This window comes from Algoriphagus zhangzhouensis (assembly GCF_900148515.1).
Taxonomy (GTDB): Bacteria; Bacteroidota; Bacteroidia; order Cytophagales; family Cyclobacteriaceae; genus Algoriphagus; species Algoriphagus zhangzhouensis.
Window position 1 is genome coordinate 406,100 of record NZ_FRXN01000003.1, and the last position, 230,686, is coordinate 636,785.

At 40.2% G+C, this 230,686-nt stretch carries 189 protein-coding genes and 2 tRNA genes (2 of these 191 cut by a window edge); 115 read left to right on the top strand and 76 right to left on the bottom strand.

The window, feature by feature from the left end; translation table 11 throughout:
- Together BUF13_RS12125 and BUF13_RS12130 are read left to right on the top strand one after the other, a co-directional pair.
- Positions 1-324: the end of a VIT1/CCC1 transporter family protein gene (locus tag BUF13_RS12125; RefSeq protein ID WP_073572065.1), read on the top strand. The gene continues 408 nt to the left of window position 1, outside the view; only the last 324 of its 732 coding nucleotides appear in the window; its start codon lies beyond the left edge, outside the window; the stop codon is at positions 322-324.
- Between the two features lie 4 nt (positions 325-328).
- The gene (locus tag BUF13_RS12130; RefSeq protein ID WP_073572458.1) at positions 329-817 is read left to right on the top strand and encodes a GyrI-like domain-containing protein; all 489 of its coding nucleotides are present in this window, start codon (positions 329-331) and stop codon (positions 815-817) included.
- A 49-nt stretch (positions 818-866) separates the two neighbouring features.
- Here BUF13_RS12130 and BUF13_RS12135 read toward each other — a convergent pair whose 3' ends face one another.
- The 3 genes from BUF13_RS12135 to BUF13_RS12145 form a co-directional block, all read right to left on the bottom strand.
- Positions 867-1,619, bottom strand: a complete 753-nt coding sequence (locus tag BUF13_RS12135) for an SDR family NAD(P)-dependent oxidoreductase (RefSeq protein ID WP_073572066.1) — start codon at positions 1,617-1,619, stop codon at positions 867-869.
- A 204-nt stretch (positions 1,620-1,823) separates the two neighbouring features.
- Positions 1,824-4,298: a S9 family peptidase gene (locus tag BUF13_RS12140; protein ID WP_073572067.1), complete on the bottom strand. Its 2,475-nt coding sequence runs from the start codon at positions 4,296-4,298 to the stop codon at positions 1,824-1,826.
- A 106-nt stretch (positions 4,299-4,404) separates the two neighbouring features.
- Positions 4,405-5,364 (bottom strand): glycosyltransferase family 2 protein, encoded by a 960-nt coding sequence (locus tag BUF13_RS12145; protein WP_073572068.1) that lies wholly within the window; start codon positions 5,362-5,364, stop codon positions 4,405-4,407.
- A 256-nt stretch (positions 5,365-5,620) separates the two neighbouring features.
- Here BUF13_RS12145 and BUF13_RS12150 point away from each other — a divergent pair, with 256 nt between their 5' ends.
- Entirely contained in the window at positions 5,621-6,499 is an 879-nt protein-coding gene (locus tag BUF13_RS12150) for a UDP-2,3-diacylglucosamine diphosphatase (protein ID WP_073572069.1), read from the top strand.
- Positions 6,496-7,611 (top strand): glycosyltransferase family protein, encoded by a 1,116-nt coding sequence (locus BUF13_RS12155; RefSeq protein ID WP_073572070.1) that lies wholly within the window; start codon positions 6,496-6,498, stop codon positions 7,609-7,611. The genes BUF13_RS12150 and BUF13_RS12155 overlap by 4 nt, the downstream gene beginning before the upstream one ends.
- A 3-nt stretch (positions 7,612-7,614) precedes the next feature.
- On the opposite strand, the gene BUF13_RS12160 is transcribed toward BUF13_RS12155, so the two are convergent.
- Both BUF13_RS12160 and BUF13_RS12165 read right to left on the bottom strand, forming a co-directional pair.
- Entirely contained in the window at positions 7,615-9,387 is a 1,773-nt protein-coding gene (locus BUF13_RS12160) for a M56 family metallopeptidase (RefSeq protein ID WP_073572071.1), read from the bottom strand.
- A complete protein-coding gene (locus tag BUF13_RS12165) occupies positions 9,387-9,755 on the bottom strand; it encodes a BlaI/MecI/CopY family transcriptional regulator (protein ID WP_073572072.1) in 369 nt (122 codons plus the stop codon). The genes BUF13_RS12160 and BUF13_RS12165 overlap by 1 nt, the downstream gene beginning before the upstream one ends.
- Before the next feature lie 327 nt (positions 9,756-10,082).
- Here BUF13_RS12165 and BUF13_RS12170 point away from each other — a divergent pair, with 327 nt between their 5' ends.
- Together BUF13_RS12170 and BUF13_RS12175 are read left to right on the top strand one after the other, a co-directional pair.
- On the top strand, positions 10,083-12,758 hold the full coding sequence (locus tag BUF13_RS12170; protein ID WP_073572073.1) for an MGH1-like glycoside hydrolase domain-containing protein: 2,676 nt from the start codon (positions 10,083-10,085) through the stop codon (positions 12,756-12,758).
- Entirely contained in the window at positions 12,727-13,335 is a 609-nt protein-coding gene (locus tag BUF13_RS12175) for a ribonuclease HII (protein ID WP_073572074.1), read from the top strand. The genes BUF13_RS12170 and BUF13_RS12175 overlap by 32 nt, the downstream gene beginning before the upstream one ends.
- 58 nt (positions 13,336-13,393) lie before the next feature.
- Here the strand turns inward: BUF13_RS12175 and BUF13_RS12180 are convergent, their stop codons facing one another.
- From BUF13_RS12180 to tsaD, 5 genes are all read right to left on the bottom strand, one after another.
- Positions 13,394-13,768, bottom strand: a complete 375-nt coding sequence (locus tag BUF13_RS12180; protein WP_134204450.1) for a hypothetical protein — start codon at positions 13,766-13,768, stop codon at positions 13,394-13,396.
- A gap of 102 nt (positions 13,769-13,870) precedes the next feature.
- Positions 13,871-14,380 (bottom strand): HNH endonuclease, encoded by a 510-nt coding sequence (locus BUF13_RS12185; protein ID WP_073572076.1) that lies wholly within the window; start codon positions 14,378-14,380, stop codon positions 13,871-13,873.
- Complete coding sequence (locus tag BUF13_RS12190) at positions 14,373-15,179, bottom strand: NlpC/P60 family protein (protein WP_073572077.1); 807 nt, start codon at positions 15,177-15,179, stop codon at positions 14,373-14,375. The genes BUF13_RS12185 and BUF13_RS12190 overlap by 8 nt, the downstream gene beginning before the upstream one ends.
- Positions 15,142-15,612 (bottom strand): SsrA-binding protein, encoded by a 471-nt coding sequence (gene smpB / locus BUF13_RS12195; protein WP_073572078.1) that lies wholly within the window; start codon positions 15,610-15,612, stop codon positions 15,142-15,144. The genes BUF13_RS12190 and smpB overlap by 38 nt, the downstream gene beginning before the upstream one ends.
- A 2-nt stretch (positions 15,613-15,614) precedes the next feature.
- Positions 15,615-16,628 (bottom strand): tRNA (adenosine(37)-N6)-threonylcarbamoyltransferase complex transferase subunit TsaD, encoded by a 1,014-nt coding sequence (gene tsaD, locus BUF13_RS12200; RefSeq protein ID WP_073572079.1) that lies wholly within the window; start codon positions 16,626-16,628, stop codon positions 15,615-15,617.
- A gap of 77 nt (positions 16,629-16,705) precedes the next feature.
- Here tsaD and BUF13_RS12205 point away from each other — a divergent pair, with 77 nt between their 5' ends.
- From BUF13_RS12205 to BUF13_RS12220, 4 genes are read left to right on the top strand one after another with little or no spacing between them, the layout of a single operon-like run.
- Positions 16,706-21,241 (top strand): translocation/assembly module TamB domain-containing protein, encoded by a 4,536-nt coding sequence (locus tag BUF13_RS12205; RefSeq protein WP_134204452.1) that lies wholly within the window; start codon positions 16,706-16,708, stop codon positions 21,239-21,241.
- Between the two features lie 41 nt (positions 21,242-21,282).
- Positions 21,283-22,578 carry a cryptochrome/photolyase family protein gene (locus BUF13_RS12210; RefSeq protein ID WP_073572081.1) on the top strand — a complete coding sequence of 432 codons (1,296 nt, stop codon included), beginning with the start codon at positions 21,283-21,285 and terminating at the stop codon, positions 22,576-22,578.
- Positions 22,578-23,528, top strand: coding sequence for a Smr/MutS family protein (locus BUF13_RS12215; protein ID WP_073572082.1), 951 nt, complete (start codon positions 22,578-22,580; stop codon positions 23,526-23,528). The genes BUF13_RS12210 and BUF13_RS12215 overlap by 1 nt, the downstream gene beginning before the upstream one ends.
- Before the next feature lie 2 nt (positions 23,529-23,530).
- Positions 23,531-24,364, top strand: coding sequence for a hypothetical protein (locus BUF13_RS12220; protein ID WP_073572083.1), 834 nt, complete (start codon positions 23,531-23,533; stop codon positions 24,362-24,364).
- Here BUF13_RS12220 and BUF13_RS12225 read toward each other — a convergent pair whose 3' ends face one another.
- On the bottom strand, positions 24,365-25,522 hold the full coding sequence (locus tag BUF13_RS12225) for a cystathionine gamma-synthase (RefSeq protein ID WP_262710378.1): 1,158 nt from the start codon (positions 25,520-25,522) through the stop codon (positions 24,365-24,367). It abuts the gene before it with no gap.
- 88 nt (positions 25,523-25,610) lie between these two features.
- On the opposite strand from BUF13_RS12225, the gene BUF13_RS12230 reads away from it, so the two are divergent.
- Positions 25,611-26,312 carry a TVP38/TMEM64 family protein gene (locus BUF13_RS12230; protein WP_073572085.1) on the top strand — a complete coding sequence of 234 codons (702 nt, stop codon included), beginning with the start codon at positions 25,611-25,613 and terminating at the stop codon, positions 26,310-26,312.
- Between the two features lie 13 nt (positions 26,313-26,325).
- Here BUF13_RS12230 and porU2 read toward each other — a convergent pair whose 3' ends face one another.
- Together porU2 and BUF13_RS12240 are read right to left on the bottom strand one after the other, a co-directional pair.
- Positions 26,326-31,338: a putative type IX secretion system sortase PorU2 gene (gene porU2 / locus BUF13_RS12235; RefSeq protein ID WP_073572086.1), complete on the bottom strand. Its 5,013-nt coding sequence runs from the start codon at positions 31,336-31,338 to the stop codon at positions 26,326-26,328.
- Positions 31,335-32,441, bottom strand: coding sequence for a putative type IX sorting system protein PorV2 (locus BUF13_RS12240; RefSeq protein WP_073572459.1), 1,107 nt, complete (start codon positions 32,439-32,441; stop codon positions 31,335-31,337). Before BUF13_RS12240 ends, porU2 begins: the two co-directional genes overlap by 4 nt.
- A gap of 369 nt (positions 32,442-32,810) precedes the next feature.
- Here BUF13_RS12240 and BUF13_RS12245 point away from each other — a divergent pair, with 369 nt between their 5' ends.
- From BUF13_RS12245 to BUF13_RS12285, 9 genes are all read left to right on the top strand, one after another.
- Positions 32,811-33,140, top strand: a complete 330-nt coding sequence (locus tag BUF13_RS12245) for a PadR family transcriptional regulator (protein WP_073572087.1) — start codon at positions 32,811-32,813, stop codon at positions 33,138-33,140.
- 57 nt (positions 33,141-33,197) lie between these two features.
- Complete coding sequence (locus tag BUF13_RS12250; RefSeq protein WP_073572088.1) at positions 33,198-35,162, top strand: PspC domain-containing protein; 1,965 nt, start codon at positions 33,198-33,200, stop codon at positions 35,160-35,162.
- A 62-nt stretch (positions 35,163-35,224) separates the two neighbouring features.
- Positions 35,225-36,625: an MBL fold metallo-hydrolase RNA specificity domain-containing protein gene (locus tag BUF13_RS12255; protein ID WP_073572089.1), complete on the top strand. Its 1,401-nt coding sequence runs from the start codon at positions 35,225-35,227 to the stop codon at positions 36,623-36,625.
- 14 nt (positions 36,626-36,639) lie between these two features.
- Positions 36,640-37,107, top strand: coding sequence for a hypothetical protein (locus BUF13_RS12260; protein ID WP_073572090.1), 468 nt, complete (start codon positions 36,640-36,642; stop codon positions 37,105-37,107).
- A gap of 127 nt (positions 37,108-37,234) precedes the next feature.
- A complete protein-coding gene (locus BUF13_RS12265) occupies positions 37,235-37,804 on the top strand; it encodes an RNA polymerase sigma factor (protein ID WP_073572091.1) in 570 nt (189 codons plus the stop codon).
- Entirely contained in the window at positions 37,797-38,585 is a 789-nt protein-coding gene (locus tag BUF13_RS12270; protein WP_073572092.1) for a hypothetical protein, read from the top strand. The genes BUF13_RS12265 and BUF13_RS12270 overlap by 8 nt, the downstream gene beginning before the upstream one ends.
- 36 nt (positions 38,586-38,621) lie before the next feature.
- Positions 38,622-39,662, top strand: a complete 1,041-nt coding sequence (locus tag BUF13_RS12275; RefSeq protein ID WP_073572093.1) for an outer membrane beta-barrel protein — start codon at positions 38,622-38,624, stop codon at positions 39,660-39,662.
- A 51-nt stretch (positions 39,663-39,713) separates the two neighbouring features.
- On the top strand, positions 39,714-40,535 hold the full coding sequence (locus tag BUF13_RS12280; protein WP_073572094.1) for an outer membrane beta-barrel protein: 822 nt from the start codon (positions 39,714-39,716) through the stop codon (positions 40,533-40,535).
- A gap of 10 nt (positions 40,536-40,545) precedes the next feature.
- A complete protein-coding gene (locus tag BUF13_RS12285; RefSeq protein WP_073572095.1) occupies positions 40,546-41,475 on the top strand; it encodes a DUF4097 family beta strand repeat-containing protein in 930 nt (309 codons plus the stop codon).
- Between the two features lie 63 nt (positions 41,476-41,538).
- Here BUF13_RS12285 and BUF13_RS12290 read toward each other — a convergent pair whose 3' ends face one another.
- Together BUF13_RS12290 and BUF13_RS12295 are read right to left on the bottom strand one after the other, a co-directional pair.
- A complete protein-coding gene (locus BUF13_RS12290; RefSeq protein ID WP_073572096.1) occupies positions 41,539-42,027 on the bottom strand; it encodes a hypothetical protein in 489 nt (162 codons plus the stop codon).
- Between the two features lie 12 nt (positions 42,028-42,039).
- The gene (locus BUF13_RS12295; RefSeq protein WP_073572097.1) at positions 42,040-43,146 is read right to left on the bottom strand and encodes a ferredoxin--NADP reductase; all 1,107 of its coding nucleotides are present in this window, start codon (positions 43,144-43,146) and stop codon (positions 42,040-42,042) included.
- 210 nt (positions 43,147-43,356) lie between these two features.
- On the opposite strand from BUF13_RS12295, the gene purB reads away from it, so the two are divergent.
- Together purB and BUF13_RS12305 are read left to right on the top strand one after the other, a co-directional pair.
- The gene (purB, locus tag BUF13_RS12300) at positions 43,357-44,700 is read left to right on the top strand and encodes an adenylosuccinate lyase (protein ID WP_073572098.1); all 1,344 of its coding nucleotides are present in this window, start codon (positions 43,357-43,359) and stop codon (positions 44,698-44,700) included.
- 88 nt (positions 44,701-44,788) lie between these two features.
- The gene (locus BUF13_RS12305) at positions 44,789-45,139 is read left to right on the top strand and encodes a DUF1801 domain-containing protein (RefSeq protein WP_073572099.1); all 351 of its coding nucleotides are present in this window, start codon (positions 44,789-44,791) and stop codon (positions 45,137-45,139) included.
- Here the strand turns inward: BUF13_RS12305 and ctlX are convergent.
- From ctlX to BUF13_RS12335, 5 genes are all read right to left on the bottom strand, one after another.
- Positions 45,104-46,075, bottom strand: coding sequence for a citrulline utilization hydrolase CtlX (ctlX, locus tag BUF13_RS12310; RefSeq protein ID WP_073572100.1), 972 nt, complete (start codon positions 46,073-46,075; stop codon positions 45,104-45,106). The genes BUF13_RS12305 and ctlX overlap by 36 nt on opposite strands.
- A gap of 3 nt (positions 46,076-46,078) precedes the next feature.
- Positions 46,079-46,954 (bottom strand): hypothetical protein, encoded by an 876-nt coding sequence (locus tag BUF13_RS12315; protein WP_134204456.1) that lies wholly within the window; start codon positions 46,952-46,954, stop codon positions 46,079-46,081.
- An 857-nt stretch (positions 46,955-47,811) separates the two neighbouring features.
- The gene (locus BUF13_RS12325; protein ID WP_073572103.1) at positions 47,812-50,094 is read right to left on the bottom strand and encodes a xanthine dehydrogenase family protein molybdopterin-binding subunit; all 2,283 of its coding nucleotides are present in this window, start codon (positions 50,092-50,094) and stop codon (positions 47,812-47,814) included.
- 24 nt (positions 50,095-50,118) lie between these two features.
- A complete protein-coding gene (locus tag BUF13_RS12330; protein ID WP_073572104.1) occupies positions 50,119-50,574 on the bottom strand; it encodes a (2Fe-2S)-binding protein in 456 nt (151 codons plus the stop codon).
- A gap of 52 nt (positions 50,575-50,626) precedes the next feature.
- Entirely contained in the window at positions 50,627-51,916 is a 1,290-nt protein-coding gene (locus BUF13_RS12335) for a Gfo/Idh/MocA family protein (protein ID WP_073572105.1), read from the bottom strand.
- Positions 51,917-52,240: 324 nt separating this feature from the next.
- Between BUF13_RS12335 and BUF13_RS12340 the strand changes: the two genes are divergently transcribed.
- From BUF13_RS12340 to BUF13_RS12425, 18 genes are all read left to right on the top strand, one after another.
- Positions 52,241-52,314: transfer RNA gene (locus BUF13_RS12340), tRNA-Asn, on the top strand.
- 168 nt (positions 52,315-52,482) lie between these two features.
- Entirely contained in the window at positions 52,483-53,703 is a 1,221-nt protein-coding gene (locus tag BUF13_RS12345; protein WP_073572106.1) for a tyrosine-type recombinase/integrase, read from the top strand.
- A gap of 313 nt (positions 53,704-54,016) precedes the next feature.
- Complete coding sequence (locus BUF13_RS12350; RefSeq protein WP_073572107.1) at positions 54,017-54,625, top strand: uracil-DNA glycosylase family protein; 609 nt, start codon at positions 54,017-54,019, stop codon at positions 54,623-54,625.
- A 190-nt stretch (positions 54,626-54,815) separates the two neighbouring features.
- The gene (locus tag BUF13_RS12355; RefSeq protein WP_073572108.1) at positions 54,816-56,384 is read left to right on the top strand and encodes a type I restriction-modification system subunit M; all 1,569 of its coding nucleotides are present in this window, start codon (positions 54,816-54,818) and stop codon (positions 56,382-56,384) included.
- A 1-nt stretch (position 56,385) separates the two neighbouring features.
- Positions 56,386-57,597, top strand: coding sequence for a restriction endonuclease subunit S (locus BUF13_RS12360; protein ID WP_073572109.1), 1,212 nt, complete (start codon positions 56,386-56,388; stop codon positions 57,595-57,597).
- A 19-nt stretch (positions 57,598-57,616) separates the two neighbouring features.
- Positions 57,617-58,288 (top strand): DUF3800 domain-containing protein, encoded by a 672-nt coding sequence (locus BUF13_RS12365; RefSeq protein ID WP_073572110.1) that lies wholly within the window; start codon positions 57,617-57,619, stop codon positions 58,286-58,288.
- 2 nt (positions 58,289-58,290) lie between these two features.
- Positions 58,291-58,797 carry a hypothetical protein gene (locus tag BUF13_RS12370; RefSeq protein WP_073572111.1) on the top strand — a complete coding sequence of 169 codons (507 nt, stop codon included), beginning with the start codon at positions 58,291-58,293 and terminating at the stop codon, positions 58,795-58,797.
- Positions 58,798-58,952: 155 nt separating this feature from the next.
- Positions 58,953-60,737, top strand: a complete 1,785-nt coding sequence (locus BUF13_RS12375; protein ID WP_073572112.1) for a GmrSD restriction endonuclease domain-containing protein — start codon at positions 58,953-58,955, stop codon at positions 60,735-60,737.
- Between the two features lie 4 nt (positions 60,738-60,741).
- Positions 60,742-61,554: a hypothetical protein gene (locus BUF13_RS12380; RefSeq protein ID WP_073572113.1), complete on the top strand. Its 813-nt coding sequence runs from the start codon at positions 60,742-60,744 to the stop codon at positions 61,552-61,554.
- Positions 61,555-61,719: 165 nt separating this feature from the next.
- Positions 61,720-64,590 carry a type I restriction endonuclease subunit R gene (locus BUF13_RS12385; protein ID WP_073572114.1) on the top strand — a complete coding sequence of 957 codons (2,871 nt, stop codon included), beginning with the start codon at positions 61,720-61,722 and terminating at the stop codon, positions 64,588-64,590.
- A 215-nt stretch (positions 64,591-64,805) separates the two neighbouring features.
- Positions 64,806-66,827: a hypothetical protein gene (locus tag BUF13_RS12390; protein ID WP_073572115.1), complete on the top strand. Its 2,022-nt coding sequence runs from the start codon at positions 64,806-64,808 to the stop codon at positions 66,825-66,827.
- A gap of 278 nt (positions 66,828-67,105) precedes the next feature.
- On the top strand, positions 67,106-67,471 hold the full coding sequence (locus BUF13_RS12395; RefSeq protein WP_073572116.1) for a hypothetical protein: 366 nt from the start codon (positions 67,106-67,108) through the stop codon (positions 67,469-67,471).
- A gap of 304 nt (positions 67,472-67,775) precedes the next feature.
- Complete coding sequence (locus BUF13_RS20885) at positions 67,776-67,964, top strand: BRO family protein (protein WP_073572117.1); 189 nt, start codon at positions 67,776-67,778, stop codon at positions 67,962-67,964.
- A gap of 468 nt (positions 67,965-68,432) precedes the next feature.
- Positions 68,433-69,323 (top strand): AAA family ATPase, encoded by an 891-nt coding sequence (locus tag BUF13_RS12405; RefSeq protein ID WP_073572118.1) that lies wholly within the window; start codon positions 68,433-68,435, stop codon positions 69,321-69,323.
- Entirely contained in the window at positions 69,304-70,290 is a 987-nt protein-coding gene (locus BUF13_RS12410; protein ID WP_073572119.1) for a DUF3871 family protein, read from the top strand. The genes BUF13_RS12405 and BUF13_RS12410 overlap by 20 nt, the downstream gene beginning before the upstream one ends.
- A gap of 46 nt (positions 70,291-70,336) precedes the next feature.
- Positions 70,337-70,786 (top strand): JAB domain-containing protein, encoded by a 450-nt coding sequence (locus BUF13_RS12415; RefSeq protein WP_073572120.1) that lies wholly within the window; start codon positions 70,337-70,339, stop codon positions 70,784-70,786.
- Positions 70,787-70,904: 118 nt separating this feature from the next.
- A tRNA-Asn gene (locus tag BUF13_RS12420) sits at positions 70,905-70,967 on the top strand.
- A gap of 226 nt (positions 70,968-71,193) precedes the next feature.
- The gene (locus tag BUF13_RS12425; RefSeq protein ID WP_073572121.1) at positions 71,194-71,982 is read left to right on the top strand and encodes a M90 family metallopeptidase; all 789 of its coding nucleotides are present in this window, start codon (positions 71,194-71,196) and stop codon (positions 71,980-71,982) included.
- Positions 71,983-72,113: 131 nt separating this feature from the next.
- Here the strand turns inward: BUF13_RS12425 and BUF13_RS12430 are convergent, their stop codons facing one another.
- Entirely contained in the window at positions 72,114-73,298 is a 1,185-nt protein-coding gene (locus tag BUF13_RS12430) for a dicarboxylate/amino acid:cation symporter (protein ID WP_073572122.1), read from the bottom strand.
- Positions 73,299-73,478: 180 nt separating this feature from the next.
- Between BUF13_RS12430 and BUF13_RS12435 the strand changes: the two genes are divergently transcribed.
- A complete protein-coding gene (locus tag BUF13_RS12435; RefSeq protein ID WP_073572123.1) occupies positions 73,479-74,336 on the top strand; it encodes a sulfotransferase family protein in 858 nt (285 codons plus the stop codon).
- On the opposite strand, the gene BUF13_RS12440 is transcribed toward BUF13_RS12435, so the two are convergent.
- From BUF13_RS12440 to BUF13_RS12455, 4 genes are read right to left on the bottom strand one after another with little or no spacing between them, the layout of a single operon-like run.
- The gene (locus BUF13_RS12440) at positions 74,333-75,019 is read right to left on the bottom strand and encodes a methyltransferase domain-containing protein (protein ID WP_073572124.1); all 687 of its coding nucleotides are present in this window, start codon (positions 75,017-75,019) and stop codon (positions 74,333-74,335) included. The genes BUF13_RS12435 and BUF13_RS12440 overlap by 4 nt on opposite strands.
- A 1-nt stretch (position 75,020) precedes the next feature.
- Complete coding sequence (locus BUF13_RS12445) at positions 75,021-75,764, bottom strand: class I SAM-dependent methyltransferase (RefSeq protein WP_073572125.1); 744 nt, start codon at positions 75,762-75,764, stop codon at positions 75,021-75,023.
- Positions 75,730-76,668, bottom strand: a complete 939-nt coding sequence (locus tag BUF13_RS12450) for a glycosyltransferase family 2 protein (protein ID WP_073572126.1) — start codon at positions 76,666-76,668, stop codon at positions 75,730-75,732. The genes BUF13_RS12445 and BUF13_RS12450 overlap by 35 nt, the downstream gene beginning before the upstream one ends.
- The gene (locus BUF13_RS12455; RefSeq protein ID WP_073572127.1) at positions 76,665-77,507 is read right to left on the bottom strand and encodes an FkbM family methyltransferase; all 843 of its coding nucleotides are present in this window, start codon (positions 77,505-77,507) and stop codon (positions 76,665-76,667) included. The genes BUF13_RS12450 and BUF13_RS12455 overlap by 4 nt, the downstream gene beginning before the upstream one ends.
- Positions 77,508-77,958: 451 nt before the next feature.
- On the opposite strand from BUF13_RS12455, the gene BUF13_RS12460 reads away from it, so the two are divergent.
- Entirely contained in the window at positions 77,959-79,452 is a 1,494-nt protein-coding gene (locus BUF13_RS12460; protein WP_073572128.1) for a sulfatase, read from the top strand.
- A gap of 40 nt (positions 79,453-79,492) precedes the next feature.
- A complete protein-coding gene (locus BUF13_RS12465; RefSeq protein WP_073572129.1) occupies positions 79,493-80,344 on the top strand; it encodes an N-acetylmuramoyl-L-alanine amidase-like domain-containing protein in 852 nt (283 codons plus the stop codon).
- On the opposite strand, the gene BUF13_RS12470 is transcribed toward BUF13_RS12465, so the two are convergent.
- The 3 genes from BUF13_RS12470 to BUF13_RS12480 form a co-directional block, all read right to left on the bottom strand.
- A complete protein-coding gene (locus tag BUF13_RS12470; RefSeq protein WP_243839739.1) occupies positions 80,341-81,168 on the bottom strand; it encodes a cyclase family protein in 828 nt (275 codons plus the stop codon). The genes BUF13_RS12465 and BUF13_RS12470 overlap by 4 nt on opposite strands.
- Before the next feature lie 94 nt (positions 81,169-81,262).
- Positions 81,263-82,699 carry a sulfatase gene (locus tag BUF13_RS12475; RefSeq protein WP_073572130.1) on the bottom strand — a complete coding sequence of 479 codons (1,437 nt, stop codon included), beginning with the start codon at positions 82,697-82,699 and terminating at the stop codon, positions 81,263-81,265.
- Between the two features lie 214 nt (positions 82,700-82,913).
- Positions 82,914-84,308 carry an alpha-L-fucosidase gene (locus tag BUF13_RS12480; RefSeq protein WP_073572131.1) on the bottom strand — a complete coding sequence of 465 codons (1,395 nt, stop codon included), beginning with the start codon at positions 84,306-84,308 and terminating at the stop codon, positions 82,914-82,916.
- 207 nt (positions 84,309-84,515) lie between these two features.
- Here BUF13_RS12480 and BUF13_RS12485 point away from each other — a divergent pair, with 207 nt between their 5' ends.
- Positions 84,516-87,017: a phosphocholine-specific phospholipase C gene (locus tag BUF13_RS12485; protein WP_073572132.1), complete on the top strand. Its 2,502-nt coding sequence runs from the start codon at positions 84,516-84,518 to the stop codon at positions 87,015-87,017.
- A 177-nt stretch (positions 87,018-87,194) separates the two neighbouring features.
- On the opposite strand, the gene BUF13_RS12490 is transcribed toward BUF13_RS12485, so the two are convergent.
- From BUF13_RS12490 to BUF13_RS12500, 3 genes are all read right to left on the bottom strand, one after another.
- On the bottom strand, positions 87,195-88,835 hold the full coding sequence (locus BUF13_RS12490; RefSeq protein WP_073572133.1) for a M1 family metallopeptidase: 1,641 nt from the start codon (positions 88,833-88,835) through the stop codon (positions 87,195-87,197).
- Positions 88,836-88,884: 49 nt separating this feature from the next.
- Complete coding sequence (locus tag BUF13_RS12495) at positions 88,885-91,098, bottom strand: S9 family peptidase (protein ID WP_073572134.1); 2,214 nt, start codon at positions 91,096-91,098, stop codon at positions 88,885-88,887.
- Positions 91,099-91,582: 484 nt separating this feature from the next.
- The gene (locus tag BUF13_RS12500) at positions 91,583-92,077 is read right to left on the bottom strand and encodes a cupin domain-containing protein (RefSeq protein ID WP_073572135.1); all 495 of its coding nucleotides are present in this window, start codon (positions 92,075-92,077) and stop codon (positions 91,583-91,585) included.
- 182 nt (positions 92,078-92,259) lie between these two features.
- Here BUF13_RS12500 and BUF13_RS12505 point away from each other — a divergent pair, with 182 nt between their 5' ends.
- From BUF13_RS12505 to BUF13_RS12550, 10 genes are all read left to right on the top strand, one after another.
- Positions 92,260-93,570, top strand: a complete 1,311-nt coding sequence (locus BUF13_RS12505; RefSeq protein WP_073572461.1) for an aminotransferase class I/II-fold pyridoxal phosphate-dependent enzyme — start codon at positions 92,260-92,262, stop codon at positions 93,568-93,570.
- Positions 93,571-93,581: 11 nt separating this feature from the next.
- The gene (locus BUF13_RS12510; RefSeq protein WP_073572136.1) at positions 93,582-94,667 is read left to right on the top strand and encodes a serine hydrolase domain-containing protein; all 1,086 of its coding nucleotides are present in this window, start codon (positions 93,582-93,584) and stop codon (positions 94,665-94,667) included.
- A 238-nt stretch (positions 94,668-94,905) separates the two neighbouring features.
- Positions 94,906-95,097, top strand: a complete 192-nt coding sequence (locus BUF13_RS20755) for a hypothetical protein (RefSeq protein WP_073572137.1) — start codon at positions 94,906-94,908, stop codon at positions 95,095-95,097.
- A gap of 380 nt (positions 95,098-95,477) precedes the next feature.
- Positions 95,478-95,876 (top strand): hypothetical protein, encoded by a 399-nt coding sequence (locus BUF13_RS12520; protein WP_073572138.1) that lies wholly within the window; start codon positions 95,478-95,480, stop codon positions 95,874-95,876.
- Between the two features lie 150 nt (positions 95,877-96,026).
- Positions 96,027-96,782: a DUF6090 family protein gene (locus tag BUF13_RS12525; RefSeq protein WP_073572139.1), complete on the top strand. Its 756-nt coding sequence runs from the start codon at positions 96,027-96,029 to the stop codon at positions 96,780-96,782.
- A 388-nt stretch (positions 96,783-97,170) separates the two neighbouring features.
- The gene (locus tag BUF13_RS12530) at positions 97,171-97,764 is read left to right on the top strand and encodes a hypothetical protein (protein WP_134204458.1); all 594 of its coding nucleotides are present in this window, start codon (positions 97,171-97,173) and stop codon (positions 97,762-97,764) included.
- A 21-nt stretch (positions 97,765-97,785) separates the two neighbouring features.
- Complete coding sequence (locus BUF13_RS12535; protein WP_073572141.1) at positions 97,786-98,376, top strand: SUKH-4 family immunity protein; 591 nt, start codon at positions 97,786-97,788, stop codon at positions 98,374-98,376.
- Positions 98,377-98,456: 80 nt separating this feature from the next.
- Positions 98,457-98,597 (top strand): hypothetical protein, encoded by a 141-nt coding sequence (locus tag BUF13_RS20645; RefSeq protein ID WP_166669831.1) that lies wholly within the window; start codon positions 98,457-98,459, stop codon positions 98,595-98,597.
- A 479-nt stretch (positions 98,598-99,076) separates the two neighbouring features.
- Positions 99,077-99,766, top strand: coding sequence for a lysoplasmalogenase (locus tag BUF13_RS12545; protein WP_073572143.1), 690 nt, complete (start codon positions 99,077-99,079; stop codon positions 99,764-99,766).
- A gap of 752 nt (positions 99,767-100,518) precedes the next feature.
- Positions 100,519-103,527: a PVC-type heme-binding CxxCH protein gene (locus BUF13_RS12550; RefSeq protein ID WP_073572144.1), complete on the top strand. Its 3,009-nt coding sequence runs from the start codon at positions 100,519-100,521 to the stop codon at positions 103,525-103,527.
- 149 nt (positions 103,528-103,676) lie between these two features.
- Here BUF13_RS12550 and BUF13_RS12555 read toward each other — a convergent pair whose 3' ends face one another.
- Together BUF13_RS12555 and BUF13_RS12560 are read right to left on the bottom strand one after the other, a co-directional pair.
- Positions 103,677-105,374 carry a sulfatase family protein gene (locus BUF13_RS12555; protein ID WP_073572462.1) on the bottom strand — a complete coding sequence of 566 codons (1,698 nt, stop codon included), beginning with the start codon at positions 105,372-105,374 and terminating at the stop codon, positions 103,677-103,679.
- Positions 105,375-105,399: 25 nt separating this feature from the next.
- A complete protein-coding gene (locus tag BUF13_RS12560) occupies positions 105,400-107,094 on the bottom strand; it encodes a sulfatase family protein (RefSeq protein WP_073572145.1) in 1,695 nt (564 codons plus the stop codon).
- Positions 107,095-107,300: 206 nt separating this feature from the next.
- On the opposite strand from BUF13_RS12560, the gene BUF13_RS12565 reads away from it, so the two are divergent.
- The 13 genes from BUF13_RS12565 to BUF13_RS12625 all read left to right on the top strand — a co-directional run bounded on the left by BUF13_RS12565 (position 107,301) and on the right by BUF13_RS12625 (position 125,247).
- Positions 107,301-108,737, top strand: coding sequence for a sulfatase (locus BUF13_RS12565; protein ID WP_073572146.1), 1,437 nt, complete (start codon positions 107,301-107,303; stop codon positions 108,735-108,737).
- 28 nt (positions 108,738-108,765) lie between these two features.
- Complete coding sequence (locus tag BUF13_RS12570) at positions 108,766-109,974, top strand: glycoside hydrolase family protein (protein ID WP_073572463.1); 1,209 nt, start codon at positions 108,766-108,768, stop codon at positions 109,972-109,974.
- Positions 109,975-110,141: 167 nt separating this feature from the next.
- Positions 110,142-110,789, top strand: coding sequence for a TetR/AcrR family transcriptional regulator (locus BUF13_RS12575; protein ID WP_073572147.1), 648 nt, complete (start codon positions 110,142-110,144; stop codon positions 110,787-110,789).
- Between the two features lie 111 nt (positions 110,790-110,900).
- On the top strand, positions 110,901-113,531 hold the full coding sequence (locus tag BUF13_RS12580; RefSeq protein WP_083586446.1) for a glycoside hydrolase family 95 protein: 2,631 nt from the start codon (positions 110,901-110,903) through the stop codon (positions 113,529-113,531).
- A 415-nt stretch (positions 113,532-113,946) separates the two neighbouring features.
- Entirely contained in the window at positions 113,947-114,600 is a 654-nt protein-coding gene (locus tag BUF13_RS12585) for a TetR/AcrR family transcriptional regulator (protein WP_073572148.1), read from the top strand.
- A gap of 18 nt (positions 114,601-114,618) precedes the next feature.
- Positions 114,619-116,082 carry a sulfatase family protein gene (locus BUF13_RS12590; RefSeq protein WP_073572149.1) on the top strand — a complete coding sequence of 488 codons (1,464 nt, stop codon included), beginning with the start codon at positions 114,619-114,621 and terminating at the stop codon, positions 116,080-116,082.
- Between the two features lie 75 nt (positions 116,083-116,157).
- Positions 116,158-117,318, top strand: a complete 1,161-nt coding sequence (locus tag BUF13_RS12595) for a sialidase family protein (protein ID WP_073572150.1) — start codon at positions 116,158-116,160, stop codon at positions 117,316-117,318.
- Positions 117,319-117,526: 208 nt separating this feature from the next.
- A complete protein-coding gene (locus tag BUF13_RS12600) occupies positions 117,527-118,963 on the top strand; it encodes a PhoPQ-activated pathogenicity-related family protein (protein ID WP_073572151.1) in 1,437 nt (478 codons plus the stop codon).
- Between the two features lie 7 nt (positions 118,964-118,970).
- Complete coding sequence (locus tag BUF13_RS12605) at positions 118,971-120,161, top strand: dienelactone hydrolase family protein (RefSeq protein ID WP_073572465.1); 1,191 nt, start codon at positions 118,971-118,973, stop codon at positions 120,159-120,161.
- A 142-nt stretch (positions 120,162-120,303) separates the two neighbouring features.
- Positions 120,304-121,260, top strand: a complete 957-nt coding sequence (locus tag BUF13_RS12610) for a sialidase family protein (protein ID WP_243839740.1) — start codon at positions 120,304-120,306, stop codon at positions 121,258-121,260.
- 5 nt (positions 121,261-121,265) lie between these two features.
- Complete coding sequence (locus tag BUF13_RS12615; RefSeq protein ID WP_073572153.1) at positions 121,266-122,198, top strand: dihydrodipicolinate synthase family protein; 933 nt, start codon at positions 121,266-121,268, stop codon at positions 122,196-122,198.
- The gene (locus BUF13_RS12620) at positions 122,195-123,676 is read left to right on the top strand and encodes a sodium:solute symporter family protein (protein WP_243839741.1); all 1,482 of its coding nucleotides are present in this window, start codon (positions 122,195-122,197) and stop codon (positions 123,674-123,676) included. Before BUF13_RS12615 ends, BUF13_RS12620 begins: the two co-directional genes overlap by 4 nt.
- Before the next feature lie 104 nt (positions 123,677-123,780).
- Positions 123,781-125,247, top strand: a complete 1,467-nt coding sequence (locus tag BUF13_RS12625; RefSeq protein WP_073572154.1) for a Gfo/Idh/MocA family protein — start codon at positions 123,781-123,783, stop codon at positions 125,245-125,247.
- 69 nt (positions 125,248-125,316) lie between these two features.
- Here the strand turns inward: BUF13_RS12625 and eutB are convergent, their stop codons facing one another.
- Positions 125,317-127,641, bottom strand: coding sequence for an ethanolamine ammonia-lyase subunit EutB (eutB, locus tag BUF13_RS12630; protein WP_083586447.1), 2,325 nt, complete (start codon positions 127,639-127,641; stop codon positions 125,317-125,319).
- A 277-nt stretch (positions 127,642-127,918) separates the two neighbouring features.
- Here eutB and BUF13_RS12635 point away from each other — a divergent pair, with 277 nt between their 5' ends.
- The 6 genes from BUF13_RS12635 to BUF13_RS12660 all read left to right on the top strand — a co-directional run bounded on the left by BUF13_RS12635 (position 127,919) and on the right by BUF13_RS12660 (position 137,847).
- Positions 127,919-128,413: a heme-binding domain-containing protein gene (locus tag BUF13_RS12635; protein WP_073572155.1), complete on the top strand. Its 495-nt coding sequence runs from the start codon at positions 127,919-127,921 to the stop codon at positions 128,411-128,413.
- A 55-nt stretch (positions 128,414-128,468) separates the two neighbouring features.
- Positions 128,469-129,470, top strand: coding sequence for a Gfo/Idh/MocA family protein (locus tag BUF13_RS12640; protein ID WP_073572156.1), 1,002 nt, complete (start codon positions 128,469-128,471; stop codon positions 129,468-129,470).
- A gap of 365 nt (positions 129,471-129,835) precedes the next feature.
- Complete coding sequence (locus BUF13_RS12645; protein ID WP_073572157.1) at positions 129,836-131,317, top strand: DUF6600 domain-containing protein; 1,482 nt, start codon at positions 129,836-129,838, stop codon at positions 131,315-131,317.
- 105 nt (positions 131,318-131,422) lie between these two features.
- A complete protein-coding gene (locus BUF13_RS12650; RefSeq protein ID WP_073572158.1) occupies positions 131,423-134,560 on the top strand; it encodes a VPS10 domain-containing protein in 3,138 nt (1,045 codons plus the stop codon).
- Between the two features lie 166 nt (positions 134,561-134,726).
- Entirely contained in the window at positions 134,727-136,256 is a 1,530-nt protein-coding gene (locus BUF13_RS12655) for a SulP family inorganic anion transporter (RefSeq protein ID WP_073572159.1), read from the top strand.
- A gap of 187 nt (positions 136,257-136,443) precedes the next feature.
- Positions 136,444-137,847 carry an MFS transporter gene (locus BUF13_RS12660; RefSeq protein WP_073572160.1) on the top strand — a complete coding sequence of 468 codons (1,404 nt, stop codon included), beginning with the start codon at positions 136,444-136,446 and terminating at the stop codon, positions 137,845-137,847.
- Here the strand turns inward: BUF13_RS12660 and BUF13_RS12665 are convergent.
- A complete protein-coding gene (locus tag BUF13_RS12665) occupies positions 137,844-138,527 on the bottom strand; it encodes a dioxygenase family protein (protein ID WP_073572468.1) in 684 nt (227 codons plus the stop codon). The genes BUF13_RS12660 and BUF13_RS12665 overlap by 4 nt on opposite strands.
- Positions 138,528-138,675: 148 nt before the next feature.
- Between BUF13_RS12665 and BUF13_RS12670 the strand changes: the two genes are divergently transcribed.
- Positions 138,676-140,448, top strand: a complete 1,773-nt coding sequence (locus BUF13_RS12670) for a glycoside hydrolase family 9 protein (RefSeq protein WP_073572161.1) — start codon at positions 138,676-138,678, stop codon at positions 140,446-140,448.
- Positions 140,449-140,452: 4 nt separating this feature from the next.
- Positions 140,453-141,112 (top strand): HAD family hydrolase, encoded by a 660-nt coding sequence (locus BUF13_RS12675; protein WP_073572162.1) that lies wholly within the window; start codon positions 140,453-140,455, stop codon positions 141,110-141,112.
- Positions 141,113-141,115: 3 nt separating this feature from the next.
- Here BUF13_RS12675 and BUF13_RS12680 read toward each other — a convergent pair whose 3' ends face one another.
- The 13 genes from BUF13_RS12680 to BUF13_RS12740 all read right to left on the bottom strand — a co-directional run bounded on the left by BUF13_RS12680 (position 141,116) and on the right by BUF13_RS12740 (position 159,408).
- Positions 141,116-142,360, bottom strand: a complete 1,245-nt coding sequence (locus BUF13_RS12680; protein WP_073572163.1) for a serine hydrolase domain-containing protein — start codon at positions 142,358-142,360, stop codon at positions 141,116-141,118.
- A gap of 60 nt (positions 142,361-142,420) precedes the next feature.
- Positions 142,421-143,539 (bottom strand): lipid-A-disaccharide synthase, encoded by a 1,119-nt coding sequence (lpxB, locus tag BUF13_RS12685; RefSeq protein WP_073572469.1) that lies wholly within the window; start codon positions 143,537-143,539, stop codon positions 142,421-142,423.
- A 23-nt stretch (positions 143,540-143,562) separates the two neighbouring features.
- A complete protein-coding gene (locus tag BUF13_RS12690) occupies positions 143,563-143,934 on the bottom strand; it encodes a GxxExxY protein (RefSeq protein WP_073572164.1) in 372 nt (123 codons plus the stop codon).
- A 67-nt stretch (positions 143,935-144,001) separates the two neighbouring features.
- Positions 144,002-144,421: a 6-pyruvoyl trahydropterin synthase family protein gene (locus tag BUF13_RS12695; RefSeq protein WP_073572165.1), complete on the bottom strand. Its 420-nt coding sequence runs from the start codon at positions 144,419-144,421 to the stop codon at positions 144,002-144,004.
- A gap of 127 nt (positions 144,422-144,548) precedes the next feature.
- A complete protein-coding gene (locus tag BUF13_RS12700; protein ID WP_073572166.1) occupies positions 144,549-145,247 on the bottom strand; it encodes a hypothetical protein in 699 nt (232 codons plus the stop codon).
- Complete coding sequence (locus BUF13_RS12705) at positions 145,244-148,678, bottom strand: S8 family serine peptidase (protein ID WP_073572167.1); 3,435 nt, start codon at positions 148,676-148,678, stop codon at positions 145,244-145,246. Before BUF13_RS12705 ends, BUF13_RS12700 begins: the two co-directional genes overlap by 4 nt.
- Before the next feature lie 176 nt (positions 148,679-148,854).
- Positions 148,855-149,691, bottom strand: coding sequence for a hypothetical protein (locus BUF13_RS12710; RefSeq protein ID WP_134204460.1), 837 nt, complete (start codon positions 149,689-149,691; stop codon positions 148,855-148,857).
- Between the two features lie 14 nt (positions 149,692-149,705).
- Positions 149,706-151,142, bottom strand: a complete 1,437-nt coding sequence (locus tag BUF13_RS12715; protein WP_073572169.1) for a RagB/SusD family nutrient uptake outer membrane protein — start codon at positions 151,140-151,142, stop codon at positions 149,706-149,708.
- An 11-nt stretch (positions 151,143-151,153) separates the two neighbouring features.
- Positions 151,154-154,126 (bottom strand): SusC/RagA family TonB-linked outer membrane protein, encoded by a 2,973-nt coding sequence (locus tag BUF13_RS12720; RefSeq protein ID WP_073572170.1) that lies wholly within the window; start codon positions 154,124-154,126, stop codon positions 151,154-151,156.
- A 483-nt stretch (positions 154,127-154,609) separates the two neighbouring features.
- Positions 154,610-156,532, bottom strand: coding sequence for an OmpA family protein (locus BUF13_RS12725; RefSeq protein WP_073572171.1), 1,923 nt, complete (start codon positions 156,530-156,532; stop codon positions 154,610-154,612).
- Positions 156,533-156,536: 4 nt separating this feature from the next.
- A complete protein-coding gene (locus BUF13_RS12730) occupies positions 156,537-157,163 on the bottom strand; it encodes a 7-carboxy-7-deazaguanine synthase QueE (RefSeq protein WP_073572172.1) in 627 nt (208 codons plus the stop codon).
- Between the two features lie 112 nt (positions 157,164-157,275).
- The gene (locus BUF13_RS12735; RefSeq protein ID WP_073572173.1) at positions 157,276-157,731 is read right to left on the bottom strand and encodes a GNAT family N-acetyltransferase; all 456 of its coding nucleotides are present in this window, start codon (positions 157,729-157,731) and stop codon (positions 157,276-157,278) included.
- Positions 157,732-157,818: 87 nt separating this feature from the next.
- Positions 157,819-159,408 carry an amidohydrolase gene (locus BUF13_RS12740; RefSeq protein WP_073572174.1) on the bottom strand — a complete coding sequence of 530 codons (1,590 nt, stop codon included), beginning with the start codon at positions 159,406-159,408 and terminating at the stop codon, positions 157,819-157,821.
- Between the two features lie 171 nt (positions 159,409-159,579).
- On the opposite strand from BUF13_RS12740, the gene leuS reads away from it, so the two are divergent.
- The 11 genes from leuS (at position 159,580) to BUF13_RS12795 (ending at position 170,704) form a co-directional block, all read left to right on the top strand.
- On the top strand, positions 159,580-162,354 hold the full coding sequence (gene leuS, locus BUF13_RS12745) for a leucine--tRNA ligase (RefSeq protein ID WP_073572175.1): 2,775 nt from the start codon (positions 159,580-159,582) through the stop codon (positions 162,352-162,354).
- Positions 162,355-162,403: 49 nt separating this feature from the next.
- Positions 162,404-163,453 carry a glycosyltransferase family 4 protein gene (locus BUF13_RS12750; RefSeq protein ID WP_073572176.1) on the top strand — a complete coding sequence of 350 codons (1,050 nt, stop codon included), beginning with the start codon at positions 162,404-162,406 and terminating at the stop codon, positions 163,451-163,453.
- A 1-nt stretch (position 163,454) separates the two neighbouring features.
- Complete coding sequence (locus BUF13_RS12755) at positions 163,455-164,294, top strand: FkbM family methyltransferase (protein ID WP_073572177.1); 840 nt, start codon at positions 163,455-163,457, stop codon at positions 164,292-164,294.
- A gap of 93 nt (positions 164,295-164,387) precedes the next feature.
- Positions 164,388-164,762, top strand: a complete 375-nt coding sequence (locus BUF13_RS12760) for a hypothetical protein (RefSeq protein ID WP_073572178.1) — start codon at positions 164,388-164,390, stop codon at positions 164,760-164,762.
- A 44-nt stretch (positions 164,763-164,806) separates the two neighbouring features.
- On the top strand, positions 164,807-165,925 hold the full coding sequence (locus BUF13_RS12765) for a cytochrome-c peroxidase (RefSeq protein WP_073572179.1): 1,119 nt from the start codon (positions 164,807-164,809) through the stop codon (positions 165,923-165,925).
- A gap of 10 nt (positions 165,926-165,935) precedes the next feature.
- Positions 165,936-166,658: an MbnP family protein gene (locus BUF13_RS12770; protein ID WP_073572470.1), complete on the top strand. Its 723-nt coding sequence runs from the start codon at positions 165,936-165,938 to the stop codon at positions 166,656-166,658.
- Positions 166,659-166,698: 40 nt separating this feature from the next.
- Positions 166,699-167,769 (top strand): cytochrome-c peroxidase, encoded by a 1,071-nt coding sequence (locus BUF13_RS12775; RefSeq protein WP_073572180.1) that lies wholly within the window; start codon positions 166,699-166,701, stop codon positions 167,767-167,769.
- Positions 167,766-168,803, top strand: a complete 1,038-nt coding sequence (locus tag BUF13_RS12780) for a transporter family protein (protein ID WP_073572181.1) — start codon at positions 167,766-167,768, stop codon at positions 168,801-168,803. The genes BUF13_RS12775 and BUF13_RS12780 overlap by 4 nt, the downstream gene beginning before the upstream one ends.
- 91 nt (positions 168,804-168,894) lie before the next feature.
- A complete protein-coding gene (locus BUF13_RS12785; protein WP_073572182.1) occupies positions 168,895-169,506 on the top strand; it encodes a DUF2202 domain-containing protein in 612 nt (203 codons plus the stop codon).
- 4 nt (positions 169,507-169,510) lie between these two features.
- Positions 169,511-169,972: a c-type cytochrome gene (locus BUF13_RS12790; RefSeq protein WP_073572183.1), complete on the top strand. Its 462-nt coding sequence runs from the start codon at positions 169,511-169,513 to the stop codon at positions 169,970-169,972.
- A gap of 84 nt (positions 169,973-170,056) precedes the next feature.
- Positions 170,057-170,704, top strand: coding sequence for a peroxiredoxin (locus tag BUF13_RS12795; RefSeq protein ID WP_073572184.1), 648 nt, complete (start codon positions 170,057-170,059; stop codon positions 170,702-170,704).
- Between the two features lie 405 nt (positions 170,705-171,109).
- Here the strand turns inward: BUF13_RS12795 and BUF13_RS12800 are convergent, their stop codons facing one another.
- Positions 171,110-172,039, bottom strand: a complete 930-nt coding sequence (locus BUF13_RS12800) for an AraC family transcriptional regulator (protein ID WP_073572185.1) — start codon at positions 172,037-172,039, stop codon at positions 171,110-171,112.
- A 177-nt stretch (positions 172,040-172,216) separates the two neighbouring features.
- On the opposite strand from BUF13_RS12800, the gene BUF13_RS12805 reads away from it, so the two are divergent.
- The 5 genes from BUF13_RS12805 (at position 172,217) to BUF13_RS12825 (ending at position 176,922) form a co-directional block, all read left to right on the top strand.
- Positions 172,217-173,743: an aldehyde dehydrogenase family protein gene (locus BUF13_RS12805; protein WP_073572186.1), complete on the top strand. Its 1,527-nt coding sequence runs from the start codon at positions 172,217-172,219 to the stop codon at positions 173,741-173,743.
- Positions 173,744-173,828: 85 nt separating this feature from the next.
- Positions 173,829-174,215, top strand: coding sequence for a DUF779 domain-containing protein (locus BUF13_RS12810; RefSeq protein ID WP_073572187.1), 387 nt, complete (start codon positions 173,829-173,831; stop codon positions 174,213-174,215).
- Between the two features lie 59 nt (positions 174,216-174,274).
- Positions 174,275-175,438 (top strand): dipeptidase, encoded by a 1,164-nt coding sequence (locus tag BUF13_RS12815; protein WP_073572188.1) that lies wholly within the window; start codon positions 174,275-174,277, stop codon positions 175,436-175,438.
- Complete coding sequence (locus BUF13_RS12820; protein ID WP_073572189.1) at positions 175,439-176,158, top strand: VIT1/CCC1 transporter family protein; 720 nt, start codon at positions 175,439-175,441, stop codon at positions 176,156-176,158.
- A 5-nt stretch (positions 176,159-176,163) separates the two neighbouring features.
- On the top strand, positions 176,164-176,922 hold the full coding sequence (locus BUF13_RS12825; RefSeq protein WP_073572190.1) for a DUF5995 family protein: 759 nt from the start codon (positions 176,164-176,166) through the stop codon (positions 176,920-176,922).
- Here BUF13_RS12825 and BUF13_RS12830 read toward each other — a convergent pair.
- The 3 genes from BUF13_RS12830 to BUF13_RS12840 form a co-directional block, all read right to left on the bottom strand.
- Complete coding sequence (locus BUF13_RS12830) at positions 176,919-177,344, bottom strand: type II toxin-antitoxin system VapC family toxin (RefSeq protein ID WP_073572191.1); 426 nt, start codon at positions 177,342-177,344, stop codon at positions 176,919-176,921. The genes BUF13_RS12825 and BUF13_RS12830 overlap by 4 nt on opposite strands.
- Positions 177,341-177,595, bottom strand: coding sequence for a DUF6364 family protein (locus tag BUF13_RS12835; protein WP_073572192.1), 255 nt, complete (start codon positions 177,593-177,595; stop codon positions 177,341-177,343). The genes BUF13_RS12830 and BUF13_RS12835 overlap by 4 nt, the downstream gene beginning before the upstream one ends.
- Before the next feature lie 71 nt (positions 177,596-177,666).
- Positions 177,667-178,788 (bottom strand): DUF4407 domain-containing protein, encoded by a 1,122-nt coding sequence (locus tag BUF13_RS12840; RefSeq protein WP_073572471.1) that lies wholly within the window; start codon positions 178,786-178,788, stop codon positions 177,667-177,669.
- 200 nt (positions 178,789-178,988) lie between these two features.
- On the opposite strand from BUF13_RS12840, the gene BUF13_RS12845 reads away from it, so the two are divergent.
- Entirely contained in the window at positions 178,989-179,696 is a 708-nt protein-coding gene (locus tag BUF13_RS12845) for a GDSL-type esterase/lipase family protein (RefSeq protein ID WP_134204462.1), read from the top strand.
- Here BUF13_RS12845 and BUF13_RS12850 read toward each other — a convergent pair.
- A complete protein-coding gene (locus tag BUF13_RS12850) occupies positions 179,693-180,289 on the bottom strand; it encodes an outer membrane beta-barrel protein (RefSeq protein ID WP_073572194.1) in 597 nt (198 codons plus the stop codon). The genes BUF13_RS12845 and BUF13_RS12850 overlap by 4 nt on opposite strands.
- 174 nt (positions 180,290-180,463) lie before the next feature.
- On the opposite strand from BUF13_RS12850, the gene msrA reads away from it, so the two are divergent.
- The 3 genes from msrA (at position 180,464) to BUF13_RS12865 (ending at position 182,605) form a co-directional block, all read left to right on the top strand.
- Positions 180,464-181,579, top strand: coding sequence for a peptide-methionine (S)-S-oxide reductase MsrA (gene msrA / locus BUF13_RS12855; RefSeq protein WP_243839742.1), 1,116 nt, complete (start codon positions 180,464-180,466; stop codon positions 181,577-181,579).
- Between the two features lie 143 nt (positions 181,580-181,722).
- On the top strand, positions 181,723-182,106 hold the full coding sequence (locus BUF13_RS12860) for a response regulator (RefSeq protein ID WP_073572196.1): 384 nt from the start codon (positions 181,723-181,725) through the stop codon (positions 182,104-182,106).
- Positions 182,107-182,197: 91 nt separating this feature from the next.
- Entirely contained in the window at positions 182,198-182,605 is a 408-nt protein-coding gene (locus BUF13_RS12865; protein WP_073572197.1) for a hypothetical protein, read from the top strand.
- Positions 182,606-182,610: 5 nt separating this feature from the next.
- Here the strand turns inward: BUF13_RS12865 and BUF13_RS12870 are convergent, their stop codons facing one another.
- Positions 182,611-183,036, bottom strand: coding sequence for a Dabb family protein (locus BUF13_RS12870; protein WP_073572472.1), 426 nt, complete (start codon positions 183,034-183,036; stop codon positions 182,611-182,613).
- Positions 183,037-183,170: 134 nt separating this feature from the next.
- Between BUF13_RS12870 and BUF13_RS12875 the strand changes: the two genes are divergently transcribed.
- Both BUF13_RS12875 and BUF13_RS12880 read left to right on the top strand, forming a co-directional pair.
- Positions 183,171-184,352 carry a hypothetical protein gene (locus tag BUF13_RS12875; protein ID WP_073572198.1) on the top strand — a complete coding sequence of 394 codons (1,182 nt, stop codon included), beginning with the start codon at positions 183,171-183,173 and terminating at the stop codon, positions 184,350-184,352.
- A gap of 4 nt (positions 184,353-184,356) precedes the next feature.
- Positions 184,357-185,346 (top strand): 2-hydroxyacid dehydrogenase, encoded by a 990-nt coding sequence (locus BUF13_RS12880; protein WP_073572199.1) that lies wholly within the window; start codon positions 184,357-184,359, stop codon positions 185,344-185,346.
- A 52-nt stretch (positions 185,347-185,398) separates the two neighbouring features.
- Here the strand turns inward: BUF13_RS12880 and BUF13_RS12885 are convergent, their stop codons facing one another.
- The 13 genes from BUF13_RS12885 to trxA all read right to left on the bottom strand — a co-directional run bounded on the left by BUF13_RS12885 (position 185,399) and on the right by trxA (position 197,587).
- On the bottom strand, positions 185,399-185,593 hold the full coding sequence (locus BUF13_RS12885; RefSeq protein ID WP_073572200.1) for a cold-shock protein: 195 nt from the start codon (positions 185,591-185,593) through the stop codon (positions 185,399-185,401).
- Between the two features lie 5 nt (positions 185,594-185,598).
- Positions 185,599-185,844: a cold-shock protein gene (locus BUF13_RS12890; protein WP_073572201.1), complete on the bottom strand. Its 246-nt coding sequence runs from the start codon at positions 185,842-185,844 to the stop codon at positions 185,599-185,601.
- Between the two features lie 8 nt (positions 185,845-185,852).
- Entirely contained in the window at positions 185,853-187,070 is a 1,218-nt protein-coding gene (locus BUF13_RS12895) for a DEAD/DEAH box helicase (protein WP_073572202.1), read from the bottom strand.
- Complete coding sequence (locus BUF13_RS12900) at positions 187,067-188,065, bottom strand: fatty acid desaturase family protein (RefSeq protein ID WP_073572203.1); 999 nt, start codon at positions 188,063-188,065, stop codon at positions 187,067-187,069. The genes BUF13_RS12895 and BUF13_RS12900 overlap by 4 nt, the downstream gene beginning before the upstream one ends.
- 423 nt (positions 188,066-188,488) lie before the next feature.
- A complete protein-coding gene (locus tag BUF13_RS12905) occupies positions 188,489-189,829 on the bottom strand; it encodes a hypothetical protein (RefSeq protein WP_073572204.1) in 1,341 nt (446 codons plus the stop codon).
- A 3-nt stretch (positions 189,830-189,832) separates the two neighbouring features.
- Positions 189,833-190,882, bottom strand: coding sequence for a c-type cytochrome (locus tag BUF13_RS12910; RefSeq protein ID WP_073572205.1), 1,050 nt, complete (start codon positions 190,880-190,882; stop codon positions 189,833-189,835).
- A 115-nt stretch (positions 190,883-190,997) separates the two neighbouring features.
- Entirely contained in the window at positions 190,998-191,726 is a 729-nt protein-coding gene (locus BUF13_RS12915) for an acyl-[acyl-carrier-protein] thioesterase (protein ID WP_073572206.1), read from the bottom strand.
- A complete protein-coding gene (locus BUF13_RS12920) occupies positions 191,723-192,880 on the bottom strand; it encodes an MFS transporter (protein WP_073572207.1) in 1,158 nt (385 codons plus the stop codon). Before BUF13_RS12920 ends, BUF13_RS12915 begins: the two co-directional genes overlap by 4 nt.
- A gap of 260 nt (positions 192,881-193,140) precedes the next feature.
- Positions 193,141-193,635 carry a DUF6691 family protein gene (locus tag BUF13_RS12925; protein ID WP_073572208.1) on the bottom strand — a complete coding sequence of 165 codons (495 nt, stop codon included), beginning with the start codon at positions 193,633-193,635 and terminating at the stop codon, positions 193,141-193,143.
- Between the two features lie 17 nt (positions 193,636-193,652).
- The gene (locus BUF13_RS12930) at positions 193,653-194,234 is read right to left on the bottom strand and encodes a YeeE/YedE family protein (RefSeq protein ID WP_073572209.1); all 582 of its coding nucleotides are present in this window, start codon (positions 194,232-194,234) and stop codon (positions 193,653-193,655) included.
- A 19-nt stretch (positions 194,235-194,253) separates the two neighbouring features.
- A complete protein-coding gene (locus BUF13_RS12935) occupies positions 194,254-195,657 on the bottom strand; it encodes a hypothetical protein (protein WP_073572210.1) in 1,404 nt (467 codons plus the stop codon).
- 98 nt (positions 195,658-195,755) lie between these two features.
- Positions 195,756-197,177 (bottom strand): MBL fold metallo-hydrolase, encoded by a 1,422-nt coding sequence (locus BUF13_RS12940; RefSeq protein ID WP_073572211.1) that lies wholly within the window; start codon positions 197,175-197,177, stop codon positions 195,756-195,758.
- 89 nt (positions 197,178-197,266) lie between these two features.
- Complete coding sequence (trxA, locus tag BUF13_RS12945; protein ID WP_073572212.1) at positions 197,267-197,587, bottom strand: thioredoxin; 321 nt, start codon at positions 197,585-197,587, stop codon at positions 197,267-197,269.
- Between the two features lie 161 nt (positions 197,588-197,748).
- Here trxA and BUF13_RS12950 point away from each other — a divergent pair, with 161 nt between their 5' ends.
- On the top strand, positions 197,749-200,736 hold the full coding sequence (locus BUF13_RS12950; RefSeq protein WP_073572213.1) for a glycosyltransferase family 117 protein: 2,988 nt from the start codon (positions 197,749-197,751) through the stop codon (positions 200,734-200,736).
- 63 nt (positions 200,737-200,799) lie between these two features.
- The gene (locus BUF13_RS12955) at positions 200,800-201,327 is read left to right on the top strand and encodes a DinB family protein (protein ID WP_073572214.1); all 528 of its coding nucleotides are present in this window, start codon (positions 200,800-200,802) and stop codon (positions 201,325-201,327) included.
- A gap of 1 nt (position 201,328) precedes the next feature.
- On the opposite strand, the gene BUF13_RS12960 is transcribed toward BUF13_RS12955, so the two are convergent.
- On the bottom strand, positions 201,329-202,105 hold the full coding sequence (locus BUF13_RS12960) for a class I SAM-dependent methyltransferase (protein WP_073572215.1): 777 nt from the start codon (positions 202,103-202,105) through the stop codon (positions 201,329-201,331).
- A 61-nt stretch (positions 202,106-202,166) separates the two neighbouring features.
- On the opposite strand from BUF13_RS12960, the gene BUF13_RS12965 reads away from it, so the two are divergent.
- On the top strand, positions 202,167-203,402 hold the full coding sequence (locus tag BUF13_RS12965; RefSeq protein WP_073572216.1) for a GWxTD domain-containing protein: 1,236 nt from the start codon (positions 202,167-202,169) through the stop codon (positions 203,400-203,402).
- On the top strand, positions 203,375-204,151 hold the full coding sequence (gene rlmB, locus BUF13_RS12970; protein ID WP_073572217.1) for a 23S rRNA (guanosine(2251)-2'-O)-methyltransferase RlmB: 777 nt from the start codon (positions 203,375-203,377) through the stop codon (positions 204,149-204,151). Before BUF13_RS12965 ends, rlmB begins: the two co-directional genes overlap by 28 nt.
- Positions 204,152-204,163: 12 nt before the next feature.
- Here the strand turns inward: rlmB and BUF13_RS12975 are convergent, their stop codons facing one another.
- Positions 204,164-205,237, bottom strand: a complete 1,074-nt coding sequence (locus tag BUF13_RS12975; protein WP_073572218.1) for a mannose-1-phosphate guanylyltransferase — start codon at positions 205,235-205,237, stop codon at positions 204,164-204,166.
- 7 nt (positions 205,238-205,244) lie between these two features.
- The gene (locus BUF13_RS12980; protein ID WP_073572219.1) at positions 205,245-206,213 is read right to left on the bottom strand and encodes a KpsF/GutQ family sugar-phosphate isomerase; all 969 of its coding nucleotides are present in this window, start codon (positions 206,211-206,213) and stop codon (positions 205,245-205,247) included.
- A 94-nt stretch (positions 206,214-206,307) separates the two neighbouring features.
- Between BUF13_RS12980 and recQ the strand changes: the two genes are divergently transcribed.
- The 4 genes from recQ (at position 206,308) to BUF13_RS13000 (ending at position 211,804) form a co-directional block, all read left to right on the top strand.
- Entirely contained in the window at positions 206,308-208,488 is a 2,181-nt protein-coding gene (recQ, locus tag BUF13_RS12985; RefSeq protein ID WP_073572220.1) for a DNA helicase RecQ, read from the top strand.
- A gap of 14 nt (positions 208,489-208,502) precedes the next feature.
- Positions 208,503-209,792 carry a phosphoribosylamine--glycine ligase gene (purD, locus tag BUF13_RS12990; protein WP_073572221.1) on the top strand — a complete coding sequence of 430 codons (1,290 nt, stop codon included), beginning with the start codon at positions 208,503-208,505 and terminating at the stop codon, positions 209,790-209,792.
- A 127-nt stretch (positions 209,793-209,919) separates the two neighbouring features.
- The gene (locus tag BUF13_RS12995) at positions 209,920-211,353 is read left to right on the top strand and encodes a PSP1 domain-containing protein (protein WP_073572222.1); all 1,434 of its coding nucleotides are present in this window, start codon (positions 209,920-209,922) and stop codon (positions 211,351-211,353) included.
- Entirely contained in the window at positions 211,346-211,804 is a 459-nt protein-coding gene (locus tag BUF13_RS13000; protein ID WP_073572223.1) for a gliding motility lipoprotein GldH, read from the top strand. Before BUF13_RS12995 ends, BUF13_RS13000 begins: the two co-directional genes overlap by 8 nt.
- Before the next feature lie 49 nt (positions 211,805-211,853).
- Here BUF13_RS13000 and pgi read toward each other — a convergent pair whose 3' ends face one another.
- Positions 211,854-213,497, bottom strand: a complete 1,644-nt coding sequence (gene pgi / locus BUF13_RS13005) for a glucose-6-phosphate isomerase (RefSeq protein WP_073572224.1) — start codon at positions 213,495-213,497, stop codon at positions 211,854-211,856.
- Between the two features lie 136 nt (positions 213,498-213,633).
- Entirely contained in the window at positions 213,634-216,408 is a 2,775-nt protein-coding gene (acnA, locus tag BUF13_RS13010; protein WP_073572225.1) for an aconitate hydratase AcnA, read from the bottom strand.
- Positions 216,409-216,558: 150 nt separating this feature from the next.
- Here acnA and BUF13_RS13015 point away from each other — a divergent pair, with 150 nt between their 5' ends.
- Positions 216,559-217,614 carry an endonuclease/exonuclease/phosphatase family protein gene (locus BUF13_RS13015; protein WP_073572226.1) on the top strand — a complete coding sequence of 352 codons (1,056 nt, stop codon included), beginning with the start codon at positions 216,559-216,561 and terminating at the stop codon, positions 217,612-217,614.
- Here the strand turns inward: BUF13_RS13015 and BUF13_RS13020 are convergent.
- The 3 genes from BUF13_RS13020 to BUF13_RS13030 are packed head-to-tail and all read right to left on the bottom strand — an operon-like array spanning position 217,611 to position 220,137.
- Positions 217,611-218,588 carry an MlaD family protein gene (locus tag BUF13_RS13020; RefSeq protein ID WP_073572227.1) on the bottom strand — a complete coding sequence of 326 codons (978 nt, stop codon included), beginning with the start codon at positions 218,586-218,588 and terminating at the stop codon, positions 217,611-217,613. The genes BUF13_RS13015 and BUF13_RS13020 overlap by 4 nt on opposite strands.
- A complete protein-coding gene (locus BUF13_RS13025) occupies positions 218,585-219,337 on the bottom strand; it encodes an ABC transporter ATP-binding protein (protein ID WP_073572228.1) in 753 nt (250 codons plus the stop codon). The genes BUF13_RS13020 and BUF13_RS13025 overlap by 4 nt, the downstream gene beginning before the upstream one ends.
- A 2-nt stretch (positions 219,338-219,339) precedes the next feature.
- Positions 219,340-220,137 (bottom strand): MlaE family ABC transporter permease, encoded by a 798-nt coding sequence (locus BUF13_RS13030; protein WP_073572229.1) that lies wholly within the window; start codon positions 220,135-220,137, stop codon positions 219,340-219,342.
- Between the two features lie 271 nt (positions 220,138-220,408).
- Here BUF13_RS13030 and BUF13_RS13035 point away from each other — a divergent pair, with 271 nt between their 5' ends.
- Complete coding sequence (locus BUF13_RS13035) at positions 220,409-221,449, top strand: hypothetical protein (protein ID WP_073572230.1); 1,041 nt, start codon at positions 220,409-220,411, stop codon at positions 221,447-221,449.
- Between the two features lie 2 nt (positions 221,450-221,451).
- Here BUF13_RS13035 and BUF13_RS13040 read toward each other — a convergent pair whose 3' ends face one another.
- The gene (locus BUF13_RS13040; RefSeq protein ID WP_073572231.1) at positions 221,452-221,817 is read right to left on the bottom strand and encodes a response regulator; all 366 of its coding nucleotides are present in this window, start codon (positions 221,815-221,817) and stop codon (positions 221,452-221,454) included.
- Between the two features lie 385 nt (positions 221,818-222,202).
- On the opposite strand from BUF13_RS13040, the gene BUF13_RS13045 reads away from it, so the two are divergent.
- The 8 genes from BUF13_RS13045 to BUF13_RS13080 form a co-directional block, all read left to right on the top strand.
- Positions 222,203-223,579 (top strand): TIGR00341 family protein, encoded by a 1,377-nt coding sequence (locus BUF13_RS13045; RefSeq protein WP_073572232.1) that lies wholly within the window; start codon positions 222,203-222,205, stop codon positions 223,577-223,579.
- A gap of 12 nt (positions 223,580-223,591) precedes the next feature.
- Positions 223,592-224,044, top strand: coding sequence for a YciI family protein (locus BUF13_RS13050; protein ID WP_073572233.1), 453 nt, complete (start codon positions 223,592-223,594; stop codon positions 224,042-224,044).
- A 30-nt stretch (positions 224,045-224,074) separates the two neighbouring features.
- Positions 224,075-224,764 (top strand): hypothetical protein, encoded by a 690-nt coding sequence (locus BUF13_RS13055; protein ID WP_073572234.1) that lies wholly within the window; start codon positions 224,075-224,077, stop codon positions 224,762-224,764.
- A gap of 246 nt (positions 224,765-225,010) precedes the next feature.
- Positions 225,011-226,816, top strand: a complete 1,806-nt coding sequence (gene typA, locus BUF13_RS13060; RefSeq protein WP_073572235.1) for a translational GTPase TypA — start codon at positions 225,011-225,013, stop codon at positions 226,814-226,816.
- Between the two features lie 155 nt (positions 226,817-226,971).
- A complete protein-coding gene (locus tag BUF13_RS13065; protein WP_073572236.1) occupies positions 226,972-227,364 on the top strand; it encodes a Dabb family protein in 393 nt (130 codons plus the stop codon).
- A 40-nt stretch (positions 227,365-227,404) separates the two neighbouring features.
- A complete protein-coding gene (locus BUF13_RS13070; RefSeq protein ID WP_073572237.1) occupies positions 227,405-228,730 on the top strand; it encodes a S41 family peptidase in 1,326 nt (441 codons plus the stop codon).
- A gap of 83 nt (positions 228,731-228,813) precedes the next feature.
- Positions 228,814-229,380 (top strand): phosphoribosylglycinamide formyltransferase, encoded by a 567-nt coding sequence (gene purN, locus BUF13_RS13075; protein WP_073572238.1) that lies wholly within the window; start codon positions 228,814-228,816, stop codon positions 229,378-229,380.
- 43 nt (positions 229,381-229,423) lie between these two features.
- Positions 229,424-230,686, top strand: partial view of a sulfatase family protein gene (locus BUF13_RS13080; RefSeq protein ID WP_073572239.1) — the 5' portion only. The gene runs 150 nt beyond the window's last position; the window shows 1,263 of its 1,413 coding nt (coding positions 1-1,263); its start codon is at positions 229,424-229,426; its stop codon lies off the right edge, out of view.

Below are 230,686 nucleotides of genomic sequence, written 5' to 3' on the forward strand. Positions count from 1 at the left end.
GATCTATTGGGCAGCCATGTTCGGGATGAATTAGGGATCAATGAAATCAGCCAAGCAAACCCAATTCAAGCAGCATTGGCTTCGGGTGCTTCTTTCACCTTAGGGGCCATACTCCCACTTCTAGTAACCTTGCTTGCCCCAGTTGAATCCATGGAATTTTCATTGTACGGATTTTCGATTGTATTTCTAGCACTAATGGGTGGACTTGCTGCCAAAACAGGCGGATCGCCCATTTTTAAAGCCATTATTCGGATCACAATCTGGGGCACTTTGGCCATGGGATTAACCGCCTTGGTAGGATCTCTATTTGGAGTAAATGTTTAAGAAAATGGATCAATTCCCAAATCTTACGCTTGTTCAGATTTCTGAAAAGCTTGTAATCGGAAAGAAGTCCGAAATCAGTTTGGCAAATTTTAATGTGGCTGAAATTTGGCAGAAATTTTCGCCAAAAATAAAAGAAATCCGAAACCGAGTTTCCCCGGATTTACTTTCAATCACCATCTACCAACCCGACCATTTTGAGAATTTTTCAGCAGAAAAGACTTTCGAAAAATGGGCAGGGGCAGAAGTCGATTCATTTGAAAACCTCCCTGAAGGACTGGATCAATTGATTATTCCTGCGGGGAAATATGCGGTATTTCATTACAAAGGATTACCGACTGACAACCGAATTTTTCAATTGATTTATTCTCAATGGCTGCCTACTTCTGAGTTTGAACTGGATCAAAGACCGCATTTTGAGGTTTTGGGAGAAAAGTATAAAAATGGAAGTCCTGATTCCGAAGAGGATATTTATATTCCAGTAAAAAGAAAATAAACAAAAAAGACCCAAGAGATTGGGTCTTTTTTGTTCCTATATGCTGAAATTAAACAGCGGTATACCCTCCATCAGCGATGAAATAAGATCCTGTTGTAAAGGATGACTTATCTGAGGCTAAGAAAACTACCAAATCTGCGATTTCTTCTGGAGTACCCAGACGATTCATGCTAGACTTACCGGCAATCATCTTTTTCATATCATCAGTTAAATTGTTGTCAAGAAGTGGAGTAGCAATGTATCCAGGTCCAACTGCATTACAACGAACACCTAGCTGACCATACTCGGCAGCAATATTTTTGGTTAACCCGACAACACCATGTTTGGATGCTGTATAGGCAGGACTCATAGGTGCGGCAACAGTTCCGTGTATGGAAGCGATATTGATGATACTTCCTCCTCCATTTTTCACCATTTGCTCCAACTGATAGCGACAAGCGTAGAAAACGCCATTTAGATTTAGTCCTATGACCTTATCCCAGGCATTCACATCATATTCTCCCGTCAAAGCTGCTGGACCTCCGATACCCGCATTGTTACATGCCACATCCAGTTTTCCATAAGCTTTTACAATTTCCTCAACGACCCTCTTGTTTTCTTCTGCGCTGGAAGAATCAGCTTTGATAAAAATAGCTTCTCCTCCATCTTTTTTAATGGAATCAACGACTGCTTGACCGTGGTCAGAATTAATATCAGATACTACAACTTTGGCTCCTTCTTTGGCATATGCTTTTGCAATAGCTTCTCCGATTCCTGAGCCTCCACCTGAAATATAGGCCACCTTATTTTCTAACAATAACATAGTTTTAATTGATTGGTTATTATGGTTAGAAAACATCCCGAGGCTCCTTTCGGTTCTCAAAAAGTCACTTTTAAACCCAAATAATCCATGACATTTCTCACCTTTTGAAAGAACGATTTTGGAGTAGCGTATAACAACAAGATCTCCAGTCAAATAGCACAAAAAAGCCCGATTCTTAATAAAATCGGGCTTTTGAAAATTCGTTTATTTAGTCAAGGGCTTGTCCCTCTGCATTTCTATCATATCAACTGGCGGAGGTGTATTGTCTCCCAAAAGATGCTGCACAAAATAGTCTCCCATTCTCCAAAAGAAATACTCTGTCATATTACCATAACCGTGTCTCTGTCCCGGTAGCATTACAAAATCAAATCTCTTTCCAGCTTTGATCAATGCCTCTGCCATACGAATGGTATTAGCTGGGTGAACATTATTATCAACACCACCCGTAGAAAGCATCAGTCTACCCTTCAAGTTTTTTGCTAGATCAGGGTTCTTTTCAATCTGATAAACAAAGGTTGTATCACCCTTTGGAGAAATTTGCTCTTTAACTCCATGATGCTTTTCAGACCACCATCTGTTGTAGATGTTGTTTTCATGATTACCTGCTGATGAAACAGCCACTTTGAACACATCTGGATAAACTAACATGGCTGCAGTGGACATAAATCCACCTCCTGAGTGACCATGGATTCCCACCTTGTTTCTATCGATGTAATCGTACTTATCAGCTAATTGCTCAATGGCAGCCTTTTTATCAGCCAAACCATAATCTCTCAAATCTCCATAGCCATAATTATGATACCACTTGGATCGAGCTGGATGACCTCCTCTATTTCCAAGAGTGATTACTACGAAGCCGAACTGAGCCAAACGGTCAGTTCTATCCAATCTGCTGCCAAAAGCCTTGTTCACAGCCTCGGTTTGTGGACCTGGATAGACATATTCAATGATTGGGTATTTTCTTGTAGAGTCAAAATCAAAAGGCTTATACATCACTCCATACAAGTCGGTAATTCCATCATCAGCTTTGAATTTGAATGGTTCTGGGAATTGATAACCTGCTGCAAAAAGCTGGCTCAAATCGGTGGTTTCCAAATCCATTACTTTGTTACCACTTCTGTCTTTCAAAACGGAAACTGGAGTGGTATTTACTCTTGAATAAGTATCCACGAAATAGCTTGCATTGTCATTGATGCTTATGTCGTGAGTAAAGTCCCCTGAATTCAACAGACTTACGGCTCCTCCATCCAAACTAACAGAATACAAGTGCTCGTAATAAGGATCTTCTCCTTTTTCTCTTCCATTTGCTACGAAATAGACTTTTCTATTTTTCTCATCAACTCTTGCGGTTCCGCTCACATGGTAAGGGCCTGAGGTCAATTGACGTTTCATCGATCCATCTTTTCCATAGAGGTAAAGATGTGCCCAACCATCTCTTTCTGACCACCAGATCATGTCATTTCCTACCAATTCCAATTTGTCAAAATCGATATAGGTATTGCTTCTTTCCTCGATCAGAACTTCCTTCTCATTCGTAGTTAGATTCCATCTTACCACATCCACTTTTTTCAAATCTCTGGATGTCAATGCGAAATAAAATTCATCCAAATCTCCCAACCAAGTCGCAGGTCTAAAGTCATCATCTCTTGTATTGGCAGCAGGTGTTATTGACCAAAGAGATATCGTCTGATCTTTGAAGGTTGAAACAGGAAGCTTGTTCAGTTCCATAGATTCGAATGAAAAATGAAGCAATTCTGATTGTGGCTGCTCTTTTTCCCCTGGCATGGCGTATTTGTAAGTCTCCAAAGTTGGTCTAGGATCCCTAGTATTGTGAATTACCCAAAGGTCCTTTACCTCTCTTGAATCAGATCTTGTCATGACAAACTGCTTGGAATCTGTACTCCAAAGAAGCCCTACTCTCTTTCTGTCATCCTTTTTCTTTTCTTCCTCGACATTATCATCTCCGCGGCCTCCCCAACCATATTCGTAATCCTTTTCCCCATCTGTTGTCAATTGATTTTCAACGATAGTAGAATCTTTTTCATCTTTGACAGCCTTCAAGAAGTTCTCTTTATCCATCCAATACAAATTGTAGTTTTTGCCATAAACTACCTTAGAGGAATCAGGTGAAATATTAGCCCAAGAAAGTCGCTTTGGGTCTTTTTCAGTTTCAACTTCAGTTAAAGTTTGGTTAGATATGGTATACAAAAATGTATGGGTCTTTTTCTCTAATGAATCCTTCGCATTTTTGTTTTTGGCCTTGATTTCATCCCAATCAGATTTCAGGACATCAGCTGTAGATTTCACTTTGAATCGGATCGTATTTTCATCATCCATCAGTTTCAAATCATCCAATTTCAAATGCTGACCATCATAAGGATCCTTAACAGCCTTGGTGATTTCAGCTGCAAGTTTATCTCTGTCAAAAAGCTCAGTTTTTGATTTTCTAACAGGGTCTACTACATACCAATTTTTGCCTTCACTTGTCTCATATTCATACCAAAACCGGTCTGATTTCTTCATCCAATGGGGATTTACGGAAGTAGAAAACACCATTTTCCTCATCTTTTCTGGAGAAAATCGTGCTGCCAATTCATAATTCCCCTTGTAAACAGGTTCCTGTGAAAAGGCAGAAAAAGCCAGAACAAAGAACCCGGAAAGGAGTAAAATTTTTCGCATAGTTATTTGAGTTGATATTCTAAGCGAAGCTAAAAAATGAGGCTTAATGACTCTTTACCGCTTGAATAAAAACACCAAACACGCTCAAACTAGGAGGAGAAGGGACTCAAATTCTCCAACTAGACTTTGTATAATCTGGAAATAATTTGGTCAATAGACCTCCGGCAAAATAAAATTGATAATAGACTAACATGATCCCTACCGTAAAAGGCAATTCAAATGTTTTCAGATCAACTCTTTTACCATTTTGGAAACTAGATTTGATAGCTTTTTTACTTCTAAAAAGGTAAATCTTAAAGAATCGTTTAAATGGGTTTTTATGAAAAAACTCTTTTTCAAACAGGCGACCATAATCATCCCTGCCTTCTGCCAAAGCCCTGGTAAAGAAATGAGAAGCGCCATTAGGACATGGATGAGATGCTGTTGCTCCACTATGCTTATAAAGCTTTATTCCTTTTGCTTTCATTCGCTCCCAGAGCAAAGTGTCTGCTCCTCTTGTAATTCCCTCATTCATCTCAGGGTAAGGATTTTCTAGCATCAATTGTCTATTTGCAATATAATTATTGGAAAAAATCAATCCTACTTCATCCAATTTGGAAGCAACTGGAGGGAGAGGAAAAAACCAAGATAAAGCAAAAGCTTTTCCAACTAAATCTGAATAATCTATATAAGAATAACCAGAAACTACTGAATCTGGATATTGATTATGAGTTTCTAGCATAATTTCTAACCAATCAGCCCCAGGTATAATATCACTATCTAGAAAGATTATCTTTTCACCTTTTGCCAGCTTTACACCTTGGTTCTTCAACTCAAAATAATGAGCATCTTCCACATCAATTACAGAATAAGGAATTGAAACTTTCAAATCATTTTCTGCAACAACTTCATCGATAAAATCCTCGATAAATTTTTTGCTCACTTGTTTTTCATTGTGAAGAATCAACATCTCAATCGTCTCAGACCTTTTGTTGGTTTGATTGAATATTTGAATCAGTAGTTCCTTTGTTCTTTGCAACTCTGCCAAAACAGCGTTTTCCCACTCTAAAACAATACTTATATCCATTTTTATTCGATTAAAAATTACATTAAACAGAACCTAAAAATATAATTCTTTAAGACGATTTCTAATATTTTTTCATAATTATAAGAAATTTAGTTCTCCATCTAACTAAATCAGTACCTGGGATATAGACATTTCACATCTACTTAACCTTTTCTTCATCTAAACCAAAGATTATTTTGAAATCATGACAATCACTTAACAAACTAAACATCATGGTTTTATATTGAGGGTATACCTTTCGATCAAAACCAACAGAGTGAAGACACATTTCAAAACTATCATCATCTCAGATGTCCACTTGGGCACAAAAGGTTCGAAAGCCAAAGAAATTGCCCGCTTCCTAAAACAATATCGATGTGAAAACCTCATTCTCAATGGGGACATCATCGACGGTTGGCAACTCAAAAAATCGGGTAGCTGGAAAAGAAAGCATACTCGCTTTTTCAATCGAATCATCAAAATGATAGAAAACCACAAAACAAACGTGGTCTATCTGAGAGGAAATCACGATGATTTTTTAGATCAAATTCTACCTCTTCAGATCGGGAATCTCTCGATCCAAACCGACATGATTTACGAAAGTCATGGCAAAAAATATTTCATTACTCATGGAGACGTGTTTGACAGCATCACTACAAATCTCAGGTGGATCGCTTATATCGGAGATGTGGGATATACTTTTCTACTTTGGCTAAATAGAGTAGTCAATCACTACAGAATCAAAAGAGGTCTTCCATATTTTTCACTCTCCCAATATATCAAAGGCAAGGTAAAATCAGCCGTTTCCTACATCGATCAGTATGAGGAAGAACTGGCAAAAATGGCTAAGGCAAAGGGATGTGACGGAATCATCTGTGGACATATACACAAGGCAGAAAATCGCTATATCGATGGAATCCATTATCTCAATTCAGGTGATTGGGTGGAGACCATGTCAGCCCTTGCAGAAGATGAAGACAGCAACTGGCAATTGATCTATTATAATGAAATAGACTTCAAAAGTTCTGCAAATCTGCACATTTCATCCTTTTTCGAAGGAGAGAACGAGAAAAATTCCGATATTATTCCGTTGAAACAGGTTTCTTTTGACCGGAACAATGACGATCAAATCGAACCACCAGCTTTTAGATCATGAAATTTTTATTTTTAGTTCAGGGGGAAGGAAGAGGGCACATGACCCAAGCTATTTCTTTTGCCAAGTTAGTCCGAACTCAAGGACACACTGTCTGTGGTGTTGTTCTGGGAAAAAGTAAGAGACGTGCCATCCCGGACTTTTTCAAAAGAGAAATCTCCGCTCCCATCCATTGGATTCCGAGTCCGAACTTTGTCTGTGACAAAAATGAAAAACGAATCAGTTTAAGCAAAACCATCTCCAAAAACCTGATTCAAACTCCCAAATACCTTCAAAGTCTTTGGCAAATCCACAAAATCGTACAAAACCACCAACCAGACATCATTGTCAATTTTTACGACCAATTAGGAGGACTTTACAATTTGATTTTTAGACCCAAAGCTGAATATTGGGTTATTGGACATCAATACTTGGTCAACCATTCTGAATTCATTTTCCCAGAAGGGAGATCCTTGGAAAAGTCTCTTTTTAAACTCAATACTCAAATCACTTCTCTTGGTGCAAAAACCCAATTGGCATTGTCATTTGAGAGATTAAACTCTGAAGGAAAAACCCAGATAGTTCCTCCGCTATTGAGACCTGAGATCAATTACCTCGAACCAACATCTGGAGATTTTTTACTGACCTACTTAGTCAATCCAGGCTACTCGGAAGATGTCATCAAGTATGCAAAACAAGTTCCAGATCAAAAAATAAAAGTTTATTGGGATAAAAAAGATGCCTCAGAAACTGTTCAGGCACTTCCCAATCTAACTTTTCATCAAGTCAATGATAAAAGTTTTCTGCAAGACATGGCAACTTGCAAGAGTCTAGTTTGTACGGCTGGATTTGAATCGGTGTGCGAGGCCATGTATTTGGGGAAACAAATTATGGTGGTCCCTGTGGAAGGCCAATACGAGCAAGCTTGCAATGCTTTGGAAATCCAACATAGAAAAATCGGGATCACATCCTCTTGCTTTGATTTTAGCCTTTTGGAAAATAAGCCACTGGAGCAAACAAAAACTCCCCAGGAATTTATTCAATGGCAAAATTCCTGGGGAGAAATACTTCAAAATCTATTATCCAAGGAGGAAGTTACTTGGGAAACCACCACTCCGGCATTGGAAATTGGCTAAGACTTAGCAGCCGTTTGCCGCTCTTTCCTCTGGAGTAAGCTCTGATGGAAGCTTAAACATCTCTACTCCATTTCTGGTGATTTTTACGTAAGGCTCAGCAGGTAAAGTAGGTTTAGTCACCTTACTTTTGGCCAAATAATCTAAGGACATATATGAATTCATCACCTGATCGTAAAGACTCTGAATCTGATCTTGATCAATTTCACTTTTGAAAATGAAATGCTGCTTTTCGTTCCTTTTCAATTCATAAGAATAGAACAATTCATTATATGCTTCTAATAAGGTTTCATCTGCCATTCCATCGTATGGAGGGGGAGGTGGAAGTGTTGCTTTCTCTTCAGCAGTCAAGTCACCTGGTTTCTTGAAATACACCTCTCCATCCTTTTCCAATCGAATAAATGGATCATATGGATGCTTGGGTCTTTGAGTCTTTCTCTGTAAATCCATTGGAAGTCTGAAGTACTTTCCTCCCAAATCCAAGAACTCATTTAAAATTTCTTTTTGTTCATCAGCAGATCTTTGGATATAGTGAACTCCAGTAGCTAATCTTTCTTTATAAACTTGAAGATCATTCAAATATTCAGTCAAATCATTAATTCGTTCATTCGATCTTGGCCAAATAGATGAATTACTTAAATATTTGATCTTTCTTACATCCAACTTCCTTAACTCAGTTTGAAAGTCAGCCAATTGACCCATCGGAACTCCCGGATCTACAGAAAGATTAACCAAAACGTGGTTATCAGAGTCTTTTAATAGGTCCTTTAAATCAGATATTGCATAAACTTTCCCCTCATACTTAATTCCACCACCTATGTTCAGATGAAAATCAAGCTCCTCTGAATTATTGATGGACTTTGACTCTGATCCTGAATCTTTCGCAACCTCAACGCTTTTCTTCTCACTAAATCCATAAATCACTAAAGCAATTACCGGTAAAAGCACCAGAAGCTTAATCACACGAATAGTGGATTTTGTCTGCTTTTTCATCATTTCGAGACGTTTTTTGGTTAAAGAAAAATTCAAATTACTAACAAGAGAATTGGAAGGGTTTCCAGCCATAAATTGAAGCAATTCTTGTTGATATTGATGGATCGGCCATTTTTTAAGAACTGACTGATCTGCTATAAATTCATGGTTTAGCTGGATGCTTTGCTTAGCCCAATACAAGCCTGGATGGAACCAAAACGGGATCATCAATAGCTCTATAAATAATATATCCCAGCTATGTTTCCCATTCACATGCGACAATTCATGCTCAAACACCGCATCAGAAATCTCCTCATTTTCAAACTCCTCTTTTGTAACAAAAATGTAATGAAAGAAAGTATATGGAATGACTTTCTGGGAAAGTAGAACCAAGGTTTGACCACGATAGGTCACCTTCAAATTCTTATTGACCTGATTATAGAGTACTCCAATATTTTTGACAAAACGGATTAAGAATACTATCGAAACCATGCCATAGACAATCCACAACAATATTTGCCATGGAAGCTCTGTTGGCAGCTCGGTAAGGACTAATTCCTGATTAGAGACATTTTCAAAAGTGGGGATTACATTTTCCCCAAAATTCAATGATTCCACAAAAACAGGAGCCTGTTTTTCTACAAAAACCACTTTTTCAATTGTGTTTAGCGGAATCAAAAAAGAGAAAATAATTGCCCCTAATAGGTAAAAGCGATTGAATTGGTAAAACACTTCCCGCTGAAGCAAAAGCCTATGAATGGCCAGAAAGACCATCAGACAAATCACGGATTTCAATAGATATTCCATCAGCTTTTTTGGACTAGTTTTTCTTCAATTAGAGACTTCAATTCTTCAAGTTCTTCTTTGGATAAGTCAGTTTTCTTCGTGAAAAAAGAAGCAAACTGACCTGGAGAATCATTGAAAAAGTTTTTGATCAAGCCATTGATATGTTTGGAGAAATAGTTTTCCTTACTGATCAATGGAAAATATTGTCTCATATTCCCAATCGTCTCATAAGAGACAAAATCTTTCTCCTGCATCCTTTTCAACAAAGTGGAAATTGTAGTGGCTGCAGGCTTTGGGTCTGGATACATCTCAAGTAGCTCTTTTTGAAATGCTTTTTTCAAAACCCAAAGGTGATTCATCAATTCTTCCTCAGTTTTAGACAGTTTCATAATTACAAATTACTTTCTACAAATGTAGAACACAAAATCAATTCTACAAGTGTAGAATGAAATTTTTAACATTTTTCAGAGAATTTGATTTTTGAGGAAAATTGGAATTCTATGCAACAAATCATGAATTCCTGCCTTATTAAACTACTTACTTCGTAGAATATGGACTTTTACAATCCATTTTTTCAAAAATCCATTATCTATTTGACCTAGTTCAAAAAATTGGTGAATTCGACCATATTCAGCGATTTACGAAAGAGAAGTCCTAATTTTGATCTTTAAGCAACGAAAACTTATATTTTCGAGACTGCTCAAATCAGAACCTACATGTTAGCTGAATATACACGATTACAAGAGGACCGCGATTTTACCAAACATTGGAAAAAATGGGGTCCTTATTTAACTGAAAGACAATGGGGCACCGTTAGAGAAGATTACAGCCCTGATGGTGCTGCTTGGGAAAATGTTACCCACGATGATGCCAGAAGCAAGGCCTACAGATGGGGTGAAGAAGGCATTGGAGGAATCTCAGACTACAAGCAAAAACTTTGTCTTGCTTGGGCTTTTTGGAACGGGAAGGACCCTTTTATCAAGGAAAGACTCTTTGGATTGACTGGAAATCAGGGAAATCATGGAGAAGATGTCAAAGAAATCTATTACTACCTAGACTCCACTCCCACTCATTCCTACATGAAGATGCTCTATAAGTATCCTCAGACAGAGTTTCCATATGGTGAATTAGTCAATGAAAATGGGAGAAGAAGTAAGACTGATCGAGAATACGAACTCATCGATACAGGGGTATTTGATGATGATCGCTACTTTGACATTTTCATAGAATATGCAAAGCATGATGCAGAGGATATTATTGCCAAAGTAACTATCCACAATAGAGGCCCTGAATCTGCTCCGCTATGGGTAATGCCGACTTTATGGTTTCGAAAAACCTGGTTTACCGGCCATGAACCCTTTCTTCCTAAGCTAAGCTTGGTTCGATCCAACCAAATCAAGGCCTTTAACCCTAAGTCAGGAAATTACTCCATCACCTTCGATGGGGCTCCAGACATTCGCTTTTGTGACAATGAAACCAATAGAGAACGCTTATACGGAATCCCGAACGAGAAGAAGTTCCTAAAGGATGGAATCAATGATTTCATCGTTAAAGGTGATGATTCCAAACTTAACCCAGCATTTACCGGCACCAAGGCTGCGGCTATTTATAAACTCGATATCAAAGCAGGTGAGAAAGCCGAAATAGTATTGAGGCTACAACATCAATTGGAGGATGAACCCCTTGAAATATGCAATCACTGCCTTCAACAAAGAAATAAGGAGGCTGATGAATTTTACAATCATCTTCAAGAAAGAGTAACAGACCCTGACTTAAAATCCATCCAACGTCAGGCCTATGCTGGAATGATGTGGTCTAAGCAATTTTATTACTACGATGTAGAAAGATGGCTTGAAGGAGACCCCGGACGATACAGTCCACCAAAAGAGCGAAAACAAGGAAGAAATCATGATTGGAGACATCTTCAGAATTATGACATCATTTCCATGCCGGACAAATGGGAATATCCCTGGTATGCTGCATGGGATTTGGCATTTCACTGTATTCCAATTTCAAGGGTTGATCCAGAATTTGCCAAAGACCAACTTCAGCTTCTCCTGAATGAATGGTACATGCATCCAAATGGACAAATTCCGGCTTATGAATGGAATTTTTCGGATGTCAACCCTCCTGTCCATGCTTATGCGGTTCAACGGGTTTATCAGATTGATAAAAAGGCAAATGGCGGAAAAGGAGACCAAGAATTCCTAGAAAGAGCCATGCATAAATTGATGTTGAACTTTACCTGGTGGGTCAATCAAAAGGACTCCGATGGCAAAAACATCTTTGAAGGCGGCTTCTTAGGACTAGATAATATCTCCTTGTTTGACCGAAGTCATGCTCAATATTACCAAGGGAAATTGGAGCAAGCTGATGCGACTTCTTGGATGGCGATGTTTTGCTTGAATATGCTTCGGATTTCATTGGATCTCTGCGAATTCAACAAAGTCTATCAATTCACCGCAACCAAATTCCTAGAGCACTTCCTGTATATAGCAGGAGCAATGAACAATATTTCCGCTGAGCAAATATCCCTTTGGGATGATGAGGACAACTTTTTCTATGATATTTTCCACGTCCCTGGAAAAGAACCAAAGAAAATGAAAGTTCGATCTATCGTAGGATTGATCCCTTTATTTGCAGTCGAACCTATTCGTGAGGAGCTTTTCGATCAGCTTCCAGAATTCAGAAAGCGACTGGATTTCTTCCTCAGGGAAAAGCCAAAACTAGCTGCTTTGGTTTCTAGCTGGATCCAACCGGGCTACGACAAAAGAAGGCTTTTTTCATTGCTTAGAGGGCACCGGATGAAGAAAGTTTTGCAAAAAATGCTAGACTCAGATGAGTTCTTAAGTGATTTCGGGATTAGATCTCTTTCCAAATTCCATGAAAGAAAGCCCTATACGATGAAAATCAATGGAGATACGTTCTCCATCAAATACACTCCGGGAGAATCCGATACCCGAATGTTTGGAGGTAACTCCAACTGGAGGGGCCCGATTTGGTTCCCAATCAATTACTTGATCATCGAGTCCTTGAAGAAGTTTGACTTCTACTACGGAGGAGATTTCAGCATCGAATACCCAACAGGTTCGGGCAATTATATGACCATGGATGTGATAGCCAAGGAACTTTCTTTACGCTGTATCAAGATTTTCATGCGTGATGAAAATGGGAATAGACCTTTCAATGGGACTCAGGAAAAATTCCAAACCGACCCGAATTTCAAGGATTACATTCTGTTTTATGAGTATTTCCAAGGTGATAACGGTGAAGGGCTAGGTGCCTCCCATCAGACTGGATGGACGGGATTGGTTGCCGAAATGATCCATAAATTCTACAAAGAGAAAAAACCACACACTTATGGTAACTCTACCACCCTATTTAGAAGCTAACCGACTAGAAGCCGGCTGTGATGAAGTAGGTCGCGGATGTCTTGCTGGGCCTGTTGTAGCAGCCGCGGTAATTTTACCTCAGGATTTTTCAAATCCATGGATCAATGACTCCAAAAAATTGCGAAAATCCCAACGCGAAGAATTAGTGGATGAAATCAAAAACTCAGCGATTGCTTGGGCTATTGCTGAGGCTACAGTTGAGGAAATTGATCAAATCAACATCCTCAACGCTTCCTTCTTGGCAATGAAAAGGGCAATTCAGCAATTGAAAGTTGAGCCCGAACATTTGCTGATTGATGGAAATAGATGGAAATCTGATCTCTCTTATCCATATACCTGCGTCATCAAAGGCGATGGAAAGTTTGCCAGCATTGCTTCTGCATCTATTCTCGCAAAAGTCCATCGAGATAATTTCATGGAAAGTCTGGCTTTGGAATTCCCTCATTATGGGTGGGAAACCAACGCGGGGTATCCGACGAAAATCCATAGAGCCGGAATTGAGAATTTTGGCAAAACAATCTGGCATCGGACCAGTTTTCAATTATTGCCAAAACAGATGATGCTAGACTTAAAATAAAAGCCAACTCTTTCAAGTTGGCTTTTTCACTCATTAGGGTGCTTGAGCTACAAAAATTCTATTCAATTATTTTTTCGAAAGTCAGTTTTCCTGATCCTGGGGAGTCACTGATTGGTTCCAAGACCAATTTAGAATCTGTCACTTCAACTATTTTCGCTTTTCTGATTTCTCCTCCACTATTGATAGTCAAGATGTTTTCTGGACTCAATTCCAGTTTTGCTTTCTTTTGAATCATTCGCTGATTTTGGAAATCTGTAAAAAGCAGAGAATCATTCTCTACGAATTTATAAATAGTATTTTCCAGTCTGTTTTTGATTTTAGCCTGCATATCTGCCAAAGCAGTGGGATTTGCACTTCTGAATTGGGGGGAATTTCTAATTCTATCAATCCCGTCAAAATGAACCAGTTGCCATTTTCCAAGAAGCTCTTGCATCTGAATGGGTGAACCCTGGAGGAAAAAAAACAAAATTAAAGCTGGAATATTAATCAAATTCATAACCGCTTACAGGCAATTATTTTGCCAGAAAAATCAAGCCTATTGCACCACCTTCACATTCAAAAATGGAATCCATTCTGAAGCTTGTCTTTCTGCATATAGGGATAAAAAGAAAGATAGTGAAGGCTTAAAAGGATGCATTTTTAAATGCATACCCGCCTGTTCTGGGGTTTTATCTCCCTTGCTGACATTACAGCGATTGCAAGCAGTCACCAAGTTTGTCCAAGATGTTTTCCCTCCTTTGGATCGGGGCATCACATGATCGATTGTGAGGTGTCTTTTGCTACCACAATACTGGCACTCTCCATTATCTCGCCTAAAAAGGTTTACACGATTCAATAAAACTCCACGATAAGGAATGTTTTTATATTCATTGAGACGAATTACCGCAGGATATGAAAAAGTCCGGCTAACGGTTCGGATTTCGAGTAGATCGTAGGTAGAAAGAATATTTGCTTTATCCAATAAAGTAAGAACAATAGCCTTCTGAGCCGATACCACTGCTACCGGAGAATGATCCAAGTTCAATACCAATACTCGTTTATCCATCTTTTTTGAAGACTGATCTCGCAGTAAAAACTACTTCCTCAGACTTTTGGTTTTTTAAATAGGTTTCCCATTCATTCAAATCAGATACTTTCATTTTATTATCCATCCAAAGCACTTCTTCCATCCCCAGGTAAATTCCGAAATGATCCTGATTAGAATATTGATGATGAAAAATAATCAAATCTCCCGGCTTGACATGATTTATGGGAATGATTCTTCCCGGTAAATACACTGAATTCCAAGTATATCCAGCAATTGAGTAAATCAAAGCAAATCCCAGCTGTTCATCAACTCCAAAAATACTCCTCCCTCCTGGCTGCCATGGCGCATTGATGTACTTTAAAGCAATATCTACTAATTGATCTCGGTCGGCTTTGATCGCATGGCTTCTCACTGATCCGGTAAAGCCAATATGGTCCTGCCAATTGAATAATTCCAAATCTGAAAAATGAAGTCTACTTCCCGGCAATAAATACACGTTTGTCCCCATATATTCTATTGCTGCTATGGGGCTGGTGACTATTTGATAGTCTTGATTGAGAAATTTCTGATAATCGAGACTATTGATCTCTTTGATGGATTTGGAAGAGATCCATCCTCCAATTCTTGAGTCCTCATTAAAAATTCGATACCAAGTTCGATCTTCGGTGACTGCCAAAACTTGATAACATTCTCCAAAAAGTAATTGAGTCACCAAAGCCGAGTCTACAGTTGGCTTTCTGTAGACTGGTAAAATCGTTTGTCGGCAAATGCCGAATGCATCATTTAAGGGCCATTCGTTGGAGTTCTCTTTTGGCATCTTTTTCCTTCAGGTCCTGTCTCTTATCATGGACTTTTTTTCCTCTACCCAAGGCGATTTCCATTTTGGCCATCCCTCGGTCATTGATAAATATACGAACCGGAATGATAGTTAGCCCCTTTTCTTGAGACTTAGTTTGCAGTTTCTCGAGTTCTTTTTTGCCCAAAAGCAATTTTCTATCTCTCACAGCATCATGATTATAGCTTGCAGCCATTGAATAGGGAGCAATATGCATTTGACGGACATAAAGCTCGCCGTCCAAGAAAACACAAAAGGATTCAGTCAGAGAAACTTTCCCCTCACGAATGGATTTGATTTCGGTACCTTTTAGGACCATTCCTGCCTTATAGGTATCTATAAACTCAAACTGAAAGCTTGCTTTCTTGTTTTTGATATTGATGATTTTATCAAACTTATTGACTTTAGTAGCCATACTTAAATCTTCATTTTTGCCAAAGGAGTAACATCCATCGATGCAAATTCTCCCTCTTGGTATTTGAAATGTGCAGCCATGGCGATCATCGCTGCATTATCCGTACAATATTCGAATTTTGGAATGTACAGGTTCCATCCTCTCTTTTTCGCTAGATCAGTTAAGGTATCGCGAAGCCCTGAATTAGCCGAAACCCCTCCTGCAATGGCTATTTCCTTAACTCCATACTGTTTCACTGCCAATTTCAATTTGATCAAAAGCATCTCAATCAAGCTATATTGGACAGAGGCACAAAGGTCAGCAATATTTTCTTCATTGAAATTAGGATTGCTTTGAAGCTGTTCCCGAAGAAAATATAAAACCGCTGTTTTTATTCCACTGAAAGAATAATCCAATTCAGGCATTCTTGTTATGGGAAACTGAAACGCCTTTGGATTCCCTTCTTTCGCATATTTATCAATTAAAGGCCCTCCTGGATAAGGCAAACCCAATAACTTGGCAGTTTTATCAAAGGCCTCCCCTACAGCATCGTCTCTAGTCTCGCCAATGACTTCCATTTCTAAAGGACTTTTCACCAAAACCAACTGCGTATGCCCTCCACTGACAGTCAAACAAATGAAAGGAAACTTAGGCTTTGGGTCTTCTATAAAATGAGCCAAAACGTGAGCCTGCATATGGTTCACCTCGATCAAAGGAATCTGAAGAGAATAGGCCAATGATTTGGCAAAACTCACTCCAACCAATAAGGCTCCCATCAAGCCGGGTCCTCGAGTAAAGGCAATTGCACTCAAATCTTCCTTATTCAAACCTGAGGTTGAAAGTGCCTCATAAACAACAGGGACAATATTTTCCTGATGTGCCCTTGATGCTAATTCGGGAACAACACCCCCATATTTTTCGTGGACTGATTGTGTGGCCACAATATTATTAAGTACTTTGCCATTTAAGATAATAGAGGCAGAGGTTTCGTCACACGAGGACTCAATTGCTAGTATAGAAATATCTTTAGTATCCATTGGAAAAGAACGCGAAAGTTACGGAATTTTTACACAAAGCCTTTCGAATACTCCTTTGGGTAATCTTTGGCTTACTTTTGAGCTTCTTAAGTATTGCATTGTTGCTTCAAATGGCGTCGGTTCAAAACTGGGCCATAGATAAAGTAACCAATTATCTCAATAAAGATTCCCAATTCACCACATCAATTGGACATATTGATCTCAATTGGTGGGACGCCCTTTCCCTCAGCAATTTAGAAATCAAAGATCATCATGACAGTACTATGATTGCTGCGCAAAAAGCAATGGTAGACTTTCAACTCGGTTCGTTGATTGGCTCGGGGACTCCCTCACTTGACAATGTAAGATTAGAAGAATCCAATGTTCAGCTAATTACTCATGAAGGTGATAGTACCATGAATATCAATTTGTGGGCGACTGAACTCTCAAAGTTATTTGGCTCTAGCGGAAGTTCAGGGAGTTCTTCCTTTGGAATCGGTCAAATCGAAATACGGAATTCCAAGTTTGCATTAGTGAATTACAATTCCGAACCGATCACTGATGGATTGGACTACAACCGCATGAGGTTTGTCAATTTAGCGGCAAGTGCATCAGATTTTTTAATCGAAGGAAGCGAGATTCAAATCAACATTGGACTATTATCTGGATTAGAATCAGGATCGGGTTTAAATATAAAGGAACTAAAAACAGATTTGACTTTTGCTCCTGAATTTTTGGAGTTTGATAAATTAAATCTGATCACCAACAAAAGTCATATCAAAGATTTCTTGAGATTTGAATATGCCAGTACCTCTTCATTCTCTGATTTTTTGACCAAAGTGGTCATCATAGCGAATATGGAAGAGACGATTTTAAGTTTGGATGATTTAAGATTTTTCGCCCCTACCCTTCCTAATATCAACGATGAAATCATCCTAACAGGAGCTGTAAAAGGTCCGGTTTCGGATTTGAGATCCGAGGAGTTTTTGTTAAGAATTGGCAAGAAAACTGAAATTTTTGGAGCATTCAGATTAGATGGACTTCCTGATATAGAAGACACCTACATCAATCTTTCTCTTCAAAACTCTACATTAAATGCCACAGATCTTGCTCCCTACTTATCAGACAATATTCAGGAAGAGATTTTAAAATTCGGCACTATTAGATTGAATGCCGATTTCGCTGGATACCTAAGCCGATTTGATACGAACGGACAATTCCAAACTAGCATTGGGGATATAGATGGTAGAGTGAATTTCGAACAGAAAAACGGTTCCAACAAGGTAGTTTCCAATGTAACCATCAAAGAATTGGACCTAGGTAAGATTACCAATTCACCAGATGTATTCCAAAAAGTCAGCTTGGAAGGAAATGTGAATCTGGAAGGAAAAAGTCGAGACGACATCTTGATCGGATTGGATGCAGTAATTTCCAAAATTGGAGTCAAAGGATACAATTATTCCAACATTCAAACAGATGCTAATTACGGATTGGATCTTTTTGAGGGACATTTAGCCATCAATGACCCAAACTTGAAACTGAATGGACGTGGAACGATCAATTTGAGAGATACCTCTGAGGCTATCAACATCAATGTTCAACTGGATACAGCTAATCTAACCACGCTTAACCTTTCCGAAAAAGCCACCTTCGTTTCCGGTGAACTTCAAATGGACACTAAAGGAATCAATGTAGATGACTTGACGGGGATCATGAGGGTCAAGGACTTGGCTATTGGGTACGATGGCAGATTTTTGGAAGTAGGTGATTTTTATTTCCAATCCCTTTTTGCCGGAGGAACACGCACGATGTCTCTCAATTCTGATTACTTGGTGGCAGGTGCTTCCGGTCATTTTGCCATTGAACAAATGATGAAAGACTTTCCTGTTCTCTACAATCAGTATTTGGCTATCCTTTTTAAGCAAGAACAACCAGTTGCAGACATTGAGGAATACTTCAATCAAGAATATAAAATCGACCTAAATATTCGACTTTTGGACATTAATCCAATTGTCCAGCTATTTCAACCGGATTATTACATTTCTAAAAACACCTTACTTGAAGGTGCCTTTTACCAAACGGCGGAAAACACAATTTTCAACTTTTTCACTTCTATTGATACCTTGCAATATCAATCCAATGTTGCAAGAGATGTTAATATAGATTTTAACACCTCCAAATTGATCAACAGTGAGGACATTTTGGCTTCTTTTTACATCTTTTCCAAAAACCAAAACCTAGGCACCTCCTTGGAATTTAGCAACTTTGGATTTGAAGCAATTTGGAATAATGACGCACTGAATCTTGACTTTGCCTTGGATCAGGATTCAACTCAAAGTAGTGCCCGAATTAAGGCTGAAGCTCGTTTTTCTCCTGACCAAACAGCACTTTCTTTCGAACCTTCCCAATTGATCGTGTTGGGTAATGAGTGGAAATTTGACCCCGAAAATGAAATTTTGTTACAATCTGAGGGGATTAGTTTCAATAATGTTGTCCTCCAGTCTAAAAAACAAGTCATCGATATTGAAGGGGTTTTAGGCAATGACGCAGAAGATCAGCTTTATGCCACGATCCTAAATGTCAACGCAAACATCTTAAACACCCTAACCCCTCAGGAGTATAATGGTAGGATCAATGGGCAATTAATTCTCTCGAATGCTGAAACCGGAAGTCGAAATATCCGATCTGAAATCAAAGTAGATTCCCTTCAAATCAATGAGATCCCTATCGGCAATCTTTTGGCAAATGCCCATTTGAATGACAGTACTCTTGTATTGAATTTAGAAAATGAATTGAATGGGAAGAAGACCATCAATCTGGGAGGAAACCTATTTTTAGCAGATCAAATATTTGATTTAAATGGAAACCTCAATAATGCCGAAATGGCCATTTTTGAGCCATTCCTTTCCAATTACATATCGAATTTGGGAGGAACCATCTCTGGAAAAATTCAACTAAAAGGTAATGCCAGTAACCCACAGCTGCTTGGCCAGGGAAATTTCAATCAAGGAAGACTACGAGTCAATTACTTAAACACTCCATACCAATTGGATGGTGGGTTTATTTTTGAACCAGGAGAAATTAGTTTCGACAGATTAGTAGCCAAAGATCTCAATGGGAACACCGCTAACCTTTCCGGAGGTCTCAAATATCAGGGCCTTGAAGACATTGTATTGGATATCAATGCTAAGCTGAACAATTTCCAAGTTCTAAACACCTCCAAAAGGGACAATGAAGTATTTTACGGCTTAGCATTCGTAACGGGGACAATTGATATTGTTGGTTCAACTTCAAATTTGGATATTAATGCAAGAGCTACAAGTGAAGCAAATACTCGCATTTACATTCCTTTGAGTAGCAACAATGATCAGGTCAGCGAGGAATACATCCATTTCATCAATATTCAGGATACGGTTCGGATTCAAGAGCTGGCTGATGAAGTCAACCGACTCAATATCGAAAATGTGAGAATGAATTTCGTTCTGGATTTGACCCCAGACGCCTATGCGGAAATCATTATTGACCCTCGAACTGATGAAAAAATCTCTGGTAGAGGACGAGGCGTTTTGACTCTGGGAATTGATACCCAAGGAAACTTCTCCCTCTCTGGATCCTATGAAATCACGCAGGCGACTTATGATTTCTCCCTATACAACGTTCTTAAGAAAGAGTTTCAGGTAGAACCCGGAGGTAGAATCACTTGGTATGGAGATCCCTATCAAGGGGTCATGAACCTGAAAGCAAAATATACCGAATCTGTTTCCGTATCTCCTTTGTTGGCTACAAGCACTACTCAAGATCAGCAAAGTAGCGTGGCAAACAGAAGGTATCCTGTGGATGTCATCATGAATTTGAATGGAGAATTACTTTCTCCAGATATTACTTTCGGATTCGATTTCTCTCAATTCCCGAATAACGGTGATATCCAAACTGCTATTTCTTCTTTCCAATCTCGAATAGCCAATGATGAACAGGAAATGAACAGACAGGTGTTCTCCGTCATCATGACCCGATCTCTTTCACCAGAAGGTCAATTTGCTGGAGTAAATACAATTTCCAGCAGTTTGGGTCAGTTGATATCATCTCAACTCAATTCATTTATTGGACAAATGGATAAGAACTTGGAAGTCAATGTGGATTTAGCATCCCTGGATCAAAACGCATTGGAAACATTCCAATTGAGTGTGGCTTATACATTCTTGGATGGAAGACTAAGGGTATCAAGAGACGGTGGATTTACTGACAATACCGGAAATGCGGATGCAGCTTCTATCATTGGAGATTGGCAAGCCGAATACCTTTTGACAGATGACGGAGTCTATAGAATCCGTATATTCAATCGCAACAATTTTAATACATTTACCTCGCTCTCACTTTCCAAAAATGTGGCGACTTACGGAGTTTCAGTTTCTCAAAACGTCTCCTTTAACTCCTTCTCTGAGCTTTTTGAAAAAATTACCAGAAAGAAACAAAAAGCAGATCCTTTGTACGAAGATTCAGACAATTATCTAAGATATAACCGGGACGGTAGCGAAAACTGGAAACCAATAAATCTAGACAAGATCGAAGAGAGATTGGATTCATTGAAACAAAACAAAGAGCAATTTTTGTATCTAAAAGAGGAAGAAGATTAAACAATTCATCCAGTTTTGAGCTTTTCTCTAAAAGCCTTTTTATGCAAAAAATTTCAATTTTCTGGTTTCGTAGGGATCTCAGATTAGAGGACAATACCGGATTATACTACGCTCTTCAACAAGAAGAAAATATCCTTCCAATTTTCATTTTTGACACGAACATCCTTGATAAATTATCCAATAGGAAGGATGCGAGAGTAGAGTTCATCCTAGATCAATTGAAAAGCCTGAGCAAAGAATTGGAAGAAAAAGGAAGTTCTTTACTCATCAAAATAGGTAAACCCATTGAGGTTTACGAGGAGCTTTTGGGGCAATATAAAATACAGTCTGTCTACACCAATCGCGATTATGAACCCTATGCCAAGGAAAGAGATCAGGCTGTTGAAAAGCTTTTAAAAGAAAAAGGAGCTGATTTTTACACATTCAAAGATCAGATGATTTTTGAACCGGGTGAAGTGTTAAATGGATCTGGAGAATTCTACAAAGTTTTCACCCCTTACAGTCGAGTTTGGAAGGAAAAATTCCAAAATCAGAAAATTGAACTTCTCTCCTATTTCCATTGGAAAAATCTATTTCAGACATCAACTTTTGAGGTACCCAGTCTCGATGATTTAGGATTTGAAAGTACAGAAATCAAAATCCCATCAAAATCTTGGGAGGAAGATCTGATTTCCAAATACAACCAAACCAGAGATTTTCCAGCTCAAAAAGGAACGAGTAGATTGGGGATCCATCTTCGATTTGGAACTATTTCCATCAAAAAATTGGCTTTGGAAACTGCACCCCTCAACGATACTTTCCTAAATGAATTGATCTGGAGAGAGTTCTACATGACTATTTTGGCTTTTTGTCCAGAAGTGGTAGACAAGGCGTTCAAGCCAGCATATGATAGAATCCCTTGGAGAAATAATGAGGAGGATTTTAAGGCTTGGTGTGAAGGAAAAACAGGATATCCTATCGTGGATGCGGGGATGAGAGAACTCAATGCAACTGGTTACATGCACAATCGAGTACGAATGATCGTCGCTTCTTTCTTAACCAAACACTTACTGATCGACTGGAGATGGGGAGAAACCTATTTTGCAGAAAAACTTTTGGATTTTGAACTTGCTTCCAATAATGGCGGTTGGCAATGGGCGGCTGGCACAGGAACAGATGCACAACCTTATTTCCGAGTTTTCAATCCCGAGTCTCAAACTGAGAAATTTGACAAAGAGTTGAAGTATATCAAGAAATGGGTGCCAGAATTAGGCACAAAAGATTACCCAAAACCCATCGTAGATCATAAATTTGCTAGGCAAAGAGCAATTGATACGTACAAACAAGCATTGGATTAATGAATATTGGTGATAAAGTCCGTCTCCTCCACGGTAAAGAAGAAGGAATCATCCGCAAAATTTCAAATAGCGGAAGAATTGAAGTTGAAATTGAGGACGGGTTTATTATCCCAGCCATGAAGTCCGAGGCAGTTGTGATTTCAGAAGCTGAAAAAGCGCACTTTGGAACTATCAGTGAAATCGAGGAAAAAACAGAAACGCCAGTTGCTATTTCTGCCCCCAAAGATCAGGGAATCTATTTGGCATTCGTGCCAATCAATGATCAAAATCTGAGTCTTTATATCATCAATGATAGCCGTCAGGAGTATTTAATTCATGGATCTGAAGTTTTTGGCCCAAATCAGAGAACGCTTTTGGCAGAAACTGTAAAACCAGGTATTGCTAAAAAATTTGATGATCGACTTCTAAAAGAAATGGATCAGTGGCCAAGCTTTCTTCTTCGTTTTTTCCCTGTTCAAAATCGATTGGAAAAAGCTATTCCTCCTTTTGAGCGCCAAATCAAAATAAAAGCAACTCAATTCTTCAAGCATTTGAGCAAAGCTCCATTTTTGAATAAGTCAGCTTATTTGTTCCATATGGAGAATTCTACTCAGGAATTGGACATTCGGGCATTGAATTCGGAATTAGAAAAACTTTCTCCTAAACCAGAGGACACTCCGGTCAAAAAACCGGCAAGAAGTATCGATTTGCATATCGAAGAATTGGTAGAAAATCATTCGAAAATGAGCAATTCTGAGAAATTGAGAATTCAGTTGGAGACTTTTGATAAAAAATTGGACCAAGCTATCCAATCTGGAATGGACGAAATCACCTTCATCCATGGACTAGGAAATGGAGTTCTGCGAAAAGAAATTCACAAGCGCTTGAGTCAAATCGGAAATATTAAGTACTTTCAGGATACGCAGAAAGACCAGTGGGGCTACGGGGCCACCTTGGTAAGAATCTCCTAATTATGCTTGTGAAAATTTCTCCGGTATTTCAGGTTTTCGAACAACAACACTCCGAGGCAAAGGACTTGTTTTTGGTGCTAGGTCGCCAGATCAAATCCAAAAAAGCGATCGAACTCTACCAAAAGCTGAATTTCCTTCAGGTCTATGGAGACTTGCTAGCAAAGGTTCATTTTGAAAAAGAAGGCCTCCAATTTGATTTGTTTTCACCATTTAAAAAACTGGAGAAAAACCTCAAAAAGATCAATCACCTCAAGATTGTAGAAAAAGGAGTCAAACTTAGAGAGACTAACAAAACGCTGACTTTCAATACCTACAGCGCTTATTTAGATAAACATAAAAAGGGGCTTTACAATGAAACCTTTGACATGGTCATTGGTAGTTCGCTAAAGCATTGGGATGAATTCCTTGCGAAATCCCAACATGCCAGCAAAGGAATCAAACCTCTGATGATCAATACCGCGATCAATCAATTGATTCAAGAGGAGCTGGAATTTTTCCAGTTGGAGAAAAGAAAAGGAATGGACAGCAAGGCATTCAAAGATCTTTTCGAAGGTCTGAGAAAAATCATCATGCTCGAAAACCTGTTGCTACACCTAGGCTTTAATTCGATCTTTATTGACCAAATTCATGCTGAAATGGAGTCATTGAAGGAGAACTTGAAAGTTTGGTATGCCAATCATCTAGAGCTACAGTCCCTTACTTATTTTCTAAGTGACAAAGAGCAAGTGGGCAAAAAATATCTGGAATGGGTAAAAGAACTCCATGAAGAAAAGAAAAGCCTGTCTTCCAAAGTTGAAAAACAGGCTCAAAAGTTATTTCAAAAGATTCTGACCTAATTAGATTTTTGAAAGGGCATTTGCCAAATCATTTTTGAGGTCTTCAGCATCTTCAATTCCAACGCTCAATCTGATCAAGGAATCAACCAAACCCACTTTTTCTCTTTCCTCTTTAGGAATACTTGCATGAGTCATGGTAGCCGGGTGTCCGCAAAGTGATTCAACCCCACCCAATGATTCTGCCAAGGCGAAAAGCTTAAAGCTTTCCATCACTTTTACCGCATCTTCCATTTTATTTCCTATCAAGGTAAATGAAATCATCCCTCCATAGTCACGCATTTGCCTTTTGGCAACTTCATGATTCGGATGGTCTTCAAATCCTGGCCAATACACATTGGCTACCTTTGGATGATTTTTCAAATAAGCTGCGATGGTCTTTCCATTCTGAGAATGCCTTTCCATTCTTAGGTGAAGAGTTTTGATTCCTCTTAAAACCAAGAAACAGTCCTGAGGTCCAGGAGTCGCACCACATGCATTTTGGATAAAAACCAACTGCTTTGCTAGCTCATCATCATTGACGATCAAAGCCCCCATTACCACATCAGAATGCCCTCCCAAATATTTGGTTACTGAATGCATCACCAAATCAGCTCCAAGATCCAACGGATTCTGTAGATAAGGGGAAGCAAAGGTATTATCAACTCCAAAAATCAAGTTATGCTTTTTAGAAACTGCGGAAATCGCCTTCAAATCCACAATATTTATCATCGGGTTTGTAGGAGTTTCTGCCCAGATCATCCTGGTATTTTCATTGATTTTTTCCTCCACCGACTTCGGATCAGCCATTGGAACAAAGTGGAATTTGATTCCATATTTCTCAAAGACTTTGGTAAAAAGTCTATACGTTCCACCATACAAATCATTTGTGCTGATGATTTCATCACCCGGATTGAATAATTTGATCACAGCGTCAATTGCTCCCAATCCCGAAGAAAAACAGATTCCATGTTTTCCATTTTCCAAAGCTGCTAAACTATTTTGGAGAGCAGTTCTGGTTGGATTATGAGTTCTAGAATATTCATAGCCCAAATGATCACCTGGTGACTTCTGCACATAGGTAGAAGTTTGGTAAATGGGCGTCATTATCGCTCCAGTTGATGGATCTGGTTCCACCCCTGCATGAATTGCTTTTGTACCGAATTTCATGGAATTAATAATTGATTTGGTCTTATGTGCAGAAGGAAGATCCTAGAAATGAAAACTTCCTTATACTTGCACCCCGGAACATTCCGACGAACAGCCAAATATGACAAAAAAGGGCAGCATTTTCAACTTCTTTCCTGAGTACCTTCATTTGCATCCAATAGCCTCCTTAAGTTGGTTATGGGTGGCTGTTGCCCCGGCAATCGGAAGTCTTTTGGCCTTGAAAAATTACGAACTACTTCTCCAAGTTCAGCCTCAAACCTTTATAGAACACTTACTATTTATTCTCGGTGCAGCACTTGTAATGGGGCTTGCTATTCTACCCACCACCTTCACAGCTTTACTATCAGGATTCGTCTTGGGCTGGATGGGATTATTTGACATCTTGGTGGCTTACACTCTGGCAAACGTGATAGGATATTCTCTGGGAAAAGCCACCAATGCAGATTTTCTTCAAATTTTGACTTTGAAATCACCAAGCCTGCAATCAGAAATTGATCAAAGAAAAGACAATTTGGGAAAGCTGATATTCTTTATTCGAATCAGTCCGATCATTCCCTTTGCCATCTCCAATTTCCTTTTTGCTTCTCTTCAAATCCCTTTGAAAAAAGTCTTGATATATGGAGTTCCCGGAATGCTTCCAAGAACTGTTTTAGCTTTTCTAGCGGGAATACTTGCGAATGATTTTTTGAATGCACGAGAAAACCTCAAGGACCCATTGCAAGTTGGATTTTTGATTTTCTTTTTGGTTTTGAGCGTTTGGGGGATCTGGTATAATTGGAAAAAGGCAGGCAAGGAAAAGTGAATATCACATTCTATTACCTCAACAAATACATTTTTCCGTAGCCTTTCTTAAAGCCTTTATCTCCGGCTGTTGGCCTATGTTCCATAAACTGCCCATTCTGCCTTACTAAAACTCGGTAGATGTAAACGCCATTTGCCAACTGGTCTCCAAATTCATCTTTCCCATCCCAAGCATATTCGGTGATGTTATTCCCGATTTTAACTGGCCCCAATTCATTTTGTAGGATTTCCCGAACCACCTTGCCTGTCACAGTCATGATTTGAATTTTGATCTCATCAGGAACGAAGGCTCCCGTCACGGTAAACACAAATCGAACACTTGTACTAAATGGGTTTGGATAGGGGTAGAAATTGGTGATTTGAGACTCATTGATCACTTCAAAAGTCACCTCATAAGGAGTTGGTGAGTCTTCATTTTGTACCCTCAAAGTATAAATACCATCTTCCAAAGGCCCTGGTTGGAAAGAAACTCTGAAATCTGATTCATCTGAAGCAGGAGTCCAATTCAATTTCGGATCAGAGAAATTCACTCGAGCAAATTCACAGCTTTCGCAGTTTTGTTTCAAGAACAATTCCAATCCCAAAGTATCTGTTTTATATCGGAGCGATTGGTCATTTTTCAGCAAGGCATTGATCAGGACATTTGGAGAAACAATATCTCCATCCATGATATACACTCCATCAAAATTCACATCCAGCAAAGCCTGGGAATCATCTCCCTGAACTACAAAATAAGACTCCAATTCCAATTGGTTATTTCGGAAAGTCTGCTCCATCTGAATTCTAGGATTTGCAAAAATCTCTATGGTATACTCCCCTATATTATCTAAAGAGTTGAAGACGATGGTGTCTTTCAAACTTTCACCACTTTTTAGAGCTGCAAACTTCTTGGTAAAGTTCTGCACTTGTTTACTTGAGACATTGGTAATCTTCCAATCCACTTGTATAGAATCCAAAAAGTCTATGGTAGAAATATTGACAAATTCATAAGCTAAACTTCCTTCTTCTCCTTCAATCAAAGAAACCTGCTCTTTCGAAGAGTTCAAAACCAAAGCACCCTCTGGCACGCCTGAATAATTCACCTGCCATCTTTCCAAATCCGCAGGGGCTGTAGAATTCTCGTCATTCATTGCATAGCGCAGTCGCAAATAAGGATAGGTAGCAGAACTGACAAATGACAGATCTATCTGCTCGGAGCTTTCATTTGCTAAAAGCACATCCTCCTGACCATTTTCTCGAACGCCAATGATATCGAAATAAGTATTTCCTGGCTCTACAATCCAAGGCTTGTCATTGACTGTTTGGAAGAATCTCTCCCAATTACTGGCGGGGCCGATTCGAGGTGTCAGGATCAGCCCATTGGTGATATATCCATCCAATTGAGTATCGAAAGAGAGTGTTTGTTGATTTTCAGGAACCTCCAAATCAGGATTACCGACAATCTCCAATGCATCACCTGGCTTCATTCCTTTTTGTCCATAGAGAATATAAGGATCGCCCGTTTTCAAAGCTCGCAAAGTAACCTCACTCGCTCCAAACTCCTTCAGATATTGGTAAGCAGTCTCTGGCCAGCTATCAAAATTCACATTCCCCACAGAGAAAATAACCACAAAATCACCTTCCTCAACCCCCTCGGTATAATCCTTCAACATGGTATTTGCAGGATTAATTATCCAAGAATTCTGAATGCTTTGGATCAGTTGAGGAGAAACTCCGCAAGATCTTGAATCCAAAATATCAAAACCAGGAACCGGAACAGGCAAATATGGTTGCAAAGTCTTTTGCTGGAAAGTCACCAAACCCAAAGACCCATTCGGACAAAGCCTGCTATTGGCATTGTTCACATTATCAATAATATATGGAATCTGATTAATGTAGAATTGGGTATTTCTGAAACTTAAGGTATCCACTGAGGCTCCAACAGTAAATACCTCCACATCCAAATGGGTTTTCTCATACTCAAAAACTCTCTTGGTATCAATTGGGACCAGATTTTCCAATTGGTTTTTTCCCAATTGTTGGAAAGTTCTCTGAGTCCATCCTTCAGGCCCATTCGGGATATAGGAGAAGCTTGAATTCGTCCAAGCATCTGATTCACCAGCCAAAGGTTCTTGATATTTGGATCGCCAAAAATATGTGACAGAATCCGACCCTGACAACAAATCAACTTCCCAGTGGACTAGACCTTTGGAGGTAATTCTCATTTCCTTTCTATAAGCTGAATTGAAATTCGAAGTCGTATCCAATTGGACTATAATCGCTCTTTCTTGAGCTAACTTTCCTGGAATTTGAGCGATCAGTTCAACCTTTTGATCATCTACGATTCCATAATCTGAAGGAGATAGATTTAAGGTCCCACTCAGAGGTATAAACTCCCGAAGGATCAATTGATTATTGGAATAGGACATTTCCTCCAATTCATGGCTTGGATTGATTTCCAAATAAAAAGTATTCTCTCCCGCTGAATTCAAGCCTGTATTTGGGATGGTAAACTCCAAACTATCCAATCTATTGATGGAAGCAATTCTAACTTCAGGATAAGAAATTTCCTCCCCAGAAGGTAAAACTCTTCTAACCGTATAGCCAAGTGAATCCGAATCAGTAATCCCAATATTATGTAGGACAAAACTCAATTTTAGAGAATCTGAAAGTGCAGAAATCGGCACATCATCAAAACTCGAAATGTCAGCTTCATCCTCCTGAACATAATAATCTGCCTTATCAGCCGGGAACATCCTCAGAGCTGGGTCCCCCATCAGTATCATTTGCTCCATATGAGAAAAACTCAAAGGACTAGTCCCATATTGTTGGATCATGTTTTTCTCAGCTACCCTTTTCACCTCACCGACAGATCTGTAAATCATACTACTATCTGCAAAGGCGGAATTATAAAAAGAGTCTGAATACCTACGCAAATAGATATCCACTCCAATAGCGGAATTGGCCAAAATATTAGAAGCACCCTTTTCGGGAGTGATTACCCAATCTTCACCTTGGGTATAAGCTGTTCCAAATGCCTCCCCATAATCACAACCATTGAAGAGCATCACCGGATACTTTCCTTTGTTTTGGTAATTGATGGTTGGGTCAGATGCAAATCCGATATCAATATCCAAGATAGTAGGGGACCCATGACCAAAAAACGTCACCAAAGAACGACCTTCATTCAAGTCTCCTGTGATATCAATGACCTCAATTACTGAGTTGGATCGTTTTCTATAGGTAGTCACATTTCCTCCCAAATAAGGCCCTTCTGCTATATCCTTGAAGCCATTGAGGAAACCAAAAAAACGGTTCAATTCCAATTCTGAATTCCCTCCACTCAAGTGCAATAATTCCTTTTGCCAAGGATCTGATAACCCGAGCGCGTCTTTTTCCACGGCTTTGAGAAAATAATCTTCTAGCTGTTGAGAGTTTTTAGCCGGAATCCTTCCAACGGCCATTGCTGGGAAATCGGGAGATTCTGGATCCAGATTCAAAACGAACTGATTGTCCGAGAAAGGATAACCACCTACAGGAACCAAATCGTGAATATTAAAAACAGAAGGATTTTTCCTGTAATAATAATTCACCCCACCCGACCTAGCTGTAGCATAAATAGCTAATCCACGACCAGCCAAAAGCATATGCGTTGGATGATGAACCGGATAATATGTTCTTAAAAACTCATACAAAGCTGTCGGTGATCTTTCGCCGTATCCAAACTGATCATAGATATCTTCCATGATCAAGGTCAAGGTATCAAATCCTCCTCCTACTGAAGAAGCACGATGCTCTGCATAGGATTTTAATGGGTTCTCAAATTGTGCGGATGTTAATTCCAAAGCTTTGCTCCCGACCAAAATAAAATCGGCTGCCTGAGAAAGATAGTCTCTGAATTGAACTCTTTTAATCTCAGAAACCTGGATGATTGAGCTTTCATTTTCAACATACACTTTACTTTCTCCTCCAGAAACTGAAGCCATAAATGCCAGATTACCTCCACCTTGATCCAATTGGACCTGAATAGGATTTCTATAATCTGTTATTTCCAATGCGGCATATTCGCCAGAGATATTTCCAAGACTCAAGCGCTGATTTCCGGCAGGAACGATAAATAACTCCGAATCAAAGTCTCCATTTGCTTTAGCCTTTTGATAGTGGATTTTCGCATAAGTTACAGAAACGTTATCGGCACTTTCTGTCCCATTGGGATTGATACCAATAATGATACTTCCATCAGAATTGAAATCCGTGGAAGAAAGTGGAATCCTGACTTGATCACTGTCGAATAGAGAAAAAGTAGAAACGTAAATCTGTCTCAAACTGGAACTATTAGCTCCTGCTAAAATCCGAACCCGATGTTGGTTGTAGGATCTTCCTGTTAATCCTATTTCTAAATAGGCCTCCCCACCATTAGCAGGGGTTCCTAGGTTTTCAAAAAGTAATTGTCTGGTTGCTCCCTTTGAAACAATCGAGCTCATCCATCCCTGACCTGTATCATAATTGGAGGTTCGAAATCCTAGCGTATAATAAATCCCCAACGAATACTGTTCGCTGAATACCTGCAACTCTTCAGATTGATAGTTCTGGATTTGAGGGAGATTACTTGCGGGGGCATTTCTCAAAGCCATCCTTTTCCCCGGGCTACTCGAAACAGTCAGGAAGAAAGCCGTTGAATCTGAATGGGTATTAAAATATGGATTGGGAAGCGGACGAATATCCCGATATAATAGTGTGTCAAGTGTCCCGTCATTTCTCAATCCGTAGAAATCAATAAAATCTCCTGAATCAAAACTTCCGTCTTGCTCTCCTACGACATGTATAGCCACTTCTTGACCTCGATGGAATAAGCGAAAGTTCCGAGGATCAATAGAATCCGTATTCAATCCAGCGCTTTGCAAAGCTTCTGGACTGACTCTATGAATTCCATCGGATGCTGTGGGAATTTTATAATAAACTTGGTCATATGAATACCAAGGACTCTGCTGGGCAAAAACTCCAACAGAAGAAAAAAGAAGGATTATGAGTAAAGCTGCTTTTCTCATTTCGTCCAACCTTTAAATTTTCGAAAATCTTCTTCCAATTTTTCTAAAGAAACTTTTACTGAAAAAATATGAGAATAAGGCGTATCTGACACATTTCCTATGTCAGAGAGTGCATAATCAATTTGAATTTTCTCATTGATGAAAATTCCCAGTCCAGCACTAGGCATCATATTTAGCGACTCTTTTCCCTGGAAATCCTTGATGTATTGAAAATTGCTCATGCCCCCACGAAGGAAAGCTGTCTTTTTGAACCCCAATTCTAAACCGAATTTGGGATCCACGCTAAGTGTGGAAGTTGAAATCAGGGTATTTCTTTCTCCATCAAAGGTCATATCCAAATCCAAAGCCGTCAAAAGACTAAAATTTTCGCCCAGTCCAAAACTATAAGTCACGCTACTAATCGCTCTAGGAAGTGTGATTTCAACTGAATTTACCGGGATTTCATTATTCGTTTGAGAATAGATGTCTCTGACTAATTCGGCATTGTGCGCCCAAGCATTGAAGGTGGTCGTGATATCGCGCAGCATCAAGCCAACCGTTAGCTTTTCTTTCACATATATTCCTCCCAGATCCAATCCAAAGCCCCAGGCCGAAGCAAACTTTCCAACATTCCTATGGATCACCTTTGCATTGGCCCCTACTTTAAAATGATCAGAAATGTCTCTTGCATAAGTCAGAAGCAAAGCATAATCAGCAGCATTGAAAAACTGGATATTGTTATAGTTCAGAGCTCCATTGGCATCATAAAGAAATCGGGTATCTGGTATGTCATCAACTCCAAATCGAATCAAGGAAACCGCGATCTGACTTTCTCCTTTTAAAGGAGTGGTAAAAGCTAAATAATCGTATTGGGCAATTCCTGCGAAGTATTCGGCATGCATCAGCATTCCCTCATATTTATGTTGCACGCCCATCAAGCCTGCCGGATTCCAATAGGCCGAAGTGACATCTCGGGCAGCAGACACCTGAGCGCCTCCCATTCCCAAAGCTCTTGCACCTACTCCAATACTTAAAAACTCATTGGAATACTTAGGAGTCAAATCCTGACTTTGCGCATTTTTCACCTGACAGAAAAAAGTCAGGAAAAGACAGCAAAAAAATATTTGGTAGCAAGAATGGGCTTTCACAAGTCCAAAATAACCAATTTCTTTTTACCTGTGGAAAGAGGGAAAAATTAAACTGACTTTTACAAAAACATGTACGCCATCGGACACAATTATGTACGCATTTTTAACATTAATTTAAAATTGAAATTGTAACATTTATTTTTTCAAATTTTTCCGAAACAATTTCCAATTTCAGCAACCCCCTCCCATTGTCTTTAAACCAACATTTTTTAGAATTATACTATACCTAGCTCATATTTATCGCAAGGAATTAGGTTATACAAGGTAGCTTGGAAAAGATTGGTATCATTTTTCTTTTGAAAGATGACAGTGGGAAAGATTCCCAAATGAAATTAACCACGAATCATGAACGTCGCCAACACACAAATTCAAATGCGAAAAGGACTTCTGGAGTTCTGTGTTTTGCACATAATATCCAGAGGCGAGGTCTACACTTCAGACCTGATCGAAGAGCTAACACAAGCTCAAATGATCGTAGTAGAAGGAACGCTCTATCCCCTACTCAATCGGCTCAAATCTGCTGCCTTGGTAGAATATCGCTGGGTGGAATCCGAATCCGGACCTCCTAGAAAATACTACTCCATCACCGAAGATGGGAAATCCTTTCTCGGAACTCTTTCCGAAACCTGGGCTTCCCTGGTCAATTCAACCACAGAAATCACCTCAAAGAATTGAAAATCGAATCGAGCAGTATTTCGCCTAAGCGAACGTCGATGACAAACTGAAATGACAATGAAAAAGACCATAAGCATCAATATCAGTGGAATCCTTTTCCACATCGAGGAAGACGGTTACGACACACTCCGAAAGTACCTGGATGCCATCAATAAGCATTTTTCTTCCTATAAAGACAATCAAGAGATCATCTCTGATATAGAAAACCGAATTGCTGAGATCTTCCTGAGCAATTTGAAGAACAACAAGCAGGTGATTTCTGCAGAAAATGTCGATAAGCTCATTGAAAAAATGGGGACTATCGCAGACTTCGTTTCTGTAGAAGAAACCTTGGTAGATGATCCAGAAGAAGAAACTCAAGCTAAAAATGAGGATTTCTACAAATATGTGACTCCTCCGGATTCTGAGAAACGAGGCTATAAAAAACTCATGCGAAATGAGCCAAGAAAGATTCTTGGTGGTGTTTGCGCTGGTTTGGCTAATTACTTTTCCATCGATCCTCTTTGGACAAGATTAATCGCCATCCTTTTATTATTCTCTGGCAATCTGAATTTCCATTTCGATGTATTTGACATTTTCCCTTGGGACAATTTCCGTTTCAATTTGGGTCTTGGATTCTTTGCGATCGTCGCTTACATCGTGATGTGGATCATCCTACCTGTTTCCTATGATGTAGAGGAAGATAAGGACATCAAGAAATTGTACAGAAACCCTGATGATAAAGCCTTAGGTGGTGTGGCCAGTGGATTGGCTGCCTACTTCGGAATCGAAGTTATTTGGACTCGTTTAGCTTTTGTTGCATTGACACTTGCTGGTGGATCTGGTGTTTTGATTTATTTAATACTTTGGATAATCACTCCTGTGGCTACATCCATTACAGAAAGAATCCGAATGAAGGGTGGAGAAATCACTTTGGATAATATTGATTCCACTTTGAAAGAGAACCTAAACCCAGATCCTGCAAAACCAGAGTCTCAGACTAGAAAAATCTTAATGGCTCCTTTCCGTGTATTGGGACAAGTAATTGAAGCAATTGGGAAAGCATTAGGACCATTGGGAGTATTTCTTATCTCAGTGTTTAGGGTCATTTTCGGATTGATCATCTTCTTGATTGGGATGGTGCTGACTATCGCTCCTATGGCAACATTGGCCGTTTATTTGGGCTTTTTCACCACCGATGATTATCAGGCTTTAATGGACAATTTCCCAATTGAGCTTTTCTCTAACATCGTTCCTATCTGGTTGGCAGTCGGAGCAAGCTTATTGTTGATCATTCCTGGAATCATTATTCTAATGCTTGGATTGAGTGTATTGAGCAAAAAGAACCTGGTTGGAAATAGATTCGGATTGGTAGCATTCGCAGTTTGGTTGCTATGTATCGGTATCTGCGCGTTCCAAATCCCAAGAATTGTCGCTCAATTCAAAGAGGAAAATTGGCATAAAACAACTGAGATCCTTGCGCCAACTGGAGACGTAATGATATTAAGATTAAACCCTGTTGGAGACGAAGCGTCATTTAACCACGTGAGTTTAAAATTGGAAGGAACTTCTGACTCAACCGTAGTTTTGGAAAAAGACTTCTTCTCCAGAGGTAAAACAAAAGCTGAAGCTCTGAACAATGCACAGAAGTTTGACTACTCAGTATCTGTCATGGATTCTGTGATGACTTTCGATGAAGGATTTGATATCAGTAATCTGGACATGTTCCGTGATCAGAAATTGAATTTGATCTTGAAAGTACCATATGAAAAGCCATTCATTATGGAGAGATCCCTTTTGGAAATTATCCGAAATACTATCTACAGAAATGGCTACAGATCTTCTGACGTCAACTCTTCTACTGTTTGGACATTCAATGAAGCTGGATTGGTTTGCCTGACTTGCAAAACAGATTCGGATGAAAACGATGAATTGGATGAAGAAGAAAGAATGGCCAATGAAGAGATGGAAAAACAAAATCGAGAGACTTTAGATAGTTTATCCAGGGTCAAGTTCAGACAAGAACCTGATAGCATCGACTAAAAATTCAAGAGGCCTCCAAATGGAAGCCTCTTTTTTTGTAACTTCTGGCAAAACAATAGACCATGGATGTTACTGTAAAATTTTTAGGTGGAGCAGGCAGTGTTACCGGTTCCAAGTATTTGATTGATTTAGGAGAATTCGAATTCTTAGTGGATTGTGGTCTTTTCCAGGGACCCCGTGACCTGAGAGAGCGCAACTGGGATAAATTCCCCATGCCAGTGGATGAAATGGAAGCGATCGTGATCACACATGCCCATTTGGACCATATTGGATACCTACCTCGACTTGTAAAACAAGGATTTCGAGGCCCGATCTATTGTACGGAACCTAGTGCAGAATTGGCAAAGATTCTTTTAATGGATTCCGGTAAGCTTCAGGAAGAAGAAGCAGAATATGCAAAAAAGAAGGGATACTCCAGACATGATGACCCGCAGCCGCTATATACAATGGAAGATGCTGAGGCAGTCTTTCCTCTTTTGGTTCCGCAACCTTTTGAAACTCCCTTTCAAATCCACCCCAATATTACTGTCACCTATTACTATGCAGGCCATATCTTAGGAGCAGCTATCACCAAAATCAATATCAAAGGTGATCAACAAGAAAAAAAACTAGTGTTTTCGGGTGATTTGGGAAGGTTTCATGATCCCGTTTTATATCCGCCAACCTTAATTCCCCGGGCAGACATCCTGTGGATTGAGTCCACTTATGGAGACCGAATATCTCCTCCAACGAAGCCAGAAGATGAATTGCAAAAAGCGATTTTGGATGTCTTTGACCGAGATGGCTTGGTGATTATTCCATCTTTCGCTGTGGGCAGGACTCAGCTGATTATGTATTACCTATTTCAATTGATGCAGAAAGGAAAAATTCCAAAAGTCCCTATCTTCCTGGATTCTCCGATGGCTATCAATGCGACTAAGATTTATTTGGACTATGCAAAAGACCATCAGTTATCTGCGGTCTTAGAGGAACAGGATCAGCACCCATTCAACCATAGTCAATTGCATTATTTCCAAAAGCAAGAACAATCCAAATCACTGAATGAATATAGAGGTCGTGCTATCATCATTTCAGCTTCTGGAATGGCAACTGGTGGAAGGGTTCTTCATCATTTGTTTCATCATTTACCTCAGGAGAAAAACGGAGTTATTTTCGTCGGCTATCAAGCTGAAGGAACCCGTGGAAGAAGATTGATAGAAGGAGAACCAAATGTTAGAATCTATGGATTGGAGGTTCCGGTAAAAGCAAAAATCTATCAAATTGATGGGCTTTCAGCACATGCAGATCAGTCTGAGTTGATGGAATGGGTAGATGGATTCTGTGAAAAGCCCAAAAAGACATTTATCATCCATGGAGAAGGAAAAGGAGCTGAAGTCCTAGCCCAAAAACTTCATGAAGAATATGGGTGGAATACGGTAATCCCGCATTATTTGGAATCATTTGTGTTATTTGAAGGTATCTAAACCAATTCTTTCAAATGAAAAATTTAACACGCTCTTCCCTATTTATTCTTTTCACACTGATTTTAATGTATTGTAAGCCAATGAAACCCGAAGGTGAGGGAGTTACAGGCACCGTTACTTGGTTGGAAGGCAACCAAATGCCCGGCATCATTGATGAGGATTCTGAAACAGAAAAAAATCCCAAAGGTGTTGGAGTCAAACGCACTTTGTTGATTTATCCCCTCACCAATGTCGCGGATACTAAAAATGAAAATGGTCTTTTCACTTCCGTCTCAGGTAAACCAGTCACTACCATAGAAACGGAAGAAGATGGTTCCTATCATCTTCAATTGGCACCGGGAAGATATTCTGTTTTTACGAAAGAGGAGAATGGCTTATTCGCCAATATCTTTGATGGAGATGGCAATATTCAGCCTATCACAATCAAAGAAAACGAATGGAACCTCTTGGATATTATAATTAATTACAAGGCTGTTTTCTAAAAATTAAAATATAAAACACTGATTTTCTGTTATTTAAATTATTTTTTAAAAATATTATACTTTTTTTCTGATATGGATGCAACGTTTTTTAACGAACCCACATCTACCTAATTGAAAGCTCAGCAGAATGTTCGGCAAAACCAACTTTTCAAACGAATCAGGATTAATCAAAGCATGCCTCAAGGGTGATCGGTCAGCCCAGCGGCATCTGTATGATTCCTATTCAGGAAAGTTTTTGGCGATCTGCATCCGATATCTCAAAGATCGGGAACATGCTGAGGATGTGATGATAGAAAGCTTTATGAAAATCTTCGACAAGCTTCCGCAATATCAAGCAAAAGGAAGTTTCGAAGGGTGGATGAAGCGAATCGTCGTCACTCAATCTTTGATGACATTGAGAAGCAATCGTCATCTGATGATGGAGGTAAATGTGGATGATGATCATGAATATGAGCACCACCATTACGAATCTACAGATTTGGAAACGGCAGATTTGATGGAGATGGTTGAAAGCCTACCGGTAGGCTACAGAACAGTATTCAACCTATATGCGATTGAAGGGTATGCACACCAGGAAATCGCTGAACTCCTAGGGATCACGGAGAGTACTTCCAAATCCCAATTGAATCGCGCTAGGAATGTTTTGAAGGAAAAAATTGCCAGCATACAACTCAAAGAAAGGAGAATCAATGGCTAAGAACAATGAAAGTATGGATCGGATGTTTCGAGAAAAACTCGAAGATCACCAAGTAAAACCAAGTCAATTGGCTTGGGAGCGCTTGGAAAACCAACTCCCTGAAAAGGAAAAGTCAAACACTAAAATTTATTGGTGGGCTGCAGCAGCGGTTCTTTTGATTCTCTTTTCAGTAGGAACACGCTTCTGGTCAAGTGACGAGACGATCCCTGAGGAAAACCTGGTAGCAGAATCCGTACAACCTGAATTGGTTGAACCTGAGCAAAACCAAGAATCCCTTGAAATTCCTTTTGAAGTTCAAGAAAACGAAACAAATACTCCATCAATTGAAACCGAGGAAAAGCCTCAATCTAAACCAAATATTGAAACACCAAAAAAACAGGAAGCTCCAAAAGTGATCAAACAAGAAGAGTTTAAAGCTCCTCAAAACTTAATCGCTCAAAATGAGGCTCCGATTGAGGAACCTGTGGAGGAGGAAAAGAAAAAAGCAATCGAACCATTGATTGTGGAAAAAGAAATTCCTGAGTTGAAACCATTGGATCTGAATCAAGCTGTAGCAGCTGTTGAAACCAAGACCGAGGAAGAACCAGCATATAAAGTGACTATCTATTCCAATGGAATCAAAGAAGATAAAAACCTGATCGCCGGAATCGGTAAAAAGGTTAACCAGGTCGAAGGTTTTCTAGGGAAAGTAGATGAAGGCTTTGCCAATCTACAAGATGCCAAAAGCAACCTATTCAACAACCTGACCGCTAAAAGAGAAAAAGTGGCCGACGAAGATTAATATTAAAAATCACCAACCCATTATTTGAAAACTAAAATGAAAAGATACCTGCTATTATTTTGCCTGATGGCTCTGGTACAGATGGCTTATGCCTACGAGATGCCCGCTGCCATCGATCATCAAATCAATCAAGATTCTGTGGTCATTGAATTCGGAAAGAACGGAAAAGTTGTCATCCTGGTGGATAGCAAAGAAGATTTCGAAAAGCTTAAATCCATGAATATCAATGAGATCATCAGATCATTGGATTTGGAGGAAAATGAAGAAACTGGAGAGCTTACAATCGTTGAGGTAAAGATGAAAGACGGAAGCTCCAAGGAATTGGTCAAAGTCAGAGAAGATGGTCCTGAGACGGAAGTTCAGATCGGAAATATGAGAATCTATGTGGATGAATCTGGTCCGAATACCAAGGTCAAAGTAGAACCAGGAGGAAAGAAAAAGAACTCTGACCCACCATTTAGAACCTACTTTAATATTGACCTAGGTGTCAATAACTACCTTACTCCTGACGGAGGTTTCCCAACATCGGATAATCCTTACGCTGTGAAAGGCTGGGGAAGCTGGAATCTGGGATTAAACTGGATGGCAGCACAAAGACTTTCTAAAGGCTTCTATTGGGATTTCGGAATTGGCTTTCAGTTCTACAACTTCAAGTTTGAAAACAAGGATTTCCAAGCTGTGAGAGGTGAAGATATGGTTGAGTTCATCCAAAGAGATGATGTCAATGGATTCAAAAGTAAAATCTCAGCATCCTATATCACTGCAATGACTATGCTTGAGTTGGACTTTGGAAAAATGAATGACAATGGAAGAAGAGGCTTGAGATTGGCAGCTGGACCTTATGTCGGCTATCGATTGGGAGGACAGTCCAAATATGTTTACCGTGAGTTGGGAGGCTCTGGAAGAAAGAAAGACAAACAAGACACCGGTCTATACCTAGAAAACCTTCGCTATGGTCTTCGCGGTGAAATCGGAGTCGGCAGAGTTACTTTCTTTTCTACCTACGACATGAACAGCCTTTTCCAAGATCAAAAAGGTCCTGAATTAAACCCGATTACATTCGGAGTTGTATTTTAAGTAAAGGGGGAATTACCTCCCCCTTTCTACTACTATTTTTACTAAACCACTATGAGAAAATTTAACTTAGCACTAGCCTTTTTCTCCCTTTTTAGCCTGGGAGTCATGGCTCAATCTACCGACAGCAGTCAGGTAGAAGGAAAAGAAAAAAACTATACTGTTTTCGGTAAATCCTGGAAAGTCATCAAATACGAGGACGGAACCAAGGTTTATGAATGGGAAGAGGACCATTCAAACAATGAGGTCCAGATCAAAAAGAAATCATCCAAATTCCACTACAATTTCTTGGAAAGCGAAGTCGGAATCAATATCTATCCAAATGACAAAGGAGCTCCACAAGTAAAACCTTGGGGCAGCTGGTTTGTTTCCCTTCACTCTGTTGGAACTTGGAAACCTAGCAAAAACTTTCACTTAAGATCCACATTAGGGGTTAGCTGGTACAATTTCAAATTTGATGATGAGCGTATCATTGCAGTAAAAAATCCAGATGGCTTGGACTTTGTCAACTTCGATGAGCTTCCAAATGGCCCTGAAGGCACTCCTACCAAATCTAAAATATCAGCTTCTTATGCTACGCTAACAGTAGTCCCAACAATCAGAACTAACAATGGAAATTTTAGAGTTGGCGCTGGTGGATATGCAGGATATAGACTGGGTGGTAGAGGCAAATACGTTTACGATGATACTAACGGAGATAAGCAGAAAAGCTATACCAAATCCAATATGTATGCAGAGAATTTCCGCTATGGCCTTCGAGGAGAAATAGGAGTTGGCGATGTTACTTTCTTCTTTAATTATGACCTAAATGATCTATTCCAACCTGGCCTGGGCCCAGAAATGCAGGCTATGAGTTTTGGACTTCGCGTTAATTAATAAAATCACTATGAAAAAATTACTATCAAATCTTTCTTTCACTTTAGCCTTGGTCTTTGTTTCGACCTTGACTTTTGCTCAAAACGTCCTTGTTGACGTCAACAAATCCTACCCAGGGATCAAAACTATTGAAGTTCAAGGCGGATGGCTAGATGTCAGCTACCAAGGCGGCAGCTCTGGAGATGTTCAGGTAGAGGCATACCTTCAATCAGAGGATGAAAATCAGGATATCATTTTTGTCACACTAGGTGATGTATTGAAAATCTCTTACGAGAGAAGCAACAGAAATAGATCTTGGAATACAAACAGATCCAAAGGCTGGATCAAGATTTCAGGTCCTGAAAATATGGATTTGGAAATCAAAAACAGCTCAGGAAATCTGATGGTAGACAGAGTCACGAATGACGAAACCACATTAAAAGTAACCTCAGGCAAAATTTCTGCATCTAAGATTGGAGGAGACTTGAATATTGGTGCTACTTCAGGAAATCTAATTGTAGATGGAGTAACTGGAAGCATTGATGCAGGACTGACTTCAGGTAATGCAGACATCAAGAATGTGTCGGGTGACTTGGATTATCAATCTACAAGTGGGTCTTTAACTGCGGAAAATGTAGATGGAGAACTTAGCGTAAATTTGACTTCAGGAAATGCCAAATTGTATCACATCGGCCAATTGGGAAGATTGAGATTCACCTCAGGAAATATCAGAGCTGAAGATGCAGGTTTGGGACCAAACACTTCTTTTTCAGGAACCTCAGGCAATTTCAGAGTTCAAACCAACTCTGATTTGAAAGCCTATAATTTCGAATTAAAAGCTTCCTCCGGCAATCTAAAAGTGGGAGGAATCAGCACAGGAAAGACATTGGAGATCGATAATGGAGCCTCCGACACCATCAAAGGCAATATTTCCTCAGGAGGTATTACCATTGATAATTGACGTTTTTAGGTCTTTTTATACAAAAAAAATAGTCCTGGATTTTCGGGGACTATTTTTTTTTGATCAGGAAGGTCTTGCGATATCTTTGACGATTTCAGCATCCTCCTTATTCAATTTGAGCAATCGCTTGATTCTGTCAGGAGTTGGTTTTGCCAAGGAATAAAAAAGAAGAGTCACTGCAAATATGACTACGTAAAAGGCACTTTTGAAAAATAACAAACCCACCGTACTCATCAAGGAAACTGCGAAAAGTATCAAAAACCGATTTCTTGTAGCCTTTATATAAATAGCCATTTTTTGAAACAGCTCTTCTGCAGCTTTGGCAATCTTCAGTTTACTGTGGAAGATCACATATTGCCCAATCAATAAACCGACTCCCATCCCAACTAATAAGCCATGAACAAAATTGGGTAAAGTGGGCAGATTCCAATCCAGATTTCCCGAATTGTAATAGAGATAAACAAAGCCAAAAAGAGGCAAACTGATCACCATAAGGATCAGCACCATCATTTCCTGGCTTCTATAGGCTTTTCTTATTTGTTCGAAATCCAAAACAGTTTCCTATTACTCAATTGTGATTTTAATATCATCTGTCAAAGGTCGGGACACACAGCAAAGCACATAGCCTGCTTCTTTCTCTTTAGTGCTCAAACCTGCGTCCTCATCCATCTTTACTTCTCCACTCAACAATCGGCCTCTACAAGCAGTACAAAGACCACTCTGACAGCTGTAAGGCATATTGATTCCTGACTCCAAGCCAGCTTCCAAAACAGTCTTGTCTGGACTAACAGTCACATCAAACTCCTCTCCTTCCAAAAGGATCTTTACATCTCGTGTCAGAATCCCTGAATTAATTCCTGCCACTGCATTATCATGTGCCTGCTGAGCTGATGCTGAAAAGAAACTTTCATGATGGATTCTTTCTTCAGGAACTCCAATTTCTTCCAAAACCTCTTTAGCAGTATTCATGATTCCATCCGGTCCACAAAGGAAATAAATCTCCTCATAGCGCTGCTCATACTCGGCATTGCTTACAAACTGTCGGAAAGAATCTCTATTCAACCTTCCTTTTGGTCCTGTCCAATCTTCTGATGGCTGACTCAAATTATGGATGATCTTCAATCGATCCGGATTCCCTTTTTTGAGCATTTCCAAAGAATTTTTGAAAATGATCTGCTCTTCATTTCTACTGGAATAAATCAGGGTGATGATCGAGTTTGGCTCATTTACCAAAACAGATTTCATGATTCCCATGATTGGAGTAATCCCACTTCCACCAGCAACCATGATAAAATGTCTCTGATTTTTGGAATGAAATTCGGTTGTAAAATTCCCCAAAGGCTTCACCACATTGATGGTTTTTCCAGGGAAAATATTGTCATTCAAATGGTTGGAAAACAACCCTCCTTCTACTCTTTTGACAGCGATACCTGGGAATGGATCAACAAATGGAGAAGTGCAAAGGCTATAGGAACGTCTTTGTTCTTTACCTCCTAAGTCCATTATCAGAGTCAAAAACTGACCGGGCTTGTATTCCAAAAAAGGTTCTGGTTGCTCGAAATAGATACTGACAGTATCAGAGGTTTCTCTTACAACTTCACGGACCTTTAGCGGGATATAGGAGTTTTTACTTTTTATCTCCTCTTTTTTCTTTTTAAAGAAATTGAACATTCGAAATGGTGATTCTATGAGTCGGGTGCAAAATTAATCGCTCAGAAATGATAATCGCCTTAATCTCTGAGAAATTCAAAAAGAAAACCGGAAATAGACAAACTAAGTTTGGTTTTGGTCGATTATTCTCATTCTCAGGAGATATTTTGGAAGCAAAGAGCTAAATTGCGGCTCAAAATTTTGGAAGCCAAACCAGAAAAAACCTAAGAAATGGAATTAAATGCCCTGACAGCTGTCAGCTCCGTAGATGGAAGATATGCCGGAAAAACGGCACCTTTGAGAGCCTACTTTTCAGAATTTGCCTTGATTAAATATCGGGTTCATGTGGAAGTGGAATATTTCATTGCACTTTGTGAGCTACCTCTCCCTCAATTGAAGGATTTCAATCACGATCTATTTCAGGACCTGAGAGCCATTGTCGGCAATTTCTCTTTGGAAGATGCACAGACAATCAAAGAAACCGAAAAGGTCACCAATCATGACGTAAAGGCTGTTGAATATTTCTTGAAAGAAAAGTTTGACGGATTGGGTCTTGAGCAATACAAGGAGTTTATCCACTTCGGTTTGACTTCTCAGGATATCAATAACACCTCCACTCCTTTGATGCTAAAAGAAGGTTTGGAAGAGGTGATCTATCCAGCTTTGGAAGCGGTGATCGGAAAGTTGAAAATTTATGCAGCTGATTGGAAAGACGTTTCCATGCTAGCTAAAACTCACGGCCAGCCTGCTTCTCCATCTCGTTTGGGAAAAGAAATCGAAGTGTTCGTTGTACGTCTTGAAAAGCAGTTTGAATTGTTGAATCAAGTTCCTTTCTCAGCCAAATTTGGTGGAGCAACCGGAAACATGAATGCTCATAATGTGGCTTATCCAGATATCGCTTGGAATGAGTTCGCATTTACCTTCGTAGAAGAATATCTAGGTTTGGAAAGAAGCTATCCAACCACCCAAATCGAGCATTACGACAACTTGGCGGCTGTTTTTGATGGCCTAAAAAGAATCAACACCATTCTTTTGGACCTTTCCAAAGACGTATGGCAATATGTATCCATGAACTATTTCAAGCAGAAAATCAAAGCTGGAGAAATCGGTTCATCCGCTATGCCTCACAAAGTCAATCCTATTGATTTTGAAAATGCTGAAGGTAACCTAGGCATTGCAAATGCTTTGTTGGAGCATTTAGCTGCTAAACTACCGATTTCAAGACTTCAACGTGACTTGACGGATAGTACTGTTTTGAGGGTGATCGGAGTTCCTTTGGCTCATATGTTGATTTCATTGGAATCTCTTCAAAAAGGATTGGGCAAATTGGAATTGAACCAAGCTGCCATTGATGCGGACTTGGAAGAAAACTGGGCTGTAGTAGCCGAAGCAATCCAGACTATCCTAAGAAGAGAAGGATTCCCTAAGCCTTATGAAGCTTTGAAAGACCTGACCAGAACCAACGAGAAAATCACTCAAAAGTCTATTGCAACTTTCATCGATGGACTTCCTATTTCAGATATTTTGAAAGGAGAATTGAAAGCTATCTCTCCATTTAACTATACCGGGATTTAATTTAAGCCCCTTTACAAGTCAAAAGACCTTTGAGGATTAGAATTCCTTGGAGGTCTTTTTTTTGATATTTTTATCCAAAGGCATTTTTATGAAATCAATAGAAGAATTTTTCGACATCCAACCAGAACCTCAAAAAAGTTGCTACCTAGCTTTGAGGAGCATTATTCTTGAATTTGACAGTCAGTTATCTGAAACGGTGAAGTATGGAATGCCCTGCTTTGTATTGAATTCCAAACCTTGGATTTACTTGTGGAAAGACAAAAAATCTCAAGAACCTTACATTCTTTTTGTCGATGGACTTTTGCTGAAAAACCCACTATTGGAATCAGGTGACCGAGCCAAAATGAAGCATTTTCAGCTAGATTCTAATGAGGACATACCTCTTACTGTTATCGATGAACTTTTAAACGAGGCTTGGGCCGTTCGGAATAAGGCCTGAAAACTTTGAAGTCTTAGGCAAAAAAATCTCTGCAATCATACATCTAGCACTTCCACCACCCAATTTCTCTATGGTAGGAATCTGTGGGCTGATAATAGTGGTATATTTTTCTATGATTTGAATCTGGCCCACATTCAAGGAGTCATAGGCAGTTTGAGACATGACAGTGAATTTTTCCCCACCATCATTACTCACTTCCAGCATATTTCCTGCAAAATTAAATTTCTGCTTTGCAGTAATCGGAATCACCTTTTTCCCTGCGTTGGTCAAACTCTGCTGAACTTTTAGTCTATCCGAAGCTTTGGTAATACTTTCCAGACAAACAACTGCCAGATCCGTCCCCACATGCATCATGACATTAGTATGATAAATCGGGCTAAGGTTCCCATCTATCTCTTGTTGTGCCTCAAATCCAATAATTTTATAGCCTAAAAGCTTTCCCACATATTCCAAAGGAAAAGGATGCGTTCTCTCAGCAAAACAGGCGTAAATCACCTTGGCATCATGATCCATGACCATACTCCCTGTTCCTTCCAAAAACTGATCATCTTGCTCAAAGAAACTTAAATCCAAAATCTCATTGACTTGAAAACCCTCATTCATGAGCTTTTCTACAATGTCCTTTCTTCTCTCCAACCTTCTATTGGGAGAATACATGGGATACAAAATCAACTTTCCATCAGGATGTGTGCTAAACCAATTATTAGGAAAGACAGCATCAGTTTTCACCGGACTTTCAGTATCCTCCACCACCATCACTTCAACCCTTTGATCTCTGAGTAAACTGACAAATCCATCAAACTCTTTCTTGGCCAAGTTTCTGATTTCCTCAGTTGATCTTTCATCCTTTTTTTGATAGAAGTTATTCTCAGCTGTCTCTGAATTGAAGCCGAAATTCGCCGGTCTAACCATCAAAATCCTGGAAGTTGTCTGCATGATTTAATATTTGGATGAATAACGATACAAAACAGGATTGATGTTAAAGCGCTTCTCACTCAAGGTAAAAAAGCTTTTGCTACTCGGTGAAAAAGCAATTGATTCTCCCTGTGGCTCGGGAACATATGGTAGACTGATCGGATTTTCCTCCAGTGCCTCAACAATGGACTGCCCATTTGCCCTTTTCCAATAATATATTGCCAAATAGTTTTTGATCAAAATCTGATCGGCCTGAGAGGAAATATCTCCTCCAACTGATGAGGTGATTGGCAACTCAATCTCTTTGTTCAATTCAATGGCTTTATCCTTTCCGAATTTATCCCAATCCACGCTGTACAAATTGTTTTTCTTATCTCTTTTGGAAAGAATGTAGATTTTCTCATCCTGCGCATCTACAATCAATGTTTCCGCATCCCTCGCTCCTCCAGGGTATTCCAATTCCAAAATTTCAGGCTTTACCTCCGAAAGAATACTTAAAGTAGTCGGTTCAGGTATTTTGTAAATAAAGATAGAAGGATGGACCGCCGCATTATCTCCAATTTCTGCCACATAGATATAGCACTTCCCATCAGGACCTTCAGCTACGGCTATATCTTCCCAATCCCTATTTTTCACACCTTTCAGTATGATTTTCCCCAACTCATTTCCCAAAGAATCTAAAAGATATACTGCCGGCTCCCCCCCACTGTCAGTTTGGGCATAAATCAGATTGGGATGAATTCTAGAAAAAGCAATCCCACTAATCTCTTCTAAAATTGGATTTTTTATGGTATTCTGAGGAACACCTTCCTCGAAATATTCTGTTGAAATCGGAAAGTCCTGAGCCGAAGCGGCTGAAAATGTGATTAAAAAAAGGAGAACAGTAAGTTTTTTATTCATCGTCATCAGAAAGCATTAAAATTAGGGAAAAGGCTATGCAATTCGCATTCCGTTAAAAGAAATTCGAATTTTTGGTCAAAACTTATTCATTGAAAATTCAATTCAAGAAAGTTGAAAAATTTAGATTCCCATATAAAAAATAAGACTTTAATTAGACACTTAAATCATACCATTCTCCACTTTAATTGTTTTATGAACTTATAAAATGCATATATCAGGTCTTTCTGATAATGGTACTTTTTAAAGACAAAAAGTACCCAAAAGTCTTTTGCCTGAATTGGCTTGAAAATGCCTGCGGACATTTTCAAGCCAATTCAAAGCAATTCGTACACTTAGAAACTCGTATTAAATTTTTAAATAGTTGGAATCTTAAAATTGATTTCTGTACATCAATTCTAGTCTGGACCCGCCTTCCAATTTTGGGTGTTAAGAAATCAATTGTGAGAGAAGGCAAATAGGAGGCTTGTCTGACGAAAATTTTGCTTCCGATGACTCCTAATTTAGACAAGATTTTTTGCAAAATTGAGGAGTTTGCCGACGTGTGGGTAGGAAATTGATTTTAACCCAAAAATGGACAGCGGTGGGTTTTTTGGTCCTTTTTCACCTACAGGAAAAAGGACGAAAAAGAAAAAATGGACTAAAACCATCTACAATTCATATTTAGGTAAATCAAAGAGCACATGATTCAAATTCAGCAATATTTCAATCCTTTCACAGCATAGAACATTATATAGAAATTAGATTATCTATGATCTAAAATTTGGCAAATTTTTAACAAAGACAATTTCAAACATCAAAAAAAAATGGTTCAAGTCAACAGACTTGAACCATATCAGAAATGAAATCTTTTTAAATCCTTAAACCTTAAAAGGCAATTTATAAATCCTCTTTCCATTCAATCGATACATAGCATTTGCCAAAGCTGGAATAAATGGTGGTACCGGAGGTTCACCCACTCCTGTTGGTTTTATCGAACTCTCTACAATGTGAACGTGAATTTCTTTTGGAGACTGAGGCATCCTGATGATAGAATAAGTATCATAATTACTCTGTTGCGCCACTCCCTTCTCAAAGGTCACCTCAGAAGCAGTAGCCAAGCTCATCGCAAATTGAGCTCCTCCTTCAAATTGTGATTTGATTCGGTCGGTATTTACTCCAACACCACAATCCACAGCATAATGGACTTCAGGAATGGAAATATTCCCATTAGCATCCTTTTCCAAAATCACCACACAAGCCACATAAGTCAGGAAACTTTTGTGAGCAGCAAATCCCATTATTTTTCCAGCTTCTTTATTGCCTTTCCAATTAGATTTATCGGCAACTTCCCGAACCAGATTTTTCATTCTATCAGTATTCCAAGGATATTCCTCAATCTTCTCTCCATAATTTCCATATTCACCATCCACAATCTCAGATTGAAAGTCGATATCTCTGTTTTCACCCAATAAATCCAAGTAGTTTTCAATAGGATCCAACCCTCTAGCTTCAGCAATCTCATCAATCATGGAATGCATCGCAAAAGCATGATGAATATTGCTTACAGAACGAAGCCAACCGATTCTCACATGGCCTTTCGATTCATGAGACTCAATTCTGATATTGGGAACATCAAATGGGAAATCCACGCATCCCAAGCCCATTTCACCATCAGAAGGCTGAACTTCGGTGAGACTACTCGTAGAACCAATGGCAGGAAAAACAGTGTGGTGATTCCATCCTGTTAATTTTCCAGCACCATCCAAAGTAGCCCTGATTCGTTGAGCACTTAGAGAATGGTAAAAGTCAAAATGAATATCGTCTTCCCGAGTCCATTGCACCCGAACTGGAGCTTTGGCGGCTTTTGAAAGCAAAGCAGCTTCCACCACATAGTCGGGTTTGGATTTACGCCCAAATCCCCCACCCAAAAGTGTAACATTCACTTTTACCTGAGCGGCATCCACTCCTAAGGCCGTTGCCACTGCACCTCTAGCCCATTGTGGATGTTGGGATGGTGCCCAAACCTCACAACTTCCATCAGCTTTCACATCTGCAATAGCTGTAGGAGGCTCCATGGTGGCATGCGCATAGTAGGGAACCTCATAAGTTCTTTCTATGACTTTGGCAGCCGCTCCTCTAGCTGCATCAAAATCACCTCTTTTTCTTCTGACCTTGCCATCTCCTTTGGTACTTTCCAGCATTTCTGCCATTTGTTTGGAAGAGCTATAGTCTTTGTTTTCTCCAAGATCCCATTCCACCTCCAAGGCATCCCTTCCTTTCATGGCAGCCCAGGTATTTTCAGCAATGACAGCCACTCCTTCTAGGGCTTTATCCAAACCTGTTGGATAGGATCCTTCAATTTTTACTACCTGAGATACTCCAAGCACCGCTAAGGCTTTTTCTTCATTGTAGGAAACTACTTTTCCACCTATAACAGGACAGCGTTTCACCACTGCAACTTTCATATTGGGCAGATCCACATCTGCTCCAAAAACGGCCTTACCTTGAGAAATATCCTTTAAATCATAAATCGGAACAGCTTTTCCAATCAATTTATAGCTTGAAAAATCACGGAGTATAATTTCACCTTCGGCAGGCAGCGGAGCTTCTTTCAACTGAGCTACCAAGTCTCCGAAAGCGACTTTCTTGTTGGAACCTGAATGGATCACCATTCCATTTGCAGTATCACATTCTGAAGGTTCTACTCCCCATTCGGCAGCAGCAGCTTTGATCAACATGATTCGACCGGTGGCGCCAGCTTTTCGCATGGGTTCATAAAACATCCTGACAGAAAAGGACCCATCTGTATTCTGATTGCCGTATTTTTCCTCATCACCTTCTGCTTGAACGATCTTCACTTTGCTCCAATCAGCTCCCAACTCATCAGCAACGATCTGAGGCAAAGAAGTTCGAATCCCAGTTCCCATCTCAGAGCGGTGGGCTATGATAGTCACTTCATTATCTGAATTGATACTCAGGTAAACATTGGGAGCGAATGTAATCAGCTCTCCTTTCGGACCAGAACATTGGAAATTAACTCCCAAGATTAATCCTCCGGCGGCCAGAGATCCAAGCTTAAGAAAATCCCTGCGGGAAGCTTTGAAAACCTTACTTCGATCTTCAGTTTCTTTATTCTTAAAAAGAGGTATTGGCGGAAACATATTATTCGGGTTTAAGGTAGAGATTTAGGATTTCGAAGCAGTCTTGATGGCTTCTTTGATACGATTATAAGTACCACATCGGCACAAATTTCCAGACATCGACTGTTCAATTTCCTCATCACTCGGGCTTGAGTTTTGATTCAAAAGTGAGGCAGCATTCATGATCTGGCCTGATTGACAATAGCCACACTGGGGAACGATATGCTCTACCCAGGCTTTTTGAATTGGATGATCTCCATTTTCCGACAAGCCTTCTATCGTGGTGATCTTAGCATCTCCCAAATCAGAAATCGCCATAGAACAAGAACGAATTGCCTGACCATCCAAATGTACCGTGCAAGCTCCACAAAGAGCCTTCCCACAACCAAATTTGGTCCCTTTCATCCCTAACAAGTCTCGGATCACCCATAATAAGGGCATATCCTCTGGAGCGTCAATCGACTTTTGCTCTCCATTGATATTTACAGAAAACTGAGGCATCTTGAATTATTTTGAGTTTACTTATTCAATTTATGGATTTTTCAGTGATTTCTTAGATACCAATCAAATTCCATTTTTCACGATATGGCCTGAAAAGCAACTGATTAGCCTGATCGTTATTTTTGAACTCTTCTTTCTTGGAATTCCACTTCAATTCCTCTCCCATTTTGTAGGAGATCATTGCCAAATGCATTGGCATCACCATTTGACGAGCATATTCCAAATTGGATTCCGGTTGAATTCTCGCCTTAACAGCATCAATGAAATTTTGCTGATGCCCAGGTGATCTGACTATAGTCTTTGGAATCTCCGGAATATCTTCCATCACTTTTCCATCGATTCGGATTTCCCTCTTGCTATAGTCGCAAATTAAAGTTCCTTTGCTTCCTTCGAAATAAGCGCCAATGCTTCCACCAATTTCACCTGGCAAATCTGGCCTGACGGAAGTCCAATAAAGATCCAGATTCTTAAACTTCATATCTACGTCAATCCATTTTGGAGTATCTCCTACCCCATCCGATTCTTCTCCAACAGCCTTGACTTTTTTGAGTCCTTCAGGACCTAAAGACCACCATACAATATCGGCGATATGACACCAAAAATCCTGGAAAACTCCTCCTGAATACTCCATAAAATAGCGATAGGTGAAATGGCATTTTTCAGGCGCATAATCAGCCATTGGAGCAGGTCCCAACCACATATCCCAATCTAGATTGGATGGAGGGCCTTGGTAATTCAGCTTTTCAATCAAAGGTGGTTCACCCGTCTTCCAGAGTCTCACGGTTTTGATTTTTCCCAAAATACCAGATTGGATTATTTCAGCTACCCTATGGTAATTGTCTCCCGCATGGATTTGGGTTCCCATCTGAAAAATCTTCCCCGTATCTCTTTGGGAGTTTAGCATCCACAAACCCTCTTTTTGGGAGAAGGAAAGTGGTTTTTCTCCATAAACATCCTTTCCTGCCTGAAAAGCCAAAATAGCTATCTGGGCATGCCAGTGATCGGGTGTAGCAATAGTCACAGCATCAATATCATCCCGCTCAAGCACCCTCCGGAAATCCTGATACAACTGAGCCTTCGAATCAGGATGAATTTCCTTCAATTTCACCAAAGCCTCCTGAGTTCTGACAGTATCCACATCACAAAGGGCCACAATCTCAGCTTCAGGCAAATTGGCAAACCAGCGAAGGTGGTTCAAGCCCATTCCTCCCAAACCGATATGAGCGATTCTCAAACGGTCAGAGGGAGCAGCGCGAAGTCCTTGAAATGGTAAAAACTGCATACCCACGGCAGCGAGGGAAGTATATTTTAGGAAAGTTCTTCTATTAAAATTTGAGTTCATGATAAAAGGTTAGGGATTGAAAAGTGAATGATTGAAATTAACAAATCCAGATGGATTAACGCTTTCCACTAAAGGAATAGAATATGTCAGTTTGAATCCAAAAAAGGAATGAGAAGGAAAAAGAAATGGAAATTGGCGTCTAAAGTTTAGTCTAGAGAATCTTTTTGAAAAAAAAATTCAAAAAATAAGTCCCTGAGAAAGAAAAGGAAAAGTAGCCTGAGGGTAAAAAGAGAAAGATTTTTTGTGTGCATGTTTGGAAAAAATCAAAGATGCCTCTACATTTGCATCACGTTAAACAAACGCGGTTAACGAAAGAAAAAAAATTCCTCCTTAGCTCAGCTGGTTAGAGCACATGACTGTTAATCATGGGGTCCTTGGTTCGAGCCCAAGAGGGGGAGCTTTAAAAACGGCCTCTGGACACAATCCAGGGGCTTTTTTCGTTTTATAGGTTCACAACAACGATCGACACTTTGTGTCAAAAACGTCTAAAAATGACCGTTTTTCGTGTTGTGCACGCAAATAAAACGCAAATGATTTTTGCGCGATCCTGCCATAAACCTACATCTATGGCAACGCTAAAAATCGCGCTTGACATGCGCAGAACGAGGATTGACGGAACTTATCCTGTGGTGATCCGAATCACTCACAAATCCCGAACAAGGGACATTCACACCCGTCACCACGCAAATCTCAAAAACTTCTCCACTGCAACGGGTACTTTTCGCAAGAATGACGAGGCAAACCTGGAGCTTCTCAAACTCCTGGAGCAATACTCCTCGCGACTGAAAGACCTCCGAGAATCCGGTATTGATCGGCTCACTGTGCAGCGGATTAAAGAGCTTTTGCTCTCCACCCCCTCCAAAGAAGAGGTGACCATCCTCTCATTTTGGGAAGTTGAGATCAAACATCTTCGATCAACCAAGCGGCATGGATCTGCAACGATCTACCACAACACGCTGGCAGTTTTCAAGCAGCTCACGAACTTGGAAACATCCTTTCAAAGATTCGGATACAATGAGCTTCTGAAACTGGAGCGAAAGCTTTTCGCTGACGGGAGAAAGATCAACACTGTTGGGGTCTATATGAGAACCTTTCGGGCGATCTGCAACAAGGCTATCCATCAGGGACTGGCCCCACAGGATTGGTATCCTTTCAAAAACTACAAGATCAGAAAGGAGAAAACCACTCCGAGGGTCTTGAGTCTGGAGGAAATGAGAAGCTTTTTCAATCTCAACCTATCAGAAGAGGACACACTCTTCCCCTACTGGTGTATGGGACAGCTGATGTTTCTCCTGAGAGGAATCAACCTGAACGATCTCCTCCTATTGGAACCGAAGAACATCCGTGGAAACCGCCTGATCTACAACAGAGGGAAGACTGGAAAAACTTACAGTATTCAGATCCTTCCAGAGATCCGAGCTCTACTGAATCGCTTTCATGCCAACCATCTCCTTCTGGGACAGTTCTCCAAATCTCAGATGAAAGACCCTGTGAAATTCACACATGTGATGGGACAGAGACGAAAACAGATCAACAAAAGACTCAAAGACCTGGGTGAGAGAGTCGGAACTGAGGAGCCAATCACGACTTACGTCTTCCGGTACAGCTATGCCAACATCGCCAAGCAGATGGGTTTTCCGAAAGACCTGATTGCTGAGGCTTTGGGGCATGAGTATGGGAATTCGGTGACAGGGATTTATCTGGAGATGTTTGATCAGGAGACGCTCGACCAGATGAACCAACAAATCTCTGAGTCAGTCCATCAACCAAAAACAGGTACCCCATGATCTTTGGTAGATCTTCATAACATCAGGTACTTTTGAGTGCCTGCTATGTAGGACTTCTAGAGTCTCTACGAGTGCCTCCATGGAATGTCCTTCAAAAATGGTTGGTTTACATTAGCAGAGGCCGAAGGACCACGGATATCCTAACCCCGGGGAAAAATTTCTCGGGGTTTCTTTTTCCCCTACCCTATAAAAAACGAAAACCGGAGGTTTGAATTGCTTCAGGGACGACCGGGAATAAGATGTCACATTTATACAGCTTCTTAAATGTACATCCTATATTTTAGCATCTGATTTTAACCCTTTGTTGTAACCCATGCCTTGTCCTCATCTTTTTGAACACGACCTCAATCTCGAATATGTAACCTGGGAAATCAGAACCCTTTTCATTGGCACCTTCAATCCCGGTTGGGGACTGGAGAACAACAATGCGCAGTGGTTTTATGGTAGAACAGCGAGAAACGACTTTTGGAGAATCCTGCCTACTATACATATCGGCCACGGCTTAATACCAGGTACTCCTCAAATTTGGAAACAATTCTGCGAGCTAAACCATATCGCAATAACAGACATCATCGCCTGCCTAGACAATGCTGACGAAAACAATCCAGCTCATGTTGAAATGGTGAATGGTTTCCAAGACAACCAACTTGGCAATTTTGACATAACAACAACGAATATCCCAGCCATCTTGGAGGCTAATCCAACGATTCAACAAGTCTGCATCACAAGGTCAAGTATGACAGAGCCTTGGTCCACACTTTTCGAACCTACAATCGACTGGATCGAAAACCATCCTGAACGAGGCATTCAACTCCGACTTTTGAGATCTCCATCGAGGGGAGCAAGAAAAGGTGTCGTTGGAAATTTCACTAACTACATTGCTAACCATTGGCAACAAGTAGGCAACTATGAAATACTATAAGGAGCACAGTTTTACGTCAAAAATTAATCGGATTTTCCCTTAACGTCCTTTCTCTTCCCGCCGAAAAAGCTATTTTTAGAGACCAAAAACTTTTTGGAAGCCCTTACCGGGAGGAGCAATAATCCGACTTTTCCCTACCCGCCTCTGGTTCAGAGGTAAAAAGGGTTTTCCTCAAACCCAAGGACCAAACATGTCAGAAGATCAAAAACGCATCCTGGAGAGTCAACTCTGGGGAATTGCCAACCTCCTCCGAGGAAAAGTATCAGCCGATGATTATCGGGACTACATCCTCGGTTTTATTTTCTACAAATACCTGAGCGAAAAGCAATATCTCTACGCAAATACTCTGCTTGAAACTGAATCGGTGAAGGACTACAAACAGCTCAAAGATCCTGAGCTGCTAGAAGCCGTAAAGGAGGAATCACTGGAGAAATTGGGGTACTTCCTTCTTCCTTCTGAGCTTTTCGATGCCATCGCTGCCAGGGGAAATGCGGATACCGAGACGGAATCGAACTACATCCTTGAAGATCTAAAGGCCATCCTCAACCATATTGAACAGAGTACCATGGGTACAGAGTCTGAGGATGACTTTACCGCCTTGTTCGAGGATCTGGATCTCAACTCCACCAAGCTGGGTAGAACCGTGGCCGCCAGAAACTCTGTGATTGCTCAAATCCTAAACTATCTGAACAAGATCGATTTTCGACTTCAAGATATCGAGTCCGATGTATTGGGTGATGCCTATGAATATCTGATCGGCAAGTTCGCCGCTGGAGCAGGAAAATCCGCTGGGGAGTTCTACACCCCGCAACAGGTCTCCAAGATTCTGGCAAAGTTGGTAACTACAGGGAAATCCCGTCTGAAATCTGCTTATGATCCAACCTGTGGCTCTGGCTCTCTCCTACTTCGCGTGGCAAAAGAAGCTGATGTAAGTGAGTTTTTCGGACAGGAGCTCAATCGCACGACCTACAACTTGGCTCGTATGAATATGATCCTGCATGATGTGCATTATCGCAACTTCAACATTCGACAGGAGGATACGCTGGAACATCCACAGCACCGGGAGGAAAGGTTTGAGGCAATCGTCGCCAATCCACCCTTCTCAGCGCATTGGAAAGGAGATACCAATCCACTTTTCGAAACAGACGAACGATTTGCCAGATATGGAAGACTGGCACCGAAGACCAAGGCTGATTTCGCCTTCTTGCAACACATGCTTTTCCAACTCAGTGATAATGGGATCATGGCCTCAGTATTCCCACACGGAGTGCTGTTTCGTGGAGCTGCCGAAGGGACTATCCGTGAGTATCTGATCAAAGAGATGAATGCGATCGATGCAGTGATCGGACTTCCTGCCAATATCTTCTATGGCACCTCCATCCCAACCTGCATTCTGGTCCTGAAGAAGTGTCGAGAGCAAGACGACAATGTGGTCTTTATCGATGCCAGTGGAGATGATCACTTTATCAAAGTGGGGAATCAAAACGAACTCAGAGACGAAGATGTAGAGCTGATCGTCAATACCTACCGCAACCGAGAAACGATAGACAAATACAGCTATGTAGCGGCTCTGGCTGAAATCGCCGAAAACGACTACAACCTGAATATACCTCGCTATGTGGACACCTTTGAAGAGGAGGAACCTGTAGATCTGAACGCCGTAGCCGAGGATCTCAGAAACTTGGACTCAGAGCTAAAGTCCAACGAAGTTTCCATGATCGGCTTCTGCAAACAACTTGGAATCTCAACCCCTTTCTAAGATGAGTGAGAAAAGAAACGTGCCTGAGTTGAGGTTTCCAGAGTTTTTAGATACTTGGTCTGAGAAGAAACTCGGGAACATTACAACAAAGGTCGGGAGTGGGAAAACACCTCGAGGAGGAGAGCAAATCTATACCTCTGATGGAATCCCATTCATCCGAAGCCAGAATGTTTTGGATTCAAGGCTGGTATTGGACGGAGTATGTATCCCCACAAAAGTTCACGAAGAAATGGCCGGGAGCAAAGTACTTCCAAGAGACATTTTACTCAATATCACTGGTGGATCAATAGGTCGGAGCTGTGTTACCCCTGAAGATTTCAAAGAAGGAAATGTCAACCAGCACGTTTGCATAATTCGTCTAAAAAAAGACTCTCCTAGCTTTCTACAGTCTATCATGAGTTCCTATCGGGGTCAAAAACTTATTTTCCAAGGACAAACAGGCAGTGGTCGAGAAGGACTGAACTTTGAGTCGATAAAAAGCTTCAAAATTACTCTCCCCTCCCTCCCAGAGCAGCAAAAGATCGCCGAGTTTCTGACAGCCGTGGACAAGCGGATAGAGCTACTTCAGGCCAAGAAGGAAAAGCTGGAAGCCTACAAGAAAGGCGTGATGCAGCAGATCTTTTCTCAGAAGCTCCGTTTCAAGGCCGATGATGGGTCAGATTTTCCGGGCTGGGAGGAAAGAAAAGCCAAAAAGATTTTTGAGTCGGTTTCAAATAAAAACCACTCAGGAGATTTACCCATCCTTTCTGCATCACAAAAACTTGGAATGGTTCCAAGAGATGAAAATGGCATCAAGATTCAGGCCACTGAGAAAAGCGTCCTCTCTTACAAAATCGTTGAGAAGGGAAATTTCGTCATCAGTTTACGATCATTTCAAGGAGGGATCGACTACTCTTCTTATAACGGAATTTGCAGCCCAGCTTACACAATCCTAAGAAGCATCATCAATATTGATGAGCATTTCTACAAGTTCTACTTCAAAAAAGAAGGCTTCATAGAAAGACTAAGTAAAACCGTGGTTGGAATAAGAGATGGAAAGCAGATAACCTTTTCAGCTTTTGGAGACTTGAAAATTCCATACCCTACCATATCTGAACAGAATAAGATCTCCCAGTTTCTGACAAGCTTGGACTCCTCGATAGAGACGCTAGAAAAACAGATCAACCAAACGCAGACCTGGAAGAAGGGGCTGCTACAAAAGATGTTTGTGTGAAAGATAAAGAACCAACCAGATGAAGACCTTTAACTTATACTGTGACGAAAGTTGCCACTTAGAAAACGACCACAAGCCCTTTATGCTGATCGGATATACATGTGTAGCATACAACCAACTTCATCGACACAACGAACGAATCAAAGCTCTCAAGGAAAAGCACCACTTCTTCGGTGAGATCAAATGGAGCAATGTATCTTCCTCCCAATACCCCTTTTACAAGGAGCTCATAGATTACTTTTTTGACACCGATCTCAGTTTCAGGGCTATCATCGTCAACAAATCTAAAGTCCAGAACGATAGATTTCAGCAAGACTTCGACGACTTCTACTACAAGATGTATTACCAGCTACTCATCCACAAGAAGGACACGAACTATACATACAATGTTTATCTGGACATTAAGGATACGTTGAGTGCACATAAGGTAAACCGGCTGAAAGAAATCCTCAACACCAAGCTTGGGGTCTTTAGAAATGTCCAGAACATCCGGTCTCATGAGAGTCTTATGATGCAGTTGGCAGACCTGATGCTAGGAGCACTCAGCTACAATCTCAACATTACCGACAAAAGGATGCCTGCCAAGAAGCAATTAATTGAACGTATAAAACACCACTCAGACCAACCTCTCGAAAGATCCAGCAACTGGACCGAGGAGAAAATGGATCTCTTTTTTATCGAGCTGAAATAACTATGCCTTTAAACCTGCTGAAAGAGTACAACAACCTTCTGGACCTAATTGGAATGGATACTCCATCCAAATACCGATCCTTACGCGGGGTTTTTGATCGAGACTTTATACATAGTTCCCAACCTACTTTTATTGGCAAACCAGTCTTTCCAACGCCGAAAGAAGGTCTGGATATAGTAGATATCCTTTTCGCTCATCTTACCACGGTCATTGTGGACAAAAAAGAGAGGAGAAGAGAGTTTGACCTACAAAGGTCTCTTCGGCTTCATTGGGTAAGATTTCATCTTGATCAACGGAAGACCGAAGATATTCTGGTTTTCTCAGTAAAAGAGCCAGAAGGGATTCGAACTTACATCTATGATCGACCCGAAAAGTATGTGGTAATACTGGAGCCTTTGAAAAAGACCACAGGATACTACCTACTCACAGCCTATTATGTTGAAGGAAGAGACGCAAAACGGAATAAGTTTGAGAAAAAATACAAACGCAGACTTCAGGATGTCCTATAAATGCAGAAAACGCAAAACATCGAGGCGTTGCGTTTTCCGATTTCCTTCCTCCGAACGGTAGGATGAACTCTCCGCAAATGTACGGAGATTCTATTTAGAATCAATATAAACAACGTGATTTTTCGAACAATGTTTCATATAACCTTTTAGAAACCATGCAAAAATACTCCGTCAACCAACATCTGATAGAAACCATCCTCTCCTGGGTCAAATCTGGAGAGATCGCAATTCCTGAGATCCAGAGGCCCTTCGTCTGGAACAATACCAAAGTCCGAGATCTGATGGACAGTCTCTACCAAGGGTACCCTGTTGGTTATGTGATTGCCTGGAAGAACCCCAATGTAAAACTGAAGGACGGAACCCTCAGCGAAGGCAAGAAGGTCTTGATCGATGGGCAACAGCGTATCACGGCTCTCACAGCAGCAATTCTTGGACAATATGTGGTGAACCAGACCTACGAGCGGGTTAAGATCAAAATCGCTTTCAACCCGATCGATGAGAAGTTCGAGGTCCAGAACCCAGCCATCCTCAAAGACAAAACATGGCTCCCAGATATATCTGAGGCCATCAATGGAGATCTCTTTGACATCGTGGACTCCTACTTTGAAGCCAACCCAGAGGTAGAGAAGAAGTCTGTCAGAGAGGCATTCACCAAACTTCTGAACATACCTAAAAAACAAATCGGATTGATCGAGCTTGCCCCAGATTTGGACATCGAGACAGTGACAGAGATTTTTATCCGGATCAACAGTAAAGGCGTTGTACTCAGCCAGGCAGACTTTGCGATGAGTAAAATTGCAGCAGACACCCAGCATGGAGGCAATGAACTGAGGAAAGCAATCGACTACTTCTGCCACTTGGCAATCGCTCCTGAGTTCTACAAGCACATCGTGGACAACGACCCCGTATTCGCATCCTCTGATTACTTCAACAAGATGAAGTGGCTGAAAACGGAAAATGAGGACCTCTACGACCCCAAGTACACGGATATGATCCGGGTGGCATTCACCTCTCAGTTTGGCCGAGGAAAGATCGCCGACCTGGTGAGTTTGCTTTCTGGGAGAAATTTTGAAACCAGAACCTTCGAGTCAGAGATTGCCTCCCAGTCTTTTGAAAAACTTAAGAATGGCGTTCACAGCTTCATTAACGAGACCAACTTCAAGCGGTTTCTGATGATCATCAAATCAGCTGGATTTATCTCCCCCAAGCTAATCCGCTCTCAGAATGCCGTAAACTTCGCCTACGTCCTTTATTTGAAGCTGAAGGATAGTGGGCTGAATTCGGTCGCGATAGAATCATACGTCAGAAGATGGTTTGTGTACTCGATCCTTACAGGTCGTTACTCAGGGTCTGCAGAGAGTATGATTGACTTCGACATCAAGCACATTTCTGAGAAACCATTCGACCAGGTACTTCAGGAAAGAGAAGAGGCTGAGTTATCAGATGCCTTTTGGAATTCATCCTTACCACAAAGTTTGGATACTCCTGTTGCGAGTAGCCCCTTCTTCCTGACCTATTTGGCCGTTCAGGTGAAAGATGGAGACAGGGGATTCCTGTCTAAGGATGTTTCGGTAAGCGAATTGGTCTCTCTTAGGGGTGATATCCACCATCTGTTCCCGAGGGATTATTTGAAAAAGCATGGACTCGATCGGTCCAAGTACAACCAGATCGCCAACTATGTGTACATGCAGTCAGAAATCAACATCAAAGTCGGAAACAAACCACCGAAAGACTATTTCGAACTTCTGAGAAACCAGATCTCGGAAGGCAATCTTCAGGTTAGTGGCCTCAGCAGTGAAGAAGGTCTTCTTGAGAACCTCAAGCAAAACTGCGTTCCAATCGAAATCATGGAGATGACCATTGATGACTACCCAGAATTCCTGACGCTTCGTAGAAAGCTGATGGCAGAGAAGATGCGGGAGTACTACTTTAAGCTTTAGGTGTATGAGTGAACCTAACAAAAATTCTGTGTCCGAAGAGGAGAAAAAGCAGAAGTCGAGCAAGTATTTACCCTCTATTATGGGCATCTGTGTAGGAGTGCTCGGATGGGTTTTCTACTCAATACTTGACCAAGATTATTACCCAAACAAAGTCCTAGGAGTATTATTTTGGTTAGTCTCGTTGAACTTGATATTAGATCCCTTTACTCAGTCCCTAAAAAAACATCTCATTACCCGGGCCATCTTAAAAATAGTCCAGGGTTTACTGATAATCGTTTTGGGAGCTTTAGCTATCCTCCTTCTAGTAGGGTCTGTTTACATCGCGGTGATGCTAGTCTTTTTCCTTGTTTCAGCACCACTAAAAATTGCATTAGACCTTCTCGATGTTAAAAACTCGACCGAAATTTCGACATTTTTATCTTTGACATTCTCAAGCATCGCTTTCTCCTACAAGGGGGACACCATCATAAACAACATTACGGCTTTTTGGAGACGTAAGAGAAAGGAGAAGATTCGGGGCGAACTGGAATTAATCAACACCTACCTTGGGCAGGACCAAATCCGATTCTTCATTTACTTCTTTTACTTTTTGGCTATAATAACCGCAACTATAGTTGACCTCGCAGAGGTATTTAATGATTATTCAGGACCAAACTACCTCTTTTTAGTCCTTCAGTCCTTTGCCGCTTTCATCGCTTTCGAAGCCTTAGTTGAAAAGAAGTCCTTGATGAAGCCATGGACTGACAAACTCAGTGCTCTTAGAAGGTTTATCTCTGAGATTCGAAAAAATGCTCGATCAAACAAATCACCCGAGTAAACAATATCATCACTTACCTTTCTTGACTGTGGAGTAGAGATTGTAATAAGGTTAGCTGTTGCCATCCACCTCTTGCTTCACATCAACAAAATCCACATCTTAGGGGATCATGTGCCTGACACGATATTCTGAGTAATCGAGTCAGGTCATTTTTTAATCCAGCCCATGACTATACAGCCAGAGCAAACACTCGAAAACAACTTAGTTGACCAGCTTGTCCAACTCGGATATGAGAAAGCCGAAGTCAGAGACGAAAAGGAGCTTCTCACAAACCTGAAGAAACAGCTGGAGAAGCACAACAAAGTCCAACTCAGTGAGGGTAGCTTCACCCAGATTCTCAACTATATCAACAAAGGAAACGTCTTCGAACGGGCCAAGATTCTGAGAGACCGGGTTCCTTACATGGACGAGCAAGGAGACCACAAGACTATTGAACTGCTGAATCAGATCCACTGGTGTCAGAATCAGTTTCAGGTGACCCAGCAGGTGAGCATGGAGGGGAAATACAAAAATCGCTATGATGTCACGCTTCTGATCAATGGGCTTCCACTAGTTCAGATCGAGCTCAAACGGCGTGGTCTGGAGCTCAAAGAAGCCTTCAAACAAACCAACCGGTACAATATCCACTCTTTCGGATCGGGACAGGGACTATTCCAGTTTGTCCAGATCTTTGTGATCAGCAACGGGGTCAACACCAAGTACTATGCAAACTCATCTCTGAGCGAGCGGGACTTCAAGCAGACCTTCTACTGGACCGATTCCAAGAACCAACTGATTACACAGCTTTCGGCTTTCACTGATGTGTTTTTGGAAAGATGCCATATTTCCAAGATGGTCGCCAAATACATCGTGCTGAATGAGTCACACAAGACTCTCATGGTCTTGAGACCTTACCAGTTCTATGCAGTGGAGGCTTTGATAGAGCAAGTCAAGAGCACAACCAAATTCGGCTATATCTGGCACACTACGGGATCAGGAAAAACCCTAACCTCCTTTAAAACTGCTCAGATCCTTTGCAATCTTCCCCAGGTCTACAAGGTGGTATTCGTGGTGGACAGGAAGGACTTGGATACCCAGACTATTACCGAATTCAACAGCTTCAGCAAAGGAAGCATCGATGGCACCAATAATACTCAGACCTTGGTCAAACAACTGTCAGGAGATCAAAAGCTCATCGTTACCACCATCCAGAAGCTAAACACAGCAATATCCAAAACTCGTCACCTCGGAAAAATCGAGCACCTCAGAGAAGAACGAATCGTCTTCATCTTCGATGAATGCCACCGAAGCCAGTTTGGAAAGACTCACGAGGAAATCAAAAACTTTTTCCAAGGTTCTCAGATGTTTGGTTTCACTGGCACACCGATTTTCGAGGAGAATGCAGGATCAAACAACTACGGAAAGCGGACAACCAAAATGCTTTTCGGAGAATGCCTTCACAAATATGTGATTACCGATGCCATCCGAGATGAAAATGTGCTCAAGTTCTCAGTGGAGTATATCAGCACCTTTCGGAAGAAGGAGCACATCTTCGACATCAATGTGGAGGCGATAAATGAAGAGGAAGTAATGAATGCCCCCCAGCGACTGGAGATCATCACAGACTATATCATCCAGAATCACGGCAGGAAAACCCACAACAAGGAGTTCACAGCCATACTCTGTGTGCCCAGCGTGGAGGTATTGATCAAGTACTATGAGATTTTCCACCAAAAAAAGGAAGAAGGTGTACATGATCTCAAAATAGCAACGATCTTCTCCTACGGACAAAATGTGGACCTGATCGAAGACGGAGGGTTTGAGGATGATTGGGAAGAAAGTGAATTTGGTATCGCTGCTGAAAAGCCTCGAGGAGATTACGGGAATTCAAATCAAAAACACCCGAGAGAATATCTGGACAACTTCATCGGCCACTACAACCAGACTTTCAACACAAACTATTCCACTAAGGACAGCAAGCTTTTCTACCAGTACTACAATGATGTAGCAAGCCGGGTGAAGAAACAGCAGATCGACATCCTGCTCGTGGTGAACATGTTTCTGACAGGGTTCGACAGTAAGACCCTGAATACACTCTACGTGGATAAAAACCTGAAATATCACGGCTTGATTCAGGCCTTCTCCCGCACCAACCGAATCAAGGGAGAACTCAAATCTCAGGGCAATATCGTCTGCTTTAGAAACCTCAAAAAGGCTACAGACGATGCTATCACACTCTTCTCCAACATTAACGCCAAGGACGAGATTCTACTCGAACCCTACGAGGACTATGTAGCCAAGTTCAACGAGGCATATATCAAGTTGCTCCAGATCGTCCCGACCGTGAACAGTGTTAACAAACTACAGAGCGAAGAGGATGAACTGGCATTCATAAAAGCTTTCCGGGAACTAATGCGAGTGAAGAACGTCTTGGTCACCTTCACCGAGTTCGACTTTGAGGAACTATCCATGGAAGAGCAATCCTTTGAGGACTACAAAAGCAAATATCTGGATCTCTACGACAAGACCAGAGGACACCAGCAACAGGAGAAAGTGTCCATCTTACAGGATGTGGATTTCGAGCTCGAGTTGATCCACAGAGATGAGATCAATGTGACCTACATCCTGAAACTTCTCGCCAAATTGAAAGATGCACCAGAGGAAGAGAAGAAGAAGCAGGAGAAGGTAATCGTAGATCTGATGGTGGGTGAATCCCAGCTCAGAAGCAAGCGTGAACTGATTGAGAAATTCATCCGAGAGAACCTTCCTTCCATTGAAGACTCTGACCAGATCCCAGATGAGTTCGCCGAGTTCTGGACCAAAGAGCGGATCGATGCTGTCCGGAAGCTCAGTGAAGACGAGCAACTGGAACCAGAGCAATTGGAGGAAGTGATCGCACGTTATATCTACACCGAGAAGGAGCCACTTCGTGATGAGGTGGTTTCCATCATGAAGGCAAAACCGAGCCTTGCCAAGCGAAAGACGACAGCCGAACGAGTGATCGGCAAAATCGTCAGTTTCGTAGAGACTTTTATCAGCGGGATTGAGGCAGCATAAGGACAGATTTGTGAGAAATCCCACCCTGCGTAAACAGCTGAAACGAGGTCATTTACCCGTTACCAAACCTCTGACAAACTTACCCACAAACGACTGAAAGCCAGCGAACAATGTTCTGAGAAACGTGGTCTTAAGGTGAAGAATTTTTTTCGTTTGAGTGCTTGGAAACGACTTTTTTCTTCACCTACCTTTGGGTAGAAACAAACAACTTCTACATGGAAAAAAGACGACAAGCACCACTTGATTTCATCAGGAACCGAGATCTTATTGACTCGATATATTCGGATCTTGAAACCCAAAAATTGACCCTGCCATTACCAAATACAACCAAAGGTGGTAAGCAGGTTCTATTTGGAGATGTATTTGACCGCCTACCCAATGGGATCATCCATAAATCCAACACTGGTATGGGTGCTACTACATGTGAATGTGTAAGCCTTCGGAACTCAATCATTGTTGAACCACTTAGAGCGACTGCATATCTAAAATATAGGGCACAAGGAGGGATATTTGTAGGGACACCACCTCCAAATTCAGGTATCCAACCAGTAACAGAGAAAGAATTCATCGATTACCTCGAACAACCAGGCTTTAAGAAAATATTTTGCGTGTCGGATAGCCTGACAAATGTTATGTCACTTATCCCAAACGAGAGAAAAAGCGAGTTTTTTCTTTTGATCGACGAAACAGATACACATCAACTTGACTCATCCTTCCGTTTAGCTCTTCACATTGCAATGGAGGTCTACAAAAGTCATCCGGTGAACATGAGAGCTACGGTTACTGCAACCCCATTGAATTTCTCTGACCCGGAATTGCGAGCTGAAAGTATAACCGAGGTGATCTACACCTACAAAAACTTGGAGACGGTAAAAATCCTAAATACACCTAGCGCATCGAACAGTATTAGGAAGTTGGTAATCGACCACTTTGAAAAAACACCTCACGACAAACTAGTTGTCGCGCTGAACTCCGTTGGTGAAATAAAACAAGTCATCAAAAGAATCTTAAAACACCCTTTCAACAAGCTGAAGGAGGAGGAAATCAAGGTATTATGCAGTAGTAAGAGGGTGAAGGATGTAGAGGAATATTACCATGAGCTCAACTCTGATATTCTTCCCGGCAAATTGGTGTTCATCACAGCAGCATACTTTTCAGGCTATGATCTCACGGAAATCTTCCGACTGGTGGTGGTAATTGACCCTCGGTATCCAAATCTTGCACTTTCCGAACATAGATATAGGCAAATCGCAGGTCGTGCCAGAAACGGACTGATCGAAGGTGTGATCATTTACCAGTGGCAACAAGAACGGTACTACGAAGGAAAGTCGATGTCTGAGATGCTAGAAATAGCGAAATCACTTATCGACAGTTTCGGTTGTCTGACAATGAATCTAGATCGAAACCCATACCTAAAGCACCGCAAACTCAAATCACTAGAAAGCGTAGTTGCGTCGAACAAAGTCCAAGGAAGAAATCTATTATTCTGGGACAAAAACGTGGAAGTGTTCAAGATTGCCTACCTCTCGATCGACTCGATCGTAGAACTCAACAGACTTCGAAAAACTGTTTTCGGCAAGACCAACGGCTTAGTCCAGGCATTTGAAGATATCGGGTATGTGGTTATAGAATCCTTTGATGATGTCGAAGGCTCTGAGGTCACAATTACAAATAAAGAATGGTTCGACAACTCCTTTGAGAAGATAAAGGATGTGCTCCTTTCTAGCGCCACCGGCATCATGACATCTAATACTTGTCCAAATGGAGAAAACGCCTTCGAATCAGAGGTTTTCGAGGTATTCAGGGAATACAAGGATTATGTTGACAAAGCGCACCTTGCACAGTTGATCCTGAAGGGTTGCAACAAAAAGAATGGCTGGAGAACGGGCTTAAAATCGCTGAAACTCGAACTATTCTTTGCTACACAGTCACCTGACGGAAACTTTAACCACAGCATCAATAGGTGCTTTCCAACTGGAGGAGAATACTCCTATACAAGAATCCTGGAGAAATGGGACCAAATCAAAACTGCCGCACCAGAAATCGGGATGTTAATGGACGACCCCGTTTTTCTTTTAAACCGCATTTTTAGGACGGTTCGAAGAAAGGGTGACATAGATGGCGTGGGGCAGTTTTACATTACAACAACGCGGAAAATAGATGAGAGAAAGGTTCTACTCTACAAAGACAAAGTGTCCGCGTATCGATTTGCAGCCACCGACTATGAAGCAGCGTAAATCGTTGAAGTGAGGTTTTTGCAGCGAAGTATGTTAGTATATAAGAAATGTTCTTCAGACCTCGCTGCAAAAGCCGCATTTCTTCGTAGAATACCTAACAACATCGTACAAACACAGGGTTCTAATCATACTTTCTCCTCCAGCGGATAATGAGCACCCCTTCAAGTCTAAACCACCTGCCAACAAAATGCCTCAAATACCTGAAATAGTGACGGTTACACATGGAAACCACGTGATTTTTTCGTATATTATAGTATAACCCACCGAAACAAATCACAATGCGAAACTACTACCACATTACCCTCAGAGACAGATTCAATCACGAGCCTATCAGCCTTCCTGGAGGTTTCGTGAGCATCCATGAAACCGCAGATTACCTGGATTATCTGGTCAATGAATTAGCAGGACAAGGCTTTGAGATGCGAAGGCTCAACAGACTTGTCAGCATTTCAGATTTGGTCACGATTGAGATCAAACGAAACGACCAGTGCAACTGGGAAAGAGGAACACTTGCCGAAGAATTCGCCTCCAACAAGGAGTCAGACCTAAGATTGACCCGAAAATATATCCATGAGAGCGAGGAACGTGTTGAGCAATACTTCCAAGAAATGGATGAATTTGCCGAGGCACAATACGGAGTCTGAAAGATTTCGGCAGCTACACTATGATGGTCATGTCGGAGAGAGGAACAGGCCTCTCTCCACCCAGAACAAATCCGAGTCTTATCCCGAGGTCATAAACTAGTGGTTCCATATACAGTAGATGGCTAAACCACCTCGAAGGGTGTACATACTTTGTACACCCTTTTCCAAATGTCCACACTCTGGGTAAGAGGAGCGCTCGATTTAACCGATCATATTCTGACTCATTTGTCCGACCATCAGTCCGACAACTTCAGATTCAAACATCGAACGAGTCATGTTTGACTAACACGTACAAGAGTGGTTCGTGGCCAAAGATGTGGCTGAATTGCTTGAGTACAAGAACACCCGAAAAGCAGTAATAGACCTTTGTAAAATCGCAGATTCAGATGGTGTCGCGAATCGCGACCCCATCGGCGGAGAAAAAAAAATACAGATCGTCCCACGACCAGATGTTTACCGTCTGATCACCAAGTCGAAACTGCCTGCCGTATAAGAGTTGGTACCACTGGATGGAGAAGTTCGAGAAAAGGGTACTCACATTATGAGTACCCTTGAGCCTGAACTTGAAAACTCTCGTTTAAAGCGATAGTATTGCTGAAACCTGCAACAGCCTTTGAAACCACATTTGTGAGGTGTGGGCAAAATACCCACCCCTTCAGCCGACGGTATGCAAATGACCAAAAGAATACGAACGACGGTCTATGTATAGTATAGACCGTGGAGAAGGAACTTATTGGATGAATGATCCGATACATCATGTTTTAGACTGCCCCCCCCCATCATCTATCGGTCTTTTATTGGTTGAACTTTTCTGTATAGTCGAGAGGACAGACCACCCATGGTATCATCCCCCGGGTTCTCAAAAGCTGGGTCTCTCCCCCCGGGGTCATCACGGAACATTTTCCTACCCAGATTCCTACCCCCTGCAAAATCCAGTGTAAACTTAAACGATTTAAACACGATGGATTTACGTACTTCAAAACGTTCCCAAGCACGCATCAGAGTATGCATGCAGGGTCCAAGTGGGGCAGGGAAAACATTCTCTTCTCTCCTACTTGCCTTTGGTCTGACAGGCAACTGGTCCAAGGTCGCTGTCATCGACACCGAAAACCAGAGCGCAGATCTCTACGCCCACCTGGGGCACTACAATGTGATTTCAGTTGGTGCTCCACAGACTCCAGAGAAATACATGGAAGCAATCGAAGTCTGCGAAAAGGCTGGAATGGAAGCCATCATCATCGACAGTATCTCGCATGAATGGGAAACTCTCTTGGACATCCACTCCAATATGCCTGGTAATAGCTTCTCCAACTGGGCGAAGATCACACCAAGGCACAATGGTCTCTTGAACAAGATCCTTTCCTGTTCAGCCCATGTCATTGCAACAGTTCGAACAAAGCAGGACTATGTTCTGACAGACAAGAATGGCAAGATGGTGCCCGAGAAGGTGGGACTAAAAGGTGTACAGCGTGATGGATTGGAGTATGACTTCACCATCGTCTTCGATGTCAACATTCGTCACATGGCGTCTGCTTCCAAAGACCGGACAGGTATGTTTGTCGATCTTCCAGACTTTTTGATCGGGATAGAGACAGGTCAGAAAATCCTGAAGTGGTGCAATGAAGGATCTTCAGTTTCTGAGAAAACCGATAGCTTCTCGCTCACTGATGAATTTGAAAAAAGCCTGTCCTTCCAGGATGCAATTTCTGCTTGTCAAAACATGGACGAGTTGATCAAGCTCTTCAATGCCAACCCATCTCTTCAGCAAGTCTTCAAAGACGAATTCATTGCTCAGAAAAACAGACTTCTCGACCAACCAAACTTCCGACAGAATGGAACTACTGCGCATTGACCACCTACAAACCAGCGACCGCCTCCCTGCGGTCAAAACCAAGAAGTCAGTGTCCAGATTCCTAAAAGCAAACACAGAGGAAGTCAGTTGGGAAGAGATGAGAGACAGACATGTGATTCCAGTATTCCTGAAGGACAACGAGCCAACCATCTCTCACTGTGAGTTCGTGGAGGCAGTATCACAGGCTGCTCAGGATTGCTTCAGTCTGTCAGAATTTCCAGAAGCGGATATTCGGGTCTCACATCCTGTGAAGGGGAGGATCTATGAAGCGAGACACAAAAAGGCTCAGGATCTTCAGCCTTCTGAGAAGACGATCTACTATGAGCGTATGGCATTCATGGTTTCTATACCCGGCATTCAGGATCAAGTTTCTGGGAACATTCTGGAACTCACCATCGGTGGGGTGAAGGCATACCACTTGGATAACCTCAACTCTACGAAAGGGAGTCCTGAGCACTTCAAGATCTTCATCGGGTTCAAGAACACAGTCTGTACAAATCTCTGCGTTTCTACAGATGGTGTGAAACTGGACTTAAAAGTCAGGTCGGTGGAGGAACTATACCAAAAAACCTTGGCATTGATGGAGAACTTCAACCCTGTCGGATTTCTGAGAAGCATGGCAAGCTTGACAGCATTCGATCTTCAAGAGAAACAGTTCGCACAGATTATCGGAAGATGCAGGATGTATCAGTTTCTTCCCAAAGATCTGAGAAACGAGATCCCTGAGCTCTTGATCAATGACACCCAAGTTTCCAGAATCGTAGAGGCTTTCTATCAAGATCCCTCATTTGCAAGAGCAACCAACGGATGTGTGGATCTTTGGAGATTCTACAATCTGTTCACCGGAGCCAATAAGCATTCCTACATCGACAAGTTTCTGGAGCGCGGGGTCAATGGTTGGGATTTCACTAACCGAGTCCGTGGTGTACTGGACGGTTCTCACCCAGATTTCTGGTACATGATATAGATCGCGAAGCCCACCACATTGATGGTGGGTTTCTTTTTGAAGAGATATGGAGAACTATCTATACGAGCTCAAACTGAGCTATCGCAGAACCAAAAGAAGAAGACAAACAGGTGCATTGCGTTCCAGCATGGATTCTTTCGAGGTTATGAAAACTGTATTTGACAAAGACCTGATAGAAGCCAGAGAGGAGTTTATTGTACTGTATCTGAACCGGGCGAACGAAATCATCGGTTACTACAAGGCATTCCAAGGAGGTGTGTCCTCTGTGGTGGCAGACACGAAGTTGATTCTGTCCACTGGCTTGAAAGTTCTGGCCTCAGGGATCATATTGGCACACAATCACCCTTCTGGAAGAATCATACCATCGGAGCAGGACATTCGTTTGACAAGGCGAGTGAAAGAAGCCTGCAAACTTGTCGACATGGAACTCTTAGACCACCTCATCGTCACTGCAGAAAACGGATTCTACAGCTTCGCAGACGAGGGTAAAATCTGAGAGATTCCACGCTGGGAAATCCAGCACAATCACGTAATTTCGAGTCAAATCAGGCAGGGGCAACGCAAAAAAAACGCAAATCGCTTCCGCTCTCAGGCTCAACAACCTGATTATCAGTAGCTCAGCTGGTTAGAGCACATGACTGTTAATCATGGGGTCCTTGGTTCGAGCCCAAGAGGGGGAGCTGTCCAAAGCCTTCAGATTCATTTCTGAGGGCTTTTTTGTTTTTAAACGCTATTTAATGGGCGAGAAGCCTGTCCCGATGAAGAAGCAAAGCGGATGAAATCGGGAAGCCCAAAATAGGGAGCATAAGCCAACAGAAATGAGTGGCTTTTTTTGTTTTTAATGGTTTAAGTTAACTAGTATTACTTAATTTACTTTTAGTTTTCAGACTTACCATTCCACCAATGAACACCTTCACCCTCCTCTTTGCTCTTTTTCTTTTATGTATGTTGGGTTGGGTGATCTATAACTCCAAAGTCAAAAAAAGTGGTTTTGAAGTTCCCGAAGTTTTTCCTGCTGATTGGAGAGCTTTTCTTCTGGACAAAGTCCATTTCTATAAAGAATTGTCAGATAGTGATAGATTGGTCTTTGAAAATGATGTTCAACGATTCCTGAAGCGCATCAAAATAACCGGAATCAAAACTACTGTCAGTGACGAGGACAGATTGTTGGTAGCCAGTAGTGCTGTGATTCCTATTTTCAGATTTCCAGAGTGGGAATACAAAACCTTGGTCGAAGTCCTTTTATATCCAGATCATTTTTCTGAAGACTTCAATTTTTCAGAAGGAGAGAGAAACATTGCAGGAATGGCAGGAAGCGGCGGCATGATGAGTAATCTGGTCATTTTCTCCAAACCGGCACTTTGGCAGGGATTTGAAAACAAGACCGACAAACACAATGTGGGAATCCATGAGTTTGTTCACCTTTTTGACAAGCAAGACGGTGAGGTGGATGGAATTCCTTCGATTTACTTGAAACATCAGTTTGTCCTTCCTTGGATGCAACTTATCAAAAAGAACACCGAAGAAATGCTGGAGGGCAAAAGTGATATTTATGTTTATGGAGCCACGAACCCTCAGGAATTTTTAGCGGTAACGAGTGAATATTTCTTTGAACAACCCCATTTATTCAAAGAAAAGCATCCTGAATTATACAAGGTGCTTTCTTCAGTTTTTCATACGGATTTAGCCTAGGCAATTGTACAAAGTACCAAGTCTTTCAGCTTTCAGACTTTTTCCTTCTAAATTCCTGATCCCTGACCACTGCGACTGCTCACTGATTTTCAGCTTTCTAACTTTATACTTCTGACTTCCTGACCACTGTTTCACTGACCACTTACTACCGCTTCCTCTCCAGCAATCTTATCTACTACCAAAGCGATTGCTCCATCTCCTGTGACATTACATGCGGTTCCAAAACTATCCATCGCGATATACAAAGCAATCATCAAACCGATCATTTCTTCATTAAAGCCTAACATTGCCTGAAGCACTCCAATAGCTGCCATAATCGCTCCTCCCGGTACCCCGGGTGCCGCAACCATCGCAATACCCAACATAAAAATAAAGCCCGCGAACATCGCGAAATCAAATGGCATCTCATTCAATATCATCAAAGCCATAGCACAAGCAGTGATTTTCATGATGCTTCCTGAGAGGTGAATAGTGGCACAAAGAGGAATTACAAACCCAGCTACTTTCTCGGAAACCCCATTCTTTTCCGCTTGTTCCAATGTCACAGGAATGGTGGCCGCTGAAGACTGGGTTCCCAAAGCCGTAAAATAGGCCGGAAGCATATTTAATAGGAGTTTTACCGGATTTTTCTTGACGATAGTTCCGGCAATCACATACTGCAAAATCAGCAAAAGGATATGCAATCCGAAGATTACTCCAATGATATTGAGGAAAACAGACAGAATCTCAAACACCTGCCCACTGAAGGACATGCTTGCAAAAATCCCCAAGATAAATAGCGGCAAAAGTGGAATAATCACTTTCTCAATGACTTGCATGATAATGGTTTGGAAGTCACTAACTACCAATTTCAAAGTAGACTTTTCCTGATAAGCCAAGCCCAACCCAATCACAAATGCTAAAACCAAAGCAGACATCACGTCAATGACTGCAGGTATTTCTATTGAAAAGAACGGAGTCAATTCCTTTGTGTTTTCAGCAATCTCAGCAGTAGAGTTTACATGCTCTGCCAAAAGCCCAGGGAATATATTCGATGCGGTGAAAAAGGTCATAAACCCTGAAAACAAGGTTGATCCATAGGCAATTGCAGCTGTCAATAAAAGCATTTTTCCAGCTTCTTTTCCCAAATCAGAGATTGCCGGCATAATCAATCCCATGATGATCAATGGGATTGCAAAGCTCAAGAACTGACCAAAAAAGGCATTGAAAGTAGCAAAGATCCGATTGAACCATTCTGGCATATAAAGACCAAAAACAATCCCCAGAACGATGGCAACAAATACTTTAAATAAAAGGCTATTGACTATTTTCTTCATAAAATCGATTTGTAATGGGCATCAACGGTAAAAACCCAAACTAAATTTTGATTTGCTAAGATAGAAGGAATAAAACCACAGGCTCAAAAAAGAGTCAATTATTGCTCGTTGGAAGCTCTTGTTTTGTTCCTAAGCAATATATTAACTTTAGAAAATCACCTCCCCTTTTTATTAGATACTATGAACTATCTAAAACCGATTCGTAAACCCAATTTTTTCATTCTTGGCGCAGCGAAATCCGGAACAACCACCCTTCATAGTTGTTTGAGCCAGCATCCGGAAATTTTCATGAGTGAAGTGAAAGAACCTTCTTTTTTTTGTGACAATTTCCAGGTTATCGATAATGAACTAGATTATTTCAGCCTTTTTGATGGAGTTGAAAATGAAAAAATAATCGGGGAATCATCCCATGTTTACCTAACAAATCCAGGAACAGCCAGAGTCCTACACAGTTTATTTCCCAACGCCAAATTTATCCTTTTACTCAGGGACCCCGTTGACCGTGCACAGTCACTTTTCCATCACATGAGAAGGCATGGGCATGAGACTATAAATTCCTTTGAAAAGGCACTTGCTGTAGAAGAAAAGCGCATTCAATCCCCATCTTTCAAAAAGGATCAATACTTATACAATTATTTATATGTGGAATCAGGAAAATACGGAAGACAAATAGATCGCTATTTGTCCTTTTTCCCGACTGAACAATTCTTGTTTTTGACTAGCTCAGAATTCTTTCAAAACCCAGAACAAACTCTTCAAAAGGTTTATAAATTTCTGGAGGTCGCAAATATTGTTTACCAACCCATTCAAAAATTAAATGAAGGTGGAAATGTTAAATCGCCACACCTGGCCAGGATTCTAAAGAATCCGCTTTTTTCACAAGGATTTTTTAAAAAAACAGGTCTCTCTAAAGTCCTACATTATCTAAACAAAGGTCAGAAAAACCAACTAAAAGAAGGAACTAGAGACATGATTCAAAGCCAGCTTAAAGAAGACCAAGAACTCCTGTTTGAGTTAACTGGAATCAGATTCTTCTAAGCCATCTTTCGGTAAATTTTCATCAATAGTTTTTGGATCAAATTTTCCTGTGGATTTTGAAAGGGCTTCAGTCCACTCAAAAATTTTTCTTGTTCTGCCGGCTGGCAGGAATAGCTCTTTCTATCAACAATCTTAGCAGGACCTGAATAATTCTTTTGGGCCACCATCATTGCATCCTCTTCTCCTTCTTTATACCAAGTATTCTTCTTTCCCTCAGGAAATGCATTGGTTGAGGCATGCAGCACATCCAATTGGACATATCGAGCCATCGCCATCATCCCATCAGTAAAAAATCGATAGCAATCCACTGGAAATCTATGCTCTTCAAATCCATTGGGAGCTATAATACAGACTAGTCCTCCTGGTTTTAATATCCGAGCAATTTCCTCCATTGTGAGCCAGAAAAACTCATTATGTTCAAATGCCTGACCAGAAATAACAATATCGAAACTGTCGGTTTCAAGTTGAGGCCAACTATATGGAGTATCTACAACCAAATCCACATTAGGACCTGTCTCCATATCCATACCCATGTATTCAAATTGATCATCAGGTAGTAATTTTCGATAGGTTCCATTTACATCATAGCTTCCGACATCTAAAATCTTTAGTGGTGATGGGTGATTTTTCCCTACAAACTTTTCTAGAAACCACTCCATTCGGAGCATTGAACTTTGGTGCATTTTATCTTTGAATTAATTTTTTAAACTCTTCTAAAGAAACAAGATTTAGGTAATCCTTTTTCTGCTTTTCAAACTCTTTGAATTCATAAAATTCGTTGACTAAAGCCAATGGTTTTCCCAAAGGAATTCTCTTTGAAAAAACCCCAACACCCCAGTCTGTATCAACACAGCAAGAATACAAATCCTTGTTCTTTCGCCATTTGACAAAAGCTTTCCAAGTTGTACCATTCCAATAAACGCCAGCTGGAGAATTTTGGAAGGAGAATTCCTCCCGAGCATGATAAGGACTAGGTGGATTACAATCATGAACCACTATAAACCCATCGTCGGAAATCAATTTGAGAGCATTGTGAATATCCTTATCCGCTTGCTCAGCGGTATGCAACCCATCTATAAAAATCAGATCAAACTTTTCTGGAACTTCCTTTAATTCACCTTTGGAAAACTGGTCAAAAAATTCATCGCTAGTGCATTTAAAATCAGCCAAATTCACATCTGATTCCAATCCGGGATCAACACTTAATTTTATTGATGATTCTATTTTTAAAAAATTATCCTCAAGGTTCCTCACACCTATCTCCAAATAACTTGCAGGACGGTCAAACAACCCTAACAATAAGTTAAGTACCTCAGTTCTATCACCCTTTTTCTGAAGTTCGTTGGAGGATCCCAATTGTGCACTAAGAAAGTGTTTGTCTTCAGATAGTTTTTTACCCTTCCTGAAATACTTCCAATATTTCTTCATTTTTTTCGATTAAGCTTTCAGGAATTATTTTTGAAACCAATTTTCCAAATCTGAATATCACACCTTGCGTCAAGGTAGATCGGAGAATTCGACCTGCAGATTCTGGAAGTTTTTGGCTTAAAGAATCTCTTTGAAATTTGATGTTTGCAGCAAGTCTAAAGGCATAAAAGCCTCTTGTAAACTGATAGTCAAGCAAATGATCGTAAACAAGAGTTAATTTATTTTTCAACAGTTTTCGTTCTTCATCAGAATGCTTGGACCATAATCCATCAGGCCTCACTCTGTAAACTGACATAGGCTCATTTAGCATAGCTACTAATCCATGCTGCCCCATAGCTATTCCTAAAAACCAATCAGTAATATTATGTATCAGCCAAAAATCCACGTAGTTCATCAAAACACTTCTCCTAAACACACATGCCGAAAGGTTCCCGATAAGATTGTAAAGGATTAGGGTTTCAGAATTAAAATATTTCACTTCGCCGACCTTTGAAGCTTTGAAAGTTTCTAGACGACCTTCAGCATCGTAATACAATGAAAAAGGATTGAAGCACATGGGACATGAAGGATTTTCATCCATCAAGCGAACCAGCTTTTGTAATCGCATTGGATCTACCCAATAATCATCCCCCTCCAAAATTGCGACATATTCTCCTTGACAATTCTCAACCCCTCTATAATAGTTACCTCCAAGACCAAGCGTTTCATTTGATTCTAGAATTCTATATTGGATTTCGACCTTTTCCAACCTCTCTATTATCTTCTCGATCGTCCCATCTGTAGAAAAATCGTCTGCAACTACTATCTCAAATTCTTGATCGAATTGTTGGTCAATTATACCATCAAGACATTGATCGATGTAGGAGACTTGATTATAGGAAACCAAAAGGACACTTAATTTCATCTTACCGATTTTTCACGTTTAGAACAACTCAAAAACACATCTTGAAACTCTCCATGATGATTAAAACCAGCTTTAATACTGCATTGATAACCTTGATCTTCAAACTGGCTCAAAAAATCTCCCATCTCAGAATCCTGCCCAGGAATATTATGGTGGTACTCTATCAGATAGGTTTTAGGAATTCCAATTCTATTGCTTCGGACTAGTTCATGAATCACTTCTTTCTCCGCTCCTTCAATGTCCATTTTGACTAAATCAACTTCCTCTTCAAAAAAATCTGACAACCGCTTGGATGGCACTTTCACACATCTCCTTCCGCCCCTTTTTGAGATAATTGACCCCTTTAAAGTCCCTTTATTTTCATCTAAGAAAAACTCAACCTCCCCTTCAGATCCCGAAAGACAGAAATTGTTTAAGGTTACATTTTGTAAATTATTTTGTTCAACATTTTTCTTGAGGAGTTGAAAAACATCAGGATTGGGTTCAAAACCTATAATTCTGCTGTTTGGATAATATTTTTTAAAAAATAAAATCGACATCCCAATATTTGCTCCACAGTCAATTATAAATGGAGAGTTGGTCTTAGTATCGAATTCATACTCCCCTTTCAAAAACACTTCCTTTATTAAATATACTAAGTTAAAGTAGCCATATGAACTAACTCTTAAACCTAAAAACCGTTGACTAATTTCCTCAGTACCAGACTTAAGTTTGATCATCAATAGGGACCAAAGCAATACTCTTAATAAACTTAATTTTTCAGACCAAGTATATACAGACGATAAGACATCAATAATTAAGGAATTAGCAAAAGCAATCTCTTTCCAGATTTTCTTCATGGTAAAATTGGCAATGCCAAATTCAGGCTTTAGGGTTTATTTTTTGTTTAATTGAATGCTAATTATTAATAAAAACAGTATTGAGAAAACAATAAAATTAACTAATGATACAGGTGGTATAAATTATTATTCTTTTACTATATTTAATTCAAAAGCAAAAAAGAAATATCTTTTCCTTGCTTGAAATAAGTAAGATTTTTCCTGGTAGAAAATTTCTTTTGAAAGACTTTGCCTATCTATCTGATTTTCAATATTTACTATTCATTAGGAACCAACAAACTCTTTAAATATCCATATTAATTGCGTTATTTTTTTGATAAAAACTCATTTACATGCAATTCCAGCAGAATAAATACCAGTCTTTCCAATAATTTAAAAATAGTCCATTAGACCAATTTTACCAATAAACCTCTCAAATAAGATCTATATTAGGCTTTCCAATAAAGCACCTATGAGTTCAAGACATACACTAACAGTTCTCCTACTTTTCATTGTTTTTCAAATTGCAGGATTCTCCCAACAAACAGACAAACCCAATATCGTTTTCTTTTTTGTGGATGATATGGGTTGGCAGGACACCTCTGTTCCCTTTTACAAAGAAGTCACCAAACTCAATAGAGAGTACTATACTCCTAACATGGAAATTTTGGCAAGTGAGGGAATGAAATTCACACAAGCCTATGCCGCGGCTGTTTGCTCCCCTTCCAGAGTTAGTTTGATCACCGGGATGAATCCAGCCAGACATCGCGTTACCAATTGGACTTTGAGAAAAGGAAAATCTCCTGATCCAGAACATCCTATCGTCACCTCTCCCAACTGGAATCTGAATGGTTTGAGCGCAAATCCAAATGAAGAACTGGCTGTATACCATATCACGCTTCCAGAACTTTTGAAAAAGGAAGGATATAAGACCATCCATGTTGGAAAAGCTCATTTTGGTGCTGATCAGACTTCCGGAGAAGATCCATTGAATTTAGGCTTTGATGTGAATATTGCTGGACATGCTGCAGGTGCTCCGGGTAGTTACTATAGTGAAAAGCATTTTAGCTCAACCTGGAGAAAAGGTGATAAAATCTGGGATGTTCCCGGATTGGAAAAGTATTATGATCAGAACATTTTCCTGACAGAAGCATTGACTTTGGAGGCCAATCAAGAAATTGAAAATGCAGTCAAAGAAGGTAAGCCATTTTATCTCTACATGTCCCATTATGCAGTGCATGCCCCTTGGGAAAAGGATCCGAGATATTATCAGAAATTTATCGATCAGGGACTGGATAAATTTCAGGCGGCCTATGCATCCATGCTCGAAGGAATGGATAAATCATTGGGAGATATCATGACTCAATTGAAGAAATTGGGAATAGATGACAAAACAATTGTTGTCTTTATGTCTGATAATGGAAGCCCAAGCCAAACGCCTCCAAACCTTCCCTTGAGAGGTCATAAAATCGATCCTTATGAAGGAGGTATTCGCGTTCCCATGATCGTCAAATGGCCTGGCGTGGTAGCAGAAAAAAGTGAAACCAATGATTATGTCATCATCGAGGATATATTTCCGACCTTCCTAGAAATGGCAGGAGCTAAAAAACCTGAAAAGAAATCTGAAGATGGAAAAAGCTTTGTTTCGATTTTGGAAGGAAAGAAAACTAACTCAGAGAGGCCGCTATTCTGGCATTTCCCCAACACCTATGACGTCCCTCCTTATAGTATAATTCGAAAAGGTGATTGGAAACTGATTTATCAACATGTCGATCAGACTTTTGAATTGTATAAAATCCCTAATGACATTTCCGAGACTCAAAACCTGATTTCACAAAACCAAAAAAAGGCAAAGGAGCTTGCAAAAAAGTTGGGAAGATATTTGAAAAAAACTCAGGCTCAAATGCCATCAATCAATGCTACCGGAGAATCTGTACCTTATCCAGATGAGGTGGAAATAAAGTAAGGAAAAGATCCGTTTTCATTTCCCTATATTTAAAGGAATTATGAAAAAGCTCCTGATATCCATTTCTCTACTTTTCCCAATACTACTACAGGCACAAACAGTTTGTAGCCTAGAAAGCCGCGAAAAGGTTGAAATCGCCTTAGAAAAACTGACAGAGCTTGACTCTAAATCCATGACTCCCAATGAACGAATCGCGGAAATAGGACAGTGGTTTATGGGAACTCCCTATGTGGAGAAAACACTCGAAATCCCTGGACCAGAGCAGGTAGTGATTGATTTTCAGGGAGTGGATTGCACCACATTTTTGGAATCGGTGGTTTCCTTAGCTCTTATAGAAGAGGCAGGAAATTTATCCTTTGGGGCTTTTGAAAAAGAACTGGAAAACCTACGATACCGAGGAGGTAAAAATACCGGCTATATCAGTCGCCTCCATTATTTTTCCGATTGGATTTACATCAATCAGAAAAAAGGGATCGTCACTGACATGACTCGAGAAATCGGAGGAGTTCCTTATGAAAATCACCCTACTTTTATGACGGAAAATCCTCAGTTTTATCCCCAACTCAGTCAAAAAGAAAATGTAGAGCAGCTTCAAAATATTGAAGCAGGAATACGCACCCGATCTTATTATTTTATTCCAAAAGCACAAATCAGCCAGGTTGAAAACCAAATTCAATCTGGAGATCTAATCGCAATCACCACTTCCATGAATAACCTGGATATGGTTCATGTGGGCTTTGCTTTCGAAAAAGATGGAAGAATTCACTTGATGCATGCCAGCTCCAAAAATAAAAAAGTGGAAATTTCAGAACTTCCACTTCATGATTATCTGGCAGGAAACCGATCCCAATCCGGGATTATGGTTGTCCGATTGAATTCAACTTCTAATTAATCTCTGATAGTCGCAATAACGCGAAGTGGACCTCCACTTCCTCCTTTAATTTTCATGGGAAGAGCAACTACGTAAATGCCAGTTGCTGGTAGTTGATCCAAATTAGCCATATTCTCAAATCCCGGAATCTGATTTTCCATCAATCGCTGATGAGCAGCAAAATCCTTGGACTGTCCATAATCTAGGCTTGGAGTATCCAATCCAACAGCCTTTACCTTTCTGGCTTTGGCTAGCCATTCGGCAGTTTCAGGTTGAATTCCCGGAAAATGCAATTCAGGGATGGCCTCTACCCCCGTTTTCGCAGTTCCAAAATAGCCTTCTCTATCAGGATAAAATTGGCCATAGCCCGTTCTGAATAGTACCATGGTATTTTCTGGAATTTTGCCATTTACAGACTCCCAGTCCAACACCGCAGCCGAATCAATCAGATAATCACGGTCATTTAGAGCTTTCTCACTTACATCCACCACAACAGCATTTCCAGTCAATTTAGAAAGTGGCAGCTCATCCACGGTCTCTCCTTTTTCATAAAAATGAATCGGAGAATCTAGGTGCGTGCCTCCATGCTCTGGTGTCAAAAGTGTGTAGGAAGAATAATAATAGCCCAATTCGGTCACTCCTTCGGCATCCACTCTATGTTGAAATCCATCTGGATTATTGGGCCAATAAAGCGTCGTAGAATCAAAGGAATATGTCAAATCAATCCACTTGAGATCTGCAAAAGGATCAGGAGACAAAGTCTCTACTGGAGTATTTGAATAGCAAGAAATCAGAAGGAAAGCTACAGCCAATCCCAACATGGATAATCTAAAAAGTTTCATCATTCAATAGGTTAGATTTCCCTGAAAGTAAGACTGAAATTTTAAATGATTACAATACTAAAACCTTAAAAACCAAAATCCTCAATCAAATAAGGCATTACTGGTCTTTCGTAACTTTTTCAATCTGAGTTTTCTCAAAAAGCGAATCAAATTCAGGATTTTTTTCAGTGGGAACAGGAGCCTGATGTCTCTCTCTCCATTGATTCAATTTCCCCAATAGCTCTGCTGCTTTTTCAGGATTGGATTCTACCAAATTATTGGTCTCAGAAACATCATCTTTCAGATTATACAACTTCAAACCTCCATCTTCAAAATACTGATGAAGCTTCCAATCTCCAGATCGAATGACAGAACCTGGCCTCGTTCTAAAAAGGGGATCCCTTGAACCATCTTCTTTGGGATTATAGGCTTCCAAATAAATCGGAAAGTGCCAATAAAGGTCGTTTGGTTCCATCTTTTCTCCCTTCAACAAAGGCAGAAAACTTTCTCCTTCCAACTGATCGAGTGGTTTTTCAGCTCCAATCAATTCCTTGAGCGTAGGAAAAAAATCCATCTGAGAAACAGGGGTTTGCACCTCCCCGTGAGTGAATTTCCCGGCCCAAGACACAATCATTGGAACCCGAATTCCTCCTTCATAATAACTCCCTTTTCCTGCTCTCAAAGGATCTTGATAACTGACAGCTCTGATTCCTCCATTGTCAGATGTGAAAATAATTATTGTGTTTTCAGCCAGTCCCAAGTCAGAGACCTTGGAAAGAAGCCTTCCGACATTTTGATCCATATTATAGATCATGGCTGCATAAGTTGCATTGGACCTTCCTGGTTCAGGAGTTTTTGCAGCAAATCGAGCGATATCCTCCTCTTTCGCCATCAATGGAGTATGAACCGTATAAAATGGCAAATACAGAAAGAAAGGCTTTTCCTGGTTTTTTTCCACAAAATCAATCGCCGCAGAAGTCAAAACATCTGTCAAAAACTCTCCGTCTCCAACTGAATCAACCGGACTCACATTAAATGGACTGAAATAGCCATCCTTTCCGGGATTTCCCCGATGGCTTCCAGCTACATTGACATCAAAGCCAAAGTCTTTAGGATTCTCCGACACATGCCACTTGCCTACACTGGCGGTTACATACCCTTGGTCTTTAAAGAGGTTTCCAAGTGTATAAGAATTTGGCTTGATAGAATTTTCATTGTGTGATGGGACTATCCTCCTTGTTTTAGGATTCCCACGATCCGCAGGACTTACGGTATAGATCCCATGAGCCGGAGTATTGGTCCCAGTCAACATGGTTGCTCGACTGGGTGCGCAATTGGAAGCTCCAGCATAAGCTTGGAAAAACACTACCCCTTCTTTGCTCAGACTATCGATGTTTGGAGTTTCGTAATAGTTTGAACCCATATATCCCAAATCACTCCAACCCAAATCATCCACATTGATCAGGATTACATTGGGTTTTCTTTCTTCTATTTGCTCCTTTTGAGAACAAGAGAAAAGAATGAGTAGAAATGGAATAAACAGGATTTGGCGCATTATATCATTGTTTAAATATTTTCAAAAATTACAATCTTGGTTACACTTTTTGAATTAGACAAGTCAACAGCTTAAGTGCTATTTACCAGAGATTATTTTCTTCAAAAAGTCCTACCAATCACTTTTCTTTTCCGTCCTTTTTCCTGTAGGTGAAAAAGGATTATTCTCAACAGCTGCCTAGGGTGGCGACTTTTGGTATTTTAAATTCGCATAATCAATTAAAATACCCCTTCAAAGACTTCAACTTAACCTCTCCTTTGGATTCTAAAACTTTCAGTCGAATACTCTTCACTTGAACTTCAGGGAAAGTCGCAATGTGCTTGTGTCCAATCAAACTTCCTTCATACAGATTCACCCATTTCCCATTCACTTTTCCTTCCAGCACAAACTTTCTGACACGCTCACCAAATTCAATATTTTCCTCCAATACCACTTCATTGATTGTGATTGCTGAGTTCAAATTGCTTTGCAAAACGCCTTTTTTATTAGGAATAATAGATACCAAAGGATTGTCAAATCTTTGATGAATTTCATCTCCAAACTCTTTCATTCTTTGGACATCAGCATCTGGGACTAATCCCCTATCATCAGGAGTAATACCCAAAATCAATGTACTATTGTGTCCCACACTGTTGTAATACATATGCAGCAGGTTTTCCAAAGGGAAAATATGGGGCTCATCTTCCGGCTCCCAAAACCACTCATGTCTTCCATTGTATCCTCTCAAAGGAGCGTCACTCATGGCTGGCATGAAATACTGCCCTTCTGGGTCTCCATATTTGATTGGGCGAAAATTGATAGAATCGCCACGGTTTGCAAACCAAGAAGGTGTATGGTATGTCCCCCAACTCGGATAAGGAACAGTCCCTGATTCACTCCCTCCCCATCTGATATCTGCACGATCCAAATTATGATAGAAAAGGGCATTCGGCTGATTTCGTTCTACAATCCCTTGCACATCAGGCCCACCTTGCTTAGGTCCATGAGCTCCCCCATCAAACCAAATAATCGCCAAATCTCCATATCGGGAAGTCAATTCCTCTACCATGCCTTCACACATCTTATTGTAATAGGCCTGTCTGTTTTTGGAAAATTCCGAATCACCCTGAACTTTGAAATCATGGACTCCCATAAATGAATTCCAACGAATTCCGATATAAATGCCGGGATCAACCCCATACTTTCTACAAGACTCTACAAAGTCTTTCACGATATCGCCTTTCCCTTCCTGAAACTTCAAGGCTTTCATGCTATTTGGATTGACATCACTTTGATAGATGGCAAAACCTGTTTCATGGGTCGCAGTCAGAATGGCAATTTTCGCTCCCATATCTTTGACAGATTTCACCCATTGATCCGTATCCAATTGCTCGGGATTGAAAATATTATAATCAGGAACAGGAGTTATTCGATTGACTTTTTGGACATACTTTTCTCCATCAAAAACATGTAAATCATAATGAAATATAGCGACTAACTCGGCATCCTGCCAAGCTAATTGGGAGGCTGTTGGCACTGGAACAGGAGATATGTCCTGAGCATAGAGTGAAGAGATACTCAAAAGCAAAAGAGCCAAAAATGAAAGAAAATATCTAGGACTTAAAATCATGGGGGTTTTTCTACTATTTGTATTCAAATTGAATGTGAATATGGAGAATAATCTAAGCTTCTTCAAATATTTTTAGTGCATTTACCCTAAATATTGATTAGAGAAGAATTTGACAATATGCCCTAATTGGTTTCCATGCTCATTTCTTTACATTATCTTAACCTCACTTTTAATCAAGACTCCAAGCAACCCCATTATTTTCACCTCATGAAAGAAACCAGGAGAGAATTCCTCAAAAAATCAGCTCTATTGACTGGAGCAGCAGGAATGTGGCAAATACTACCAACTTCCATTGAGAAAGCTTTAGCGATCAGCCCGGACCCGGGAACCACTTTTGAAGATGCCGAGCATGTAGTCATGCTGATGCAGGAAAACCGATCTTTTGACCATTGTTTTGGAACCCTTCGTGGGGTAAGAGGATATAATGACCCAAGGGCGATTTCCATTCCTCAGAAATTCCCTGTTTGGATGCAACCTGACAAAGATGGAAACCGATTTGCTCCTTTTAGACTGGATATTCAGGCCACCAAAGCTACTTGGATGAGGGATATTCCTCACTCTTGGGAAAACCAGGTTGACGCAAGAAATAAGGGGAAATATGATGGCTGGATTGAGGCGAAAAGACCCGGAAGAGAAGAGTTTAAAAAAGTCCCATTAACGATGGGCTATTATACCCGACAAGACATTCCTTTTTACTATGCTTTTGCAGATGCCTTCACGGTTTTTGATCAGCATTTCTGCGCTGCACTCACAGGTACCACTACCAACAGAAGTTATTTCTGGACTGGAAAAACACATGGCGAACCCGGCGACAAAGCCAAGGTAAGAAATGGCGAAGTAAATTATGAGCATGAAGCAAGCTGGAAAACTTTCCCTGAAAGACTGGAAGAATTAGGTATCTCCTGGAAAGTCTACCAAAACGAAATCAGCTTACCTTCTTTGGTGGAAAACTCCTCCTTACTTGCCAATTTCACTGATAACAACCTTGAATGGTTCTCTAATTTCCATGTCAAATTCAGCCCTGGATTCTACGAATACCTAGAATATCAAAAACCGATATTGGAAAAGGAAATTGCAGACTTTGAACAGCACGGTATACCTCAGGATGCTGGAGCAGATTTCTTGAAGAAAATTGAAGAAAAGAGAGCTCAACTGGCAATAGCCAAAGAGTATTTGGTGACCTATAGCCCAAGCAATTTTGAAAAGCTAAGCGACTTTGAGAAAAACCTTCATCGCAAAGCATTTGCAAGAAATTCTGGTGATCCAAATTTCCAAAAAATAGAAAAAATCAAATACACTGAAAATGGTGAGGAGCGAGAAGTAGAAGTTCCAAAAGGAGATATTTTATATCAATTCAGAAAGGATGTCAATGAAGGAAATCTTCCTGCTGTGACTTGGTTGGTTGCTCCTCAAAAATTCTCCGATCACCCAAGTGCGCCTTGGTATGGAGCCTGGTTTGTATCTGAAGCTTTAGACATTTTAACCAAAAACCCAGAGGTATGGAAAAAGACCATTTTCATCCTGAATTATGATGAAAATGACGGCTATTTTGATCACCAGCCTCCTTTCGTAGTTCCTGATCCAAAAAATCCAGCCGAAGGATTGATCTCCAAAGGAATCGAAACAGATGGGGAATACGTGTACAGCGAAGACGAAAAAGCTTCAGGATTCGATGATGAAGATTGTAGAACCAGTCCTGTAGGATTGGGGTTCAGAGTTCCTTTGATCGTAGCTTCCCCTTGGACTCGAGGCGGATATGTCAATTCACAGGTATCCGACATTACTTCCACCATTCAGTTTCTGGAAAATTTCCTCAGTAAAAAGACAGGGAAAACCGTCAAAGAAAGTAATATTTCTGATTGGAGAAGGATGGTTTCTGGAGACCTCACTTCTGCCTTTAGGCCTTATAACGGAGAGCCATTGGAAAAACTTGAGCCAGTGGATCGAAATGAATGGATGACTCGAATCCACAAAGCCCAGTTTATGGATTTGCCTGATAATTTCAAGACTTTCTCCCCTTCTGAAGCTCCTGATTGGGATGAAGAAAAACTTAAAAAAGAAGGGATCTTACCTAGTCAGGAAAAGGGTTCTCGTCCTTCCAATCCATTGAATTATGATTTGAGAGTGACTGGAGATTTTGACTCGGCAAAACAGGTCATCACCATGACTTTCGAAGCCTCCAAAGAGATTTTTGGGGAGGATGCCTGGGGAGTACCAGTTCAGGTTTATGCTCCCGGCAAATTCAAAAGTGCTGATTCAGACCAATGGGAAGAGGCTAGAAACTGGAATTTTGCTGTGAAAGCTGGCGATACTCTTACCTATGAATGGCCTCTGGCTGATTTTGAAAATGGAGATTATCATTTGAGAGTATATGGGCCGAATGGTTTCTACCGAGAGCTAAAAGGCAGCGGAAAATCCGGTTCTGCCAAGATGATGTTGACACCAGGATTTGATTCTTCTGGAAAAACCCGGACAGCAAAACTGACCACTGATATCCAAGGAAATGCACCTATTCAGGTAAAGGAAAATGCCTATAGAAAAGATGAGGCTGGAACGAAAATCAATCCAAGAAAACAGGAAACAGCTCTTGACTTCGAATCTTCGAAAGGCTGGTATGATTTGACTGTCAAAGGCCCTGGCTTTGAATGGACCTTTGCCGGAAGAGTTGAAAATGGAGAAGAAAGTATTTCGGATCCATTGATATCGTAAGGTTGTCGATAGACCATAGTCCATAGTCGATAGAAAGAATTGCCTTCTTCGTCATCGCGAGAGAAACGACGCGATCTCATTTTAATAATAAAGGCTTCGGCTCCCTGCCTTTGGCAGGCAGGCACTCAGCCTGACAAAAAAAGACCCTGCTTATCGATTTAAGCAGGGCCTTTTTCTTTACCTAATCTTCAAAGTCGAAACATAATAATCCGGATCAACCTGTACTTCCAAAGGAGCACCAACCTCTAGTTTCTTCCATTCTACAGTCGGATGTAAGCGAACATTATTTTCACCCAAACTAATATCAATCGGAATATTGAAAGATGGAATACAGTTGTTCCAACGATAGTTCAAGGTGTTATCCTCCGAGAAATAATACTCAAAAGTCGGGATGCTAGTTTCTCTCAAATACTGATCAAAGAAAGGCTTCAAGTCCATTCCAATCTGATGAGAAATATAGCCCTCTACTTGTTGGGTAGTCACCGTTTGATGATAAAACTCCTTATTCAAACCTCTCAAAATCTCCCTCCATTTTTCATCGTTATAGAGGATCTGTCGAAGAGTATTCAGCATGTTTCCTCCTTTGTAATACATGTCCCCAGAACCACTTCTATTGACTCCATAAATCCCGATGATTGGACTTTGGTTGAGGATATTTGCTCTGGTTCCTCTTACATATTCCTGACCTGCTTTTTTCCCATAGAAATAATCCAAAAACAAGCTTTCGGAGTAATTGGTGAAGCTTTCGTGTATCCACATATCCGCAACATCCTTGTAGGTGATGTTATTGGCAAACCACTCATGACCGGACTCATGGATGATGATGAAATCGAATTTCATTCCCCAACCTGTTCCACTCAAATCTCTTCCCAGATATCCATTTGCAAACTTATTTCCATAGGTCACTGAGCTCTGATGTTCCATTCCCAAATAAGGGACTTCTACTAGTTTGAATCCATCTTCATAAAATGGATATGGCCCAAACCAATGCTCGAAAGCCTCCATCATTCGAGGAGCATCCTTAAACTGACTTTTGGCTTTTTCAAGATTGTCCCGAAGCACATAATAATCCATGGAAAGAGCGCCTTTCTCTCCAGCAAATTCCTCTGAGAAATGCACATAGTCTCCGATACTGATATTGACTCCATAGCCATTGATCGGATTGTCCACAAACCAATCATAAGTAGTGGTTGACTTGCTTTCCTTTACATTGATCAGGCGACCATTGGACACATCCATCAGGCCTTTAGGAACGGTTACTGAAATCAACATACTGTCTACCTCATCTGCAGGATGATCTTTGCTTGGCCACCAGATACTAGAACCTATCCCCTGATTGGAGTTAGCAATAAAATCTTTTCCATTCGCATCTTTTTGCCAGGTAATCCCTCCATCCCAAGGCGGACGAACAGCTACTTTAGGCTTTCCTTCAAAAGAAATCAGCACTTCATTAATCTCCCCTGCTTTCTGTTCCTTTCTCAAAGTGATGAAATGTGCAGCTCCAACTTTTTCCACCTTCAAAGGCTCTCCGTTTTGGCTTGCTGCAGTGATTTTCATTGGCTCCTGCAAATCGATTTGAAGGGTCTCACCTGGCTTCTCTACTTGGTAACGAACCAAATTGGTTCCTTTGAGGGATTGGGTTTCCGGAAAAACCTCCACAGATAAATGGTAATAATTCAGATCCCACCATGCCCTCGCAGGAGTGACACTTCCTCTCAAAGTATCTGCAAAAGTGATAGGCCTCTGGGCAAATGCTGTAACTGATCCCAAAAGAGCAATGGTGGCTGTTACAACAGTTATTTTAAATCCTTTAAACATATGCTATTCTCTATTCTCTATTCTCTATTCTCTATTCTCTATTCTCTAATTATTTATTTTCAATCTTCACAGTCTTTCCACCCGGAGGAACATTCTTTCTCAAATATTCGGTGTATAGCTTAGACAAGTGAGCATTCGTTCCTTCCCCTTCGGAAATGGAATGGGAACGGTTAGGATATGGCATGAATTGGAACAACTTGCCATGCTTGATCAACTCATTGACCAACATCTCAGCATTATTGTAATGCACATTATCATCACCGGTACCATGGATGTATAAAAGGTTTCCTTCCAGGTTTTTGGCATGGGTAATCGGAGAACCAGCGATAAAGTCTTCTGGGTTTTCCTGAGGCAATCCCATGTAACGCTCCTGATAAATATTATCGTATGTCATTTGGTTCGCAACAGCGGCGATAGAAATACCGGTTTTATAGATTTCAGGATATTGGAACATCAAGTTCAAGGTAGCGGAACCACCTCCGGACCAACCCCAAACCCCTACTCTTTCGGGATCCACAAAATCCCAAGCAACAATCTGCTTGGCTGCTTCCGCCTGATCAGAGATATTTAAGCGACCGATTTTTCTGTAGATACTTTTTCTCCAAGCTCTACCCTTCGGTGCTGGAGTTCCTCTATTATCCAAACTGATATAGATATAGCCATCTTGAGCCATATCTCCTGTATATAATCTGTTTCTTCCCACTCCATAGGTATCCTTCACATTGGCTCCCCAAGGCTCTGTATAGACAAAGAAAACAACCGGGTAAATCTGCTTCGGATCAAAATTGGAAGGCTTCACCATCCATCCGTCCATCTCGGTCCCGTCTGCCAAAGTGACTTTGAAAAACTCCACATTTGAATCCACTTGGTTGGAAGCCATATTCGCATCAATGCCCTTTTCTTTATCCAAAGGTTGATGCTTTGGCAAGGAAATCCATTCCACCATTGGCTTGACAGTATGGCTTTGAAACTGGTGCATGGCCAATGTTCCGCTTGGAGAAATGGTATAATTGTGAGTTCCTACCTGATTGGCTGGACTCACTCTTTCTACCTCACCTTTTCCATCTAATTTGGTTCTGAAAAGATACTTCTGAGTAGCATTTTCTGGAGTCGCATGGAAATAAACCACATTCTTCTTTTCATCGAAATGCACCAAATTCATCACATCGAAATCACCTTTGGTAATCAGAGTTTCTTTTCCGTCTAATCCGATTCTGTAGAGATGTCTCCATCCGTCTTTATCAGATAACCATAGGAATTCCTTATTATCATTGAGCCACTTAAACTCATGTCTGTAGGTCAAAGAGTAGACATTTTCCCAGGTAGAAAGTACATCAATCCAAGCCTCATCCTGTTCCTCAGAGATCAATTCGACAGCATTATCTACGACATCTACTCCGAAAATTTTGCTATGATTTTGCTTTCGATTCAACTGCTGAACTAATAGAAAATCATCAGAATTCCACTCCATTCTTGGCAAATAATGTTGCTGAGGATCACCAGGAATGGCCAACCAAGTCAAATTTTGATTGGCTAGTTCTATTACTCCAATTCTTGCTGGAGAAGGTGATTCTCCTACGGTTGGATATTCTACCGGAATCACCTCAGAATACACTGAATCCGTAAAATTGATCATGTCATAATCCTTGATCTTCTCGGCATCCAATTGCCAGAAAGAGATCCTTTTTCCGTCAGGACTCCATTGGAAACCGTCTCTACAGGCAAATTCCTCTTCATAAGCCCAGTCAAAAGTTCCATTGATCAATTTTCTGGTTCCATCGGTAGTCAAGGCAGTGATTTCACCAGAATTCAAATCCTCTACATACAAATTAAATTCGCTGACATAGGCTACTTTTTCAGCATCGGGAGAAAGCTTCGCAAAACGTAAGGAAGACTCTGGGAGTCCCTTTCCTACTTGTTGAAGTTTTTTGGAATTCAGATCCAAAACCCAGTAATCACCTTGGGTATCCAATCTCCAAACTCTTTTGGTGTTGGTATATATGAGGACTTTTTTACCATCCTCAGAAAAAGTGAAATCTCGAACAGCCAATGGAGACTCACCTGCTGGAGTCAACAACTCAGCTGGTATAACCAATGTCTCAGACTCGTCCATGATATTTTGCTGGACAATTCCGCTTTTGTTTGATTGATAAAAGGACTCTCCATCGGGAGCCCATTTAAAGGATTGGGCAAAGCTGCTTTGGGAAACAATGGCCCAAAAGCAAACTAGTACTAATTGGATTAGAAATCGGGTATTTTTCATCCCAGAAAATTACTAGAAAAATATTATTCCTTCAGCCAGAATGGGATAAAGCTCTTGTATGGGATGTTATTTTATATAAAAAGAGGATATGAGGTGGTAAAATGAAAAAATCTAGTTCAAACCACAATCCTTGAAACAGATAAAAAAACTAATTCTTCATTGTTAAACCCTTTTTAATATCTCATTCAAGGTACTTTTTAAAGACAAAAAGTACCCAATCCTCGATAAGCATCGGGATCTTTTAAGGTTCTTTTATTTTTAAAATCTTGTTAATATTTCAACTCTTGTGGTGCGGTGGGAGGATTTGGCAGCGGGGAGTGCGTAGGATTTGTGCGGCTGAAGCTTTGCCAAATCTTGATCTTTTAGTCCTTTTGTATCAAGACAAAAGGACATTTAACTATAAAAGGTAGAAAAATTAAATCCCGATTAAAGAAAAATTTAACCGGGATTCTAAAACTTCAAATTTTATCTAAACATCAATAAATCACCTTCCAAAATCATCCTGAAGACGAACAATATCGTCCTCATCAGATGGCTTAGAAGCATCGGTATGTTGCCAGATTTCTGCAACCATCCCCCAATCTTCCATTCCAATCAACCTATGTCTCTCGCCTTGCTGCAACTTGATCTTGTCCCCTTTCTCCAACACCTTGACCTCAGATTCCACATCTGTCAAACTAGTCGCAACTGATACTTCCCCATCAATACATCTCCAGATTTCAGCCCTGCGGAAGTGATACTGCCAGCTCAACCTTTTCTCAGGAGCTACCAATAAAATCTTAGGGCTTAGCTTCTCAGATATTTTTAGGCTTTCAAAATCCTCCTCCGGGAAGAACTCTTTGGCAAAATCTGCCGCCTGAGCTTCATTCAAAACCAAGAATCCACCCCATGGGCGTTCTCTGTCCTGCTTAACGATCTCAAAACCAAGATCTCCCATTAATTTCTCTGCTTTCGCAAAAACTTCTTCTTTTGTTCTCATGGTGGTTTTCATAAAAATTGGCGCTGCTAAGGTAATTTATCTTCCTTTTTTTCACTCTGAATTTTACATAAAAAGTCGGGCCAATATTTTGAAGATCGAGTTCCAACAATCAGAAAATGGAGGAATTTTGATTGGAAATCAATCAAGCTATCCCTAGCTTTTCATCTGAATTGAAAATCTCCATGAACTCATCAACCCTTTCCGATAAAGGCTTTACGGCCACCCAAACTCCAGCAAGAGTAGATATGAAAATCTATTTCGAAGCTCTGGAAAATTTGTACCATCCTACTGACAATCCAAGCGGTGCCTTACCGATGAATGTGGCCGAAAATCACCTGTGCTGGGAAATGCTGCGAGAAAGAATCCAAAAAGTCACTCGGGAAAATGATATTCCAGAATGGGTTGCCAGCTATACCGATCCTTCGGGTGCGCCTTCGTTTCGGGAGGCTACCGCCGGTTTTCTCTCCAAATTTCTATTCAAGGTTCCGGTAGTTCCAGAAAGCATCGCTTTTTCAAGTGGGGCAACATCCGTCATCGAGATGACTGCTTTTCTTTTGGCAAATCCGGGAGACACAGCTGTGATTCCAGCGCCAAGTTATCCAGTTTATACCGGAGACATCGGAGTAGTTCCTAGTGTCAAAAGGTACGATCTGCAAACACATACTGAGATTTCTGAACTCAAAAATGGAGTTCCGATTTCTCTGGATCAGTTGGAAAAAGCCAAAACAGACATAGAAGGGGCTGGAAGTAAATTTAAAATCCTCATTCTGACTTCTCCAGACAATCCGACTGGGGCAATCTATTCAGAAAAGCAACTGAGAGAAATAGCTGATTGGTGCATCCAAAATGAAGTGCATTTGATCGTGAATGAAATCTATGGGCTTTCTCAAATTGACATTACCCATCCAGAACTCAAAGGTGATTATTCCAATCCGATTGAATTTGTTTCTTTTGGAAATTTGATGTCTGAGTACAAAAGTCCATTTCTTCATTTTTGGTATTCTTTCTCCAAAGATTTAGGGATTTCAGGTTTTCGAATTGGCTTGGTTCATTCCCATAATCAAGAGTTTCTGGATGCTTATAGAAATGCAGGCATGGGCCATTCCATTTCCAATTTCACACAATGGGTCATGCAGGAAGTGATGGCTGATCATGCCTTCCTAGAATCTTATTTCAGGGCCTATCCAAAGGAACTCACCCAATCCTATTTGATCGTGATTCGAGCATTGAGAGAAATGGGGATTGATTACAGTCCTTCGTATGGAAGCTTGTTTGTGTGGATGGATATTTCCAGATTCTTGACGGAGAAAACAGAAAAAGGAGAAGAAGAAATCTGGCTTGATATCTATGAGAAAACTGGAATCCTAATTACTCCTGCTAATGGCTTTGGACATAAAATAAGAGGCTTATTCCGAATGGTGATCACTGGAATGAATCATGAAACACTACAGGTAGCCATGAATCGATTGAAAGACTATTTTAGTCAAAAATAACCCACTCCAAGATGAAAAAACTAGCTATCCTTTTCTTCACTTTTTCATTACTAATTCATGTAAAAGCCCAAGACTTTCAAAAGGTACTGGATCAGGAATTGAATTCTAAAATCCCTGGAATTTTGGTAAGTATTGCATCTGGAGACAATCAACTTACCTGGTCGGGAGCAGCGGGTTTGGACCTGATCGAACCGGCAGATACCTTGGAAGCTGATCAAACCTTCCGAATTGCCAGCGTCACCAAAACCTATGTGGCGGCCAGCATACTTCGACTGATGGAATTGGGGGTTTTGGATTTGGAGGATCCAATTTCCAAACATCTAGCTCCGGAATACACGGCCATTCTTTCTCAGGATTATGACTTGGATCAAATTACGATCAGGCAGACCTTAAGACATTCAGCGGGCTTTTTTGACCATACCCATGCCCCTGAATTCTTTGACATCATCCTCAAAACTCCGGATCACGAATGGACCCGAACAGAGCAGTTTCAGATGTGTGTCGACAAAGGAGAACCCATCGGTCCTCCTGGACAGCAGTTTAGCTATTCGGATACTGGCTATGTGATTTTGGGAGATATTATAGAAAAGTATACCGGAAAAAATCTGGATGGCGGGATCAAAGAACTCCTCAATTTGGAAGGGTTGGGATTGGAGAGAACAGACTTCGAACGAAAGGATTCTAAGACGGATGAAAAGCGAATTCACCAATATTTTCAGGGTATGGACACCTATGAGTTCAGCCCGACTATGGATTATTATGGAGGTGGCGGATTCCTTTCTACCACCGAGGAACTGGTAGATTTCTTTCAGGCATTATTTCAGGGGAAAATCTTCAAAAATCCAGAGACATTGGACATTATGTTGGAACCAGTGACTTATGAGAAAAAATCCAATATGGATTATCAAATGGGGATGTATAAGGTAAAAATTGAAGGAATGGATGCTTTTACACATTCGGGTTTTTGGGGAACGCAGGTGGTTTATATTCCAGAAAAAGATCTCTACATGGCGGCAAACTATTCCAGTATCTGGAGAGGAAGTGCGGTCGCACCCGTTTTTGGAAAAATCGTGAAGGAGTTGGAGAAAGGGTATTAGATTTCCCACGGATCAACACAGAAAAGAAACTTATATTCTCTGATTCTTTTTTATTTCAGCGGAGCTGTATTTCTAATCTATTTCGCGAAGCGTATTTCTTTGAATTAAATGAATCAACTCAACTTTTAAAACGCCTCCCAACGGACATTTCACTGTCCGAAAAAGAACAATCCAATCCTTAAAATCAGCCTTTACAAGCTTCAAACCCAGATGGCATTGAGATTGAGATTAATTGAATATGCTAAACTTCTTACTCTGGTTGATTCTATTGGTCCTATGCTGGCCAATCGCCATCCTCGCCATCATTCTTTATCCTATCGTTTGGTTGCTCCTGTTGCCATTTAGACTCTTGGGGTTTGCCATTGATCTATCCTTCGACCTGATCAAAAACATCCTGATGCTGCCTTTTAACATCTTAAAAAAAGCCTAGAGTAATAAGTTTGAGATTTGAAAATTCAGATTTGAGATTTTAGAACCGACCACCAAGAATCAAGATTGGAGAATAAAGGATTATGAGAGTAAGAGACTGGAAATTAAGAGATTGTAGATTCTAGATTTGAAATTTTTGGAACCATAAAAATCTCATCAAGGATTCTAACCCTGAAGGGGTTTAACATGAATAGCCCTACCAAAGGCAGGCAGGCCTGGGCTTTAGCCCGGGGTAGACAAAAAAATTTCCTCCTCCCCTCGACCACCAGATTTATTGGGGACAATAAAACATATTTCCGAGGAGGTAAAGGGGAATAAAATTGGAATACCTCAATCATAAGATAAGCTTATATTGTATTATCGGTTTCAAATCCTTCCAAAATGAGCTTTCTCAAAACCAAACTCCTCCCAATACTTTTAGCGACCATCTGGATCAGTATTTCAGAGTTTTTTCGAAATGAAATCCTTCTCAAAGAGCATTGGGTTTCACATTACCAAGAGCTTGGTCTCACCTTTCCCTCCGACCCCATCAATGGCGCTATTTGGGGTTTATGGTCCTTATTTTTTGCAATAGGAATCTTTATCATTTCTAGAAAATTCACCCTTATCCAAACCACTCTTCTCTCCTGGTGGATGGGATTTATTCTGATGTGGGTGGTAACAGGAAATATGGCAGTTCTACCTTTTAGTATTTTACCTTTTGCCGTTCCTTTAAGTTTTTTAGAGGCTTTTGTGGCTTCTTGGATTATGGTGAAAATGGCTAAAAAACCAGTCAACTAAACCAGTTCCACTTATAAAAATACCCAGTACAGGGTATAAAAATTCTTTAGAATTTACTTTTCTTGGGATAATCGGAATTGTCAAAACGAATGAGAGGTTCAAAAGAACTCTAATTTGATCCGATCAAAGCAATTTCCCAGTTCAGACATCATGATCCAATTCTTTCGAAAAATTAGACAAAATCTACTCCCCGAAAACAAATTCGGGAAATATCTAACCTATGCAATAGGAGAAATTATTCTTGTAGTTATTGGTATTCTAATAGCCCTACAAATTAATAACTGGAACATCAGCAAAAGTAATCTAATAGAATCTAATGCATTTGTAGCTCGACTAAAAGCCGAAGTAAAAAGTAATATAGCTTTTACCCAGGAGGAGATTGATAAAAAAGAAAGCCAAAGGAGCAGTTCTTTAGCTATTTTAAAAATGTTTGATAAAGATATTACCAAACTTTCTTCCAAGACATTGGATAGCCTAATCATCATAACTATGGCAAATGGCAACATGGAGTTTAAAAATGGAACCTTAAACGAAGGACTGAATACTGGAAAGGTCGCTCTTATTAAATCCGATTCCTTAAAGACACTTTTATACGGCTTGCCATCTCTAGTCGAAGAGGTTAGAACTGGAGAAAAATACATGAACGAAGACCTTAACCAATATTTTTATCCCTTCATATATGAGCATATCAGTTTCAGACAGATGGACTATGAGCATAGTGAACATGGAGAATTAATCGGACCTTCAAAATTTAGTAACCATAACAATTTAAGTGTACTGAATATTTTAAAGTTTGAAAGCTTAATAGACAATATATTCTATAACTCAAATGTACAAATCGGCAACTACCATAGACTTAAAAATGAGTTAGAAAACCTCTATGAATTAATCGAGGAATATGACTAAAATAATGAAAGCGCAACAATGGCTTCTATGAATAATCAATTCCCAAAGTTTTATCAATCATACTGAATCCTTTAATTATTTTTTCATCGAAAGCAATGCGAGGAGCGAAATAATCTCAAAAACAGAGACTTCCAACTAAAGACACCCAGTACAGGGTATATAAATCTTTCAAAAAAGGCTTTTCTTAGGGCATCGGATTTTTCAAAACGAGTAACTCGGATTTTTTGAGGGTATAGATTTTTTGGGAAATCACAGGGATTTGAATCGAATCTATGCGTTTGCATTCAAAAATAAAGATGAATACAAACCTGTATATATCCTCCCAAATCCAAGGGGATAAATACGGGAATGCTGAATTAATAAATGAGTTGCCATTAATATGAATAAAATGCTAGTCAAAATATTAATCCTGATTCCAATACTGGGTTTTTCACAGAATTGGACCATTCCGACAATTGATTGGCAAGGAGAAACGGCAACTAAAAACACCTACGTGGACTTGCTAAAGTTAAAAGACCGAAATTCACTAATAATAAGAATAGCTTATTCATCATACTGGACAAAAGGACAGAATTCGGAATTTATTGTTTACCAAAATGACGGAAAAGTATTAAGGTTCAATGTCTTTCAACCGAATTCGACAGAATTGAAAACAAAAATTAAAAGGAAAAGAATTAGTAAAAAAGAATATGAACAATATTGGAATCACCTAAACGATATCGTTCAAGGAGATAAGTATCTAATTGATAAGTCTAAACTTAATATCACAGAAAAAAAAGGAGAAGAACTAGGGACAATAAAAACGGTGAGTGTTTCTGATGGGGCCAATTACAGCTTTTCGATGTGCCAAGGAAAGAATTATATAGCCTATGGAAGCTATTCACCAATAACATTCATAGAAAGAGAATTCCCTGGTTGGCAAGAAAGACAAAAACTTGTTGACTTAATGAACGGATTTGTAGAACTAACAGAAAGATACTAGTGGCAACAAAGCATATAGCTAATGACACCTGAAGAATTTAAGCAAAAATGGATTTCACTTGAGAACAATCTCAATCCGATAAGTTCTGAAAAACTGGATGGACTTGGTTTATCTGCAAAAACCATCCACTTTTTAGTACGTTCAGGCTTGCCTGATAGTGTTGCTCCATTTCTTTCATTTTCGAATGACTCTGAGGACTTATCCAATGGAATTCAAAAACTTAATAAGGTTTATGACATTCTGGATCCAGAATTTGAAAAATACGTTTTTATTGGTTCCTGTGGTGACGGCGACCCAATTGTTGTAAATACTCAAATGGACGACCAAATTGAGTTTTTGGACCATGAAAATTATTTCTCGTCCGGATTTTTCAATTCAGACATTTCTGGCCTTGCCAAAAGTTTGCTCGCTTATAGAAACTTTATTGACATGATTCTAGAGGAAAATGGGCAGGATGCTTATCTAGATTCCGTCTTTACAGACGAGCAGTTTGAAAAACTAAAAAATGAAATTTTACTTGCCGATACTAGGGCTATGGAAAATGATTCCTTTTGGTTTACTCAATTGAAAATGGACTTGGATTTACGTGAAATCGCAAAAAAGGAAAAATAAAAGCCAGTGCAACAAAACCAATACACTATACCCTTCAGGACACTGTGAATAGCAAACCCGTTAAACCTACCCTCCCCAATATGACCAACCCAAAATCCATCTCCCCTTTCTGGCTATATACACTATTGGCACTAGCAGCATTGCTTGGGGTTTTGGCGTTGAATATTTCTTCTTTTCTATTGAAGTCAGGGACTGCGATGATTGGGATTTATGAAATTTAATTTTTTGAAAAACTCAAAATCTTGATGATCGAAATTGGGTATTGAAAAAGAAATAATCCCGATCTTCATTCTGAAATTTTCATATTTGAATGAATCATCTTGATTTCGCTACTTTTATCTTTTACCACTATTTCAGCAAAGGGAAAACCCAATCAATTGCATACGAAAAGTCAATAGTGGCGATAATGATTCTAGTTTATTTGAATGTATTGACATTGACAATATTTCTGGAAATTGACCTACTCCCAAAGAATTATGATCTATTTGGAACAGGAATGAAATACCTTCTTTCCTCCGCATTTGTTATATTTTTTTACTTTGGATTCACTCTTATGCTTCCGAAAAAAAGAATTGAGAACCTTCATTTTTCAAAAGAAGCTCTTAAATCAGGAGGTTATATTATGGTTTTCTACATTCTTGCTTCATTTACTTTATTTTATTTTGCAGTAAAGCAGAATATGTAATCTAAAAAACTCAATATGCCCAACCCAAAACCCCTCTCCCCTTTCTGGCTCTATGTATTTTTAGGTTTAGCTGCATTACTTGGGGTTTTGGCTTTGAATATCTCTTCTTTTCTATTGAAATCGGGGACTGCGACGATTGGGATTTTGATTCTGTTGATTCTATTTATCAGCAAACCCAAGGCTTCGAATAAGAACTGGTTGATTGTGGGGGCATTTGCTTTTTCTATTGCTGGAGATTGGTTTTTATCGAATATGAAAGGGGATTCCGGGATGTTTGTCCAAGGTATTGCCTTGTACTTTCTGGCTCATTTGGGATATCTGATATATGCTTGTATAAATGGAAAAATCAATTGGAAAGTTACCGGAGGCATCTTATTGGCCTTTCTGGCTTTTTACTTTCTGACCTTGGCTCCAGCGATAGATGATTCAGTTTTGAAGGGGGCAGTATTGGTTTACTTGTTGGTTTCCTGTCTATCCATGGGAGCAGCTTTAGGAATGAATGTCGAAGCCTTAGTCAAGTGGCCATATGTCTTTGGGATATTTTTGATTCTCTTTTCGGATACCGTGATTTCCTTCAAGGAGTTTTTAGGCTTTGATGGATTGAATTATACCATCCTGCCAACGTATTATCTGGCGCATGTTTGTGTGGTGTTTTCTTTGATTCAGAGTTGGCAAGGAGATCAAGAGTTGATAGTAGAATCCTGAGCATCGCTTTTTGTAAATTACGTTTTCATTAACTCCTCGGCAATCAGCAAACTACTCAATTCAATATTTCCGGGGCCGAGGGGAATCGCCTTTTCCATCTTTTACCCAGGGTTAAAACCCTAGCCTGCCTACCTCAGGTAGGGCTATTCATGTTCAGTCCCTTCAGGGCAGACTAAAAATGTTGCTGATGGCCCCAAGTCTAGTGGCGCGGTGGGAGGAGCTGGCAGCGGGGGTGCGGTTGGATAGAGTGGGGAAGCTTTGCCAGATCTTGACCTTTTGGTTCTTTTGTGTCAAGACAAAAGAACAGTCAATAATTTCTATAAAATCTGGTTTATGTCAGGAGGCTTGAACCAATTTGAGGCGTTTGAAGTATCCTGAGCAATGCTTTTTTCATCCTTTACCTAGGGTTAAAACCCTAGCCTGCCTACCTCAGGTAGGGCTATTCATGTTCAGCACCTTCAGGGCTGTCAACGCAAATAGGTATTTCAAATCATTTATAAATCATTCCTGCGAAATATCGCAATCTCCATTCTCTAAATCTCTTTTTCTTCTAGAATCTCTGCTCTTGGTTCTCTCCCTCCTTCTGTCTTCGTTCTCCAATCTCCAGTATCATAAACTCTCTATCTTCTTGATTCTTGGCTCTAAAATCTTTGCTCTAATTACACCAATCAACAAACCTTCATTGGATTTCAATAGAATACACCCTAATTTATTGTGCAATTTCCACAAACCTTAAAACCTAGCATAACCTAATGAAGAATCGATTACTAACAGTTGGAATTCTTTCCACTCTACTTTTTGCCTGCTCAGAAAAAGCCCCAGTCCAACTCAGTGATGAGGCTTATGCCCAACTTAGCGATGAGGAAAAAAGAAGCCCTGAACATGCCCTTGACGGGATTTTGGTCAAGGATGAGCGATTGGAACTGGAGCTTTTTGCTTCCGAACCTATGCTCATCAATCCTACCAATATGGATATTGACGATAGAGGCAGAGTGTGGATTACCGAAGCTTTCAACTACCGAACCAACCTCAACCCTAAAAATCCAACGCATGCCGAAGGGGATAGAATTTTGATTTTGGAAGACACTGACGGTGATGGTAAAGCCGACAAATCCAAAGTTTTTTACCAAGGTCCGGATATCAATGCCCCATTGGGGATAGCCGTTTTGGGTGATAAGGTTTATGTCTCCGTTTCGCCGAATGTCTATGTGTTCACGGATGCGGATGGCGATGATGTGCCGGAGAAAAAAGAGATTTTGTTTACGGGGGTTGGGGGTATTCAGCACGATCATGGGATGCATGCGTTTACCTTCGGCCCTGACGGAAAAATCTATTTCAACTATGGAAATGAAGGGAAAGGGCTTCACCTTGCGGATGGCTCTCCGATCATGGATCCGATAGGAAGACCTGTCAACAGCCAAACCCAGCCTTATCGGGAAGGAATGGTTTTTCGGATGAATCCGGATCATTCGGAGTTGGAAATCTTGGGTTGGAACTTTAGAAACAACTACGAATTGGCGGTGGATAGCTACGGTCGCATGTGGCAATCTGACAATGATGACGATGGCAACCGTGGTACTCGGATCAATTATGTGATGGACTTTGGAAACTACGGTTTCAAAGATGAAATAACCGGAGCTGATTGGCGATCCAGAAGGATCAATATGGAGGATTCTATTCCTCTTCGCCATTGGCATTTGAATGACCCAGGGGTTGTTCCTAATTTACTTCAAACCTACGCAGGTTCGCCGACAGGGATTCTGATTTACGAGGGAAAATTGCTTCCTGAAGAATACCAAGGACAGATGATCCATTCGGACGCTGGACCGAATATCGTTCGCTCCTATCCTGTGAGCCAAAATGGGGCTGGCTTTAATGCAAAAATCCTCAATTTATTGGACGGAAACGCACGAGACAATTGGTTTAGACCTTCTGATGTGACAGTTGCTCCTGATGGTTCTCTTTTTGTTTCCGACTGGTATGATCCAGGAGTGGGCGGCCATGCTGTGGGTGATTTGGAAAAAGGCAGAGTTTATCGTCTTTCTCCGAAAAACACCCCTTACAAGGTATCCAAGCCTGATTATTCTTCCGTTTCCTCTTTGATTCAATTGCTTCAAAATCCGAATCGCGCTACCCACTTTAAGGCTTTCATGGCTTTGGTAGCCAAAGGAAAAGAAGCCAAAGACGCATTGGAAACGCTCTATGCAGAAGGTGACCCACGAATGAAGGCCCGAGCTTTTTGGGTCTTGACCAAGCTTCCAAATGGAAATGATTACATCCAGACAGCTTCCGAAGATCCAGATGAAAATATCCGGGTTGCAGCAGTTCGTGCTTATAGAGAAAACCATATGGACAATGTGGAATTCCTTTCCAGAATGGCAGGCGATCCATCCCCTCAGGTTAGAAGAGAGGTTGCTCTGGCGATCCGATACCAATCGCAACAGGCGGTTTGGCAAAAACTGGCAGAAAGCTATGAACCAGGTGACCGATGGTATTTGGAGGCTTTGGGAATCGCTGCCGAAGGATTCTGGGATGAATATCTTCCTGCATATTTGGAAAGCTTTTCACCAAACTGGATGGAAAGCGAAGCAGCTAAGGATGTAGTCTGGAGATCACGCTCTTCCCAAACAGCTGACCTTTTGGGCAAATTGATTTTGGCACAGCCTGGCAGAAACAACTTGCGCTATTACCGGGCTTTGGATTTCCAAGATCCTGCTGCAAAAGACAAAACTTTGAAAGCCCTTTTGGCGAATGCCTCTGAGGAAGATCAGGTGATTATTTTGAGACAAATGGCCTTTAATCCAAAAAGACCTGATTCACAGATTTTGGCTTTGGCCAAGGCAACAGCAAGCAAGATCGAAGATGATCAGGACTTCTTGGAGATTGTGCAGAAATATGAAATCAGCAATCAGTCTGACCGTCTGGAGAAGATGATTTACACCTCTGAAAATGGACAAATCTCCGGATCAGCAGCTCGTATTTTCTTCAATTTGTATGGACCTCTTCCAATCGAAAAAGCCTTTGCAAATGTGGATGAAGATCAGGCAATCTTGGCAATCCGCAAGTTTGGAAGCATAGACAATGAGGCAATGGCCAAATTGCTTTCCAAGATTTATCTGGATGAAAAGCAATCCGAGGCCAAGCGAATAGCCGCTATGGAAGAAGCCAGAGGCTATAACAGCGAGCCTTACCTTTGGTCTTTGGCTCAGGAGGATAAAATCCCTGCTGATCTTTTACCTATCGCTCAGAAAATTCTGATGGGTTCCTGGAATGGAAATATCCGTGAAGAGGCTACTAAGAAATTTGGCAGCTCAAGCGGCAGCGAGTATGATGTTCCTAAGCTTTTGACGATGGATGGAGATATTGCGAATGGAAAAACCATTGCCTCCACCTATTGCTTGGCTTGTCATAAAACCGGAAATGAAGGGATTGATTTTGGTCCGGGACTTTCTGAAATCGGAGACAAACTATCCAAGGAAGGTTTGATCAATGCGATTGCCAATCCTTCGGAAGGAATGGGCTTTGGCTATGAAACTCAATTGGTAAAAATGAAGGATGGTAGCGAGTTTAAATGCATTGTCAATTCCAAAACTGAAAACGATCTAATCGTGAAACTGATCGGAAGCAGCGAACAGAAAATCTACAAATTGGATCAGGTAGAAAGCGTGACCCAACTGGACGAATCTCTGATGCCAAAATTCCCACTCTCCGACCAGGAAATGGTGGACTTGGTGAGCTATTTGGAGACCTTGAGAAAATGAGAATTTGAGATTTGAGACTTGAGATTTGAGATTTGAAATTCAACCCCCCCCCTTTAGGAAATGAGGTTCGGGGGATTAAAAAACAGAAAACGCCACCCAATTCCTAGGTGGCGTTTTCTATGGTCTATCAACCAAAAACTATAGTCTAATTACTTCTTTTCCTCTTCTACTTTTCTTCTTCTTTCTAGAATTTCTCCTTTGGGAACTCGATGAGCACCGAAGGTTCTGTCCTCTCCTCCTCTATCCATGTATTTCTCCACAATGCCCATACTTAGTTCAGTATTGTCTTTGTACTTCACTCGAAGTTCATCCAATCTCTTGTGAAGGTCGGCTCTGATCTCCGCATAAGCTGGATCATCGTATACGTTGTTCAATTCCAAAGGATCATTTTTCCGATCTATCAACTCCCACTGATCTTCTACATAGTAGTAGTGAATCAGTTTGTAATCTTGGGTGATAATCGCATAATGCCTATTCACCATATGCTCAGCTGGATACTCATAATAATGGTAGTAAACTGCATTTCTATCCCAAGCTGCATCATTTCCAGTCAACAGAGGAACCATGCTCTCTCCTTGCATATCTGCCGGAGCTTCGATCCCTGCAGCATCCAAGAAGGTCTGAGCGAAATCGAGATTTTGAACCAATGCATCAGAGGTTGTACCTGGTTTTACTTTCCCTGGCCAAGCAACCAGCAAAGGAGTTTTGAAAGACTCGTCATAAACAAATCGCTTATCATACCACCCATGCTCTCCCAGGTAGAATCCCTGATCCGAGGTATAGACGATGATGGTATTATCCATCATATCATTGGCTTCCAAATAGTCCAACAAACGACCTACATTCTCATCCACTGAAGCGATCGTTCCCAGATAATCCTGCATATAGCGATTGTATTTCCAGCTCATAATCTCTTCTTCACTCATGTTTGGATAGTCCTTTGTGAAAGCTTCATTGATAGGCCCATATGCCTTATCAAAGCTCGCTCTTTGCTCAGGAGTAAAGCGTTTCATCATATTGATCAAGCGACCTTTGTCAGGACCGATCTCTGGTAATCCCAGCTCATCCATGGTCTCAGCTGTCAATTTGTTATCTCCGGACCAACTCATATGTTTGAGGATATTCATCTCGGCCTCTCCCGCTGGAGAAGTTCTTCCAGAATAATCGTCAAATAAGGTTGCTGGCTCTGCGAAAGTCCTATTGGTATATTCCTCCATATGACGCTCCGCCATCAACCAAGCGCGGTGTGGCGCCTTATGCAAATACATCAACATAAACGGCTCTTCCTTATTCCTTTCTTGATCCAACCAATCGATCGTCATGTCGGTGATGATATCCGTCACATAGCCTTCCATCTTGATTTCACCTTCATTTTTGGTGATAAATTCAGGATTGTAATAAGAACCTTGACCAGGCAAAATCTTGAATTGATCAAAGCCTTTGGGATTGTTTCCAAAGTGAAGCTTCCCAAACATGGCAGTCTGGTAACCCGCATCTTGAAAAAGCTGAGGGAAAGTCACATTGGTCGTATCAAATGGAAAAAGGTTATCTACTTTTCCATTCATATGAGAATGCTTCCCCGTCAAAATCGTCGCCCTAGAAGGTGCACAAATGGAATTGGTGACACTTGCTTGGGTAAATAGCATCCCCATCTCAGCAATTCTATCGATATTGGGAGTTTCTATCAAGGTATTATCATATGCCGAAATCGCCTGATAGGCATGATCATCTGACATGATAAAAATGATATTGGGCCTTTCCTGAGCCGATTCTCCAGCTTTTTGCTCGCAGGAAAAGACCGTAACCAGCGCAAATCCTCCCAACAAAAAGGATGAGTATTTATTCATAGTAGCGTTTAAAAATGAATGCATATTATTGATTGGAAAGCTTTCTGCCGTCAAAGATCTTATCTAGCAATTCTTTGTTTTTACCTCCTGCATAGGAATTGTTTTCCTGCAAATAGTCCAGATACTCGTTTAGGTATTTTTGGGAAATCTCAGAGTTGTCTCCATACTTTTCTCTCAATCCATCCAGCTTCTGATGCAACTCTGCCCGAATTTCCGCATAAGCAGGATCGTCATAGACATTTTTCAACTCCATCGGATCATTGATTCTGTCGATCAATTCCCACTCGTCAGCGTCAAAATAATAATGCACCAACTTGTATTCTTTGGTCACAATCGCATAGTGGCGTTTTACCATATGCACGGAAGGATATTCGTAATAATGATAATAAACCGCATCTCTGGTCCATTTGTCTGTCTCACCAGTCAAAAGTGGAAGCAAGCTTTCACCCTGCATATCACTTGGAGCGTCAATCCCGGCAGCTGCCAAGAATGTCTGGGCGAAATCCAGATTTTGAACCATCTCATCTGTTTTGGAACCCGGAGCAACTTTGCCCGGCCAAGCCACCAACAAAGGAGTTTTGAAAGACTCATCGTAGATAAATCTCTTGTCAAACCATCCATGTTCTCCCAGATAAAAACCCTGATCTGAAGTGTATACGATGATGGTATTATCCATCAAATCATTGGCTTCCAGGTAATCCAAAACACGTCCCACATTCTCATCTACGGCTTTAATGGTACCCAGATAATCCTGCATATAGCGTTGATATCTCCACTTCATCTTATCTTCTTCGGTCATGTTTGGATAAGCCTTCTTAAACTCCTCAATCATCTTATTGTAAGATTCATCCCAAACCGCTCTTTGCTCCGGGTTCATTCGACCCACTTCCCCTTCGAAGGCAGCTTTATCCCAACCTGAGGTAGGCTCAATTCCCAATTCATCCATCACTGAAGGTGGAATCTTGGAATCTCCTCCCCAGTGCATATCCTTCAGCAAATTCATCTCAGCCTCATGTGCTGCGCGACCTCTTCCTGAGTAATCATCAAACAAAGTTGGAGGCTCAGGGAAAGTTCTTTGGGTAAACTCAGCCACATGTCTTCCTGCTGGAAGCCATTCTCTATGAGGAGCTTTATGCAGGTAGAAAAGCAAGAAAGGATCTTCCTTCTTTCTTTCATTTTCCAGCCAATTCAAAGTCATATCCGTGATGATGTCAGTCACATAACCTTCCACCTGAATATTTCCATCGTCTTTGGTAATGAAATCCGGGTTGTAATATTTTCCTTGACCGGGAAGGATTTTAAATTGATCAAAACCTTTTGGATTATTTCCAAAGTGAAGCTTTCCAAACATGGCAGTCTGATAGCCCGCATCTTGGAACAATTGAGGAAAAGTCACATTCGTCGTATCAAAAGGAAAATGGTTGTCAACTTTCCCATTGATGTGAGAGTGCTTTCCAGTCAAAATAGTCGCTCTAGAAGGCGCACAAATGGAGTTGGTTACAGATGCATTGGTAAAAAGCATCCCCAATTCTGCGATTCGATCAATATTGGGAGTTTCTATCAGTTTGTTACTATATGCAGAAATCGCCTGATACGCATGATCATCAGACATGATAAAAACAATATTGGGTCTGGAATTCTCTTTTTCTTCCACCTTTTCCTGGCAAGAAAATAGCCCTGCTAATATCACAGAGGCAACAAACAGGATAGATTTGTTCATAGGGTTTCGGGTTGATTTATTTGGACCATCGCAAATTGAAAGCGATAAAGTATTTGTACCTTCAGTTGCTCTGGTTGAAATGAATAAGCAAAGTAAAAAAATTCTCTCGCTTTATTTAGTCCAAAAGCCCTACAATTGATAGATTTGAAAATATTAAAAGATCCCTTCTTCGATCTTTACGAAGCCCTGAATAAAATACCCTTTAAATGAAATACCGGATCCTCTTTCTTTTTTTAGTTCTTTTCTCAACAAACAGCATTGCTCAGGAAAAAAAGCCCAATGTCCTTTTCATCATTTCAGATGATCTGACAACTACCGCATTGGGTGCCTATGGCAATGAATTGGCCCACACACCTAACATCGACAAACTAGCCAGCGAAGGGGTCGTTTTCAACAGAGCCTATACTCAATATCCAGTTTGTGGTCCGTCCAGAGCTTCATTTATGTTTGGCTATTATCCAAGTGCCACAGAAACCTATGGCTATGTCAGTGGACGAGAAAATGTAGGTCCTGAGAAAGTATCCATGTCCCAGCATTTCAAAAACAATGGCTATTACACCGCGCGAGTAAGCAAAATTTATCACATGGGAGTACCTGGGGATATCGAAAAAGGATCGGATGGAAAAGATGACCCGGCTTCTTGGACAGAGAAATTCAACTCCCAAGGTCCAGAGTGGACTGCAGCCGGCAAAGCTGAATTAGTCCAAAATAATCCCGATGGAAGCATAGAAAGAAAAGGCGGAAATGTCATGACCATTGTGGAAGCTGATGGAGATGATTTGGTCCATTCTGATGGAAAAACAGCAAAAAAAGCAGTTGAATTGATTAAGGCCCATAAGGACGAACCTTTTTTCTTAGCTGTCGGATTGGTAAGACCACACGTGCCTTTTGTAGCACCTGCCAATTACTTTAGCCCTTTCCCATGGGAAGGAATCGTCCCTCCTCCAGTAGTGAAGGATGATTGGAGTGATATTCCAGAGAAAGGGATCAACTATGTGACTACCGTAAATGGGGAGATGAATTATGTACATAAGCAAAAGGCGATTGCTGCCTATTATGCTTCTGTCTCTTATATGGATGCTCAGGTTGGCAAGATCCTTCAAACTCTTCATGAGGAGGGGTTGGAAGACAATACAATTATTGTCTTTACTTCCGACCATGGATTTCATTTGGGAGAACATGATTTCTGGATGAAAGTGAGTTTGCATGAGGAATCCGTTCAGGTTCCTTTGATCGTCAAAGCTCCGGGTTTGGCTCCAGTGAGAAGCAATTCTTTTGCGGAGCTTCTGGATCTTTACCCTACCCTTGCGGAAATGGCAGGGCTTCCTGAGCAAAGTAGCTTGCAGGGGAAAAGCTTGGTTCCTGTATTTGAAAACCCAGACCATGAAGTAAGAGATTATGCTTTTTCTGTCACTCAAGGCGGAAATACCTTTTTGATCCGAACAGACAGATGGGCTTATATCCAATACAATGAAGATGGATCTGCTGGATCAGAACTTTTCGACATGGAGCAAGATCCCAAGCAATACACCAATCTGGTTGATAATCCTCATTTCAAACCAGTTGTGGATGAGATGAAGGGGATTTTGAAGGCCAAACTTGAAGAGGTAAGGCAAAATGACTTGGGTAGAACCTACAATTGATTTTAGTATAGATTACAAAAAGCCTGAAATGATTCAACGCTTAATTCTTGTGGCATTTTTCCTAGCATCAGGTTATGCCAAAGCTCAATTCCAAGTCAAATCCCTACCTATTCAAGCAGAGGTTGTTCAAGAAAATGAAAGCTCCTTTTTAGATGGGCCATCTATTTTGAAACTGAAGGATTATTTCGTTTGGGGAGGATCTGTAGTCAAAGGAAAAGATGGGAAATATCACATGATCTTTGCTCTTTGGGAGAGTGGTCCAGATACTGATAAATTCACGAATTCTTGGGTTTTGGAAGGAAAAATAGGTTATGCCGTTTCCAATTTTCCGGATCGAGAATTTGAGTTTAAAAAGGTTATTCTCAAGGGAACAAGATATGATGGAGATAGTAGCTCATGGGATGCTCAGATGGTTCACAATCCTCATCTCAAGGAATTCAATGGGAAATATTATCTCTATTATATCGGAGGAAAAGACCATGGGCAAGCAGCTGCTCCTGATTTGGACAAAAGGTCCCGTGTCCAACAATCCCAACAAATCGGGGGCTTTGAATTTGACTCATTTGAAGATCTTATAGCCGGCAATTTTCAAAGAATTAAAGAGCCACTTTTATCTCCAAGAACAAGGGTGAAATCTACTGATGTACTTTTCCCTTCTCCAGAAGGAACCGAAGCTAAACCAGACAACTTGATCGTTGTCAATCCTTCTGTGACCTATAACCCTCATACCAAAGAGTACATGCTTTTCTTTAAAGGGAACATCTACGAGCCCTATTGGAAAGGAGTACATGGTGTGGCGACAGGACCTACTCCCTTAGGACCATTTACTCCAAGAGATGAAACAATTTTCGATGTAAAAATGTCTGATGGTAGCATGGCAAGCACAGAAGATCCATACGTTTGGTATTCCAGCAAATACGATAGCTTTTTTGCGATAGTTAAGGATTTCACAGGCGCTGTGGCAGGTGGTGAAAAGAAAGCTTTGGCACTTTTAAATTCCAAAGACGGCATCAATTGGAAGCCAGCTAAAGTTCCTCTTTTTCTAAAAAGAGAAGTTCAACTGAAAAATGGTCAAATTCTAAATATGGATCGGATGGAAAGACCTCAACTTTTATTGTCAAAAGATGGAATCCCTCAGGTTCTGTATTCAGCAGGTGCAATCGAAAATGTAAACCCAAAAAATGATGGGAGCTCATTCAATATGCAGATCCCTCTCAAAGTAGAAGAAGACCACTAATTATTAAGTAATCATTCAACGTAGAATTAAGAAATTCAATTACTTAGTTGAAGCAACCCTTCTTGCCTTTCGAGACCAAATTTTGAGAGGAGGCTATAATTCAACTTTCAATCCCCGCATTATATTTGTATATACACGGTTTGAAAAATACCAATACACTCTAGATAATGACTAAATCACCTGGGATTAAAACGAAAGAAAAGATACGTGAAGAGGCAATCAAACAATTTAATGAGTTTGGAATCCAAAATATTACAAGCAGACATATAGCATTGGGAATTGGGATCAGCTACGGTAATCTCAACTATCACTACAAAACAAAAGAGGAATTGATTTTGGCCATTTATCAAGAAATGAGATCCGAAATGAATTCTTCCTATGTCGAGAATACCTCTGGAGATAGTTCATTGGAGCATTATCATCGCCTATTGATCTTTTTGGAGGAGTTTCAATATCGGTTCAAATTCATCAGTTTGGATATTTTGGAGATTTCTAGATGTTACCCATCAGTCAATGAAAATATCCAATCGACATTAGAAGATAGAAAAAAGACTTCCTTGGCGATTTTGAGCAAATTGATTGAGGAAGGTTTCTTAAATCCAATGGACATGGAGGATCTGGCAAGAGTGGAACATGCCATCCGAATGATAGTTTCATTTTGGTTATCCCAAAGAGAGGTATTGACCACCTATAATTACAGAAACAAGGGAGATATGATTAAGTCAATCTACACGATTTTGAAGCCAATGATGACTACAGCCGGAAAAGAAGAGTTGGCACGAGTGATTGCCCTCCATCCTTATCAAGAATCTTGATTTTGCAAAGAAATTAATACAGTTTAGATAAAATAGGGCGAAAGCTCTATTTTATTCAGCCGAAACTCTTAGGGTTTTATATATTGGGCTTTCAATTGAACCCCAATTCCAATGAAACCCATTTTATCCTCCCCTTTTTCTAGATTAATTTTTAGTCTCTTTTTTACCTTCTTAAGCTTCCAAAGTCAGGCTTTTCAATCCATCACATTTTCTGAGGAAGATCTAGACCAAAAAATTTGGTATAACAAGCCTGCGAAGGCTTGGACAGAAGCCATTCCTATCGGTAATGGATATATGGGGGGAATGGTCTTTGGAGGGATCGAACAAGAAAGAATTCAACTAAATGAGGGAACTCTCTATTCCGGGGATCCTGATTATACTTTTAAAAATATTTCAGTTCGAAAAACTTACCCAGAAGTAAAGGCACTTCTGGATGAAGGAAAATTTAAAGAAGCTCAGGAATTCATTCAAAAAAACTGGCTAGGTAGAGCTCAGGAATGCTTCCAGCCTATGGGTGACATCTGGATGGATTTTGATCATCAAGGAGAAGTTAAAGACTATCAAAGAAGTCTTGACTTGGAAAACTCTACGGTGAAAGTCACATATCAAATAGATGGTGTGACTTATACACGAGAATATTTCGCATCTTATCCTGATCACCTAATTGCAGTAAAAATTTCAGCTGATCAACCTGGCAAAATCAACCTAAACCTACATCTCTCCACTCCTCACGAGCCTACAGAGAAGGTTTTTGAAGATAAAACCCAATTAGTTCTTCAAGGAAAAGCGCCGGGAATCGCTTTAAGAAGAAGCTTTGATCAGGTGATCTCAGCTGGTGATCAATACAAATACCCAGAATTATTTGAGAAGGATGGTTCCCTAAAACCAGACGCACAAAATGTTCTTTATGATGAAGATATTTTTGGTTTGGGAATGGCTTTCGATACACGGGTAATGACTCGAAATCAAGGCGGTAATGTAGAATTTAATGAGACGTCAATTTCAGTCTCAGACGCGGATGAGATTGTTTTCTTGATTACCTCTGCCACTAGTTACAATGGATTTGATAAATCTCCAGCTTTTGAAGGTGTTGATGAAGCTGCCAAATCGCAGGAGATTTTGGAAAGTATTCAATCCAAAAGCTACGAGGATCTTTATCAATCTCATGTTGAAGATTACCAGAATCTATTTAATAGAGTTCAGTTTTCATTGGACAAAAAGACCAAGCAATCTGACCTTCCAACAGACCAGCGTCTTTTATATTTTGAAAATGGCAAAGATCCTTCTTTGGTAAGTCTTTATTTCCAATTTGGGCGATACCTGATGATTTCGGGGTCTAGACCGGGTGGTCAGCCTTTGAACCTTCAGGGAATCTGGAATGCGGAAGTGATCCCACCTTGGGCAAGTGCCTATACCATGAATATCAATTTGGAGATGAATTATTGGCCTGCGGAGTTGACCAATCTTTCAGAATGCCATGAACCCTTATTTCAAGCGATCAAAGAATTGGCAGTGAATGGTGAAAAAACTGCCCAAAATATGTTTGGTAGTCCTGGTTGGACTGGAAACCATAACATGTCGATCTGGAGACAGGCAGAACCAGTGGATTTATGCGCTTGTTCATTTTGGCCCATGGTATCAGGCTGGCTAATGAGTCATATGTGGGAAAGGTATCTTTTCTCTGGAGATGAAGACTTCTTAAAACACGAGATCTTCCCACTTTTAGAGGGATCCGTTCAGTTTTACAATGACTGGATGATTCAAAATAAGGATGGCTACTGGGTGACTCCAGTCGGACATAGCCCGGAAAATCAATTTCTATATGGCGACAATCTTGCCTCCACTCAAAGCCCCGGACCTACCATGGATATGGCCTTGATTCGGGAGTCATTTACCAGATTTTTGGAAGTATCAGAGCTTTTGGGAGTCCAAAATAGTTTCACCACTGAAATCAAGGAAAAGCTTCCTTTGCTTCTCCCCTTTCAAATTGGAAAATATGGGCAGCTGCAGGAATGGCAATTCGATTTTGAAGAGAAAGAACCTGCACATAGACATATCTCGCATCTGTATGCCTTTCATCCAAGCAATCAAATTACCAATACTTTCAATCCAGAATTGGTAAAAGCAGTGGAAACAACCATGGTTCGTAGAGGTGATGAGGCTACCGGCTGGTCTATGGGATGGAAAGTCAATGTTTGGGCTCGGCTTAAAAATGGAGATAAAGCATTAACTCTTTTAACCAACCTACTTAGACTAGTTGAGTCCGAAGGGCCACAAAAAAGCGGAAGCTATACCAATTTATTCGATGCCCATCCTCCATTTCAAATAGATGGAAACTTTGGAGCAACAGCCGGGATTGCAGAAATGCTGATCCAAAGCCATGATGGTGCAATTGAAATATTACCAGCACTACCTACTGATTGGGGATTTGGAAAAATCTCTGGCTTGAAAGCTAGAGGAGGTTTTGAGGTAAGCTTGAAATGGAAATCCAATGAGATTAAACAAGGGTCTATCCTGTCTAAAAATGGTGGAGTATTACCTATCCGATCCAAAACTCCTTTAATATTTGAAGATGGAATCCAATTCATGGAATCAGGAACAAACAACCTTTTGCTTCCAATCAACCCAGGAAACTCTATCAACAACTCAGACAAAGAGCTTATAAATCAAAACATTGACGGTTACTTTGAGTACAAAATCCTAACTAACAAAGGTCAGCTGATCAATTTTAAAAAAGATTAAGTTAAAGGAATTTAAACCACCTAAGGATTTCAAAATAAAACAACAAACCAATGCATTAATTGAAGAAAATTTAAAAAAAGGAGATCCAATTGTGTAAATTTTTAATTTTTATTAGTGCAGCAGACCTATTTTATATATATTTAAGCCACCTTTTTAACTAGGAAACTATCTCATAGTTAAACGTAGAGTGATTGGTTATGAAAATTATCAAAGAAGGGGGTTCTTAACCCCCTTTTTTATTTTATCGCCAGTGTGTCGATTCTCAAAACGTTAAACGATGAAAACCATAACCTAAAACCCAGAATTGGGAATCATTTTAAATAGAGCTATTTTGACACATTAAATAAAACCAGAAAACGTTTGATACTATTTTTCGAGGATCAAATAACAACAAAATACCACCCAAACCTTACAAATGACCGAAATCAAAAAAATCAAAACCAAAGACAGAATCCTGATCGAAGCCATCAAACTTTACAATGAAATGGGAGTACAAAATGTCACCAGTAGGCATATTGCTAGCGAGATGGGAATCAGTCATGGAAATTTAGATTACCACTACAAAACCAAAGAAGACATCATCCAGGCAATTTATAAGAAAATGCGAAAGGAAATGTCCGACTCCTACGGGGGAAGAAAAGTTGGAACCAGCTCTTTGGAACACTTCCATATCTTATTGCTTCACCTCGAAGATTTTCAACATAAATACAGATTCTTCAACTTGGATGTCCTAGAAGTATCAAGGACCTTCCCAACCATATTTGAAACCATTCAAGAAACCTTTGTCAAAAGAAGACAAACAACCGTCGAGTTATTCAAGGAGTTTGTCACAGATGGCTATTTGGTCCCAATGGAGAATGCAGCAATCGAAAGATTGGAGCACACGATCCGTATGATCATCACTTTCTGGCTTTCCCAAAGGGAGGTTATGGCGACTTATAAATTCACCGAGAAAGGAGAAATGATCAATTCCATCTATTCAACCATCGAACCTTACCTAACTGAAGAGGGAAAAAAAGAACAAAAAAGAGCTTGTGAGCTATATGGCTTAAAGCTTTCAGACCAATAAAGTATACCTATCAATCAAATGAATCTCTTAATTCAATCTTTATTTATAGCATTGAACCTTCTCCTGACAGACACAAAACCTGTTGAGAAGAAAAAACCTAATGTACTGTTCCTTTTTGCAGATGACCAGCGATCTGATGCGATAGGAATTTATGGCAATCCATATATCCAAACCCCTACCATTGATCAGCTAGCAAGAGAGGGAAGCCGCTTCAACAATGCCTACGTAATGGGTGGCAATCATGGAGCAATCTGTATGGCAAGTCGTGCGATGCTTTTCAGCGGAAAAAACCTTTACAAAGTATTCGATAAACTGACTGGTCAACATACTATGACTATGCAATTTGCCGAGGCGGGTTATAGAACATTTGGAACAGGAAAATGGCATAATGAAAAGGAAATGTTTGAGGCTAGTTTCCAAGAAGCCAACAATGTTTACCTAGGTGGAATGGCCAATCACTACGACCTTCCTTTAAGAGATTATGGTCCTGACGGAAAACTGGGAGAACCTACCCGTAAAGGATATTCTACCGAGCAATTTGCTCAAGCAGCCATAAATTTTATTAAAGATCATGGAGCAAGAAAAACGGATCAGCCATTCTTTGCATATGTTGCTTTTACCGTTCCTCATGACCCCTATTCCCCAGAAGCGAATTATATCAACCATTACCCAGATGGTTCACTTCCTCTTCCTGGCAACTACCTACCTTATCACCCATTTCAGTTTGATCATTTGACTGTGAGGGATGAAAATCTAACTGGATGGCCACGCAGACCAGAAATAATCCAGATGATCCTTTCTGATTATTATGCGTTGATCACTCATTTGGATGGTCAAATCGCAAAGATTTTGAATACGCTTAAGGAAACTGGGCAGTATGACAATACGATCATCGTTTACGCTGCAGACAATGGCTTAGCTGTAGGAAGTCATGGGCTATTGGGTAAGCAAAGTTTGTATGAGCACAGCTCCAAAGTTCCAATGATCATCAAAGGCCCTGGAGTTCCTCAAGACCAAGAATTGGACGCTTTCGCTTATATCCATGACCTCTACCCTACTTTAGCAGATTTGGCTGGTTTGCCAAAACCTCAGGATGTAGATGGTCAGAGTTTAGTACCTGTAATCCAAGGAGAAATTGATGGTGTGAGAGATGCACTTTTCACTTCTTATAGAAATACAGTGAGAGCTGTACGAAACAAAAGATACAAGTTGATCCGCTATCCAGAAAGAGATTATACTCAACTATTTGACTTGAAAATGGATCCTTTGGAAATCCATAATCTGGCCGAACTTCCTGAATATCAAGACAAGAAATCAGAGATGTTCCAGTTGATGGAAAAATGGCAAAAAAGCTTCAAGGATACAGTGGCTCTAACTGCGGATGTCATCAAACCGATGGCTTACGACCCTGACACTTTGAAAAGAAAACCAGATGGCTGGCAGCCGGAATATACTTTGAAGAGATATTTCGAAAACCAATAAATTAAGGAGCAGGCTTCTTCAATCGATTCATTTGATTATTTTGGGAAATAAATTATCCCAAAATACCCTAGAATCGTGAAGAAGCCTGTTTTATTTTGTCTTTTCCTATTTTCAAGTTTTTTACTTTTTGCACAAGAAACAATAGTTTTTGAAGCAGGTCAGGAAGGCCATGCCATCTATAGGATCCCCGCTATTATCAGTTTACCTACAGGAGACCTTTTGGCATTTGCAGAAGGCAGAGTCAATGGTTCCGACGATTTTGGAGATGTCAATCTGGTGATGAAACGTAGTCTGGACGGCGGTTTTACTTGGTCTCCTTTGCAAACATTAGTTGACTACGACAAGCTACAAGCTGGCAACCCTGCCCCGGTAGTGGACCTTTTCGATCCTCAGCACCCCAATGGTGTTGTATACCTATTTTACAATACGGGAAATAACCATGAATACGATGTCAGAATGAACAAAGGAGTTCGTGAGGTTTGGATGATCAAGTCATTTGATTTGGGTCGAACTTGGGAAAAGCCAGAAAATATTACCCCGCAGGTCCACAAACCAAATAATCCTGATTTCAATCCTGACTATACAAATCCAGAAGATTGGAGACACTATGCCAATACTCCAGGCCATGCCTTTCAATTTAAAAACGGACCGTATCAAGGAAGAATTTTCGTAGCTGCAAATCATTCCAAAGGTGATCCCCAGGAGCATTTCTCAGAATATCAGGCTCATGGATTTTTCACAGATGACCATGGAAAAACGTTTGGTCTTTCTGAATCCATCGAGATCCCTGGATCCAATGAATCCATTGCTGCAGAACTGAGCAATGGAAATATGATCATGAGTATCAGAAACCAAAAAGGAGATCGCAGAAGTAGAATTTTGGCTTTTTCATCGGACGGAGGGGAAACTTGGGATGAAACTTACTTCGAAGATGAACTCCCGGATCCTGTCTGTCAGGCATCCATTCTGGACATTGGAGTAGAAAAAGGGAAAACAATTCTAGCCCATTCCAATGCTGCAGATACCGAGGAGAGGAATTTCTTGACTGTGAAAATTTCCTATGATGAAGGGAAAACCTGGGATCATATTTTGCCGGTGGACTATACCGGAGACTCTAAAAAACTGCCTTGGACTGCCTACTCGGATTTGGTAAAACTAGACGAAAACCATCTAGGGATTCTATACGAAAGAGATAATTACCACCAGATAGTTTTCAAAATATTGGAATGGAAATAAAAGTAGAGAAGCTTGCTCTTTTTGGAAATTGAAGCCTGTAAAGCCAAGTTATTCTTACACTTTTTACTTACTGTCAATGATTTATCCTAAAATATCCCTACTTTTTTAGATAAGTTGAAAGATCATATTTGAATTAAGAGACCTTCTAATTCAACTTTCAACCAAGCGTTTTTTAATAAATCAATCTTAAACCCAATTTCCAAAATTCATGAGAAATCACTCAATTGGATTAGTATTCCTATTCGTTTCTATTGCTTTTTTTTCCTGTGAAACCAAAGAGGAACAAAAATTCGAAACCCAAGAAGCAGCTCCAATAAATCCTCTTGAAGCTTATGTCCAAAGTCCAGATTCGACCTACAGGTTCGAGGTAGTTCATACCGCTGACCAGGGTGACTTTGACTATGTAGTGCTGAAAATGTACTCTCAGAATTGGTTGACTCCTGACTTGGTGGACGAAACAGAATGGTGGCATTGGGTTTCCATGGTAATCCCCAAAAACACACCTTACCACACCGCCATGATGTGGATCGGAGGAGGAAGTAAAAACTCTAAAATGCCAGAAAAACCAGACAAATTGATTTTGGCAGCAGCCTCCCAAACCAATTCGGTGGTGGCTCAGATTCACAATGTTCCATTTCAGCCTTTAGTTTTTGCTGGAGATGATTTTGGGGAAAGATATGAAGACGCGATCATTTCTTACGGATGGAGAAAATTCCTTGAAGGCGGAGCCAAAGACGAAGACGCGATTTGGCTAGCAAGATTCCCTATGACAAAGGCTGTTAAACTAGCAATGGATGCAGTAACAGAAGTTGCCAAAACCAACAACAATATTGATATCGAAAACTTCTTTGTTGCTGGCGCTTCCAAAAGAGGCTGGACCACTTGGACCACTGCAGCAACTGATGATAGAGTCATCGCCATGGCCCCTGTGGTGATTGATATGCTGAATTTGGAGCCGTCATTCCTTCATCATTGGAAGAATTATGGATTCTGGGCTCCAGCCGTAGATGATTATGTGCGCGAAGGAGTCATGGAATGGATGGGCACTACAGAGTTTGATCGATTGCTGGAATTGACAGAACCTTATTCCTTTATCGATAGCCTTCAGATCCCTAAGTTATTGATCAATGCAGCTGGCGATCAATTCTTTCAGCCTGATAGCTGGGAGTTTTATTGGAATGATTTGAAAGGTGAAAAACATGTTCAATATGTCCCGAATTTCGGTCATGACTTAAGTGACTCAGACGCACTTCCCAATTTGATTTCTTTTTATTCATCCATTCTTACCAACAGCCCAAGACCAACCTATGATTGGAAGGTTACTGATGACCAGATCATAGTTCACACCGATCCTGCTTCCCCTCCTATTTCTGTGAAAGTTTGGTCTGCATTGAATCCACTTTCCAGAGATTTCAGAATAGATGAATTCGGTCCAAACTGGGTTTTCGAAGAAATATCCATGCCTGCAAATGGTGAACTGAAAGTCAATATTTCTGAGCCAGAAGAAGGCTATAGAGCCTATTTTGTAGAATTGACCTTTGCTGGAGAAACACCATTAAAAGTAACCTCAGGTATTGAAGTACTTCCGAGAACTTATCCATTTGAAGAATTTGAGCCTAGCCGATTGGCTGCTAGTGAAAAATAATCAGTCTATGAAAAACCTATTGAACCTAGCACTTGTAATTTTCACCTTTCTTCCGATTTCAGCCATGTCACAAAACAATGCAAATTATGATGAGTCCAAGGTCCCTCCTTTGGTTTTGCCTGATTTGTTTGTCAGTGAATCGGGACAAATAATTGAATCTGTTGAAGATTGGGAAGCCATTCGTAGACCTGAGATTTTCCAACTTTTCCAACAAGAAGTCTATGGAGAAATCCCGAAGGATTTTGACAAAATCTCTTTTCAATTAGCCCAAGAAAGCACAAACCCCTACCCTGAATTAGCTAATCTGGAAGAAGTTGATATCACGGTGGAAAGATATGGAAACTCCCTCACGATGAGACTTAATCTTTTCATTCCAAAAGAAGGAAAGGCTCCTTTTCCTGTCATTCTATTAATCAATCATCGACCAAAATATCCTGATGGTAGCTTGTCAGAAGAAGAATATTGGCCGGTGGATGAATTGCTTAAAAGAGGCTATGCCACTGCATCTTTTCATGCTGAGACAGTCGCTCCCGACAATGCAGAAACCTTCCAAAACGGAATCATTTCAACTCTTTACCCAGAGCAAATGGAAAAACCAGATGGTCTCAAAGCATTGGGAGCCTGGGGATGGGGAGCGATGAGAGCTATGGATTATTTTGTTCAGCATCCTGAAATTGATGCCAGCAAATCTGCTTTGGTCGGTCATTCTCGATCCGGGAAATCCGCTCTTTGGACTTCAGCCAATGATCCTAGGTGGGCCATCACTTATTCCAATGAATCAGGTTGTGGTGGAGCAGCTCTTTCCAAAAGAAAATACGGTGAAACGGTCCAGGTGATCAATACTGCATTTCCACATTGGTTTGATGAAAATTTCAAAAAATACAATGGCGCTGAAGAAACACTTCCCCTAGACCAGCATATGCTTTTAAGCCTCATTGCACCTAGAGCGCTATATGTCGCCAGTGCTAAGGGAGATCAATGGGCTGACCCAAAAGGCGAATACCTTTCCCTTCAGATCGGCAGCAGGGTTCAAACTGACATCTACCAAAAAGACTCTGGCTTTGAGACTGATTTTGAATCAATTATCGAACCTATCCATCTGGAAAATGCCGGTTATCACATTCGTGAAGGGAAGCATAGTCTGAAATGGGAAGATTGGGGTATATTTTTAGAGTTTGCTGCCAAAATCTTCCAATAAAACCATTCAGGTAACAACCGGACGGAAAAATTAATTAATCCTCCTTTTTTGGTAGCTTAAGACCTTGTTTAGAATATTTTATCTCTAATTGAACATGCAATTATTCACTTACCTTGTTGGTATACCAACTCTTTTGTGGGCTATGATTTTTCCAGAAAAGCCTACTCCAAAAATCCTCACCTCAGAATTCATTTACGAAACAGCTCCATTTCCTTCCTGCCATGCCTCGACCTTGATTGAGACTGAAGATGGGATTTTAGCTTCTTGGTTCGGAGGAACATACGAAAGACATCCAGATGTGAACATCTATACAGCTTTAAAGAAAGGTGGTTCTTGGTCCACTCCTGCGGAAGTTGCTGATGGAATCGAAAATGAAGATTTCAGAAACCCTACTTGGAACCCAGTTTTATACCAATTGGAAGACGGGAAAGTGATCTTATTTTATAAGGAAGGGCCTAATCCTAGAGAATGGTGGGGATTGTATAAAACTTCCAATGATGGAGGAAAAACCTGGTCCAAGGCAGTTCAAATCATGCCTGGCTTTATGGGACCTATCAAGAATAAAACTGTTGGATTGAGCAATGGAATGCTGCTTCACCCAAGTAGTTTTGAAATCAACGGGCTCTGGACTTCTCATGTAGAAATTTCTGATCCGGCTTTGAAAAACTGGACAAAAAAAGAAATCCATGGCCCATTCAATGCGATTCAGCCTACTGTTCTTTTCCACCCAAACAATCACCTTCAAGTACTAACCCGAACCAAAGAAGGAGTAATCGCAACAGCTTGGTCTCCTGACAATGGTGAGACCTGGAGTCAGCTGGAATCCACAGGGATCGTCCACAACAATTCCGGAATTGACGCAGTCACTTTGGATAGCGGATATCATCTTTTATTGTGTAATCCTATTCCTAAAGGAAGACAAAAATTGAGCTTAATGGGCTCTAGTGATGGAATCACCTGGGAGGAGCTTTTGGTTTTGGAAGATGAAAAAGAAGGAGAATTCAGTTATCCGGCGATCATTCAGGCAAAAGACGGGACGGTTCATTTGACCTATACCTGGAACCGTGAAAAGATCAAATACGCGCACCTCAGCCTATAATTTCAATGAGCAACAAATTCTCTTTTAGGGGGATAATTCCTCCTTTGGTCACTCCTCTCCTTCCTGATTTCACGCTGGATGTTTTTTCCCTTGAAAAAATCCTCAACCACATCATTGAAGGTGGAGTCCATGGCGTTTTTATTCTAGGAACTACTGGTGAATCCCCTTCCCTTTCTCAGAAAATAAAAATTCAATTGATTCGGGAAACCTGCCGAATAGTGGATGACAGAATTCCTGTTTTGGTTGGGATCACAGACTGTGCTTTGGGTGACAGTTTGGAGTTGGCAGAAATGGCCACCAATTATGGAGCAAATGCTGTCGTGGCTGCCCCTCCATTCTACATGAACATTTCCCAAACAGATCTTGAATTGTATTTCAGGGATCTGGCCAACCGCTGTGAGTTGCCATTGATGCTGTATACCATTCCCTCTCATGCCAAAACTCCGATTTCTATTGAAACGGCGAAAAGTCTTTCCAAGCATCCAAATATCGTGGGATTGAAAGATAGCACGGGGAACATGGACTATATGAATTCGCTTTCCGAAGTATTTGCAGACCATCCTGACTTTGGACTTTTAATTGGACCTGAGGAAAGATTGCTCGACTCCATGAAAGTAGGATTCCAAGGTGGCGTCAGTGGTGGAGCCAATGTTTATCCACAGATCTATGTCAAATGCTTTGAATACTTTGAGGATGGTGATTTGGATAAAGCACAAGAATTCCAAAACATGATTTTGGAGCTCAGCGCTGAACTTTACAGTCATGTGGACCATCCAAGTTCTTACTTAAAAGGTCTGAAGGAATGCATGAAACTCTCCCACCTCTCAGGCGGAATTTTATCTCCTCCGCAAAGGCCATTTTCGGATGATGAAAAACTGACTTTCCATAAGAAGTTCGATAAAATAAAAGCCAAAATTCAAAAACTACTAGAGGAATGATGGAACAACTCCCCTTAGTAGATTTAATTGTTTTTTTGGTCTATATGCTCTGTATTATAGGTTTTGGAGTTTCGTTTTCCTTTAGAAATAGAAGTGCCCAAGATTTCACAACAGGTGGTGGAAAACTCCCTTCCTGGGCAATTGGGATGTCCATTTTTGCCACTTTCGTCAGTAGCATCAGCTTTTTAGCACTTCCTGGAAATGCTTATTTATCCAATTGGAATGGCTTTGTTTTCAGTCTATCTATTCCTTTTGCAGCGTGGATTGCTGTCAAATATTTTGTTCCCCATTACAGAAGGATTCAAAGCGATTCTGCTTATTTCTATTTGGAAGAAAGATTTGGCCCATGGGCTAGAATCTACGCATCACTCTGCTACCTCTTGACTCAATTGGCAAGAATGGGGGCAATCATGTATCTATTGGCTTTGCCAATGCATTTACTTTTTGGATGGAGTATTCCATGGGTGATCGTAATGGCTGGATTGAGCGTGGTGATTTACTCCATGATGGGAGGAATCGAGGCTGTAATCTGGACAGATGCCATTCAGGGCATCATTTTGATTGCGGGAGCAATTCTTTGTGTCTTGCTGATTTTTATAGACATCCCTGGAGGAAGCACTACCGTTTTCGAGATAGCCAGAGAAAATGACAAATTCAGTTTGGGGAGTTTTGACTTTGATTTTACAGCCTCCACATTTTGGATGATTATGGTTTATGGACTTTTCATCAACCTCCAAAACTTTGGAATTGATCAAAGTTATGTTCAGCGCTATATCTCGGCTAAAAATGACAGAGATGCCAAGCGGTCCACTTGGATGGGAAGTTTACTTTACGTGCCAGTTTCAGCAATTTTCTTTTTCATTGGTACAGCTTTGTATTCCTTCTATCAGTCTCAACCAGGATTGCTTCCAGATAGCATAGCTGCAGATAGTGTATTTCCCTACTTTATTGTCAAAGAATTACCTGTCGGCCTTACAGGACTCTTGATCGCATCGATATTTGCAGCGGGCATGAGTACGCTTTCTACCAGTATCAATAGCTCTGCGACCGTGATCCTTTCAGATCATTATAAGAAATACATTAAACCAAATGCTCCTGCCGAAAAAGACATGAAAGTCTTGAGGACTTCTTCATTTCTCATGGGAATAATTGCCATCGTGGTTGGTTTGGCATTTAATGGAGTCGATAGTGCTTTGGATGCCTGGTGGGCATTGGCTTCGATTTTCAGTGGAGGAATGCTGGGATTATTCTTACTGGGAATGATAGTTCCAAATTGCAAAAGCAATAATGCAGTAGTAGCTGTGCTCGTTGGAATAGTAGTGATAGCATGGGCTAGTTTATCGGGAATCTGGGTGACTTGGGGTTTTCCAGAGGGACTATCCAATCCCCTTCACACCAATATGACGATTGTATTAGGCACATGTAGCATTTTCTTAACAGGATTTTTATTGTCATTAATCATGAAATCTAAATCTTAAGGGAAAAATTGACCATTTAAATAGTAAAATTTCGGATTCAGGTTTTGATACCCTAACTTCAAAATCCTAGTTTTTAAACACTAATAACCTCAAATAACAATTCAATGAAAGACTCTGAAAAACCAAATTCTGGACAGTCCAGAAGGGAGTTCATAAAAAATGCGGCCTTGGCTTCTTCATTTTTTATTGTACCAAGGAATGTTTTAGGCGGAGTAGGATATACTGCACCTTCTGATCAACTTTTATTGGCAGCTATCGGTGCCGGTGGAAAAGGCGCCAGTGATATCGAACTTGCCTCTGTAGGTGGAAGAGAGCGCGTCGTTGCACTTTGTGACGTTGATTTCTCTGGAACTGCCAAAAGATCAGTAGAAAACTTCCCAGATGCTAAGCTTTATGCTGATTACAGAATCATGTTGGAAGAAATGCCTGAAATCGATGCATTGACCATTTCTACTCCAGATCACGTACATGGTCCTGCTGCCAAATTCGCCATGGACAGAGGCAAGCACGTTTACGTTCAGAAGCCAATGACCCACAACATCAGAGAGGCAAGATTGCTTACTCAGTTGGCTAGAGATAAAAAAGTGGTGACTCAAATGGGTAACCAAGGTGGATCCAACCCACTATTGAAATTGGTTCAAAAATGGATCGATGAGGATAAAATCGGAGCTGTTTCCAAAGTTCAAATCTGGACCAACAGACCTGTATGGCCTCAAGGAGGCCCTTTCCCTCAGCCAGAACCAAGCAAAAAGCCAGATGCTTTGGATTGGGATCTATGGTTAGGCCCATCTCCTGAAATCCCTTATACTCCAAACTTGCATCCATTCAGCTGGAGAGGCTGGTGGAACTATGGAACTGGCGCATTGGGTGACGTGGGATGTCACTTGATCGATATTCCATTCAGAACTTTGGGACTTCACTACCCAACAGATGCAGAATGCTCTGTAGGTTCTGTTTATAGTGGTATGTGGACTGCGGATTACCACCCTGATGGATGCCCTGCTTCTTCATTCATTACACTTCACTTTGGAGCTACTCCAAAAAGTAAGTCCCCAATCGAGATGACTTGGATGGATGGCGGTATCAAGCCTGCTCACCCAGAAATCATCCCTGCTGACGATGATATCGGAGGTACTGGCTCTGCAAACGGTGTTTTGATAATTGGTGAAAAAGGAATTATCTCTACCAATATCAATGACTCATCTCCTTTGATGCCAAAACTTTATTTGAATGATGGAACCGTAGAAATGGGCCCTCAATCTGAAGAAGGTTTTGAAAGAGAATATGGTCACCAAAGATTATGGGTAGATGCTTGTAAGGCAGGATTTGGAAGTACTGAGCACAAAGGCTTGACTTCTTCTTTCGACTACGCTGGACCAATGACTGAAACTGTATTGATGGGTAACCTTGCGATCAGAAGCTTCTTGTTGAGAAGAGAAAATGAAAAAGGTCAAATGGAATTCTTCGGTAGAAAGAAATTGCTTTGGGATGGTGAAAACATGAGAATCACCAACTTGGAAGAAGCAAATCAATTCGTTGGAAGAACTTATAGAAAAGGATTTGAGGTTTAATTAAATCTCAATCCAAACAAAAAGCCGGATCTTGTTAGAATCCGGCTTTTCTATTTTTCAGCTCTTTTATCAAGCCAATTTTTTAAATAACCCATCCAAAATCTCTGCAGTCTGCAGGGCTGCTTTTTGTGGTTTCAAAGCAGTATCAGAAATCCCAGAAACCACTCGGGTGATATCATGGTCCACTTTGCCTTTTTCATTCCATTGATCAAAAGAAGCCGCGGTGATGTAGGCTGAGAAATTGTGATGCCCCGATCCTGGTCTTTCACCGATAATATGCACAATCCCATTTTTGTTTTTCTGGCTTTGGGATGATCCGAAAAGTACTTCCCCAGTCGCATATCCTGCCCTTACCCTTCCATGGGTGTATAGGATTGGTTCTGAGCTGACTTTATATCCCATATTCTCTAAGTTGCCTTTCAACTCAATCAAAAATGGAGTCAAATGCCCTTCATCCATCAAAGCTCTCGCGTTTAATCCATCCGAGATAACCAACTGAATATCTGGAATTTCTACATTCCAAGTCGAAAGCATTGCCTCCAATTTACCAACCGCATCATCACTCAAAACTTCACCTGATTCGGGATGATATACATAATCTTTTCTATCCTTTGATTTGGTCAAAAGAGGAACAGCTGCCGGAATTGACTGCACGAAATCAGGAGTCATTTCAGTCCAAAGGCTCTCCTTTGCATCCTCATACAAGGCATGGATTTTTTTATCAAGTTCCGGTTCCAAATCCCAGACATTTTCACCGAAACCCTGTGCAATCGGCACACCTCGATCTTCAATTTCAGCAATGGTTTTTCTCCCCTCTGCTACAATCTCCTCTCTGGTTCTCAAATCCCCTTTGGCCATTCGATATTGATAGTATACCCAAGTTGGGTCACCGAAATTGGCTGTAGGTTTATTGTCTTCTCCGATGATTTCGATTTTCTTGAAGAAATCCCACATCGCATCATTGATTTTGTATCCAAACTGCTCGCGAACTTTCACATGGTTGTAAAAACCCGTAGTCAAATAGCTCAGCATAGGATCATTTTTGGTAGGAAGAGCCATCAAATAGGCTGGATTTGCTGGCATGATCTGCTCAATACACCAATCCAAATCATCCAAAGTCACATCCATATGCAAGGTTGAGCAAACGTCTAGACCAATAGTCAAGCCATGAAGCTTACCCATCGCTGTATCTTCCAGACAACATCTCACTAACTGTTCTTTGGATTTGAATACCTCTGGTCCAATAAAACCTGCAACATCATTCACATGAACCCATGGAGTATTTTCTGGAGTTTTTCCTTCAGCAAGTCGATATTTCAAAGCTCTCACAAAACCATACTTTCTGGATTCATGAACCAACATATCAAAACCTTCTCCATGACCGTTGGTAAAATCTGCCCCCTGTCCTGTTTCCGCATACAAACCAAATTGCCCATTTCGGCTATCCATATGCTCATTCATTTTAGCAATGGTCACATCGAATGTTTGATTTGCATTTACCGTCCCAGCCAAACTTTGGAACCAAATTCCCGAAGTACCGGGGTAAATTTTTTCTGCTTCTGATTGGACATCAATATGTGAAAGGACGCAATTGGAAATAGTCTTCTCCAAACCAAAAGTGGTGATCACATCATAAAGCGCTTTTTCTATCTCAGCTACTGATTTCGGATCACTGGAAACCGGATTAGTTCCCAATACCAAATCTCCTACCCCATAGGACCAGGCATCAAAGACCTGCCATACGATATCTGTTGGGTTATCAGTTGGAGAATTCGGCTGAACCCGAGCACTCATATAACCTTTGCTTCCTATTTGAGTCCCAGGAATTGGATTGAACACCTTTTGTCCCAGCTGAATCAACTCTTCATTGCTCATCAGCTTGACTACACAAGCAATGATATCGCTATTTAGAGCGGGCATTATTTCTTTGATACTTTCTTCAGGTTGGGTCAGGATAAATTCCTTCAACTCACCTACTGTCCAAGAATCAAGGTCGGGATTTTTCTCAGTTGTATCTTGAATCAAATCATACAACTCATCACTAAAAAGACTTTGCTGATTCAAGTCTCCAACCTTGGTATTTGCTAATAAAATCCTGGCATTCTCTCTGGAATTCGAGGATTCAGCTGCAACCCCTAAGGTTTGATCACCTTCTTTGAATTCGTTGGCGGCACCAATGATTTGTCGAAACAGGGTCTGGTTGAAATCTTCAGTGGTCCTTTTGATATAAGAAAATATATCCTCACCTGATTTCAATTGATCAATAACTGGAGGATCCATAGACACTACATTTTTGGTAGATGAATTGAAACCACAAGAATTAAAAACGACTACTGAAGTACCTAAAATACCCATTTGAGCCAAGAATTCTTTCCGGCTGATTTTTCTATTCATGATTGTTGATTTACAAAATTGGAGTATAAAAATGGGCTTATTGTATCAACTCTAAAATCAGCTAGAAAGTAGCCAGAAATCTGATTTTTTACAAAAATCATCCAACTGACTTTCACCCGAAAACTGAAATAATTTTTCACAAACAAAAAAATAACAGGTACACACATCCATTTTCGATGAATTATACCTAATTTTTTTTTTCAGATTCAGGATTAAACCTTTAGCACAACCTTGAGTCTAAATCCTAACCAATCCTTCCTCTTTAATAGCTTTTAAAATGATTAAAAAAATTAGCATCGCCCTTTTAGTGATCTTGGTCTTAATCCAATTCATACCAGTTGAAAAAAATGATTCTGGAGACCAGCAATTCAATATTTCAAACAATTATGAAATCCCTGGAAATGTGCAGACCATTTTTGAAAATGCCTGTAACGATTGCCACTCCAACCAAACGGAATACCCATGGTACAGCAAAATCCAGCCCGTTGGTTTTTGGCTAAACAACCACATTCAAGATGGGAAAAGACATCTGAATTTTTCAGAGTTTACCAATCGACCTTTGGCATATCAAAACCATAAATTGGAAGAGACTATCGAGATGGTTGAGCAAAATGAAATGCCGATTCCATCTTACACCTATATGGGACTACATCCTGAGGCAAACTTGACTGAAGGCGAAAAACAGGAAATCATCGACTGGGCAAAATCACAAATGGCTATGCTCAAAGCTACCTATCCAGCAGACAGTCTGGTAATGAGAAGAAGACAGTAGAAAGAAGGGACCAAGAGTCCCTTTTCTTTTTATCAAATTGGGGGTAATTTTCAGAATGAAAGAATTTTTAGACACAGAAGTTCGCTGGGGAATCCTTGGTGTAGGAAATGTTTGCGAAGTAAAATCCGCCCCAGCCATGAACTTGATCCCAAAAAGCCGAATCGCCGCGGTCATGCGTAGATCTGAAGAAAAAGTAAAAGACTACGCTCAAAGACATGGAATCCAGAAATGGTATACGGATGCCCACGAACTAATCAATGATCCAGAGGTAAACGCAATTTACATTGCCACTCCTCCCAATGCCCATGAGGAATTGACGAGACTTGCGGCAAAGGCTGGCAAACCTGTTTATGTAGAAAAACCAATGGCGAGAACTTTTGAGGAATGTGAGCAAATGATAGAGTCTTGCACGACTGGAGGAGTTCCTCTATTTGTAGCCTATTACCGCAGGGCACTTCCCCATTTTGTAAAAATTAAACAGCTGATCGAAGCAGGTGAAATCGGAGAAATTCGAACAGTTCATATTAATTTAAAACAAATCGTTGAACCTGAGATCATTGCCCAACTAGAAGATAACTGGAGGGTGAACCCAGAAATTTCTGGAGGAGGTTATTTCTTTGACCTCGCCTCCCATCAATTGGACCTTTTGGCATTCTTCTTTGGAAAAATCACTCAAGCAAATGGTTTCTGTAGCAATCAGGCAGGAGCCTATGATACAGAAGATATAGTGACAGGAAGCTTCGTTTTTGAAAGCGGAGTTTTAGGAACTGGAAACTGGTGCTTCACAAGTTCAAAAACTGCAGAAAAAGACGAAGTTATCATTGATGGAAGTAAAGGACAGATTCGATTTGAAACTTTTGGAAAAGGAGAATTCACTTTGCTAAAAGACTTCCAAGAGCCCTTTCATTATCAAGTTGAACTTCCCAAACACATCCAATACCCCTTGATAGAATCAATTGTTCATGAACTTTTGGGAACTGGCAAATGCCCCAGCAAAGGAGAAAGTGCTTCCAATACCAATTGGGCAATGGATCAATTGACAAAAATTAAAATTTGAAAAAATCTTAAGAAAAAATTAAGAAAGCCGAATTGACCCAAATTCGGCTTTTTGCGTTTACTTTTTTGAGTAATAAGAATTACTTCTCCAAGCTTTTAGAAAAGCAATATTTATATTAATTAAAATTTTTACTTAAGTTGTTATTTTTAAAATCATTTTTCAATTAATTCAAAATAAAGAACAAAACCTTATCTAATTTTTTTACGATTCATTTATCAGAACACTTTCTAATTTTATGAAAGATCTAAAGTTTGGCTCGATTTTAGTTTTAGTATGCATGCAGCCTTTTAATTGAGAACTGCATCTTCCTAAAAGAAGAACCAACCAACTTGATTAACCCAATTATTCACTAAACCACAATTACTATGAAAAAGATCGAACCAAAAAGATGGCTTCTGCAACTGGTTGCGGGGCTTCTTATTCTAAGTTCCTTTGGCATATCAGATGCCAAAGCTGAAGATGATTATATAGGCGTTTCTTTTCAGGTTTTCTATGATGAGCTTGCTCCTTATGGAGACTGGGTAAAAGATGCTAGATACGGATACATTTGGTTACCTGCTGTTGGATATGATTTCCATCCTTATGGAACCAACGGACACTGGGCCATGACCGGCTACGGAAACACCTGGGTTTCCTATTACGACTGGGGCTGGGCTCCATTCCACTATGGAAGATGGTACTTTGATGACTTCTACCAAAGTTGGGCTTGGATTCCAGGATATGACTGGGGACCGGCCTGGGTTAGCTGGAGAACAGGTGGTGGATATTATGGATGGGCTCCGATGGGACCTGGACTTTCAGTAAGTGTGAGAGTTAATATTCCAAGCTTTCACTGGGTATTCCTTCCTTCAAGAAGAATCTATGACCATTATGGATATAGACATTATGTACACGGTGGTGGAAAAGTAAAAATCATCAACAAAACCAAAATCATCAATAACACTGTAGTCTATAACAACAACACCTATGTTTCCGGTCCAAGCAGAAGAGAGGTTGAAAGATCCACTGGAAGATCAGTCCGAGTTTACGATGTAAACAGAGCCTCAAACCCTGGTAGATCTTCAGTTTCCCGAAACTCGGTGAACGTTTACCAGCCTGATTTAAGATCAGCTAGGGGCAGAACTGTGGATTCAAGACCTTCCAGAGTAAGTACTCCAGATCAAGCTAGAACCAATAGAAGTGCTAGAGTCAATTCTTCAAGAAATGGCAACTCTAACTCAAGAGCAACCCAACCTTCCTCTAGAGGAAGCCAAGGGAACTCCAGAGTGACAACTCCAAACTCTAATAGAAGCGTTGACAGATCTGCAGGTTCATCCAGAGGCCAAAATTCAGGGTTTGAAATGAAACCTTATTCTCAGGAAAGAGGAAGAACCACAGCTCCTACGAATAGAAATTCAAGAGTTCAGTCAAGCCCAAATTCTGGTAGCAGAACCACTACTCGCCCCCAAACACAATCTGCTCCACGCAGACAAGAAGTACAGAGACAGAGTTCTCCAAATAGAAATTCTACAGTAAACAGAGGTTCTAATTCATCCGGGAGATCTAACTCCCGGACCTCTCCTCAAGTAGGCCGATCAAGTTCTTCAAGGACGTCACCTCAGGTTGGAAGATCCAGTTCTTCTAGAACTTCACAACAAGTAGGTAGATCAAGCTCTTCATCTAGAACCAGCCCTCAAGTTGGAAGGACTAGTTCTCCTACAAGATCAAGTGGAGCTAGAACTTCTCCTCAAGTGAGTAGATCATCTTCTTCGAAAAGTTCAGGTTCAAGAACCAGTAGTTCAAGAAGCTCTTCTTCCCGAACATCAAAAAGTAGCTCATCCTCAAGAGGAAACACCCGTAATAACTAATCAAACAATAAACCAGCAAAAGTACGACTCATTGGGTCGTACTTTTTTTATGGGTTTTGTACAGGTTCTTTTTATCTTTTAGGTATAAAAACCACCAAACCCAACATGAAAACCAAATTTACTTTCGCCTTCTTACTTTGGAGTATAGGACTTTTCGCCCAAGACATCTTCACAGACAGCATTCCTATCAAGTTCAGAAACATCGGCCCTTATCGGGGAGGCAGATCTGTAACTGCAACTGGAGTAGTGAATGACCCTCTCACCTACTATTTCGGGACAACCGGAGGCGGACTCTGGAAAACTTCAGACGCAGGTCAATTATGGGAGAATATTTCTGATGGGTATTTCAAAACCGGTTCTGTCGGAGCAGTAGCCGTTTCAGAAAGTAACCCCAATATTGTTTATGTAGGAATGGGAGAACATGCTCCTAGAGGTGTTATGACCTCTTATGGTGATGGAGTTTATAAATCCACTGACGCTGGAAAAACCTGGAAAAAGATAGGCCTTGAAAAGACTCAACATATTTCCAGAATCCAGATTCACCCAACTAATCCTGACATTGTTTATGTAGCCGCTCAAGGAGCTTTGCATGCACCCAATCCTGACCGAGGTGTATTCAAATCCACAAATGGAGGGGAGACCTGGGAAAAAGTTCTTTTTGTAGACGACAAAACTGGGGCTGTTGAGCTATCCATGGATATGCATACTCCCGAAGTACTTTATGCTGCTATGTGGGAACACCAAAGAATACCTTGGCAAGTAATCTCCGGAGGACCTGGATCAGGAATGTACAAATCCACAGATGCAGGAAAGACTTGGAAAAAAATCCAAAAAGGACTACCTGATGAGCTTGGGAAAATGGCGATCTCGGTCAGCCGAGCAAATCCAAATAAAGTGTATGCCTTGATTGAAAGTGATACTGAAAAGGATTTGGGGGGATTATTCGTTTCAGACGATGCAGGTGAAAGCTGGAACTGGGTCAATAAAGACAATCGATTGACGCAAAGAGCTTGGTATTACATTGAAGTTTTTGCAGATCCAAACGATGAAAACACGGTCTATGTGCAAAGTGCCCCAATGTTGATGTCCTTTGACGGCGGTAAGACTTTTGAAACCATGGATGCGGCGCATGGAGACTACCATGATCTTTGGATCAATCCTCACAATTCCAAAAACATGATTCTGGCAGATGATGGAGGCGGATCTATCACCTTTAATGGAGGAAAAACTTGGTCCACCCAAAACAATATGCCGACAGCCCAGATCTACAGAATCAATACAGACAACCAGTTTCCTTATAGAATCTATGGAGGTCAGCAAGACAATACTTCCCTAGTCATTAGCTCAAAGGCCTTGGGAAGAGGAAGTATATCTCAGGAAAACTGGAATTATTCTGCTGGAGGAGAATCTGCATTTTTAGCATTTGATCCAGATAATCCAAGGTATGTGCTTGGAGGAAGCTATTTGGGAACAATCGAAGTATTGGATATGGAGAATCAAGCCTCCACCAATATTATGATCGAGCCAATTCAATACTTGGGAAGAGAAACCAAGGACATGAAATACCGCTATAATTGGAATGCTCCAATCATTTGGTCACAACATGAACCAAACACTTATTATCATGGCGCCCAATACCTTCTCAAAACTTCAGACATGGGACAAAGCTGGGAGGTGGTTTCACCGGATTTGACTCGAAATGAAAAAGAAAAGCAAGGAAAAGGGGGTGCTCCATATACCAATGAGGCGGTTGGAGCTGAAAATTATGGAACGCTTGCCTATGTGATTGAATCACCACATGAAAAGGGAGTGATCTATACGGGAAGTGATGATGGTCTAGTTTACCTCACGAAGGATGGTGGTGAAAACTGGGAGAATATCACTCCAAAAGGTTTGGAAGAATGCTTAGTCAATGCAATAGAAGTTTCCCCATCAAATCCGGGAACCGTTTACATTGCCACAACCCGATACAAATTCAACGATTATACTCCTGGCATTTACAAATCAACTGATTATGGAAAGTCTTGGAAAAACATCAGTTCTGGAATTCCTTATGGAGCTTTTACAAGAGTAGTAAGAGAAGATACCGAAGATGAAAATCTGCTTTTCGCGGGAACAGAGTTGGGAATCTACATTTCCAAAGATGGAGGAACCTCTTGGAAAACTTTTCAGCTAAATCTACCAATCACTCCGATCACAGATTTGAAAATTGCACACAATGATTTGATTGTAGCTACTTCAGGAAGATCATTTTGGATTTTGGATGACTTGAATGTGGTGAGAGAATTAGATGGAAAAGAAAAAGGCTTAAAGCTATTTTCTCCAGATCAGACGCTACTCGGCAATTGGTATAGTGCCATGAATGGTAATTTGAAAGATTTTAAGGGAACATCTCCCTTGGAAGGAATCAACCCGGCCAATGGAATGGTGATTTATTACAATTTACCTGATGACTTCAGCGATTCCACAGTGCTGACTTTAGAAATAAAAAATGCAAAAGGAGAACTAATCCGTAAAATCTCTTCCAAAAAAGATCCAAGCTTTTCTCGATGGGCCGGCGGTCCTCCTTCCGAGCCAACATTGGGAACAGCCCCAGGACTTAATCGCTTTGTCTGGGATTTGAGACATACCACCATGCCTGGTGTTCCCGGAGTATATATCGAATCCAATTATAGAGGACACAAGGCAATTCCTGGAACTTATCAACTTACACTTAAAGCTGGAGATCAAGCACTCAATTCAGAGGCTGAAATTGTGGATCTACCTAGCTACGGACTATCTGAAGCCAATTATCAGGCCTATGATCAATTTATGTCTGCCGGTGAAAAAGAAGTGAAAATCATGCATGACATGATCAATAAGGCGAAGGCTCAACAAGACAAGTTGCATGAACTTTTGAAATCACTTGAAGGAAAAGAAGGCTACGAGCCATTGATCGCCAATGGAAAAAAACTAGAATCCCTTCTAAAAGATTGGGATGAAAAAATGATCCAAAGAAAATCCAAGGCCTACGACGACGTGGAAAATTTTGAAAATAAGTTTACAGCCAACTTCCTTTTTATGCTCAATCATTCTGACAGTTCCATCCCAAAAGTCAACGACGGCACATTAAAGCGTCACGAAGAATTGATGGAAGAATGGGAAGATTTGAAAGAAGAAGGAGAAAATCTTCTAAACAAAGACATTCCTGCATTTGAAAAATTAGCTCAGCAAGCTGGCTTGGGGATTTTGTTTGTGAAATAGGTTTCAACTGAGTTTATTCTTTAGCCCATTGAATTACAATCAATGGGCTATTTCATTTACAGAATAAAATTCTGTTTTACCCAATTTTATTACCTTTGCGATTCGTTTTGAAAAAATAAATCAGGACCAACCACCAAACTTAAGTCCCTGAAATCAAACCTATTCCATGAAAAAATATTTAAACCTGTTCGATTTTTCCCAAAAAGTCGATTACAAAACTGAAATCCTTTCCGGCCTAACTGTAGCCATGGCCTTGATTCCAGAGGCAGTAGCATTTGCATTTATTGCAGGGCTTTCTCCCCTTACAGGCCTCTACGCAGCTTTTATGATGGGATTGGTCACTTCTATTTTCGGAGGTAGACCAGGAATGATTTCAGGTGCAACCGGAGCAGTAGCAGTGGTTTTGGTCACTTTGGCTGCTTCCCACGGTGTGGAATATATCTTTGCCACGGTCATAGTAGCTGGATTACTTCAAGTAGCTGCAGGTACTTTGAGAATGGGGAAATTAATCCGCTTGGTTCCGCAGCCCGTAATTTTTGGTTTTGTTAACGGCCTAGCTATTATCATTTTCATGTCTCAATTGGATCAATTCAAAGGAGCTGATGGAAATTGGTTGACAGGACAAACGCTCTATATTCTTTTAGCCCTTGTTGGATTAACCATGTTGATTATCTGGGGGCTACCAAAAATCACCAAAGTAGTTCCAGCATCCTTAACAGCAATTTTGACTGTATTTGGTTTGGTTACTCTTTTAGGAATCGACACGAAAACTGTTGGGGATTTAGCTTCCATCAAAGGAGGCTTCCCTCCTTTCCACATTCCAGCAGTTCCATTTACCTTTGAAACACTACAGATCATTTTTCCATATGCGGCAGTGGTAGCAGGAGTTGGTTTGATCGAAAGTTTATTGACTCTGAACATTGTCGATGAGATCACGGAAACCAGAGGTCGAGGAAACAAAGAAGCAGTAGCACAAGGAACAGCGAACATTCTTTCAGGTCTTTTCTCAGGAATGGGTGGATGTGCGATGATTGGCCAGAGTTTGATCAATATTTCTTCCGGTGCTAGGGCCAGACTTTCTGGAATCGTTGCTTCAGTTATGCTTTTGGTATTCATCATGTTTGGATCCAACCTGATTGAACAAGTCCCAATGGCGGCATTGACAGGTTTGATGATCATGGTTTCTATCGGAACATTTGAATGGGCCAGTTTGAAGACCTTTACCAAAATGCCTAAATCAGATGTGTTCTTGATGGTCTTGGTTACCCTTGTCACAGCAGTCTTACACAATCTGGCTTTAGCAGTATTGATCGGAGTTATTCTGGCTGCACTTTTCTTTGCTTGGGACAATGCAAAAAGAATCCGAGCCAGAAAATTTGTAGACGATACTGGCGTCAAACATTACGAAATGTTTGGACCTCTTTTCTTTGGATCCATCACTGCTTTCAATGAGAAATTCGACGTATTGAATGATCCAGAAGAAGTGGTTATTGATTTTGCAGAGAGCCGAGTCGTTGACATGTCTGCCATTGAAGCTTTAAACAAAATCACCGAACGCTATCTCAAAGTCGGCAAAAAAGTCCATCTCAAACATTTGAGTCCGGACTGTCGAAAACTAATCGAAAAAGCGGATTCCATCATTGATGTCAATGTAATGGAAGACCCAACCTACAAATTGGCAGTGGACAAAATTTAGTAGTCCACAGACAATTGACACAAGTTCCCAGAAGGCGCAATGAATTTTATCAATGCGCCTTTTATTTTATTCATGAGGTATTATTATTAATCAGGAACTGAGCCACCTTTAGCTTGGTTTTACAAACAAATCAAATGAGGAATAAACCGAATTATGGTATATTCCTAAACCAATCAGAAAGGGATCTATGAGTACAGCCCAAGCGAGTCCACAGGTAAAAAAAGTTCTTCCAATGATCCTGGCGACCGCGATTTTTATGCAAATGCTGGATTCCACAATTTTGAACACTTCCCTTCCGGCGATTGCAAAAGATCTGAATGAGTCCCCTCTCAACATGCAAAATGCCATCGTCAGTTATGTATTGACCCTGGCCTTATTCATGCCTGTAAGCGGTTTTTTAGCGGACAAATTCGGAACCAAGAAAATCTTTATTTTGGCTTTAATCCTTTTTGCCGCAGGATCCTTGTTTTGCTCCCTTTCTCAGGACTTAAACCAATTAGTGGCTGCCAGAATCATCCAAGGATTGGGAGGGAGTTTGATGACCCCAGTTGGGAGATTAACCCTGATCAAAACCTATCCGAAAAATGAATTGGTTCAAGCGATGAACTATGCAATCGTCCCTGCTTTGATCGGGCCAGTGCTAGGTCCTTTGGTGGGCGGATACATGGTTGATTACCTTTCTTGGCATTGGATCTTTCTAATCAACCTTCCGATTGCTTTTATTGGAATTGTGCTGAGCTTGAGGTTTATGCCAGATTACACCTCAAAAATTTTGAGTTTTGACCTCAAAGGATTTCTGATCTTTGGGGCAGCTTCATTCCTTCTTTCTGTTTCCTTGGAACTGCTGGGGAATTCAGTCCAGATCACACCGATTCTTCTCTTTTTCCTACTCGGTTTTTTGATGCTTTATTTCTATTACCGCCATGCGAAAAAGGAAGAGAACCCCATTTTTCCATTGAATCTATTTCAGGTAAGGACTTTCCGAGTTGGGATTTTGGGGAATTTAGCTACCCGGTTAGGGATTAGCTCTGTGCCATTGCTTTTGCCATTAATGATCCAGATCGCTTACGGCCAAAGTGCTGTGATTTCTGGTTGGATTGTAGCACCTATGGCCTTGACAGCCATGTTGGGGAAATCAGTAGTGATCCGAATTCTCAATCGTTTTGGTTACAGAAACACTTTGATGGCAAATACCTTCATCATCGGTATTTTGATCTGCTCATTTGCAATCCCGGGAATTCACAGCTCCATTTATTGGCATATCCCAATTATAGCCGTTTTGGGCTTTTTCAACTCCATCCAGTTTACTTCCATGAACTCCATTTCAATTGCAGATTTGCGTTCTTATCATACTTCCAGTGGGAATTCGCTCCTATCTGTCAACATGCAATTGGCAATTGGTTTCGGAGTTGCTTTTGGACTGGTAGTTTTGAAGCTGTTTGAGGGCGACACCAAATTGATTCACAATGAAATCCACAATGCATTCAGATACACCTTCCTTGTCATTGGGGGATTAACAATCCTATCAGGGTTGGTATTTAGAAGACTTCATTTTCGAGATGGAGAAAATCTCCAGACTAAGGAAGCTTAAGCAACGGTAATAACTTTAGATAAAGTGTAGCCATCCTGGAGATTTCCACCTACTGAATCTGCCATATTTCCGGCCAAACTACCTCTGAAAACCCCATCCTTTTCATTGGGTGTATCTTCTTTTCCTTTGTATCCTGAACTAGCATACACTTCCGAAGTAATTGCCTCGGGAAAAGCAATTTGTGTAGTCAAAATAATATCACCATCCTTTACTACATCCAAATGAATGTGCGGAGCCCTACCCGGATACCAGCCTGGGAAAATACTGATAAAAGAAACCTCTCCATTCTCATTGGTAGTCTGTCTACCTCTCAAAAAATGTTCATTGCTTAGATCTTTTTGCTGTAAGCGATTGCCTCCATATTCGGAATAATACCCTTCCGCATCGCAGTGCCAAACATCCACTTGCACTCCCGACAAATTTCCACAAGACTCAGATTGACTTTGAACTTTCAGATTGATTAAAAGTGCGACTCCTTTTCGATCGCCAATGATATTGGCACGCATCAATTCAGCGGGAGTTTTGTTAGGAAATGGCCCTCGGGTTTCTCTTGGAGAGATCTCACAATTTTCATTATTTCCGTCAAGCTGATTCCCTTTGGTTTCGCAACCAGCAATTGGCAAGGCTACAATACCACCAAATCCTGCCAAGCTCTTCCTGATAAAGTCTCTCTTTTTCATCTTTCTTTTGGGTTTAGAATATAAAAAATACTGAATTCCAGCCACTTAAACTCATTTTCTCAGAATAAAAAATCCAAGCAGTTAACCACTCAAAAAAGGTTTGAAGTCATAGGTTCTATTTCCTGAATGATTTGAGTATTTTTCTGAAATGAAACAGTTCCTTTTCCTTCTAACAGGATTATTTCTGGGATTTCAAGCCTTTTCCCAAGAAGTCTATTTTTCGGTCAATCAAATTGGATTTTTACCTGCAGATTCAAAAAAAGCCATTGTTTTTTCTCCTGAAAAAATACAAAACAACATTCACCTGATTCAGTATCCTGACTCAGCTTCCATTATTAAAATCAAACCAAAACCTGTTGAGTCTGGTGCTTGGGGAGATTTCAATTATTATGAAATTGATTTTTCAGAAATAGAAAATGAGGGAGAGTTTTTCCTATGGCATTCAGCAAGTGAAACCTCCTCTCCTATATTCAAAATTGGCTCAAAAGCCTACCAAGGTTATCAGGAAGATTTGCTTCACTTCATGCGTCAGCAACGATGTGGTTACAATCCCGTATTGGACATGGTTTGTCACGAAAAAGATGGCAGAAGTTTCTTTGGCCCGATGCCAGACAGCACCTATGTAGATGCTTCTGGAGGCTGGCATGATGCTGGAGATCAATTGAAATATCTAATTACAAGCAGTTATGCCACGGGACATATGTTGATGGCCTACACCCTATTCCCTGATCAATTTGAGGACAAGGTAAATGCTTTAGGACAAGATGGAGAAAATGGAATTCCAGATGTTTTGGATGAGGCAAAATGGGGTTTAGACTGGCTTCTGAAGCTCCACCCAGCTCCAAATCAACTCATCCATCAAATCGCTGATGATAGAGATCATAGAGGCTTTAAAATCCCTAATCAGGACAATTCTGATTACGGCTGGGGAGCAAACTCCTATCGAGCGGCTTATTTCGCCACTGGGAAGCCGCAGGGACTCATGCAATATCAAAGTGAAAGCAACGGCATGGCCAATATTGCAGGTCGATCCGCAGCTGCCTTGGCTTTGGGAGCAAGAATCTGGAAAGAAATAGATGAGGCTTATTCCATACGTTGCCTCGAAGCAGCAAAAAGTCTTTATGCATTGGGAAGAAAGTATGAAGGTGTGCAACAAGGGAATTCCTTTGGAGCTCCTTATCGATACAATGAAGAAACTTGGAACGATGATATGGAATGGGCAGGAGCCGAGCTTTTCAAAGCGACAGGAGAACAATCCTATCGGGATCAGGCAAAAGAATATGCTTTGATAAGCTCCAACGAAGACTCTTGGACTGTCAAAGACTCAGCCTCTCATTACCAGCTCTATCCTTTCATCAATTTGGGACATTTTTCTCTTCATGAGGTTGTGGAACCAGAATTTCAAAAGACCTTGGAAACGTTCTATCAAGAAGGCATTGACTATACGATCACAAAATCCAAGACCAGCCCTTTTGAGGTGGGCATCCCCTTTATCTGGTGCTCCAACAATTTGATGACAAGCCTTGCTACTCAATTGATCTTGTATGAGAAAATGAGTGGAGACAAGCAATATCAGCCTTACCTTACAGCACAAAGAGATTGGCTATTTGGAAAAAACCCCTGGGGTACTTCCATGTTTACTGGTATCCCTGAGAAAGGCGATTTTCCAGTCTATGTTCATACTGCACCTTATGTCATGTTGGGCTTAGAAATTCCGGGAGGATTGGTAGATGGACCTATTTTTAGAACCATTCATTCCGGCTTAATCGGATTGACTTTGGAAAGGCCAGACGACTATGTCGGAAGACAAAATCCTTTTGTGGTCTATCATGATGCAGTAGGCGATTATAGCACGAATGAACCGACTATGGATGGGACAGCTGGATCCATTATTTTGATGACTTATTTAAGTAAAAACTGATTTTATGATCGTAAATAACAATCCCATTCAAGGAGTGATTTTTGATATGGATGGAACCCTTGTGGACAGCATCCCTTTTCATCTCCAAGCTTGGATGATTTTTTTGGAGAAAAATGGAGTTAGCATTCGAGAAGAAGATTTCCATGCTCAAAACCATGGGACATTGCAGGAAATGATCATGCGATTTTTTCCAAATGAAAAATCAGCTGACAGAATTTATGATTTGGGAGAAGAAAAAGAGGAAACCTTTAGAAATCTATACAAACCACACATTGAAGAGGTTTCAGGAGTAACTTCCTTTTTAGAGGCATTACGAGACCAAAACAAGTCCATTCATCTGGCTACAATGGGCGAACAGGACAATATTGATTACACACTGGATCTCATCGAGATTAGATCCTATTTCCATAGTCTAACTGGTGGTCATGAGGTGAAAAATGGAAAACCTGATCCGGAAATCTTCTTGAAAGCTTTGGAAAAAGCTCAAATACCTGCCGAAAACGCAATTGTCTTTGAAGATTCATCAGGTGGAATTCGAGCGGCGAAAGGAGCAGGAATCCCGGTTTATGGTATAGCAACAACCCATACTCCCCAAGAACTGGAAGGTATGGGTTGTCAAAAAGCTTTTTTAAATTTTGATGAGGCTTTGAATTACTTCTTTTAAAAATCAATCCACTAGTGTAAAGACCATCTGGCGGAATTTCCAGCCTGTTTGATCTCCATTACCTGAACCTGAAGTCTGCTTGAAAATCAAACCAATCAAATTCAGCTCAGGATCTGCGAAATATTGTGTATTGAAATATCCACCCCAATCGAAGGTCCCTTTGCTACCCAAACCTCCTGTAGCTACTCCCTGATCAGTAACGACTCCAAAAGCCAAACCGTAATATTTATCCCCATTCATCAGGTCACCTACTTGATTTTTCATCATGGTCTGGATGGTTTGAGGGCTTAGGATTCTCATCCCTTCCAACTCTCCACCATTCAGATACATTTGAAGAAACTTGGCATAATCTGCAGTAGTACTGGAAAGTCCTGCTCCTCCTGAGAAAAAGCGTTTAGCTCCTTTTCTCGGATATTCAGGATCGTAAAAGGTCACTGGGTAAGGCCCCCATTTTCCATCTTTATAGGTCTGAACAGTTACCAATCGAGGTGCTTGGGCATTTGATAGATAGAAACGGGTATCATTCATTCCTAGAGGATCAAATATTCTTTCCTTCAAAAACTGATCAAAAGGCATTCCTGAAACTACCTCAATAAAATAACCCAAAACATCCAATCCTTCGCTGTAGGTATATTTACTTCCCGGCTCATGGTGCAAAGGCAGCTTAGCCAACTTTTTCACACTTTCTTCAATAGAAATATTTTCTGTTGTAAATAGATCCGTAACTCCAGCCTTTTGGTAGATCATTTTCATTCGCTCATCCCCATCGATCATTCCATATCCCAATCCTGAGGTGTGAGTTAACAAATGACGGATTGTAATTTCTTTGGAAGACGGCTTGGTATAAAAAGTAGTGTCAGAATATCTAAAACCAGCTAGAACTTGAGGATTTTTAAACTCTGGAATGTATTTGGAAATGGGATCATCTAGGCGAAATTTCCCTTCTTCCCATAAGATCATCACTGCAGTAGAGGTGATTGCTTTAGTTTGGGATGCGATCCTGAAAATATCATCCTTTTTCATCGCCCTTCCATTGGCAACATCGGCCATTCCTTTTGCGCTATGGTAAACAAGCTTTCCATCTTTCATCACCATTGCAACAAGTCCCGGCACTTCGCCATTTGCTACGGCATCATCCAGCATTTTATCTAGCTTTTGAACTCTTTCGGGAATAATTCCCGGGACATTTTGGGAATAGGATGATATTGAAAAAAGTAATAAAAAGAAAAAGGTTAATCGGGTCTTCATGAGTTTAGGTTTTGGTTTGAAAAGTAAAATAAAATTTTACCCTTCAATAACCTAAACATCTTATTTCAAAGACTCTAAAATCATGGTAGCTGCTGTTTTCGAAGCTGAATTTTGGCCAATTTTTTCAGCGATCAAATCATAGCCTTGAAGCATTTGACCTTTGTAAATCTGATTTCCCAAAATCTGCATCAGTTCCTTTTCCAGATTAGCCACTGAAAAGTCATCTTGAATCAATTCCTTCACAACTTCCTGCTCAGCAATCAAATTCACCAAGGAAATAAAAGGCACTTTAATGACTCTCTTTCCTATCATGTATGAAATGGATGAAGTCTTATAAACCACCACTTGAGGAACACGAAACAAGGCCGTTTCCAAAGTTGCTGTTCCCGAAGTCACCACAGCAGCGGTAGCATGAGAAAGCAGATCATAGGTCTGATTGAAAACCACTTTGATACCTGCTTTTTTTGCTGGCTCATACAATTCCGAAGGCAAGCTTTCCACCCCCGCAATTACGAACTGAGCATTGGGAAATTTGGGAACCAATTCCACCATTTTGTCCAACATGGCTTCCAATTCCTGCTTTCTACTTCCTGGAAGTAATGCGATAATCGGAGCATAACTCAACTCGTTCTTTTGAAAGAAAAATGGATGCGGATTAAACTTTTTGATTTCATCCAATAAGGGATTCCCCACATAATTGACCTGCATATCGAACTTTTGAAAAAATGCCGGCTCAAAAGGAAGAATGCTATAAATCTGGTCTGTAAAAGCTTTCAGTTTCAATGCCCGTTTTTGATTCCAAGCCCAAACTTTTGGAGGAATATAATAGTGAACCGGGATTCCATTCTCTTTTGCAAAAGCTGCAATCTTCATATTGAAGCCTCCGTAATCGACTAGGATAAGGACATCTGGCTTCCATTGCAGAATGTCTTTTTTGACTAGGCTTAGATATTTTAGAACCTTTCGAAAACCGAAAACTACCTCAATAAAACCCATCAAAGCTACCTCAGCATAATCTACTGCCAGCTCCACTCCAGCTTCCTGAGAATAAGAGCCACCCATTCCTCTCAATTCAAGATTGGGATTTTGTTCTTTTAAGGCCAAAACCAGATTGGAGGCGTGAAGATCACCGGATCGCTCACCTGAAATGATGTAGATTTTTTTCTTCTTAATTACCACAGAGGTCACAGAGGAATTTGAGATTAATTTTTGACTCTTTTTAGACCATCAACTAGCCTTTGAACATTGAAATTGATAAGAAGTCCTGTCTTTTTTCCACTTAGTTTTAAATAGGTAATCATTTGAGCCAAATGGATATCTTTTAGCTTCTTAACACTTTTCAACTCCAAGATAATTTGATTTTCAACAACAAGATCAAGTCTATAACCACATTCTAACTGTAAACCATCAAATAAAACTGGTAAAGATTTTTCTTTCTCAACCTTTAACCCAATCTGAACTAACCTATGAAATAAACAAGACTGGTATGTGCTCTCTAATAATCCTGGACCAAGCCTTTTATGGACATAAATAGCTTCTCCAATAATTTTTTCAGTCAGATCGAAATCACTCATTTTATAAATTAAAAAATTAAGTAATTAAACTCTGTGATCTCTGTGGTTTTATTTCTTGAATTTTAAATCAATCACCGAAATACTCCACGAAATTCCTTGGAGTTTCATAGAGGGTCAGCTTGTAAAGGCCACCGTGAGGGGTGATTTTCTCAACCGCAGGCTGAAGAATTTTCCAGAATTCCATGATCAAGATTTCACAGCTGGCCATTTTGCCTTGCATAAAATCCACGTCCATGTTCAGGTTTTTATGATCAACCTTATCGATCACCAAAGTTCTGATCAAAGTACTCAACTGCTTCAAATCAACCACAAATCCCGTTTCAGGGTCAGGAAGGCCTTTCACAGTTACGATCAACTCAAAGTTGTGACCATGCCAATTGACATTAGCGCAAGGGCCAAAAACTTCAAAGTTTTTCTCATCAGACCAATTGGGATTCCAAAGCTTGTGAGCAGCATTGAAATGTTCTTTTCGACAAACGTAAATCATCTTCTTGAAATTCGCTGCAAAGTTAGGCAAAAGAAAAGATATAGGAAATTAACTTGACCTCATTCATCCTTATACCAAAAGCAAAAGCCCATCTCTCAAGATGGGCTTTCATTCATATTCATAGAAATTATGCTTCATTCAACTTCTGAAAGAAAATCACCAAATGATCTTCTCGGCTTAAATCAAGCTTTCCTTCTTTAACGATTTCCTTAGCTTTATCTTGATCTTTATCTTTTAGAGACTTGATAATATTATTGGTTTTGTTCCTCACAGTGGAAACATTTCCATCGCTGTCTACCAGATAATACGACTCTTCAAACACAAACATTCTTCCGGCAGTCGGTGCATATGAATTCTTCGGTGGTGTTACAAGATCTGAATAGAACTTTCTCACCAAAGTATAGCCTCCACCTTCAGCCAACACATTGACAAAATCCTTCTCTCCGACTCCTTTGATCATGGTATAGCCTTTTTTGAAAAGCAAATTTGTCAACATACCTGGAGTACCGGTTGCGATTAAGATTGACGGTCTTTCGAGCATTGCATATTCTACATAATCTTTATTCAAATAGATCTTGTTTCCAGCTTCATTGATTACCTCGAATTCATTGTCATAAATATTGAATCTGTAGGCTACTTTCTCCTTCAATCCGGCGTTTGTTGTTCCAAAATCAGCACGGGCCCAATCTTCAAATAAGTAAGGCGATCCCTCTACCCCTTCGTAAGCAGTCAATCTTGCGGGTGCTCCGTTCAAGGATATGTTCGATATTTGAGCAAATCCTACATTAGAAATCAGAATCGCAACTGCTACTAATAGCTTTCTCATTGTTTAAGTACTTTTTTGTGTAAGGTTAAATTGTTGGTTTTTATTCTTAGTATATAAAGTCCCCGGTTTATCGGAAGGCTCATTTTCAAATCCAGTCTCTCTGAATTTTTACCTACTTCTGTAAGGCTCATCACTTTACCAGAAAGGTCAATAATTGAAAATTCAATTGGCCCCAAATATTCGTTGTTTACAGTAATATTGATTTGATCATCTGAAGGAATTGGTCCGACGAAAATTCCAAATCGGCTCAATTCCACTTCTTGATCAGGAATAGCAGAAATCACAACAGGTTCTGATACTCTATTACAAGCTTCCGAGAAAATGGCAACTTGGTAGGATCCATCATTGGTAGCAGAAAAGGATCGTGTTGTTGCTCCAGCAATCTTTTCACCATTCAAATACCATTGATATGAGTCTCCTGGTTGCTGGGAAGTCAATGTCGTTCCATTGGCAACAATGATAGGCTGAGTCAAGGAATTATCTGCAACTACAACTTCTTGGGTATAAGAAGTGGAGCCACTTTGATTGATGACCGTAAGTTCCACATTATAGGTCCCTGGACTTCCGAATACAAAGAATGGATTCTCCAAAGTAGAAGATCCCAACCCCGCAAAGTCCCAAGAATAAGATGTAATTTCTCCTTCACTGAGGTTTTCAAAATCTACTGCGGCACCTACGCAAGTATAGGATACATCAAAATTGGCAAATAAGACAGCATCACATTCCTGGCTCAACCACCCAGATGAATTGGTGATAGTTGCACCAGTTCCAAGATTCACTATGGCATCACCTTGGAGGTCTACATTTGAAATATTTAGATTCTCAAAGCAATACTTTCTGTAAATATCATGGATTACAGTCCCTTTGGATCCAGCAATTATTTGGGATCCATTACTGGAAGTGGCACTTGAAGTTATTTCCTGATTGACGGTTATTTTACCTGTCGAGCCCAAATTCAATGTTGCGCCAACTCCTAAACTCAACGAATTCACTGAAATAGCCGCAACACCCAAGTTCATCCTAGCTTGTTCTATTTTCAAATTCTTAAATCCATCTGTCAACACAGACAAAGTTCCTGAAGAAATCGATAATGCATTAATTTCTGAATCGGAAGAATTTGAGAAATCACCAGTCTCTCCATCAAAAATCAGTTCAAAGTCATCTTTCAATTCGGCTCCAGATTTTGAATTGAAATCAGTCATAAATGCAAGTGATTCAAAATTCCCTATGAGGGTCGCATTACTGTTTAAAGTAAATGACTGAGATTTCACATCTGACAATTCAATATCTAAAACAGCATTGTCAACAAGCACATCTCCCAGCACATCTGCGGAGATTAGTTTCCATTCTCCTGAATTGAAAAGCAGCCTTACTTCATCAAAAGTCGTCTGACCCAATTCGACTAATTGGCTGTTGCTTCCAGAATTTTCAAAAATGATCCTACCATTTGAAATCTGAGTAACCTGATTGTTTACTCTAAATCCATTATAAACCTTGATATCTTTTCCATTGAGATTTAATGCTACTGTTTGATCTCCAAACAAATTCACACTAAAGGCACTAGCATTGGCAGAAAAAGAAATTTCAGGGCTCCCGTCTCCATCAAAGACAACTCTTGTAGATTCGCCTGGAACTTTGCCCGCTGAAGATCCTCCAGAAGTCAATGACCAATTGGCCGCTGAATTCCAACTTCCTGATTCCCCTCCTATCCAATACAAAGTTTCATCTGCCCCATCTAATACCCCTGCAGTAAAGACGATAGAATATTGCTGAACATCAAATTTCAAATCCCCTTTATGAGAGACTTGAATTGTATATTTCTTGGCAGATGGGCTAGGGATCCAAACTTGCTCTACATTATCTCTAAAATTATCCTTGGTTCGATCCCCTCTAGCACCTGCCAATTGAGCAGGGTTTAATGTCCAAGGAAAATACTCCTTCCCGTCTTCATCAAAGATTCTTAAATCAAGATCATTGACTAGCATCAAATCCGTTGGATTCAATGAAGCTGCAGTAGGGGTTCCTGCTGGATCAGTCCATGCGATTGTGGCTTTAATCGGAGTTACACCATCTGAAACGAACTCAAATTCCTGAACCTCATCATTTCCCAAAATTTCTTCTCTGATAAATGAGGAACTTCCATCTTCGTTCAAAATGATTTTTGCGGCAGCTGCAACATCTAATAGCCCCCAGCCATACATATAATCTGGTCCTGCAGCTGGTCCAGCTTCTTTTGCTGTTTGGATTGCCAAGGCTTTCAAAGCTGAGGAAAGCATAAACCTGCCGGAATTTCTCTCAGCATATAATTGCTGAAGCAAAAACAGTGATCCAGTAGCGTTTGGTGCAGCCATGGAAGTACCACTTTGACTTGCATATCCATCCGCTCCAGTACTAGTAATTGATGAGCTAAAAACTCCAACTCCCATTGCCACCAAATCTGGCTTAATTCTTCCATCATCAGTTGGCCCCCAAGCGGAAAAAGTACTCATTTTCACATCCGAAGCCTGCGTATAATCAATCACCTTTTCTACAGCACCAATTGTAATATTATTCTTGGCAACACCTTCTGGTCCTATCGTATCCTCAGGTCCATCGGGGTCTCTAGTGCCATCTCCAGTATCATTTCGATCATTTCCTGCTGACCAAACAACACTGTAATAGGGTTTTGTAAACAGTAATTCATCTATAGACTGGCTTTTAGTTGAATAAAAGCCAAACCGATAATCCTTATTTTCATCAACAGAGGGATTTCCTACCCATTCCCAGCCACTTTCGGTATTTCTCCAGCCCAAAACAACCCCATATGAATGATTCGAAATCAGCATCCCATTAGATTTGGTTTCCGGATCATAGGCATTGGCATTCATTTTAGAAATATCAGACTCCCAATTGAATGACCAGCCTGTAGATTCATAAGCCATCCCCTTAGCCTGTGGATTGATTCCTGCTGCTAAAATAGTACCTGTCACGTGTGTCGCATGGGTGCTTAATTCTTCGGTAGAACCATCTACCTGAGTCAATCTACTTTGAAACTCAACATGATCGGGTTTAGGGCGGGTTTGGTCAAAAATCCCAACAGTAAAACCTTTTCCAGTCAAATTAAGTCCCAAGGAACCACCTGGTTGCAATTGATCCGCACCAGTCGTTTTGGCAGCATTTAAGTTATGCGGGGCGTAAACCACAGGAAAACCACTTTGATCCAAATATTGAACTTTGGAAGTATGCCCATCTTCAAGGGGGAATAGCCCTTGAGAATTCAAAAAATGATAGGAAGATCTATCCAATCCAACAGGTGGTCTCAGAAGATCTAAATGTCTTTGTAGATCTGATTTTACTTGTTCTCTAGCCGCTCTAAGCAAATTTTGCTTTGAGTCCTGGGCATTTGCGACCAAAGAGAACAAGAATACAAATAGAGTAAGCAGTAATCTCATAGTTTGCCTCATAATAACAACAAACTGCTAATCAGCGGAATGGGTTTATATTTTTTAACATGAAAATCATCAAAAGCGGTTCAATTTAAATCAATTAGATCTCTATCCCCACTATTTAAAAAATTAAATAAAAAAGGAGGGAATCCCCTCCTTTTTTACATACATCAATCAATACCTTAATTTTTAACCAAGGTAGTTTTTCCATTAATAGAGTTGTTTGGATCACTCCAATACAACACCAATGTATTTGTATCAGGATCAAATGAACCTTCTAGCGGCTCAACACTAGGCGCAGAGATATTGAATTCTCTTTGACCTGGTCTCAAGAACGTCAATACATTACAGTTGTCACCATAAATAGCCTGCTGAGTAGTACCGTATCCAAATGCAGCATAAAGACCTGCAGAAATATCAGATACAACGTACTCTCCAACTGCACCATCAACTGGTTCTACTGTAACTTGAGCGGTGAAAGTTCCAAAACGAGATTCACTAGTTGCAGTCCAAGTATCTGAAGCTGCTGAAATATTAGACTCGCAGATCACTGAAATATTCAATGACAAAGCAGCATAATTGGTAGAAACCGTAGCACCAGTCGCTGAATCGATAGTCATTTCCAAAACTGGAGCTTCAGAAGGATCAATATTTCCAGTTAATACAGTCACTGGGAAAGTAGCAACCCACTCCCCTGCAGGAATAGTCACTGTAGTTCCAGTAAAATCAACATGAACTCCCTGAACTGCAGTTGAGCTTTCAGTGTCTACTCCAATCGTCACAGAAATTGGTGAAGACGCATTTGAAGAAACTCTGTTTACTTGGATTTCAACCACATCAGTTTGAGTAGCATTTCTTCTAACCTGAGTCGTAGTCAATCCATTTGGCAAGTTTGCATCCTGGAATTCGACTTGATTTCCATCGTAGAAGGTATCAGTTCCCGGATCATCAAAACATGCTGTAGCTGTTAGTACCGTAAATAGTACTGCTACAAAGGAATATATCTTATTTATTTTCATTTTCATTTCCGGTTTTAGTTATAACCTGGGTTGTTTTCCAAACCTTCGTTCAAAGTCAATTGATCCTGAGGAATCGGAGCAAGTAGTCTGTAATCAGAATAAGGAACAGTCTCAAAGCTACCAGCTTTAGAAATGTCCATTCCGTTTCTCTTCAAGTCAAACCATCTATGACCTTCCAAAGCAAACTCAACTCTTCTTTCATTCATTACCAAATCGAACAAATCACTTCCAGTAACACTAGCTTCAACAGCTGCCAATCCTCTTTTAGATCTCAAAGCCGTCAAATCCGCTCTTGCGCCTGTTTCATCACCTGTTCTATATCTTGCTTCAGCTCTGATCAAATACAATTCAGCAGCTCTGATGATAGGAAGATTTTCCAAGAAATCTCCTTTGGCACCCAACCACTTATTTGATCTATAAACAGTACCATCAGCACCAGAACGAGTAGTTTCTGTCCAAGTATCCAATCTCACATCCCCTTCTTCATAAGAAGCCAATAGCTCATCAGAAGCAGTTAAGATAAACTGAGCACTTGCAAAAACATTTGCAGAAAGTGAACAAACGGAGTTGTTTACACCATCTACTGTAGACCAGTCATTTGATCTGATTTCGATTTCAAATAGAGATTCAGGGTTAGGGAAAGTAGAGAAACCTGCAACATAATCTGCAGCATCAGCCAAACCAGTTCCATCACTACCTAAACCAAAGGTAGACATCGCCTGAGTTGCCATGGAAGCCGCTTCAGCATATTTTCCCTCGTACAAATAAACTCTGGCAAGTAATGCCTCAGCAGAACCTTTAGAAGCTCTGTAAACACCAGAACCTCCCAAAGTCGCTGTAGGAAGCAAACCAATTGCTGTAGTCAAATCTGACTCCATCAAATCATATACTTCTCTATTTGTAGCTCTTGTTCTGAAATCAGCATCAGAGAATCCTAAGGTTGGAGTTGTACGGATGATTACAGATTTGTCCCATCCATTCACTTCTTTACCAGGTTCATATCCATAAACTCTAGCCAAATCGAAATAGAATAAGGCTCTAAGGAAATAAGCTTCACCTTTTACAATATTTCTAGTGGCATCATCTCCTTCCACACCATCAACTCCATCAAGGATGATGTTTGCTTCATTGATTCCGCCAAAGTGACCTGTTCCCCAAAGTCCAATATGAGCTCTGTCAGCATTTGCCTCCTGTCCGATGTAACGACCAGTGTTGGCAATAATTTTCAAGTTATCAGCCATAATTTCCGGAGCAATCATCAATTGCTGACCGTAATTATTGAAACCTCTTGCGCGACCATAAATGGTGAACAAAAGCGATTGATATCCATCTACATCTGCAAAAGCAGACTCTGGTGTAAGACTTTGTCTTGGTTCTGTATCCAAAAGATCAGAGCAAGATCCCAAAGCCAAAGCACTACCTAATGTTAGGATTTGTATATACTTTTTCATTCTGTCCTTAATTAGAAGTTAAGATTGATACCTGCAGTGAACTGCTTAGCATTTGGATATGAACCATAAGTAGTTCCGATAGAGTTTGCCTCTGGATCGATGCCATTGTATTTGGTGAAAGTCGCCAAATTCAATCCTTGCACGAATAGAGAAGCAGAGCTCATTCCCACTTTGCTAGCAGCAACAGAAGGAAGTGTATAGTTCAATGTTACTTGCTTCAATCTGATATATCCTCCATCGCTCAACAAACGAGTAGAAGATGTGTTGATAGCAGAAGTTCCTGGAGCTTGTCCACCTTCATATGGCCTACCTACTGTGGTAATGTCCCCAGGCTGCTTCCAGTAATCTTCTTGATTGATCAATAAGTTGCCAGTTCCAGAGCCCCAGTTACCAAGGTTATACAAATCTTGGTTGAACGCTAGGTTTCCGAACTGATATTGGAAGAATACTTCCAAAGAAACTGGACCATAAGTCAATGTATTCGATAAACCACCATAGCTGCTTGGAAGCGCACTTCCGATATAGCTCAAAGTAGACTCACCTGCCACATACGTATATCCACCATTCAAATCGCTGAACATTTGACGTCCATTCGCTGGATTCACACCCATGTAAGTGTTCATGTACCAGAAGGAAATCGGCTTACCTACGATCAAAGAGTTACCTACTCTATCCAATCCATCATATAGGGATATCAATTCGTTCTCCAAGAATGTAATGTTGAATCCAGTATTCCATTGGAATTTACCTGCTACAATGTTTACAGTTTGGATATCCAAATCAATTCCTTGGTTTCTAACTTGACCAGTGTTTCTAGTAATAGATCCAAATCCTGAGTCAGTTGGAAGAGGTGTATTGAACAATAGATCATTTGAATTCTTTCTCCAGAAGTCTACAGTACCGATGATTCTTCCGTTGAACAAGGTCCAGTCCAAACCAATGTTGAAGGTTTCTGCTTCTTCCCAAGTCAACAAGTCATTACCCAATTGAGAAAGAGACAAAGCACCTTCTCCTAGATATTGACCTCCATCACTTACAAGAGATCTTGAAGCAAAGTCAGAAATCAAAGAGTTACCAGTTACACCATAAGAAGCTCTCATTCTCAAGTTGTCCAACCAAGTCACATCCTGCAAGAATGCTTCAGAAGACAATCTCCATCCGAGGGATGCAGCGTAGAATGTACCCCACTTATTTTGCTCACCAAACCTTGAGTGACCGTCTCTTCTCAAAGTGAAGTCAGCAGTATATCTGTCATCGTAATCATATTTCGCCTGACCGAAAATACCAGCTCTTTTATACTCTGTGAAGTTTGAGTTAACCGCAAATGGAGTAGCAGCGTTTTGAAGATAAATCAAAGTTGGATTAGGAAAACCTCTACCGGTAGCAGATTGCAAGTCATCTTGAGCACCTTTATACTCAAAACCTAAAATACCAGAAATGGTATGCACATCATTAAACTTCTTGTTGAAGTTGAAGTTGTGGTTGGTATTAAAGTTATTCTTTCTTCTAGCAGTAAATACAGAAGCACCACCATAAGAAGAGAATACTGGAATAGTAGAAGGTCTGTTATTGATATCTGCGTTGTCGGAGAAGTCAATACCGAAATAAGAAGTAAAGCTCAACCAAGGAGCAAATTGATAGTTCAACTGCAAATTAGATACAGTTTGAACAGTCTTAGCACTTCTCAATTCTTCATAAACACCCTGAACGATGTTATATCCGAACAAGTGATTCGAAGGATATGCACCGAATGTACCGTCTTCGTTGTAAATAGGGACATTTGGTCTAGCAGAATAACCTGCCATGAAAGGACCGTTTACAAAGTTACCTCTATCAATGGTACCGTTTGTCTCTTGGAATGCCAAAGAAATGTTTGCAGAAACAGTAAACTTCTTACTTGGTCTGTGAGTCAAATTCAAACGACCAGTCGCTCTTTGATAGTCAGACTGAATCACTTGACCTTCTTGCTTGGTATAAGAACCAGAAAGGAAGAAAGTAGTCTTTTCATCACCACCAGAAACAGACAAATCATAAACACTCAAACGAGCTGTTCTGTACAAGGCATCCACCCAATCATAAGACTCCAAATTTGGATCCTCAGGATTACCATAAGTAGCAGCTGCATTTGCTGGATTCAATCCTGCATTGATGTATGCATCTCTTTTGATAGTTGCCAATTGAGTAGCATCCATTACGTCATACAATGCCAATGGCTGAACGATACCCTCTTGAACAGAAATTCTTGTTTTTGTAGATCCTTTAGAACCCTTTTTGGTAGTAATCAAAACTACACCATTCGCTGCCTGAGCTCCATAGATTGCTGCAGCTGCTGCATCTTTCAATACCTCAATTGATTCGATATCATTTGGGTTGATTGAAGCCAAAGCATTTTGAGAACCTTGACCAGAAAGACCACCATTATTTACCTGAACACCATCCACAATATAAAGTGGATCATTCCCAGCATTAATGGAGCCTACACCACGAATTCTCACGTTCAATGTACCACCTGGCTGACCAGAAGTGGAAGTCACTTGAACACCCGCGATACGACCTTGCATCGCACGGTCAAAAGATTGCATTGGAAGATCTTGGAAGATCTCACCTTTTACGGATGCAATCGCACCTGTAATCTCTCTTTTTGATTGATCACCGTATGAAGTGATCACAAATTCAGAAAGGGCCTGAACATCTGGCTCCAAAGCTACATTAATAGTAGCTTGATTACCGATGGTAACCTCCTGAGATCTTAGCCCAACAAAGCTAAAGACCAAAACATTGCTTCCGGCTGGAACAGAGATTGAATAGTTACCATCTAAATCAGTGGCAGTACCAATCGTTGTTCCCTTCACCAGAACTGTTGCACCTGGCACACCTAAGCCATCCTCAGTGGATGTGATGACACCAGTGATCACACGGCTTTGAGCAAACACTACCGCGCTCGCAAAAAACAGCATGAGTCCTAGAAGTAAAACTTTCCTCATATTTGGTTAAATTATGGTTTAAATTATACACAATGATATTCGATATCTTATTATCCTACAAGTAGTTAACTAGGAAATTTTATGATTGTTCTTTTCGAGATTTTAGTGCAATTGTCTAAAAATAGAGAGAAATCGAAATAAAATTCTGATCAATTTTCAAATGCATATTTTTGCAGAATTTTTTATTGACAATTGAATGTTAACAAAAGTTAATTTTAAGTTAAAAAAATATTTACAGTCAATTTTACCTATTTAAATACACGATACATTTTTTTATTCGCCAATAAATAGATTTATCAAAATATAATATCTCAAACCTTTAAATAACGTTTAAAACAATACTAATTTTATAAAAAACTAAAAATTACGACTCATTAAATAAGTTTATTTAGAAAAATATAAGATGTTTTTATATGTTTTTCGGAATTTTATTTTGCGCAAAACAAAGTCTTAAAGAGATCAAAAAATAATATTGATAAGGCTTTATAATACTTTGATAGTAATTCTTCTATTCAAAGCTTGGTTAGCTAATGTAGTATTTGGTACCATAGGAACTGTATCCCCCTTACCTTCTACAAGCACTCTACCCGGAAGCATGCCGTTTTCGATGAGATAGGTTTGAACGCTCGTAGCTCTCTGCAGACTCAATGTTTGATTGTAACTAGAAGAACCTACATTATCTGTATGACCCGTCACTAAAATATTGACGTTCGGATTCTCATTTAAAAATTTCACCAATCGTTTCAACGAGGTAAGCGACTCAGACTTCAGGTCATATTTATCAAAATCAAAGAAGATGTTTTCAAAGACAAATTCTTCTCCGGAGGCCACTGGTGTCAATTGAACCTCTAAGTCTTTTACATTTTGAATCTTGTCTCTTTCAACATTGAAAATCTTTGGCAAGAAACCTTTTTTCTCAACATAAAGCCCTGAAATGGATTTTTCCGGATAGAGCATCATAAATTCCCCAGTCTTTCCGTCCGCTTTGAATTCGTAGAGAGTACTGTCATTTGTCAAGGATATCAGTGACAAAGTCGCATCAATTGGTTCCCCAGTTTTGGAATTAAAGACCTTACCTCCAGTCACAGTTAAGTTCTCTCCCAAATAGATTTCTTTCGGGAATTTAAAACGATATAGCAAAGAACGATCTTGCTCAGTATGCTCCGATTTCAATTCCGTATAGTAGGCGTAATCCTTCTGCGCTGTGATAAATAAAGCCACCTGATCCAATTGATCATTGATTGGCAATCCTAGATTTTCAGGTTCATGAAACTCCCCTTCCTCTACCCGAGTCAAGAATATATCCATTCCACCAAAGCCCATATGTCCATTTGAGGCAAAAAAGAGAATTTCATTATTGAAAAACATAAAAGGAGAAATCTCATCCTTTGGAGTATTGACAGTTTCACCAAGATTTTTGGCGTCCGACCAAGAACCATCAGGCATTCGCACAGAATAATAGATGTCATTCCCTCCTAATCCCCCTCTTCGATTAGAAGAAAAGAATAAAATCCTACCATCCGCTGATAGAGATGGCTGGGAGTCCCAATATCTGGAATTGACTTTCTTCCCCATATTTTTAGGCCTTTGCCATCTTCCATTAACCTTGTAGGCAATATAAAGATCACAGCTACCTTCTGAATCCGGAGCATCGCATGATGTATAAATCAGGATATTTCCATCAGCCGTAACAGAACATGTTCCTTCATTGTATTGAGAATTGATCGTTTCAGCTATACTTTGAGGAAGAGTCCACCCCCCTTCCGGGTTCATATAAGCAGTAAAAATATCCTCTTTGTCGAAGTTGCCAGTCCCATCTCTTTTGGTAAAAAGAATTTGCTCACCATCTGCAGTTAGAACTGGAAAATATTGAAGCTGAAAGTTATTCAATGGATCTTCCAAAATCTCAATTTCGATAGACATCACATTTCCCAACTGGGATTTAATGAAATCCATTTGAGCCTTCATCTCCTTATAATACATATGGGTCCGAAATGAATCCTCCAACAATGGATCAACCGCCTCAAATTCCGTTAAGGCTTTTTCAAAATCACCCTTCTTTAGATAAATATTGGTAAAAACCCACCCTATATCTGCTGAATGCTTTGGTTTTGCATTTTTACCAGAAAGTCTGGATCGACCGGATTCTGCTACCCGTTCAGCTTCTTCCAAATCACCCATAGTGATCAGAAGTTGCGACATTTTCACATACGCCTCAATGAAAGAGCCTTCCCTGTTGATTGCATCTTGAAATTTCTCGATTGCTTCAGGGTATTTTCTTTGAGAAATCAGCTCTTCGCCTTCCTTATAAAAACGGGTAGCCCGACCATCGATGATGGAGAATTCCTGCGAAAACGCATAGGAACACAGAAAAAACAGTAAAAAACTTAAGAAAACAGGGCGCATGGACTTAAGGTATGTCCATAAATTTATGAGTTTGTAGGGAAATATTCCAAGTTGGGTGATTTTTAACGTAATCGATAATGATTGGAGTAAACTTTTCAGCTTTGCTCCACTCTGGTTGAAGCCTCTTTTCACAGGAAGAATTCACCAAAGCCGCATGCTCCTCGGCGAAGTCAAAATCGCTTTTATGAAATACTACAACTTTCAATTCATTCGCTTGCTCGTAAATAGAAGGATGAGGCTTTTTGAATTTTTTGGGTGAAAAGCAAACCCAGTCAAAATCACCTGAAAAGGGATGCGCCCCTGAGGTTTCAATATTAGTTGTAAATCCTTTTTCCTTCAACATCTTAGTCAAAGGTCCCAAATCATACATTAGTGGCTCACCTCCGGTAATGACCACTAAGCGACCTGGATGATTCAATCCTTCCTTTACTATTTGCTCGATGGATAAAACGGGCCATTTGCCGGCCTCCCAAGATTCTTTGACATCACACCAGACACAACCTACATCACAGCCTCCAAGCCGGATAAAATAAGCTGGATGCCCAGTAAATCTCCCTTCTCCCTGAATCGTATAAAAAGCTTCCATGATAGGAAGCATCAGTCCTTTTGCTACTTGATCTTTGGTATTCATGAATTTTTGATAAAGCGGGCGATTGAACCGCTGGTGAATTTTGAATTTGCAAAGGTAGCTGTTTGAATTGGAAAATTGAAAAATTACAAGATTGTAAAATTGACCTCTAATTCTACAACCCTTTCTCCATCACTATCCTGTAATCCTCCACTCCTCCTTTGGGAATTACCTCCAAAATTTTGAAGCCTCTTTTCAATCCAAAAGAGATCATTGCTGGAAATCTATTTCTTGTTTTGAAAAAGACTTTGGCAAACCCTTTTTCCTTTGCCCAGTTTTCTTGAAAATCAGCCAATGAGTCTGCAACACCAAACTTCCGGAATTCAGGCCTTACCCCTCCCATCCAGGAATAAAAAGTCTCCGGAGTATCGCTTTGATAGCCAACTTTGAATCCGATCAGCTCTCCTTCCTTTTCTGCCACCAGAGCCAAATACAAGCGATGCTTTAACCGATCACTATAAAAATCAAGAGAAGCTTTTCCAGGGAACTCCGGGATTTGCTGATGCATCCACAAAAGTTCCTCAAGAGAAGCTTCTCGAATTTTAAATTGAATATTGGAAGATTGTAACATTGAAAAATTGGAAGATTATTTACGGATTTAGATGTGAATTTACTTTTAAACCCTTCTAATTTTCAAATCTTTCAATTTTCAAATTTTTTAATCCTTTTTAATCGTAGGATAAGTCACTCCCAATTGTTCCAAATACGTATCATACTTAGTTTCATCATAATAGAACTTCTCCATTTCAGGACGGAATTTCTTCATGATTCCCTCATTCAAATAAATTGGAGGCACATCGTCAGCAGATATCATTGGCTTATATTGTTCTTCTTTGGTTTGAACATTTTTGAAATAATCCCAAGCCTGATCTACCAATTCCGGTTTCAGTAAGAAATCCAAAATGGTCATCGCTTCAGCTTTAGCTCCGGCAGTTACACCTTTATGAGCAATCGGAGTTGCCATCGCAATTGCATTTGCCCAATGATGACCAGGAAGTCCTGGAATATTTGAAGGGAATCTCATCGTTACAGTAGGTAATACCCAGGACACATCTCCAATATCATCCGAACCACCAGATCGTAGTTCTGTAGCTGGCGGTCTCAAAGTATCCAGTTTGGTTGGCAAACCTCTTTGCTCTGATCCCAACTCTTTCTGAAGTGCTTTTGCCAAAGTCTGGTCATTTTCATCCCAAGTAGGAAGACCAACCTGAACGATATTTTGATACATCGTCTCAGCAATCACCTTATTGAAGTGTCTAGGCCATGCAGTCCCCATAATTTTAGAAGTCATGGAAGTCCTAGTCATCATAGCAGCTCCTTCTGCAATCTCATTAGCTTGCTCATACATATCCATAATACCATCGTATTTCACATCACGGAAATAATACCAAATAGAAGCTTGAGAAGGAACCACATTTGGTTGATCTCCCCCATCAGTGATAACAGAGTGAGATCTTTTTGTAGGACTCAAATGCTCTCGCTTATAGTTCCAGCCTATATTCATCAATTCAGTGGCATCTGCAGCACTTCTTCCTCTCCAAGGAGCTCCTGCAGCATGAGCCGCTTCACCAGCAAAAGTGTATTCTACCGAAATCAATCCGGTACCTGAGGCAGCTCCGTAGCTTACACCCAAATTATTTCCTACGTGAGTGAAAATACAGATATCGATATCATCAAACATGCCGTCTCGAGCGAACCAAGCTTTGGCAGCCACCAATTCTTCGGCAATCCCTGGCCAGAGAACCAATGTCCCGCCGATGTTTTCCCGCTCCATAATTTCCTTCACTGCCAAAGCAGAAGTGATATTCAATGGAATACCTGCATTATGACCTTCTCCATGACCAGGAGCTCCTTCTACGATTGGTTTATGATAAGCTACCCCAGGATATTGAGATGCTTTCGGGATATCATCTACATCAGAACCTAGGGCGATAACAGGTCCATCTCCATTACTCCAAGTGGCAACCCAAGCTGTAGGAATTCCTGAGAACCCATGCTTGATTTCAAAACCATTTGATTCCAAAATCCCAGTCAAATATTTGGAAGATTCAAACTCCTGAAATCCCAATTCAGCGAAACTGAAAATCTTATCGACCATCACTTGACTTTGCTTGTGATGATCCTGAACAATTCCAGCTACCTCAGTTTTGAGAGCTTCAATTTGTTTGGGTGAATACTTTTTTTGGCCATAGCTGGCTCCACTTAGCCCTACCAGCAAGGCTAGGCCTAATAGTTTAATTTTTTTCATAAGCGTTGGTGGTTGTATGTGTGGAATTTAGCAAAAACCTGAAAAGAAAGGATATAAAAATGACCAATGGAAAAATCTCAATTCGAGAGGAATTGAAAATTTGCTTACCAAACCCGCTCGATTTTTCTATTTTTGCAGGCGTTTAGCTAAAATTTCAAGAAAATTACAATCATGGCGGAGTACAACTTCAGGGAGATCGAGCAGAAGTGGCAAAACTTCTGGAAAGAGAAAGGAACTTTTCATGCACAAGTGGACCCAAATCGTCCCAAATTCTATTCTTTGGACATGTTCCCATATCCTTCTGGAGCCGGACTACACGTAGGCCACCCGCTTGGATACATCGCCTCTGATATTATTTCCCGCTATAAAATGTTGCAAGGATTCAATGTCCTTCATCCGATGGGCTACGATTCTTTTGGACTTCCTGCAGAGCAATACGCTATTCAAACCGGACAACATCCAGCAATAACTACCGAGCAAAACATTGCTAGATATACCGAACAGCTAAAAAATATTGGTTTTGCTTTCGATTGGGAAAGAGAAGTGAGAACATCCGACCCTGCCTATTATAAATGGACTCAGTGGATCTTTATGCAGCTTTTCAACAGCTATTATGATCAGGATGCTGACAAAGCTCTTTCCATTGATTCCTTGGTTTCAAGATTTGAAAAAGAAGGAAACAAAGCTATCAAGGCTGTTTGTGATGATGAAACTCCGATTTTCACCGCCGAAGATTGGTCTGCTTTTTCTGAGAAGGAAAAAGCAGAAATGCTCTTGAAATACCGCTTGACTTATTTAGCTGAAACGACTGTCAACTGGTGTTCTGCTTTGGGAACTGTGCTTTCCAATGATGAAGTAAAAGATGGTTTCTCAGAAAGAGGCGGACATCCGGTAGAAAGAAAAAAAATGATGCAGTGGTCCATGAGAATCACTGCTTATGCAGATCGCTTGTTGAAAGGGTTGGATACCATCGATTGGTCCGAGCCTGTCAAAGAAATGCAGCGAAACTGGATCGGAAAATCAATTGGAGCGGAGGTTCTTTTTGACGTCAAGGGATCTGATAAAAAGATAAAAGTATTTACCACCCGTGTAGACACGATCTACGGGGTGACTTATTTGGCTTTGGCACCTGAGTCTGACTTAGCGGCTGAATTGATCACTGAGGATCAAAGAGAAACAGCTGAAGCCTATATCCAAGTGGCGAAAAACCGCTCAGAAAGAGAGCGAATGAGCGATGTGAAGACCATTTCTGGTGCTTTCACAGGAGCTTATGCCATTAACCCATTCAATGGTGAAGAAATCCAAATTTGGGTTGCTGACTACGTTTTGGCGGGTTACGGAACTGGAGCTGTAATGGCTGTACCGGCTCATGATGAGCGTGACTATAACTTTGCAAAGCATTTTGGATTGGAAATCCGCCAGGTGATCGAAGGATCCATGGAGGAAGGTTCTTTTCCTGGAAAAGGTGGATTGATCATCAATTCAGGGTTTATTTCTGGCTTGTATATGAAGGAAGCCATGGAAAAAGCCATTGAGTTTTTGGAAGAAAAAGGCATAGGAAAAGGCAAAATCCAATTCCGAATGAGAGATGCGATCTTTACGCGTCAGCGTTATTGGGGAGAGCCGCTTCCGGTTTATTTCAAAGATGGGCTTCCAAAATTGGTGGATGTAAAAGACTTGCCTTTGGTATTGCCTGAGGTGGACAAATACCTTCCAACAGAAGATGGGGAGCCACCATTAGGTCGTGCCAAAGACTGGACTTATAAAACTGAGGACGGAGAATATCCATTGGAACTTTCCACCATGCCAGGTTGGGCGGGTTCTAGTTGGTATTTCTTCCGCTACATGGATCCTAAAAACGATGAAGTTTTTGCTGACAAAGCAATTACTGATTACTGGGGTTCTGTAGACTTATATATCGGTGGATCCGAGCATGCTACTGGACACTTGCTGTATTCCAGATTCTGGACCAAGTTTTTGCATGATATCGGAGCGGTAAAAATCGACGAGCCATTCCAAAAAATGATCAACCAAGGAATGATCCAAGGCAGATCAAACTTTGTATATAGACAAAAAGGAACCAACACCTTCGTTTCCTATGGATTGAAAGACCAATATGACACTGCTGCCATGCACGTGGATGTCAATATTGTCTACAATGATCAATTGAACTTGGAGAAATTCAAGGCTTGGAGACCTGATTTGGCTGATGCTGAATTCATCTTGGAAGATGGCAAATACATCTGCGGAGCAGAAGTAGAAAAGATGTCCAAATCCAAATACAATGTGGTTAATCCGGATGATATCATCGAGAAATACGGAGCGGACACCTTGAGATTGTATGAAATGTTCTTGGGACCTTTGGAACAATTCAAGCCTTGGAACACCAATGGAATTGACGGAGTTTACAAGTTCTTGAGAAAGCTTTGGAACCTATACCATAATGCAAAAGGAGAATTTGAAGTATCGGATGCCAAAGCCTCTAAAGAAGAATTAAAGACCTTGCATAAAACCATCAAGAAGATGGACGATGACATGGCGAATTTCTCTTTCAACACTTCGGTTTCCAGCTTCATGATCTGTGTGAATGAACTGACTGCTTTGAAATCCAACAAACGTGAGATTTTGGAACCATTGGCAGTTTTGGTTTCTCCGTACGCTCCACATATTTCCGAAGAACTTTGGGCTTTGCTGGGCCATTCTGAGTCTGTCACCAAAGCTAGTTTCCCAGAATTCAATGCCGATTATTTGGTAGAAAGCAGCTTCGAATACCCTGTAATGATCAATGGTAAAATGCGTGCTAAATTGACTTTAAGCCTAGATTTGAGCAAGGAAGATATCGAAAAGGCAGCATTGGCAGATGAAACTGTTCAGAAATGGGTGGAAGGAAAAACACCTAAGAAAATCATCATTGTTCCAGGTAAAATCGTCAACTTGGTAGTATAATTCTGAAACAAGCAATCATAAAAAGGGGTGACATACTAAGACTTTGACCATGAAAAAAAGGCTTTTGTACGTCACCCCTTCTTTTCAGTCTTTTGTCAAGGCTGACCTCCAGATTTTGGAGAAGCATTTCCAAGTTAGGGTCAATCACTACCCTTGGAAAAACAAGCAATACGCTCCTGTTTACTTCTTTTTGCAGTTTTTCGCAATGATTCCATCTGCTATCTGGGCGGATCTAATTGTGGTGAATTTTGGGGGGTATTGGGCTTATTGGCCAACCTTTTTTGCTAAGCTCTTTGGAAAGAAATCCGTTGTCATCGTTCATGGAACTGACTCAGCTGCTATCCCAGAAATCAACTATGGGAGTTTACGAATTCCAGTTCTGAGAAAAATTTGCGGAGCGGCCTATTCCAAAACAGATTTGATACTTCCGGTCAGCGATTCCTTGATAGAAACGGAATTGACTTTTGATCCACCAATCACGCACCATCAACAGGGAATCAAGAAGCTTTACCCGGATTTAAATCCCAAATTCAAGGTGATTTATAATGGTTTGGATGAAGACTTTTGGACGTACCCAAAGCATATACAAAAGGAAGAAAATAGCTTTTTGACAGTAATGTCCCCTAGCCAGTTTTCATTGAAGGGAGGAGATATAATCGTGGAATTGGCAAAAGAATTTCCTACGTGTAAATTCTATTTTGCAGGAGTAGGCCTAGAAGATTTGGAAATGGAAGTCCCAGAGAATGTCCATTTCCTTGGAAGACTTAGCCCAGAAATACTTCGACAAACCTACCAAAAAGCCCAATTCTATTTCCAACTTTCAAGCTTTGAGGGATTTGGATGCGCTTTAGCCGAGGCGATGCTTTGTGGCTGTATCCCGATTGGATCCAATACAAACCATATCCCTCAAATAATTGGTGAAAGTGGTTTTATTTTAAAGAAAAAAGACCTGACCTTAGCAACAGATTTGATTCAAAAAGTCATCAAAGTTAAAAACAAGGAAGTTTTAGCCGAAAAGGCCAGAAAACAGATCATCCAGAATTTCACATTAAAACAAAGGGAAAAAGAACTCATTTCCACTTTGAACACAGTCCTCTAAAATGGAAAAACTATTCAGCCAACTTTCTAGAAATCTGTACATTATTCCCGGAGGATACTTTGTTTCAAAGTTTTTGAGAGGCCTGTTTTCAAGTGATTCTCAAAGTCCTAATTGGAGGAAATTTTCCTTTCGCGGGATATCCATGAAAGTGGATCTTTCCAAGCACATGGGGAAAGCCATTTATTGGAGAGGAGCTCATGATTGGTCTCCAATTTTCACACTGGAAAGCCAACTTAAAAAGGGCGATACTTTTATAGATGTAGGTGCAAATCAAGGAGAATATACTTTGTGGGCTGCCCGAAAAGCGGGAACTGAGGGAAAGGTTTATTCCTTTGAACCGATGGCCGGGCTTTTTGCTCAACTTGAGGAAAACATAAAACTTAACCCTAAGTACAAAACCGTTTTTCACCCTATTCAATTGGGATTGAGCAATGAACCGGGAGAGCTTGAGCTTTTCACTCAACCAGGACAAAACGAAGGAACAAATACCATATTCAGTTCAGATCAATTCAATATTTCCTTGGGAAAAATTCAGTTGGACACGTTGGACAATCAAGTTGAAAAACTGAGAATCGACCGAATTGATGTGATGAAAGTGGATGTAGAGGGTGCAGAACTTCAGGTTTTGCAAGGGGGAGAAAAATCTATTGCAAAATTCCGTCCCAAACTTCTCTTAGAAATCAATCGGGAAGCCTGCAAATCGGGCGGATATAAAGCGGAAGATATTTTGGACTTGCTCAAAAAATACGATTACAAATTTTTCCAATTGGGCTTGAGAGGCAAACTTACCTCTATCCAAAAATTACCGGAATTTTGTAATATTTTGGCTTTGCCTGGATAAAAATCAGGATCTGTTGGACTCTCAAAAAATGTTTGCCTTTTGGGATAAAAATCACATATCAAGCTCACTTCCGAGTCGTATATTTACCCCCAAATGCTGAAAAGCCTTATTTATATTACCCTTTCGATGACCATGGTCCTCAACAGCATGGTGTATTCGTTGATCAAAGTGGATTTCACGATCAATCGAAAATACATCATTGAGAACTTCTGTATCAACAAGGATAAACCAGAACTAAAATGTGATGGTAAGTGCTTTTTGGCTGAAAAAATCAAAGCAGAAAAAGAAAGACAGGAATCTCTTCCTGCATTCACTTTCAATAAGGACTTTGGAATTTTTGTCCCTTCAGAATCAATTTCAAATTCAATAGAGTTGACTTTTGAGGCTTTCTTGACTCATCAGGAAACTTACCATAATGAGTTTAGCCAAACTGCTATTTTTTCAATTGATCATCCTCCTCAGAGTTGATTCACTTCTGAATTAATTCAAATTTCCTTTTACAAAAAAAGAATATGCAATCTCTTATCCGCTATGCGGCTTGGATGATAGCTAGTGCTTTGTTGTTTTCCTGTAGTGAGAGTGAACCACCTATTGATCAAGGCCCTACTCCCATTTCATTGGATAAACCCGACTATTTCTCGGATCAACAGGTCATGCCTTCAGACAATCCCTTGACGGAGGAAGGAGTGCGTCTGGGTCGTATGCTTTTTTATGAAAAAAAGCTTTCTCAGGACGGCACAATTTCCTGCTCCTCCTGTCATCAGCAAGAAAAAGGGTTCAGTGATGGTCTTCAATTTAGCCCTGGAGTCAATGGAACTCTTGGGTCAATGAATGCTATGGCTTTATCCAACCTACATTGGCAAACCAGATTCTTTTGGAATGGAAGAGCTGTATCCTTGGAGGAACAGGCTCTCATACCTATTGAAGATCCAAAGGAAATGAATCTCCCTATGAAAGAGGCTATTTCCCGACTTCAAGGTGATGTGAACTATCCGGGTTTATTTCAGGCAGCTTTCGGGTCTGACCAGGTTACCTCTGAAAATATCGGAAAGGCACTGGCTCAATTTGAAAGGACGCTGATTTCCGCCAATTCCAAATTTGATAAATGGATTCGTGGAGAGGTAGAACTTAGTCCCGAAGAAGAATTGGGACTAGAACTATTCTTCACCCATCCAGAGCCATCCATTCAACTCCGAGGAGGCAATTGTGGGGACTGCCACTTAGGTTTCATGACTTCAGGAGATCCTAACGGATTTGCTGGATTTCACAACAATGGCTTGGACTCAGATAAAAGTTTGAAGTCCGGGCTAGAATCTGTCACAGAAAACCCTTTTGACAAAGGAAAATTCAAAGCTCCAAGTCTAAGAAACATAGCCTTGACTGCACCCTATATGCATGATGGAAGATTTTCATCCTTGGAAGAAGTATTGGATCATTACAATGAACACATCCAAAATAGCGAAACACTTGATGTGCTCATTTTGGAAGCTAGTAATGAAATCCTTGATCCTGCCGAACCAATCAGACTCTACCTCTCAGCCGAAGAAAAGCAGGCAATTATTGCTTTTCTCCATACGCTGACGGACGAGGAGTTTGTTTCGAACCCAAAATTTTCAAATCCATTTAATTAGAACTATCACAGTGAAAAATATATCCTATCTATTCCTTGCCGTCCTTTTTGCTTTCACTTCTTGTGACAAAGAGGACGAAACTCCCGCTCAAATGAATGTAGAAATCACATTTGAGAACACCTTGAACGGAAACACTCTTGAGTTGAACCAAGAGATATTTACACTCCCTTCTGGAGAATCATTTATGGTCAAAAAGTTCAAATATTACATCTCCAACGTGATTTTGACAGACTCGGAAACCAATACTCAATATGTAGAAACAGACAGTTACCATCTGATGGGACAGGATTTCAATTCTGCAATTGAATTGGGAATGATCCCTTCGGCCAATTATGATCAAATCACCTTCTCCATCGGTGTAGATGAAGTAGCCAATTCCAGAACGGATCAGACGGGTGATTTAGACCCCAACAATGACATGGCCTGGAACTGGAATTCAGGTTATAAATTCGTCATTTTGGAAGGTGAGTTTATCCACCAAAGCACCCAAGAGAGAACCGGTTTAGTATTTCATATCGGAAATAACCAAAACTATGCAACAGTCACATTGCCTCTTTCTGGATTAGCTGCTGGGAAATCTGCTTCTATTTCTTTGGAAACAGCAATTGATGAGCTTTTCTCCAACCCAAACTCATTGGTTCCAAGCAATCTGGCAAGTACCACCGTCATGGGAGGACCTGTTGCCGATCAAATTGGTCAAAACTATGCTGATGGATTTATAAAAGCCAACTAATCAAAATCCCCCGAGGATTTCTTCGGGGGAATGCTTTCCAATGAAAAAACAGGCTTTCATTTTACTCCTTTCTATTTCTTGGATTTGGGCATGTGAGGATCGTGGGCAGCAAGAACCATTGGCAGAAAATGCACCTGAGTTATTTGTTCCTTCCATTTCCAAAACTTTGAATGTCGGGAGCTTTCCGCAACCGGATCGGAATCCCATGTCCAAAGAAGGGGTCCTATTGGGTAAAAAGCTCTTTTTCGACACCAATCTCTCTAGCAATGGAAAAGTTTCTTGTGCTTCTTGCCACCAACCGCAATTGGCATTCACAGATGCAGTTCCGCTTGCTGATCATGGAGTGACGGGGATAGAATTAGACCGACATGCCCCTCCCCTTTTCAATTTGGCTTGGAATACTACTGGACTCTTTTGGGATGGTGGGGCACATGATTTAGAGTCTTTGAACTTTGGTCCTCTTACCCACCCCAATGAAATGGGAGCTGATCTGACTGCTGTTTTGCTCTATTTGAATCAAGAGGAAGAATACCTGAATTTATTTGAAAAAGCATTTCCTGCAACTCCCATTCAAAGTGCTACAATGAGCCGAGCTATAGCTCAGTATACCAAAACCCTGATCTCCCAAACTTCCCGATACGATCTCTGGATGAATGGAGAGATTGAATTCAATTCTCTAGAATTAAAAGGCTATGAAATCTATCAAGCCAATTGCTCCAGTTGTCATGAGGAAGGCCTTTTTACAGACCTCAGTTATCACAACAATGGACTGGATGAAAGCTACCCTGACCCAATTGATAAGGAAGGTGTATTCCTGGGAAGATTTCGAATCAGCCATGACTCATTGGATTTGGGAGCTTACAAAACCCCAAGCCTTCGAAACATCACCTTGACAGCTCCCTACATGCACGATGGGCGATTCTCAAATCTGGATGAGGTATTTAACCATTATTCTTCCGGGATCAAGCAAAACAGTTCATTGGCTCCACAATTAAAAGATGGCATTCCCTTAAACAAAGAGGAAAAGGAAGCCTTGATCACATTTCTAAAAACTCTTCAAGACGATCAGTTTATTCAAAAACACCTTCAGGACAATCCTGATTTACCATGAAAAAATCTTTACTCATTCTCATATTTCTGGGACTCCTATCCCAATCAAATCAGTCATTTGCATGCGATAGCTGCAATTTCTTTGAATACAGCCTCCTTGAAAACAAAAGCTACATTGGCCTATTCTATAGGTTCAGGGATTTTCGGGATTATAAGACTATCTCTCCATCCACGACTACAGCAATTCAAAGTTTCCCCGCACAGCTAAGTACCCAGCTTCAACCTTGGATTGGCAACGAAATCATGCATGAACCTGAAGGGAACAATTTGTATGTACAAAAGACCAAACAGGATTTTGAAACCTATCAAACCATTGAGGCAAGAGGAAATATCACTCTGAATTATAAATGGAATTTGACCTTCCTTTTGCCTTATGAGTTCAACAAGGTTTATTATGAAAAATACCTGGACTTACCCAATCCGGTTTCTGACACAACACTTTATGTCCAAGGATGGGGTGATTTGACTACCGCAGTAGAATATATCCATTTAGTTTACAACCCTAAATCCAGACATACTTTTCGACCTGGATTGGCTTTTACACTTCCAACAGGTCAAGCGCAAATTCAATCCAATAATGAAAATAGAGAGCTTTTTGACCCAATCATTCAACCCGGAAAAGGTGCCTTTTCTTTTATCCCCCGGTTGAATTATCAATGGTTTTTAGAAAATAAGGGAATCAATGCCGGAATGAGCTACCAATGGAGCACAGAGGGAAAGCAATCCTATCAGTTTGGAAATTCATTCAACGCATATCTGCTGTATTTTCATCAGTTTGAACTCGGAGGGAGCTTGCTTCTAGCTCCAAATTTGGGGGTATATCATGAATCTGCTCAAAGGGATATTTACAATGGAGAAAAGCAGGATCTTACAGGAGGCCAAGTGGATTTTGCACAACTAGGGCTAGACCTGAATCTGTCCCAAACTACATTTTCTCTGGTCTACCAACGTCCAATCCATCAAAATCTAAACGGAAACCAAATTCTAAATCAACACAGGATTAGCATCGGATTAATAAGGAGCTTCAAGCTCTAAAAAGTTTAATCCAAAAGGGATTTTCGTGTGAGAAATATCACTGCTTCTGAGGCTACTAGTATCGACATTGGTTCTATAAAACTTAGAAACCATGAAACGATCAATCCTCCCCTTATTTATTCTGTTGGCGGGATTATTTTCCTGTCAAGATGAAGAGAAGCCAATGGTAAGCACCACTCTATCAGATGCAGAGATAGAAACTTTGCTATTCACCAGAGAAGAAGAAAAGCTGGCGCATGATGTTTACATCTATGCTTATGAGAAATATGGAAATATCCTTTTCCAAAACATTGCTAATAGTGAATCCCAGCATATCCAGTCCATTTTGACTCAGATGAATGCTTATGATATTTCTGATCCTTTGAATGGAAGGACGACACCAGGAGAATTTACATTATCTGCCATTCAAACACTTTATAACAATCTCACTAGTCAAGTAGACCAGTCACTAAATGATGCAATTATCGCAGGGCTATGGATTGAAGATATTGACATCTATGACTTGGAAAATGCAATTGCAGAAACTAGTCAAAGCTCATTGGCTACTGTCTATGGAAGCTTACAATGTGGCTCTTCAAACCATATGAGGGCTTTTTATGGATTAGCAACTCAATATGGAGTTGATTATTCGCCTAGCTATATCAGTCAAACACTTTACGAAGACATCATCACATCAGCAAAAACAACCTGTCAAACCAATTAAATAAATGAACCTAGCAATTATTCCTTTGTCATGGGTATTAGTTTCGGCTCTTTCCTTGAGCATCGAGTCTCCTGAGGGCAAAAACGAAATTTCAACTGAGAACCAAGAACAAGTCGAAAAAGGATTAGCATTACTTCAAAAACACTGCTATACCTGTCACAATCCTGCTTCCCCATCCCATGATGAGATGTTGGCCCCTCCATTGGTGGGTATCAAATCGCATTATCAAAAAGCCTATCCAGAAAGCAAGAAATTTAAAGCTGCTATGATTGGATTCGTCTCCGATCCTAGTGAAGAAAAAGGAATCATGAAGGGACCTATGAAGCGCTTTGGGGTGATGCCAAAACCTCTGGTTCCTGAAGAAGAGATCAAATTAATTGTAGACTACATTCATGCCAATCAATTGGAGGAACCTAGTTGGTTCAAGGAGCATCACAAAGGGAATGGGAACCCAAATAATCATTAATCATAGGTGATTCTTATCACAGATTTTAAAGAAAAATAGCAGTAGGTTTATGCTATCAATTAAAAAATACCATAACCATTAACTATGGAAACTCAAACTATAACAATGCCTAGAATTGGAGATCAAGCTCCCGATTTTGAGGCAATGACTACCACAGGAAAGATTAAATTTTCCGAATACATCAAGGATTCTTGGACCATCTTGTTCTCTCACCCTGCTGACTTTACTCCAGTATGTACTACCGAAATGAGTGGTTTTGCATTGGATCAAAAATTCTTTGATGAGCACGATACCAAATTGATTGGTCTAAGTATAGATTCTATTCATGCCCATATTGCCTGGGTCAACAATGTCAAGAAAAACACCGGTGTTTTATTCGAATTCCCAATCATTGCTGACATCGACATGAGTGTTTCCAAATTATATGGAATGCTTCAACCTGGAGAAAGTGAGACTGCGGCAGTAAGAGCTGTATTCTTTATCGATCCAACCGGAAAAATTAGACTGATCATGTACTATCCTCTGAATGTGGGTAGAAATATGGATGAAATCAAAAGAGTCCTAGTAGCTCTACAAACATCTGATAAATATAAAGTTGCCATGCCACTGAATTGGACACCAGGAGAAAAAGTAATCGTACCCCCACCAAAAACAGTTGCAGAAATGCAGGAGCGCGAAGCGAGTGATTATGAGATGGTAGACTTCTATTTGGCTAAAAAAGAACTAGTGTAGTATAGGTTTTTAGATTAAAGGGTTAATAAACAATAGAAAGCTTCTCGGAATTTTCGAGAAGCTTTTTCTGTTTAAAGCCTAAAAAACAAAACTTTATAATTTCTTAACCTAACTGACTCATTTAAACCGGTTTTTTGACATTTAACAAAAAATTGAACAAAACAACACATTTTTTAAACCGGTTTTTTGCATTTACGCAAAATGCCTTTTTAAAGAAGCCAAAAAAAAGAGAGCTTATTAGGAAATAAGCTCTCAGTCAGGGTCTATTGTTAATCAAGTAAAACCAAATAAACTTTGGTAAAGCGATAGGTTGATATCTTTTTTTGCCTACCAAAATTTATTAAACTTAATAAAATTTAAGATAATAACACAAATTCGATAAAATATTTTTTGATTTTTTTTCTTCTAGAACCCTTTTGGTAGGTCTTGATATGATTTTGGAGTTCGTCCAAACTCTTTCTTAAAAACTCGAATGAAGTAACTGATGTTATTGAAACCAGACATTATCGCCACTTCCTGAATCTGGAGCCCTCCCATTTGCAAAAGATTTCTAGCCAATTTGAGTCTTTCATTTAAAACATACTCCATAGGAGTTTGACCCAATTCCTGTTTGAAGGTTCTCACAAAATGAGCCTTGCTCATGCATGCTTTCGAAGCCAGATCTTCCAATGTCAATTGTTCTCGGATATTGGACTTGATAAAAGCCACCACATGAGCCAGACGATTTCCAGAGGCCAATTCCTTATAAGTTTTTTCCAGCATATCCCTCGCTTGAGTCTGACTGAGCCTGATCAAAAGTTCCTTCAAAGCTAATGAAGCAATCAGGTCCTTTTCCTTTGACCGCTCTTTCACTCCTATCTTAATAAAGCGGTTGATGATTTCGGAGAGGTCTTGCGTATTGATCAAATGAAAGTATGATAAATCAAGTCCCCACTCTTGAGTCAACACTTTGTCTGAAAAACGCTCATTAAGCATATTAAAAGTGTTTTCTATCATTTCCTTAGAAATAGACAGAGCAATGCATTGAGTAGGATTATTCCATTGAGCTTCTGGAAAATCAATTTTCATCAATTCATTGGGAGGAACTATCACTGACTCTCCAGGCAAATAATCAAAACCAGGCTTATCAAATAAATGCATCACCTTTTTCCCTTTGAGCATAGTAGTCAACACCAAGTCTCCGAAAACCAAATTGACATCGGCAGCCTCTTGGTGAGTTTCAAAAATATTGAGCTCACAATTGTCTAAGGTATAGGTAGTCCTGTTCTCCACCAAGGTTTTCAAATCCTTAGGAGATCTCCAAGTCACCTGTGCAGGAAAGTTATTTCGGGTCATAGGGTAATGTATTAACTAGCACAGCTTTAGAAAAGTTAATTTATTTATTATTTCTTTAGAATACTCTCTAAAAACGGAAAAAAAAGCAATGTGAGTACATGAGATGTTCATCTGGTGCAATTTTTTTAAAAGAAATGTATTGAGCTTTGATCAATACCAAAATAACCAGTAAAACATATGGAAACTTTAACACTTTCTCAGGCGAAGCCTGTGGATAGACCAGAGATCAAATCTAAATACGATCATTTTATAGGTGGCAAGTGGGTTGCACCTGATTCAGGTGAATATTTTGACAACATTTCCCCCATCGATGGAAAGGCATTTTCAAAAGCAGCAAGAGGAAATAAAGTAGATATCGAAAAGGCATTAGATGCTGCTCACGAGGCATTCCCTTCATGGTCCAAAACACCTGCTGCTGAGAGATCCAAGATCCTCAATAAGATTGCAGATGTCATTGAGGAAAACCTCGAACTTCTTGCAAGAATAGAAACCATAGATAATGGCAAGGCACTTAGGGAAACACGAGCTGCTGATTTGCCACTTTGTGTAGACCACTTCAGGTATTTCGCCGGTGTGATCCGGGCAGATGAAAGCTCCATTTCTGAGCATGATGAAAACACAGTAAGTATAGCCCTTCATGAGCCACTAGGAGTCGTAGGACAAATCATTCCATGGAACTTCCCTCTCCTGATGGCCACCTGGAAAATCGCTCCTGCATTGGCTGCAGGATGTTGTACAGTTGTAAAACCAGCTGAACAAACACCTACTAGCATCATGGTGTTGATGGAGTTGATTGCAGATGTAGTTCCTCCGGGAGTATTAAACGTAGTTACAGGTTTTGGACCAGAAGCTGGAAAACCATTGGCTACTTCTCCAAGAATTGCAAAAGTTGCCTTTACAGGCGAGACCACTACAGGTCGATTGATCATGCAATATGCATCTGAAAACTTGATTCCTGTAACCATGGAATTGGGTGGTAAGTCACCAAATATCTTTATGAAGTCTGTAGCTGATGCTGACGATGAATTCTTTGACAAAGCTGTAGAAGGCGCAGTAATGTTTGCCTTAAACCAAGGTGAGGTTTGTACTTGCCCTTCTAGAATTCTGGTTCATGAAGACATTTATGATGTATTTATGGAAAGAGTAATCGCTAGAACCAAGGCGATCAAGCTAGGTCACCCATTGGCTGAGGATACTATGATGGGAGCACAAGCTTCCAATGATCAATACGAAAAAATTCTTTCTTACATTGAAATCGGCAAGCAAGAAGGAGCTCAAGTTCTAACAGGTGGAGCGAAAAGCGGCCTGAATTCAGGATTGGAAGATGGGTTCTACATTCAGCCAACCATTTTCAAAGGCAACAATAAAATGAGAATCTTCCAAGAGGAGATTTTTGGACCTGTCACTTGCGTTACCACTTTCAAGACCACAGAGGAAGCAATCCAAATAGCCAATGATACTATGTATGGTTTGGGAGCTGGACTTTGGTCAAGAGATGCACATGAATTATACCAAGTACCTAGAGCGATCCAAGCAGGTCGAGTTTGGGTAAACTGCTACCACGCATATCCGGCACACGCACCATTTGGCGGATACAAAAAATCAGGTTTCGGACGGGAAAATCACGCAATGATGCTGAACCACTACCGCCAGACCAAAAACATGCTTATTTCTTACAGTAAAAAGAAATTAGGCTTCTTTTAAGTAGTTAATCAAAGTAAAACCAAACCCGTAAAGACAGGTGATTTTCGCCTGTCTTTATTTTCTTTACCTAAAAACCAATAAACCCATGATACCAAGAATAACCATCACCGATTCGGCAAAGGAAGTTGTCGATAAATTGAGAAAGCAGACAGGAACCGAATTGATGTTTCATCAAAGCGGAGGTTGTTGCGATGGGTCATCGCCTATGTGTTTTGAAAAAGGTGATTTCAAAGTTGGAGGCAGTGATATCTGGCTAGGAAATATACATGGCTGTGATTTTTTTATGAGTTCAGACCAATTCGAATATTGGAAACACACTCAATTAACCTTGGACGTGACTCCTGGAAGAGGCAGCAGTTTCTCACTGGAAATCCCAATGGGAATTAGATTTATTATCAGATCCAGAATTTTCACAATGGAAGAATTAGATGATTTAGAACCAACCAAAAGCGCTGAGGAAGTAATCAGTTAAGACTCCTCCTTTCACTTGTATTTTTTAGTATCTTCATCGGATTAACCCAGCCTTATACGATGAAAAAACTCCTTATTGGATTACTAGTTCTTTTCCTTTTATATGTGATTGCCATTGCATTGGTTCCACCTTATATAGAATCAGACCGCAATCAAACCAAAATCCTTCCTCCCTACACCGTTTCAGCAGAAGCACAAACAATTTATGATGATTTAGAATTCATCGCTGATTTACATTGTGACGCCTTGCTTTGGGGTAGAGATTTGACAGAAAAAGGCGATCGAGGACATGTTGATTTTCCAAGAATGAGAGAGGCAAATGTCGCATTGGAGATGTTTACCATCGTATCCAAATCTCCATCGGGTCAAAATATGCAGAAAAATAGTGCAGAGACCATGGATGTGATTACACCTCTGACAATCGTCAAAGGAGAAAGCCCTTTCAATTGGTTCAGCCTGGTAAACAGAACTCTTTCTCAATCTGGAGATTTGGAAGATTTTATAGAAGAGGAAGAGGGAAAAGCTATTTTGGTCAAAAGCAAAAGCGACCTAAATCAACTCATTGAGGCCCGCAAATCCGATAAAAATGTCATAGGAGGAATGTTGGGAATCGAAGGCGCTCATGCTTTGGAAGGTGATATTCTCAATGTGGATCGAGTTTATGAAGCAGGGGTCAGAATGATAGGACCCACTCACTTTTTTGACAATAAATTAGGAGGCTCTGCTCACGGTGAATCAGGTGAAGGTCTGACCGACTTTGGAAAATCAGTGATTAAAAGAATGAACGATCTGGGAATTTTCATAGACCTCGCGCATTCTTCACCAGCAATAGTAGAGGATGTATTGGATATGACCACCCAGCCTGTTATCGTTTCGCACACGGGCGTTAGGGCTGTTTTGGATTCTCAAAGAAATCTCAGTGATCATCAAATTCAAAGAATCGCAGAAAACGGAGGAATTATTGGCATCGCATTTTTTGATGCGGCAGTTGGAGAGCCTGAAATCCCAAATATCATTGCTTCAATCAAGCATGTAAGGGATTTGGTAGGGATAGAGCATGTTGCCCTTGGGTCTGATTATGATGGAGCGGTCGTCGTGCCTTTTGATATCACGGGTCTACCTATTATTGTAGAGGGAATGCTTCAGGAAGGCTTTACTTTAGATGAAATCAAAGCTGTGATGGGAGAAAACGTCAAGAACTTTTTACTGAAAAACTTAAAATAAATGGAACAAGCCATCCATCATCAGAACAATGAATTTGGGAAACTTCAAGAGTATTTAAGAGAATTCGTCTATGGAGGAATTGATGGAGCTGTAACTACTTTTGCGGTAGTTGCTGGTGGATATGGTGCCAATTTAGAACCAGGGATTTTGATCATTTTAGGTTTTGCCAACTTATTGGCTGATGGATTTTCCATGTCGGTCGGCGCTTATCTTTCGGCTAAAAGCGAAAGAGACAATTATGACAAACATGAAAAAATTGAGTATTGGGAAATAGAAAACTTACCTGAAACCGAAAGGGAAGAAATAGAGGAAATCTACCGTGAAAAAGGCTTTAAAGGTGACCTTTTAAATCAAATTGTGGATCACATTTGCTCAGATAAAGACCTTTGGGTTTCCGAAATGATGAAAGATGAGCTGGGAATGATGAAAGACACAAAGAGTCCTTTTAAAATTGGGCTAGCGACCTTGATTTCTTTTATCATAGTCGGATTCATCCCATTATTGATTTATCTATGGGACTTCTTTTTTCCTTCTGAAATCAACACCTTTCTTTGGACTAGTATTCTGACTGGAATAGCATTTTTGATAGTAGGCTGGCTAAAAGGTATCGTGAATCAGACTTCCACCCTCAGAAGCATTATCGAAACGGTTGGTTTAGGACTTTTAGCGGCTATAGTCGCCTTCTACGTTGGTGATATTTTAGAAAGCTTTTTTATGTAATCCTTATGAAAACAATTGATGAAGTACTGGGAAGAATGGACCAAATTGTCTCGGAATGTCAAATTCAAGAAAGCAGAATCGGCTTTTTTGCCATTTTATACAGACAAGTCACCCGGAGAATTAAACAGGGCATTCTGGCAAAAGAATTTGAAGACAATGCCAGAATGGAGGTATTGGACATCCTTTTCGCCAAAAGATTTATAGATGCCTATGACGTTTGGAAAAGTGGAGGATTGCCTACCTCAAGTTGGTCGGTAGCATTTGAGGCAAGCAAAGGCTCTTCCTACCTTGTTTTGCAACACCTATTCTTGGGAATCAACGCTCATATAAATTTGGATCTTGGAATTGCTGCATCAGAAACCATGAAGGATCATCCCTTGGAAGGGATCAAAAATGACTTCGATAAGATCAATTCCGTTTTAGCTGAATTGGTTGATGGCGTTAAGGCAAACATCAGTAAGGTTTCTCCTATTTTTGGATTGCTAATTCCTTTGGCGAAAGGCAAAGATGAAATGCTTTTGAATTTCTCGATTCAGCTGGCAAGAGATGGGGCTTGGAAATATGCCGGGGAATACCACGCTGATTCTGACAAGAATTTTCAGATTTCAGATCGCGACAAAAATATCTCCAACCTGGCGAGAAAGCTAATTCAGCCTGGGAAATTCCTGGGATTCCTAATTAAGATTATTGGCTTTGCCGAATGGAAATCTGTAAAGGATACGATGACTCAATTGGATGAAGTGGCAAAAAACACTTTGACTTAAAGGTTAGGAAAAACAACATGATCCAGAAATTCACGACAAGAATAAACTGGAATATCAGAAAAGTAAAACCCTCCTGAATCCTCAGAAACAATCACCTCACAGGAAGCTTTTATTGCTGAAAAATACTCCAATCCATCTTCAAAGTCTTTTATAGATGGGTTTTTTAAAGTTTTTAAAACCTCATCACCTCCTACTTCAGCAACCCGAATTTTTGAATTCAATAAATCCATTTTTCTTTTCGCAACAGTTGCTCCACTCTTCTTCTCAGAAAAATAAAAGGAAATAGCCAAACATATTGGGGATGTATAAAGTTGAAAGCGGCTATTATCTGCCAGGCTAAGAATCCTCGCTGAATAAGAAAAAAGTGGGTATTCTTTGTTAAGGACTGATACCAAAACATTTGCATCCAGAAAGACTTTCATTTTTTGCTTCCAAAAAATTCATCCTTCATTCCTTTCTTGGATGAGCTTCTTTTGTATTCGATTTCCCCTTCTGCTACTTCATTTATCCAATTGGATATCGGCAAATCCTCCAAAGATTTATAGGATCCTGACGTAATCTGTGAATATAAATATTCAGTCAATCTAGATAGACTGATATTATTTTGACTAGCAAACTCCTTTGCTTTTTCAATAACGTCTTTATTAAAAGAAAGTGTGATTTTGGAATCCATAGCTCTCAAAGTCAGGTAATACGTAAAGAAAAATATTTTTTTACGTATTACCAAATACTTTAGTTACTCTTCTAGATCCCTCTCCCCCATTTTTCTTCCATACCGGCTATTTCCGCCTCAGTCTTGACTTTGTTTTTTCGATTAGTTTTTTCCTTTTGAAGATTGGTTGCATAAAAGTGTGTTCCTTGAAAATAGTCCACTCTTGCATCAGATTCCCCTTTGGCAAAAGTCCATTTTTCACCTTTAAACAATTTCACTTTTTCCTCATGAAGCTCTAATAGCTCATCATAGGGCCCACGACTAGAAATCAATTTGACGAAAATTGGAGCCGTTTCAATGGCAATAAAAAGAAGCATTATAAACGTATTTGCAAGCGCCATTGCGGAACTCTCCTCTGTCAATGCAGCCAAACCATCCATTCTTGCCGCGAGCCCATCAAACCCTTCAATTCCAGGTTGCTGCTTTTCAAATTCTTCCTGACGCAAAGCCATATATTCTCGGATTTGAGCCTCCAAAGTATCTACCCGAATCTGATTTCTCAGTTTCAACTCATCCAAGGCTATTTGGGCTGCATCCAGTTGTTGCTCTTTCTTTTTTGCATTGGTTCCTAAGCCCACAATTCCACTCGTCCCAGCAGTTTTTTCTCCAAATCGTTCTGCATCGTATTCTTTCTGAAGTTGATCTCGATAAGCTTCAGCATTTGAAACTTCTGATTTCAATGAATCGATTCTCCCTTCTAATTCTTGAATCTCTGGAAATCCTTTGGCCAGATTCGCTTTGGACTGAGCAATAAATTCAGTCTTTTTCTCATCAAGCTTACGATTGATTTCTCTTTCAAACATCTTCAATTCTAATGGCTTAGAAATCACAAGTGCTAGTAATACTGCCAAAACCAATCTTGGAATAGCCAACTTCCATTCAGCCCACGAGTTTTCCTTTTTTCGCATACTGGAAACAATGAATCGATCCAAATTGAAGATCATCAAGCCCCACAGTAGCCCAAACCCTATTGCTGGCCAAATGGATTGGAAAACTGTATAAATCGCATAGCCCGAGGCCAATGCTGCTAAGATGCCAGTAAAAAAAACCGTAGCTCCTATTCCGATGTATTTATTTGAATCAGTGGGAGTTCTCTTCAAAATTGAGAAATTGGCACCACTACAAAACCAGAAAAACTGAGTGAGTTGTTGCATAAGAAGGATGAATGAATGGATTCGCATATAAAACGCTAAAATCCTTCCAAAAGTGAGAATTACTTCTGACTGGGGATATACTCAGTTCTTTTAGGGACAAAAACCTCCTTTTTTGGGATGTTCAGGGCTGTTTTAGACTTTTCAAGTTTCTTCTAGGTCATTTTCATAATCTGTTCACCCTGTACGTATCCGATCAATTTGTGAACGGTTTTGAAGATGTGTTTTTTGGACGTATGTTTAGGAATATGAAGAAGCCCTTTAACCTCCTATTGATAGCGATTTGTCTATTTTTTGGAAGCCAAATCAGCATCGCTCAGACTGTCCCTTTTGAAAATGAAGTCAAAGAAATTTCAGCAAGAATAGATGAAGCTGGATGGGAACCTGGCGAAACGGTTTTCACAGGAAGCTCCAGTGTCAGGATGTGGAAAAGTTTGGAGGCTGAGTTTCCAAGTCATGACGTTTTAAATACCGGGTTTGGTGGCTCCAAGGCTTCTGACCTTGAAAAACACCTTTTCCCTTTGGTTTTGAGATTTGAGCCAAAAAAAGTATTCATTTATGAAGGTGACAATGACCTTTGGGCAGATGTAGCTGTTGCCGACATAATGGAGTCTTTGGACAACATCGTTTCCAGAATTTTGATCGCCAATCCACATACAGAAGTCAACCTAATTAGCGCTAAACCTAGCCCAAGCCGCTGGAGCAAAAAACAAAATTACCTCATCCTTAATGACCTAATGAGACAATATGCCCAGACTCATGAGGGAGTTGGATATGTTTCTGTTTGGGAAGCACTGCTTGATTCCGATGGGAATCCTCGCCCAGAACTTTACATTCAAGATCAATTGCATTTGAATGAAGATGGTTACAAACTTTGGTCGGCAGAATTTAGACCATTTATGGAAGATTAATTCCCTGAAATCCTAAAAGATAAGGCTAACAATACCTGCTCATGGCGGATATGCTGGGTACCATCAAACATTCTGTAAATGTTGATTTTCTGATCGCGAAACTCCCTTTCGTACCGGAGATCCAAACCAACAGGACCAATGGATACTCCCATCCCAAACTGATAACCAAATCGCAGTTTCTTATTATATTCTTCTATTTCACTTGGTAGATAATTGTCTTTGAGAGTATAATGAAAAGATGGACCTCCAAAGACTGTAATGATTTGAAAAAGCTTGATCCCTACTAAAACTGGAGCATCAATTCTTTGTGATTTCGCATCCAATATTCCTGTTTCAAAGCGGGTTTCAGTGAAAACCAATTCTGGTCTGAGATAGATATCATAGGAACTCATTTTGTAAAAAAGACCGGCATGATAGCCCATTCCGGTAGTCGGGTCTTTCCAAATATTCCCAGCATCTTGGAAATACTTCCCAGAGGTATTGTAATTCATTCCGACTTTTACTCCCAACCCAGATCCTTGTTGCGCGATTGTAGGAATAGAAAAACCTGTAAAAATGAGAAGACAAATAATTAGTAGCTGTAATTTGTTCATAGATCAGTCATTTAATGAAACTTTGAGAAACTAATTTCGAATCTTAACCAATCTAATCCTTCAAAAACCACGTATCTAAATCTAGAATTAAAAACAGTTCTCGAACTGATGGGTTATATTTTCAGTTTCAAATACGAGACCAATTTTCGCATAAAAGATAAATTTCTGTAAATCATGCATTTGTCACCTAAACCATATACGATGATGTTGAGCCTATTTCTCGGCCTTTTCATGGCCTGCAGCTCACCTTCCGAACAAAATTCGGAAATTGAGTTAAGCCCCAGTGATTCAGAAAAAATTGAAGCTTTCTCGGGAAAAACAGAACAAGCGACCTTTGCAGGTGGATGTTTCTGGTGCGTAGAAGCTCCTTTTGAGGATGTAGATGGAGTAATAACTGTGATATCAGGATATGCCGGAGGAAAGGAAAAAAATCCAACCTATGGAGAGGTTAGTTCAGGAAGAACCTCACATCGAGAATCTGTTCAGATCACCTACGACCCAGAAGTAATTAGCTATTCAGAATTGGTGGATATTTTCTGGCAGACTTATGACCCTACGGATGTTGGGGGTTCATTTTATGACAGAGGGTCTCAATATGAATCAGCAATTTTTTACATGGATTCTGAGCAAAAAAAGGTAGCTGAAGAGTCAAAAAAGAGATTGGATGAATCAGGAAGGTTTGACAAGCCTGTAGCCACACCAATCATCAAATTCACCTCTTTCTACCCAGCAGAGGAATATCATCAGGATTATTATAAGAAAAATCCAACAGATTATTATTCCTACAGAAAAGGAAGTGGACGTGATGATTTCATCAAAAAACATTGGCCTGAACTATCTGCAAAAGAATATCCAGCCAAATCCAAATCAGAACTGAAAAGTGAATTGACAGACCTTCAGTGGGAAGTCACTATGGAAGATGCTACTGAATATGCTTTCCAAAATGAATATAATGGCAATAAAGAAGAAGGCATCTATGTTTGCATAGTTTCTGGAGCTCCTTTGTTCAGCTCGACTGACAAATACGAATCTGGATCAGGCTGGCCAAGTTTCACCAAACCGATTGATCCTAGAGTACTAGATAAACCCGTAGACAATTCCCTAGGAATGATGCGTGTGGAAGTAAGAAGTAAATTTGGAAACAGCCATTTGGGACACGTTTTTTATGATGGCCCAGCTCCTACCGGATTGAGATATTGTATGAATTCTGCAGCAATGAAATTTATCCCTAAATCGGAAATGGAAGCTGAGGGTTATGGAGATTATCTATGGATTGTAGAAGATAAATAAGGCCTAAAACCTTAAATTAATTCTGAATAAGAATAGGAAAGCCTGATGGTTTTCCTTTTTTTATGTTTTGACTTATCCAAGTCAATTAAAACTACTATTTTACAGTTCTCAATTCAAAACCCAACTTATTCTCTATCGCATTAATGGCAAATTTTGAGCTTTTGATTGTGGATGATGATCCCAGTTTTTTGTTTTTACATGAGGTTTTAGCTAAGAAATCAGGGTTTCATAACTCTCCTCAAAAGTTCGAAGATGGCGGAGAAGTGGTTGATTTCTTAGAAAAAAAAGAAAATAACAACTACCTCTTATTTTTAGATATATATATGAAAAATATGGATGGTTGGGGAGTACTTAACTTTATCGAAAAGCAAAATAAGCCGGATAAAATCAAGGTAATTCTGATCAGTTCCTCAATCAATAGCGAAGATAAAAATCGGGCTTTGGATTATTCCAGTGTCATTGAATACATCGAAAAACCATTGCTTCTGGAATACTTGGAGATTCTAAAAGAACAGATACTTTTTTAAACCATTTTCCATTTCAGGAAACCAAAATAATTGTACCCACGAATATTTTACATCCTGCAACTGATTATATTTAACTGAAAATTTAGATAAGATGAAAAAATTCGCCTGGATCTTTGGTTCTGTTTTAATCGTTGTACTTGCTGGGATTTTCTGGTATAAATTCTACTTCGTCTTTGGTGAGGGCGTTAAGGCTGGATCCCTTAACTACTTTGTAAAGAAGGGAATCATTTTTAAAACCTATGAAGGCAGAGTCGTCCAGGAAGGATTTCAAAGCCCTACAGCAGGTGGACTTCAAAGCAATGAATTCAGATTCAGCGTAGTGGATGAAGATGTTGCTGGGAAGCTGGAAAGAGCCTCAGGAAGATTTGTGGAACTTCGCTATAAAGAATATAACGGTATGCTTCCTTGGAGAGGAACGAGCAACTTTGTAGTCACAGAGGTATTAACGATAAAGGACGAAGCCACCTCTGGTAACTCCGCCCTTCCATATGATCAATAAATCACTTATTTAGTCCAATAGTCGACTACAGTTACTTTGTCCAAATATGGACCTAAGACCTCTCCAAATGCCTTGTGAGCTGGGTGAGGCAAGTAAATTGCTCTATCTTCTTCTGAATAAAACGTCAAAGTAAAAGCATGAGTCAGACCTTGATTTAGTCCTTCAGGGCTGTTGTTTGTACCCCATTCAAATCCTTTGATCTCAGGTATTTCATTAGGCAAATTCTCAAAAGCTGCAACAACTTTGTCGATATCTTCTTGAGTAGCAGACTCTTTAAAACCAAACAATACGACGTGTCTTAAGACTGAGTCAGGTGTTTCTTCCATAATTTTCTCTTCAATAATAGTTTCGGTTACAACTTCTTTCTCCTCTTGATTTGGAGAGCAAGAAAAAAGAACAAGCGCAAGAAAGTAAAAAGGGATTTTTTTCATTTTTAAATAAGGTTTGCGGTGGTTTGAATGTACGGAATCCATCATAATTTAGAAAAAGAATTCTATTCGCTGGATAAATCAAATTATGAATGTATATTCAACGAAATAAAAGTAGATAAACTATATTTTAAGTAATGAATTTAAAGCTACGTCCATTTACCTACCTTATCGCCACATTTTCAACTAGCATTGGCCTATTCTCCTGCTCAGGATCTGATTCTACCAATAAGTCAGGACAAGAGGCAATCACTTTTCACATCGAGAAAATAGATTCTTTCGAAGTGAACAATCTGACTAGAGTGATCATTAGAGACTACTCTCCTGAGGAAAAAATCTATCTCGGATATGCCATGGTAGAGGATGATTTACTAGAGATTTCAGAGGATGGAGAGATTCTCAAGAGAACGCATAAAAAAGGCGAAGGCCGTGGATTCTATGGGAATTGGAATCCCATCGGAATGGGTTTTGGCCCGGACGGAATGAGAATAGCAGAGTTGCCATTTTCCATTTTGGCCTATGATCGCGATTTCGAGGAAATCTATCGCCAGAGAATTCAATCCCCCCTACCAATTAGGGGATTTGGTCCAATGGGAAGGACCGAATATTATCAAACCCAGGATAGTACTTACTTCTTGGTCGGTCCGAGTAACTATCTTTCAGCTCACTATTTGATTCACAATGAAGAAGGAAGAGATACCTTGACCAACTTTTTCACAATCAATATTCAGTCTGGGGACATGAAGTCAGTCCTTCCTTATAGGTATGAATCAGTTTACAAGCAGACACTAGACATCTACCCGGAACTTATGACCAAAAGCTTTGTCGTTGATCACGATAAAAATGAATTATTGGTTCTTCATGGTCTTGAAGATGAAATAGAAGTTTACTCTTTACCATCCTTAATCTACAAAGAGAGTATTCCTATCCAACATTCGGAATTTTTGGAATATTCACCAATCCCAATTGGAGCAGATTCCAAGGATGATAGACTTACTGCTCTCCGATTGATGGCTGGAAGAAACCAAAATTTAATCCAGGTAGACAAAGATCTCTATTTGATTAAATATTTCACCGGTGTCACGGAGGGTCAGTTCAATACACGAAGGGGACAAGATGCAATCTACTCCCCTACAAATGACACCAAAGAACAAAAAATCATTTTGGTCTCCGGTCAAAATCAAATTGGAGAACTGGAATCAATCCCAGGAAGTATATTATTTGGACTTGGAGAGGGTAAATTTTTGGTAGTTGAACCAGAAAATCCCGAAATTGAAGAAGAGGTAACTCGCTTTTCAATCTATCAAGTTCAAAACTAAGCCTATGCGAATAGCTTTTTATAGTGCAAAATCATACGACAGAGATAGCTTCAATCTATATGAAAGTCAATTTGGCCATCAAATCACCTATTTTGAAGCTAAACTAGATAAACATTCCACCTCATTGGCTGAAGAACATGAGGTGGTTTGTGCTTTCGTCAATGATATTCTCGATAAACAGGTTCTCAAAAAGCTCAAATCCAGAGGAGTCAAACTTATTGCATTGAGATGTGCTGGCTACAACCAAGTAGATCTAGATGCTGCCAAAGAATTTGACCTGCCTGTTGTAAGAGTTCCTGTTTACAGTCCTGAGGCTGTTGCAGAGCATGCTTTTGCACTTCTTTTGACTCTCAGCAGGAAAACTCATAAAGCCTATAACCGAGTTCGTGAATCCAATTTTTCTTTGGAAGGATTAACTGGATTCAATCTTCATGGGAAAACATTTGGTGTAGTTGGAACTGGGGCTATTGGCAGGGCCTTTTGTAAAATTGCCTTGGGCTTCGGAGGAAAGGTTTTGGCATATGATCTATTCGAAAATGAAGAAATGAATAGCCTAGGGATTCAGTATCATGGGATCAAGGAGCTTTTTTCGAAGTCTGATATTATTTCATTGCATTGCCCCCTTACGCCCGAAACCAAACATCTAATCAATGGGGAGGCAATTCAGCATATGAAAGATGGAGTAGCATTGGTCAACACCTCCCGTGGAGCCCTGATAGAAACCAAATCAGTCATCAAAGCTTTAAAAAACAGAAAAATCGGCTATCTGGGAATTGATGTTTATGAGCAAGAAGAAGACCTTTTCTTCAAAAATTTGTCTGAGCAAATTATCCCCGATGAACAGATTTCCAGGCTAATGACTTTTCCAAATGTTCTAATCACAGGTCATCAAGCTTTTTTGACCAAGGAAGCCCTAGGCCAAATCGCTCTTACCACCTTAAATAACATTTCTGAATTTGAGGATGGAAAAAATCTCACAAATCAAATAGGATAAAAAAATCCCTGAACTCGAAAGCTCAGGGATTTTACCTTTAAAAGTATAGTGATTATCCTACCACTTTCACTTTAGTAGCATTAACACCTTTTTTACCTTGAACTACATCATAGGTTACTTTGTCATTCTCACGGATTTCGTCGATTAGACCAGAAATGTGTACGAATACATCTTCTGTGCCATCTGCTGGCGTGATAAAACCGAAACCTTTGGTGCTGTTAAAGAATTTTACTGTTCCTTCATTCATGATTACTATTTGTTACTGTGTTGTTTGTTATTGAAATTATAATTTTTTGATTTCTCTTTTTGAGGGACTTCCTCCTCAGGAGGAGTCTCTGTAATATTACCGAATCTGTCGACATATGCCATCATATCCTCCAGATCGCCACTTTTTGGCTGTTCTTTCCTAGCCAGTTTTTTTTCTAATTTTTCTTTTTGTTTTCTTCTCTTAAGTTCTGCTTTTTGTTTTTTGATGAATGCATTTTGATTTTTTGACATATAGTTTTTTAATTGGCAAATGTTATGGCATGACCTGTTTTCCCAGCTCTGCCTGTCCGTCCTATTCTGTGGATATAACTATCCATAGACATGGGTAGCTGGTAATTGATCACGTGGGTCACATCAGCTACGTCTATACCCCTTGCAGCTACATCAGTAGCCACCAACACTCTCGATTTTCCTTCCTTAAACTCCTCAATCATTCTGTTTCGGAAGTTTTGAGATTTATTCCCATGTATCAACCCCGAAGTAATTCCGGTCTGATTTAATTTTTTACATACTCGATCTGCAAGTCTTTTAGTTTCGGTAAATAGGATCACCTTTTCCAAATCAGAATTTTGGAATAAGTTCTGAAGTACCGAAAACTTATCCTGTCCGTCTTTCAGGTAAATAACCTCTTGATTGACGTTATCACTTGAATTTCCTCCACTGTTAACTTTTACCTCCACTGGATCATTCAGCAATCCTTTTATTAAAGTTTCCTGAGTAGCATCCAAAGTAGCACTAAACAGCATAGTCTGACTTCTCATTTTCATGGGAGCCACTAACTTTTTCACGTCATTGACAAAACCCATATCCAACATTCGATCAAACTCATCCAACACCAATGTTTTCATCAAGTGGAGTTTCAGAAGTCTCCTTCCATAGAGATCCAAAAGTCTCCCTGGTGTCCCTACCACAATCTGCGGATGACGATGAAGTTTCCTTTCGTCGGTATTAATATTGGTTCCACCAATAAATGTTGCGGAACTCAAATTCAATCCTTTAGTCAAGCTTTTAAACTCTTCCTCAATCTGCAATGCTAGCTCTCTTGTCGGTGCTACAATCAAAGCCTTGAAATCCCTTGGTTCTGCCAAGGCATGCTCTATGATTGGGATCAAGAAGGCACAGGTTTTTCCTGAACCAGTGCTAGAAATACCCATCAAATCTCTTCCTTCCAAAAGAGGTTCAATAGATTGCTCTTGAATCATTGTCAAAGAAGAATAACCTTTAGCTTCCAGATTCTTTTTCAACTTAGCCCCTATGGACAAAGATGAAAACAAGGTTTTTGATTTAAACTCTACCTTTTCTTGAGGAATGGCTTTTTTCACCAGGAGCTTAGGATCCAACTTTGAAACCTTAGGTGCTTTTCCAGAACCTCTCCTATCTTTTTGAGGTCTACTTGATTGAGGTCTACCTGAGTTAGATTTCCCTTTATTCGATTTATTTCTTGGTGCTGAACTCATTTTGAATAGCTTTTAACTGGCTCCATTTCAGGGCTATTCCCTAAGAGATAAAGCATTTTGAAATGATCTAATACCGCACCAATAAATGTGGGTTTCGAATAATATGGAATTTGAAATTCTTCTGCAGTTTCCTTGACGATTTTTGAAATTTCACGATAATGAACGTGACAAATATCTGGAAATAAATGGTGCTCAACTTGATAATTCAAGCCTCCTATATACCATTCTAATACTCTAGAATTAGGTGCAAAATTACAAGTCGTTGCCAACTGGTGCAGCATCCGTTCTCCTTCTACGATTCCCTCCTCATTCGGTAATGGGAACTCTACTTCTGGAACAATGTGTGCAGTCTGGAAAATCATCGTTATGACAAAACCTGTGACCGCGTGCATAAGTATATAAGCTAACAAAATCTGACCTACAGAAAATGGAGCAAACATCAATGGTAAGCCCAAGGCAAACACAAAGTACCCTACTTTCCAGGCGATTAGCTTAAATATATTGTTTCTATACGCGTTTTTACCTTTTACCAATCCCATTCTATTGTATCGTGTCAAGCGGACAAAATCCTTGACAGTCACCCAAGAAATGGTAGAAAGTGAATAGAAAAACCACGCATATAAATGTTGATACTTATGCAATCCATTTTTCTCCGCATTAGGAGAAAATCTTAGGAAAAATGGGGCATTGATATCGTCATCATGTTCATCAATATTGGTAAAACTATGATGAAGGACATTATGCTGGATTTTCCATACTGTGGAGCTCGCTCCAACCAAATTTAGAGTATACCCTACCCATCTATTAACATTGGGATTTTTGGAATAGGATCCATGATTTGCATCATGCATCACACCCATACCGACTCCTGCCATACCCAAACCTGCAATTACAAAGCAAGCAAACAATTGAAAGGTTGTATGAGCAACTCCAATAGTTACTAAAGCAAGAGGTATAAGATATAGAGAAAGAAGCAGCACTGTCTTGAGAACCATCTTCCAATTTCCATACTTGGATTGTTCGGTGGTTTCAAAATGGCTATAAACTCGGCTTCTGAGAGTTTTAGAGAAATCAGAAAGGACTGACTTGGAAAATCTTACTGGTTTGATAAACTTTTTGTTCTAAATGTATTTGTTGCTTCCATATTACGGAAAATGCTGCAGGTTTTAATTCAATATCAAAATGATTTGGAATTAAAAAAGTAGAAAGAAAGAATTAAAACCTAGGCAAGGGAGGAACTCTGAAATTGCTACTTAAGCAGGTTGATAATCAACGCGAAACTATTTTTTTTGAAATCAGCCAACTTTTTGGACTTGATTTGGTGACAAAGGTGAGCAGAAGAATTGGTGTTTCCTAATCAATTAAAAAACAAATTTGTTCTTCTACATTTTTAACTCCTTGATTTTCAATATTTTTTTTTAATTCAATCGCCAATTGATCATCAAATTAACATGAATCATCTCCACTTTGTTGTACCGCTGTGCTGCTGAAAGCTCCTGATCACCAATTGCCTCCTTGTTCATAACCAATAAGTGGAAATCCATAGTCCTTAGGGATTCTGGATTGTATTTGACTCCTAAATTCAATTGTCTATAGGATGGAAAAGCATATTTATTGGCTTGAAAATCTGAAACATCAGGCAACCAGTGAAACCCCAAATGAGAATAAACACTCCATTGGCTATTTGGGGAATACTCCAAATAAGCTGTAAATGCCTCCACGCTTTTGTATCCCTCATTTCTTTCTCTTGGAACAAAGGTATACCATGCGTCTTTACCCCATTCTCGAGGGCTAAGCCAACGACCTTCTCCTCCAAGTTTTGTGAAATTTAGATGACTGAGGATTTTTCCCTTTTTCAATCCAAAACGTCCTGAAACAACCCAGTTTTTATCATTGGGATCCTTATACCTCAAAAGGGGATCAGAATTTCCGCCATTTTCCACCCCATGCTGATAGCCAAACTGTAGCCCAGTTATCCAAGTCAAACCGCTTTTTGATTTCCAGTTATTCTGCCATTGCGTCCAATAGGTGGCAAATAAATTATATGCCCATGTATGAGACAGTTCAAACTTCCCAAGTTGAGACTTTTTGGATACCTCAAAAACCGTAACTCCGTCACTTTTGGTATTTCCAAAATATTGGGATGGCTGACCATTTACATCTCTTGCTACAGGAAATATCCCAACAGTCTCTCCAGGTCGAAGCCAATCTTTGGTCCCACGGACCCTCATTCGGTATATATACCATACTGAAATTTCCCAACTTTTTTCAGGACGGTAATTGAAGGTTGCCCCTTCTATCATGGTAGGAGCCAATCGGCCGTCTTGTGGATTGATCCAAGGAGTATTGATCCCCATTCTTCCTATTCCAAAATCAAATTTTTCTGATTGATAGTTTAGAGAAAGATTTTCCCAAGACCCAAAAGCCCCGTCTTCTGGATTCAACAAATCATATAAACCTGTTTCGTATCGATTTCCTCTATTTGTTAAAGGATCCGGCTCCCAGATCTCTGAACTCCAAACATTGAGGAAACCACGATAAGATACTTTGGCAGACCAATGTTCTCCATAACTCAGCTTAGTTCCTACACCAAGAGAAGTCCCTAGTGCAAAATCATTCTTAAAATCATCAGGATAGGAGGTGCTCATCCAAAAGGTCCGGAAGTGAAGATCGGGCTTGATTTCAAACTTCTTTTCAGACTCCTGAGCATGACTCCAAAGGGGAATTAAACTAATAATCCCCAGTAATAAGTATCTCATGAATTATTTGGACTTGGCTTCTTGAATTGGTTTGAATGGACCGAATTTGTGCTGGGTCTCAGTGAAAGAGTCGCTATAGGGTCCAAATGGATGATCCATCGGCTTCTTAGAAATATCCGGCCAATCATTTGGAAAGCTTCGATCAGGACGATCCAAGCTATTCACATAGGCTGCTACATCCCAAGAATCTTCATCCGAAAGAATCGGATTCTCATAAGTGGCACCAAAAGGCATGTTAGCTTTCACATATCCTGCAAATCTGGACATTCTAAACAAACCCGCTTTTTGGTTATAGCTATGCTCTCCCCAAAGTGGCGGATAAGTATAACCACTTCCGTCTTGCTTTGCTAAACCTTGACCATCCGGCCCATGGCAGCTTTGACATTGTCTATCGTAAACTGATTTTCCTTTGATAGGATCTGCGGCTCTATCCAAAAGGGGTAGTTCATAAATTCCCGCTCCAGCTGGCTTTTCACCTTTAGCAACATCCTGACCCAGCCAATTCATATAAGCCACCATGGCAACCATTTCTTTGCTATCAGCAGGCAATGCGTCCCCATTGAGGCTCCTTTGAAAACATCCATTAATTCTGGCAACTACATCTTCTGACTTTCCTGATCTACCTCTTACTTTTGGATAGGTAGACGCCACTGCAGAATAGTTATTACCCAAAGGAACTGTTCCTGCCTGCAAGTGACAGTTCTGACAATTCAACCCATTGCTTATTTTCTTCACTTTCCCATTGGGACCTAGATAGGCAGCTGTGTTTGCAATCAGCTCTTTTCCGTATTTGATATCTTTGGCATTTGGTTCAGAATCAACCAAGGCCCAATCTGGCGAATGCCACATTTGGGCAGGATCAGCCAAAGCTTTTGAAACAGGAACTTCTGGAACCGGAAGATTTACCTCAGCATTTTGCTGTTCAGTAAGAGAAGGTAACTGAATTCCGGAGTAGGACATAAACACTACCCCTCCTACCACTCCAACGAGCGCAGTAGCAAGGGCTAAAAGTCCTACCATCAATGTTATTAACTGTAAAAAGGGTTTTCCCATTTTTTTAAATTTCTTTTTTCTTACCTACAAAATTGCATGAATTATGGGCCAAAAAGCTGTGACTTCCATCACACCCATTTCAAATTAGGCATCAATCCAAAAAAATCCGAATTTCTTAAAGTGATTCTAGATTCACTTCTACTGAAAAGGATGCTTTCCCTTCAACAGAACCCATTACAAAAAATGCATTTTCGTCTTTAAAAAGCTGAAGTGTCACCTCATCCCCTAACAGACATTCAGATAGATAGTTGATACTAAATTGTTTTACATGAGGAACCAGATCATAAATCAAATCCTCCACCCAGCGAACGTAACTTGTATTGTTGACATGATTGTAAAGGTCCAAATCTGAAGCTTTGACCATAATCGTCTCCTCTTTCATTAATTCACCATTTTTGATGATTTTCCCAGGTTGCCAATCTGGCTTCAAAGCTGGATCGAAAAGCTCAACTGGTAAAACCATTTCAGGCCGAAGCATCTTCTTTGAATTCGAATCAAGCAACAACCAAGAACTCATCCCTCTCACCAGAACATTCCCATCCAAATCCCTCATCAGAAATTCGCGAAATGCAAAAATCTTATCAACTCCTCTTCCACCAGTAAACAACTCTACTTTTTGTCCCCATTTCGGCATTTGAAACAACTTCAATTCCAGCCTCGCTAATACCCACATTTGATTGGCCTCCGAGAGATTTCTCCCAAAATCCTGCGAATCAGCATGCTTCCAAGCTATTTCCTGCAATAGATCCGCCAGTCCTTTGATTCTGAGACTCCCCTTTGGATTGACAAAAAAGGAATTGATCTCAAAATTCTTTTGGAACTGAAATGATTCAGGGTACTTCATGAAGCTGTTTGATTTGGGAAAAAGACTTGTTTTCTATAAGTAGCCAAGAATGCGATGCCTAAACCATTGATGGCGATCAAAGCAAAAGAAGTTTTCAAATCGAATAAATCTGCTATAAAACCAATCAATGGAGGACCTAGTAAGAATCCGAAAAACGAAATCGTAGAAACCAATGCCAATGCAATGCTCGGCGAATACAATTTAGATCTACCAGCAATACTGTAAGAAAGTGGAATAATAGAAGCTACTCCTAATCCAACCAAAAGGAAACCAAATGTTGCAATTCCAATGGTCGGGAAAATCACACCTAAAGCAAGGCCAATAAAGATTAAAATACCAGAGAACCTGATAACTGCTACTTTGGTGTATTTGGCGGCGATTTTATCGGTTATAAATCTACCTGAGGCCATCGCTCCCATAAATGCCACATAGCCAAGAGCAACTAAACTTGGATCAGTTTGAATCACTTTTTTGAAATAAACACCGCTCCAATCAAACATACACCCTTCGGTCATCATACCTAGAAAAGATATCACTCCTACTCGTAGCAAAAGGTCATCAGGCTTTTTTAAAACCATTCCTCCAGCTTCAGAATCTTTCTTTTCCTTTACGATATAGCTATGAGCTTGGGAAATGATAATCAAAGAAATCCCTGTCACTACTAAATAGTGGATTCCAGGGCTCAAATCAAGAAATATCATCGCTGCGCCAATTCCGGCTCCTGCAAATCCTGCCATGCTCCAAAGTCCATGAAAAGAAGCTAAAATACTTCTCCCGATTTGATCTTCGAGATCTAGGGCCTGAGTGTTAAGGGATATATTCATGATATTTCCCAGCATACCGAAAAGCACTAAAACTGGCACCAAAATCCAGATTTGAGGGCTAAAACCAATCAATGGAAGAACCAAAGAATAGATGATACTTCCAATCAAAATCACTCTTCTGCTACCGTATTTATGTACAGACCATCCCGCAATCGGAAGCCCCAGCATGGAACCTACTGGCAAAAACAATAAAAGGGTTCCCAATTGCCCCTCAGAAAGCTCAAACTTGGATTGAATATCCGGAATCCTTGCAGCCCAACTGGAAAAGCAAAGTCCAAGAAAGAAAAATAGACTTCCTAAAGCTATTCGTCTTTTGGTAAGGGGTTTCATAAATTGTGATAAGGTTTGATAGGCGATTCAAAATAAGTAAGAATCAAGCAATAATCCCCTCTATTATCCTTTGTCTTTTGCAAAAACAATCTGAGATTGCCTTGGTTTAAAATGAAAACACAATTATGGAGTTTGTAATCGTAGGAACCATCATTATTTCGGCCATTCTTTTAATCAGATTTATCATCAAAAAAGTATTTGATTAAAAAAGGCCGTGAATATTAATCCACGGCCCAATACCTAATTCTCCTGTGTTAAGTTTAATTAGGCAGTTTTTTAGCAAACTTACCATAAACCCAAGTTCCTGCAATTGCTGAAAGAAGGGTGACTACAATTACAGTAAATCCACTACCAATCTGAGCGAAAAGAGGTCCTGGACATGCACCTGTCATAGCCCAACCCAGACCAAAGATAAATCCACCGATAATCTGTCCTTTTCTAAACTCTTTTTTAGGGATATTGATCTTTTCACCATGAATAGATTTGATATTCAATCTTTTGATCAATTGAATAGAAATAATCCCTGTAATAATCGCTGATCCAATCACACCATACATATGGAAAGATTGAAGTCTAAACATTTCCTGAATTCTAAACCAGGATATAATCTCAGCCTTGACAAATACGATTCCGAACAAGATTCCCAAAATCAAATATTTGATCAACTGAGCCCCATGTTCACCTTCTTGCTTTAAGTTAGGTGCTACGCAATGAGGATCCTGAACATTAATTTCTTTTTTATCTGCTACTAACATGTCTTTTCAATTTTTGTTTAAAACCCTACTAATTTCATCAATGGCTCTAGCAACACATGTGTCATTAGGAAACCACCAATCATAAAGAAAGTAGTAGCCAAAAGTGATGGCCACTGCAGAGAACTGATCCCCATGATGGCATGACCAGAAGTACAACCTCCGGCATATCTGGTTCCAAACCCAACCATAAACCCACCGATTACAAAGAACAATAGTCCTTTAGCAGTGAATAAATTTTCCCAAGAGAAAATATCAGAAGGAAGTAAACTTGTGAAGTCAGTCACACCTAAAGCTTTCAAATCATTTTGAGTTGCTTCAGAGATCACAATGGTCTCAGGGTTTGCAAGGAAGTTCGTAGCGATAAAGCCCCCAATCAACACTCCCAACACAAATAGAAGGTTCCATATTTCTTTTTTCCAGTTGTATTTGAAAAAAGGAATATCTGCAGGCATACAGGCAGCACAAACGTGTCTCAATGAGGAAGAAATACCGAAGGTCTTATTTCCTAAAATCAATAGTGCCGGGACTGTAAGCCCGATCAAAGGCCCCGCCACATACCATGGCCACGGCTGAGTAATCAAATCCATTACTTGGTTCATTTTTATTTATTTTTCTTTTTTAAAATCTGTAATCTAGGATCAGGTTGAAATTCACCATGTCAACCCTATTGATAACATATTCAAGAGGTATTTCTCTTTCAAATGTTTCCTTTTTTGCGGCTACCAAAAGCTGGAGATCCAACCCTTGAAAGAAGCCCTGAAATCTATAATCAGCTAATCCAGAGAAGTGGAGATAACTAGGTATCCCATACTTATTCAACTCTACATTATGTATATCAGGTGTTTTCACGTGAGAAGCACCTATTACTAATCGAAATCTATCTTCGAACATCTCATGTTCATACTGCGTCATCACCGCATGAACACCTCCAAGCCCTTCAAATCGTTCTCTTGGAAGACTTGCAAAGAATTGCTCTCTTCCCCATTCTCTTGGGAAAAGAAATCTTCCTTGATTTGAAATCCCCAGATAATTCAAGGTCCATTGAGAATGAGGCCATTTCAAACCTCCTCTCAATCCAACAGCTGCTGAAGTTTCGCCAGGAAGGATGTAAGCGTACTCTGGATTTGAATTACCGCCATCCTTGATAGCAGATTCATACAATCCTTGAACTCCCCAAACCAAATCGGCACTTGATCCGGTTTCATATTTCCCTTCAGCTTGTAATAAACTAATGGCAAACACTCCTTCAGAGAGATAAGTCCATGACTTGGCTTTCCAGTTGTGTTCATTCCATTCAGCTCCTATAACTCCAACACCATTTGTATGAATATGGTGCTTATAACTCTCCTCACCTCCTTCTGGGTTCCTGCCAGTTGCATAAAACCCGAAGGATTCCTTGATCGGAAGCCATTCCAAAGAGCCTCTAGAAATCACATGTGTAAACCAGGCACTTTTCAAGCTTAATTTCTCATGATTCCAGCTGAAGGAAGCTCCGCTAAATAAATTGGGTCTCATTCGATTGTCTGAAGCATTTAGCAAAGGGCTTTCGAAATGATGCCTTCCTAGCCATGCAGATACTTCAGGTGTTTCGTATGAAATGTAAAACTCCTCCAACCGATCCATGTCCTTATGATTATCTGGATGATGAACGTCATAAAGCAAGATCTCATAGCGATTAGGCATTCCTGTGATTGGGTCTAGAGAAGTAACATTGTTTTCATAATGTCTGAAAACAAAGAATCCGCTAAATCCAAGTCCAAATCCTTTCCATCGTGGTGAGAAGTATCCAAGGCCAGCACCAGTACCCCAGGTGGAATAATCAGTCAAAGCTCCTTGATTTACCGTTCCCATGAAGAAAGTCCTCAGATGAAATTCGAAGGTTCCACTTTTCAAAACTTTCCCAAACAACTTTTTATCTGGGTCAATCGCTTCTGACTCTACCTCATGGTGCTGGGCAATGATAGGGGTGGTGCACCAGAAGAGGAGAATCAGTACTGCAAATTTCGCTTGTATCTTTCGCATTACCTTGTGACTTTAATCACATGGAAAATCCACTAACTAAAAATGGCAAGCCCGAAGGCTCGCCATTTCATTTTTAAGCAGCTTTTCTCTATGTCAAATCAGAGCAATGTAGTAGGACAAACGTAATCTGTCACTTTAAACTTACCTGATTCCTTGATGGATTTGAATCCACCAGCAACGTCAATTAAGTTATCGTATCCTCTCGCTCTCAAGATAGAGTTGAAGATCATAGAACGATATCCACCTGCACAATGCACATAGTATGTTTTGTCTTTATCAACTTTTAGCATACTGTCATTGATGTAGTCAAGCGGTGCATTTTCTGCATCCACTACATGCTCAGACAAATACTCTGAATTCTTTCTTACATCCAAGATATGGGCTTCTGGATCATTAGCTTGAATCTTAGCAAGCTCATCTACAGAGATTGAAGTAATGGAATCCACTTCGCTTCCAGACTCTTTCCAAGATTTGAAACCACCTTTGATATAACCCAAAGCATAATCGTATCCAACTCTAGCCAATCTGGTGATCACTTCTTCTTCTCTTCCTTCTTCGGCTACCACCAAAATCTCTTGCTTCACATCTGGAATCATCGCTCCTACCCATACTGCAAAGGATCCATCGATACCGATATTGATTGAATTAGGGATAAATCCTTTAGCGAATGTCTGAGGATCACGTGTATCCAAAATCATCGCACCAGTTTCATTGGCAACAGCTTCAAATTCTGCTGGTGTCAATGGCTTCACGCCTCTTTCCAATACTTCGTCAATGCTATCATATCCTTGGATATTCATCATTACATTTTGAGGGAAATATGCTGGAGGAGGAGTCAATCCTGTCAATACTTCTTTGATAAACTCTTCTTTGGTCATATCCTGAAGAGCGTAATTAGTTTTCTTCTGATTACCCAAGGTATCTGAAGTCTCTTTACTCATGTTTTTACCACAAGCAGATCCTGCACCGTGTGCTGGGTAAACGATCAAATCATCTGGAAGAGGCATCAATTTATTTCTCAATGAATCATAAAGATGACCCGCCAATTTTTCCTGAGTCAAGTCTTTTACCACTTTCTGAGCCAAATCAGGTCTTCCAACATCACCGATGAACAAGGTATCTCCTGTGAAAATAGCTTCAGCTTTTCCTTCTTCATTGTATAACAAATAACAAGCTGATTCCATCGTATGTCCTGGAGTGTGAATCACTTTGATTTTAGCTCCACCGATTTGAAACTCTTGGTTATCTTCTGCGATGATCGCATCAAATCCCATTGTCATTCCAGTAGGACCGTAAACGATCTTAGCTCCTGTCTTTGCAGCCAAGTCTTTGTGTCCTGAAACGAAGTCAGCATGGAAGTGCGTTTCAAACACATATTTGATTTTCGCATTTCTTCTCTCAGCTTTCTCGATATAAGGCTGTACTTCTCTCAAAGGGTCGATTACAGCAGCCTCGCCATTAGACTCAATGTAATAAGCTCCCTGAGCAAGACATCCGGTATAGATTTGTTCGATTTTCATATGATTGCTTTATTAAATTTTTCGCTTTTAAACTTGATCAAAATTAGGTTGATGACAGATGATCCAAAATGACTTTTGTCACATTGGAATCAAGCATTTGCTGTCAAATGAGATTCTAGGATTTTCACCAACTGATGAGCTGGCACAACTCCTGACTCTCTCCATAAGATTTTTCCATGTTGGAAAAGTATCAATGTAGGCACTCCTCTCACCTGAAAATTACTGGCAGCCAGCTGGTTTCTATCCACATCTACTTTTACAATCTTCACTTTACCACCCAAAGCTTTTGAAGTTTCTTCTAGAATCGGCTGCATCATCTTGCATGGACCGCACCAGGTAGCAAAAAAGTCTACCAAAACAGGTGTATCACCATTAATCAGCTCTTGAAATGTTTTTGGTTGCGTGCTCATATACTCAGAATTTTAATTTCTAAACAAAGATAGAACCACTGGTCCTAATATGTCAGTAATAATTATCACAGGACTAGAACAGAGGGCAGTTTTAAAAAGTGCTAAAAAACCCAGACTTGGGAATAAATTTTATATTTTCGTCCGTCAAAACTACCTCATTAATGCTCAAATTCAAGCAAATCAACAATATCACCGGCTGGGTGGTATTTGTAGTAGCTACTTTGGTTTATATATTGACCGTCGAACAAACGGCGAGTTTTTGGGATCCAGGAGAATTTATTGCCGTTGCCTATAAGCTTCAAGTCCCTCACCCTCCAGGAGCACCATTCATGCTTTTGGTTTATCGTATGTTTAGCTTCCTTGCTTTTGGTGATCCGCTACAGGTAGCCTATTGGATGAATGTGGGAAGTGCCTTGTTTTCAGGCTTCACTATTCTATTCCTATTCTGGTCTATCACCCTTTTTGGGAGAAAACTATTCGCCATTGAAGAAGGAAATGAGACGAAAGGTCAGACCATTAGCCTTATTGGTGCTGGTATCGTTGGTTCATTTATTTATGCATTCTCTGATAGCTTTTGGTACTCTGCAGTGGAATCAGAGGTTTACGCCATGTCATCTTTCTTTACAGCTATCGTAATCTGGGCGGTATTGAAATGGGATGTGATCAAGGACCCAAGAGAGGAAAACAAGTGGATGATTTTCATCGCTTATTTGGTTGGACTTTCTATCGGTGTCCACTTGCTCAACTTGGTCACATTACCTGCATTGGCATTGATCTACTATTTCAAAAAGTATGAAAAGCCAAACTTAAAAGGCGCACTAATCGCCATGTTTTTTGGTGGAGTAGCATTGATCATCATCAACAATATTATTATTCCTGGCTTACCGAGTATGGCAGGTTCCACGGAGATTTTCTTTGTAAACAGCCTTGGACTTCCTTTTGGATCAGGAATCATCTTCTTTATTATCCTGTTCTTTGCAGCCTTGTTTTATGCCTACCGCTATTCCAGAAAAAGGGAAATGGCAGGTCTGAACACTATTCTTCTTTCTTTGATTTTCATCTTAATCGGATATAGCTCTTATGCTTTAATAGTCATCCGTGCGAACCAAGATCCTGTGATCAATGAAAATGCTCCAAAGGATATCATCTCTTATGTCTCCTATTTGAAAAGAGAGCAGTATGGGTATAGACCATTATTGCATGGGCAATATTTTACTGCAGAGCTCATTGATCAGGAAGAAGGCGCTCCTGTCTATAGAAAAGGAAAAGACAAGTATGAGATTGCGGATTATGAGTTGAAAAACACTTACAATCCAGAGAAAACCACCATCCTTCCAAGAATCTATTCAACTCAGGAAAATCATAAAAGAATTTACCGTGAGAAACTAGGGTTGAGAGAAGGCCAACAACCTACTTTTGGTGACAATATCTATTTCATGTTGAGCCATCAATTGGGACACATGTATTGGAGATATTTTATGTGGAACTTCTCTGGACGAGAAAGTGACTTCTCTGATGCTCCTTGGATGGGAATCACGGATGCATTCTCCGACAAATACCCCGATTATATTTTAGAAAATAAAGGACATAACAATTACCTGATGCTTCCTTTGATTTTGGGAATTATCGGTTTGTTCTTCCAAGCCAAAGCTGATCCAAAGTCCTTCTATGTGAATTTGATGCTCTTCTTGATGATGGGTGTGGTTTTGGTATTGTACCTGAACTCTCCACCTGTCGAGCCAAGAGAACGAGATTATATCTATGTGGGTAGTTTCTATGCCTTTGCCATTTGGGCAGGTATGGGAGTTTTGGCTTTGGCACATATGCTTGGCAAAGCCACCAAAAACCTTGCGACTGCAGGTATCGCCGCAACCTTGATCACTTTGCCTATTGCAGGATTAATGGGAGCTCAAAACTGGAATGACCACGATAGACAGGGACGCTATTTCTCTGTTGATTCTGCTAGAAACTTCCTGGCCTCCTGTGCTCCGAATGCCATTTTATTTACCGGCGGAGACAACGACACCTTCCCACTTTGGTATGTGCAGGAAGTAGAAGGATTCCGTACGGATGTTCGGGTGATCGTTTTGAGTTATTTCGATACGGATTGGTATGTAGAGCAAATGACTCATCCTGTCAATGAATCTGAAGCCCTTCCTTTCTCTCTTTCTGAGGACAAGTTCCAAAAAGGAACCAATGACGTCATCTTTGTCATGGAAAGAGAAGGTCTAAATGCCATCTCAGCTAAAGAATATCTAAAGCTTTTGAACTCAGGGTCTGATCTATTGAAGATGCAGACCGGAGGTAAAAGTCAGTTGAATATGGTTCCTTCTCGAAACTTGATCATGGAAGTGGATAGTGCTGCTGTTTTCAATCAGGATATTATCCCTGAAGAATTTGCACCATTATTTACTCCTCAAATCAATCTTCAAGTAAAAGGAAGCTATCTCACCAAAGGTAATTTGATGTTGGTAGATTTGATTGTGAACAACAATTGGGAAAGACCAATCTATTTCAATAATACATCTCTAGCTACAATTGGAATCAATCTAGAAGATCATGTAGTAATGGAAGGCTTGACTTATCGACTTCTACCTGTTAGAAAGCCTAACTATGTGAGAGAAGAATTGGTAAATGCAGAATTGGCTTACGAAAACTACATGACCAAGTTTGCATTCAGAGGGATGGATGATCCGAATGCTTATTTGGATGAAGAGTATCGCCGATTTGCTTCCAACCATCGAAGTGCTATCAACAACATTGCAATAGCACTTCTGGATGAGGACAAAATGGAAAAAGCAGCTACCATTCTGAATTACGGATTGGAAGTGATGCCGAATGATGCGATTCCTTATGATCTATCGAGCGGTCAATCCGTACCATTGTTCTTCGAAGTTGGAGAAGAAGAAAAAGCGCTTGACATCATCGATGTGATTTCTAAAAAATCCTTGGACATGATTGAATTCTACACCAAGGAAAATAGGGATTACGATCGTGAGATGATGATTTCTATTGAGATGATCAAATATTTTATTCCGCTTTTGGAAGAAAGAGGGTATCAAGAAAAAGCACAGGAACTCAAACTGAGACTAGAATCCTTGATCGGCCAAGAAAGTCAATCACCGGGAGTTTTAGACAGAAGAGATTAATAAAGAGAAAGTCAGGTTATCCTGACTTTTTTTTTGAACTTATAGTAGAAAACCAATGAACCCATGAAAAAGCTACTACTTATAAGTTTATCACTGCTCTTATTTTCCTGCGGAAAGAAAATCTCAAGTCCCCCAGTTCAAGAACTTATTTCCGAACAGCTTAAAAACTCCCATTCGAATTCTGAATGGTTCGTATCTTTCAATCAAGCTGTAAAAGGCTTGACAGTGGATCAAGCAAATTGGAAAGACAGTACAGAAAACCATTCTATATCACAGTTAGGTTCGCACTTATTATTTTGGAACAAACGGATTTTGAAAGCATTCAAAAGAGAAAATGTTGAGGAGTTTGAAGGGGAAAACACGGAGACATTCTCCTTGCTTGATAGTCTTGCTTGGGAAAAGACCAAAGGAGATCTGGATCAAGTGATGATTGAATTGGAGGAAGCGGTTGCTAATGCCACCCCTGAGCAATTGGAGGGCTGGACATCTAGCCTAGCAAACGTTGCATCGCACAATGCATATCATACAGGTCAAATCCTATATATCCGAAAAATGAAAGGTTGGTGGGATTCCACCCAAGGAGTTCAGTGATTTACTTTTTCCAAAGAATATAAAACAAATCCAAACCTTTTTTTGGATCCTCAACTAGAGGAAAATCTTCATGTGTAATCTGAGTTACAGAATCACCTTCTTGTTGATGAAGCTTGTTTCTATTCATTCGATTTAGAATCTCATAAGGCATTCTCAGAATCCAATTAGGAAGTCGATGCTGCAAATCCAGGATATCAAATCGCATGATTTTTTGAACGGATTTTCTATTTGCCTCATGATAATCCCATACTTTTTGATTTCCTCCTACTCCTTTGGCCTCCACTTTATCGAAAATACCTGCACTCAAATCAATCAACTGTTGAGGGATATATTCTCGGATATGCCAAGGATTTCTAGAAAGAGTATGAGTATTATTTGGTGTAGAAATGATGGCTTTCCCTCCCGGTTTAAGCATCCGATAGATCTCTTCGAGAAAAAGTTTATCGTCTTGGATATGCTCGATTACTTGAAAACTTACTATCGTATCATAAGAATTGTCCTCAAAGCCTTCGAATGGTGGGATGACAGCTTGTCTAAATTCCACTCCAGGAAACTTTTCCTGAAGACTAGAAATCACTTCCCCGATTTTATCGATACCTATATAGCTATTCGCCAAAGGGAGCAAAGTTTCCACCCCTCTTCCTTCTCCGCATCCGATTTCCAACAAATCACCACTAATCCAAGGTTTAGCTGCAATGTATGCTTTTAATAGTCGTTGATGTATTGGATTATCGCTTACCAACTTGTCAGAGGCGATTTCCGTTGTATAGGTAGCCATGTAAAATTTTACTATTTTGGCAAAAGTAAGGTTAATTTTTAAAACCAGATATGATCACCCAATGAAGCTTAAACCAATTTACATTCTCCCACTTTTTCTTCTTGTCTTTTCATTCGCTTTTTCATCTTTTGCACAAAACACACTAAGCGATCTTAATCAGGCTTTAAGATATTCTAGGTATTCTAGAATTGCCTTGAAAGTCATACCTGTAAAGAAAGATAACAATACCTTCTTGGCTCAGATGGTCGTTGAGAAGATTGAAGAGGAACCTTCTGTAAATTCATACAGCTTTTCATATTCGGTTCTTTCAAGCTACAATGATGAAATAGACTCTGAAAACACCAATATTTTAATAGAAAATGATCTGAAATATGACACAGATCGACATTGGGTTTTCGAAAAAGAAATAACAGTTCCCGCGGGTCAGGAAACCGCTATCTTACTATTTTCTGCGACAGACACGAGACAAGGGGACCCCTATTATTTCCAAGTGGATTTGAAAAGTCCATATGTATATGATCTACCTAGTTTTGGCGCATACTATGCCAATAGTGTCCCATTTGACCAGAATTATTTAACTGCTGGGGAGGCATTGCTATTTAAATCAACCCAAGGTCCTAATCTTCATAGTTTCTATTATCCAATTGACTTTGACGTACCTTACCCACCGATGGAAACCAAACCAGCCCCGGTACCCAAAGAAGTTGAAGTAAATGACGAAGGGGATTTTCTTGCCAACGTACCCAAAGACTTGGATCATTTGGGTTATTATTTCTTTCAGCAAGACACAGCCGCAAGTTCAGGTCTTTTGATCAAAACAACTCATGAGGCATTTCCCAAGGTGAAGGATTGGGATGAAATGGTACAGATGGTTACCTACATTTCCACAAGGAGAGAGCATGAAACTTTATTGATGGCCCAGGATAAAAAGAAAGCATTGGATCAGTATTGGATCAATTTGACGAGGAATCCAGACACTGCTAAGGAGCTAATTCGTGAGTATTTTCGACAGGTAGAATTTGCCAACATCTTATTTACCGATTTCAAAGAAGGATGGAAAACCGACAAAGGAATGGTCTATATTGTGATGGGTCCACCTCAGGAAGTTAATTTTTATCAGGATCGAGAAATTTGGTCTTATGTAGGTATAGATGAGAGTTCAAAAATTCGCTTTACCTTTGCACGGGTAAAAAACATACTCAACCCTCATTACTACACTCTAAATCGATCTCGTGCTTACCAGCCGATTTGGTTTAAAAATATATCCCAATGGAGAAGCGGAAGGATGGCTTTCTAATCGAGCGAGGAGCTCACGACAAAGATTTTATTTTTGGTACTCGTGCTGTTATGGAGGCAATCCATGCTGCAAAAGAGGTCGACAAGGTCTTAGTACAAAAAGAATTGAATAATGACCTGATCAAAGAATTGCTTCAGCTATGCAAGTCTTCAGGTGTTCCTGTTGTACGTGTTCCGGATGCAAAGCTTAATCGAATCACTCGTAAAAATCATCAAGGGGTCATCGCCCAAATGTCTGCGATCACTTATGCCTCTTTGGACAATGTGATTGACAATTGCTACGCGGTTGGAAAATCTCCATTAATCTTGATTTTGGATCATATTACCGATGTGAGAAATTTTGGAGCTATTGCCAGAACTGCCGAATGTGCTGGAATCGATGCGATTGTCATTCCAGAAAAAGGGAGTGCTCAAATCAATTCTGACGCGATCAAAACATCGGCTGGAGCATTGAATTTCATCCCAGTGGTGAGAGTCAAAAACCTCTTCTACACCTGCCGAGATATTCAGAAAATGGGATTGACCTTGGTAGCAATCACTGAAAAAACAGACAAAATCATGTATGAAGCTGATTTTGCAAGTCCGGTTGCTATGGTTATGGGTTCCGAAGAAGATGGTATCTCTCAAGAAATCATGGGGATCGTAGATGAAAAAGTAAAAATCCCAATGGCTGGAAATATAGAAAGTCTTAATGTCTCAGTATCGGCGGGAATCGCCATTTACGAGGCAATCAGACAGAGAAAAGCATAAAAAAAGAGGACTTCAAACGAAGTCCTCTCCTTTTTTACGGGCATTGGAAACAAAATCTCTGAATTTCTTTTCTCCATCTAAAGGACAAATAAGCAAGACATTGTCAGTTTCATTGACCAGGTAATTTTTTAAACCTTCCACTACGACCAACTTATCTGAATTAGTGCTGATAAAGCTGTTTTCAGTATTATATAAAATAGCGTTGGCCTCCACTACATTATTTTGCTTATCCTTCTCACGAATCTCATGGAGACTGGTCCAGGATCCTAAATCAGACCAACCAAAATCCCCCAAAATCACATAGACATCACTAGACTTTTCCATCAATCCAAAATCAATGGAAATGTTTTTTACCTGCAGATAGGCTTTACTCACAAAATCATCTTCTTTCTCCGTTCCAAAAGCCTCGATTCCTTCATCAAATATTTCGGAAATATCTTGCATATGTTCTCTAAGAGCATGAATTATACTGCTCCCTTTCCAAACGAACATCCCTGAATTCCAAACAAAATCGCCGCTCTCAATGAAGGTTTTGGCCAATTTGAGATTTGGCTTTTCAGTAAAAGTCTTCACTTTTCTAGCGTCTTCTCCTTTTCCTTCATGGTACTGAATATACCCATACCCAGTTTCGGGACGATTTGGTTTGATTCCCAAAGTCACCAGTCTATGATCAATTTGAGCAGCTTTTACAGCTTTTTCGATAGTCTTTAAAAATTTAACTTCCTGCAGGATCAAATGATCTGCTGGAGTCACAATCATAGTTGCTTCTGGATCGATGGAATGAATCTTATATCCGGCATATGCAATACATGTAGCCGTGTTTTTACGATTGGGTTCACTCAAAATTTGATGATCCTCCAGTTCAGGCAATTGTTCTTTGACCAGGCTGACATACTTCCTGTAGGTAATTACAAAAAATTGATCTTTTTCAGCTATCGCCCGAAACCGATCGTAAGTCATTTGCAACAAAGATCTACCAGTTCCGAGAATATCTAAAAACTGCTTGGGCTTTTTTCTTCTGCTGTAAGGCCAGAACCGGGACCCAATTCCCCCAGCCATGATTACTATATAGGGTCTATTTTGCATTCAAACATCAAACAATACCTTCCTTCATTAACTCATGAATATGTATAAATCCGGCAATATTTTCTCCATCCATCGCTACCAGCTGCGTTATATTATGATTGCGCATCATATTTAGAGCACGAATGGCATATTCGTCTTTGTCAATCGTTTTCGGTCCGCTGGTCATGATATCTTCAGCTTTTAAGGATGCTATATCCAAAGTCTTTTGAAGCATTCTCCGCAAGTCACCATCTGTAATGATTCCCAAAAGTCTTCCACTTTCATCAGAAACAGCCGTAGCGCCCAATCTTTTACCGGAAATTTCCAAAATCACCTCAGCTAAACCTGCCTCTTTGGAAACAACTGGGATTTCATTCCCCCCAATCAAATCTGCTACCCTTAAATATAACTGTTTTCCCAATGATCCTCCAGGATGATATTTGGCAAAATCCTCGGAGCTAAAACCACGTGCTTCCAACAAGCAAACAGCCAAAGCATCCCCTAAAGCCAAATGTGCTGTGGTACTTGTAGTCGGTGCCAAATTATTTGGGCAAGCCTCCTCACCTATTGTGGCATTCAACACATAATCAGACTGTTTCGCCAAATAACTTTGAGTATTGCTGACCATTGCAACGAGTTTGGATCCCAGTTTTTTCAACAACGGAACCAAAACTTTGATTTCAGGAGTATTTCCACTTTTAGAAATACACAAAACAATATCATCATCCTGAATCATCCCCAAATCTCCATGGATCGCATCAGCTGCATGCATAAACAAAGCAGGAGTACCTGTAGAGTTAAGTGTTGCAACTATCTTATTACCAATGATTGCGCTTTTTCCAACTCCAGTAATCACCACACGGCCTTTACCATGTAAAATCTGTTCCACACAAGCATCAAAATCTCCATCTAAATAATCGATTAGCTTCAAAATTGCATTCGATTCATTTTGCAAGACACGAGCCGCTGTATTTCTAATATTTTTAGCTAAATTCAATTTTACCTGCGTTAATCACTAATTTTGTACAAAGGTATAAAAGTAATCAATCATTCCTGTACGCAGCTTTTCATACCCTTAAAGCCCTGTTCAAGTGGAAGAAAAAGTAAAAGCAGATCTTAAGCAAATATTCGGATTTAGTAAGTTCAGAGGGAATCAGGAACCCATAGTGGACAACTTGCTCAACCAGCGTAACACCTTTGTGATTATGCCTACCGGAGCGGGAAAATCTCTCTGCTACCAACTTCCTGCAGTGGTAAAAGACGGGACCGCCATAGTAATCTCTCCATTGATTGCACTGATGAAAAATCAAGTGGACCAACTCAATGCGATAGGTATCAATGCCCATTTCCTAAATTCTACCCTCAGTAAATCCGAATCCAATAGAGTAAAATCGGAAGTTCTCAAGAAGCAAACCAAACTGCTTTATGTAGCTCCTGAATCCCTTACCAAAGAAGAAAATATAGCTTTCCTCAAGGAAGCAGAATTGAGTTTTGTAGCCATTGATGAGGCACATTGTATTTCGGAATGGGGACATGATTTCCGTCCAGAGTACCGAAAAATCAAATCAATTGTAGCTCAAATTGCTCCTACCCTTCCTATCATAGCCCTTACAGCAACCGCCACCCCAAAAGTTCAACAGGACATCCAAAGGAACTTGCAAATGGAGGAGGCAGATTTATTCAAATCCTCATTCAATCGAACCAATCTATTCTATGAGGTTCGTGCTAAAGCTAAGAACGACACCAAAAAACAGCTCATAAAGTTTATCAAATCTCATAAAGGTAAGTCAGGTATTATCTATTGCTTGAGCCGTAAAAAAGTGGAGGAGATAGCAAACCTATTGCAGGTCAACCAGATCAATGCAGCGCCATATCACGCAGGTTTGGATTCTTCAGTTAGGATTAAAAATCAAGATGATTTCCTTAATGAGGAGGTAGATGTAATCGTCGCAACAATCGCATTTGGAATGGGAATTGACAAACCTGATGTTAGGTATGTGATTCATTATGATGTTCCAAAATCTTTGGAAGGCTACTACCAGGAAACTGGAAGAGCAGGAAGAGATGGTTTAGAAGGGCATTGCTTGATGTTCTATCGATATGAGGACATCGTCAAGCTTGACAAATTCAATAAAGATAAGGCTGTCACTGAGCGTGAAAATGCCAAAATTCTCCTTCAAGAAATGGCTGCTTACGCAGAGACGGGAGTTTGTCGAAGGAAATTTATTTTGAATTATTTTGGGGAGACCCTTGATGAGGATTGTGGTTTTTGTGACAATTGTAAGCGAGAGAGAGAAACCTTTGAAGGTATGGACTATCTACTCCTTGCCCTTCAAGCTGCCCAGCAAACCAATGAAAGGTTTGGACTAGAACATCTAGTCAAGGTGTTGATTGGGGAGGTCACAGATTATGTGTCGAGTTATAAGCACGATCAGTTAGATGTCTTTGGAAAGGGCAAAGAAGAGCCTGAAAAACTCTGGACCTCTGTGTTGAGACAAGCCTTAGTTATGAACTTGCTTGCAAAGGACATAGAAAACTATGGAGTATTAAAAATCACTCCAAAAGGACACGGATTCCTTTCAGCTCCTTATTCAGCAAACCTGTATAAGGACCATGATTTTGAGAAGGAAATGGAGAATGAGCAACCAGAATTGGAAGTCTCTTCTGGTGGAATCGCCTATGATGAAAAGCTATTTGAATTATTAAAAGCTGAAAGAAAAAAGGTCGCTCGATCCAAAAACTTACCTCCTTATGTAATCTTCCAAGACCCTTCATTGGAAGAAATGGCCACAGTTTACCCTACGACTCGTGATGAATTAGCTCAAATTAACGGGGTTGGAATGGGAAAAGTGGCTAAATTTGGGTCACCTTTTCTAAAACTTATTGCGAGTTATGTAGAAGAGAATGAAATCGAGACCGCTTCGGATGTGGTTGTTAAATCCTCCGGAACCCGCTCAAAGGTCAAAATTTCGATAATCCAGCAAATCGACCGCAAGATTGACCTGGACGAGATTGCAGAAAATCTCAACATTAGTATGGGAGAATTGCTTCAAGAAATTGAGCAAATCACCTATAGCGGAACTAAACTAAACATCGATTACTACATTCATCATATCATGGATGAGGAGCGGGAAGACATCCTCCATGATTATTTTATGAGTGCGGAAAGCGATAATATAAAGGCAGCTTTGGATGAATTGGAAGATGAGGATTTCGCAGAGGACGAACTGCGAGTCTACAGAATCAAATTCATATCCGAACATGCCAATTAAACTGATCTAATTCAATGAATATACTCTTATTGGGTAGCGGAGGTAGAGAACACGCCTTCGCATGGAAGATTGTACAAAGTCCAAAGTGCACCAATCTTTATGTAGCTCCTGGAAATGCAGGAACTTCAGAAATCGCCACCAATTTACCACTTGCAGTTACTGATTTCACAGGGATCAAGCAGGTGATTTTGGACAAATCCATCGATTTAGTAGTAGTAGGACCTGAAGAACCTTTGGTAAAAGGCTTAGTTGATTTCTTGTTTTCTGAAGAAGAAACCAAATCAATTCCAGTAGTAGGCCCATCTCAATTGGGTGCGACTTTGGAAGGAAGCAAAGACTTTTCCAAGAGATTTATGCAAAGGAACAATGTTCCTACTGCAGCTTATGAAACGTTCGATTCCAATCAACTGGAAGAAGGATTGGCCTATTTGGAGAAACAATCACTTCCTATCGTACTAAAAGCTGATGGCCTAGCAGCTGGAAAAGGTGTCTTGATCTGCGAAACATTAGAGGACGCCAAAACTTCTTTAAAAGAAATGCTTTTGGATCAAAAGTTCGGTGAAGCTTCTTCCAAAGTAGTGATTGAAGAGTTTTTGACTGGCATTGAGCTTTCCGTTTTCGTAGCAACTGACGGTAAGAATTATAAAATTCTTCCTGAAGCCAAAGATTACAAAAGAATCGGTGAAGGAGATACTGGATTAAATACCGGAGGAATGGGAGCGGTAACCCCTGTGATATTTGCCGATAAAGACTTTATGGCAAAAGTTGAGGAAAAGGTTGTCCAACCTACGGTAGCTGGATTAGCTTCAGAGGATATTCCTTATAAAGGCTTTTTGTTCATTGGTTTGATGAATAATAATGGAGAACCTTATGTCATCGAATACAATGTCCGAATGGGTGACCCAGAGACTGAGGCCGTTCTTCCTCGAATCGAGAGTGATTTTGTTGATTTGCTTTGGGGGATAGGAACTGGATCATTGAAGGACTATGAGCTTTCTCTTTCCAGCGATTATGCCACCACAGTTGTCATGGTTAGTGGCGGATATCCAGGTTCTTATGAAAAAGGATTTGAAATCACTTTGCCGGAATCGGTAGAAAATGCCACTATTTTCCATGCCGGAACCGCATTCAATGCTGATGCAAAGGTGGTAAACCAAGGAGGTAGAGTGATTGCTGTAACCGGAAGAGGAAAAGATTTGGAGACTTCTCTTAAAAATACCTTTGCGGTGGTTGAGCAAATCAATTGGGATAAGGCATATTATCGAAAAGATATTGGCCAGGACATCCTGAAACTGATCAAATAAACCCAAATAAACGAGGGCTTATGCCCCATTGATATATATGTCTGGATGTAGTAGCTGCTCGACTTCCTCAGGAGGTACCGGAGGTTGCCAAAACAACGGAACTTGCGGAACGAGCGATTGTAATAAAATGAACTCTTTTGACTGGTTGAGCCACATGGGTATACCCCAAGTGGACAATTTTGATATTGTCGAAGTGAAGTTCAAAGGCGGGAGGAAAGATTACTACAGGAATGTAGACTATTTATCCTTGACCACAGGAGACCCTGTGGTTGTAGACGTCCCAAGCGGTCATCATATTGGATATGTTTCCCTTCAGGGTGAACTGGTACGTCTACAGATGCAAAAGCGTAAAATCAAAGACGATGATAATATTCTTCGCATTTATCGATTAGCCAATCAAAAGGACGTCGAAAAATGGGAGGAGTCCAAAAATAGAGAAATCCCAACTCTTTATAGATGTAGACAAATTGTTGAAGAGTTAGGTCTCAAAATGAAAATGTCTGATATTGAGTTTCAAGCAGATAACTCAAAGGCAACTTTCTATTATTCTGCAGACGAGCGGGTTGATTTCCGGGAACTTATCAAAGTATTGGCTTCAGAATTCAGGATCCGTGTTGAAATGCGACAAATCAGTCTTCGTCAAGAAGCAGGAAGGCTGGGAGGAATAGGTGTTTGTGGACGTGAACTTTGCTGCTCTACATGGTTGGTAGATTTCAAAAATGTCAGCACATCGGCTGCTAGATATCAAAACCTATCCCTAAATCCAGGAAAACTTAGCGGTCAATGCGGTAGACTTAAATGCTGTCTAAACTATGAGTTGGACACCTACATGGATGCGATCAAGGACATCCCAACTATCGAAAAACCACTTCAGACAGACCAAGGAATAGCTAAACTTCAGAAGACGGATATCTTCCGAAAATTGATGTGGTTTAGCTACAACAATGATAATGACTGGCACAGCATCACGTGTGAGAGAGTTAAGGAGATTCAAGAATTGAATGCCAAAGGTGTAAAAGTATTCAACCTCCAGTTCAATGAATCTTCAGACATTGAAGATATTGCTGCACAATCTACCCGTGAGCTTGAGCTTCTGGATAAAAAATTCGCCAAGAAAAAAAGGAGAAAAAAACCAAGAAATAGGACTCAAGGAAATCAGCAGGAAACTCAAAACACTGCCCCTGAACAAAAAAGCTCAAGCCCTGAAAGAAGGCCTAGGCCAGAAAGACAGGGGAGAAAGCCAAACCCTCCAAAAAGTTCTGCCCCAGAGAAACAAGCCGCTCCCCCTACTCCACAGGGTGATACTGCTAATCAAGAAAATAAAAAACGCAGAAATAAAAGGAGAAAACCAAGGAATCCACAAAATCAGAGTTCCCCAAATCAAGGAAACCAGAATCAGGGTTCTCAAAATCAAAACCCTCAGAATCAGGCCCCTCAAAACCAACAGTCTAAGGCTTCTAATTCCGGTGACGGAAAGCCTAATGGTCCAAAAAAAGAGGGTAAGAAAAGATTTCCTCCAAGAAAAAACCAAAACCCCAATAACAATTCAGGAAATGAATAAATCTGTTTTTTGGGGAATACTAATGATTCTAGCCTTTGGGAGCTCCTGCTCTGAAGATCGCTTATATGAGGATTATATTCCTTTAGACAATGTCTCCGGATGGAATCAGAATGATAGTTTAAGATTTGAATTAGGTGATGTAGTGATCTCTGGAAAGACATCCCTTTTAGCTATTCGATTCACTGACAATTATCCATTCTCCAACTTCTATGTGAGGATATTGGCAAAGGATTCCAGCAATCAGATTTTGGAAAATAAATTGATAAATGTCCCTTTATTTGATTCAAAAACAGGTGAGCCTTTGGGAGAAGGATTTGGAAGCACCTATACAAAATATGATACCCTTCCAATCCAATTCAAACCAGGCACAAATTCTCTCACTCTTTTACAATACATGAGGCAGGAAACTCTTCCTGGCATTGAGGCAGCTGGAATTAAGATTTTACCATAAAAAAAGCTCCTGATTTTGATTCAGGAGCTTTTTTACTTTTCAGTATTTGTTATCTCATTTTCTTATAAGCATTGATTAGGCCATTGGTAGACCCATCATGACTTGTGATTTCTTCCTCATTATTCAATTCCGGAAGGATGCCATTAGCCAAAACTTTTCCTAACTCAACTCCCCACTGGTCAAAGCTAAAGATATTCCAAATTGCTCCTTGTACGAAAATTTTATGCTCATACATGGCAATTAGCATTCCCAAGGTATAAGGAGTGATTTTCTTTACCAACATAGAATTAGTCGGACGGTTTCCTTCAAAAACACGATGCGGTCCAACTTGGTCAATTTGCTCCAAAGATTTACCAGCTTTATTCATCTCTGCTCTTACCTCTTCCAAAGATTTTCCTTTCATCAAGGCTTCAGTTTGAGCAAAGAAGTTAGAAAGCAACTTCGGATGATGATCTCCAATAGGATTATGGGATATCGCCGGCGCGATGAAATCACAAGGAATCAGATGAGTTCCTTGGTGGATCAGTTGATAAAAAGCATGCTGTCCATTAGTTCCTGGTTCACCCCAGATAATTGGTCCGGTGGTATAATCTACCTTTTCACCATCTCTTGCCACATACTTTCCATTACTTTCCATATTTCCTTGTTGGAAATAGGCAGCAAATCGGTGCATGTATTGATCATAAGGCAAAATAGCTTCAGAAGCTGCTCCCAAGAAATTGGTGTTCCAAATCCCTATGATAGCCAGTAATACTGGAATGTTTCGGTCAAATTGAGAATGTCTGAAATGCTCATCCATTGCATGGGCACCTTCAAGTAATTGTTCAAAATTGTCGAAACCAATTGCACAGGCAATAGGTAAGCCAATAGCGGACCATAAGGAATATCTTCCACCTACCCAATCCCAAAATTCAAACATGTTATTTGGGTCGATACCAAATGCCTCTACCCCTTTCAGGTTTGTAGATAAAGCAACAAAATGTTTAGCAACAGCAGCTTCATCTTTAGCATGGTTCAAAAACCAATTCCTAGCCGAATGAGCATTGGTCATGGTCTCCTGAGTGGTAAATGTTTTGGAAGCTATGAAAAACATAGTGGTCTCGGGATCCACTTTTTTCAAAGTTTCAACGATATGAGTTCCATCTACATTGGAAACAAAGAAAATCTCCAGGTTTTCAGCCTGATAGGGTTTCAAAGCTTCGGTAACCATCACCGGACCTAAATCAGATCCACCAATACCAATATTTACCAAACTCTTGATCGGCTTTCCAGTATATCCCAACCATTTTCCATCATGAACTTTGGTAGCAAATACTTTCATTTTTTGAAGTACTGCAGTGATATCTTCCATCACATTGTGTCCATCTACATAAACAGCGCGATCACTTCTATTTCTAAGTGCCGTATGTAGTACTGCTCTATCTTCAGTCTGATTGATATGCTTTCCTTCAAACATGGATTCGATTGCAACATGCAACTCGGTTTCTCTTGCTAGATCTAAAAGTGCATCTCGAATCTCGTCATTGATGCGGTTTTTGGAATAATCCACCAAAAGATCTTCCAATTGGATACTATAGCGCTCAAAACGCTCTCTTTCATTAAAAAGTGAGAGGATTTGAAGGTCTTTGTATTTGTCTGCCAGTTCAACTAATCTTTCCCAAGCAGGTGTTGTCGTAGGGTTAATAACGTTCATTTTAGGTTATGATAGGAATGAACAACAAATTTAAGATTTATCCCCAAGGGGAAAAGAAGAGATTGAATTTTGAATCTGCCGAATCAGATTTTATATTAAAAATTAAAGGGGCTTTTTAAGGCCCCTTTTTTATTAATTAATCCTTCAAAAAATCCCGAAGGACATAATTCAAAATGCCTCCATTCTTATAGTAGGCTATTTCAACTTCTGAATCCAATCTGGATTTAACTTCGAATGTTTTCTCCTCTCCAGTTGAAGCTTTAACCTTTACCGTAAGATTTTGACCAGGAGTCAAGCCTGATTCTATACCTGAAATAGTGAATTCTTCCCTTCCAGTTAGGTTGAGTGAAGCAGCATTTTCTCCTTTAAGAAACTGTAGAGGCAAAACTCCCATTCCAACCAAGTTGGATCTATGGATTCTCTCATAGCTTTCAGCAATCACGGCTTTGACGCCCAAAAGATTGGTTCCTTTTGCTGCCCAATCTCGAGATGAGCCAGAGCCATATTCTTTTCCTGCCAAAACAATCAATGGGATATGATTTGACTGATACTTTTGTGAAGCATCAAAAACGGTCATTTCTTCACCGCTTGGTATATAGGTTGTAAAGCCTCCTTCTTGGTTAGACAGTTGGTTTTTGATCCGAACGTTAGCAAAGGTACCTCTGACCATCACTTCGTCATTTCCTCTGCGTGATCCGTAGGAATTGAAATCCGGTCTCTGAACTCCTCTACCAACCAAATATTGACCTGCAGGCGTATTTTCTCTAAATGAACCTGCTGGTGAAATATGATCTGTAGTGATAGAGTCACCCAATTTCAAGAGAACATTGGCATTGACGATATCCTTTGGCTCTGGCACATCCACAGAGATTCCTTTAAAAAATGGCGCCTCTTTGATGTAAGTGGATTGGTCATCCCAAGGGTAAATCTCCCCTTCTCCAGATTCCAATTGCTTCCAGATTTCATTTCCTTCGAAAATCTCTCCGTAACTCTTTTGATAATCACCTGGAGAAAGAACCTGTCTGGAAATCTCATCGATTTCCTCCTGAGTTGGCCAAATGTCTTTCAAATAAACCGGCTCCAAATTCGGATCATATCCAACCGGTTCATTATATAAATCGATATCTACTCTACCAGCTAAAGCATAAACAACAACAAGCATAGGAGACATCAAATAATTCATTTTCACTTGGGGATGAACTCTGGCTTCAAAGTTTCTATTCCCAGAAAGCACTGAAGCTACAACCAAATCATTATCCTCTACAGCAGCGGCAATATGAGCAGGCAATGGCCCTGAATTCCCGATACAAGAAGTACATCCATAACCGACGGTATGGAATTTCAAACCTTCCAAATCATCCATCAGTCCCGCTTTTTCCAAATAATCAGTTACAACTTTGGATCCCGGTGCCAAAGATGTTTTTACCCATGGCTTGACATCCAGCCCTTTTTCAATGGCTTTTCTGGCAACCAAACCCGCTCCCAACATAACAGAAGGATTCGAAGTATTGGTACAAGAAGTGATAGCTGCTATGACAATCGAACCATCATGAAGCTCGAACTTCTCATTGTGAAGATCGACCGTGACGGATTTCAAACCATCCTTGATTTTAGTTTCCTGGCTTGCTTCAACAGCAACATTGCTTGGTGCCGAAGTTTCTTGACCTCCTCCATCATTGAACCATCGACTCACTTCTCTTTTGTCCATCGGAATGTAATCTCTGCCATGAACCGACTTCAAAAGTTCTTGGAACTTAGGCTTGAAATTCCTTACCAAAATCTTGTCCTGTGGTCTTTTTGGACCGGAAACAGTAGCTTCTACAGTCCCTAAATCCAGTTCCACGAGAGATGAATATTGAATCAAATCTTCATCTTCTCTCCACAGCAAATTGGATTTGCAGTAATCTTCCACCAATTGGATTTGAGAAGCACTTCGATTGGTTTTGGCCATGTAATCCAAAGTTCTATCATCAATCGGAAAATAGGTGACAGTACAGCCAAACTCAGGTGACATATTAGAAATAGTTGCTCGATCAGGAACCGAAAGCGAATCCAAACCTGGACCAAATACTTCCACAAACTTCCCAACTACCCCATGCTTTCGAAGCAATTCGGTTATGGTCAAAACCATATCTGTAGCCGTAGTTCCCGCTGGAAGTTTTCCTGTCAGCTTCAATCCCACTACCTCAGGCATGATAAAGTAAATTGGTTGCCCCAAAAGCGCCGCTTCAGCTTCAATTCCTCCCACTCCCCAAGCAACAACTCCGATTCCATTGACCATTGGAGTGTGAGAATCTGTTCCTACAAGTGTATCAGGGAATGCTTTCCCGTCACGTGTAATCACTCCATGGGCCAAATATTCCAAATTGACTTGGTGGCAAATCCCCATTCCCGGAGGCACTACAGAGAAGTTATTAAAGGACTTTTGAGCCCATTTTAAAAATTGATATCGCTCCTTATTTCTCTTGTATTCTACTTCTACGTTCTTCTGATAACTATAATTGGTTCCAAAATAATCTACTACAACAGAGTGATCAATAACCAAATCAACAGGAATCAAAGGGTTTAATTTGGCAGGGTCTTTCCCTTTTCTTTTTGCCTCGGACCGTAAAGAGGCAATATCAACCACAGCTGGTACACCTGTAAAATCCTGCATCAAAACCCTCGCAGGCTTATATGGAATATCTTTATCAGAGGCCTTCGGACTCCAGTTCAAAATAGTCTCCAAATGCTCTTTAGTAATTGCAAAATCATCAAAATTTCGAAGTGCATTTTCTAAAAGGATTCGGATCGAAAAAGGCAAATGCTTTACCTTTTTACCAGAATTTTGAAGTTTTTCTAAGCTCCAGTAAGTAAACTCCCCACTGGATGTCTTCAAACTGGATTGAATGGAATAAGGATCTAGATTCATAATAAAAAGAATTATGGGTTTAAAACAATTTCATAATAATCAACTGAAATAAAGGCTATTGAATTCCCCAGATACATAAAAGGTATCTATTTTTAAGAAAATTATTGGCTATTTAGGTTAAATCTCAAGGCAAAATCACCAAAGCTTCCTATGAACCTTCTAAGAATCCTCAGTGGATTTTTCTTCTTGGCTACTTTTTTCCCACTTATCAAATCAGACAAATGGTGGATTCGAATATTTGACTATCCAAGACTTCAAAAACTAACCATTCTAATCCTAATTAGTTTAGGATGGCTTATTTATTCTGATCTCAGCCAGCCAGAACCGTGGATATGGCTTGGATTGATTGGAATTGCCGTTTTCTACCTTGGAAATCAGGTTTACCCTTTTACTCCATTCGGTAAGAAAATGATCAAAAAAGTCCCATTCAGAGAGGAAAGTGGAGTTCATATTCTGGCTGCCAATGTTTATCAATACAATGTCAAATACTCCAAGCTTTTGAACCTCGTTCAAATCGAGCGTCCAGATATCCTTTTCTTTGTAGAAACCGATTCCAAATGGGAAAAAGCATTAAATCCTTTAGAAAAGGACTACCCTTTTACCATCAAAATACCCCTCGATAATACCTACGGTTTACTTTTTTATTCCAAGCTGAAAATAATAAGACAGGAAATTCATTATTTGATTGATTCTGAAATTCCTTCTTTGGAATTGGATATTGAGTTAAGAAATGGGGATATGATCACAATATTTGCAATCCATCCAACTCCTCCAGTTCCGGGTGAAAATTCGAAAAGTACTGACCGGGATGCCGAAATCCTCATTGTCGGAAAGAAAGCAAAATCCAGCAAGCTCCCTTCCCTAGTAATTGGGGATCTGAATGATGTAGCCTGGAGCTATACAACAGAGCTTTTCCTCAAAATCTCAGAAATGGCTGATCCAAGACGCGGGAGAGGCACCTATAATACTTTTCATGCCCATTATCCCATCTTCAGGTGGCCTTTGGATCATGTTTTTCTTAGTAAGGACTTTGGTCTTAGTAAAATGAAAGTCCATCGTAATATCGGTTCTGACCATTTTCCAATAAGTATTAAGGCGGTATTAATTCAGGAGAGAACAGTAGAACCAATAAGAGCTAATGGGGATGAAAAAAAAGAAGCCCGTCAGAAGATTTCCAACGGGCTTGAATCTGGTTCAAAAGATTAATTTCCTTCCTTTTCTTCAGCTTTGGCTTTACGCTTAAAGCCCTTTTTGAAAGGCCAGGTGTATTCCAATGCTTCTAGACCTCTATTCAGATTATAGGTAGCAGAATCGGTGTTTTCCAGTGTGCTTTTCAAGTATTCAGCAAACTCAGGATCATTCAAAAGCATTCCCAAAGAATTGTTTGGGTCATCCAATTTGGAAGAAATTTCACTCAATTTTTCAGTCAATTCTTCAGTGTTGGTAGCTGAAGATCTAAAGCTTGCCACAGTTGCCCTCAACTCAGAAGCCATGGTTGTATCTGTCACCAAATCATTGAATAGATTGCCTTCTTGGTTCAATTTTGAAGTAAACTTGTTCAAATCAGTCAACATTTGATTACTGTTGATGCTGGCTCTATTCAAATTGGAAATGATTGCTCTGAAGTTTTCGGCCAAGGTAGAATCCGTCATTACAGCTCCAACAATTCCTTCTCCAGCTGCCAATTTACCTGTTAACAATTTCAGGTCATTGGTGATATCCACTAGGTTTTTATTGTTTTCTTGAAGCGTTTCCATCATTTTATCTGTATCCAAAGGCATTACAGCTTCCAATCTATCTCCATTTTCCACTGGTGGAGCCAAGGTAGTTCCTCCATAGATTACGATGATCTTATTACCAATTAGACCGTCGGAGCTCAAAGTCGCTTTGGAGTCTTTTCTGATGAATTCTTTTACTTCCTCTTCTACATTCATCTCGATTTCTACCTGAGAATCACCGTAGAAGTTAATTTTTCTTACTGTACCGATTTTTACACCAGAAAACCAGACGTTATTTCCTGGCTGTAGGCCTCCGATATCATCGAAAACTGCTTTAAGCTGGATAGCTTTTACAAATTTCTTCTGCTGGCCACCAAGGGTCATCACACCAGCAACTAAAATAGCGATCCCTAAAAAGACAAAAATGCCTACTACAACAGACCGTTTGTTTTCACCTCTCATGATTCTATAAAATTATAATCGTAGAATGATTTCACTCGTTTATCTTCCGCATGCGGAAATACTTCTTCGAAAGTCCCTATTGAACTAAACTGACCATCTAGCAATACCGCCATTCGGTCTCCCGTCATTTTTGCACAAGTCAGATCGTGCGTAATAACAATGGATGTAGTCTTATAGCGCTCTCTTACTTCATTTATCAAATTGTTGATGTCCACACAGGTAATCGGATCCAGACCCGCTGTAGGCTCATCATAAAGCATAATCTCAGGATTCAGAATTAGAGTTCTCGCCACCCCAATTCGCTTTTTTTGTCCTCCAGAAAGCTCAGAAGGCATCTGGTTGATGGTATTCGGCAATCCAACTGCCTCCAACAACTCTTCGATTCTCATTGTAATCTCTTTTTTTGTCAGGTTTTTGATATTTCTGACCAAAGGAAACTCCATATTCTCTCTAACAGTCATGGAGTCATAGAGGGCTGAATTTTGAAATGAAAAGCCGATTTTCAACCTCAATTCATTCAATTCTTTCGTATGCAAAGTGGATACTTCCTGTCCCAATACATTCATTTGGCCTTTATCCTGCTTCAAAAGACCAACCATAATCTTGATCAATACAGATTTACCTGTACCAGAACGCCCTAAAACGACAAGGTTTTCCTCTCTGAAAAGGTCCAGATCAACACCCTTGAGGACATCTAAGTCTCCAAAACTTTTATATAGGTCTCGAATTTCTACAACTTTTTCTGCCATGATTAGAGTATTCTTATTGCGTTGACAACCTGAAGTACCAATAGCTCCTCGATAAATATCAAGAACATGGAAATAACAACCGCTGAGTTAGCTGCTCTACCGACTCCCTCTGTTCCTTTAGAAGAATGATAACCCTTATAACAACCCACAATCCCAATTGTAAAGCCAAAAAGCAAGGATTTTAATACCGAAGACCAGATATCCAAGAATGAAATGGATTCAAATACCTGGAAAAAGAAGGTAGACAAACTGACCAATTCATTGGAATTCACATTGAGAAATGAACCCATCAAAGCCACAAAATCGGTGTATAGTACCAATATTGGGATCATAAATGTAGTAGCAATCACCCGTGTGACAACCAAAAATTTGAATGGATTGGTCGCGGAGACCTCCATCGCATCAATCTGCTCCGTTACTTTCATGGAGCCAATTTCCGCACCGATACTCGACCCAACTTTACCTGCGGCGATCAATGCAGTCACCAAGGGCCCCATCGCTCTTACTACAGCAATAGAGATCAAAGAGGGCAACCAAGAAGTAGCCCCAAACTCTGAAAGTGAGGGTCTAGACTGGTTTGTAAATACAATTCCGACGATAAATCCTGTCAATGAAATCAAAGGGAGTGATTCCACGCCGATCCGATAGCACTGATGAACGACTTCCTTAAACTCATATGGAGGAAGAAAAACTTCTTTCCAAAATCGCCTAACAAAGTTCCAAGCATCAGCTAGACCAGTAAAAAACTTATCGATTTTTTTTGAAAGCAAAGGCTTTCTATCATCCGATTCTTCGGCCATAATTCCTTCAATCTTTTCAGTTTAATTAGAATCCAGGAATGGAAGCAATGCAAAGAAAACAAAATTAAAACCAACCCTTACCTTCACAAGATTTTTTTTGAAGAAGTAAAATAAGAAGGTTTTAGTATTAAATTCTAAATAAATAATTATTTCGAAATATAATTTGTTTTTTAAATATTTTTTCGTAAAATCATTCTAAAATTCTTTGATTATCAAAGAAAATACCAAAGCTACCACAGAGTAATTTTTATTCACCAAAATCATCATGATTATGAAAAAGATACTCTCACTTATAGTTTTCCTTTCATTATACTTCCCTACTGTAGCGCAAAATTCTTTTAATGAGGAAAATTCTCACACCGCTACTAAACCCAATATTTTGAAAGAAAAATCTCCAATTGGGATCGAAAATCTAATTTTTAAAAGAAGGGCAAATCACAAAATTCAAAGAGTAACTCTACCAATTACATCCATTACAAAATCGGAAATAGAAGAAAAAGGACGCATTGGATTAGAGGTGCTACCCAACATCGCTCTAGGAAATACAGGGAAATCTCACAATCCTACTTTTCAGATTAGAGGTACTGCAAACTTAACCGATAGATTGGTGTTAATTAACGGCTCCAGAACCTTTTTGAACCAGAGTCAAAAACCGGAAATTGATGAAGAACAGTTAAAGATTATAGTTCAAGAAAGGATAGAAAATAATGATCCTAAAACGACTGTTCAGATTAGCGAAGTCGGCAATTTTCTGGATCAAAAATTCAAAAATCTTGAAACAAATTCCGATCCTACAATCAATGCAAACTGGAATGATTATGGCTATGTCAGAGGACAGGGAAAATCGGAATTTGAGATTGAAAATTTAATCGGATATCACTATCAAAATACCTCTGAGGAAGAGGAAAAATATTTTCAATATATCCAGGTAAAACCTATAAATTTTTATGCCAGTGTAGGCTTCAATTACTTCGTTGGTAAGAACGAATCAAACTCAGGATTTGATTATAAATATCCCGGATTTGGAGTCGCCTCTTTAAATGGTGGAGTCAGTTTTAACCCCTGTTTGAGAGGCGGAATTCAAGCAGAAATTGGACCTGCTTTGGAGCTTTATGATGGAGGATCTAGCTTCGGTTTTAATGCGAGAATTGGTGGCTTTTATGACTTGAAAAAACCAGAAGAAAGAATTGCTGAAACGTTATATTACGGAAAGGCTCAACCCCATTGGTCACTGGTCGGAGGCTTCAATTATTACAATACCGCAAGCAATGGATTTACCACTTTGAGTGCAGGTGTCAGATATCAATTTTAATCTCAGTTTTCACTAGAAACTAATTCCAATATCAACTCCCAATTCTCCTTTGAAAGAGGTTTTTCTAAGACCCCTTTTACCCTTGAATATTGACTTGATTTTTTAAGATCATCTGAAGAAACATGCCCCGTTATAAAGACAATTGGAGCCTCGGAATTACTGATAAATTCTTCTACAAAATCCCATCCAGATCCGCCTTCCAAATTCAGATCAGAAAGAATTAAACTGGCTGAGTTTCCTTGTAACCAATTATTAAGTTCTTCTGCATTTTCAAAAAATTCTGATGTAGATCCTGGCAGGTTCAGCTTGATTAATTTTTTCATCAGCAAATGCTGAATCTTATCATCATCCAAATAAACTATAGTCATCCTCCTATAAATTTTGCGAATACCTCGACCAATTATGGCGAGTCTTAAAAATTGAATTGTTATCCTTAAAACTAATCCTATTTATCCAATTAATAATGCCTTGCAAACGTTATCTCCACAATTAAGCCTTGTCTAATTTTTTTAGTCAAAGCTAATTATGTTTTATCTAAATTGGATTTAAAAAATTATTTATCAATATCTTATAAGTAAATGATTAAAGTTTTTATTCAATCAAAAAATCCTATTTAGCAGCTATAAAAATCCTTAGAAAACGTTTGCTAATTCAGGTTAAAAACAACTTTTAGGCCAATTAATATTACCCATTCTCAGTGATAGATTTTAGCTATTATCTGTATTTTGCCACGCAAATACTTATCAGCTCACTATGGAAGCTACCACACCAAAACCCAGGAGGAAAAATCAATTGATCAGATTCCTCCTCTACTTAAGAGATCGATTCGACCTGCATGACGGGAAGGAAGATGAACTGGCTACCATCGAGTACATCCGCAAAAACGTAGAGTTTAAGGGAGCGAATTTATGGATCCTAATATTTGCGATTTTCGTCGCCTCTGTCGGACTAAATGTAAACTCTACTGCTGTCATAATCGGAGCCATGTTAATCTCTCCATTGATGGGTCCGATCATGGGAATTGGGATGGCTGCCGGTATCAATGATTTCGAGTTATTGAAGCGCTCACTTCGCAACTTAGGAGTCGCTGTTTTCATTGCGATTTTGACTTCCACAATTTACTTCAACTTCACCCCTCTTCAGGATGCTCAGTCCGAACTTTTGGCTAGGACCGAACCGACGATTTGGGATGTTTTGATTGCTCTGTTTGGAGGGCTTGCTGGGATCGTAGCCGGCTCCCGAAAAGAGAAGAGTAATGCTATCCCGGGAGTGGCTATTGCGACCGCTTTGATGCCTCCACTTTGTACCGCTGGATATGGCTTGGCGACCTTCAATTTTTACTACTTCTTTGGAGCCTTTTACCTCTTCTTCATCAACTCAGTTTTCATCAGTCTTTCGACCTACTTGATCGTCCGATTTATGAAGTATCCGAAGAAAGAATTTTTGGATCACAAAAAGGAAAAAAGAGTTCAAACTTACATCACGATTTTTACCATTTTGACGATCGTCCCATCTGTCTATTTGGCTTACGGGATTGTCCTTCGATCCATATGGGAAGAGCAGGCAAAAAGGTATGTTCAGATCGAGATGGTGTTTCCCAAAACTCAAGTCCTAAATTCAGAGCTTGACTACTCTCAAGAACCTAGAAGAATTGAGGTGAATTTGATCGGTGAAGAAATTGATGAAGGAACTCTAAAAATCACTAAAGAAAAAGCATTAGAATACAATCTTGAAAATACCGAAATCGTCATCCACCAAAGTGGAAATGGAGCCACTGATATGAACCTCCTTCGTTCAGATATTTTGAAAGATCTCTACGAAAGGAACGAACAAATTATTCAGGACAAAGACAAAAGAATTTCGCTTCTAGAAAATGAAGTAGCCAACTATGGACAGATTCGAATATTGGGAAAAGAGATAGCTCAAGAAGCAAAAATCAATCATCCAAATTTGAGTAAATTTGCTTTGAACCGTTCATTGGTAACTGACCTTGCCTCCGAAAAATCAGACACCTTACTACTCGCCTACGCTGAGTTTAAGAAAAAGCCAAATCGATCAGAGACTGATAAATTGGTTCAATGGTTAAAGTTGAGAACCAAATCTGACACAGTTGCCCTGATTCTATATTAAAACCCAATCACTATGAAAAAATTAATCCTAATCCTGACCCTTTGCCTTGGAGGAGCATTTTCTCTTCAGGCCCAAACAGAATATGATCCAGAGCTTGCAGAGAAAGTAGGCGCCGATGAATATGGTATGAAAAAGTTTGTAATCGCATTTCTCTACCGAGGAGATCGTGTCAATGAATATTCAGAAGAAGAGCGAGCAGAACTCCAAAAAGGACATATGGCCAATATCAATCGAATGGCAGAAGAAGGCAAATTGGTTTTGGCAGGACCTTTTTTTGGGAATGAAGATTTGAGAGGATTGTATTTCTTCGACGTCCAATCTCTGGAAGAAGCCAAGGCATTGACCGAAACAGATCCATCCATCAAAGCCGGAGTACTCAAAATGGATCTCAAAGAATGGTATGGGTCAGCCGCACTCCCCCTCCTACCTGAACTCCATTCAAAAGTTGCAAAGACAGAGATTTAAAACTAATTTTTAAGTCTTAATTGACTTTGAATGAAACTCAGCCAAGCTCAAATCGAGCAACTTAAAAAACTGATCTTCTACAAAGGCTTTCCTGAAATCGATGTGCAATATGAGATTTTGGATCATGTGGCATGTGAGGTGGAAAAGCTGATGGAAGAAAACCCAAACCTGAGTTTGGAGGATGCTTTTCAGAAAGTACATTCCAGTTTCGGGATATTTGGATTTAGTACGCTGGAGGAATCTTACAAGAAAATGATCGAAAAAAGGACCTGGAGCTATTTTTGGAATGCTATTAAAGAATTAATTTTCTCTTATAGGATCATTTTCCCTTTGTCACTTGCCTTGCTCACTTTTCAATCATCCACTTTATTCAATGATCCATCCAGTTGGATTTTGGTCCTCATGGGCTTTGTTGTAATGGGAAGCACCTATATCGTTATCAAGTATTGGAAAAATCATAAAGAATTAAAAAACTATGCTTGTTACGCGGGTTCCAAATCAGTTTTTCAATACTTAAATCAATCCTTCCTCATTTGTATTTATGCTTATCAGTTCGTTTACTTAAGGGCCGCAGAGACGGATTCCATTTTCACAAGTATTTTAAAAGGGGCCATTATTCTGGTCTTGATGGGCTTTGTAGTCAGCATTTTTATCCTACCCAAAATCCTGAACCAATCAATACAAGAAACTGAAAAGTTAAAATCCATATACGAAGGCTAGATTCTAACATCTTAGATCTTGAATCTGTTGTCTTTATTTTAGCTTCTCGAATCTAGACTCTTGGCTCTTGGCTCTGGTTTCTTGGCTCTTGATTCTAGCTTCTTGAATCTAGGCTCTCGGATCTATTGACTTTAGTCTAATGCCTTAAGTCTTGATCCTTTCATCTTCTTTCTCATTTATCTTCACCGAGGGATAACCTTCATCCCACAATTTTTCCCTACCTTTGCGCCTTGAAATAGGCAGATCATGCAGAAAATCAGAAATATTGCGATTATCGCACACGTTGACCACGGGAAAACTACCCTTGTGGATAAAATCATCCATGCATCCAAAATCTTCAGAGAGAATCAACAATTCGATGATTTGATTCTGGATAACAATGATTTGGAACGTGAGCGTGGTATCACCATCCTTTCCAAGAACGTTTCCGTTCGCTATAAAGACACTAAAATCAACATTATCGATACTCCAGGTCACGCCGACTTCGGTGGAGAAGTGGAACGTGTATTGAAAATGGCTGATGGTGTAATCTTGCTAGTGGATGCGTTTGAAGGCCCAATGCCTCAAACTCGTTTCGTTTTGGGTAAAGCTCTTTCCCTAGGTTTGACACCTATCGTTGTTGTCAATAAAGTGGATAAAGAAAACTGTAGACCTGACGAGGTTCACGAGGCGGTATTCGAATTGATGTTCAACTTGGACGCTACAGAAGAGCAATTGGAATTCCATACGCTTTACGGATCTGCTAAGCAAAACTGGATGGGACCTGATTGGCAAAACCCAACTGATTCTATCCTTCCATTGTTGGATGCAATCTTGGAATATATTCCTGAGCCAAAAATTGACGAAGGAACTCTTCAGATGCAAATCACTTCTTTGGACTACTCCAACTTCGTAGGACGTATCGCCATCGGTAGAGTGAAAAGAGGAACCATCTCTGAAAACCAGCAAATCGCACTTTGCAAGGCAGATGGAACCATCAAAAAAATGAGAGTAAAAGAACTTCATACTTTTGAAGGTCTTGGAAAAAATAAAGTTCAAACTGTAGAAGCTGGAGATATCTGTGCTATCACAGGTTTGGACGACTTCGAAATCGGTGATACTGTCGCTGACGTAGACAATCCAGAGCCACTTCCTCGTATCGCTATCGATGAGCCTACGATGAACATGCTCTTCACTATCAACAACTCTCCTTTCTTCGGTAAAGAAGGAAAATTTGTGACTTCCCGTCACTTGAGAGATCGTTTGATGAAGGAGATGGAGAAAAACTTGGCATTAAAAGTTGAGCCTACCGATTCTGAAGATAGATTCTTGGTTTATGGTCGTGGTATTCTTCACTTGTCAGTTTTGATCGAAACGATGCGTCGTGAAGGTTATGAACTTCAGGTAGGACAGCCTCAGGTGATTTTCAAAGAAATCGACGGAGTGAACTGTGAGCCTATAGAAACATTGGTAGTAGACGTACCTGAAGAGACTGCTGGTAAAGTAATCGAATTGGCTACTCAGAGAAAAGGTGAGTTGTTGATCATGGAGCCTAAAGGCGATTTGCAACACCTAGAATTCCAGATCCCTTCCAGAGGTTTGATCGGTTTGAGAAATAACGTATTGACAGCTACCCAAGGGGAAGCAATCATGAACCACCGTTTCTCTTCTTACCAGCCTTTCAAAGGCCCTATCCCAGGTAGAATCAACGGATCTTTAATCTCTATGGAAGCAGGACAGTGTACTGCTTATGCAATTGACAAATTGCAGGATCGTGGAGTATTCTTTATCGAGCCAGGTGACGATTTGTACACTGGACAGGTAATCGGAGAGCACTCCAGAGACAATGACATCGTAGTCAATGTTCAGAAAGGTAAGAAATTGACCAACATGCGTGCTTCTGGTTCTGATGACAACGTAAGAATCGCTCCTCCTAAGAGATTCTCATTGGAAGAATCCATGGAATACATCCAGAAAGACGAATACTTGGAAATCACTCCAAAAAGCATCCGAATGAGAAAAATCTATTTGGACGAAAACGAAAGAAACAGAATGGCGAAGAAAGATTCGTAATTCTTATCGATATTCAATACTTAAAATCCCTCAAGGAAAACTTGAGGGATTTTTTTTTGCTTAAACGGTAGAGCCCATTCTTTTTCCCATCAAAATTTCTTTTCCAATGCAACTTGATTATTCTTTATATTTAAGATTCTAAGCTTTCATCACCAATGAACTCAAGACGAAATTTTATCAAAACTCTGGGGGTAGTCAGTGCTGCCGCCACTTTACCTATAAACACAATCGCAAACGAAATGGCTAATCAAAAAATGATTCACCAGGTTTATTTCTGGCTACATGACAATGCAAACACAAATGAATTCTTGACCGAAGCAGTTCCAATGCTTGGAAAATGCCCTACCGTAGCCAAATTTATTGCGGGAACTCCAGCAGACACCGAAAAAAGAGATGTGGTGGATCATTCGTGGCAAGTATCCTGTACTATCTTTTTCGACAGCTTGGAAGACCAATTAGCATATCAAAAAGAGCCACTTCACTTGGAGTTTATTGATAAATATTCCTCTATGTGGAGCACTGTGAAAGTTTACGATATCGCAATCTAATTCCCGGCATTTCTCGTATATCATCCCAAAGTCCAATGTCATGAAATACAAGTCATTCTCATTCTTATTTCTTTTGATTGGATTTTGGGCTTGTAACCCCACTGAAGAAGATCCAATCACTCCTAATCCTCAATCTGATGAGGTAAAAGAGGCTATTTATGAGTCAATGGAGGAATGGTATTATTGGAACGAGGAACTCCCAGCAATTCCTGATTTTGCTTCAGTTTCTTCCAATGAGGAGTTTCTGGAAGCAATCAAATTCAAACCACTAGACCGATTTTCTTATCTCACGACTTTGCAGGCTTTTCAGAATGCATTTGTAGGAAAAAACGCAGGCCATGGTTTCGGATTTGCCTTTAATTCTGAAGAGAGACTTTATTTGACTTTTGTCTTCAGTGAGTCTCCTGCGGGAAAAGATGGTTGGGAAAGAGGATGGGAAATCCTCGAGATCAATGGAAAGGCAATTGCCGACTACAAAACCTCATCCGGAGGTTATGATTTTCAATTAGGCGGTTCTGACCCGGGCATTACCAATACTTTTACTTTCAAACTTCCAGATGGAAGCACAATAACCCGTGCTAATACCAAAGCTGAATATCAATCCAATTCGGTCCTTTACAAGAATGCTTTTGAAGTGGCTGGTGAAAAAGTAGGTTATTGGGTTTACCAAAGTTTCAAAGCCACAGCAGGCCTTTCTCCAACCAAAAGTCAGGAAGTCGAGGACACTATGGGTTATTTCGAAAGTGAAAATATCGAAGAACTCATCATTGATTTGAGATATAATGGAGGCGGTTCAGTTGCTGTTGCCGAACAAATCAACAATTACCTGATCCAATCTGGCAATACTGGAAAGTTGATGTACACCAACAAGCTCAATTCTCTAAAAAGTAGCTTTAATGATTCTGAGAACTTCTCCAAGTTGGGGAATCTAAATCTTACCAGAATCATATTTATTACCAGCCGAGGAACAGCTTCAGCGTCTGAATTAGTAATAAACTGCCTTGACCCCTATTTTGAAATTGTGCTGATTGGAGACAATACCTATGGCAAGCCGGTTGGCTCCTTCCCTCTTTCCTCTTACAATGATGTCTTGAAAAGAAATGATGTGGAGCTCGTTCCAATCACCTTTGCCTTGGCGAATTCTGAAGGGAAAGCAGAATATTTTGATGGATTCCCGGCCAATTATGCTGTTGGAGATAGTCCTCAATTCCCTTGGGGAGATCAGAGGGATTTAAGATTCGGAGCAGCTTTAGATTACATCGAAAATGGAACTGTCTCTGGCAGAATCCAAAGCCAGTTTTTTAGACCTCAATGGGAAATGATCGATGCCATGAAAGGACTTCGAAAGGAGTTCCCTGTATATTAATCCCATAACTTTAAGATTTCATGAGTATTTGTTTGAAAAGCTAAGTCTTTCCTATTTTTGCAGCTTATTAAAATCCCAATAGTTTGAAACGTCTGGCAATCCTTGCATCTGGTAGCGGCTCTAACGCCGAAAAAATCATGGAATACTTTCAAGGTTCCAAAACCGTGGAAATCGCTCTTGTTGCTTCTAACAAGGTTGACGCATTTGTTTTGGAAAGAGCAAAAAAGTTTGACGTACCTACTTTTACTTTTTCCAGAAAAGAAATGGATGCGGGGATTTTGCAAGCCAAACTGAAGGAGGAAAAAATTGACTGGGTTATTTTGGCTGGATTCCTATTAAAAATCCCTGTAGAATTGACCAGAGCATTCCCGGACCGAATGGTCAATATCCATCCGGCCTTACTTCCAAAGTACGGAGGAAAAGGAATGTATGGAATGAACGTCCATGAAGCTGTGAAAACTGCCGGTGAAAAAGAAACCGGGATCACCATTCACCTCGTCAACGAGAATTACGATGAAGGCAGGATTGTATTCCAGGCAACCACAGCTGTGGGGATTGATGATAGCCCTGAGGATATCGCTCAAAAGATCCACAAATTAGAACATGCTCATTTCCCTAGGGTTATCGCCGAGCTTGTGGAAGGCGAATAATACTTGGATTTTTTTATTGAACCTCAACCCTTAGTTTTAAAGAATGATTCGACACTCATTCTTACTAATCCTTTTTTGTCTTTTTAGCTTCAATTCATTTAGCCAAGAAAATCGACCCAATATCATTTTGATCATGGTGGATGACCTCGGTTGGGGAGATGTAGGTTTCAACGGAAACCAAGAAGTACATACACCTAATTTGGATATGCTGGCCAGCAAAGGAATTACTTTTAATCGCTTTTATTCTGCCTCTGCCGTTTGCTCTCCTACCCGCGCGAGTGTCCTTACAGGCCGAAACCCGATTCGAATTGATATCCCTCAAGCAAACTCCGGACATATGAAGATTCAGGAAAACACGCTTGCTGAAATCCTGTTGGCTGCGGGATATTCCACAGGGCATTTTGGTAAGTGGCATCTGGGAACTTTCACCAAAACAGAATTAGACGCTAATCGAGGCGGAAGACCAGAGTTTTCGCAGGATTACAGCATTCCTTCCATGCATGGCTACCAGGAATATTTCGCGACCGAATCCAAAATACCAACCTATGACCCTATGATTCAGCCTAAAGAATTTGAAGAAGGGGAAAGCTTAAGATTCGGTTGGAAAGCCATTGAAACCTCGCGCGAATCAACTTCCTATGGAACGGCTTATTGGGAAAAGGAAGGAGAAAAAGCTACAGCCAATTTAGAAGGAGAAAACACGAGAGTAATTCTTGATCGAGCTTTGGATTTCATTACGAAGTCGGTCAATAAAGACAAGCCTTTTTTCACAACCATCTGGCCTCACACTCCTCACCTACCGGTCGTAGCTGATGAAAATCATAGAAACTTGTATTCTGATCTTGATTTTGAAAAGCAGCTCTACTACGGCGCTATAACAGCAATGGATGAGGAAATAGGAAGACTTTGGGATCAATTAGAGGAAATGGGAATCCAGGAGAATACCATGATTTGGTTTTGCAGCGACAACGGTCCTGAACTGAATACACCAGGATCTGCCGGAGAATTTAGAGGTAAAAAAAGGAGTTTGTACGAAGGAGGGGTTCGGGTGCCGGCTTTTATGGTTTGGGAAAAAGAAATTGAAGGAGGCAGAACAACTGAATTCCCAGCAGTTACTAGCGATTATTTCTCAACTGTATTGGATATTTTGAGTTTGGAGATACCTGATAGAGCCTTGGATGGGAAAAGCCTGAAAAATGCCATTTCCACTAATATTTCAGAAAGAAACCAGCCTATTGGCTTTTTGATCAGCAAGCAACAATCATGGGTAGATGATCGATACAAATTGATTACTCAAGATTTAGGA

Bases quoted from the DNA above. Each gene is read 5' to 3' on its own strand.
- BUF13_RS13015 (WP_073572226.1), top strand. From the start codon at position 216,559: ATGAACCTTCTAAGAATCCTCAGTGGATTTTTCTTCTTGGCTACTTTT.
- BUF13_RS12660 (WP_073572160.1), top strand. From the start codon at position 136,444: ATGAGTACAGCCCAAGCGAGTCCACAGGTAAAAAAAGTTCTTCCAATG.
- BUF13_RS12825 (WP_073572190.1), top strand. From the start codon at position 176,164: ATGAAAACAATTGATGAAGTACTGGGAAGAATGGACCAAATTGTCTCG.
- BUF13_RS12215 (WP_073572082.1), top strand. From the start codon at position 22,578: ATGAATATTGGTGATAAAGTCCGTCTCCTCCACGGTAAAGAAGAAGGA.
- BUF13_RS12395 (WP_073572116.1), top strand. From the start codon at position 67,106: ATGCGAAACTACTACCACATTACCCTCAGAGACAGATTCAATCACGAG.
- BUF13_RS12910 (WP_073572205.1), bottom strand. From the start codon at position 190,882: ATGGGAAAACCCTTTTTACAGTTAATAACATTGATGGTAGGACTTTTA.
- BUF13_RS12615 (WP_073572153.1), top strand. From the start codon at position 121,266: ATGAGCAACAAATTCTCTTTTAGGGGGATAATTCCTCCTTTGGTCACT.
- BUF13_RS12760 (WP_073572178.1), top strand. From the start codon at position 164,388: ATGCTGAAAAGCCTTATTTATATTACCCTTTCGATGACCATGGTCCTC.
- BUF13_RS12495 (WP_073572134.1), bottom strand. From the start codon at position 91,098: ATGAAAAATACCCGATTTCTAATCCAATTAGTACTAGTTTGCTTTTGG.
- BUF13_RS12605 (WP_073572465.1), top strand. From the start codon at position 118,971: ATGAAAAACCTATTGAACCTAGCACTTGTAATTTTCACCTTTCTTCCG.
- BUF13_RS12325 (WP_073572103.1), bottom strand. From the start codon at position 50,094: ATGTTTCCGCCAATACCTCTTTTTAAGAATAAAGAAACTGAAGATCGA.
- BUF13_RS12480 (WP_073572131.1), bottom strand. From the start codon at position 84,308: ATGATTTTAAGTCCTAGATATTTTCTTTCATTTTTGGCTCTTTTGCTT.
- BUF13_RS12935 (WP_073572210.1), bottom strand. From the start codon at position 195,657: ATGCGAAAGATACAAGCGAAATTTGCAGTACTGATTCTCCTCTTCTGG.
- BUF13_RS12385 (WP_073572114.1), top strand. From the start codon at position 61,720: ATGACTATACAGCCAGAGCAAACACTCGAAAACAACTTAGTTGACCAG.
- BUF13_RS12255 (WP_073572089.1), top strand. From the start codon at position 35,225: ATGGATGTTACTGTAAAATTTTTAGGTGGAGCAGGCAGTGTTACCGGT.
- BUF13_RS12370 (WP_073572111.1), top strand. From the start codon at position 58,291: ATGCCTTTAAACCTGCTGAAAGAGTACAACAACCTTCTGGACCTAATT.
- BUF13_RS12920 (WP_073572207.1), bottom strand. From the start codon at position 192,880: ATGAAACCCCTTACCAAAAGACGAATAGCTTTAGGAAGTCTATTTTTC.
- BUF13_RS12490 (WP_073572133.1), bottom strand. From the start codon at position 88,835: ATGTTTAAAGGATTTAAAATAACTGTTGTAACAGCCACCATTGCTCTT.
- porU2 (WP_073572086.1), bottom strand. From the start codon at position 31,338: ATGAGAAAAGCAGCTTTACTCATAATCCTTCTTTTTTCTTCTGTTGGA.
- purD (WP_073572221.1), top strand. From the start codon at position 208,503: ATGAATATACTCTTATTGGGTAGCGGAGGTAGAGAACACGCCTTCGCA.
- BUF13_RS12905 (WP_073572204.1), bottom strand. From the start codon at position 189,829: ATGAGATACTTATTACTGGGGATTATTAGTTTAATTCCCCTTTGGAGT.
- BUF13_RS12530 (WP_134204458.1), top strand. From the start codon at position 97,171: ATGCTAGTCAAAATATTAATCCTGATTCCAATACTGGGTTTTTCACAG.
- BUF13_RS12995 (WP_073572222.1), top strand. From the start codon at position 209,920: ATGAACTCTTTTGACTGGTTGAGCCACATGGGTATACCCCAAGTGGAC.
- BUF13_RS12785 (WP_073572182.1), top strand. From the start codon at position 168,895: ATGAAACGATCAATCCTCCCCTTATTTATTCTGTTGGCGGGATTATTT.
- BUF13_RS12210 (WP_073572081.1), top strand. From the start codon at position 21,283: ATGCAAAAAATTTCAATTTTCTGGTTTCGTAGGGATCTCAGATTAGAG.
- BUF13_RS12335 (WP_073572105.1), bottom strand. From the start codon at position 51,916: ATGAACTCAAATTTTAATAGAAGAACTTTCCTAAAATATACTTCCCTC.
- BUF13_RS12525 (WP_073572139.1), top strand. From the start codon at position 96,027: ATGATCCAATTCTTTCGAAAAATTAGACAAAATCTACTCCCCGAAAAC.
- BUF13_RS13065 (WP_073572236.1), top strand. From the start codon at position 226,972: ATGAACTCAAGACGAAATTTTATCAAAACTCTGGGGGTAGTCAGTGCT.
- BUF13_RS12570 (WP_073572463.1), top strand. From the start codon at position 108,766: ATGATTCAACGCTTAATTCTTGTGGCATTTTTCCTAGCATCAGGTTAT.
- BUF13_RS12330 (WP_073572104.1), bottom strand. From the start codon at position 50,574: ATGCCTCAGTTTTCTGTAAATATCAATGGAGAGCAAAAGTCGATTGAC.
- BUF13_RS12465 (WP_073572129.1), top strand. From the start codon at position 79,493: ATGAAAAAGCTCCTGATATCCATTTCTCTACTTTTCCCAATACTACTA.
- BUF13_RS12800 (WP_073572185.1), bottom strand. From the start codon at position 172,039: ATGACCCGAAATAACTTTCCTGCACAGGTGACTTGGAGATCTCCTAAG.
- pgi (WP_073572224.1), bottom strand. From the start codon at position 213,497: ATGAACGTTATTAACCCTACGACAACACCTGCTTGGGAAAGATTAGTT.
- BUF13_RS12460 (WP_073572128.1), top strand. From the start codon at position 77,959: ATGAGTTCAAGACATACACTAACAGTTCTCCTACTTTTCATTGTTTTT.
- BUF13_RS12315 (WP_134204456.1), bottom strand. From the start codon at position 46,954: ATGAATAAAAAACTTACTGTTCTCCTTTTTTTAATCACATTTTCAGCC.
- BUF13_RS12260 (WP_073572090.1), top strand. From the start codon at position 36,640: ATGAAAAATTTAACACGCTCTTCCCTATTTATTCTTTTCACACTGATT.
- BUF13_RS20755 (WP_073572137.1), top strand. From the start codon at position 94,906: ATGCTAAACTTCTTACTCTGGTTGATTCTATTGGTCCTATGCTGGCCA.
- BUF13_RS12475 (WP_073572130.1), bottom strand. From the start codon at position 82,699: ATGCGCCAAATCCTGTTTATTCCATTTCTACTCATTCTTTTCTCTTGT.
- BUF13_RS12520 (WP_073572138.1), top strand. From the start codon at position 95,478: ATGAGCTTTCTCAAAACCAAACTCCTCCCAATACTTTTAGCGACCATC.
- BUF13_RS12715 (WP_073572169.1), bottom strand. From the start codon at position 151,142: ATGAAAAAGTATATACAAATCCTAACATTAGGTAGTGCTTTGGCTTTG.
- BUF13_RS12185 (WP_073572076.1), bottom strand. From the start codon at position 14,380: ATGGATAAACGAGTATTGGTATTGAACTTGGATCATTCTCCGGTAGCA.
- BUF13_RS12780 (WP_073572181.1), top strand. From the start codon at position 167,766: ATGAAAAAATCTTTACTCATTCTCATATTTCTGGGACTCCTATCCCAA.
- BUF13_RS12140 (WP_073572067.1), bottom strand. From the start codon at position 4,298: ATGCGAAAAATTTTACTCCTTTCCGGGTTCTTTGTTCTGGCTTTTTCT.
- BUF13_RS12245 (WP_073572087.1), top strand. From the start codon at position 32,811: ATGAACGTCGCCAACACACAAATTCAAATGCGAAAAGGACTTCTGGAG.
- BUF13_RS12805 (WP_073572186.1), top strand. From the start codon at position 172,217: ATGGAAACTTTAACACTTTCTCAGGCGAAGCCTGTGGATAGACCAGAG.
- BUF13_RS12975 (WP_073572218.1), bottom strand. From the start codon at position 205,237: ATGCAAAATAGACCCTATATAGTAATCATGGCTGGGGGAATTGGGTCC.
- BUF13_RS12375 (WP_073572112.1), top strand. From the start codon at position 58,953: ATGCAAAAATACTCCGTCAACCAACATCTGATAGAAACCATCCTCTCC.
- BUF13_RS12535 (WP_073572141.1), top strand. From the start codon at position 97,786: ATGACACCTGAAGAATTTAAGCAAAAATGGATTTCACTTGAGAACAAT.
- BUF13_RS12285 (WP_073572095.1), top strand. From the start codon at position 40,546: ATGAAAAAATTACTATCAAATCTTTCTTTCACTTTAGCCTTGGTCTTT.
- BUF13_RS12700 (WP_073572166.1), bottom strand. From the start codon at position 145,247: ATGAGAAAGCTATTAGTAGCAGTTGCGATTCTGATTTCTAATGTAGGA.
- BUF13_RS13035 (WP_073572230.1), top strand. From the start codon at position 220,409: ATGAAAAAGATACTCTCACTTATAGTTTTCCTTTCATTATACTTCCCT.
- BUF13_RS12360 (WP_073572109.1), top strand. From the start codon at position 56,386: ATGAGTGAGAAAAGAAACGTGCCTGAGTTGAGGTTTCCAGAGTTTTTA.
- BUF13_RS12555 (WP_073572462.1), bottom strand. From the start codon at position 105,374: ATGAATAAATACTCATCCTTTTTGTTGGGAGGATTTGCGCTGGTTACG.
- BUF13_RS12690 (WP_073572164.1), bottom strand. From the start codon at position 143,934: ATGAGTGATTTCGATCTGACTGAAAAAATTATTGGAGAAGCTATTTAT.
- BUF13_RS12230 (WP_073572085.1), top strand. From the start codon at position 25,611: ATGACAAAAAAGGGCAGCATTTTCAACTTCTTTCCTGAGTACCTTCAT.
- smpB (WP_073572078.1), bottom strand. From the start codon at position 15,612: ATGGCTACTAAAGTCAATAAGTTTGATAAAATCATCAATATCAAAAAC.
- BUF13_RS12265 (WP_073572091.1), top strand. From the start codon at position 37,235: ATGTTCGGCAAAACCAACTTTTCAAACGAATCAGGATTAATCAAAGCA.
- BUF13_RS12680 (WP_073572163.1), bottom strand. From the start codon at position 142,360: ATGAAGACCCGATTAACCTTTTTCTTTTTATTACTTTTTTCAATATCA.
- BUF13_RS12450 (WP_073572126.1), bottom strand. From the start codon at position 76,668: ATGAAATTAAGTGTCCTTTTGGTTTCCTATAATCAAGTCTCCTACATC.
- BUF13_RS13055 (WP_073572234.1), top strand. From the start codon at position 224,075: ATGAAACTCAGCCAAGCTCAAATCGAGCAACTTAAAAAACTGATCTTC.
- BUF13_RS12875 (WP_073572198.1), top strand. From the start codon at position 183,171: ATGAATTTAAAGCTACGTCCATTTACCTACCTTATCGCCACATTTTCA.
- BUF13_RS12505 (WP_073572461.1), top strand. From the start codon at position 92,260: ATGAACTCATCAACCCTTTCCGATAAAGGCTTTACGGCCACCCAAACT.
- BUF13_RS12820 (WP_073572189.1), top strand. From the start codon at position 175,439: ATGGAACAAGCCATCCATCATCAGAACAATGAATTTGGGAAACTTCAA.
- BUF13_RS12790 (WP_073572183.1), top strand. From the start codon at position 169,511: ATGAACCTAGCAATTATTCCTTTGTCATGGGTATTAGTTTCGGCTCTT.
- BUF13_RS12365 (WP_073572110.1), top strand. From the start codon at position 57,617: ATGAAGACCTTTAACTTATACTGTGACGAAAGTTGCCACTTAGAAAAC.
- BUF13_RS12625 (WP_073572154.1), top strand. From the start codon at position 123,781: ATGAAAGACTCTGAAAAACCAAATTCTGGACAGTCCAGAAGGGAGTTC.
- BUF13_RS12865 (WP_073572197.1), top strand. From the start codon at position 182,198: ATGAAAAAATTCGCCTGGATCTTTGGTTCTGTTTTAATCGTTGTACTT.
- BUF13_RS12175 (WP_073572074.1), top strand. From the start codon at position 12,727: ATGGTAACTCTACCACCCTATTTAGAAGCTAACCGACTAGAAGCCGGC.
- BUF13_RS12580 (WP_083586446.1), top strand. From the start codon at position 110,901: ATGAAACCCATTTTATCCTCCCCTTTTTCTAGATTAATTTTTAGTCTC.
- BUF13_RS12765 (WP_073572179.1), top strand. From the start codon at position 164,807: ATGCAATCTCTTATCCGCTATGCGGCTTGGATGATAGCTAGTGCTTTG.
- BUF13_RS12295 (WP_073572097.1), bottom strand. From the start codon at position 43,146: ATGTTCAATTTCTTTAAAAAGAAAAAAGAGGAGATAAAAAGTAAAAAC.
- BUF13_RS12560 (WP_073572145.1), bottom strand. From the start codon at position 107,094: ATGAACAAATCTATCCTGTTTGTTGCCTCTGTGATATTAGCAGGGCTA.
- BUF13_RS12890 (WP_073572201.1), bottom strand. From the start codon at position 185,844: ATGTCAAAAAATCAAAATGCATTCATCAAAAAACAAAAAGCAGAACTT.
- BUF13_RS12965 (WP_073572216.1), top strand. From the start codon at position 202,167: ATGAAGCTTAAACCAATTTACATTCTCCCACTTTTTCTTCTTGTCTTT.
- BUF13_RS12735 (WP_073572173.1), bottom strand. From the start codon at position 157,731: ATGTTACAATCTTCCAATATTCAATTTAAAATTCGAGAAGCTTCTCTT.
- BUF13_RS12755 (WP_073572177.1), top strand. From the start codon at position 163,455: ATGGAAAAACTATTCAGCCAACTTTCTAGAAATCTGTACATTATTCCC.
- BUF13_RS12220 (WP_073572083.1), top strand. From the start codon at position 23,531: ATGCTTGTGAAAATTTCTCCGGTATTTCAGGTTTTCGAACAACAACAC.
- BUF13_RS12390 (WP_073572115.1), top strand. From the start codon at position 64,806: ATGGAAAAAAGACGACAAGCACCACTTGATTTCATCAGGAACCGAGAT.
- BUF13_RS12130 (WP_073572458.1), top strand. From the start codon at position 329: ATGGATCAATTCCCAAATCTTACGCTTGTTCAGATTTCTGAAAAGCTT.
- BUF13_RS12670 (WP_073572161.1), top strand. From the start codon at position 138,676: ATGAAACAGTTCCTTTTCCTTCTAACAGGATTATTTCTGGGATTTCAA.
- BUF13_RS12895 (WP_073572202.1), bottom strand. From the start codon at position 187,070: ATGAGTTCAGCACCAAGAAATAAATCGAATAAAGGGAAATCTAACTCA.
- BUF13_RS12850 (WP_073572194.1), bottom strand. From the start codon at position 180,289: ATGAACAAATTACAGCTACTAATTATTTGTCTTCTCATTTTTACAGGT.
- msrA (WP_243839742.1), top strand. From the start codon at position 180,464: ATGCATTTGTCACCTAAACCATATACGATGATGTTGAGCCTATTTCTC.
- BUF13_RS12380 (WP_073572113.1), top strand. From the start codon at position 60,742: ATGAGTGAACCTAACAAAAATTCTGTGTCCGAAGAGGAGAAAAAGCAG.
- BUF13_RS12840 (WP_073572471.1), bottom strand. From the start codon at position 178,788: ATGCAACAACTCACTCAGTTTTTCTGGTTTTGTAGTGGTGCCAATTTC.
- BUF13_RS13025 (WP_073572228.1), bottom strand. From the start codon at position 219,337: ATGGCAGAAAAAGTTGTAGAAATTCGAGACCTATATAAAAGTTTTGGA.
- BUF13_RS12940 (WP_073572211.1), bottom strand. From the start codon at position 197,177: ATGAAAATCGAACAAATCTATACCGGATGTCTTGCTCAGGGAGCTTAT.
- BUF13_RS12720 (WP_073572170.1), bottom strand. From the start codon at position 154,126: ATGAGGAAAGTTTTACTTCTAGGACTCATGCTGTTTTTTGCGAGCGCG.
- BUF13_RS12250 (WP_073572088.1), top strand. From the start codon at position 33,198: ATGAAAAAGACCATAAGCATCAATATCAGTGGAATCCTTTTCCACATC.
- BUF13_RS12355 (WP_073572108.1), top strand. From the start codon at position 54,816: ATGTCAGAAGATCAAAAACGCATCCTGGAGAGTCAACTCTGGGGAATT.
- BUF13_RS12880 (WP_073572199.1), top strand. From the start codon at position 184,357: ATGCGAATAGCTTTTTATAGTGCAAAATCATACGACAGAGATAGCTTC.
- BUF13_RS12305 (WP_073572099.1), top strand. From the start codon at position 44,789: ATGAAATCAATAGAAGAATTTTTCGACATCCAACCAGAACCTCAAAAA.
- BUF13_RS20645 (WP_166669831.1), top strand. From the start codon at position 98,457: ATGACCAACCCAAAATCCATCTCCCCTTTCTGGCTATATACACTATTG.
- BUF13_RS12695 (WP_073572165.1), bottom strand. From the start codon at position 144,421: ATGATTTACGTTTGTCGAAAAGAACATTTCAATGCTGCTCACAAGCTT.
- BUF13_RS12915 (WP_073572206.1), bottom strand. From the start codon at position 191,726: ATGAAGTACCCTGAATCATTTCAGTTCCAAAAGAATTTTGAGATCAAT.
- typA (WP_073572235.1), top strand. From the start codon at position 225,011: ATGCAGAAAATCAGAAATATTGCGATTATCGCACACGTTGACCACGGG.
- BUF13_RS12645 (WP_073572157.1), top strand. From the start codon at position 129,836: ATGAAAAAGATCGAACCAAAAAGATGGCTTCTGCAACTGGTTGCGGGG.
- BUF13_RS12640 (WP_073572156.1), top strand. From the start codon at position 128,469: ATGAAAGAATTTTTAGACACAGAAGTTCGCTGGGGAATCCTTGGTGTA.
- BUF13_RS12275 (WP_073572093.1), top strand. From the start codon at position 38,622: ATGAAAAGATACCTGCTATTATTTTGCCTGATGGCTCTGGTACAGATG.
- BUF13_RS12345 (WP_073572106.1), top strand. From the start codon at position 52,483: ATGGCAACGCTAAAAATCGCGCTTGACATGCGCAGAACGAGGATTGAC.
- BUF13_RS12405 (WP_073572118.1), top strand. From the start codon at position 68,433: ATGGATTTACGTACTTCAAAACGTTCCCAAGCACGCATCAGAGTATGC.
- BUF13_RS12740 (WP_073572174.1), bottom strand. From the start codon at position 159,408: ATGAAAAAAATTAAACTATTAGGCCTAGCCTTGCTGGTAGGGCTAAGT.
- BUF13_RS12410 (WP_073572119.1), top strand. From the start codon at position 69,304: ATGGAACTACTGCGCATTGACCACCTACAAACCAGCGACCGCCTCCCT.
- BUF13_RS12600 (WP_073572151.1), top strand. From the start codon at position 117,527: ATGAGAAATCACTCAATTGGATTAGTATTCCTATTCGTTTCTATTGCT.
- BUF13_RS12650 (WP_073572158.1), top strand. From the start codon at position 131,423: ATGAAAACCAAATTTACTTTCGCCTTCTTACTTTGGAGTATAGGACTT.
- BUF13_RS13040 (WP_073572231.1), bottom strand. From the start codon at position 221,817: ATGACTATAGTTTATTTGGATGATGATAAGATTCAGCATTTGCTGATG.
- BUF13_RS12725 (WP_073572171.1), bottom strand. From the start codon at position 156,532: ATGCGCCCTGTTTTCTTAAGTTTTTTACTGTTTTTTCTGTGTTCCTAT.
- BUF13_RS12280 (WP_073572094.1), top strand. From the start codon at position 39,714: ATGAGAAAATTTAACTTAGCACTAGCCTTTTTCTCCCTTTTTAGCCTG.
- BUF13_RS12350 (WP_073572107.1), top strand. From the start codon at position 54,017: ATGCCTTGTCCTCATCTTTTTGAACACGACCTCAATCTCGAATATGTA.
- BUF13_RS12655 (WP_073572159.1), top strand. From the start codon at position 134,727: ATGAAAAAATATTTAAACCTGTTCGATTTTTCCCAAAAAGTCGATTAC.
- BUF13_RS12710 (WP_134204460.1), bottom strand. From the start codon at position 149,691: ATGAAAATAAATAAGATATATTCCTTTGTAGCAGTACTATTTACGGTA.
- BUF13_RS12930 (WP_073572209.1), bottom strand. From the start codon at position 194,234: ATGAACCAAGTAATGGATTTGATTACTCAGCCGTGGCCATGGTATGTG.
- BUF13_RS13045 (WP_073572232.1), top strand. From the start codon at position 222,203: ATGGAAGCTACCACACCAAAACCCAGGAGGAAAAATCAATTGATCAGA.
- BUF13_RS12165 (WP_073572072.1), bottom strand. From the start codon at position 9,755: ATGAAACTGTCTAAAACTGAGGAAGAATTGATGAATCACCTTTGGGTT.
- BUF13_RS13070 (WP_073572237.1), top strand. From the start codon at position 227,405: ATGAAATACAAGTCATTCTCATTCTTATTTCTTTTGATTGGATTTTGG.
- BUF13_RS12730 (WP_073572172.1), bottom strand. From the start codon at position 157,163: ATGAATACCAAAGATCAAGTAGCAAAAGGACTGATGCTTCCTATCATG.
- BUF13_RS12950 (WP_073572213.1), top strand. From the start codon at position 197,749: ATGCTCAAATTCAAGCAAATCAACAATATCACCGGCTGGGTGGTATTT.
- BUF13_RS12135 (WP_073572066.1), bottom strand. From the start codon at position 1,619: ATGTTATTGTTAGAAAATAAGGTGGCCTATATTTCAGGTGGAGGCTCA.
- BUF13_RS12575 (WP_073572147.1), top strand. From the start codon at position 110,142: ATGACTAAATCACCTGGGATTAAAACGAAAGAAAAGATACGTGAAGAG.
- BUF13_RS12145 (WP_073572068.1), bottom strand. From the start codon at position 5,364: ATGGATATAAGTATTGTTTTAGAGTGGGAAAACGCTGTTTTGGCAGAG.
- BUF13_RS12425 (WP_073572121.1), top strand. From the start codon at position 71,194: ATGAACACCTTCACCCTCCTCTTTGCTCTTTTTCTTTTATGTATGTTG.
- BUF13_RS12620 (WP_243839741.1), top strand. From the start codon at position 122,195: ATGATGGAACAACTCCCCTTAGTAGATTTAATTGTTTTTTTGGTCTAT.
- BUF13_RS12160 (WP_073572071.1), bottom strand. From the start codon at position 9,387: ATGGAATATCTATTGAAATCCGTGATTTGTCTGATGGTCTTTCTGGCC.
- BUF13_RS12170 (WP_073572073.1), top strand. From the start codon at position 10,083: ATGTTAGCTGAATATACACGATTACAAGAGGACCGCGATTTTACCAAA.
- BUF13_RS12550 (WP_073572144.1), top strand. From the start codon at position 100,519: ATGAAGAATCGATTACTAACAGTTGGAATTCTTTCCACTCTACTTTTT.
- BUF13_RS12815 (WP_073572188.1), top strand. From the start codon at position 174,275: ATGAAAAAACTCCTTATTGGATTACTAGTTCTTTTCCTTTTATATGTG.
- BUF13_RS12565 (WP_073572146.1), top strand. From the start codon at position 107,301: ATGAAATACCGGATCCTCTTTCTTTTTTTAGTTCTTTTCTCAACAAAC.
- BUF13_RS12440 (WP_073572124.1), bottom strand. From the start codon at position 75,019: ATGCACCAAAGTTCAATGCTCCGAATGGAGTGGTTTCTAGAAAAGTTT.
- eutB (WP_083586447.1), bottom strand. From the start codon at position 127,641: ATGAATAGAAAAATCAGCCGGAAAGAATTCTTGGCTCAAATGGGTATT.
- BUF13_RS12925 (WP_073572208.1), bottom strand. From the start codon at position 193,635: ATGTTAGTAGCAGATAAAAAAGAAATTAATGTTCAGGATCCTCATTGC.
- BUF13_RS12810 (WP_073572187.1), top strand. From the start codon at position 173,829: ATGATACCAAGAATAACCATCACCGATTCGGCAAAGGAAGTTGTCGAT.
- BUF13_RS12585 (WP_073572148.1), top strand. From the start codon at position 113,947: ATGACCGAAATCAAAAAAATCAAAACCAAAGACAGAATCCTGATCGAA.
- BUF13_RS12870 (WP_073572472.1), bottom strand. From the start codon at position 183,036: ATGAAAAAAATCCCTTTTTACTTTCTTGCGCTTGTTCTTTTTTCTTGC.
- BUF13_RS12485 (WP_073572132.1), top strand. From the start codon at position 84,516: ATGAAAGAAACCAGGAGAGAATTCCTCAAAAAATCAGCTCTATTGACT.
- BUF13_RS12860 (WP_073572196.1), top strand. From the start codon at position 181,723: ATGGCAAATTTTGAGCTTTTGATTGTGGATGATGATCCCAGTTTTTTG.
- tsaD (WP_073572079.1), bottom strand. From the start codon at position 16,628: ATGGATACTAAAGATATTTCTATACTAGCAATTGAGTCCTCGTGTGAC.
- BUF13_RS12430 (WP_073572122.1), bottom strand. From the start codon at position 73,298: ATGAAGAAAATAGTCAATAGCCTTTTATTTAAAGTATTTGTTGCCATC.
- BUF13_RS12635 (WP_073572155.1), top strand. From the start codon at position 127,919: ATGATTAAAAAAATTAGCATCGCCCTTTTAGTGATCTTGGTCTTAATC.
- BUF13_RS12795 (WP_073572184.1), top strand. From the start codon at position 170,057: ATGGAAACTCAAACTATAACAATGCCTAGAATTGGAGATCAAGCTCCC.
- BUF13_RS12180 (WP_134204450.1), bottom strand. From the start codon at position 13,768: ATGCAAGAGCTTCTTGGAAAATGGCAACTGGTTCATTTTGACGGGATT.
- BUF13_RS13050 (WP_073572233.1), top strand. From the start codon at position 223,592: ATGAAAAAATTAATCCTAATCCTGACCCTTTGCCTTGGAGGAGCATTT.
- BUF13_RS13020 (WP_073572227.1), bottom strand. From the start codon at position 218,588: ATGAGAGGTGAAAACAAACGGTCTGTTGTAGTAGGCATTTTTGTCTTT.
- BUF13_RS13000 (WP_073572223.1), top strand. From the start codon at position 211,346: ATGAATAAATCTGTTTTTTGGGGAATACTAATGATTCTAGCCTTTGGG.
- BUF13_RS12500 (WP_073572135.1), bottom strand. From the start codon at position 92,077: ATGAGAACAAAAGAAGAAGTTTTTGCGAAAGCAGAGAAATTAATGGGA.
- purB (WP_073572098.1), top strand. From the start codon at position 43,357: ATGGAATTAAATGCCCTGACAGCTGTCAGCTCCGTAGATGGAAGATAT.
- BUF13_RS12445 (WP_073572125.1), bottom strand. From the start codon at position 75,764: ATGAAGAAATATTGGAAGTATTTCAGGAAGGGTAAAAAACTATCTGAA.
- BUF13_RS12610 (WP_243839740.1), top strand. From the start codon at position 120,304: ATGATTTTTCCAGAAAAGCCTACTCCAAAAATCCTCACCTCAGAATTC.
- rlmB (WP_073572217.1), top strand. From the start codon at position 203,375: ATGGAGAAGCGGAAGGATGGCTTTCTAATCGAGCGAGGAGCTCACGAC.
- BUF13_RS12885 (WP_073572200.1), bottom strand. From the start codon at position 185,593: ATGAATGAAGGAACAGTAAAATTCTTTAACAGCACCAAAGGTTTCGGT.
- BUF13_RS13030 (WP_073572229.1), bottom strand. From the start codon at position 220,137: ATGGCCGAAGAATCGGATGATAGAAAGCCTTTGCTTTCAAAAAAAATC.
- BUF13_RS12190 (WP_073572077.1), bottom strand. From the start codon at position 15,179: ATGCCAAAAGAGAACTCCAACGAATGGCCCTTAAATGATGCATTCGGC.
- BUF13_RS12455 (WP_073572127.1), bottom strand. From the start codon at position 77,507: ATGAAGAAAATCTGGAAAGAGATTGCTTTTGCTAATTCCTTAATTATT.
- ctlX (WP_073572100.1), bottom strand. From the start codon at position 46,075: ATGCAGACAACTTCCAGGATTTTGATGGTTAGACCGGCGAATTTCGGC.
- BUF13_RS12955 (WP_073572214.1), top strand. From the start codon at position 200,800: ATGAAAAAGCTACTACTTATAAGTTTATCACTGCTCTTATTTTCCTGC.
- BUF13_RS12675 (WP_073572162.1), top strand. From the start codon at position 140,453: ATGATCGTAAATAACAATCCCATTCAAGGAGTGATTTTTGATATGGAT.
- BUF13_RS12835 (WP_073572192.1), bottom strand. From the start codon at position 177,595: ATGGATTCCAAAATCACACTTTCTTTTAATAAAGACGTTATTGAAAAA.
- BUF13_RS12750 (WP_073572176.1), top strand. From the start codon at position 162,404: ATGAAAAAAAGGCTTTTGTACGTCACCCCTTCTTTTCAGTCTTTTGTC.
- leuS (WP_073572175.1), top strand. From the start codon at position 159,580: ATGGCGGAGTACAACTTCAGGGAGATCGAGCAGAAGTGGCAAAACTTC.
- BUF13_RS12470 (WP_243839739.1), bottom strand. From the start codon at position 81,168: ATGATGAAACTTTTTAGATTATCCATGTTGGGATTGGCTGTAGCTTTC.
- BUF13_RS12155 (WP_073572070.1), top strand. From the start codon at position 6,496: ATGAAATTTTTATTTTTAGTTCAGGGGGAAGGAAGAGGGCACATGACC.
- BUF13_RS12705 (WP_073572167.1), bottom strand. From the start codon at position 148,678: ATGAGATTACTGCTTACTCTATTTGTATTCTTGTTCTCTTTGGTCGCA.
- BUF13_RS12415 (WP_073572120.1), top strand. From the start codon at position 70,337: ATGGAGAACTATCTATACGAGCTCAAACTGAGCTATCGCAGAACCAAA.
- BUF13_RS12830 (WP_073572191.1), bottom strand. From the start codon at position 177,344: ATGAAAGTCTTTCTGGATGCAAATGTTTTGGTATCAGTCCTTAACAAA.
- BUF13_RS12960 (WP_073572215.1), bottom strand. From the start codon at position 202,105: ATGGCTACCTATACAACGGAAATCGCCTCTGACAAGTTGGTAAGCGAT.
- BUF13_RS12545 (WP_073572143.1), top strand. From the start codon at position 99,077: ATGCCCAACCCAAAACCCCTCTCCCCTTTCTGGCTCTATGTATTTTTA.
- BUF13_RS12775 (WP_073572180.1), top strand. From the start codon at position 166,699: ATGAAAAAACAGGCTTTCATTTTACTCCTTTCTATTTCTTGGATTTGG.
- BUF13_RS12665 (WP_073572468.1), bottom strand. From the start codon at position 138,527: ATGAAAAAGAGAGACTTTATCAGGAAGAGCTTGGCAGGATTTGGTGGT.
- BUF13_RS12270 (WP_073572092.1), top strand. From the start codon at position 37,797: ATGGCTAAGAACAATGAAAGTATGGATCGGATGTTTCGAGAAAAACTC.
- acnA (WP_073572225.1), bottom strand. From the start codon at position 216,408: ATGAATCTAGATCCTTATTCCATTCAATCCAGTTTGAAGACATCCAGT.
- trxA (WP_073572212.1), bottom strand. From the start codon at position 197,587: ATGAGCACGCAACCAAAAACATTTCAAGAGCTGATTAATGGTGATACA.
- BUF13_RS12590 (WP_073572149.1), top strand. From the start codon at position 114,619: ATGAATCTCTTAATTCAATCTTTATTTATAGCATTGAACCTTCTCCTG.
- BUF13_RS12900 (WP_073572203.1), bottom strand. From the start codon at position 188,065: ATGGTTCTCAAGACAGTGCTGCTTCTTTCTCTATATCTTATACCTCTT.
- BUF13_RS12510 (WP_073572136.1), top strand. From the start codon at position 93,582: ATGAAAAAACTAGCTATCCTTTTCTTCACTTTTTCATTACTAATTCAT.
- BUF13_RS12435 (WP_073572123.1), top strand. From the start codon at position 73,479: ATGAACTATCTAAAACCGATTCGTAAACCCAATTTTTTCATTCTTGGC.